General features: G+C 67.7%; 200 protein-coding genes and 1 pseudogene (1 of these 201 only partly in view). 96 read left to right on the top strand and 105 right to left on the bottom strand.

What is annotated here, in order from left to right; translation table 11 throughout:
• Together VLK31_RS22805 and VLK31_RS22800 are read left to right on the top strand one after the other, a co-directional pair.
• Positions 1–139, top strand: the end of a protein-coding gene (locus tag VLK31_RS22805) for a Bug family tripartite tricarboxylate transporter substrate binding protein (protein WP_409170730.1). 827 nt of this gene lie to the left of the window's left edge; the window shows 139 of its 966 coding nt (coding positions 828–966); its start codon lies off the left edge, out of view; it ends in the stop codon at positions 137–139.
• Positions 132–1,220: an NAD/NADP octopine/nopaline dehydrogenase family protein gene (locus tag VLK31_RS22800; RefSeq protein WP_409170729.1), complete on the top strand. Its 1,089-nt coding sequence runs from the start codon at positions 132–134 to the stop codon at positions 1,218–1,220. Before VLK31_RS22805 ends, VLK31_RS22800 begins: the two co-directional genes overlap by 8 nt.
• Here the strand turns inward: VLK31_RS22800 and VLK31_RS22795 are convergent.
• Genes VLK31_RS22795 through VLK31_RS22785 form a run of 3 tightly spaced genes read right to left on the bottom strand, consistent with a single transcriptional unit; the run spans position 1,215 to position 3,766 of the window.
• Complete coding sequence (locus VLK31_RS22795; RefSeq protein WP_409170728.1) at positions 1,215–1,811, bottom strand: peroxidase-related enzyme; 597 nt, start codon at positions 1,809–1,811, stop codon at positions 1,215–1,217. The two genes, VLK31_RS22800 and VLK31_RS22795, sit on opposite strands and share 6 nt — an antisense overlap.
• A complete protein-coding gene (locus VLK31_RS22790) occupies positions 1,808–2,311 on the bottom strand; it encodes a CMD domain-containing protein (protein ID WP_409170727.1) in 504 nt (167 codons plus the stop codon). Before VLK31_RS22790 ends, VLK31_RS22795 begins: the two co-directional genes overlap by 4 nt.
• Before the next feature lie 3 nt (positions 2,312–2,314).
• Positions 2,315–3,766, bottom strand: a complete 1,452-nt coding sequence (locus VLK31_RS22785; protein ID WP_409170726.1) for a SidA/IucD/PvdA family monooxygenase — start codon at positions 3,764–3,766, stop codon at positions 2,315–2,317.
• Between the two features lie 158 nt (positions 3,767–3,924).
• On the opposite strand from VLK31_RS22785, the gene VLK31_RS22780 reads away from it, so the two are divergent.
• From VLK31_RS22780 to VLK31_RS22740, 9 genes are all read left to right on the top strand, one after another.
• Positions 3,925–5,592, top strand: coding sequence for an alpha-amylase family glycosyl hydrolase (locus tag VLK31_RS22780; protein WP_409170725.1), 1,668 nt, complete (start codon positions 3,925–3,927; stop codon positions 5,590–5,592).
• Positions 5,593–5,597: 5 nt separating this feature from the next.
• On the top strand, positions 5,598–7,769 hold the full coding sequence (glgB, locus tag VLK31_RS22775; protein WP_409170724.1) for a 1,4-alpha-glucan branching protein GlgB: 2,172 nt from the start codon (positions 5,598–5,600) through the stop codon (positions 7,767–7,769).
• 466 nt (positions 7,770–8,235) lie between these two features.
• Positions 8,236–10,335: a glycogen debranching protein GlgX gene (gene glgX, locus VLK31_RS22770; RefSeq protein WP_409170723.1), complete on the top strand. Its 2,100-nt coding sequence runs from the start codon at positions 8,236–8,238 to the stop codon at positions 10,333–10,335.
• Between the two features lie 87 nt (positions 10,336–10,422).
• Positions 10,423–11,739 (top strand): glucose-1-phosphate adenylyltransferase, encoded by a 1,317-nt coding sequence (gene glgC, locus VLK31_RS22765; RefSeq protein WP_409170722.1) that lies wholly within the window; start codon positions 10,423–10,425, stop codon positions 11,737–11,739.
• A 2-nt stretch (positions 11,740–11,741) separates the two neighbouring features.
• Positions 11,742–13,220 (top strand): glycogen synthase GlgA, encoded by a 1,479-nt coding sequence (glgA, locus tag VLK31_RS22760; protein WP_409170721.1) that lies wholly within the window; start codon positions 11,742–11,744, stop codon positions 13,218–13,220.
• Positions 13,221–13,626: 406 nt separating this feature from the next.
• The gene (locus VLK31_RS22755; RefSeq protein WP_409170720.1) at positions 13,627–16,110 is read left to right on the top strand and encodes a glycogen/starch/alpha-glucan phosphorylase; all 2,484 of its coding nucleotides are present in this window, start codon (positions 13,627–13,629) and stop codon (positions 16,108–16,110) included.
• Between the two features lie 161 nt (positions 16,111–16,271).
• Positions 16,272–17,219 carry a hypothetical protein gene (locus VLK31_RS22750; protein WP_409170719.1) on the top strand — a complete coding sequence of 316 codons (948 nt, stop codon included), beginning with the start codon at positions 16,272–16,274 and terminating at the stop codon, positions 17,217–17,219.
• A 4-nt stretch (positions 17,220–17,223) separates the two neighbouring features.
• The gene (locus tag VLK31_RS22745) at positions 17,224–17,652 is read left to right on the top strand and encodes a hypothetical protein (protein WP_409170718.1); all 429 of its coding nucleotides are present in this window, start codon (positions 17,224–17,226) and stop codon (positions 17,650–17,652) included.
• Between the two features lie 29 nt (positions 17,653–17,681).
• Complete coding sequence (locus VLK31_RS22740) at positions 17,682–18,089, top strand: hypothetical protein (RefSeq protein WP_409170717.1); 408 nt, start codon at positions 17,682–17,684, stop codon at positions 18,087–18,089.
• Positions 18,090–18,114: 25 nt separating this feature from the next.
• Here the strand turns inward: VLK31_RS22740 and VLK31_RS22735 are convergent, their stop codons facing one another.
• From VLK31_RS22735 to VLK31_RS22720, 4 genes are all read right to left on the bottom strand, one after another.
• Positions 18,115–18,609: an ExbD/TolR family protein gene (locus VLK31_RS22735; protein ID WP_409170716.1), complete on the bottom strand. Its 495-nt coding sequence runs from the start codon at positions 18,607–18,609 to the stop codon at positions 18,115–18,117.
• A gap of 21 nt (positions 18,610–18,630) precedes the next feature.
• Complete coding sequence (locus VLK31_RS22730; RefSeq protein WP_409170715.1) at positions 18,631–19,335, bottom strand: MotA/TolQ/ExbB proton channel family protein; 705 nt, start codon at positions 19,333–19,335, stop codon at positions 18,631–18,633.
• Between the two features lie 37 nt (positions 19,336–19,372).
• Positions 19,373–20,215: a 4-hydroxy-tetrahydrodipicolinate reductase gene (gene dapB, locus VLK31_RS22725; protein ID WP_409170714.1), complete on the bottom strand. Its 843-nt coding sequence runs from the start codon at positions 20,213–20,215 to the stop codon at positions 19,373–19,375.
• A 99-nt stretch (positions 20,216–20,314) separates the two neighbouring features.
• On the bottom strand, positions 20,315–20,884 hold the full coding sequence (locus tag VLK31_RS22720; protein WP_409170713.1) for an outer membrane protein assembly factor BamE: 570 nt from the start codon (positions 20,882–20,884) through the stop codon (positions 20,315–20,317).
• Positions 20,885–20,976: 92 nt separating this feature from the next.
• On the opposite strand from VLK31_RS22720, the gene fur reads away from it, so the two are divergent.
• Entirely contained in the window at positions 20,977–21,396 is a 420-nt protein-coding gene (fur, locus tag VLK31_RS22715; RefSeq protein WP_409170712.1) for a ferric iron uptake transcriptional regulator, read from the top strand.
• Between the two features lie 19 nt (positions 21,397–21,415).
• On the opposite strand, the gene hprK is transcribed toward fur, so the two are convergent.
• The 4 genes from hprK to VLK31_RS22695 form a co-directional block, all read right to left on the bottom strand.
• Positions 21,416–22,375, bottom strand: coding sequence for an HPr(Ser) kinase/phosphatase (gene hprK / locus VLK31_RS22710; RefSeq protein ID WP_409170711.1), 960 nt, complete (start codon positions 22,373–22,375; stop codon positions 21,416–21,418).
• 95 nt (positions 22,376–22,470) lie between these two features.
• On the bottom strand, positions 22,471–22,938 hold the full coding sequence (locus VLK31_RS22705; RefSeq protein ID WP_409170710.1) for a PTS sugar transporter subunit IIA: 468 nt from the start codon (positions 22,936–22,938) through the stop codon (positions 22,471–22,473).
• A gap of 188 nt (positions 22,939–23,126) precedes the next feature.
• Positions 23,127–23,456: a ribosome hibernation-promoting factor, HPF/YfiA family gene (hpf, locus tag VLK31_RS22700; RefSeq protein ID WP_409170709.1), complete on the bottom strand. Its 330-nt coding sequence runs from the start codon at positions 23,454–23,456 to the stop codon at positions 23,127–23,129.
• A 331-nt stretch (positions 23,457–23,787) separates the two neighbouring features.
• A complete protein-coding gene (locus VLK31_RS22695) occupies positions 23,788–25,944 on the bottom strand; it encodes an ATP-dependent helicase (protein WP_409170708.1) in 2,157 nt (718 codons plus the stop codon).
• A 241-nt stretch (positions 25,945–26,185) separates the two neighbouring features.
• Between VLK31_RS22695 and corA the strand changes: the two genes are divergently transcribed.
• Positions 26,186–27,172, top strand: coding sequence for a magnesium/cobalt transporter CorA (gene corA, locus VLK31_RS22690; RefSeq protein WP_409170707.1), 987 nt, complete (start codon positions 26,186–26,188; stop codon positions 27,170–27,172).
• Positions 27,173–27,251: 79 nt separating this feature from the next.
• Complete coding sequence (locus tag VLK31_RS22685) at positions 27,252–28,007, top strand: YoaK family protein (protein ID WP_409170706.1); 756 nt, start codon at positions 27,252–27,254, stop codon at positions 28,005–28,007.
• 1 nt (position 28,008) lies between these two features.
• Here VLK31_RS22685 and VLK31_RS22680 read toward each other — a convergent pair whose 3' ends face one another.
• The 10 genes from VLK31_RS22680 to VLK31_RS22635 all read right to left on the bottom strand — a co-directional run bounded on the left by VLK31_RS22680 (position 28,009) and on the right by VLK31_RS22635 (position 39,351).
• Complete coding sequence (locus VLK31_RS22680) at positions 28,009–28,773, bottom strand: 5'-methylthioadenosine/adenosylhomocysteine nucleosidase (RefSeq protein ID WP_409170705.1); 765 nt, start codon at positions 28,771–28,773, stop codon at positions 28,009–28,011.
• A 6-nt stretch (positions 28,774–28,779) separates the two neighbouring features.
• Complete coding sequence (locus VLK31_RS22675; RefSeq protein ID WP_409170704.1) at positions 28,780–30,384, bottom strand: ABC transporter substrate-binding protein; 1,605 nt, start codon at positions 30,382–30,384, stop codon at positions 28,780–28,782.
• Positions 30,385–30,550: 166 nt separating this feature from the next.
• Positions 30,551–31,573, bottom strand: coding sequence for a dipeptide ABC transporter ATP-binding protein (locus VLK31_RS22670; RefSeq protein ID WP_409170703.1), 1,023 nt, complete (start codon positions 31,571–31,573; stop codon positions 30,551–30,553).
• Positions 31,570–32,595 carry an ABC transporter ATP-binding protein gene (locus VLK31_RS22665; protein WP_409170702.1) on the bottom strand — a complete coding sequence of 342 codons (1,026 nt, stop codon included), beginning with the start codon at positions 32,593–32,595 and terminating at the stop codon, positions 31,570–31,572. The genes VLK31_RS22670 and VLK31_RS22665 overlap by 4 nt, the downstream gene beginning before the upstream one ends.
• 17 nt (positions 32,596–32,612) lie before the next feature.
• The gene (locus tag VLK31_RS22660) at positions 32,613–33,530 is read right to left on the bottom strand and encodes an ABC transporter permease subunit (RefSeq protein ID WP_409170701.1); all 918 of its coding nucleotides are present in this window, start codon (positions 33,528–33,530) and stop codon (positions 32,613–32,615) included.
• Between the two features lie 4 nt (positions 33,531–33,534).
• Positions 33,535–34,539 (bottom strand): ABC transporter permease subunit, encoded by a 1,005-nt coding sequence (locus tag VLK31_RS22655; RefSeq protein WP_409170700.1) that lies wholly within the window; start codon positions 34,537–34,539, stop codon positions 33,535–33,537.
• Positions 34,540–34,590: 51 nt separating this feature from the next.
• Entirely contained in the window at positions 34,591–36,270 is a 1,680-nt protein-coding gene (locus VLK31_RS22650) for a long-chain-fatty-acid--CoA ligase (RefSeq protein ID WP_409170699.1), read from the bottom strand.
• Positions 36,271–36,368: 98 nt separating this feature from the next.
• The gene (locus VLK31_RS22645; RefSeq protein WP_409170698.1) at positions 36,369–37,868 is read right to left on the bottom strand and encodes an NAD(P)(+) transhydrogenase (Re/Si-specific) subunit beta; all 1,500 of its coding nucleotides are present in this window, start codon (positions 37,866–37,868) and stop codon (positions 36,369–36,371) included.
• The gene (locus VLK31_RS22640) at positions 37,865–38,203 is read right to left on the bottom strand and encodes an NAD(P) transhydrogenase subunit alpha (RefSeq protein ID WP_409170697.1); all 339 of its coding nucleotides are present in this window, start codon (positions 38,201–38,203) and stop codon (positions 37,865–37,867) included. The genes VLK31_RS22645 and VLK31_RS22640 overlap by 4 nt, the downstream gene beginning before the upstream one ends.
• Positions 38,204–38,220: 17 nt before the next feature.
• Positions 38,221–39,351, bottom strand: a complete 1,131-nt coding sequence (locus VLK31_RS22635; protein WP_409170696.1) for a Re/Si-specific NAD(P)(+) transhydrogenase subunit alpha — start codon at positions 39,349–39,351, stop codon at positions 38,221–38,223.
• A 420-nt stretch (positions 39,352–39,771) separates the two neighbouring features.
• Between VLK31_RS22635 and VLK31_RS22630 the strand changes: the two genes are divergently transcribed.
• The 3 genes from VLK31_RS22630 (at position 39,772) to VLK31_RS22620 (ending at position 41,527) form a co-directional block, all read left to right on the top strand.
• The gene (locus VLK31_RS22630) at positions 39,772–40,485 is read left to right on the top strand and encodes a response regulator transcription factor (RefSeq protein WP_409170695.1); all 714 of its coding nucleotides are present in this window, start codon (positions 39,772–39,774) and stop codon (positions 40,483–40,485) included.
• A 99-nt stretch (positions 40,486–40,584) separates the two neighbouring features.
• On the top strand, positions 40,585–41,019 hold the full coding sequence (locus VLK31_RS22625; RefSeq protein WP_409170694.1) for a DUF4019 domain-containing protein: 435 nt from the start codon (positions 40,585–40,587) through the stop codon (positions 41,017–41,019).
• A gap of 10 nt (positions 41,020–41,029) precedes the next feature.
• The gene (locus VLK31_RS22620) at positions 41,030–41,527 is read left to right on the top strand and encodes an NUDIX hydrolase (protein ID WP_409170693.1); all 498 of its coding nucleotides are present in this window, start codon (positions 41,030–41,032) and stop codon (positions 41,525–41,527) included.
• A gap of 22 nt (positions 41,528–41,549) precedes the next feature.
• Here the strand turns inward: VLK31_RS22620 and mnmA are convergent, their stop codons facing one another.
• Positions 41,550–42,677, bottom strand: coding sequence for a tRNA 2-thiouridine(34) synthase MnmA (mnmA, locus tag VLK31_RS22615; protein ID WP_409170692.1), 1,128 nt, complete (start codon positions 42,675–42,677; stop codon positions 41,550–41,552).
• A 183-nt stretch (positions 42,678–42,860) separates the two neighbouring features.
• Here mnmA and VLK31_RS22610 point away from each other — a divergent pair, with 183 nt between their 5' ends.
• Positions 42,861–44,612, top strand: coding sequence for a long-chain-fatty-acid--CoA ligase (locus tag VLK31_RS22610; protein WP_409170691.1), 1,752 nt, complete (start codon positions 42,861–42,863; stop codon positions 44,610–44,612).
• Positions 44,613–44,627: 15 nt separating this feature from the next.
• On the opposite strand, the gene VLK31_RS22605 is transcribed toward VLK31_RS22610, so the two are convergent.
• From VLK31_RS22605 to VLK31_RS22585, 5 genes are all read right to left on the bottom strand, one after another.
• The gene (locus VLK31_RS22605; protein WP_409170690.1) at positions 44,628–45,620 is read right to left on the bottom strand and encodes an LLM class flavin-dependent oxidoreductase; all 993 of its coding nucleotides are present in this window, start codon (positions 45,618–45,620) and stop codon (positions 44,628–44,630) included.
• Positions 45,621–45,664: 44 nt separating this feature from the next.
• Positions 45,665–47,359: an FxLYD domain-containing protein gene (locus VLK31_RS22600; protein ID WP_409170689.1), complete on the bottom strand. Its 1,695-nt coding sequence runs from the start codon at positions 47,357–47,359 to the stop codon at positions 45,665–45,667.
• A 10-nt stretch (positions 47,360–47,369) separates the two neighbouring features.
• The gene (locus VLK31_RS22595) at positions 47,370–47,975 is read right to left on the bottom strand and encodes a hypothetical protein (protein WP_409170688.1); all 606 of its coding nucleotides are present in this window, start codon (positions 47,973–47,975) and stop codon (positions 47,370–47,372) included.
• A gap of 16 nt (positions 47,976–47,991) precedes the next feature.
• On the bottom strand, positions 47,992–48,117 hold the full coding sequence (locus VLK31_RS22590; protein WP_409170687.1) for a hypothetical protein: 126 nt from the start codon (positions 48,115–48,117) through the stop codon (positions 47,992–47,994).
• A gap of 64 nt (positions 48,118–48,181) precedes the next feature.
• Positions 48,182–48,787, bottom strand: coding sequence for a DUF6891 domain-containing protein (locus VLK31_RS22585; RefSeq protein WP_409170686.1), 606 nt, complete (start codon positions 48,785–48,787; stop codon positions 48,182–48,184).
• A gap of 286 nt (positions 48,788–49,073) precedes the next feature.
• Between VLK31_RS22585 and VLK31_RS22580 the strand changes: the two genes are divergently transcribed.
• Positions 49,074–49,784 carry a hypothetical protein gene (locus VLK31_RS22580; RefSeq protein WP_409170685.1) on the top strand — a complete coding sequence of 237 codons (711 nt, stop codon included), beginning with the start codon at positions 49,074–49,076 and terminating at the stop codon, positions 49,782–49,784.
• 79 nt (positions 49,785–49,863) lie between these two features.
• On the opposite strand, the gene VLK31_RS22575 is transcribed toward VLK31_RS22580, so the two are convergent.
• Positions 49,864–50,244: a helicase SNF2 gene (locus VLK31_RS22575; protein WP_409170684.1), complete on the bottom strand. Its 381-nt coding sequence runs from the start codon at positions 50,242–50,244 to the stop codon at positions 49,864–49,866.
• A gap of 284 nt (positions 50,245–50,528) precedes the next feature.
• Here VLK31_RS22575 and VLK31_RS22570 point away from each other — a divergent pair, with 284 nt between their 5' ends.
• Complete coding sequence (locus tag VLK31_RS22570) at positions 50,529–50,984, top strand: DUF6314 family protein (RefSeq protein ID WP_409170683.1); 456 nt, start codon at positions 50,529–50,531, stop codon at positions 50,982–50,984.
• Between the two features lie 9 nt (positions 50,985–50,993).
• On the opposite strand, the gene VLK31_RS22565 is transcribed toward VLK31_RS22570, so the two are convergent.
• From VLK31_RS22565 to VLK31_RS22510, 12 genes are all read right to left on the bottom strand, one after another.
• Positions 50,994–51,584 carry a biotin transporter BioY gene (locus tag VLK31_RS22565; RefSeq protein ID WP_409170682.1) on the bottom strand — a complete coding sequence of 197 codons (591 nt, stop codon included), beginning with the start codon at positions 51,582–51,584 and terminating at the stop codon, positions 50,994–50,996.
• 42 nt (positions 51,585–51,626) lie between these two features.
• On the bottom strand, positions 51,627–52,220 hold the full coding sequence (locus VLK31_RS22560; RefSeq protein ID WP_409170681.1) for an energy-coupling factor transporter transmembrane component T family protein: 594 nt from the start codon (positions 52,218–52,220) through the stop codon (positions 51,627–51,629).
• Entirely contained in the window at positions 52,213–52,977 is a 765-nt protein-coding gene (locus VLK31_RS22555) for an energy-coupling factor ABC transporter ATP-binding protein (RefSeq protein WP_409170680.1), read from the bottom strand. The genes VLK31_RS22560 and VLK31_RS22555 overlap by 8 nt, the downstream gene beginning before the upstream one ends.
• A 43-nt stretch (positions 52,978–53,020) precedes the next feature.
• Complete coding sequence (locus tag VLK31_RS22550; protein ID WP_409170679.1) at positions 53,021–53,866, bottom strand: isocitrate lyase/phosphoenolpyruvate mutase family protein; 846 nt, start codon at positions 53,864–53,866, stop codon at positions 53,021–53,023.
• Between the two features lie 119 nt (positions 53,867–53,985).
• Entirely contained in the window at positions 53,986–55,692 is a 1,707-nt protein-coding gene (locus VLK31_RS22545) for a M14 family zinc carboxypeptidase (RefSeq protein WP_409170678.1), read from the bottom strand.
• Between the two features lie 13 nt (positions 55,693–55,705).
• Positions 55,706–56,515 carry an ABC transporter ATP-binding protein gene (locus VLK31_RS22540; protein ID WP_409170677.1) on the bottom strand — a complete coding sequence of 270 codons (810 nt, stop codon included), beginning with the start codon at positions 56,513–56,515 and terminating at the stop codon, positions 55,706–55,708.
• Entirely contained in the window at positions 56,505–57,353 is an 849-nt protein-coding gene (locus VLK31_RS22535; protein ID WP_409170676.1) for an ABC transporter ATP-binding protein, read from the bottom strand. Before VLK31_RS22535 ends, VLK31_RS22540 begins: the two co-directional genes overlap by 11 nt.
• The gene (nikC, locus tag VLK31_RS22530; RefSeq protein WP_409170675.1) at positions 57,346–58,242 is read right to left on the bottom strand and encodes a nickel transporter permease; all 897 of its coding nucleotides are present in this window, start codon (positions 58,240–58,242) and stop codon (positions 57,346–57,348) included. The genes VLK31_RS22535 and nikC overlap by 8 nt, the downstream gene beginning before the upstream one ends.
• Positions 58,239–59,279: an ABC transporter permease gene (locus VLK31_RS22525; RefSeq protein WP_409170674.1), complete on the bottom strand. Its 1,041-nt coding sequence runs from the start codon at positions 59,277–59,279 to the stop codon at positions 58,239–58,241. The genes nikC and VLK31_RS22525 overlap by 4 nt, the downstream gene beginning before the upstream one ends.
• A 7-nt stretch (positions 59,280–59,286) precedes the next feature.
• Entirely contained in the window at positions 59,287–60,870 is a 1,584-nt protein-coding gene (locus tag VLK31_RS22520) for an ABC transporter substrate-binding protein (RefSeq protein ID WP_409170673.1), read from the bottom strand.
• A gap of 51 nt (positions 60,871–60,921) precedes the next feature.
• Positions 60,922–61,398, bottom strand: coding sequence for a hypothetical protein (locus tag VLK31_RS22515; protein ID WP_409170672.1), 477 nt, complete (start codon positions 61,396–61,398; stop codon positions 60,922–60,924).
• Complete coding sequence (locus VLK31_RS22510) at positions 61,395–62,177, bottom strand: helix-turn-helix domain-containing protein (protein WP_409170671.1); 783 nt, start codon at positions 62,175–62,177, stop codon at positions 61,395–61,397. Before VLK31_RS22510 ends, VLK31_RS22515 begins: the two co-directional genes overlap by 4 nt.
• Positions 62,178–62,627: 450 nt before the next feature.
• On the opposite strand from VLK31_RS22510, the gene VLK31_RS22505 reads away from it, so the two are divergent.
• Positions 62,628–63,341 carry a YebC/PmpR family DNA-binding transcriptional regulator gene (locus VLK31_RS22505; protein ID WP_409170670.1) on the top strand — a complete coding sequence of 238 codons (714 nt, stop codon included), beginning with the start codon at positions 62,628–62,630 and terminating at the stop codon, positions 63,339–63,341.
• Positions 63,342–63,485: 144 nt separating this feature from the next.
• Here VLK31_RS22505 and ssb read toward each other — a convergent pair whose 3' ends face one another.
• Positions 63,486–64,076: a single-stranded DNA-binding protein gene (gene ssb, locus VLK31_RS22500; RefSeq protein WP_409170669.1), complete on the bottom strand. Its 591-nt coding sequence runs from the start codon at positions 64,074–64,076 to the stop codon at positions 63,486–63,488.
• Positions 64,077–64,182: 106 nt separating this feature from the next.
• On the opposite strand from ssb, the gene VLK31_RS22495 reads away from it, so the two are divergent.
• Together VLK31_RS22495 and uvrA are read left to right on the top strand one after the other, a co-directional pair.
• On the top strand, positions 64,183–65,565 hold the full coding sequence (locus tag VLK31_RS22495) for a chloride channel protein (protein ID WP_409170668.1): 1,383 nt from the start codon (positions 64,183–64,185) through the stop codon (positions 65,563–65,565).
• A gap of 18 nt (positions 65,566–65,583) precedes the next feature.
• Positions 65,584–68,754 (top strand): excinuclease ABC subunit UvrA, encoded by a 3,171-nt coding sequence (gene uvrA / locus VLK31_RS22490; RefSeq protein WP_409170667.1) that lies wholly within the window; start codon positions 65,584–65,586, stop codon positions 68,752–68,754.
• Positions 68,755–68,778: 24 nt separating this feature from the next.
• On the opposite strand, the gene VLK31_RS22485 is transcribed toward uvrA, so the two are convergent.
• The 5 genes from VLK31_RS22485 to VLK31_RS22465 form a co-directional block, all read right to left on the bottom strand.
• Positions 68,779–69,267 carry a type II toxin-antitoxin system VapC family toxin gene (locus tag VLK31_RS22485; protein WP_409170666.1) on the bottom strand — a complete coding sequence of 163 codons (489 nt, stop codon included), beginning with the start codon at positions 69,265–69,267 and terminating at the stop codon, positions 68,779–68,781.
• Positions 69,264–70,034: a hypothetical protein gene (locus tag VLK31_RS22480; RefSeq protein WP_409170665.1), complete on the bottom strand. Its 771-nt coding sequence runs from the start codon at positions 70,032–70,034 to the stop codon at positions 69,264–69,266. Before VLK31_RS22480 ends, VLK31_RS22485 begins: the two co-directional genes overlap by 4 nt.
• 55 nt (positions 70,035–70,089) lie before the next feature.
• Entirely contained in the window at positions 70,090–70,845 is a 756-nt protein-coding gene (locus VLK31_RS22475; RefSeq protein WP_409170664.1) for a GntR family transcriptional regulator, read from the bottom strand.
• A gap of 351 nt (positions 70,846–71,196) precedes the next feature.
• Positions 71,197–72,996: a glycerol-3-phosphate dehydrogenase/oxidase gene (locus VLK31_RS22470; protein WP_409170663.1), complete on the bottom strand. Its 1,800-nt coding sequence runs from the start codon at positions 72,994–72,996 to the stop codon at positions 71,197–71,199.
• Positions 72,993–74,510: an FGGY family carbohydrate kinase gene (locus tag VLK31_RS22465; protein ID WP_409170662.1), complete on the bottom strand. Its 1,518-nt coding sequence runs from the start codon at positions 74,508–74,510 to the stop codon at positions 72,993–72,995. The genes VLK31_RS22470 and VLK31_RS22465 overlap by 4 nt, the downstream gene beginning before the upstream one ends.
• Positions 74,511–74,690: 180 nt before the next feature.
• Here VLK31_RS22465 and VLK31_RS22460 point away from each other — a divergent pair, with 180 nt between their 5' ends.
• The 12 genes from VLK31_RS22460 (at position 74,691) to VLK31_RS22405 (ending at position 90,722) form a co-directional block, all read left to right on the top strand.
• On the top strand, positions 74,691–75,737 hold the full coding sequence (locus tag VLK31_RS22460) for a substrate-binding domain-containing protein (protein ID WP_409170661.1): 1,047 nt from the start codon (positions 74,691–74,693) through the stop codon (positions 75,735–75,737).
• Positions 75,738–75,769: 32 nt separating this feature from the next.
• Positions 75,770–77,281, top strand: a complete 1,512-nt coding sequence (locus VLK31_RS22455) for a sugar ABC transporter ATP-binding protein (protein WP_409170660.1) — start codon at positions 75,770–75,772, stop codon at positions 77,279–77,281.
• On the top strand, positions 77,278–78,318 hold the full coding sequence (locus VLK31_RS22450) for an ABC transporter permease (RefSeq protein ID WP_409170659.1): 1,041 nt from the start codon (positions 77,278–77,280) through the stop codon (positions 78,316–78,318). The genes VLK31_RS22455 and VLK31_RS22450 overlap by 4 nt, the downstream gene beginning before the upstream one ends.
• Positions 78,319–78,326: 8 nt before the next feature.
• Positions 78,327–79,307: an aldo/keto reductase gene (locus tag VLK31_RS22445; protein WP_409170658.1), complete on the top strand. Its 981-nt coding sequence runs from the start codon at positions 78,327–78,329 to the stop codon at positions 79,305–79,307.
• Positions 79,308–79,341: 34 nt separating this feature from the next.
• Complete coding sequence (locus VLK31_RS22440; protein ID WP_409170657.1) at positions 79,342–80,199, top strand: class I fructose-bisphosphate aldolase; 858 nt, start codon at positions 79,342–79,344, stop codon at positions 80,197–80,199.
• 159 nt (positions 80,200–80,358) lie between these two features.
• Positions 80,359–85,068, top strand: coding sequence for an Ig-like domain-containing protein (locus tag VLK31_RS22435; protein WP_409170656.1), 4,710 nt, complete (start codon positions 80,359–80,361; stop codon positions 85,066–85,068).
• Between the two features lie 453 nt (positions 85,069–85,521).
• Positions 85,522–85,761, top strand: a complete 240-nt coding sequence (atpE, locus tag VLK31_RS22430; RefSeq protein ID WP_409170655.1) for a F0F1 ATP synthase subunit C — start codon at positions 85,522–85,524, stop codon at positions 85,759–85,761.
• Between the two features lie 205 nt (positions 85,762–85,966).
• Complete coding sequence (locus tag VLK31_RS22425) at positions 85,967–87,172, top strand: ABC transporter substrate-binding protein (RefSeq protein WP_409170654.1); 1,206 nt, start codon at positions 85,967–85,969, stop codon at positions 87,170–87,172.
• A gap of 151 nt (positions 87,173–87,323) precedes the next feature.
• Positions 87,324–88,244: a branched-chain amino acid ABC transporter permease gene (locus VLK31_RS22420; RefSeq protein WP_409170653.1), complete on the top strand. Its 921-nt coding sequence runs from the start codon at positions 87,324–87,326 to the stop codon at positions 88,242–88,244.
• Positions 88,241–89,251, top strand: a complete 1,011-nt coding sequence (locus tag VLK31_RS22415) for a branched-chain amino acid ABC transporter permease (RefSeq protein ID WP_409170652.1) — start codon at positions 88,241–88,243, stop codon at positions 89,249–89,251. The genes VLK31_RS22420 and VLK31_RS22415 overlap by 4 nt, the downstream gene beginning before the upstream one ends.
• On the top strand, positions 89,248–90,003 hold the full coding sequence (locus VLK31_RS22410; RefSeq protein ID WP_409170651.1) for an ABC transporter ATP-binding protein: 756 nt from the start codon (positions 89,248–89,250) through the stop codon (positions 90,001–90,003). The genes VLK31_RS22415 and VLK31_RS22410 overlap by 4 nt, the downstream gene beginning before the upstream one ends.
• Before the next feature lie 17 nt (positions 90,004–90,020).
• The gene (locus VLK31_RS22405) at positions 90,021–90,722 is read left to right on the top strand and encodes an ABC transporter ATP-binding protein (protein WP_409170738.1); all 702 of its coding nucleotides are present in this window, start codon (positions 90,021–90,023) and stop codon (positions 90,720–90,722) included.
• Positions 90,723–90,966: 244 nt separating this feature from the next.
• Here the strand turns inward: VLK31_RS22405 and VLK31_RS22400 are convergent, their stop codons facing one another.
• The 17 genes from VLK31_RS22400 to VLK31_RS22320 form a co-directional block, all read right to left on the bottom strand.
• Positions 90,967–91,308 carry a hypothetical protein gene (locus VLK31_RS22400; RefSeq protein ID WP_409170650.1) on the bottom strand — a complete coding sequence of 114 codons (342 nt, stop codon included), beginning with the start codon at positions 91,306–91,308 and terminating at the stop codon, positions 90,967–90,969.
• Between the two features lie 20 nt (positions 91,309–91,328).
• Positions 91,329–91,874: a FecR domain-containing protein gene (locus tag VLK31_RS22395; protein WP_409170649.1), complete on the bottom strand. Its 546-nt coding sequence runs from the start codon at positions 91,872–91,874 to the stop codon at positions 91,329–91,331.
• Between the two features lie 14 nt (positions 91,875–91,888).
• Positions 91,889–95,827, bottom strand: coding sequence for a beta strand repeat-containing protein (locus tag VLK31_RS22390; RefSeq protein ID WP_409170648.1), 3,939 nt, complete (start codon positions 95,825–95,827; stop codon positions 91,889–91,891).
• Positions 95,828–95,882: 55 nt separating this feature from the next.
• On the bottom strand, positions 95,883–97,550 hold the full coding sequence (locus VLK31_RS22385; RefSeq protein ID WP_409170647.1) for a ShlB/FhaC/HecB family hemolysin secretion/activation protein: 1,668 nt from the start codon (positions 97,548–97,550) through the stop codon (positions 95,883–95,885).
• Positions 97,551–97,791: 241 nt separating this feature from the next.
• On the bottom strand, positions 97,792–99,249 hold the full coding sequence (locus tag VLK31_RS22380; protein WP_409170646.1) for a SulP family inorganic anion transporter: 1,458 nt from the start codon (positions 99,247–99,249) through the stop codon (positions 97,792–97,794).
• 289 nt (positions 99,250–99,538) lie between these two features.
• Complete coding sequence (locus VLK31_RS22375; RefSeq protein WP_409170645.1) at positions 99,539–100,243, bottom strand: SDR family oxidoreductase; 705 nt, start codon at positions 100,241–100,243, stop codon at positions 99,539–99,541.
• Positions 100,244–100,635: 392 nt separating this feature from the next.
• The gene (locus tag VLK31_RS22370; protein ID WP_409170644.1) at positions 100,636–101,286 is read right to left on the bottom strand and encodes an SMI1/KNR4 family protein; all 651 of its coding nucleotides are present in this window, start codon (positions 101,284–101,286) and stop codon (positions 100,636–100,638) included.
• Positions 101,287–101,291: 5 nt separating this feature from the next.
• On the bottom strand, positions 101,292–101,900 hold the full coding sequence (locus VLK31_RS22365) for a glutathione S-transferase (RefSeq protein WP_409170643.1): 609 nt from the start codon (positions 101,898–101,900) through the stop codon (positions 101,292–101,294).
• Positions 101,901–101,928: 28 nt separating this feature from the next.
• Complete coding sequence (locus VLK31_RS22360; protein WP_409170642.1) at positions 101,929–103,680, bottom strand: FAD-dependent oxidoreductase; 1,752 nt, start codon at positions 103,678–103,680, stop codon at positions 101,929–101,931.
• Complete coding sequence (locus tag VLK31_RS22355) at positions 103,680–104,423, bottom strand: SDR family NAD(P)-dependent oxidoreductase (RefSeq protein ID WP_409170641.1); 744 nt, start codon at positions 104,421–104,423, stop codon at positions 103,680–103,682. Before VLK31_RS22355 ends, VLK31_RS22360 begins: the two co-directional genes overlap by 1 nt.
• 24 nt (positions 104,424–104,447) lie before the next feature.
• Positions 104,448–105,197, bottom strand: a complete 750-nt coding sequence (locus tag VLK31_RS22350) for an SDR family NAD(P)-dependent oxidoreductase (protein WP_409170640.1) — start codon at positions 105,195–105,197, stop codon at positions 104,448–104,450.
• A gap of 26 nt (positions 105,198–105,223) precedes the next feature.
• The gene (locus tag VLK31_RS22345; RefSeq protein WP_409170639.1) at positions 105,224–105,943 is read right to left on the bottom strand and encodes an ABC transporter ATP-binding protein; all 720 of its coding nucleotides are present in this window, start codon (positions 105,941–105,943) and stop codon (positions 105,224–105,226) included.
• The gene (locus VLK31_RS22340) at positions 105,936–106,718 is read right to left on the bottom strand and encodes an ABC transporter ATP-binding protein (protein WP_409170638.1); all 783 of its coding nucleotides are present in this window, start codon (positions 106,716–106,718) and stop codon (positions 105,936–105,938) included. Before VLK31_RS22340 ends, VLK31_RS22345 begins: the two co-directional genes overlap by 8 nt.
• Positions 106,715–107,695: a branched-chain amino acid ABC transporter permease gene (locus tag VLK31_RS22335; RefSeq protein ID WP_409170637.1), complete on the bottom strand. Its 981-nt coding sequence runs from the start codon at positions 107,693–107,695 to the stop codon at positions 106,715–106,717. Before VLK31_RS22335 ends, VLK31_RS22340 begins: the two co-directional genes overlap by 4 nt.
• Positions 107,696–107,733: 38 nt before the next feature.
• A complete protein-coding gene (locus VLK31_RS22330; RefSeq protein WP_409170636.1) occupies positions 107,734–108,636 on the bottom strand; it encodes a branched-chain amino acid ABC transporter permease in 903 nt (300 codons plus the stop codon).
• 16 nt (positions 108,637–108,652) lie between these two features.
• Positions 108,653–109,879: an ABC transporter substrate-binding protein gene (locus VLK31_RS22325; RefSeq protein WP_409170635.1), complete on the bottom strand. Its 1,227-nt coding sequence runs from the start codon at positions 109,877–109,879 to the stop codon at positions 108,653–108,655.
• Between the two features lie 46 nt (positions 109,880–109,925).
• Positions 109,926–110,714, bottom strand: coding sequence for an SDR family NAD(P)-dependent oxidoreductase (locus tag VLK31_RS22320; protein WP_409170634.1), 789 nt, complete (start codon positions 110,712–110,714; stop codon positions 109,926–109,928).
• 146 nt (positions 110,715–110,860) lie between these two features.
• Between VLK31_RS22320 and VLK31_RS22315 the strand changes: the two genes are divergently transcribed.
• Positions 110,861–111,580 (top strand): GntR family transcriptional regulator, encoded by a 720-nt coding sequence (locus VLK31_RS22315; protein ID WP_409170633.1) that lies wholly within the window; start codon positions 110,861–110,863, stop codon positions 111,578–111,580.
• Here VLK31_RS22315 and VLK31_RS22310 read toward each other — a convergent pair.
• The 8 genes from VLK31_RS22310 to gtdA all read right to left on the bottom strand — a co-directional run bounded on the left by VLK31_RS22310 (position 111,555) and on the right by gtdA (position 119,931).
• Positions 111,555–112,454 carry an acyl-CoA thioesterase gene (locus VLK31_RS22310; protein ID WP_409170632.1) on the bottom strand — a complete coding sequence of 300 codons (900 nt, stop codon included), beginning with the start codon at positions 112,452–112,454 and terminating at the stop codon, positions 111,555–111,557. The genes VLK31_RS22315 and VLK31_RS22310 overlap by 26 nt on opposite strands.
• 120 nt (positions 112,455–112,574) lie before the next feature.
• A complete protein-coding gene (locus tag VLK31_RS22305) occupies positions 112,575–113,264 on the bottom strand; it encodes a hypothetical protein (protein WP_409170631.1) in 690 nt (229 codons plus the stop codon).
• 79 nt (positions 113,265–113,343) lie between these two features.
• Positions 113,344–114,693, bottom strand: coding sequence for an FAD-dependent oxidoreductase (locus tag VLK31_RS22300; protein WP_409170630.1), 1,350 nt, complete (start codon positions 114,691–114,693; stop codon positions 113,344–113,346).
• On the bottom strand, positions 114,693–115,670 hold the full coding sequence (locus VLK31_RS22295; RefSeq protein WP_409170629.1) for a Bug family tripartite tricarboxylate transporter substrate binding protein: 978 nt from the start codon (positions 115,668–115,670) through the stop codon (positions 114,693–114,695). The genes VLK31_RS22300 and VLK31_RS22295 overlap by 1 nt, the downstream gene beginning before the upstream one ends.
• 81 nt (positions 115,671–115,751) lie before the next feature.
• A complete protein-coding gene (locus tag VLK31_RS22290) occupies positions 115,752–116,726 on the bottom strand; it encodes a Bug family tripartite tricarboxylate transporter substrate binding protein (protein ID WP_409170628.1) in 975 nt (324 codons plus the stop codon).
• A 58-nt stretch (positions 116,727–116,784) separates the two neighbouring features.
• A complete protein-coding gene (locus tag VLK31_RS22285; RefSeq protein WP_409170627.1) occupies positions 116,785–118,056 on the bottom strand; it encodes a 3-hydroxybenzoate 6-monooxygenase in 1,272 nt (423 codons plus the stop codon).
• 33 nt (positions 118,057–118,089) lie between these two features.
• Positions 118,090–118,794: a fumarylacetoacetate hydrolase family protein gene (locus VLK31_RS22280; RefSeq protein ID WP_409170626.1), complete on the bottom strand. Its 705-nt coding sequence runs from the start codon at positions 118,792–118,794 to the stop codon at positions 118,090–118,092.
• A 75-nt stretch (positions 118,795–118,869) separates the two neighbouring features.
• Positions 118,870–119,931 carry a gentisate 1,2-dioxygenase gene (gene gtdA / locus VLK31_RS22275; protein ID WP_409170625.1) on the bottom strand — a complete coding sequence of 354 codons (1,062 nt, stop codon included), beginning with the start codon at positions 119,929–119,931 and terminating at the stop codon, positions 118,870–118,872.
• A 142-nt stretch (positions 119,932–120,073) separates the two neighbouring features.
• Here gtdA and VLK31_RS22270 point away from each other — a divergent pair, with 142 nt between their 5' ends.
• The 6 genes from VLK31_RS22270 to VLK31_RS22245 all read left to right on the top strand — a co-directional run bounded on the left by VLK31_RS22270 (position 120,074) and on the right by VLK31_RS22245 (position 124,237).
• Positions 120,074–120,970: a LysR family transcriptional regulator gene (locus VLK31_RS22270; protein WP_409170624.1), complete on the top strand. Its 897-nt coding sequence runs from the start codon at positions 120,074–120,076 to the stop codon at positions 120,968–120,970.
• An 88-nt stretch (positions 120,971–121,058) separates the two neighbouring features.
• Positions 121,059–121,508, top strand: coding sequence for an acyl-CoA thioesterase (locus VLK31_RS22265; RefSeq protein WP_409170623.1), 450 nt, complete (start codon positions 121,059–121,061; stop codon positions 121,506–121,508).
• 120 nt (positions 121,509–121,628) lie between these two features.
• The gene (locus VLK31_RS22260) at positions 121,629–122,138 is read left to right on the top strand and encodes a phasin family protein (RefSeq protein WP_409170622.1); all 510 of its coding nucleotides are present in this window, start codon (positions 121,629–121,631) and stop codon (positions 122,136–122,138) included.
• A gap of 164 nt (positions 122,139–122,302) precedes the next feature.
• Positions 122,303–123,019, top strand: coding sequence for a TetR/AcrR family transcriptional regulator (locus VLK31_RS22255; RefSeq protein WP_409170621.1), 717 nt, complete (start codon positions 122,303–122,305; stop codon positions 123,017–123,019).
• Positions 123,020–123,023: 4 nt separating this feature from the next.
• Positions 123,024–123,884 (top strand): hypothetical protein, encoded by an 861-nt coding sequence (locus VLK31_RS22250; protein ID WP_409170620.1) that lies wholly within the window; start codon positions 123,024–123,026, stop codon positions 123,882–123,884.
• Between the two features lie 95 nt (positions 123,885–123,979).
• A complete protein-coding gene (locus VLK31_RS22245) occupies positions 123,980–124,237 on the top strand; it encodes an acyl-CoA-binding protein (protein ID WP_198083495.1) in 258 nt (85 codons plus the stop codon).
• A 13-nt stretch (positions 124,238–124,250) separates the two neighbouring features.
• Here VLK31_RS22245 and VLK31_RS22240 read toward each other — a convergent pair whose 3' ends face one another.
• A complete protein-coding gene (locus VLK31_RS22240; protein ID WP_409170619.1) occupies positions 124,251–125,516 on the bottom strand; it encodes a CaiB/BaiF CoA transferase family protein in 1,266 nt (421 codons plus the stop codon).
• 350 nt (positions 125,517–125,866) lie between these two features.
• Here VLK31_RS22240 and VLK31_RS22235 point away from each other — a divergent pair, with 350 nt between their 5' ends.
• From VLK31_RS22235 to VLK31_RS22210, 6 genes are all read left to right on the top strand, one after another.
• The gene (locus VLK31_RS22235) at positions 125,867–126,754 is read left to right on the top strand and encodes a helix-turn-helix domain-containing protein (RefSeq protein WP_409170618.1); all 888 of its coding nucleotides are present in this window, start codon (positions 125,867–125,869) and stop codon (positions 126,752–126,754) included.
• 130 nt (positions 126,755–126,884) lie between these two features.
• Positions 126,885–127,829 (top strand): ABC transporter substrate-binding protein, encoded by a 945-nt coding sequence (locus VLK31_RS22230; RefSeq protein WP_409170617.1) that lies wholly within the window; start codon positions 126,885–126,887, stop codon positions 127,827–127,829.
• Between the two features lie 12 nt (positions 127,830–127,841).
• Positions 127,842–129,377 (top strand): sugar ABC transporter ATP-binding protein, encoded by a 1,536-nt coding sequence (locus VLK31_RS22225; RefSeq protein WP_409170616.1) that lies wholly within the window; start codon positions 127,842–127,844, stop codon positions 129,375–129,377.
• The gene (locus VLK31_RS22220) at positions 129,374–130,354 is read left to right on the top strand and encodes an ABC transporter permease (RefSeq protein ID WP_409170615.1); all 981 of its coding nucleotides are present in this window, start codon (positions 129,374–129,376) and stop codon (positions 130,352–130,354) included. The genes VLK31_RS22225 and VLK31_RS22220 overlap by 4 nt, the downstream gene beginning before the upstream one ends.
• A gap of 95 nt (positions 130,355–130,449) precedes the next feature.
• Complete coding sequence (locus VLK31_RS22215) at positions 130,450–131,595, top strand: alcohol dehydrogenase catalytic domain-containing protein (RefSeq protein WP_409170614.1); 1,146 nt, start codon at positions 130,450–130,452, stop codon at positions 131,593–131,595.
• Positions 131,592–133,118, top strand: coding sequence for an FGGY-family carbohydrate kinase (locus VLK31_RS22210; protein WP_409170613.1), 1,527 nt, complete (start codon positions 131,592–131,594; stop codon positions 133,116–133,118). The genes VLK31_RS22215 and VLK31_RS22210 overlap by 4 nt, the downstream gene beginning before the upstream one ends.
• A 309-nt stretch (positions 133,119–133,427) precedes the next feature.
• Here VLK31_RS22210 and VLK31_RS22205 read toward each other — a convergent pair whose 3' ends face one another.
• Genes VLK31_RS22205 through VLK31_RS22195 form a run of 3 tightly spaced genes read right to left on the bottom strand, consistent with a single transcriptional unit; the run spans position 133,428 to position 136,955 of the window.
• Entirely contained in the window at positions 133,428–133,742 is a 315-nt protein-coding gene (locus VLK31_RS22205; protein ID WP_409170612.1) for a polyhydroxyalkanoic acid system family protein, read from the bottom strand.
• Positions 133,735–134,898, bottom strand: a complete 1,164-nt coding sequence (locus tag VLK31_RS22200) for an aminopeptidase (protein WP_409170611.1) — start codon at positions 134,896–134,898, stop codon at positions 133,735–133,737. The genes VLK31_RS22205 and VLK31_RS22200 overlap by 8 nt, the downstream gene beginning before the upstream one ends.
• Positions 134,895–136,955: a molybdopterin-dependent oxidoreductase gene (locus tag VLK31_RS22195; protein ID WP_409170610.1), complete on the bottom strand. Its 2,061-nt coding sequence runs from the start codon at positions 136,953–136,955 to the stop codon at positions 134,895–134,897. The genes VLK31_RS22200 and VLK31_RS22195 overlap by 4 nt, the downstream gene beginning before the upstream one ends.
• A 51-nt stretch (positions 136,956–137,006) precedes the next feature.
• Between VLK31_RS22195 and VLK31_RS22190 the strand changes: the two genes are divergently transcribed.
• The gene (locus VLK31_RS22190; RefSeq protein WP_409170609.1) at positions 137,007–138,137 is read left to right on the top strand and encodes an ABC transporter substrate-binding protein; all 1,131 of its coding nucleotides are present in this window, start codon (positions 137,007–137,009) and stop codon (positions 138,135–138,137) included.
• Between the two features lie 349 nt (positions 138,138–138,486).
• On the opposite strand, the gene VLK31_RS22185 is transcribed toward VLK31_RS22190, so the two are convergent.
• The 3 genes from VLK31_RS22185 to VLK31_RS22175 all read right to left on the bottom strand — a co-directional run bounded on the left by VLK31_RS22185 (position 138,487) and on the right by VLK31_RS22175 (position 142,148).
• Positions 138,487–139,581 (bottom strand): M14 family metallopeptidase, encoded by a 1,095-nt coding sequence (locus tag VLK31_RS22185; protein WP_409170608.1) that lies wholly within the window; start codon positions 139,579–139,581, stop codon positions 138,487–138,489.
• Between the two features lie 7 nt (positions 139,582–139,588).
• On the bottom strand, positions 139,589–140,788 hold the full coding sequence (locus VLK31_RS22180) for a M20 aminoacylase family protein (RefSeq protein WP_409170607.1): 1,200 nt from the start codon (positions 140,786–140,788) through the stop codon (positions 139,589–139,591).
• Between the two features lie 163 nt (positions 140,789–140,951).
• Positions 140,952–142,148: a glycerophosphodiester phosphodiesterase gene (locus VLK31_RS22175; RefSeq protein ID WP_409170606.1), complete on the bottom strand. Its 1,197-nt coding sequence runs from the start codon at positions 142,146–142,148 to the stop codon at positions 140,952–140,954.
• A gap of 99 nt (positions 142,149–142,247) precedes the next feature.
• Between VLK31_RS22175 and argE the strand changes: the two genes are divergently transcribed.
• The 9 genes and pseudogenes from argE (at position 142,248) to VLK31_RS22130 (ending at position 154,779) form a co-directional block, all read left to right on the top strand.
• Positions 142,248–143,414: an acetylornithine deacetylase gene (argE, locus tag VLK31_RS22170; protein WP_409170605.1), complete on the top strand. Its 1,167-nt coding sequence runs from the start codon at positions 142,248–142,250 to the stop codon at positions 143,412–143,414.
• A 384-nt stretch (positions 143,415–143,798) separates the two neighbouring features.
• Positions 143,799–145,022 (top strand): DUF445 domain-containing protein, encoded by a 1,224-nt coding sequence (locus tag VLK31_RS22165; protein WP_409170604.1) that lies wholly within the window; start codon positions 143,799–143,801, stop codon positions 145,020–145,022.
• 113 nt (positions 145,023–145,135) lie between these two features.
• Positions 145,136–146,806, top strand: a complete 1,671-nt coding sequence (locus VLK31_RS22160) for a hypothetical protein (protein WP_409170603.1) — start codon at positions 145,136–145,138, stop codon at positions 146,804–146,806.
• Between the two features lie 132 nt (positions 146,807–146,938).
• Positions 146,939–147,718, top strand: coding sequence for an MHYT domain-containing protein (locus tag VLK31_RS22155; protein ID WP_409170602.1), 780 nt, complete (start codon positions 146,939–146,941; stop codon positions 147,716–147,718).
• Between the two features lie 89 nt (positions 147,719–147,807).
• The gene (locus VLK31_RS22150; protein ID WP_409170601.1) at positions 147,808–149,418 is read left to right on the top strand and encodes an acyl-CoA carboxylase subunit beta; all 1,611 of its coding nucleotides are present in this window, start codon (positions 147,808–147,810) and stop codon (positions 149,416–149,418) included.
• A gap of 61 nt (positions 149,419–149,479) precedes the next feature.
• Positions 149,480–151,435, top strand: coding sequence for an acetyl/propionyl/methylcrotonyl-CoA carboxylase subunit alpha (locus tag VLK31_RS22145; protein ID WP_409170600.1), 1,956 nt, complete (start codon positions 149,480–149,482; stop codon positions 151,433–151,435).
• A gap of 34 nt (positions 151,436–151,469) precedes the next feature.
• Positions 151,470–152,397: pseudogene (locus VLK31_RS22140) on the top strand (SDR family oxidoreductase).
• 28 nt (positions 152,398–152,425) lie between these two features.
• Entirely contained in the window at positions 152,426–153,586 is a 1,161-nt protein-coding gene (locus tag VLK31_RS22135; protein WP_409170599.1) for an acyl-CoA dehydrogenase family protein, read from the top strand.
• Positions 153,587–153,591: 5 nt separating this feature from the next.
• Positions 153,592–154,779, top strand: a complete 1,188-nt coding sequence (locus VLK31_RS22130; protein ID WP_409170598.1) for an acyl-CoA dehydrogenase family protein — start codon at positions 153,592–153,594, stop codon at positions 154,777–154,779.
• A gap of 37 nt (positions 154,780–154,816) precedes the next feature.
• On the opposite strand, the gene VLK31_RS22125 is transcribed toward VLK31_RS22130, so the two are convergent.
• A complete protein-coding gene (locus VLK31_RS22125) occupies positions 154,817–156,094 on the bottom strand; it encodes a DEAD/DEAH box helicase (RefSeq protein ID WP_409170597.1) in 1,278 nt (425 codons plus the stop codon).
• 64 nt (positions 156,095–156,158) lie between these two features.
• On the opposite strand from VLK31_RS22125, the gene VLK31_RS22120 reads away from it, so the two are divergent.
• The 5 genes from VLK31_RS22120 (at position 156,159) to VLK31_RS22100 (ending at position 159,602) form a co-directional block, all read left to right on the top strand.
• Complete coding sequence (locus tag VLK31_RS22120; RefSeq protein ID WP_409170737.1) at positions 156,159–156,530, top strand: translation initiation factor Sui1; 372 nt, start codon at positions 156,159–156,161, stop codon at positions 156,528–156,530.
• A 6-nt stretch (positions 156,531–156,536) separates the two neighbouring features.
• On the top strand, positions 156,537–156,773 hold the full coding sequence (locus tag VLK31_RS22115; protein WP_409170596.1) for a DUF3820 family protein: 237 nt from the start codon (positions 156,537–156,539) through the stop codon (positions 156,771–156,773).
• A gap of 184 nt (positions 156,774–156,957) precedes the next feature.
• A complete protein-coding gene (locus VLK31_RS22110; protein WP_409170595.1) occupies positions 156,958–157,383 on the top strand; it encodes an RNA recognition motif domain-containing protein in 426 nt (141 codons plus the stop codon).
• A 206-nt stretch (positions 157,384–157,589) separates the two neighbouring features.
• Positions 157,590–158,078 (top strand): tripartite tricarboxylate transporter TctB family protein, encoded by a 489-nt coding sequence (locus tag VLK31_RS22105; protein ID WP_409170594.1) that lies wholly within the window; start codon positions 157,590–157,592, stop codon positions 158,076–158,078.
• Positions 158,079–158,090: 12 nt separating this feature from the next.
• A complete protein-coding gene (locus VLK31_RS22100; protein WP_409170593.1) occupies positions 158,091–159,602 on the top strand; it encodes a tripartite tricarboxylate transporter permease in 1,512 nt (503 codons plus the stop codon).
• Between the two features lie 382 nt (positions 159,603–159,984).
• Here the strand turns inward: VLK31_RS22100 and VLK31_RS22095 are convergent, their stop codons facing one another.
• On the bottom strand, positions 159,985–160,743 hold the full coding sequence (locus VLK31_RS22095) for a sulfite exporter TauE/SafE family protein (protein WP_409170592.1): 759 nt from the start codon (positions 160,741–160,743) through the stop codon (positions 159,985–159,987).
• Positions 160,744–161,168: 425 nt separating this feature from the next.
• Between VLK31_RS22095 and VLK31_RS22090 the strand changes: the two genes are divergently transcribed.
• Positions 161,169–162,404, top strand: coding sequence for an ammonium transporter (locus VLK31_RS22090; RefSeq protein ID WP_409170591.1), 1,236 nt, complete (start codon positions 161,169–161,171; stop codon positions 162,402–162,404).
• 27 nt (positions 162,405–162,431) lie between these two features.
• The gene (locus VLK31_RS22085) at positions 162,432–162,734 is read left to right on the top strand and encodes a hypothetical protein (RefSeq protein WP_409170590.1); all 303 of its coding nucleotides are present in this window, start codon (positions 162,432–162,434) and stop codon (positions 162,732–162,734) included.
• Positions 162,735–163,056: 322 nt separating this feature from the next.
• Here VLK31_RS22085 and VLK31_RS22080 read toward each other — a convergent pair whose 3' ends face one another.
• The 7 genes from VLK31_RS22080 to VLK31_RS22050 all read right to left on the bottom strand — a co-directional run bounded on the left by VLK31_RS22080 (position 163,057) and on the right by VLK31_RS22050 (position 171,372).
• On the bottom strand, positions 163,057–164,730 hold the full coding sequence (locus VLK31_RS22080) for a thiamine pyrophosphate-binding protein (RefSeq protein WP_409170589.1): 1,674 nt from the start codon (positions 164,728–164,730) through the stop codon (positions 163,057–163,059).
• Between the two features lie 163 nt (positions 164,731–164,893).
• A complete protein-coding gene (locus VLK31_RS22075) occupies positions 164,894–166,123 on the bottom strand; it encodes a pyridoxal phosphate-dependent aminotransferase (protein ID WP_409170588.1) in 1,230 nt (409 codons plus the stop codon).
• The gene (locus tag VLK31_RS22070; protein WP_409170587.1) at positions 166,120–167,028 is read right to left on the bottom strand and encodes an amino acid ABC transporter substrate-binding protein; all 909 of its coding nucleotides are present in this window, start codon (positions 167,026–167,028) and stop codon (positions 166,120–166,122) included. The genes VLK31_RS22075 and VLK31_RS22070 overlap by 4 nt, the downstream gene beginning before the upstream one ends.
• Before the next feature lie 102 nt (positions 167,029–167,130).
• Positions 167,131–168,669: an aldehyde dehydrogenase family protein gene (locus tag VLK31_RS22065; RefSeq protein ID WP_409170586.1), complete on the bottom strand. Its 1,539-nt coding sequence runs from the start codon at positions 168,667–168,669 to the stop codon at positions 167,131–167,133.
• 199 nt (positions 168,670–168,868) lie between these two features.
• Positions 168,869–170,065, bottom strand: a complete 1,197-nt coding sequence (locus VLK31_RS22060; RefSeq protein WP_409170585.1) for an MFS transporter — start codon at positions 170,063–170,065, stop codon at positions 168,869–168,871.
• A gap of 25 nt (positions 170,066–170,090) precedes the next feature.
• On the bottom strand, positions 170,091–170,960 hold the full coding sequence (locus VLK31_RS22055; protein WP_409170584.1) for a TauD/TfdA dioxygenase family protein: 870 nt from the start codon (positions 170,958–170,960) through the stop codon (positions 170,091–170,093).
• 49 nt (positions 170,961–171,009) lie between these two features.
• Entirely contained in the window at positions 171,010–171,372 is a 363-nt protein-coding gene (locus VLK31_RS22050) for a hypothetical protein (RefSeq protein WP_409170583.1), read from the bottom strand.
• A gap of 225 nt (positions 171,373–171,597) precedes the next feature.
• On the opposite strand from VLK31_RS22050, the gene VLK31_RS22045 reads away from it, so the two are divergent.
• The 3 genes from VLK31_RS22045 (at position 171,598) to VLK31_RS22035 (ending at position 173,604) form a co-directional block, all read left to right on the top strand.
• Positions 171,598–172,539, top strand: coding sequence for a LysR substrate-binding domain-containing protein (locus VLK31_RS22045; RefSeq protein ID WP_409170582.1), 942 nt, complete (start codon positions 171,598–171,600; stop codon positions 172,537–172,539).
• 109 nt (positions 172,540–172,648) lie between these two features.
• Entirely contained in the window at positions 172,649–173,152 is a 504-nt protein-coding gene (locus VLK31_RS22040) for a hypothetical protein (RefSeq protein WP_409170581.1), read from the top strand.
• 2 nt (positions 173,153–173,154) lie between these two features.
• Positions 173,155–173,604: a DUF4174 domain-containing protein gene (locus tag VLK31_RS22035; protein ID WP_409170580.1), complete on the top strand. Its 450-nt coding sequence runs from the start codon at positions 173,155–173,157 to the stop codon at positions 173,602–173,604.
• Positions 173,605–173,641: 37 nt separating this feature from the next.
• Here the strand turns inward: VLK31_RS22035 and VLK31_RS22030 are convergent, their stop codons facing one another.
• A complete protein-coding gene (locus VLK31_RS22030) occupies positions 173,642–174,532 on the bottom strand; it encodes an IclR family transcriptional regulator (protein ID WP_409170579.1) in 891 nt (296 codons plus the stop codon).
• A gap of 220 nt (positions 174,533–174,752) precedes the next feature.
• Here VLK31_RS22030 and VLK31_RS22025 point away from each other — a divergent pair, with 220 nt between their 5' ends.
• The 7 genes from VLK31_RS22025 (at position 174,753) to VLK31_RS21995 (ending at position 182,004) form a co-directional block, all read left to right on the top strand.
• The gene (locus VLK31_RS22025; RefSeq protein WP_409170578.1) at positions 174,753–175,835 is read left to right on the top strand and encodes an ABC transporter ATP-binding protein; all 1,083 of its coding nucleotides are present in this window, start codon (positions 174,753–174,755) and stop codon (positions 175,833–175,835) included.
• Positions 175,832–176,692 (top strand): ABC transporter permease, encoded by an 861-nt coding sequence (locus VLK31_RS22020; RefSeq protein WP_409170577.1) that lies wholly within the window; start codon positions 175,832–175,834, stop codon positions 176,690–176,692. The genes VLK31_RS22025 and VLK31_RS22020 overlap by 4 nt, the downstream gene beginning before the upstream one ends.
• 366 nt (positions 176,693–177,058) lie before the next feature.
• On the top strand, positions 177,059–177,853 hold the full coding sequence (locus VLK31_RS22015) for an ABC transporter permease (RefSeq protein WP_409170576.1): 795 nt from the start codon (positions 177,059–177,061) through the stop codon (positions 177,851–177,853).
• Complete coding sequence (locus VLK31_RS22010) at positions 177,854–178,162, top strand: (2Fe-2S)-binding protein (protein ID WP_409170575.1); 309 nt, start codon at positions 177,854–177,856, stop codon at positions 178,160–178,162.
• The gene (locus tag VLK31_RS22005; protein WP_409170574.1) at positions 178,159–179,562 is read left to right on the top strand and encodes an FAD-dependent oxidoreductase; all 1,404 of its coding nucleotides are present in this window, start codon (positions 178,159–178,161) and stop codon (positions 179,560–179,562) included. The genes VLK31_RS22010 and VLK31_RS22005 overlap by 4 nt, the downstream gene beginning before the upstream one ends.
• A 151-nt stretch (positions 179,563–179,713) precedes the next feature.
• On the top strand, positions 179,714–180,931 hold the full coding sequence (locus VLK31_RS22000) for an NAD(P)/FAD-dependent oxidoreductase (RefSeq protein WP_409170573.1): 1,218 nt from the start codon (positions 179,714–179,716) through the stop codon (positions 180,929–180,931).
• Positions 180,932–180,951: 20 nt separating this feature from the next.
• Entirely contained in the window at positions 180,952–182,004 is a 1,053-nt protein-coding gene (locus VLK31_RS21995) for an ABC transporter substrate-binding protein (protein ID WP_409170572.1), read from the top strand.
• A gap of 101 nt (positions 182,005–182,105) precedes the next feature.
• On the opposite strand, the gene VLK31_RS21990 is transcribed toward VLK31_RS21995, so the two are convergent.
• Positions 182,106–182,936 (bottom strand): alpha/beta fold hydrolase, encoded by an 831-nt coding sequence (locus VLK31_RS21990; RefSeq protein ID WP_409170571.1) that lies wholly within the window; start codon positions 182,934–182,936, stop codon positions 182,106–182,108.
• A 465-nt stretch (positions 182,937–183,401) separates the two neighbouring features.
• Between VLK31_RS21990 and VLK31_RS21985 the strand changes: the two genes are divergently transcribed.
• Together VLK31_RS21985 and VLK31_RS21980 are read left to right on the top strand one after the other, a co-directional pair.
• A complete protein-coding gene (locus VLK31_RS21985; protein ID WP_409170570.1) occupies positions 183,402–184,277 on the top strand; it encodes an AraC family transcriptional regulator in 876 nt (291 codons plus the stop codon).
• A gap of 20 nt (positions 184,278–184,297) precedes the next feature.
• Positions 184,298–184,696 (top strand): cupin domain-containing protein, encoded by a 399-nt coding sequence (locus VLK31_RS21980; protein WP_409170569.1) that lies wholly within the window; start codon positions 184,298–184,300, stop codon positions 184,694–184,696.
• Between the two features lie 40 nt (positions 184,697–184,736).
• Here the strand turns inward: VLK31_RS21980 and VLK31_RS21975 are convergent, their stop codons facing one another.
• From VLK31_RS21975 to VLK31_RS21965, 3 genes are all read right to left on the bottom strand, one after another.
• Positions 184,737–186,371, bottom strand: coding sequence for a GMC family oxidoreductase (locus VLK31_RS21975; RefSeq protein ID WP_409170568.1), 1,635 nt, complete (start codon positions 186,369–186,371; stop codon positions 184,737–184,739).
• A gap of 8 nt (positions 186,372–186,379) precedes the next feature.
• On the bottom strand, positions 186,380–192,175 hold the full coding sequence (locus tag VLK31_RS21970; protein ID WP_409170567.1) for an MG2 domain-containing protein: 5,796 nt from the start codon (positions 192,173–192,175) through the stop codon (positions 186,380–186,382).
• 180 nt (positions 192,176–192,355) lie between these two features.
• A complete protein-coding gene (locus VLK31_RS21965) occupies positions 192,356–193,864 on the bottom strand; it encodes a CoA-acylating methylmalonate-semialdehyde dehydrogenase (RefSeq protein WP_409170566.1) in 1,509 nt (502 codons plus the stop codon).
• A 108-nt stretch (positions 193,865–193,972) separates the two neighbouring features.
• Here VLK31_RS21965 and VLK31_RS21960 point away from each other — a divergent pair, with 108 nt between their 5' ends.
• The 6 genes from VLK31_RS21960 (at position 193,973) to VLK31_RS21935 (ending at position 199,392) form a co-directional block, all read left to right on the top strand.
• Complete coding sequence (locus VLK31_RS21960; protein ID WP_409170565.1) at positions 193,973–194,908, top strand: LysR family transcriptional regulator; 936 nt, start codon at positions 193,973–193,975, stop codon at positions 194,906–194,908.
• 508 nt (positions 194,909–195,416) lie between these two features.
• A complete protein-coding gene (locus tag VLK31_RS21955) occupies positions 195,417–196,583 on the top strand; it encodes an MlaE family ABC transporter permease (RefSeq protein ID WP_409170564.1) in 1,167 nt (388 codons plus the stop codon).
• Positions 196,584–196,587: 4 nt separating this feature from the next.
• Entirely contained in the window at positions 196,588–197,430 is an 843-nt protein-coding gene (locus VLK31_RS21950) for an ABC transporter ATP-binding protein (protein ID WP_409170563.1), read from the top strand.
• A gap of 15 nt (positions 197,431–197,445) precedes the next feature.
• Positions 197,446–198,405 (top strand): MlaD family protein, encoded by a 960-nt coding sequence (locus VLK31_RS21945; protein ID WP_409170562.1) that lies wholly within the window; start codon positions 197,446–197,448, stop codon positions 198,403–198,405.
• A gap of 32 nt (positions 198,406–198,437) precedes the next feature.
• Positions 198,438–199,133 carry an ABC-type transport auxiliary lipoprotein family protein gene (locus VLK31_RS21940; RefSeq protein WP_409170561.1) on the top strand — a complete coding sequence of 232 codons (696 nt, stop codon included), beginning with the start codon at positions 198,438–198,440 and terminating at the stop codon, positions 199,131–199,133.
• Positions 199,134–199,170: 37 nt separating this feature from the next.
• Entirely contained in the window at positions 199,171–199,392 is a 222-nt protein-coding gene (locus VLK31_RS21935; protein ID WP_409170560.1) for a hypothetical protein, read from the top strand.
• Positions 199,393–199,418: 26 nt separating this feature from the next.
• Here the strand turns inward: VLK31_RS21935 and VLK31_RS21930 are convergent, their stop codons facing one another.
• Positions 199,419–200,165 (bottom strand): SIR2 family NAD-dependent protein deacylase, encoded by a 747-nt coding sequence (locus tag VLK31_RS21930; RefSeq protein ID WP_409170559.1) that lies wholly within the window; start codon positions 200,163–200,165, stop codon positions 199,419–199,421.
• Positions 200,162–201,058: an IclR family transcriptional regulator gene (locus VLK31_RS21925; RefSeq protein WP_409170558.1), complete on the bottom strand. Its 897-nt coding sequence runs from the start codon at positions 201,056–201,058 to the stop codon at positions 200,162–200,164. The genes VLK31_RS21930 and VLK31_RS21925 overlap by 4 nt, the downstream gene beginning before the upstream one ends.
• Positions 201,059–201,212: 154 nt before the next feature.
• Here VLK31_RS21925 and VLK31_RS21920 point away from each other — a divergent pair, with 154 nt between their 5' ends.
• The 6 genes from VLK31_RS21920 to fahA all read left to right on the top strand — a co-directional run bounded on the left by VLK31_RS21920 (position 201,213) and on the right by fahA (position 207,828).
• Positions 201,213–202,181 (top strand): MBL fold metallo-hydrolase, encoded by a 969-nt coding sequence (locus tag VLK31_RS21920; RefSeq protein ID WP_409170557.1) that lies wholly within the window; start codon positions 201,213–201,215, stop codon positions 202,179–202,181.
• A gap of 160 nt (positions 202,182–202,341) precedes the next feature.
• Complete coding sequence (locus VLK31_RS21915; RefSeq protein WP_409170556.1) at positions 202,342–203,991, top strand: FAD-dependent oxidoreductase; 1,650 nt, start codon at positions 202,342–202,344, stop codon at positions 203,989–203,991.
• 5 nt (positions 203,992–203,996) lie between these two features.
• Positions 203,997–204,191, top strand: a complete 195-nt coding sequence (locus tag VLK31_RS21910; RefSeq protein WP_409170555.1) for a DUF2783 domain-containing protein — start codon at positions 203,997–203,999, stop codon at positions 204,189–204,191.
• A 49-nt stretch (positions 204,192–204,240) separates the two neighbouring features.
• On the top strand, positions 204,241–205,566 hold the full coding sequence (gene hmgA, locus VLK31_RS21905; protein WP_409170554.1) for a homogentisate 1,2-dioxygenase: 1,326 nt from the start codon (positions 204,241–204,243) through the stop codon (positions 205,564–205,566).
• Positions 205,563–206,540, top strand: a complete 978-nt coding sequence (locus VLK31_RS21900; protein WP_409170553.1) for a Bug family tripartite tricarboxylate transporter substrate binding protein — start codon at positions 205,563–205,565, stop codon at positions 206,538–206,540. The genes hmgA and VLK31_RS21900 overlap by 4 nt, the downstream gene beginning before the upstream one ends.
• A gap of 22 nt (positions 206,541–206,562) precedes the next feature.
• Complete coding sequence (gene fahA / locus VLK31_RS21895; RefSeq protein WP_409170552.1) at positions 206,563–207,828, top strand: fumarylacetoacetase; 1,266 nt, start codon at positions 206,563–206,565, stop codon at positions 207,826–207,828.
• Between the two features lie 306 nt (positions 207,829–208,134).
• Here fahA and mrdA read toward each other — a convergent pair whose 3' ends face one another.
• The 4 genes from mrdA to VLK31_RS21875 all read right to left on the bottom strand — a co-directional run bounded on the left by mrdA (position 208,135) and on the right by VLK31_RS21875 (position 212,769).
• The gene (mrdA, locus tag VLK31_RS21890; RefSeq protein ID WP_409170551.1) at positions 208,135–210,105 is read right to left on the bottom strand and encodes a penicillin-binding protein 2; all 1,971 of its coding nucleotides are present in this window, start codon (positions 210,103–210,105) and stop codon (positions 208,135–208,137) included.
• A 55-nt stretch (positions 210,106–210,160) separates the two neighbouring features.
• A complete protein-coding gene (gene mreD, locus VLK31_RS21885) occupies positions 210,161–210,682 on the bottom strand; it encodes a rod shape-determining protein MreD (RefSeq protein ID WP_409170550.1) in 522 nt (173 codons plus the stop codon).
• Entirely contained in the window at positions 210,679–211,638 is a 960-nt protein-coding gene (gene mreC, locus VLK31_RS21880; RefSeq protein WP_409170549.1) for a rod shape-determining protein MreC, read from the bottom strand. The genes mreD and mreC overlap by 4 nt, the downstream gene beginning before the upstream one ends.
• A gap of 87 nt (positions 211,639–211,725) precedes the next feature.
• Positions 211,726–212,769 carry a rod shape-determining protein gene (locus tag VLK31_RS21875; protein ID WP_409170548.1) on the bottom strand — a complete coding sequence of 348 codons (1,044 nt, stop codon included), beginning with the start codon at positions 212,767–212,769 and terminating at the stop codon, positions 211,726–211,728.
• A 213-nt stretch (positions 212,770–212,982) separates the two neighbouring features.
• On the opposite strand from VLK31_RS21875, the gene gatC reads away from it, so the two are divergent.
• From gatC to gatB, 3 genes are read left to right on the top strand one after another with little or no spacing between them, the layout of a single operon-like run.
• A complete protein-coding gene (gene gatC, locus VLK31_RS21870; protein WP_337296593.1) occupies positions 212,983–213,282 on the top strand; it encodes an Asp-tRNA(Asn)/Glu-tRNA(Gln) amidotransferase subunit GatC in 300 nt (99 codons plus the stop codon).
• The gene (gene gatA / locus VLK31_RS21865) at positions 213,282–214,796 is read left to right on the top strand and encodes an Asp-tRNA(Asn)/Glu-tRNA(Gln) amidotransferase subunit GatA (RefSeq protein ID WP_409170736.1); all 1,515 of its coding nucleotides are present in this window, start codon (positions 213,282–213,284) and stop codon (positions 214,794–214,796) included. The genes gatC and gatA overlap by 1 nt, the downstream gene beginning before the upstream one ends.
• A gap of 1 nt (position 214,797) precedes the next feature.
• Positions 214,798–216,291 carry an Asp-tRNA(Asn)/Glu-tRNA(Gln) amidotransferase subunit GatB gene (gene gatB, locus VLK31_RS21860; RefSeq protein WP_409170547.1) on the top strand — a complete coding sequence of 498 codons (1,494 nt, stop codon included), beginning with the start codon at positions 214,798–214,800 and terminating at the stop codon, positions 216,289–216,291.
• 43 nt (positions 216,292–216,334) lie between these two features.
• Here the strand turns inward: gatB and VLK31_RS21855 are convergent, their stop codons facing one another.
• Positions 216,335–217,024: a DUF4124 domain-containing protein gene (locus VLK31_RS21855; protein ID WP_409170546.1), complete on the bottom strand. Its 690-nt coding sequence runs from the start codon at positions 217,022–217,024 to the stop codon at positions 216,335–216,337.
• 11 nt (positions 217,025–217,035) lie between these two features.
• On the bottom strand, positions 217,036–217,719 hold the full coding sequence (gene pyrE / locus VLK31_RS21850) for an orotate phosphoribosyltransferase (protein WP_409170545.1): 684 nt from the start codon (positions 217,717–217,719) through the stop codon (positions 217,036–217,038).
• Positions 217,720–217,731: 12 nt separating this feature from the next.
• On the opposite strand from pyrE, the gene VLK31_RS21845 reads away from it, so the two are divergent.
• Positions 217,732–218,535, top strand: coding sequence for an exodeoxyribonuclease III (locus VLK31_RS21845; protein WP_409170544.1), 804 nt, complete (start codon positions 217,732–217,734; stop codon positions 218,533–218,535).
• A gap of 55 nt (positions 218,536–218,590) precedes the next feature.
• Here the strand turns inward: VLK31_RS21845 and VLK31_RS21840 are convergent, their stop codons facing one another.
• Positions 218,591–220,069 carry an MFS transporter gene (locus VLK31_RS21840; RefSeq protein ID WP_409170543.1) on the bottom strand — a complete coding sequence of 493 codons (1,479 nt, stop codon included), beginning with the start codon at positions 220,067–220,069 and terminating at the stop codon, positions 218,591–218,593.
• 91 nt (positions 220,070–220,160) lie between these two features.
• On the opposite strand from VLK31_RS21840, the gene VLK31_RS21835 reads away from it, so the two are divergent.
• The gene (locus VLK31_RS21835) at positions 220,161–221,129 is read left to right on the top strand and encodes a LysR family transcriptional regulator (protein ID WP_409170542.1); all 969 of its coding nucleotides are present in this window, start codon (positions 220,161–220,163) and stop codon (positions 221,127–221,129) included.
• Positions 221,130–221,219: 90 nt separating this feature from the next.
• On the opposite strand, the gene VLK31_RS21830 is transcribed toward VLK31_RS21835, so the two are convergent.
• On the bottom strand, positions 221,220–222,128 hold the full coding sequence (locus VLK31_RS21830) for a LysR family transcriptional regulator (RefSeq protein WP_409170541.1): 909 nt from the start codon (positions 222,126–222,128) through the stop codon (positions 221,220–221,222).
• A gap of 106 nt (positions 222,129–222,234) precedes the next feature.
• Here VLK31_RS21830 and VLK31_RS21825 point away from each other — a divergent pair, with 106 nt between their 5' ends.
• Complete coding sequence (locus VLK31_RS21825; protein WP_409170540.1) at positions 222,235–223,473, top strand: flavin-dependent oxidoreductase; 1,239 nt, start codon at positions 222,235–222,237, stop codon at positions 223,471–223,473.
• A gap of 37 nt (positions 223,474–223,510) precedes the next feature.
• Positions 223,511–224,476, top strand: a complete 966-nt coding sequence (locus tag VLK31_RS21820; RefSeq protein ID WP_409170539.1) for a tripartite tricarboxylate transporter substrate binding protein — start codon at positions 223,511–223,513, stop codon at positions 224,474–224,476.
• Positions 224,477–224,717: 241 nt separating this feature from the next.
• Here the strand turns inward: VLK31_RS21820 and VLK31_RS21815 are convergent, their stop codons facing one another.
• From VLK31_RS21815 to VLK31_RS21805, 3 genes are read right to left on the bottom strand one after another with little or no spacing between them, the layout of a single operon-like run.
• Positions 224,718–225,470 carry a GntR family transcriptional regulator gene (locus VLK31_RS21815; RefSeq protein ID WP_409170538.1) on the bottom strand — a complete coding sequence of 251 codons (753 nt, stop codon included), beginning with the start codon at positions 225,468–225,470 and terminating at the stop codon, positions 224,718–224,720.
• 41 nt (positions 225,471–225,511) lie between these two features.
• Positions 225,512–226,183, bottom strand: a complete 672-nt coding sequence (locus VLK31_RS21810; protein WP_409170537.1) for a cysteine hydrolase family protein — start codon at positions 226,181–226,183, stop codon at positions 225,512–225,514.
• Positions 226,184–226,225: 42 nt separating this feature from the next.
• Positions 226,226–227,818, bottom strand: a complete 1,593-nt coding sequence (locus VLK31_RS21805; RefSeq protein WP_409170536.1) for an ABC transporter ATP-binding protein — start codon at positions 227,816–227,818, stop codon at positions 226,226–226,228.
• Positions 227,819–228,054: the final 236 nt, after the last annotated feature.

Below are 228,054 nucleotides of genomic sequence, written 5' to 3'. Positions count from 1 at the left end.
GCCGGAGACCAAGCAGCGCTTCGCCCAGCTGGGCGCGGTCAACACCTGCGGCGGACCGGCCGCGCTGGGCAAGGTGGTGGCAGAAGACAGCCAGCGCTGGGCCAAGGTGATCAAGCAGGGCGGGATCAAGATTGACTGAGGCAGACCGGGTGCCGGGGGCTGTCTGGCGCGTCGGCATCGCAGGCACCGGCGCCATTGCATTGGCCAGCGCGGCCTGGCTGCGGCAGGCGGGCCATGGCGTCACTGTGTGGTCGCCGGGCGGCCGGGGCGCGCAGGCTCTGCGCACGCAGGCGCTGGAGGCCAGCGGGCTGCAGTCTTTTTCGGTGACCGTCGACGTCGCCGACGACGCGGCCGGGCTCTGCGCGGCCGCCGACGTGCTGCTGCTCGCCCTGCCCGTCAACGGCCACAAGCAGGTGATGGACGCGCTGCTGCCGTTTCTGCGCGATGGCCAGACAGTCATCGTCAGTTCGATGGCCTCGCTGTCGTCGCTCTACCTGCATGAGGCGGCACGTCGCGCCGGCCGGCAGGTCACGGTCGCGAGCTTCGGCACCACCGTGCTGACGGCGCGCCGCGAGTCGGGCACACAGGTGAAGGTGATGACGCGGCGCAAGGCTGTCGGCGTGTCTGCCCTTCCCACCCAGAAGGCGAACGAGGCCGTGGCGCTGTGCACCGCGCTCTTCGGCGACGGCTTCTCGGTGCAGCAAAGCGCCCTGGCCAGCGCGCTGGCCAACGTCAACCCGCAGTCGCACGGGCCGCTGGCGGTCTTCAACTGGACTCGCATCGAGCGTGCCGAGAACTGGCCGCAGTACCACTGCATGACGCCCGGCGTGTCGCGCGCCATCGAGGCGCTCGACCGCGAGCGGCGCGCCGTGGCGGCGGCCTTCGGCATCGAGGTCGGGCCCATCGAGGCGCATTTCGCGCGCTCCTTCGGCACCACGTCGCACACGCTCGCGGACATTGCCGCCGAGCTGCACGCCAAGCGCGGCGGCCCGCCCGGCCCTACGCAGGTCGACACCCGCTACGTGACGGAAGACATGCCCTACGGCCTGGTGTTCGTCGAAGCGCTGGGCGCCATGGCCGGCGTGCCGACGCCCGCGACCCGCACCATCGTGGACGCGGCCTCGCTGCTCAACGGCGTGGACTACCGCAGCGAGAACGACCTGCTCGAACCGCTGGGCCTGGCCCGCGAGACCGTTGCAGGGCTGCTCGCGCGCCTATGACGCGGCAGCTTCGGGGAACACGGGTTCCCCGAGGTTGAGCATCAGCCGGTTGGCCCAGGCGAACAGGGCCACCGAATGGACCAGGTCCAGCATTTCCAGCTCGCTCAGCCCCACGGCCTTCAGCGCCCGGATGTCCTCCGGCGACACCTTGTCGGGCTCGGCGCCCAGGCGGACCGAGAACGCGACGATGGCCTTCTCGCGCGGCGTGGTGCCTGCGGTGGCGGGTTCCTCGAACACCTGCGAGATCACGTCGTTGCGCTTGGCCAGTTGCTCGAAGCGCTGCGCATGCACCGAGGCGCAGTACACGCAGCCGTTCACGCGCGACTCGACCGTGGCGCCCAGTTCGCGCTCCGCGCGCGGCATGCCGCCCGGCGCGAACATGATCGCGTTGAAGGCGATGGAGCGCTGCAGCAGTATTTCGGGCTGGTGCGCCAGCAGCAGAAAGTAAGGCGAGGTGCGCGCCTGCGGGCTCATTTCGTCCAGCGCCGCCAGCTGGGCCGGCGTGGCGGTGTCGACGTTCACCGTGTCCAGCCACGGCGTCCACTTGAGCACGTCGTTGGTGAAGCCGTTGATGCGAATCGGGGTGGTCATGCCGATGCCTCCACGGCGGCCAGCGCCTTCAGGCCCGCGGCCACGCGGATCTGGTACGACAGGAACGCGATCAGCTGGCTCATCGCCACGATGGCGGGCGTCGACAGGCCGCTGTCGGCCAGCGACTGCACAGCTGCCCTGTCGCCGTCGATGGGGCGCTCGATCAGCTTGCCGGTGAAGACCAGCACGGCCTGCAGGCGGGCGTCTGGCACGGGGCCGCCGCTCTCCACTGCGGCGATCAGGCCGCTGTCGGCGCCTTCGGCCACCAGCCGCTCACGGTAGTGCGCGGCCAGGCTGTGCGCCTTCGACACGCGGCAGGCATGCAGCGCCACCAGCAGGCGCTCCTGCACCGTCAGGCCTTCGACGGCCGGGGAAAACATGGCGTCATGGCTGGCCTGGGTGGCGGCCACGACCTTCTCGCGCTGGCGCCGCAGCGCCCAGGTGGGGTGGTCGGGCGCCAGGGCCACAGCGGTGTCGATCACGTCGAATGTGTTTGTCATCGGTCAGTTTCTTTCTTGCGGCGGCAATGCGGGCACCCATTCGTCGCCGAACAGTTCCGGCTCTGCATAGGCCTCGAGGTTGGCGTAGTGGTGGTCGAAGTCTTCGCGGTAGAACAGGCTGGCCATGCCGCCCGCCAACCGCTTTGCGCCTTCGCTGATGGCCGGAATGTCGCCCGACACCGTGCCGTGCGACAGCGCCGCCGGGTAGCAGAAGCAGTGGATGCGCGCGAGCCCCGGGCATTCGCCGGGCACGCGCTGCTGAAACTCGAACACCGGCCCGAGGTCGGGCGAATCGGCCAGCTCCTGGTCTTCGTCGCCGGGCGCGGGCGTGAAGCGGTCTTTCCAGGCGCGCACGCAGGGGCCGATGTCGGCGAACTCCGGGCGGTGCGCCCAGTCGACCTTGAAGCCGGTCGAGACGATCAGAAAGTCGAATTCGAAAATGCCCTTGGGCGTGTGCACACGCATCGCATCGCCCACAGGTTCGACCGACAGAATCGGGCAGCCGAAGTTGAAGAACGCATTCGCATGGCCCGACACCCGCAGCGTGCTGCCGTGCGGCGGCGGCACGTTCGCCACGTTGATGTAGTGGCGAATGCGCCATTTCAGCTCGTCCGGCAGGTCCCAGTGCCCCTGCGTGAGCCCCGGCACGCCGGCGCCCTTGCCCTTGTTCACGCGCGGCAGGTCGGGGCGGCGAATCAGCAGCTCGACGCTGTGCGCTCCGGCTTCCAGCGCGGTGGCGGCGCTGTCCATGGCCGACGAACCCGCGCCGACCACGCCCACGCGCAGGCCCTTCAGGCGGCCGTAGTCCATCTCGTCGGAGGAATGCGCCCACTGCGAGCGCGGCAGCGCATCGACGAACGCCGGAATGGCCGGCCCGCCCAGGCCGTCGCGCCCGGTGGCCAGCACCACGCGGCGTGCCAGCACGCTGTGTTCGCCTTGCGGCGTGCGCAGGGCGAGCCGCACGGCGGTGGCGTCGGGCAGCGGACGGATGCCGGTCACGGCGGTGTCGTTGCGCACGTCCACGCCCATCACGCGGCGATACCACACCAGGTAGTGCATCCACTGCAGGCGCGGGATCTTGTCCATCGCGGTCCAGGCCTCGCGCCCGAACTGGGCCTCGAACCAGGCGCGGAAGGTGAGCGCGGGCAGCCCCATGGCGGGGCCGGTGAGCTCCTTGGGCGAGCGCAGCGTTTCCATGCGGGCGGTGGTGGCCCACGGGCCTTCGTGGCCGGCGGGCGCGCGGTCGAACACCACGGGGCGAATGCCCTGCTGCATCAGCGCGACTGACGCGGCCAGGCCGGCCTGGCCGCCGCCGATGACGGCCACGTCCAGCACGGGTTCATTGCCGACCTGCCGAGGCGGCATCCAGTTGCGGCCGGGCCAGCCGAGGTAGTCGAGGTCCTGGGCGAGCCGCGCTTCGAGCGCGGCCAGGGAAGAAGCGGGATCTGGTGTCATTGGGAAATGCGGAAACGGCGTCCAGTGTAGAAAGCTTCGAGCGACGGTGGACACACGCACGTACCGTGCGCAAGCCGCACACGCACGTACCGTGCGCAAGCCGGTATCACTGGCCCGAATTTCGCATGCCACAATGATTTTCAGATCACAGGAACGGCATGGGCAACTCGAGCAACAGCGATTGGTGGCGCGGCGCGGTGATCTACCAGATCTACCCCCGCAGTTTCATGGACAGCAACGGCGACGGCATCGGCGATCTGCCCGGCATCACCTCCCGGCTCGAGCATGTGGCCCGCCTGGGCGTCGACGCCATCTGGATCTCCCCCTTCTTCCGTTCGCCGATGAAAGACTTCGGCTATGACGTGTCCGACTACCGCGCGGTCGACCCGATCTTCGGCACGCTGGCCGACTTCGACGCCATGCTGGCGCGCATGCACGCGCTGGGCCTGAAGCTCGTCATCGACCAGGTGCTGTCGCACACCTCCGACCAGCACGCCTGGTTTGCTGAGAGCCGAAGCTCTCGCGACAACCCCAAGGCCGACTGGTACGTGTGGGCCGACCCCCGGCCCGACGGCACGCCGCCTACCAACTGGCTGTCGGTGTTCGGCGGCTCGGCCTGGCAATGGGACGCGCGCCGCAGGCAGTACTACCTGCACAGCTTTCTGGCCGAGCAGCCCGACCTGAACTTTCATTGCGCCGAAGTGCAGGAGGCCTTGTTGGGCGAGGTGCGTTTCTGGTGCGAGCGCGGCGTGGACGGCTTTCGCTTCGACGCCTGCAACCACCAGTTCCACGACGCGCTGCTGCGCGACAACCCACCCGCTTCGCTGGCGTCCATCGACGAGGTCAGCACGGTGCGCGCCGACAACCCGTATGCGATGCAGCAGCACCTGTACGACAAGAGCCAGACCGAGAACCTGGCCTTTCTGGAAAGCCTGCGCCGCCTGCTCGACGGCTACGGCGCGGTGGCGCTGGGCGAGGTCGGCGACGAAAACGCACCGCCCGTGATGGCGCAGTACACCGAGCTTGGCAAGCGCCTGCACCTGGCCTACAGCTTCAGCCTGCTGACCGCCGACCACTCACCGAAGCACTTGCGCCAGCATGTCGAAGCGCTCGACAGCGCGCTGGCGCCCACCGGCGGCTGGGGCTGCTGGGCGGTGTCCAACCACGACGTGCCGCGCGTGGCCACGCGCTGGAGCGGCGGTGCGCCCGCCGACACCCGGCGCGACCGCCTCTGGCTCGCCCTGCTGCTCACGCTGCGCGGCAGCGCGAGCATCTACCAGGGCGAGGAGCTGGGCCTGCCCGAGGCCGAGGTGCCCTTCGAGCTGCTGCAGGACCCGTACGGCCGCGCCTTCTGGCCCGAGTTCAAGGGCCGCGACGGCTGCCGCACCCCGATCGCGTGGACCGCCGAGGCGCCGCACGGCGGCTTCACCACCGGCACGCCATGGCTGCCCGTGCATGGCGCGCACTTGCCGCTGGCCGTCGAGCAGCAGGCCGACGACCCCGCTTCGATGCTCGCCTTCAGCCGTGCCCTGCTGCACTGGCGCCGCACCCAGCCGTTGCTGCGCACCGGCGCCATCGCCTTCATCGACGCGCCCGAGCCCCTGCTGCACCTCGAGCGACGCAGCGGCGGCCAGTCGCTGCAGGCGATCTTCAACTTCGGCGGCGAGCCGGTGACCATCGCCCTGCCCGACGGCCTGCAGCCCCTTGTCGGACAGCCGCTGGCGTCCACCGCCGTCGTGCGGGGCATGGGCGAAAAGCGCATGCTGGTGCTGGCGCCGTACGGCGTGTTCCTTGGCGCCCCCGCCGACGAAGCAGGACAAAGCTGATCACCATGCCCCTCAAGCCGATGCCCGAATCCGAAGTCCATGCGCTGATGCGCGCCGAGCATGCCGACCCGTTCGCTGTGCTCGGGCCGCACGAGACGCCAGAGGGCCTGGTGGTGCGCGCCCTGCTGCCCGGCGCGCAACGCGTGGCCGTGGTGCATTCGCGCACCGGCTGGCCGCTGTCCATCCTCACGCGCCACGAGGGCTCCGACCTGTTCTGCGGCCTGGTGCCCGCGGCGGAGGCGCGCATGGGCTATTCGTTTCAGGTCGACTGGGACTCGCACACCTCGCGGCTCGAAGACCCCTACCGCTTTGCTTTTGTGCTCGGCGACACCGACGTGTGGCTGCTGGCCGAAGGCACGCACCTGCGGCCGTGGGAGCGGCTGGGCGCGCACCTGCGCGAGATGGATGGCGTGAAGGGCGTGGCCTTCGCGGTGTGGGCGCCGAATGCGCGGCGCGTGTCGGTGGTCGGCAACTTCAACAACTGGGACGGCCGGCGCCATGCGATGCGGCTGCGCCGCGAGTGCGGCGTGTGGGAAATCTTTGCACCCCATGTGACCGTGGGTGACAGCTACGAATTCGAGATCTTGTCCGCGCACGGCGAGGTGCTGCGCAAGGCCGACCCCTTCGCCTTTTCCGCGCAACTGCGCCCCGACACCGCCTGCGTGGTGCAGCCCCTGCCCGCGCCGGTGCAGATGCCCGAGGGCCGCGCCGCCGCCAACGAGCGGCATGCGCCCATCAGCATCTACGAAGTGCACCTGGGCTCGTGGCGGCGCAAGAACGGCCACGAATGGCTCGACTACCGCGAACTTGCCGACACGCTGGTGCCCTATGTGCGCGACCTGGGCTTCACCCACATCGAGCTGCTGCCGATCACCGAACACCCGTTCGACGGCTCCTGGGGCTACCAGCCGATCGGGCTGTACGCGCCGACCTCGCGCTTCGGCACGCCAGGCGACTTCAGGCATTTGGTGGAGGCCGCGCATGCGGCTGGGCTGGGCGTGATCCTCGATTGGGTGCCCGCGCACTTTCCAACCGACGCACACGGCCTGGGCAACTTCGACGGCACGCCGCTGTACGAGTACGCCGACCCGCGCGAGGGCTTCCACAACGACTGGCAGACGCTGATCTTCAACTACGCGCGCACGGAGGTGCGCAACTACCTTGTCGGCAATGCGCTGTACTGGCTGGAGCGCTACGGCGTGGACGGCCTGCGCGTGGACGCGGTCGCCTCCATGCTCTACCGCGACTACAGCCGCAAGGCCGGCGAGTGGGTGCCCAACGTGCTGGGCGGTCGCGAGAACCTGGAGGCCATCGACTTCCTGCGCCGCATGAACCACGTGGTGGGCGTGGAGCGGCCCGGCGCGGTGACCGTGGCCGAAGAGTCGACCAGCTTCCCCGGCGTGACCCGCCCGCCCGAAGACGGCGGGCTGGGCTTTCACTACAAATGGAACATGGGGTGGATGAACGACACGCTGGCCTACGCCGGCACCGACCCGCTGTACCGCAAGCACCACCACCAGCAGATCACCTTCGGGCTGATGTACGCGCACAGCGAGAACTTCGTGCTGCCGCTGTCGCACGACGAGGTGGTGCACGGCAAGGGCTCGATGATCGGGCGGATGCCGGGCGACGAGTGGCAGAAGTTTGCCGGCCTGCGCAACCTGTACGGCTACCTGTGGGCCTACCCGGGGAAGAAGCTGCTGTTCATGGGCGGCGAGTTTGCGCAGTACGCGGAGTGGAACGCCGACCGCGGGCTGGACTGGCACTTGCTGGAGCACGCGCCGCACCAGGGCGTGCGGCGGCTGGTGCGCGACCTGAACAACGTGTACCGGCACTTTCCGGCGCTGCACGAACTGGACAACGACGGCGCGGGGTTCGAGTGGATCGTGCACGACGACGCCGACCAGTCGGTGTTCGCCTTCGTGCGCCGGGCGCGCGACGGGTCGTTCGTTGTCGCCGTGTGCAACTTCACGCCGCTGCCACGGCATGGCTACCGGCTGGGGGTGCCTGGCGCGGGGGTGTATCGGGAGATTCTCAACACCGATGCCGCGGTGTATGGCGGCAGCGGGGTCGGCAACGGGGTGGTGGCGAGCACGGCCATGCCTTGGCACGGGCGGGGGGATTCGGTGGTGGTCAGCGTGCCGCCGTTGGCTACCGTGATGTGGGTGGTGGTTTGATGGTTATGGAATCGTTTTGCTTTCCGGGGCCGGGTCTCGCCCCGGCGGGCGAGCTACTTTCTTTTGCTTCGGTGCTCGCTCCTCGGCGCGGCCAGAAGCGCTTTGGGAGCGGGAACCAAACGCGCCATTGCTTCGCTCGGCGCGCTCGGCTGCAGGCGCGCAGCGCCAGCAGACGCATGGGGGCCGAGCGAAGCGATGGCCCGGTCTGTCTTCACCCCCCCTCTGGCTGCGCCGAGGAGCGGAGCGTTTCGCGGATCAGGGCCCACCCTTGTTTGAGCGAAGCGAGTTTGGGTGGGACCCCGCGAAACGCGAGCACCGCAGGTTGCCCCGTAGCGAAGCGCAGGGGTCGCAGACAGTGGGGTCGCCTTTTCTTTGCTTACTTTCTTTTGGCGAAGCAAAAGAAAGTGAGTCGCCTGCCGGGGCGATTCCCGGCCTCGGGAAGCAACCCCCACGGGAAGCAAGCAACATGCTGAGCACAGGCACCCCGTACCCCCTAGGCGCAACGCCAACGCAGCAAGGCATCAACTTCGCCCTGACAGCCCCGTCGGCAGACGCAGTAGATCTCTGCATCTTCGACAGCACAGGCAACAACGAACAGCAGCGCCTGCGGCTACCCGCATGCACAGACGGCGTCTGGCACGGCCTGCTCCCCAGCGGCCTGCCCGGTCTGGTCTACGGCTACCGCGTCCACGGCCCCTGGGCGCCGCACGAGGGTTCGCGCTTCAACTCGGCCAAGCTCCTGCTCGACCCGTACGCACGCGAGATCGTCGGCACCTACGACGGCAGCGACCTCTTCCTGGGCCACGTGCAGGCCAACCCGGCCGAGCGAGACCCCCGCGACAACGCCGCCGTCGCGCTCAAAGGCCGCGTCACGGCGGTGGCAAATGCGCCAACATCCCATGGCCAGGCCCGCATCCCGGCCGGCGACCGCGTGCTCTGCGAACTGCACGTCAAAAGCCAGACCCAGCGCCACCCCGCCGTGCCGGCCGCACTGCAAGGCACCTACGCCGGCCTCGCGCACCCCGCCGTCCTCGACCACCTGCAGCGCCTGGGTGTCACCACCCTGAGCCTCATGCCGGTGCAGCACCGCGCCGACGAGCAGCGCCTGCAGCGCATGGGCCTGAGCAACCACTGGGGCTACACCACCATCGGCTGGTTCGCGCCCGAGGCCCGCTACTGGAGCGGGCGCCCCGGCACCACGCCCGCCACCGAATTCCGCGCCATGGCCGACGCCATCCACGCGCGCGGCATGGAGCTGGTGATCGACGTCGTCTACAACCACAGCGCCGAGACCGACGAGTTCGGCCCCACGCTGTCGCTGCGCGGCATCGACAACGCGCTGTACTACCACCTGCGCCCGGACGACCGCGCCCGCTACGAGAACTGGACCGGCACCGGCAACTGCCTGAACCTGAGCGAGCCGCGCGTGCTGCAACTGGTGATGGACAGCCTGCGTTTCTGGGCCTGCGAGATGGGCGTCGACGGCTTTCGCTTCGACCTGGCACCGGTGCTCGCGCGCGATGCGCAACGCGGCTTCGACCCTCGTGCCCCGTTCCTGGCCGCCATCGCGCAAGACCCGGTGCTTTCGCGCACCCTGCTCATCGCCGAGCCATGGGACATCGGCCCCGGCGGCTACCGCCTGGGCGAGTTTCCGCCGGGCTGGCTCGAATGGAACGACCGCTACCGCGACACGCAGCGCGGCTTCTGGCTGCGGCAAGACCACGACGACAAGGCCGGCCTCGGCGACTTCGCCGACCGGGTCACCGCCTCCAGCAGCCAGTTCGCCCACCATGGCCGCGCGCCGACCGCCAGCGTCAACTTCGTCACCGCGCACGACGGCTTCACGCTGCGCGACCTGGTCAGCTACAACGAGCGCCACAACCTGGCCAACGGCGAAGACAACCGCGACGGCCACGGCCACAACCTGAGCAACAACTGCGGCGCGGAAGGCCCGAGCGACGACCCCGCCGTGCTCGCCCTGCGCAACCGCCTGCAGCGCGCGCTGCTCGCCACGCTCATGCTGTCTCAGGGCACGCCCATGCTGCTGGCCGGCGACGAGCTCGGCCACAGCCAGCGGGGCAACAACAACGCCTACTGCCAGGACAACGAAACCACCTGGCTTTCCTGGGCAGACCCTGCCGCGCCCGACAGCGACGCGGCAACGCTGAGCGCCTTCGTGGCCCGCCTCGCCGCGCTGCGCCGCGAGGCACCGGCCCTGCGCAGCACCCGCTGGTGGCCCGCAGAACCGTCTGCCTTCTCGGACGATGCACAGCCCGGCATCCGCTGGCTGCGCCCCGACGGCGCGCCGATGACGCCCGGCGACTGGCACACGGGCACGGCCCTTGCAATCCTGTTCTCGCATGCGGGAACAACGAAGAACACCGACGAAAGCGACTGGCTGGTGATGGTGAACGCGGGTCCCGAGGCCGTCTCCTTCCGGCTGCCCGCGGGTGCGTGGCGCGGCTGCCTGGCGAGCGCGCCGGAGCTCGACGCCCGCGATGCCGCGGCACCGCTGGGCGACACGGCAGAAGTGCCTTTTTCAAGCCTCAGGATTGCCAGAACGTAGCGGCCGGATACACGGCACGGTGCTAGTCTCGATGCAGAAACTCTGACGACGCATTCCAACGAACGAACGAACGAACGGAGACAGAAGATGGACAAGCTCAATCCCCCAGCGCAAGCGCGGCCACAGCACGAGCTGCAGGCCCATCAACTGGTCCGCCGCACCATCGCCCTGGTGCTGGCCGGCGGCCGTGGCTCCCGCCTGAAGCAGCTGACCGACCGGCGCGCCAAGCCGGCCGTGTACTTCGGCGGCAAGTTCCGCATCATCGATTTCGCGCTGTCGAACTGCCTGAACTCCGGCATCCGGCGCATGGCGGTGGTCACGCAGTACAAGTCGCACTCGCTCATGCGCCACCTGCAGCGCGGCTGGAGCTTTCTGCGCGCCGAGCTCAACGAGATGGTCGACGTGCTGCCCGCGCAGCAGCGCGTGGGCGACGAGCACTGGTACCGCGGCACGGCCGACGCCGTGTTCCAGAACCTGGACATCATCCAGACCCGCTCCACGCCGCACGACTACGTGGTGGTGCTGGCCGGCGACCACATCTACAAGATGGACTACTCCATCATGGTCAAGGACCACGCCGAGCGCGGCATGGGCTGCACCGTGGGCTGCATCGAGGTGCCGCGCATGGAGGCCACCGCCTTCGGCGTGATGCACGTGGACGAAACCCGCAAGGTCACGGCCTTCCTGGAAAAACCCGCCGACCCGCCCGCCATGCCCGGCAAGCCCGACGTGGCGCTGGCCAGCATGGGCATCTACGTGTTCGATTCCGAGTACCTCTACCGCCTGCTCGAGGCAGACAGCAAGGACCCGAACTCCGACCACGACTTCGGCAAGGACATCATTCCGCGCGCCGTGGCCGAGGGCCGCGCGCTGGCGCATCCGTTCAGCATGTCGTGCGTGACGCGCGCCACGCGCGGCGGCGACAGCCCTGCCTACTGGCGCGACGTGGGCACGATTGATGCATTCTGGGCAGCCAACCTCGATCTGGCCTCGATCACCCCCGAGCTCGACATCTATGACACCAATTGGCCCATCTGGACTTACCAACGCCAGTTGCCGCCTGCCAAGTTCGTGTTCGGGCGCGACGGCAAGCCCGGGCTCACGACCAACACCATCGTGTCGGGTGGCTGCATCGTGTCAGGGTCGTCGGTGAGCGACTCGGTGCTGTTCTCGGGCGTGCGCGTCCACTCGTTCTGCACGATCTCGCAGGCGGTGCTGCTGCCCGACGTCGAAGTGGGCCGCGGCTGCCGGCTAAGCAAGGTGGTCATCGACCGGGCCTGCGTCATTCCCGATGACATGGTGATCGGCGAGGACGCCGAGGCCGACGCCGCGCGCTTCGAGCGCACCGAGACCGGCGTGGTGCTGGTCACGCGCGAAATGCTCAAGCGGCTGGCGGACGCCTGACGATGCGCATCCTGCAGGTCAGCGCCGAGCTCTTTCCCCTGCTGAAGACCGGCGGTCTGGCGGACATCGCCGGTGCCCTGCCGCTGGCGCTCATGGCCGACGGGCAGGACGCACGCGTGCTGCTGCCGGGCTTTCCGGCCATCATGGCGGGGGTGCATGGCCTGACGCCGGTGGCCGAATTCAACGCGCCCTGGGGCGAGCGTTTTGCGCTGCGCTTCGGCCACATCGCCACTGACGGCGCGCCGGCCATGGCGGCCTACGTGATCGACGCGCCGGCGCTCTACGACCGGCCCGGCAACCCCTACGAAGACGCCTCGCGCCAGCCCTACGCCGACAACCACCGCCGCTTTGCCCTGCTGGGCTGGGCCGCGGCGCAACTGGCCCAGAGCCTCGACCCTCTGTGGCAGCCCGAGGTGGTGCATGCGCACGACTGGCACGCGGCGCTGGCGCCGGCCTACCTGCACTTTGCGCGCGAGGCTGGCCAGTTGAAGGGCGCGCGCGTGGGCAGCGTGTTCACCGTGCACAACCTGGCCTACCAGGGCATCTTCGCGCCGTGGACCTTCCCCGACCTGGGCCTGCCGGGCGCGGCGTTCCAGATCGACGGGCTGGAGTACCACGGCCAGGTCTCGTTCATGAAGGGCGGCCTGTGCTACGCCGACCGGATCACCACGGTGAGCCCGACCTACGCCCGAGAAATCCAGACGCCCGAGCAGGGCTGCGGGCTCGACGGCCTGCTGCGCCAGCGCAGCGGTGTGCTCAGCGGCATCCTCAACGCGGTCGACGACAAGGTCTGGAGTCCGGCCACCGATGCCGCGCTGGTGCAGGGCTTCCAGACGCCCGAAGGCCGCCACATGGCGGGCAAGGCGCGTTGCAAGTCGGTGCTGCAGCATCAGCTGGGGCTGGCCGAGCGGCCGGATGCGCCGCTGTTCATTCTGGTGAGCCGGCTAACCGAACAGAAGGGGCTGCACCTGGTGCTGGGCGGGCTCGATGCGTTGCTGGCCCAGGGCGGCCAGCTGGCGTTGCTGGGGGCCGGCGAGGCGTGGCTGGAAGAAGCCTTTCGCCAGCGCGCGGCGGCCGCGCCGCAGTCGGTGAGCGTGACCATCGGCTACAACGAGGCGTTGGCGCATCAGCTGTTCGGCGCGGGCGACGTGACGCTGGTGCCTTCGCTGTTCGAGCCCTGCGGGCTCACGCAGATGTACGGCCTGAAGTACGGCAGCCTGCCGTTGGTGCGGCGCGTGGGCGGTCTGGCCGACACGGTGGTCGACAGTTCGCTCGAAGACCTGTCCAGCGGCGAGGCCACGGGCTTCGTGTTCGACCGTTTCGAGGTAGCCGATTACGACCGCGCGGTGCGTCGAGCCTTCGCCCTGTACCAGCGCGCGCCGGACTGGCGCCGTGTGCGAGGCCATGCGATGCGGCGGCCGGCGGACTGGCGTACGGCGGCTGCGCAGTACATCGATGTCTATCGGGAGGCGCTGGGATGACGCGGCCTCTGTCTGTTCTTCGCACTGCGGTTCGTTCGGGGCGCACCGGGGTTCGTTCAGGGCGCGCTCAGGAGGGCGGGGTACCTTGCTCCGCGAATGTCCCCCGGCCTGCGGGCTACCGCACCTCCTCCTTTGTTTCGCTGCGCAAGGCACCCCACCCTCCTGAGCGTTATGCGGAGCGGTCGTTGATCGTGCGAGCACACAGAGCGTGCCCTGGTGCACAGGGCGTCGGGTGCTCCCCGCAGCGAAATAAAGGAGGAGGGCGAAGCCCGGGGGACATTCGCGGAGGGGAGTACCCGGCGGCCTGTGCACGCGCCCCGAATGCCTCCCCATCCCTCACACAAAACAACCGTGCCGGCTTCAAGCTCGGTAAACACCAACACCATTCACCCCGAGAACGCCAACCATGACGATCAAAGACTTCGCCTACGACCACCCCGACCGCGACGTCGCGGCCTTCAAGCGTGCGGTGGCCAACAAGCTGATCTACGCGGTCGGCAAGGACCCGGTCGCGGCCAGCCAGGACGACTGGCTCAACGCCACCTCGCAGGCCGTGCGCGACCAACTGGTCGAGCGCTGGATGATGACCACGCGCGCCAACTACGCCCAGGACCTGAAGCGCGTGTACTACCTCTCGATGGAATTTCTCATCGGGCGCACCTTCACCAACGCGCTGCTCGCCGTGGACCTGTACGACACCGTGCGCGAGGCGCTGGCCGACTTCGGCGTCGACATGGACGCCCTGGCCGAACGTGAGCCCGACGCGGCCCTGGGCAACGGCGGCCTCGGCCGGCTGGCGGCCTGCTTTCTCGACTCCATGGCCACGCTCGGCGTGCCCGGCATGGGCTACGGCATCCGCTACGAGTACGGCATGTTCCGCCAACGCATCGTCGACGGCCAGCAGGTGGAAACGCCCGACTACTGGCTCACGCGCGGCAACCCGTGGGAGTTTCAGCGGCCCGAGGTGAACTACCGCGTGAAGTTCGGCGGGCGCGTGCAACGCCGCGAAGGCGCCAACGCGCCCTACGGCGCGGCCGACTGGGTCGACACGCATGACGTGCGGGCCGTGGCCTACGACACCATCATTCCCGGCTACGGCACCCAGGCCACCAACACGCTGCGGCTGTGGTCGGCGCGCGCCACAGAAGAAATCGACCTCTCGGCCTTCAACCGCGGCAACTACATGGGCGCGGTGGAAAGCAAGAACCAGTCGGAGAACGTGTCGCGCGTGCTGTACCCCGACGACTCCACGCCCTCGGGCCGCGAGCTGCGCCTGCACCAGGAATATTTTTTCTGCAGCGCCAGCGTGCAGGACCTGCTGCGCCGTTACCTGCGCAGCCACAAGACCTTCGACCAGCTGTCGGAAAAGGTCAGCATCCACCTGAACGACACGCACCCGGTGCTGGCCGTGCCCGAGCTCATGCGCCTGCTGCTCGACGAGCACGGCCTCGACTGGGACACCGCCTGGGAGCACACGCAAAAGGTCTTCAGCTACACCAACCACACGCTGATGCACGAGGCGCTGGAAACCTGGCCGGTGGAGATGCTCGGGCGCATCCTGCCGCGGCACCTGCAGATCATCTACGACATGAACGCGAAGTTTCTTGCCACGGTCACGCAGAAGGCGGGCAACGACGTGGAGCTGCTGCGCCGGCTGTCGCTGGTGGACGAGGCCGGCGAGCGGCGCGTGCGCATGGCCTATGTGGCGGTGCTGGCGAGCCATTCGATCAACGGCGTGTCGGGGCTGCACTCGGAGCTGATGAAGCAGTCGATCTTTGCGGACTTCGACAAGATCTTTCCGGAGCGCTTCAACAACAAGACCAACGGCGTCACGCCGCGCCGCTGGCTTGCGCAGGCCAACCCGCCGCTGGCGTCGCTGCTCGACCAGCGCATCGGCAAGGGCTGGCGGCGCGACCTGTCGCAACTCGAGGCGCTCAAGCCGATGGCCGATCAGCCGGCCTTCGTGCGCGCCTTTCGCCATGCCAAGCGCGAGAACAAGCTGCGCCTGGCCAACTGGGTCGAGCAGCACCTGAAGATCGACATCGACACAGACGCCATGTTCGACGTGCAGGTCAAGCGCATCCACGAGTACAAGCGGCAACTGCTCAACGTGCTGCATGTGGTGGCGCGCTACCACCGCATTCTGGACGCGCACGCGGCGGGCACCGCCATCGACATGGTGCCGCGCGTGGTGGTGTTCGCGGGCAAGGCGGCGTCGGCGTATGTGATGGCCAAGCTGGTCATTCGGCTCATCAACGACGTGGCCGCCACCATCAACGCCGACCCGCGCGTGGGCAAGCTGCTGAAGGTGGTGTTTTTGCCGAATTACAGCGTGAGCCTGGCCGAGATCATCATGCCGGCGGCCGACCTGTCGGAGCAGATTTCCACCGCGGGCACCGAGGCCTCGGGCACCGGCAACATGAAGTTCGCGCTCAACGGCGCGCTCACCATCGGCACGCTGGACGGCGCCAATGTGGAGATGCGCGAGAACGTGGGGCCGGAGAACATCTTCATCTTCGGCAACACCACGCCCGAGGTGGCCGACATTCGCGCCCACGGTTATCAGCCGCGCGACATCTACGAGGGCAACGCAGAGCTCAGGCGCGTGCTCGACGACATTCGCGACGGCGCGTTTTCGGCGGGCGAGCCGGCGCGCTACCAGGGCATCTATGACGCGCTGGTGAACTGGGGCGACCACTATTTGCTGCTGGCCGACTACGCGAGCTACGTGGCCAAGCAGGCCGAGGTGGACACGCTGTACCGCGACTCGGATGCGTGGACGAAGATGGCCATCCTGAACGTGGCGGGCATGGGTGCGTTCTCGTCGGACCGCACCATTGCGCAGTACGCGCACGAGATCTGGCACACCAAGCCGGTGGTGTTGGGCTGAGTGGCCACGGCCTCTGGCCGTAGCCGGTGGTAGCAGCAGGCGGTAGCAGCCAGCGGTAGCAGCAGGCGATTGCAGGCTGCTAACAAAACTCTTACATTGCGTGAGAGCGTCTGTCGCTCGCGGTTCATGGTGGTGCAGGTCATGTCCCAAAGGAGCGATCCATGCGGATGCAGGCTGCGGTCGCGATCCTTTGCGCACTCACCGGCGGGTGCGCCATGGCGGACCCTGTCAGGAATGCACTGGGCTATCCGGTCGACGGTGAAATCCATGCCAGGCAGAGCATTCCCGTGCGCGCCATCGTCTCTTCCACGGACACGGTGCGGGACAGGCGCCAAGAATTCGAGGCCCACGAGTTCGTCTACCAGGTCTGCAACGTGGACAACGGCGATGCCAAGGCCAAGCGACCGGCGCAGGCGCTTTACTTCCAATGGCCTGCGGCGGGGTTCCGGACTTCGGCGCTTGGCGAACTGCCCGTGGAAAGTTGCCTGAAGTTCACGCGGTACCTCACGGCAGGTACGCGCAAGGACTCCCAGGACGTTCTGTATACGAAGTCGCCCCAGGCGGTTCCGGCGCTCACCTACACGATGGACACGCAGCCGCCGTGGCGCACGCCGGCGCACTACTGGGACTACGTCTCGGAGCTGGTGTTTCACAAGGCCTTGCTCGGCATGAAGGAAGCACAGACCGAGTTCCGGATTTCGGCCACCCGAAAAAGCCCCACGGAAGCGGGCTATGAGCAGCGCATGAACTGGCGCAAGGGCAGCCAGTTGTACATGGTGCTGCCCCGCACACCCCCCGAGACGCTCGCGGCCCTGCGGGTTGCGCTGGGTCGGCTTGAAGGCCAGGGCTACATTTTCTCGATCAGAGCGGGCCCTGTTGCCGCGCAGGACTTCCCGGAGGAAGACCGCGGCTGGGCAGGGCCGACCTTCGCTCAGCGCGACGTGCTGCGGCTGGAGCGCATCGAAGCGAAAGAGACGGGCGACACCTCATCCGTGGAGCTCTCGCTGCCGGCAACCAGCCTGGACATCGTCGAGCTCCCGGTGCTGATTCGCGACAGGGCCTCTGGCCGCGCCAGATACCAGGCGGTCTACGTGACCGCCGGAACATGAGCCCATGAGAGAAAAGCTCGTCAAGGGCCTGAGCGCGCTCATCGGCGCGGGCGTGTCGTGGCCCACGGTCACCCGCTCGCTGGGGACGTTGCCGGACTACGGCGCGGTGGCGCTCTACGGCGCGGGCGTGGGCTTCATCCTGGGCCTTGTGCTGCAGACGACGAAAGCGGTTGAAGCGGTCATTGCAAAGTGGCACGGCGGATGGCGGCTCCTGCTGCTGATCGCGGCCATCGCCGGCTGGCTGTATGCGAGCTACTTTTTCTATGTGCAGTACCAGCTCCATGGCGCCTCGGCAGGCGCCATGACAGCCGACCGGCTCCATCGCGCCCAGTTCGCCGTCGGCTCGCTGTCCGTGCTGTGGAGCACGGCGCTTTCCTATGCGGGAGCGGCCATTGCCGAAGCCATCGAGAACAGGAAGCCTCCGACGCCCTGAGGCACACAGCCAGTGAGACACCCTTCACGATGAAAGCCTTCACCTTCGCACTGCTCGCCACCCTGGCACTGGGCCCGCTGGCCCATGCCCAGAAAGACACGCCGCAGGAGCGTACCTGGCGGCGCAGCACCACCGCCGGGCAGGAGGTGCGCATCTTCACCTACGTGCAGCACCGCTCCGACTGCACACAGGGGCCCGATCCGCGCGTCACATTGCGCACACTGCCGGCGCACGGCACGGCCACGGTGCGGCCGGGCACGGTCACCATCGGGCCTTCGCGCTTCGGCGCCACGGATTGCAGCGGCCGCTCGCTGTCGGGGCTGGGGGTCTGGTTCGTGCCCGAGCCGGGCTTCAGCGGCCCCGACCAGTTCGACTACGAGGTGCAGTTCACGAACGGCGTGGCGCACGACACGGCGATGGTCGACGTCAAGCCCTGATGAAAGGCCGCGCGGCGCGGTGTGGTCAGCGGGGGGCGGGCGAGGCGGGCGAAGCAGCCTGGCCGGCCGGCGGTGGCGCGTCGGTCACGAAGCCGATGCGGCTCAAGCCCGCCTTGTTCGCAATGCCCATCAGCGCGACCACCTTGCCGTAGGGCACCGTTTGATCGGCGCGCAGCTGCACCTCGGTGTCCTTGCTGTCGGCCGCCGCCTTTTCGAGGCGGGTGGCCAGCTCTTCGTCGGTCACGGGCTGGTCGTTGAGGAAGACCTTGCCCGCGGCATCGACCGCCAGGCTCACGAACTTGGGCGCGTCGTTGGGTTGGCCCGCATCGGTCTGGGGCAGGTCGAGCTTGATGGAGCTGGCCATCAGCGGCGCGGTGATGATGAAGATCACCAGCAGCACCAGCATCACGTCGACCAGCGGCGTTACGTTGATGTCGGACAGCGGCCGCTGCGCGCCCGCGCCCATGGCGCGCCCGCCGCCTGCGGCGCTGCTGCCCAGTGAAGTGCGTCCGAAGGCCATGGTGCGGCGCGCCTTGTGTGCTTAAACCGGCATGGGCCGCGCGGGCGGCAATGCGGCGGCCGGGGCCGGGGCCGGCGGGGTGCCGAAGCTGGCCAGCAGGTCGTGCGCGAAGCCTTCGAGCTCGGCCTCGATGCGGCCGATGACACGGCCGAAGACGTTGTAGGCCAGCACGGCCGGAATGGCCACGGCCAGGCCGAAGGCCGTCATGACCAGCGCCTCGCCAACGGGCCCGGCCACCTTGTCGATGGTGAAGCCGCCGGTCTGGCCCGCAATGCCCGAGAGCGCGCCGTAGATGCCCCACACCGTGCCCAGCAGGCCGACGAAGGGTGCAGTGGCGCCCACGGTGGCCAGCAGGATCTGGCCCGCCTGCAGCCGGCGCAGCGCGCCATGCAGCGCGTCGCGCAGCACGCGGGTCAGGCGCTGGTTGCGATCGACCGCGGCGCCCAGCGTGCCCTCGGGCGCGCCGGCGGCGATGCTCTTGAGGGCCGCCACGGCGGGCGACACCAGCGTGGCCTTGTCGAAGGCCTTGAGCCTGTGCTCGGCGTCGGCCAGGGTGGACGACTGCCAGAACGCCGCAATGCTGCGCAGCACGTCGCGCGTGCCGCCGCGCAGCAGCCAGGCCTTCCACAGAATGATGACCCAGCTTGCGATCGACATCGCCAGCAGCAGCGCCGCCACCGAACGGCTGACGCCGTCGCCATGGGTCAGCAGTTCGAGCACGCTCATCGGCGGTCCTTTGGTCTGGCTTTGATCTGGCTTTGGCTCAGCGCAAGCCCAGCACGTCGTTCATGTCGAACAGGCCGGCGCGCTGTTCGGCCAGGAAACGCACCGCGCGCAGGCTGCCCTGCGCATAGGTGACGCGGCTGGACGACTTGTGGGTGATTTCGATGCGCTCGCCCGTGCCCGCGAACAGCACCGTGTGGTCGCCCACGATGTCGCCGCCGCGGATGGCCGAGAAGCCGATGGTGGAGGGGTCGCGCTCGCCGGTGATGCCTTCGCGGGCGTACACGGCGCATTCCTTCAGGTCGCGGCCCAGCGCGTCGGCAATGACTTCGCCCATCTTGAGCGCGGTGCCCGAGGGGGCGTCGACCTTGTGGCGGTGGTGCGCCTCGATGATCTCGATGTCGTAGCCGCTCGACATGGCCTTGGCCGCCATTTCGAGCAGCTTGAGCGTGACGTTGACGCCCACGCTCATGTTGGGCGCCATCATGATGGCGATGTCCTTGGCGATCTCGGCAATCTCGGCCTTCTGCGCGTCGCTGAAGCCGGTGGTGCCAATGACGGCCTGCACGCCAAGTTCGCGGCACACCGCAAGGTGCGCGAGCGTGCCTTCGGGGCGGGTGAAGTCGATGAGCACCTGCGCATTCTTCAGGCCGGCATGCAGGTCGGACACGATGGACACGCCGCTGTCGAAGCCCAGGAAGGCGCTGGCGTCGGTGCCCAGGGCGGGGCTGCCCGCGATGTCGAGCGCGCCGGCAAGGCGCAGGTCGGGCGCGTTGCGCACGGCCTCGATCAGCATGTGGCCCATGCGGCCCGAGGCACCCGCGACGGCGATGCGGCGCGAATCGGAAGCGAGATTGGAAGGAGCGGAAGTGGAGTCGGTCACGCGAATTCAGTCATGCAAAGAACACGGGGAACACGGGACGGGCACTGCCTGGCTCGGCGGGCGCCGCCCGCTACGGCTGTCTGTGTGAAGCCTGCGCGATCAGCGCGTGGCTTCGAGCGGGGGGTAGGCGGCCGGCAACGGCGGGAGCGAGGCCTGGGGGTCGGTGCCGCCAGCGGTATCGGCCTTCTTGTCGTCCTTGGAGGGGGCGAATTTCTTCAGGTCGGCTTCCGACGCCTCGAGCGGGGGCACCTTGCCCGATTTCTTGCGGGTGTCCAGCGTGGCCACGAACTCTTCTTCGCTGGGCATCTCGTCGCCTTCGAAGCGGTCCATGAGCTCGCCGTTGAAGAACACCGTGAGGTGGCGCTCCTGCGGCTCGACGCCCTGACGGCGGATGGTGAACACGTAGTCCCAGCGGTTGGTGTGGAACACGTCGCTCAGCAGCGAGGTGCCGAGAATTTCACGCACCTGCTGGCGCGACATGCCGGGCTTGAGCGCCGCGACCTGTTCCTTCGACACGAAATTGCCCTGCACCACTTCGACCTTGTAGGGCGTGACCGAGGACAGCGCGCTGCGCGTGCGATCACTGAAACCGCTGCAGGCACCGAGGCAGAGCGTGGCGGCCACGGCGGCGACCAGCAGCCAGGAACGGCGTTGGAGAATGGCAGGCATGGAGGGAAAAGGGGGTAGCGATATGATCGGCCATTGTAGCGGCTGGCCCCTTTCAGGGCCTTTTTGCCGCAGCCCCGGGCGCAGGAACCAACATGGCCAACATCGACGAACTCAAGAACACCGGCCTCAAGGCCACATTGCCACGCCTGAAGATCCTGGAGATCTTCCAGACCGGGAGCCAGCGGCACATGACGGCGGAAGATGTCTTTCGTGTGCTGCTGAACGAACACTCCGACATCGGCCTGGCCACGGTCTACCGCGTGCTGACCCAGTTCGAGCAGGCCGGCATTCTGGAACGCAGCCATTTCGAGAGCGGCAAGGCGGTCTACGAACTGAACGAAGGCACGCACCACGACCACCTGATCTGCACCTCGTGCGGCAAGGTCGAGGAGTTCTACGACGCCGAGATCGAGCGCCGCCAGCAGATGATTTCGAAGGACAAGGGCTGGATCCTGCAGGACCACGCCATGTCGCTGTACGGCCTGTGCGGCGACTGCGCCAAACGGCGCTGAACCCGGGGCCGCGGGGGCGTCAGTCCCCGTCGCGGCCGCTTTCCATCGCCTTGTGGTGGCGCGCCACAAAATCGGCGTAGGTGTCGATACCCCGCAACTGCAGGATCGAATTGCGCACCGCCGCCTCCACCAGCACGGCAATGTTGCGCCCCGCCACCACCTGAATGATCACCTTGCGCACCGGAATGCCCAGCACGTCCTGCGTGAGCGGCGCCGAGGGCATGCGCTCGTAGTCGCGCTCGAAGCTGTCGCGGCGCACCAGGTGCACGATGAGCTTGAGCCGCATCTTCCGGCGCACGGCTGTCTCGCCGAAGATCGCGCGAATGTCCAGCAGGCCGATGCCGCGCACTTCCAGCAGGTTCAGCAGCAGGTCGGGGCAGCGCCCTTCGATGGTGTTCTGGTTGATGCGGTACAGGTCGACCGCATCGTCGGCCACCAGGCCGTTGCCGCGCGAGATCAGTTCCAGGCCGAGTTCGCTCTTGCCCAGCCCCGACTCGCCCGTGATCATCACCCCCATGCCCAGGATGTCCATGAACACGCCATGCATCGAAGTGCGTTCGGCGAAATGCTTGGACAGGTAGGCGCGCAGCAGGTCGATCACGAAGGCCGACGACTCGCGCGTGGCGAACAGCGGCAGCTGGGCGCGCTCGCAGATCGACAGCAGCTCGTCGGGCGGTGCCTGGCCGTCGGCCAGCACCAGCATCGGCGGCTCCAGCGTGACGATGCGGGCGATGCGCCGGGCGCAGTCTTCCTGGCTGCCACGCGTCAGGTAGGCGACCTCGCGCGCGCCCAGAATCTGCACGCGGTACGGGTGGATGTAGTTGAGGTAGCCCACCAGGTCGGCCGCCGACTGCGCGCGGCTGATGACCTCGGGGTCGAACTGGCGCTCTGACGCGCCAAGCCCTGCGAGCCATTCCCAGCGGAGCGAGCCGCGGAACTCCTCGAACATGGCATCGGCGCTGATGACGGTCGGCTTCATGCGTTCAGGCACCGGCGCACGGGCGTCGGCATTGCGTTGGAGTGACGGAGAGAGCCGCGCAGCTTATCAGCAGCCGCGCGTACCAACGCATGCGCTCAGGCGACTTGCGTGGACTGCCAGCTGGCGATCAGGCCATGCAGGGCGGCCGCGTCGGTGCTGGACTTGATCTGTTCGCGCAGGCTGGCGTCGCTCAGCAGCTCGGCGATTTCAGACAGGATTTCAAGGTGCTTCTGCGTGGCCGCTTCGGGCACCAGCAGAAAGATCAGCAGCGCGACGGGTTGCTCGTCGGGTGCGTCGAAACCGATGGGGTTGGCCAGCTGGAACACGGCGGCCATCGGCGCCTTGAGGCCCTTGATGCGGCCATGCGGAATGGCAACGCCGTGGCCCAGGCCAGTGGACCCGAGGCGCTCGCGCGCGAAGAGGCTGTCGGTGATGAGTGCACGGCCCAGGCCGTGGAGACTTTCAAACAGCAAGCCGGCTTCTTCAAAAGCACGTTTCTTGCTGGTTGCGTCAACACTCACAAGCACTTGAGCGGGCGGCAGGATGGACGCGAGGCGATTCATGGTGGGTGCAGAGCGGGCGCGATTATGCACCCGCTTGGTAAAAACCCCCAGTCCCCTTATTTACTTTCTGTCTACATGTTGCCCGTACGCCTCTGGGCGCCTGGGAAGCTTGCCAAAGTCCCAGCGCCATGGTCGGAAAACAAAAAGGCCGCCCTGAGGCGGCCTTTGGCGAGGCGCGAGGCGCCGAATTACATGATGCGCTTGGGTGCCGCGTGGTGGTGGTCCTGCAGCCGGTCCTTGTGGCGTACCACTTGGCGGTCCAGCTTGTCGACCAGGTCGTCGACCGCGGCATAAAGATCAGCGTGGCTCGATTCCGCGAACATGTCACTGCCCTTGACGTGGATGTTGCATTCCGCCCTTTGGCGGCGTTCCTTTTCCTTCTGCTTTTCCACCGTGAGGATCACCTTCACATCGACCACCTGGTCGAAATGTCGGGTGATCCGGTCCAACTTGCTCGTGACGTAGGTGCGCAAGGCAGGTGTGACGTCGAGGTGATGACCGCTGATCGTCAAATTCATGAATGACCTCCTGGAATTGACGGTTGGGGAAATGACCCCGCTCCGGAATGAAGCGTGGCCGGGGGAACTGGGTGCGGGAGAGAGAAAGAGAAAAGAAGGGGGGAAAAAAGAGAATTGAGAGAGAAATTCAGCGCGGTGAATTCACTATGCCCAAGCTGTCACGGTATTGCAATACCAGGGTTGCCCGCAGCGCGGCCCGGTGCAGCGCAGCATTTCACACGCTCATCAATCCATAGCAATGCATGCGCGCGGGGCAGGCGTTGCAGCGGTTTGCGCAGATGTGTGTCAGGGCGAAAAACCTGGTGACCCTGTCGGCAAAAGGGCCTGGCTTTCAGCGCCAGGCAGCACGCATCCGGTTGCGCAGGTCGATCACCGCGCTCGGCGGCGGCACCGCCGGCGCTCGCTCCGGCGGTGGCGGCCAGGTCTGCTGGTCGAAGCCCGCAAGGTCGGCATCGGCGATGAAGCGCGTGCGGTTGGCATACAGGTGCCGGTCGCCCCGCGCCGCCTGCTGCGTGATGTAGAAGCGCTGCGGCACCAGCAGGTGCAGATGGTCGCGCGCCCGGGTCATGGCCACGTAGAGCAGACGGCGTTCTTCTTCCAGCTCTTGCGCGCCCTGCGCCACGTCGGCCGGCATGCAGCCGTCGACCACGTTGAGCACATGCACCGAATTCCATTCCTGCCCCTTGGCCGAATGGATGGTCGAAAGAATCAGGTAGTCGTCGTCGAGCAGCGGCGGGCCCGGCCGGTCGCTGGTGGCCTCGGGCGGGTCGAGCGTGAGCTCGGTCAGAAAGCGTTCGCGCGAGCCGTAACCGGCGGCCAGCCGCGCGAGCTGCTCGACGTCGGCGCGGCGCACGCCGGAGGTGTCCTCGTACAGGCGCTCCAGGTGGGGCTGGTACCAGTTCATGGCCACTTCCACATCGGCCGGCCACTTGAGCGAGGGCGCGCGCAAGGCGGCGTAGGCCTGCGCAAATTCCGCCCATTGCGTGCGCGCGGCCGACGGCGGCATGAAGTCGCGCACCGCCGCGGCCGGGTCGGCCGCCTGATCCATGGCGTCGAGCAGCCGCGCGCCCGTGGCCGGGCCGATGCCCGGAATGAGCTGCGTCACCCGAAAGCCCGCCATGCGCCCGCGCGGGTTCTGCGCAAAGCGCAGCACCGCAAGCAGGTCTTTCACATGCGAGGCTTCCAGAAACTTGAGCCCGCCGAACTTCACGAACGGAATGTTGCGCCGCGCCAGCTCCAGCTCAAGCCCCGCGCTGTGCGACGAGGTGCGAAACAGCACCGCCTGCGACTTCAGCGCCAGCCCGCCCTCGCGGTGCGCCAGCACCTTGTCGGCCACCCAGCGCGCCTGCGCCGCGTCGTCGGCCACCAGCACCAGTTGCGGCTTGCCGGCCGAGGGCTTGTCGGTCCACAGCGTCTTGGCGTGCCGCTCGGCGGCCTGCGCAATCACGCGGTTCGACACGTCCAGGATGGGCTGCGTCGAGCGGTAGTTGCGCTCCAGCGTGACCACGCGCGCCGCCTGCGTGAACTGCGTCGGAAAGTCGAGGATGTTGCGCACCGTGGCGCCGCGGAACGAATAGATCGACTGCGCGTCGTCCCCCACCACCGTCACGCCGCGCCCGTCGGGCTTGAGCGCCAGAAGAATTGAGGCCTGCAGCCGGTTGGTGTCCTGGTATTCGTCGATCAGCACATGGTCGAAGCGCGCACCGATGTGCGCGGCCAGCGCGGGCTCGGCGGCCATCTCGGCCCAGTAGAGCAGCAGGTCGTCGTAGTCGAGCACTTTCTGCTGCTGCTTGGCCTCGACATAGGCCCCGAACAGCTTCTTGAGTTCGGCCTCCCATTCCGCGCACCAGGGAAAGGCTTCGCTCAGCACCTGCCCCAGCGGCGCGCGCGTGTTCACGCAGCGCGAATAGATCGACAGGCAGGTGCCCTTGCGCGGAAAGCGGTTCACGGTGGACGACAGACCCAGCTCGTGGCGCGCGAGCCCCATCAGGTCTTCGGCGTCGCCGCGGTCGTGGATGGTGAAGTTTTCGTCGAGCCCGATCTGCGGGGCGTACTCGCGCAGCAGCCGCGCGCCGATGCCGTGGAAGGTACCCGCCCAGGGCAGCACGGGCGGTGCCTCCGATTGCAGCCCGAGCACCTTGGCCAGCACCTGGCCGGCGCGCCGCCCCATTTCCTGCGCGGCCCGGCGCGAGAAGGTCAGCAACAGCAGGCGCTGCGGATCGACGCCGCCCGCAATGAGGTGCGCCACGCGGTGCGCCAGCGTGCTGGTCTTGCCCGAGCCGGCGCCGGCAATGACGAGCAGCGGACGGTCGTCGCGCGCGGTGGCTGCGCCGGCACCGCCGCTGTCGCCGACAGCCGCGACCACGCCATGTTCTACCGCCGCGCGCTGCGCGTCGTTGAGCGTGGCCAGCGCGGCGGCCAGGCGCTCTGACTGAGCGGAAGGGGTCGCGGGCGCGGCGGCAAAGGCAAGGGGCGCAGGGGTCTGCATGGCGACCGACTTTACTGTATGTCCGTCCAGCTCGGCCACCGTGCTGCCATGTGGCCGGTGACATAATCGCGCCTCGCTGCAACCAGAGATTCTTCCCATGGAAACTGCCCCGTCTCGGCAGCTTTCAACTCCCTTTCGCTGACACGATTTCTTGACGCGATGTTTCGCGCACGTCGGGCCCGGGAATTGAAAGCGCCCCCCTCCCTCGCCCAACGTTCCAGTCATACCCGGGAGTGAGCCCATGCTCAACATCTTCACGCTTGCCAACGGCCGCCTCGTTCAGGAAGAGATCGAGGCGCTCGAAGAGCTCTCCAAGTTCCAGCCGATCTGGGTCGACCTGGAGTCGCCCACGCTCGAAGAAAAGCGCTGGATCAAGCAGTACTACGGCCTGTCGATTCCCGAAGACGCGATGGACGAAGACATCGAGGAGTCGGCCCGCTTCTATGAAGAAGACAACGGCGAACTGCACATCCGCTCCGACTTCTTGATCGACGACGACGAAGACCCGCGCACCGTGCGCGTGGCCTTCATCCTCAACCAGCACAACACCGACCTGCGCAGCCGCGGCGTGCTGTTCTCGATACACGACGAAGACGTGCCCGTGTTCCGCCTGCTGCGCATGCGCGCGCGCCGCGCGCCGGGTCTGATCGAAGACGCCAAGGAAGTGCTGCTGAAGCTGTTCGACGCCGACGCCGAATACTCCGCCGACACGCTGGAGAATATCTACGACGAGCTCGAAGTGGCCGGCAAGAAGGTGCTGTCGGGCAACGTCACCGACGAGCTGGCCGGCGAGGTGCTGGGCCTCATTGCGCGCCAAGAAGACTTGAACGGCCGCATCCGCCGCAACGTGATGGACACGCGCCGCGCCGTGAGCTTCATGATGCGCAGCAAGATGCTCAATGCAGAGCAGTTCGAAGAGGCGCGGCAAATCTTGCGCGACATCGAATCGCTGGACAACCACACGGCCTTTCTGTTCGACAAGATCAACTTTTTGATGGACGCGACCGTCGGTTTCATCAACATCAACCAGAACAAGACCATCAAGATTTTCTCGGTGGCCAGCGTGGCGCTGCTGCCGCCCACGCTGATTGCCAGCATCTACGGCATGAACTTCAAGTTCATGCCAGAGCTCGACTGGTCGATGGGCTACCCCTACGCCCTGGTGCTGATGGCGGCCAGCGCGCTGGGGCCGATGTGGTACTTCCGCCGGCGCGGCTGGCTCAAGTAACACCCAAGCCGGGGCATTGCCTTCGGCTCTTGCCCCGGTGCTAGAGTGGCCCGCAGCCCAGCGCTGACCGGAGGCCCTCGTGCGCAGACTTCGCTTTCTCACCAACCGCCATCGCGCGCCGTCCACCAACACCGCGCTCGGCCTGCTGCTCGCCTTCAATGCCGGCGCGGTGAATGCGGGCGGGTTCCTCGTGCTGCACATGTACACCTCGCACATGACCGGCTTCGCCTCGCAGCTGGCGGACGGCATGGTGCTGGGCAACGCCACGTTGCTGCTGAACGCGCTGGGCGCGATCCTCGCGTTCGTGAGTGGCGCCGCGGTCTGCGCCGTGCTCGTGAACTGGGGGCGGCAGCACCGCATGCACGGCGTGTACGCCCTGCCGCTGGTGCTCGAAGCGGCGTTGATGTTTCCGTTCGGGCTCATGGGCGCCATCACGCTGACCTGGGCCACGCCGTTCGCGGTGCCGCTCACCGTGCTGCTGCTGTCCTTCATCATGGGCCTGCAGAACGCGGTGGCTTCCAAGACCTCGCGCGGCAGCATCCGCACCACCCACATGACCGGCAACATCACCGACATGGGCATCGAGATCGGCAAGATGCTCTATTGGAACGGCCGCGACAAGGCCACGCCGCTGGCGGTGCGCCACGACCCTGCCCGCATGCGCCGCGCGGTCGGGCTCGTCGGCATGTTCGTGCTTGGCGGGGCGATGGGGGCGCTGGGCTTCAAGTACGTCGGCTTCATCTGCGTGGTGCCGCTGGCGGCGCTGCTGCTGGCGCTGTCGATCCCGCCGCTGCTGCGCGACATTCCGCGCTGGCACCTGCCCTCTTCGTCCTAGCTCAACCGACTGCCGGCAGCGTGGCCAGCCAGGCGCCAACCAGCGCCAGGCTGTAGCGGCTCGCCACCACGGCAACGAAGCGTGCGAAGTCGCCACGCGCCGCGTCGTCGGCGCGGTCGGAAATCGTGCGCATCGCGGCAAAGGGCACGGCGTAGTCGTGGCACACCTGCGCCACCGCCGCGCCTTCCATCTCGACCGCGAGCGCGTCGGGCAGTTCACGCTGCAGCGTTGCGCTCTCCGCCGTGGTCGACACGAAGCGGTCGCCGCTCACCAGCAGGCCGCGGTGCACCCTGGGCGCCGACAGGCCGAACTCGTCGACGCCCGCCTGACCGATCAGCGCCACCGGGTCGCGCAGCACATCGCTCACCATGGCCGCCAGCGCGTCGGACAAGGCAGGGTCCGCCGCGAAGCGCGACAGGCCCATCAACGGCACCTCGTGCTTTGCAAAGAGCGGGGACGCGTCCATGTCGTGCTGCAGCAGCTCGGTGGCCACCACCACGTCGCCCACGTTCACGCCCGGCGCAAGCCCGCCCGCAACGCCGGTGAACACGATGGCCCGCACGCCGAAGCGTTCGAGCAGCACCGTGGCCGTGACCGCCGCCGCCACCTTGCCGATGCGCGACAGCACCGCAACCACCGGCTGGTCATGCAGATGCCCCACCCAGAAGTCGCGCCCCGCGACGCGCACGCGCTGCTCGTCGGGCATCTGCGCAAGCAGTGCGGCCAACTCTTCGTGCATGGCCGCGACGATGGCGACAGGCTTCATGAAAAATTACTTGAGATCCACACCGTAGAAAGTATGACGGCCGAACGGGCTCAGCTTGAAGTCGACCACCTCCTTGCGCACCGGCTTCAGCTGCACCGCATGCGCGATGGTGAACCACGGCGCCTGCTCCTTGAAGATGACCTGTGCCTTCTTGTAGAGCGCATCGCGGTCGGCCTGCTTGGTCGTGCTCTTGGCCTTCACCACAAGGTCTTCATACGGCTGGTAGCAGAACTTGGACACGTTGCTGCCGCTGGCCGACTTGGCCGACGCGCAACCGAGCAGCGTGTAGAGAAAGTTGTCCGGGTCGCCGTTGTCGCCGGTCCAGCCCATCATGCCCATCTGGTGCTCGCCGGCCTGCAGTCGCTTGCGGTACTCGCCCCATTCGAAGCTCTTGATCTCCGCCTTCACGTTGATCTTGGCCAGGTCGGCCTGCATCAGCTCGGCGATGCGCTTGGCGTTCGGGTTGTACGGGCGCTGCACGGGCATGGCCCACAGGTCGGTGGAGAAGCCGTCGGGAAAGCCGGCCTGCGCCAGCAGCTTCTTGGCGGCTTCGGGGTCGTACGGGTCGTCCTTCACCGCATCGTTGTAGGACCACATGCTCGGCGGAATCGGGTTCTTCGCGGCCACGCCGGTGGACAGGTACACGCCGTCGATGATGGCCTTCTTGTTGATTGCCATGCTCACCGCCTTGCGCACGCGCACATCGTCGAACGGCTTCTTGGTGGTGTTGAACGACAGGTAGCCCACGTTGAGACCGGGCTGCTCCAGCACCTGCACGTTCGGGTCCTTGCGAATCGCGTCGAGGTCGGCCGGGTTGGGGTACGGCATGACGTGGCACTCGCCCTTCTGCAGCTTGGCCCAGCGCACCGACGCATCGGGCGTGATGGCGAACACCAGGTCGTCGATCTTCGCCTTGCCGCCCCAGTACTGCGGGAAGGCCTTGAAGCGGATGATGGCGTCCTTCTGGTACTGCACCAGGTAGAACGGGCCGGTGCCGATCGGGTCCTGGTCGACCTTCTCGGGCGTGCCGGCCTTCAGCATGGCAATCGCGTATTCCTTCGACTGGATGCCCGCGTACTGCATGGCCAGGTTCGCGAGGAACGGCGCCTCGGGCTGGTTGAGCACGATCTTCACCGTGTAGTCGTCGATGCGGTCGACCGTCTTCAACAGCTTGGGCATTCCCATGTCGTTGAAGTACGAGTGGTTCTGGCTCGTCACCTTGAAGAAGGGGTCACTCTCCTTCCACTGGCGCTCGAGCATGAAGATGAAGTCATCGGCGTTGAAGTCACGCGTGGGCTTGAAGCTCTTGCTGGTGCTGTGCCACTTCACGCCCTTGCGCAGGTGGAAGGTGTAGACCGTGCCGTCGGCGGAAATGTCCCACTTCTCGGCCAGGCCCGGCGTGACCTTGGTGCCGCCGCGCTCGAACTCCACGATGGTGTTGTAGACCTGCGTGGTCACGTCGAACGACGTGCCGGTGGTGTTCATGCCGGGGTAGAAGTTCTCCGGGCTGCCTTCGGAGCAATACACGAGCGTCTTGGCTGACACGGCACCGGCGGTAAGAGCGAAGGCTGCGGGCAGAAGCAGCAGCGAGGCGAGGCGATGGACTTGCATGAGGATCTCCTTGATTCACGGCAATGGGACAACGGAAAAATCATCTCGTCGTCCGTTCGGACTGGGCTTGTCGAAGTCGGTGTGCAGACTTCGACAAGCTCAGTCCGAACGGTTGGGGGGCGGTCCGCACTGCGGGCTGGCTGGAAGGTGTCGGGGCGTACGGAACTCATTGCGAAATCTGCTCTGCGTAGTGGCAGGCCACCAGCCGCTCGTCGAGCGCGCGCAGCAACGGCCGCTCCTGGCTGCAGCGCGGCTGCACATGCGGGCAGCGCGTGCTGAACACGCAGCCCGTGGGCGGGCTCAGCGGCGAAGGCAGCTCGCCCTTGAGCACGATGCGCCGGCTGCTGAGCCCCGGCGTTGACGCCAGCAGCGCCTGCGTGTACGGATGCAGCGGCCGCGCGAAGATGCGCGACTTGGCGCCCTGCTCCACCGCGTGGCCGAGGTACATCACGAGCACGTCGTGCGCAATGTGGCGCACCACGCCCAGGTCGTGCGAGATGAAGAGGTAGGCCAGGCCCAGCTCGGCCTGCAGGTCGGCCAGCAGGTTCAGCACCTGCGCCTGAATCGACACGTCGAGCGCCGACACCGGCTCGTCGGCCACCAGCAGGCGCGGCGACAGCATCAGCGCGCGCGCAATGGCAATGCGCTGGCGCTGCCCGCCGGAGAACATGTGCGGATAGCGGTTGGCGTGCTCGGGCCGCAGGCCCACGCGCGCGAGCATGTCGCGCGCCCTGGCGACTCGCTCCTGCTTGCCCAGCGTGGTGTTGATGGCCAGCGGGTCTTCGAGCACGGTCGAGATCTTCTTGCGCGGGTTCAGCGAACCGTACGGGTTCTGGAACACCAGCTGCACGGCCTGGCGCAGCTCGCGCTTGCGTTCGGGCGGCGGGCTCACCGCATCGGCGCCCACCAGCGTGAGCTGGCCTGCGGTGGGCTTCTCGATCAGCGCGACCATGCGCGCCAGCGTCGACTTGCCGCAGCCCGATTCGCCCACCACCGCCAGCGTGCGTCCGCGCTCGATGCGAAACGAGATGTCGCCCACGGCCCGCAACTGCGCGGGTGCGCGGAACAGGCCACGACGGATGTCGTAGGTGCGCTGCAGATGGGTCGCCTCGACGACCACTTCATTCGTTGTCTCGTTCAATGTGTCGCTCGCTGCGTCGCGCGACACCTCGCGGGTTGCGCCGCTCATGGCAGCACCTCGGCCGCCTGTTGCCGCGGCGGGTCTTGCGCAATGGCCGCCAGCCGCCCCGGCTCGCCCAGCGGAAAGTGGCAGCGCACCTCGGCACCCGGCAGCTCGCGCAGCGCGGGCCGCACGTTGCACGCACGCTCGGTGACGTAGCCGCAGCGCGGCGCAAACAGGCAGCCCGCGGGCCGGTCGTGTACGCCGGGCACCACGCCGCTGATGGTGGCCAGCCGGCCTTCGGGCGCGGCGCGTTCGGGCAGTGCCGCGAGCAGCGCCTCGGTGTAAGGATGGCGCGGCTCCGCAAAGAGCCGGTCGACGCGCTGGTGTTCCATCACCTGGCCCGCGTACATCACGGCGATGCGCTGCGCCATTTCGCTCACCACGCCCATGTTGTGCGTGATGAGCACCAGCGCCATGCCGCGCTCCTTCTGCAGGTCGCGCAGCAGGTCGAGAATTTGCGCCTGAATGGTCACGTCGAGCGCGGTGGTCGGCTCGTCGGCAATCAAGAGGCGCGGGTTGCAGGCGATGGCCATGGCGATCATCACGCGCTGGTTCATGCCGCCCGACAGCTGGTGCGGGTAGCTGCCCAGGCGCGACGACGCGGCCGGAATGCCCACCTGCTCCAGCAGCTCGGTCGCGCGCTTCTTGGCCTCGCGCTTGTCAAGCTTCAGGTGCAGCCGCAGCGTTTCCATCAGTTGAAAGCCGATGGTGAAGCAGGGGTTGAGGCTGGTGGTCGGGTCCTGGAAGATCATGGCGACCTCCTTGCCGACCAGCGCGCGGCGCGCCTTGTCGGAGATGCCGAGCAGCTCCTTGCCGGCAAAGCGCATGTGCTCCGCGCGCACCCGGCCCGGAAAGCCGACGAGGCCCATCAGCGCCATCATCGTCACGCTCTTGCCCGAGCCCGATTCGCCGACGATGCCAAGCACCTCGCCCTCTTCGAGCGTGAGGCTCACGCCATCGACTGCATGCAGCACGCCGCCTTGCGTAGGAAACTCGACGTGCAGGTCTTTGATGTCCAGCAAAGGCATCTGTTCTTTCCTTTGCGTCAGCGCTTGAGCTTGGGGTCGAGCGCGTCGCGCAAGCCATCGCCCAGCAGGTTGAACGCCAGCACCGCCGCAAGAATCGCCAGGCCCGGAAAGGTCACGACCCACCAGGCGCGCAGCACGAACTCGCGCGCGTCGGCCAGCATGGTCCCCCACTCCGGCGACGGCGGCTGCGCGCCCAGGCCAATGAAGCCGAGCGCGGCCGCATCGAGGATGGCGGTGGAAATGCCGAGCGAGGCCTGCACGATCAGCGGCGCGGCGCAGTTGGGCAGCACCTCGCTGAACATGAGACGCAGCGTGCCCGCGCCGCTCACGCGCGCCGCGGTCACGTAGTCGCGCGAGACCTCGGCGATGACGGCGGCGCGCGTGATGCGCACGTAGTGCGGCAGCACCACGATGGCCACCGCGAGCATGGCGTTGACCAGCCCCGGCCCGAGGATCGCGACGATCACGATGGCCAGCAGCAGGCTCGGCATCGTGAGCACGATGTCCATGAACCGCATGATCGCGATCTCCAGCACGCCGCGGAAGAACCCAGCGACCAGCCCCAGCACCACACCCACCACAACCGACAGCGCCACCACCGCGACGCCGATCGACAGCGACAGCCGGGCGCCGTACATCAGCCGCGAAAGAATGTCGCGCCCGATGGCATCGGTGCCCAGCAGGAAGCTGGCCGAGCCGCCCTGCTGCCAGGCCGGCGGCAGCAGGAACACGGCGCTGTTGGTCTCGTTGGGCGCGTGCGGAGCGATCCACGGCGCGAACAGCGCCACCAGCAGCAGCAACACGATGGTGAACAGCCCGATGACCGCGCCCCGGTTGGCGCTGAATGCGGTCCAGAACTCGCGCCAGGGGCCCGGGGGCGCGCCGTGTTTGACGGCATGTTTTGCAGCGTCGGAGGGGTGCGATGTCGTGGCCATTGCGTCAGCGCCGGATGCGCGGGTTGATGAGGCCGTAGGCCACGTCCACCAGCAGGTTGACCGTCATCACCAGCCCGCCCAGCAGCAGCATGCCGCCCTGCAGCACCGGATAGTCACGCCGCCCGATGGCCTCGATGAGCCACTTGCCCACGCCGGGCCAGGAGAAGATGGTCTCGGTGAGGATGGCGCCCGTGAACAGCACGCCCACCTGCAGCCCGATGACGGTGACCACCGGAATCAGCGCGTTGCGCAGCGCATGCAGCCCCACCACGCGCAGCTGCGACAGGCCCTTGGCGCGCGCGGTGCGAATGTAGTCTTCGCCGAGCACTTCGAGCATCGCCGAGCGCGTCATGCGCGCAATGACCGCCAGCGGCACGGTGCCCAGCACGATGGCCGGCAAAATCAAATGGTGCAGCGCCGACCAGAAGGCGGCGGTGTCGCCCGCGCGCAGCGTGTCGATGAGCAGGAAGCCGGTCTCGGGCTCGATGAAGTACTGCACCGAAATGCGCCCCGACACCGGCGTCCAGCCCAGCTGCACCGAGAAGAACAGGATCAACAGCAGGCCCCACCAGAAGATCGGCATCGAGTAGCCGGTGAGCGACGTGGCCATCACGCCGTGGTCGAAGATGGAGTTGCGCCGCACCGCCGCCAATATGCCGGCCGGCAGCCCCAGCAGCAGCGCAAAAAGAATGGCGCAGGCGGCAAGCTCCACGGTGGCCGGAAAGAGCGCCAGAAACTCGCTCATCACCGTGTCCTGCGTGATGATCGACTTGCCCAGATCGCCGTGCAGCACGCGGCCGATGTAGATGCCGTACTGCACGATCACCGGCTTGTCGAAGCCGTAGACCGCGCGCAGTTCGGCGTGCCGCGCGGGGTCGATGCCGCGCTCGCCGGCCATCGTCTCGATGGGGTCGCCCGGCACCAACCGGATGAGAAAAAACGCGAGCAGCGTCATGCCGATGAATGTCGGCACCAACAGGCTCAAACGGGTCAGGAGGAATCGCAGCATCGACCCGCGAATATGCAAGATCGATGCCGTGCGCCCACCCGGGCCGAACCCTTACTTTTTGGTGTCGCGCAACTCGCGGCGAAGGATCTTGCCGACCGGCGTCTTCGGCATGTCGGTACGAAACTCTACGATTCGCGGCTGCTTGTAACCCGTAAGGTTTGCTCTGCAGAATTCGCGCACCTGCGCTTCAGTGAGGGAGGGGTCTTTCTTTACGATCACGAGCTTCACGGCTTCGCCGGTCTTCTCGTCGACCACGCCCACCGCCGCGCATTCGAGCACGCCCGGAATCAGTGCCACCACGTCTTCGATCTCGTTCGGGTACACGTTGAAGCCCGACACCAGAATCATGTCCTTCTTGCGGTCGACCACCTTGAAGTAGCCGCGCTCGTCGACCACGCCGATGTCGCCGCTCTTGAAGTAGCCGTCGCTCGTCATGACCTTGGCGGTCTCGTCGGGGCGCTGCCAGTAGCCGGCCATCACCTGCGGGCCCTTGATGGCAATTTCACCGCGCTCGCCCATGGGCACTTCGTGGCCTTCGTCGTCGATCAGCTTGAGCCAGGTGTTGGGCAGCGGCAGGCCGATGGTGCCGGTGTAGGCCGTGCTGTCGGTCGGGTTGCAGGTGGTGGAAGGCGAGGTTTCCGACAGGCCGTAGCCCTCGCAGATCGAGCAGCCGGTCTTCTCGAGCCAGAGCTTGGCCACCGCGCCCTGCACGGCCATGCCACCGCCCACGGAGATCTTCAGGTTCTTCCAGTTGACGGTGTTGAAGTCGGGGTGGTTCGCCAGCCCGTTGAACAGCGTGTTGACGGCCGGAAAGCTGTGGATGGTGTGCTTGGACAGCTCCTTCAGCACGCCAGGAATGTCGCGCGGATTGGGGATCAGGATCAGCTTGCCGCCTGTGCGCATGTTCAGCATCATGCCGACCGTGAACGCGAAGATGTGATACAGCGGCAGCGCGCACACGCTGGTGGGCTGCTCGCTGGCCGGCACCTTGTTCATGGCCGGCTCGTTCCAGGCCTCGGACTGCAGCACGTTGGCAATCACGTTGCGATGCAGCAGCACCGCCCCCTTCGACACGCCGGTGGTGCCGCCGGTGTACTGCAGCACGGCCACGTCGTCGGGGCCGATGGCCACGGGCTTGAGCGAAGCGCTCGCGCCCTTGTCGAGCGCATCATTGAAACGCACCGCGCCCGGCAGGCTGAAGTGCGGCACCAGCTTCTTGACGTTGCGCACGACGTAATTGACGATCGCGCCCTTCAGAAAGCCGAGGCGGTCGCCCACCGAAGCCAGCACGATGTGCTTGATCGGCGTGGCCGCAATGCACTGCTGCAGCGTGGTGCCGAAGTTCTCCATGATGACGATCGCCTTGGCGCCCGAGTCCTTGAGCTGGTGCTCGAGTTCGCGCGGCGTGTACAGCGGGTTCACGTTCACCAGGATCAGGCCCGCGCGCAGAATGGCCGCCACGGCAATCGGGTACTGCGGGCAGTTGGGCATCATGGCTGCCACGCGGTCGCCCTTGGCCAGGCCCAGGCCCTGCAGGTAGGCCGCGAACGACTTGCTCTGCCTGTCGGTCTCGGCGTAGCTGATGTCCTTGCCCATGAAGCTGTAGGCCGTGCGGTCGGCGTACTTCTTGAAGCTCTCTTCCATGAGCGCCACCAGCGAGGGGTACTGCGAGGCATCGATATCTGCGGGCACACCTTGCGGGTAGCTGCTCAGCCAGGGACGGTCGGTCATTGGGGTTGTCTCCTCCGGGGTCGGACAGTTGAAAACGAAAACGGCGCACGAAGTGGCGCCGCGAAGACTCGCCCGCGTGGCGGGCGTGGACCTTCGGCCTATTCGATGGCCTTGCCCATATCTTCCACTACTTTTTTAGCATCGCCAAAGACCATCATGGTCTTGTCCATGTAGAACAGTTCGTTGTCCAAACCGGCATAACCGGCCGCCATGGAGCGCTTGTTCACGATGACGGTCTTGGCCTTGTAGGCCTCCAGAATGGGCATGCCGTAGATCGGGCTGCCCTTGGTGTGCGCCGCAGGATTCACCACGTCGTTGGCGCCCAGGATGATCGCCACGTCGACCTGGCCGAACTCGCCGTTGATGTCTTCCATCTCGAACACCTGGTCGTACGGCACCTCGGCCTCGGCCAGCAGCACGTTCATGTGGCCGGGCATGCGGCCCGCCACCGGGTGAATGGCGTACTTCACGATGATGCCCTTCTCGGTGAGCTTGGCGGCCAGCTCCTTCACCGCGTGCTGCGCGCGGGCCACGGCCAGGCCGTAGCCCGGCACGATGACCACCGTCTCGGCATTGCCGAGCACGAAGGCCGCGTCGTCGGCGCTGCCGGTCTTCACCGGGCGCTGCTCTTTCGCGGCACCGCCGGCCGTGACCGCCTCGCCGCCGAAGCCGCCCAGAATCACGTTGAAGAACGAGCGGTTCATGGCCTTGCACATGATGTAGCTCAGGATCGCGCCCGAGCTGCCCACCAGCGAACCGGCCACGATCAGCATCGCGTTGTTCAGGCTGAAGCCGATGCCCGCGGCCGCCCAGCCCGAGTAGCTGTTGAGCATCGACACCACCACCGGCATGTCGGCGCCGCCGATCGGAATGATGATGAGCACGCCCATCACGAAGGCCAGCGCCAGCATCGCGAAAAATGCCGTCCAGCTCTCGGTGGCAACGAACAGCAGGCCCAGCGCCAAGGTCAAGAGGCCGAGCACCAGGTTGAGCATGTGCTGGCCCTTGAACTGCACCGGCGCGCCCTGGAACAGGCGGAACTTGTACTTGCCGGAGAGCTTGCCGAAGGCAATGACCGAGCCGCTGAAGGTGACCGCGCCAATGGCCGCGCCCAGGAACAGCTCGAGCCGGTTGCCGTACGGAATGGCGTAGCGCACGAAGCCGTCCAGCAGCACGGCGCCGTCCGGCGTGTTGGCGCCGATGAGCGCAGCCACGGGCGCGGCGGTGATGCCGAAGGCCCATGGCTCGGCCACCGCGGCCACGCCGATGAACACCGCCGCCAGGCCGATCATGCTGTGCATGAACGCCACCAGCTCGGGCATCTTGGTCATCTCGACCTTGTTGGCCATGAAGGCACCCAGGCCGCCACCAATCACCACGGCCGCCAGCACGTAGCCGATGCCGGCACCGAAGTCGACGTTCAGCGAACGGGCCTGGCCGTGGATGAGCGCGATGGTCGTCAGCACGGCAATGGCCATGCCGGACATGCCGAAGACGTTGCCGCGGATCGAGGTGGTGGGATGACTCAGGCCCTTCAGGGCCTGGATGAAGCAGACGCTGGCCACCAGGTACAGCAGCGTGACGAGGTTCATGCTCACTTGATGGCTCCTTCTTCTGCCTTGGCAGCGCCCGGAGCGGCCTTCTTCTCTTTCTTCTTGAACATCTCCAGCATCCGGCGCGTGACCAGGAAGCCGCCGAACACGTTCACTGCCGCCAGCGCCACGGCCAGCACGCCCATGGTCTTGCCCAGCGGCGTGGTGGTGAGCGCGGCCGCGAGCATGGCGCCCACGATCACGATGGCGGAGATGGCGTTGGTCACCGCCATCAGCGGCGTGTGCAGCGCGGGCGTGACGGTCCACACCACGTGGTAGCCCACGTAGATGGCCAGCACGAAGATGATCAGGTTGATGACTGTGTGGGAAACGGGATCCATGGCTTTTCTCTCCTCGCTTATTTCTTGGTGACCTGGCCGTCCTGCGTCATGCGGCAGGCGGCGACGATGTCGTCCTCGAGGTCGATCTTCAGCGCGCCCTCCTTGGTGACGATCAGCTTGAGAAAGTCGAGCACGTTGCGCGCGTACAGCGCGGACGCATCAGCGGCCACCAGCGCGGCAAGGTTGGTCTCGCCGACGATGGTCACGCCGTGCTTGACCACCGTCTTGTCGGCTTCGGAGATCGGGCAGTTGCCGCCAATGCCATCAGGGCCCTTGCCGGCGGCAATGTCGACGATCACCGAGCCCGGCTTCATGGCCTTGACCATGTCCTCGGTGATGAGCGTGGGCGCGGCGCGTCCGGGAATGAGCGCGGTGCTGATGACGATGTCGGCCAGCGCCACGCGCTTGGCCACTTCGACCTGCTGGCGCGCCAGCCAGCTGGCGGGCATCGGCTTGGCGTAGCCACCGACACCGACGGCGGCTTCCTTTTCTTCGTCGGTGTCGTAGGACACCTCGATGAACTTGCCGCCCAGCGACTCGATCTGCTCCTTCACGCTGGGCCGCACGTCGGAGGCCTCGATGACCGCGCCCAGGCGCTTGGCCGTGGCAATCGCCTGCAGGCCCGCCACGCCCACGCCCAGAATGACGACGCGCGCGGCCTTCACCGTGCCGGCCGCGGTCATGAGCATGGGAAAGAATCGCTGGTACTTGTCCGCCGCGATCATCACGGCCTTGTAGCCGGCAATGTTGGCCTGCGAGCTGAGCACGTCCATGCTCTGGGCCCTTGTGGTGCGCGGCGCGGCTTCCAAGGCGAAGCCGGTGACGCCGGCGGCGGCCAGGCGCTGCAGGCCGGCTGCGTCGAACGGGTTGAGCATGCCGATGACCACGGCGCCGGGCTTGAGCAGCGCTGCTTCGGCGTCGGTGGGTGTGCGCACCTTCAGCACCATGTCCGCGGACAGCGCGCCGGCCTGGTCCGTGATTTCCGCGCCTGCTGCCTGGTAGGCGGCATCGGTGACGCTGGCGGCAATGCCGGCCCCTGCCTGTACACGCACCGCATGCCCGGAAGCGATCAATTTCTTGACTGTCTCGGGTGTAACGGCCACTCGGGTTTCGCCAGCCAGTGTCTCGGCAGGCACGCCTATCAGCATAGAGATCTCCTCAGAGCAAGGGGGGCACACGGAACGCGCGCAGAGCTTACAGCAAGATTACAGCCGCTCGCTGTCGCCCGGAGGTCGTGCCTTATCGCACCGTCAACGCCCATGAGTGTTGATTACATTGCTATTTAATTAATAGCAATATCGGCATTTTCGACGCCTGAGAATGGCAGCACCGTGCCTCGTCTACCCCGCCAGCAGGCGCGCGCCTGCGAAGTAGCCTTCCGCATTACAGCGCGCAACGCCCCGGACGCAATCCGTATGCAACTGTAGCCAATTGTTGTGAGCGTTGTTTTAAATTCGTGATTTGCGTGCATTAGTTGCAAACTCGAAAAATTGGCTCGTCGCAGATAGATACACTTCGGCCAAATCGCCAGTTCACAGAGACTGTCGAAGGAGGAAGAAGGGGATGAAATGCGCATTGCTGTACTCGATGACAGCCCGGATCAGCTCACGCTGATCCATCACAGCATGGTGGGACTCGGACACGAGTGCCACCTCTACAAGGAAGGAAAAGCACTGCTGCACGCCTTGCGCCGGCAGACGTTCGACTTCCTGATTCTTGATTGGAACCTGCCCGACATGCCGGGTCCAAAAGTGGTGAAAACACTGCGAATCGACCTCAAGAACCGGCTTCCTATTCTTTTTGTGACCGATCGGCACAACGAGGCCGATATCGTCGCGGGCCTGAACGCTGGCGCCGACGACTTCATGACAAGGCCGCTGCGCCCCGGCGAACTCGAAGCCCGCGTCAATGCCCTGCTGCGCCGCGCGTATCCGTCGCGCGACGAGCTGGAACTGGTCTTCGGGCCCTATCACTTCTACCCGCCCTCGCGGGTGCTGAAGATGCGGGGCGTCCAGGTCGAGCTGAAGAACCGCGAGTACGAACTCGCCCTGTTCCTGTTCCAGAACCTCGGGCGCCTGCTGTCGCGGGGCCATCTGCACGAAGCCGTGTGGGGCCTGGGCATCGAGGCGCTGTCGCGCTCGCTAGACACGCATATCTCGCGCCTGCGCACCAAGCTGGACCTGCGCCCGGCCAACGGCTTCCTGCTGCTGGCGGTCTACGGCCTCGGCTACCGGCTGGAAGCCCTCGATGAAGAGGTGTTGCCGAGGTTGATGGCACGTTAGCCACACACCGGCAAGGCAGCCCAAGGCGGCAAAACGCCAACAGTCGGGGAATCTCTCGTGCGCTGCGGGCTCCAACGCTGCCAAAGGAACAAGAGACACATGAAATCCATGATCCGGCTGCTGCTCGCCGCCACGCTGCTCTGGAGCTGGCTCAGCCCGGCTGCCGCCCAGGACGTCGAGGCCAGCGACATCGTGCGCGGTGGCATGCAGGCCCTGCAGATGGTGGACACCGACCGCGCCGGCGAACTCTGGGACGGCGCGACGCCCGCCACGCGCAAGCGGATGCCGCGTGCCGATTTCACCGGCCAGATCGCCAAGAGCCGAGCCCCGCTGGGCGCCCCGAAAATGCGCACCTGGGTCGCGGTGAACCGGCAGGTTGTGACGGACACCGATGGCGACACGGCCGGCCAGTACGTCAGCGTGGAATATGAAACCCGTTTCGCAAGCAAGCCTGACGGCACGCTGCGCGAGCTCGTGAGCTTTCACCTCGACCGCGACCGCGTCTGGCGCTTCAGCGGCTATGTGCTGAGATAAAACAACGTCCATGGCAACACTGCGCTGGAAACCCAACGTCACCGTCGCGGCGGTGATCGAACGCAACGGCCGCTTCCTGCTGGTCGAAGAACAGGCGGGCGACGGCCTGCGGCTGAACACGCCGGCAGGGCACCTCGACCCGGGCGAATCCCCGGCCGAAGGCTGCGCGCGCGAAACACTCGAAGAAACCGCCCACCATTTCACGCCGACGGCGCTCGTCGGCGTCTACATGGCGCGTGCCCGGCCGGTGGCCGAGCAGGGCGAAGACATCACCTACATGCGCTTCGCCTTCAGCGGCACGCTGGGCGCCTTCGAAGAGGGCCGCGCGCTGGACGTCGGCATCGTGCGCACCCTGTGGATGACGGTGGAAGAAATTCGCGCCAGCGTGGCGCGGCATCGCAGCCCGCTGCTGCTGCAGTGCATAGAGGACCACCTCGCGGGCAAGCGCTACCCACTGGAGATCGTCCAGGTCGACGAATCGGTTCGCTCGGCGCCTTCAATCAGATGACGTCGGATGACGTCGGATGACGTCAGACGATGACGCCGCCGCCCAGGCAGCGTTCACCGTCGTACAGCACGGCCGATTGCCCCGGCGTGACGGCCCACTGCGGCGCGCTGAAACGCAGGCTGAATGCGGCCGGCGCGCCAGCCTCGGCCACACCCTCCTCCACGGCATCATCCATGTCGCAAGCCGCATCCGCCTGCCGATAGCGCGCCTTCGCGCCATAGCTTCCGGCCAACGGCGCATCGCCCGACACCCAGCTCGCGCCGTCCGCCTTCAGCGCCGACGACAGCAGCCACGGATGGTCGTGCCCTTGCACCACCCAGAGCGTGTTCGTCTCGATGTCCTTGCGCGCCACGAACCAGGGCGAATGGTCGCCCGAGCCGCGCTGCGCACCCTTCTCCTTCACGCCGCCGATGCCCAGCCCCTGCCGCTGCCCCAGCGTGTAGAAGCTCAGCCCCTGGTGCTCGCCCAGCCTGCGGCCACGGTCGTCCTTGATGGGGCCCGGCTCCTTGGAGATGTAGCGGTTCAAAAAGTCGCGGAACGGCCGCTCGCCAATGAAGCAGATGCCGGTCGAGTCTTTCTTCTTCGCGTTGGGCAGGCCGATTTCTTCCGCGATGCGGCGCACCTCGGTCTTGTGCAGCTCGCCCACGGGGAACAGCGTCTTCGACAGCTGCGCCTGGTTCAGGCGGTGCAGAAAGTAGCTCTGGTCTTTCGATGCGTCGAGCCCCTTCAGCAGTTCGTGCCTGCCGGTGGCCTCGTTCAGCCGCACGCGCGCGTAGTGCCCGGTGGCGATCTTCTCGGCGCCCAGCCGCATGGCGTGGTCGAGGAAGGCCTTGAACTTGATCTCGGCGTTGCACAGCACGTCGGGGTTGGGCGTGCGGCCGGCCTTGTACTCGCGCAGGAACTCGGCGAACACGCGGTCCTTGTAGTCGGCCGCGAAGTTGACGTGCTCGATCTCGATGCCCAGCACGTCGGCCACGCTGGCGGCGTCCACGAAGTCGATGTTCGACGAGCAGTACTCGCTGTCGTCGTCGTCTTCCCAGTTCTTCATGAAGATGCCGACCACCTCATGCCCCTGCTGCTTGAGCAGGTGCGCCGTCACCGCGGAGTCCACCCCGCCGCTCAGTCCCACCACGATCCGTTGCTTTGCCATAAGTGCGCCATTGTCCCAGCCCTTGGCTAGGGGCCCGCGGCGTGTGGGAAATCGGGAAAACCCGTGTCCCCGGCTTGTCAGCGCCCGCCCCACGGCGCGAAGGGCCAACGCTACAGTGCCGCTGGAAGGCGGCGCAGACCCGCGCACGCGATTCGCAACAACAGCACAGCGGAGACAAGACGCATGGCCACCCCCTCCCCCACCCAAGCCTTCCAAGCCTTCCAGCCCATCCAGCCCGGCGACAGCACGCCCTGGACGCACAACTACCCAAGCGGCATGCGCTGGGACGCCGAGCTGCCCGTCAAGCCGGTGCAGCAGATGCTCGACGAGGCCGTCGCGCGCTGGCCCGACCACTCCGCCGTCGAGTTCATGGGCCAGTCGCTTACTTACCGCCAGCTCGGCGCTGCGGTCGAGCGCGCCGCCAAGGGCCTGCAGGACCTGGGCGTGAAGCCCGGCGTGCACGTGGGCCTGTACCTGCCCAACACGCCGCACTACCCGATCGCCTTCTTCGCGGTGCTCAAGGCCGGCGGCACGGTGGTGAACTATTCGCCGCTCGACGCCGAGCGCGTGTTGGCCCACAAGATCGAGGACAGCCGCACCGACATCCTCGTCACGCTCGACCTCGTCAACCTCTACCCGCTGATGGCGCGCCTGCTCGACCACTCGCGCCTGAAGACGCTGGTGGTGGGCAGCATCGGCGACTACGGCGCCATGGGCGAGAAAGTGCAGGCGCAGCTGCAAGCCGCCGGACAGGTTGCGCCCGTGCCCACCGACGCGCGCCACGTGCGCTTCACCGACCTGCTCAAGACCGAAGGCACGCACCAGACCTACCCGATCGGCGACCTGGCCGAAGAGGTGGTGGTGCTGCAGTACACCGGCGGCACCACCGGCCTGCCCAAGGGCGCGATGCTCACGCACGCCAACCTCTCGTCGGCCAGTGCGCAGTACTACGAGTCGACGCGCGGCGAACCGCCGATTCTCGAAGAGGGCAAGGAGCGCTTTCTGGTCGTGCTGCCGCTGTTCCACATCTTCGCGCTCAGCGCGGCCATGCTGCTGGGCGTGCGCCTGGGTGCGGCGCTGGTGCTGCACACGCGCTTCGACGTCGACGCGGTGATGAACGAGCTGGCGGCCAGCAGGATCAGCGTGTTCCCCGGCGTGCCCACGATGTACATGGCCATCCTGTCGCACCCCAAGGCCAGGGAGATGGACCTGCGCTCGCTGAAGTTCTGCGGCTCGGGCGGCGCGCCGCTGCCGGTGGAGGTGGAACAGCGCTTCTTCGAGCTCACCGGCTGCCACCTCAACGAAGGCTGGGGCATGACCGAGACCTCGCCCGTGGGCACCTTCACGCCTGCGCGCGGCGTCCGCAAGGCCGGCTCGTGTGGCATGCCGCTGCCGCAGGTGCGCATCAAGCTCGTGAGCCTGGACGACCCGACGCAAGACGTCACCACCTTCGGCGAGCCGGGCGAACTTTGCATTCGCGGGCCGAACGTGATGAAGGGCTATTGGAACAACCCGAAGGCCACGGCCGAATCGATGACCGCCGACGGCTATTTCCGCAGCGGCGACGTCGCGAAGATGGACGCCGACGGCTACCTCTACATCGTCGACCGCACCAAGGACATGCTGCTGTGCGGCGGCTACAACGTGTACCCGCGCGTGCTGGAAGAAGCGGTGTACGAGCACCCCGCCGTGGCCGAGGTGTGCGTGATCGGCATTCCCGACGACTACCGCGGCCAGTCGCCCAAGGCCTTCGTGAAGCTCAAGGAAGGCGCGGGCGAACTCACGCTCGACGCGCTCAAGAGCTTCCTGAAGGACAAGCTGGGCAAGCACGAGATGATCGGCGCGCTGGAGATTCGCGCCGAGCTGCCCAAGACGGCGGTGGGCAAGCTCTCGAAGAAGGACCTTGTGGACGAGGAAGCCCGCAAGCGGGCCTGAACTTCTGAGCGCCGGCTACTTCGCCGTCTGCCCGAACACGCCGGCCAGCAGCTCGTAGGAGCGCAGCCGCGCGGCGTGGTCGAACACCTGCGAGGTGATCATGAGTTCGTCGGCGCCGGTGCGCGCCACGAACGCTTCCACGCCCTTCTTCACCGTGTCGACCGAGCCCACGGCGGAGCACGACAGCACCGAGTCGAGCAGCGCGTTCTCCGCCGGCCCGACCTTCTGGCGGTAGTTTTCCACCGGCGGCGGCAGGCGCCCCGGGCGGCCGCTGCGCAGGTTCACGAAGGCCTGCTGCCACGAGGTGGCGCGGAAGTCGGCCTCGGCGTCGGTGTCGGCCGCGAACACGTTGAAGCCCAGCATCACGTGCGGCTTCTTCAACTGCGCCGACGGCTTGAAGGTCTCGCGGTAGATCTGAATGGCCTGCATGAGCTGCTGAGGCGCAAAGTGCGAGGCAAAGGCGTAGGGCAGCCCCAGGTGCGCCGCGAGCTGCGCACCGAAGGTGCTGCTGCCCAGAATCCACAACGGCACTTCGAGCCCCTCGCCGGGCACCGCGCGCACGGCCTGCTGCGGGTCTTTCGACATGAAGTCCATCAGCTCCATCACGTCCTGCGGGAACTGGTCGGAGTCGGACTCCAGGTTGCGCCGCAAGGCCCGCGCGGTGCGCTGGTCGGAGCCGGGCGCGCGGCCCAGGCCAAGGTCGACGCGCCCCGGGTACAGCGACGCCAGCGTGCCGAACTGCTCGGCAATCACCAGCGGCGAATGGTTCGGCAGCATCACGCCGCCGGCACCGATGCGAATGGTGGAGGTGCCCGCTCCCACGTAAGACAGCAGCACGGCCGTGGCCGCGCTCGCAATGCCCGGCATGCCGTGGTGCTCGGCCAGCCAGTAGCGCGTGTAGCCGTGCTTTTCGCCGTGCTGCGCAAGCGAGAGCGAGTTGCGGAACGACTGCGCGGCGTCGCTGCCCTCGGTGATCGGGGAAAGGTCGAGGATCGATAACGGAATCATGGCGCGATCATGGCGCGAACCGCCCAACGGCGTGGCCGGAGGGGCTATTCGGTTTGGTATAGCGTGCTCACCGTCGCGAAGTCGCGGCCGTTCTGCTCCACGTTCACCTGAAACGGCACGCTTTCGCCCGGCGCGATGGCCGGCAGGTTGTCCACCAGCTTGAAGCCGGTGAGTTGCCCGTTGCGGTCGCGCAGGCTCACCCACAAACGCACCTTGCCGACGATGCCGGTGCCCGGGTTCTTCACGCTGCCCGTGACCTCCACGCTCTTGTAGGTGAAGCGCTGGCTGAAGTTCAGCAGCACGCTGCCGGTCTCGGCCCTGGTGCCGGTCACCTTCACCTCCATCGGCTTGCGCGGACCCGGCAGCGCGGCGCGGCGCATCGGCTTCCACTCGATGCGGGTCGAGGTGAAACGCTCCATGTCCTCCGGCTCCAGGAAGATGGGAAAGCGCTCGCCGGGGTACAGGTACGCCAGGCCGGTGATGTTGGTGGTGCCGTGCGCCTTGCTGCCGCTGTAGCGAGAGATCACGCCGCCGGGCGCGAGCACCACCGCGTCGGTGCTGCGGTTCACCAGCTCGCCGAGGAACAGCCGCTGCTGGATGTTGTTGCGCCCGTCGACCAGCGGCAGCAGTTCGAGCTGCTTGTCGTCGAAGCGCTCGCTGTCGTCGGCCAGCAGGTCGTCGGTGCCCAGGCGCAGGTCGGGGTTGAAGCTTTCCGGGCCGCCCGCGGTGCGAACCACGCGGTCGGTGCTGAGCACCGGCGCGCGCCCGCCCGAGGCTTCCACCGTGCTGTAGCCGATGCGGTAGTCCCACGCCGCGATGGCCGCGGCACGGCCGAAGCGCGCAATGCTCACGTCCACCGACGTGCGTGCGCCGGGCGCAAGCTCGTTGGCCTGGCCGTAGCCGTGGCCGAAGCCGATGACCTGGCCTGCGTCGTCATACAGCGTCACCAGCACCTCGATGCCGCCCAGCACGGTGGCGTCCTTGCGGTCGTTCATGACGCGGCCCACCAGCCGCACCCGCTCGCCCTGCTGCACGAGCCGCGCGCGCGCCAGCGTCATGCGCGGGCCCTGCACCGCGTTGTAGGGCTCGCTGAGCTTTTGCACGCGCAGCTCCTGGCGCGTGACGTTCTTGCCGCTGGGCATGTCGATGAGCGCGGGCGCGCTCTCGCCGGGCTGCAGCACGCCGATGGGCAGCGTCTCGCTGCGCTCGTCCAGCCGGTTGTCGCCGTCGTAGTACACGGCGCGGATGCTGGCGCGCGACAGCGCCTTGCCGGTGTCGTTGCGCGCCACCACCAGCAGCTTGGGCTGGGCCGAACTGCCGCTGCCCACCAGCACCTGGCGCGGCTCGCCCAGCTTCACGCCATCGGTGGGAATGGTGCGGTCGACCACGGCGGCCACCATGGAGCGCGGTGCACCAGACGCATCGGACGCATCCGACACGTGGCGCGATGCAAGGAACACCTCGACCGCGCGCCCCACCAGCACCACGCCCAGCACCACGATCACGCCGATACTGATCTTGCGCAGCATCAGCTTCTGCCTGAGCGCCGCCTCGGCCGCGAGCTGCCGGCCCGCCTCGTTCTTCACCTGGTCGAGCACGCGCTCGAGCCGGTCGGACACGTTGTCTTCCACCAGCGTGACCGAGCCGCAGTGCTTGCAGGTGTATTCGTTCAGGCCGGTGCGCTGGAGCACGCTGCTGCCGCATTCGCCGCACTTGAGTGTCTGTAGATCGATGGTCATGCGGTGCTGCTTACCAACCAAATGCGTCGGCAATGTCTGCCGCCGCGCCAGCGCTGCCCAGCAGCGGCGCGAGGCGCTCGACCAGGCGCGCGCGGTGCACCGGGGCCACCTCGCACTCGTCCTCGTCGATGAAGATGTCGTCGCCTGCCTCCTCCCACACCTGGCCGATGGTGCCCAGGCACGCGGCCATCTGCAGAATGTCGGTGAACAGCGGCTCGTCTTCCTGCCAGGCGCCCGCGCCGTGCATCGCGAACTGAATCGCGCCGGTGCGCAGGTCGAAGATGAACGGGTCGGCGCCCTGGTCGGCCACCACCAGCCAGTGGTCGGGCCAGTCGGTCAGCCGCTCGCCGGTGATGCCCTGCCAGCGGTAACCGGCCTGCAGCTGCCACAGGCGCGAGAGCGGCGGAATGCTGAACGAATTGCCGGTGGTCGGCACCGTGAGGCCCGAATGGCCAACGCGCTCGTTGACCCATTCGCCCAGCGGGCCGACCTGTTCGTAGAAGTCGGCGATGGCGGCCGGCAGCGCGATGTCGCCGCGCCAGTGTTCGGCGCCCGTCTGCGGGGCCAGCGTGCCATGCGGGGCCAGGGCCGCGCGGGCCTGTTCGATCGATACCAAGGTGTTTTCTCCGTGTTCAGGGAATGCGGGCGGCCGGCAATGCTTTACCGAATGCTTTGTGCAAAACGGTGACGTCGCCGGGCGCTTCTTCGCGCGGGCCGTGCAGGCCATGCGTGGCGTACATGCCGTGCATGCCGCGCATGTCAGTGGGGCCGCAAGCGGTGGACGCTACCACCGGCACGCCGGCGGCTGCCAGGCCTGCACGCTCACGCGGCGGGGCCTCGCTTGCGCCATTGGCCAAGGTCGGCTTCGATGCGCTCGTCGATGTTGCCGCTCCAGTGCGCGCCAAAGCCGGCCGCGCGCAGCAGCTCGACGATGCGGTGGCCCACGGCCACGGTGTTGGCCTCGCGCTGGTCGATGTCGGGGATCATCCCGCCGCTGAAGGCCAGGTGCAGGCGGCCGGTGCGCACCGCCGTGTCGAGGTCTTGCGAGTGATAGAAGCAGCAGCCGCGAACGCCCGAGGCTTGCCGGCCCGCGGCGCGCCAGTGCTCGCGCACGTCGTCGTGGCCGTCGGCGAGCGTGTTGCCCGCGCGGTGCAGCGCAATGATTTTTTCGCCGCGCAATTGCACGAACACCGCGTCGAGGCGGTCGTACTCGGTGTGCGCGGGCCAGGTGGCTTCTTGGGCGCGCTTGGCGGCACAGGCCTGCGCGGCCTCTTCCTTCACCCAGGCCCGGTCTTCGGCGCTGAGTTCGTCCGGGTCGAGGTACTCGTCGGTGATCATCCATTCGACATCGGCGTCGGGATGAAAGCCGCTCCACACCAGATCGTGGATGCGTCCGCGCGTGTCTTCGGGGTCGAGAGTGAGGGCCATGCGTGTTGGGTTGCCGCGGGGAGCGGCGACGAATCATGCTTTCTTGTTGCGAGCGGGAGCGCCTCGGTATTTTCGCCCACCGCACCCGCATGGCGCAGCAATGCAAAAGCATTAGGTCCTGTGGCCGCCCCCTCCGTCCGGCGCCATCATGAAGGATGCGCCATGGCAAGGCAATGCGCCGTTCGGCGAAGGCGCCCAGGCCGTGGGGGCCGCGGACCGCTCCGGGCTGGTGCCGCTTGCCGATTGCTTTTGGCGTTGCGCCAGTGGCTATGCTCGGCGGCTCTTCATGCCGCAGCGACATACCTCCATCGACCTCATCGCGGACCCGCAAGGCCTGCACGTGCAGGAACAGCTGCCCACCGAATGGACCAGCGATGCCCCGCCAGCGACCGAGCGCGTGTCGCGCTCCGTGACCGATTGGGCCGGCTGGCTGGTGGCGCTGGCGGTGCTGGTGTTCATGGCGGTGTTCGGCTTTCAGGCCATCACCTGGGCGCTGGCCGGCGGCTGGCAGTGGCTCTGGCTGGGCGTCGGCGTGCCGATGTTCGCGGTCTTCTCGGTGCTGGGGGTGGTGTTCGTCGTGACCACGTTGCGCGAACGCCGCCGCGTGCGCGTGGCGCTGGAGAACCTGTCGCTGGAGCGCGGGGAAGGCTTCCGCGTGGGGGCACCGCTCGACCTGCGGCTGCGGGCGTCGGTGCCCGCCGCGAGCGAAGGCGAGCGCTCAGTGGCGCCCGAGCGCATCGCCGTGCGGCTGATGCGCCGCCGCATGCGTCGCGACGCCGATGGCGGCGCGTCGCTGGTGGACGAGTGCCGCGACGAAGCCATCGCACCGTGCGACGACACGCGCACGGACCGGCTGGTCTATGCCTGCACGTTGAGCGCGGATGCGGACACTGACGACACCGCTCCGGCGCAGTGGTTCGTCACGCTGCACGACATGACCCTGCACAACGAGCAAGCCCCGCCCTTCCTCACGGCCGGGCTGAGCCTGCTGCGGTGAGCGAGCCCACGCAAAAAGGCCGGGCCATGCATTGCATGGCCCGGCCTTTTGTTTTCTCTGAAGACAGAGAGAGCGAGGCTTACAGCGGCAGCGCGTCGCCGTGAGCGGCAGCGCGGGCTGCGGCGCGCACGGTGGCACGGTCCACCGAGCTGGCGACCAGCGGTGCGACACCGTTGGAAGCGCCTTCGGCATACGGGTCGGCGGTGTGGGCAGCGGCCACGGCTTCAGCGCGGACAGCCGCACGGCTGAGCGTCGACACCATCACCGGGGCCGGGCCGGAGTTGGCACCGGTGGCGTAGGGGTTGGCGCTGTGCGCGGCCACCACGGCCTGGCTGGCGACGTCGGCGCGGCTGGCGCCCGAGGTGAGCGGGTGCACGCCGTTGTAGGTTTCGGCGTGGGCGCCACCGGCAGCGGCGAGCAGGGCGATGGCAACGGCGGAGAGGAGCTTGGAGGCGGTCATTTGATTTGTCCTTTTTTGTTCGGTCAGTTCTTGCACTTGGATGATGTCGAACCGGTCTTGGGTGGGTCACCGTCCCTCCGGGGGGCGGCCACCTCGCTCGGGGCCCTGTTCATCCAGACCGGCTTTGGGGGCCGGTCTGTGAGGTCAATTGTGCGCCGATGACTAAGTAAAAACCCTTAGAAAACAGAACCACGGTGTTCACACTCTGGAAACAATCACCTGAGTTGGGGCGGACAACGGCCTTGTCGTAGAGTCTTGCGATGCGCCCCCACGCCCCCTCCCCGTTGCCCGCTTTCGCCCCGTGGGGCACTCCGGACACCGTCTTCGACGCGTTGATCGGCGCATGGGCACTGGAGCGAACAATCGAAGGCCAGGCCCGCATGTCGGGCACGGCCGTGTTCAGCCCGCTCGGGCCGCACATGCTGAAGTACCGCGAAGAGGGCCGCATCCGCCTGGCCGATGGCAAGGAATTCGACGGGCACCGCGAGTACCTGTTCGAGCGCGCCCCGGCCGGCTTTCTGGTGCACTTTGCCGAGACGCCGCCGCGGCTGTTCCATGCCATTGCCGTCGTGCCCGACGGCGACGCGCTCGCCGGGTCGGCCACGCACCTGTGCACGCCCGACACCTACGACAGCGGCTACCGCTTTCTGCCCGACGGCAGCTTCACCATTCGCCACACGGTGCACGGCCCGCGCAAGAGCTACCTGTCGGCCACGGCCTTCACGCGGCTTGCGCCGTAGCGCGCCCGCTCAGTCGCGGTCCAGCCGCCAGCTCGGCATGCCGCGCATCACCGTCTGCACGAGCATCGCGCACAGGCCGCACTTGATCAGGTCGCCCGGTATGAAGACCAGCATGGCCAGCGCGGCCTGCGACAGCGACATGTGGGCGATCCAGGAAAGCCCGACGATGCCCACGGCATAAACCACGAGAATGCCGCCGACCAACGACGACAGAAAGGCCGCCGCCAGCAGCGGCAGGCCCGTGGCGCCGGCCATGCGGCGCATGGCCAGGCGCATCAGCAGGCCGCAGGTGAAGGCACCGAACATCCAGCCGAACAGAAAGCCCGAGGTCGGCCCCACGAACACCGCCAGCCCGCCCCGGCCGCCCGGCAGCAGCGGCAGGCCCAGCGCCACCGCCAGCAGGAACAGCGCAATGGCCAGAAAGCCGCGGCGCGGCCCGAGCAGGCAACCCGCCAGCATCACGCCCAGCGACTGCAGCGTGATCGGCACGCCGAACGGCAGGTCGATCTTGGGGATCAGGCCGAACACCGCCATCAGCGCAGCGAACAGCGCGATGTACGAAAGGGAACGGGACGAGGTGAGGGAGCCGGTGGTGGTCATGGCGGTCGCAATCGCTGTCGGTGAAAAGAAGGAAGAAAAAGCTCAGCGCCCCAGCCGCGCGGCCAACGCATCTGCCACGCGCTCGGCCGTCTGCAGGGTGCGAATGGTCAGGGGCGCCAGCAACCGCAGGCCGCCGCCATGGCCGGTGCGCGCGCGGTAGGCGTCGTCCAGCCGCTGCCACTGCACATAGAAATTTTCCGCGAAGCGCAGCATCAGGCCAAGCCCGAGCGCGATCCGCTCGGTCGGCACGCCGAAGCGCTGCAGCGGGTGCAGCAGCGCTTCGAGCACCGCCAGCAGGTCTTCGAAGCGGGTGGTGAGCGTGAGCATCAGCGCCAGCGTGGCCGCGCTGGCCAGCCGCAGCGCGCTGGCCACGCCCAGCGGCGTGGTGCCCATCGCCCAGTGAAAGCCGACGATCAAGCCCCCCGCAATGGCCACGCCCAGCAGCATGCGCACGCGGCGCCAGGCAGGCGGGCCGAGCGACGCGAACATCGCCAGCACCGCCGCACAGACCAGCGCCAGCGCCAGAGGCCGCTCGACCAGCACCAGCAGCGTGCCGCACACTGACAGCACCGCGAGCTTCACCCACGCCGCCATCGCGTGCATCCACGTCGGCTGCGCCGAATAGAGGCTACGCACCGCGGCCGCGCTCCAGGGCGGCGCGCTCGCGCACGTTCTCCGCATAGGCCTCGCACACCTCGCGGCCCGGCCCGTCGGCGCGCACCTTGCCCTGCTCGAGCCACAGCACGCGCTCGAAGCCGTAGATATGTTCGAGCAGGTGCGTGGACACGACGATCTGGTGGTCGGTGGCTTCCAGCTGCCGCGCCAGCCGCGCTTGGCTCAGCAGGTCCAGGCTGGCAAAGGGTTCGTCGAGCAGCAGCGTGGCGGGCTGGCTGATCTGCAGCGCCAGCAGGCACACCTGCTGGCGCTGCCCCTGGCTCAGTTCGCCCACGGCGCGCGTGGCCCAGGCCTCGAGCCCGCGCTGCGCGAGAAAGTCGCGCGCCTGCTGCCGCGCGGCCTGGCGGGTTTCGCCGCGCGCGGTGAGGCTGAAGGCCAGCTCCTCGGCCACGGTCGGAAAAATGATCTGGTCGTCGGGGTTCTGAAACATCAGCCCGACGTGCTTCGACAACTGCTTGCGGTCGGTCTGCGTGTCGCAGCCGTGCACGGTGACGCGGCCCTGCTGCGGTTGATCCAGCCCGCTGATCAGTCGAAACAGGCTGCTCTTGCCCGCGCCGTTGTCGCCGACAAGGCCGATGCGTGCCTCGTGCAGGCTGAGCGTGAGCCCTTCGAACACGCGCTGGTTGCCGCGCACCAGCGTCACCGCGTCCAGCAGGATGCTGTGCGGGGAGCGCGTTTCGGGCGGTTCGCGGGGTTCGGGTGGGGTGGGCTGCGGCAAGGGGCGCCCACTGTACCCGAAGCCTCCGCGCGGGCTGAAGCGCTCAGGGCGTCGCGGGAAACAGCCCGTTGATCTCCCCGACCGACAGCATCCCCTCGCCCATTGCGTCGAAGCGCCCGTGCGCCAAGGCCTGCGTGGCGATGCGCCCGACCAGCCCCAGCGCCGACTGCAGCGGCCCGCAGCCCAGGCTGATGCGCCGCGCCCCTGCGCGCGCCAGGGCGTCTGCCGTCGGTGCACCGGCGTAGCCCGCGTACACGTTCAGCGGCAGGCGCACCTCGCCCGCCAACGCGGCGATTTCCTCCAGGCTGGCCATGCCCGGCACAAAGATGCCGTCCGCGCCCGCCGCCGCATAAAGCCGCGCGCGGCGCTGCGCCTCCTCGAAGCGCGCCGCCGGGTCGTCCCAGCGCACGAAGTAGGCGTCAGTGCGCGCGTTGATGAAGAAGCGCGCATCCAGCTGGCGGATGGCGGCGATGCGCTCGCACAGCACGTCGGCCGGTGCCAATTCGCCGGTGTCCACGCAGGTGCCGTCCTCGATGTTGATGCCCGCCACGCCCATGTCGATCAGCGCGCCCACCACATCGACCACGGCCTGCGTGCTGGCGCCGAAGCCGCTTTCGATGTCCACGCTCACCGGCACGCCAGCCACCCGTGTCATGCGGCAGATGCGCGCGCAGGCCGCGAGCAATTCGCCGACTGGCATGCGCTCGCCGTCCGCGTAGCCCAGCGACCACGCCATGCCCGCGCTGGTGGTGCCGATGGCCGCGGCGCCGGCGCGCTCGACGATGCGGGCGCTGACCGCGTCCCAGGCGTTGACGAGCACCAGCGGGCCGGTGGCCGCGTGCAGGTGGTGGAAGGTGTCGATTTGCCGGCGGAAATCGGAGGAATGCATGTGCGGTGGCCCGAAAAGGTTTGGGAGAAACCTCAGCCTAAAGCCGCGCGGACGCCAGCACTTGGAAAAAATTGCGCCTTGCCTGGCTGCCGGCCAGCAGGGCTCAGGTCATCGGCGCATCAGCTCATCAGCGCCACCACCGGATACCGCCGCCACTCCTGCTCCGCATGCCGCCGGCCCTGCGCAAAAAGAAAGCCCAGCACTGCCTGCGGGTCGGACAGCTTCTGGGGGTTCTCTGCCTTCCACTGCGCGAACTGCTCCTTCAACGCGGGTTCGTCTTCCAGCATCTGCAGCGCGGTGTCTTCGAAGACGTAGTCGGAGAAGTTCTCCTTCTTCTCCAGCACGCTGTTGAAGAAGCCCCAGCGAAAGAAGCTGTCGTGGGCCTCGGGCTCCAGCGTCTCGACGGCGTAGCGGGCGCCGGGCTGGTCGAGAGAGATCCACATGTCGCCCGCGCGCGCCTGAAAGGGCTCGGTGTCCGTGGACAGCACCACTTGGTCATGGAACATGTGGCCTTCGTAGGCGTTCGCACGGGACGTGACGCTTTCAATGCGATAGACCCGGGCGGCATCGAACAGCCGGTCCGCCTCCAAGCGCTGCATGGCCACACCGTTCCACTGCAGCCGCTCGATCACCTCGCGCCAGGCCTGCGGCACCAGGTAGGCCTTGGGCGCTGAAACCGCCAGGTCTTCCACGCAGCGGTCGAAGTGCACGATGTCTTTTTCCCACGGCTGGTTGCGGTCGTAGGCCAGGCGCTCGTAACTGCCCAGCTTGCTGGGCGTGCGCACCGCCTGGTAGCCCTTGAAGCGCAGGCTGGCGGGCCGGGTGCGGTCGTTGCGCCATACCAGCGGCCAGCGCGCCTGCTGCGCCGATGCGGCGCGGGCCTCACGTCGCAACTGCTGAATGCGCGCCGCATGCGCCACGGTGAAGCTCAGCACCACCTCCACCAGCGTGCGCATGGCCGCCACGCGGTCGGCGTAGGGCTTGAGCATGTGGGTCTCCGGCATGAAGCCGATGGTGTGGTGCAGCGCGGCGTAGCCGGTGGAAAAGCGCGGCAGGTCGAGAAAGTCTTCGATGCCGTCGTCGGGCGTCTCGGCCAGCAGGTTCACATACGGGCAGGTGGGCCAGCCGCGCCAGTCCATGTCGCCGTAGATGGCGGGCAGCATGCGCTCGCGCAGAAAGCTGCCCAGCGCGCCGCCCAGTTTGTCGGGCTGGGTCGGGATCAGCGTCATGGTGCAGGCGTAGTCGGCACCGTTGGAGGTGTGGGTGTCGACCATCACGTCGGGGCACCACGCGGTGAAGAAGCGGTTGAACACCTGCGCGGCCAGGCTGTCGCACTTGATGAAGTCGCGGTTCAGGTCCAGGTGCCGGCCGTTGCCGCGAAAGCCGGAATATTCGGGCCCGAGCTGGTTCACGCGCGAAGTGTTCTGGCGGTTCAGGCAGCCATCCACGTTGTAGACCGGAATGAAGAGAAACACCGTGTCGCCCAGCGCAGCCAGCCGTTCGGGCTGCGTGCAGAAGTCGCGCACCAGTGCCATGCAGGCGTCGATGCCTTCGGGCTCGCCGGGGTGGATGCCGTTGTTGTTGAAGAACACCGGGCGGCCCTGCTGCTGGAGCGCTTCGCGTTCGAACACGCCGTCTGCGCTGACCACGCCGGCATGCATGGGCACGCCGGTGTCGGACACGCCGATCTGCTTCCACTGCAGCACGCCGGGGAAATGCGTGGCCAGCCGCTCATAGAAGGCGACGCACTCGGCCCAGGTGGTGGTCTGGTTGGCGTTGCCGCTTTCGAAGGGCGTGGTGTAAAGGGTGCCAGGGTCGACTGTCATGAAGAAGCTCCGTTCACGCAACAACAGGGTCCAGCGGCTGCGCGGCGTAGCAGTTGGCCAGCAGCTCGCGGGTGTAGGGGTGCGCCACCTGGCCGGCCGTGATCTGCGCGGCCGCGAGCGTCTCCACCACCACGCCCTGGCGCATCACCGCGACGCGCTCGCACATGTGGGCGATCACGCCGAGGTCGTGGCTCACGAACAAGAAGGTGGTGCCCAGGTCGCGGCGCACTTCCATCAGCAGGTTCAGCACCTCGGCCTGGATGGAGGCGTCCAGCGCCGAGGTGGGCTCGTCGAGCAGCAGCACCTCGGGCTCCAGCACCAGCGCGCGCGCAATGGCCACGCGCTGGCGCTGGCCGCCGCTCAGCTGGTGGGGAAAGCGGAAGCGGAAGCTCTTGCCCAGCCCGACGCGCTCGAGCGCGGACACCACACGCTGCTCGATGCGATCGAAGCCGTGAAAGCGCATGGCTTCGCTCAGGCAGCGGTCGACGGTGTGGCGCGGGTGCAGCGAGCCGAACGGGTCCTGAAAGATCATCTGCACCTTCAGGCGGTATTCGCGCTGCGGCGCCACGCCGGCCACGCGGCGGTGGCCGAGCACCTCGACGTCGCCCTGCCAGTCGCCGTCGAGCCCCGCCAGCACGCGCAGCAGGGTCGACTTGCCGCTGCCGGAGCCGCCGACCACGCCGAAGGACTCGCCCTTGCGCACCTCGAAAGAAGCCTGCTTCACCGCCTGATGGCGCTGCGCGCCGTGGCCGTAGAACACATCGAGCCCGTGACAGCGGATGGCTGTCTGCGACGAGTCGGCGGCAGAGGTTTCACTGCGCATGACGGGCCACCGTGTCCTGAATGAGTTGCCGGTCGATGGTGGGCAGCGGCTGGCCCGGGTTCTGCCCGGTGGGCATGCAGTTGAGCAGGCCGCGCGTGTAGGGGTGCTGCGACTGGAACAGGTCTTTGGCGGCGCACGACTCCACCACCTGCCCGCGGTACATCACCAGCACACGGTCGCAGAAATGCGCCACCATCTTCAGGTCGTGGCTGATCATGAGCAGGCCCATGCCGCGCTTGCGGATCTCGCGGTCCATCATCTCCAGCACCTGGCCGCGCACCATCACGTCGAGCGCCGAGGTGGGCTCGTCGGCAATCAGCAGGCCGGGCTCGGCCATCATCATCGCGGCGATCATCACGCGCTGGCCGATGCCACCCGAGAGCTGATGCGGATAGGCGTCGTACACCCGCTCGGGGTGGTCCACGCCCACGGTCTGCAGCATCTGCAGCACACGGTCGCGCGCCTGCGCCGGCTTGAACACGCCGTGCAGCAGGCCGGCCTCGGCAATCTGCCTGCCGACGCGCAGCACGGGGTTGAGCGAGAACTTCGGGTCCTGCAGCACCATGGCGATGCGGCGCCCGCGAATGGCACGCCAGCCCGCGGGCGTCTGCCGCGTGAGGTCGGCGCCGTCGTAGGTCATGCGGCTGGCCGTGGACCGGCCGGGCGAACGCACCAGGCCCAGAATGGCGCGCGCCGTCATCGACTTGCCCGAGCCCGATTCGCCCACGATGCCGATGCGCTCGGCGCCCATGCGCAACGACAGCGACTTCACCACGTCGACCGACCCGCTGGCCGTCGGGTAGGTCACCGTGAGGTCTTCGATGAGCAGCTCAGCCATTCTTGGGGTCCAGTACGTCGCGCAAGCCGTCGCCCACGAGGTTGAAGGCCAGGCTGCCCAGCAGAATGGCCACGCCGGGCACGGCCGCCACCCACCACTGGTCGAAGATGTATTGCCGCCCGGTGGAGATCATGGCGCCCCACTCCGACATTGGCGGTTGCGCGCCCAGCCCCAGAAAGCCCAGGCCGGCCGCCGTGAGGATGATGCCCGCCATGTCCAGCGTGACGCGCACCACCGTCGAGGGCAGGCAGATCGGCAGCAGGTGGCCGAACAGGATGCGCGAGGTGCGCAGGCCCTGCACCTTGGCGGCCTGAATGAAGTCGCTGCCGCGCACGGTGCGTGTCTCGGTGCGCGCAATGCGCGCGTAGGCCGGCCATGCGGTGATGGCAATGGCGATCACCGCGTTCACGATGCCCGGCCCCAGTACCGCCACGAGCGCGAGCGCCAGCACCAGCCGCGGGAAGGCCATGAAGATGTCGGTGACGCGCATCAGCAGCGTGTCGACCCAGCCGCCGAAGTAGCCCGCGCACATGCCCAGCAGCAGCCCCAGCGGCGCCGACAGCAGCGCCACCAGCGACACGATGAGCAGCGTGGGCCGCGTGCCGTAGATGACGCGGCTGAGCAGGTCGCGCCCGAGCTGGTCGGTGCCCAGCCAGTGCGTGGCGCCCGGCGGCAGCAGCCGCTGCTGCACGTTCTGCGCATTGGGGTCGAACGGCGCCAGCCACGGTGCGAACACGGCCGCCAGCACCATCGCCGCCAGAATGACCAGGCCGAACACCATGGCCGGGCTGCGCATCGTGCGCAGGGCCATGCGGTACCAGCGCCCGCAGCGCGCCTGGAAGGCCGAGGCGGGCGCCTCGCTGAGCCACCAATCCTGTCGAAGCATCATGAGCGGGCCCTCGGGTCCATCAGGTAGCCGAACACATCGGACGCGGTGTTGAGCACCACGAAGCACAGGCCCACCAGCAAGGTGCCGCCCAGCACGGCCGACACGTCGGCGCTGAACAGCGCATTGGTCACGTACAGGCCGATGCCGGGCCAGGAGAACACCGTCTCGGTCAGCACGGCGCCTTCGAGCAGCACCGCATACGACAGCGCGATCACCGTGACCAGCGGCGCGGCCACGTTGGGCAGCACGTGGCACACCAGCACCCGCAGCTCCGAGGCGCCCTTCACGCGCGCCGTCATCACGTACTCCTTGCCCAGCTCTTCAAGAAAGAAGGCCCGCGTCATGCGCGAGATGTAGGCCAGCGAGAAGTACCCCAGCAGCGCGGCCGGCAGCAGCAGGTGCGACAGCCCGTTGCGAAAGGCCTCCACGTTGCCGGCGCGCAGCGTGTCGACCAGCACCAGGTTGCTCCAGCTGTCGACCGTGTACTGGTACACGTCGTCCAGCCGCCCCGGCCCGCCGACCCAGCCCAGCTTGGCGTAGAACACCAGCAGCCCCACCAGCCCGAGCCAGAACACCGGCACCGAATACCCCAGCAGGCCGATCAGGCGCAGCACCTGGTCGATCCAGCGGTTGTGCTGGTGCGCCGCCAGCATGCCCAGCGGCACGCCGAACACCACGCCCAGCACGATGCCCAGCGTGGCCAGCTCCAGCGTGGCCGGAAAGTACTGGCGCAGGTCTTCCAGCACCGGGCGGCCCGTGGAGGTGGAGCGGCCCAGGTCGCCCTGCACCGCGTCGCTCACGTAGCGCACAAACTGCTTGGCGATCGGCTGGTCGAGCCCCATGCGCTGCCTTGCCTCCTGGTAAGCCTCGGGCGAGGCGCGGTCGCCGACCACCTGCAGCACGGGGTCGATGGGCGCCGCCTTGCCGATCAAAAAGGTGACCAGCAGCAGCACCAGCAACATCAGTGCAAAGGACAGGCCGGAGCGCAACAGGGCGGCCGGAGCAACCGGAGCGGCCAGAGCGAAGGGCTTGCGCATGGCCGTGCTACTTGGTGACGCCGTCGTACTTGATCAGGTCGGCCACCGTGCCCTGCACGTAGCCCTTGACGTTGCTGCGCAGGGCCACCCGGTTCTGCTCCTGGAAGGTGATGATGAACGGCGACCTGGCCTGTACCTCGCGCTGCAGCCCCTGGTAGGCCGCGGCGCGCTTGGCCGGGTCGACCTCTTTCAGCGCCGCCATGGTCTTGGCCGACAGATCGGGAACGAGCCAGGAGTTGCGCCACGTGGTGGTGCTCTGGTACGCACCGTCGCTGTTGTCCACGTTGTACGCGAACGACTTCGCGTTGGAATGCGGGTCGAAGAAGTCGGGGCCCCAATACAGCAGGATGGCCTCGTGCTTGCGGGCGCGGTAGCGGGTGAGCACCTGGGCGCCGGTGCCGGGCAGCAGGTTGAGCTTGATGCCCGCCTTGGCCATGGTGGCCTGCATCGACTGCGCCATGTCCATGAAGCGCTGCGTGTTGATGAGGTCCATGTCGATTTCAAGGCCGTTGATGCCGGCCTTGGCAAGGATGGCCTTGGCGCGCTCCGGGTCGGCCTTGTAGGGGTTGGTGGTCAGCGCGCCCGCAAAGCCTACCGGCAGGAAGGCCTGGTGCGTGCGCATCTGGCCCTTGAGCAGTTGCGTGGAGATGCCGTCGTAGTCCACCAGGTAGCGCATGGCCTCCCACAGCGCGGGGTTGCGCAGCTTCTCGTTCTTGAGGTTGAGCGCAATGAAGTGCACGGCGGCCGCGGGGAAGTCTTCGATGCGCACGTCAGGGCGCGTCTTGAGTGCGTCGAGCTGGTCGGCGGCGAGGTCGCGCGCGATGTCGGCGTCGCCGGACTCCAGCAGCAGGCGCTGCGTGGCGGACTCGGCCACGCTCTTGATGAGCACGTTGGCGGTCCTGGGCGGGCTGAAGGCCTTCTTGTTGGCTTCGAGCAGCAGCACTTCCTTGGGCTTGTACAGCTTCAGTTTGTACGGGCCGCTGCCGGCGGAGTTGCGGTTGAGCCACTGGTTGCCCAGGTCGCCCGCCTTCTCGTTGGCCAGCACCAGCTTCTCGTCGACGATGGCGCCGGGCCGCGCGGCCAGCACGCTCAGCACATAGGCCGAGCCGAACTCGCCGCTCCAGCCGAGCACCAGGGTGTCGGCCGTTCCAGTGCCAGCGCCCTTGCGCACCATCTGCTCGATGTTGTCGGCGGTCCAGCCCAACTGGCTCAGGATGAAGGCCGGCGCCTTGTTCAGCTTGAGCACGCGCTTGAAGGAGAACACCACGTCCTCCGGGCGCACCGGGTTGCCGCTCTCGAAGGCCGCGCCCTTGCGCAGCGTGAACTCGATGCTCTTGCCGTCGGCCGCCGGCTTCCAGCTCGCGGCCAGGCCTGGCTTGAGCTGGGTCGGGTCCTTCACGTCGTACTGCACCAGACGCTCGTAGATGTTGGTCACCACCTCGCCGCTGGAGAACTCGAAGGCCTCGGCGGGGTCGAGGCTCACGATGTCATCGATGTTCTTGACCACCACCAGCGTGTCCTTGGGCGTGGCGGCCCACGCGGACAACGAGAGAAAGACGCCTGCAACTGCCGCGCAAATTCGAGGGTCCAAGGTTCGCTCCTGGGGAGGGATGAGAAGGGGCAAGGAAAGAGATCGGGCGAATCAGGCCGCGCGCTGCGCGAGCCATTGCTCATACAGCGCGAAGCCCTTGGCGGCCAGCCCGCGCGCCTCGACGCAGGCGTCGAGCACCGGGCCGGTGTAGGCGCCGGCGGCGTCCAGCAGGTTCAGCGTGCCCAGCATTCGGGTGCCCTCGAGCACCGGAATGTTGATGACCGCGCCCAGGCCGTGCCGCACGATGGTGGGCAGGTCGGAAAAATGCGGGCCGAAGTCTTCGGGCTGGCTTGCCACGAAGCATTCGCCACGCTCCATCAGCGCGGTCCATTCGGTGTGGTCGCGCGGCTTCTTGCCGTGCACCGGGTAGGCCTCGGGCTGCGTGGTGTAGATGCGCTCGACGCTGGCCTCGTCGGGCAGCACGCGGCTCACGGTCAGCAGCTTGTGGCCGATGCGCTGCTGGAGCAGGTCGCTCACGGCGGCGAAGGCGGCTTCGTAGTCGGTCACGGGGCGGGCGTTGATGCTCATGCGTCTTTCTTCCTGGAGGGGCGGGCCTTGGGCTTGGTGAGTGCCTTGGCGGGTGCTCTGGTGGAGGCCTTGGTGGGGCCCTTGACCGCGGCCGTGGCGCCGGACACCCGTGTAGGCGAGCCATGGCTTTGCAGGTCGTGCGCGGCGTGGGGGTCGCCTCCGTCGGCCTTGAAGAGCGGCGCGGTGCCCACCCACAATGCCTTGGCGGGCTGGGCAAAGGGGTTTTCCCAGCAATGCGGCGTGGTGGACGGCAGGTGCACCGAGTCGCCTTCGTCCAGCTGCACCGTGCGGCCGCCCAGCGTGTAGCGCAGGCTGCCGCTCAGGATGTAGACCAGCTCTTCGCCGGGGTGGGTGATGGGCGTGGACTTGTGCCGCGCGGGAATCGTCACCACCAGACCGTTGACCACGCTGCCTGGAAACTGGCCGCTGATGCGGTCGAAGGTCATGCCGCCGGACTGCAGCTGGAACGGCGAGCGCGCACTCTGCGGAAAGTGGTGGCCGCCGGCATTGCGCGCCTGGAAGAAGTAGTCCAGCTCCAGGCCCAGCACCTGGCCGATGCGCATCAGCGCGGTGAGCGAGGGCGACGCCAGGTTGCGCTCCAGCAGCGAGATGTAGCCGATGCTGAGCTCGCTGCGTTCGGCCACTTCCGCCAGGCTCAGGTGCAGCAAGCGGCGGCGTGCCCGCAGGGCTTCGCCGATGTCGGCAAGCACCCCGGTTTCGCGGCCTGCGAGTGCGGCACTTTCGCTCAGCGGCTCTTTTTGAGGCTGCGTTTTTTTCATGGTGATGAAAAAGTGTAGCAGTCTCAGTAAAATTGTTTTACTTTTTTAGCAGTAGTTTTTAGTGAGTCTCTGGGCCGGTGGCGGCTGCTTTCAGGGCTGTCAGTGCGATCAGGACAATCAGGGCGATCGGTGCGCTCAGGGCTTGATCAACGCGGCCAGCGCGTGCGCCGAAGGCGTGGCTTGGCGCACCATGTGGTCGATCACGCTGCGCCTGTCGGCCTCGGCGCGCGGCGCGAACAGGGGCTGTGTGTGCATGCCCAAAGTATCGGCAGCCAGAAGGCCTGCCGCTGTCGCGGCCATGTCAACCGGTTCCCAGCCGAGGGCGCTGCGGCTACAGTAGTCGCCCCAATCGGTCACACAGCCCTTTCGCCACGCGTCTTGCAAGATTCATTCAGGCAAGCGTCAGGCGAGCGACAGACCCGGCCACACACACATTCAAGGAAACATGCCATGGGCGCCCAATGGAAAGCGAAACACAAGGACCTGGCGGCCAATGCCAAGGGCCGGCTGTTCGGCAAACTTGCCAAGGAAATCATGATTGCCGCGCGCGGCGGCGCCGACCCGGCCGGCAACTCGCGCCTTCGCCTCGTGGTGGAGCAGGCCCGCAAGGTCTCGATGCCCAAGGAAACGCTGGACCGCGCCATCAAGAAGGGCGCCGGCCTCACGGGCGAGGCGGTGCATTTCGAGCATGTGATCTACGAAGGCTTTGCGCCGCATCGCGTGCCGCTGATGGTCGAGTGCCTGACCGACAACGTGAACCGCACCGCGCCTGAAATGCGCGTGCTGTTCCGCAAGGGCCAGCTGGGCACCTCGGGCTCGGTGTCGTGGGACTTCGACCACGTCGGCATGATCGAAGCCGAACCCGCCAAGCCCGACGCCGACCCTGAAATGGCCGCCATCGAAGCCGGCGCGCAAGACTTCGAACCGGCCAGCGAAGGCCACCCCGCCGTGTTTCTGACCGACCCCACCGACCTCGACCTGGTGAGCCGCGCGCTGCCGGCGCAAGGCTTCACGGTGCTGTCGGCCAGGCTGGGCTACAAGCCGAAGAACCCGGTCGACCCGGCCAGCCTGAGCGCGGAGGACCTGGAAGAGGTCGAAGTGTTCCTGGCGGCCATCGACGCGAACGACGACGTGCAGAACGTGTTTGTCGGGCTGGCGGGCTGAGGCAGCGATACGGGCAGCGATATGGGCGGCCCCGCGCAAGGTGCAGCGCGGGGGCCTGCCATGAGGACTGAACGCGCCCTCTGAATGCAAAAAGCCGGCCTCTTTCGAGGCCGGCTTTTTGTTTGGCGCCGGGAAAACCGGTCCTTAGAACGGAATGTCGTCGTCCATGTCGTCGAAGCCCGACGACGACTTGGCAGGTGCCTGGCGCGGCGCCGGTGCCGGGGCGCGCGGTGCGGCTGCCGGTGCGGGTGGGCGAGGGGCATAGCCGCCACCGCCACCGCCGGCCCCACCACCACCACCGCCACCGTTCCCGCCCTGCGAATAACCGCCACCACCCCCGCCACCTTGCTGCGAGTAACCACCGTCGTCCTCGGGACCACCCGACGGGCCGCCCATGCCTTGACGGCTGCCCAGCATCTGCATCTGGTCGGCGCGAATTTCAGTGGTGTACTTTTCAGCGCCGTCCTTGTCGGTCCACTTGCGCGTGCGCAGGCTGCCTTCGACGTACACCTGGGAGCCCTTGCGCAGGTACTGGCCGGCAATTTCGGCCAGGCGGCCGTTGAACACGATGCGGTGCCATTCGGTGGCTTCGCGCATCTCGCCGCTTTGCTTGTCTTTCCAGCGGTCGGTGGTGGCCACCGTGACGTTCGCCACCTGGTCGCCGCTTGGGAAAGTACGCATTTCGGGGTCGCGCCCCAGGTTGCCTACGACGATGACTTTGTTGACCGATGCCATATGCACTGCCCCTGATAAGTAGATGGAGGAGGAGGAAAAAGAACCGGAGATTGTGCCCCAAGGCGACTGGCCGGCCCCGGCCCGGATGCCAGAATGCACCTCACCCATGAACCGCGAACCCGACTTTTTCGAGCATCTGCGCGCCGAGTTGCGCGGTGGCCGCGTCTGGCTCGACCGGGCCATCGTGCTCGGCTACGCCATTGCGGCCGGCCTCTTCGTGGTGGGCTTCACCTTTGCCAGCGACTGGGCCTTCGGCCAGTTCCACCGCTTCTACCGCGCCTGGCCCTGGGCCGTGCTGCTGACCACGCCGCTCATCACCGCGGGCATTGTCTGGACCACGCTGCGCTTCTTTCCCGGCGCGGGCGGCTCGGGCATTCCGCAGATCAAGGCCGCGCTGCACCCGGCCCTGCCGGAGGAACGGCGTTTCATCTTCGCCTCGCTGCGGCTCACGGTCGCCAAGATCGGGCTGGGCGTGGCGGGCTTCGCGGCCGGCCTGTCGATCGGGCGCGAGGGGCCTTCGGTGCAGGTGGCGGCCGGGGTGATGCAGCACGCGCGGCGCTGGCTCTCGCCCAACACCACCATCGACGCCCGCGCGCTGCTGGTGGCCGGCGGGGCGGCCGGCATCGCGGCGGCCTTCAATGCGCCGCTGGCGGGCGTGGTGTTCGCCATCGAGGAGCTGTCGGGCCGGCTGGAGGCGCGCTCCAGCGGGCTGATCATCACCGCCATCGTGCTGGCGGGCCTGGTGGCGGTGTCGGCCTTCGGCAATACCAGCTACTTCGGCGTGATCCGCGTGCAGCGCCTGGGCTGGGACGCGCTCGGGCCCGGCCTGCTGGTCACGCTGCTGAGCGGCGCGGCGGGCGGGTTGTTCGCGCGGCTGCTGATCGCCTCGCTCACCGGCGCACCCGAGCGCTTCACGCGCTGGCGTGCGCGCTTTCCGGTGCGGTTCGCGGCGGTCGGCGGGCTGGCGGTGGCGGTCATCGGCCTGGTGACGGGTGGCGTCACCTTTGGCGCGGGCTCCGAGGCGGTCAAGCAGATGCTGCAGGGCCACGACGAGCTGACGCCGCTTTACACGGTGCTGAAGTTCGTCGCCACCTGGCTCACGGCCTGGTGCGGCGTGCCGGGCGGCATCTTCGCGCCGTCGCTGTCGATTGGCGCGGGCATCGGCGACGCGGTGGGCCGCCTGGCCAGCAGCGACCTGGGGCCGGCGCTCATTGCCATGGGCATGGCCGGCTTCCTGGCCGCGGTGACGCAGGCGCCGCTCACCGCCTTCATCATCGTGATGGAAATGGTCGACGGCCACTCGATGGTGCTGAGCCTGATGGCCGCTGCCATGCTGGCCAGCCTGGTGTCTCGCATGATCAGCCGCCCGCTGTACGACACGCTGGCCGAGCACATGGTTTCCCGGGCCCTCGGCACCACCGAGCCGGTGCACCCGCCGCCGCCGCAAGTCCCCACGCCCAGGCCGCCAGAGTCCGCCCGCTCGCCTTGAAGTGCCCGGCGGTCTATCATGTCCGGTTGCCCTCGGACGATCGCCCTCTTGAATTCAACATCCACTGAAGACACCGCGGAGCGCGACGCGCAACGCGAACGCGACACTTACCTCGGCGCAGCGCTGGCGCTGCAGCGCATCAGCATCCGGGGTGCGCGCACGCACAACCTGAAGAACGTCGACCTCGACATTCCGCGCAACAAGCTGGTGGTGATCACCGGTCTGTCGGGCTCGGGCAAGTCGAGCCTGGCCTTCGACACGCTGTATGCCGAAGGGCAGCGCCGCTACGTGGAAAGCCTGTCGGCCTATGCGCGGCAGTTTCTGCAGCTCATGGACAAGCCCGACGTCGACGTCATCGAGGGCCTGTCGCCCGCCATCAGCATCGAGCAGAAGGCCACCAGCCACAACCCGCGCTCCACCGTGGGCACGGTGACCGAAATTCATGACTACCTGCGCCTGCTGTATGCACGCGCCGGCACGCCCTACTGCCCCGAGCACCACCTGCCGCTGCAGGCGCAAACGGTTTCGCAGATGGTCGATGCCACGCTGGCGCTGCCCGGTGAGCCGCGCCTGATGATCCTGGCGCCGGTGGCGCGCGAGAAGAAAGGCGAGTTCCTGGAGCTGTTCGCCGAGATGCAGGCTGCGGGCTACGTGCGCTTTCGGGTCGACGGGCAAACCTACGAATACAACGACCTGCCCAAGCTGAAGAAGACCGAGAAGCACGACATCGACGTGGTCATCGACCGCCTGCGCGCGCGCCCCGACATGCAGCAGCGCCTGGCCGAGAGCTTCGAGGCGGCGCTGCGCCTGGCCGAAGGCCGTGCCATTGCCGTTGAAATGGATGCGCCGACCGATTCCGTTCGCACTGAGCTTGTCGAAGTGCCGGGCGCGGCTTCGACAGGCTCAGTCCGAACGACTGCGCGCGAGCACCTGTACAACGCCAAGTTCTCCTGCCCGATCTGCCACTACTCGCTGTCGGAGCTGGAGCCGCGGCTCTTCTCGTTCAACTCGCCCGTGGGCGCCTGCCCCAGCTGCGACGGCCTGGGCCACCGCGAGGTGTTCGACCCGGCGCGCGTGGTGGCCTTTCCTTCGCTCTCGATCGCCAGCGGCGCCATCAAGGGCTGGGACCGCCGCAACGGCTACTACTTCAGCATGATCGAGAGCGTGGCCAAGCACTACAAGTTCGACGTCGACGCGCCCTTCGAGTCGCTGCCGGCCTCGGTGCAGCAAGTGCTGCTGAACGGCTCGGCGGCCGAGGACATCAAGTTCAACTACGTGATGGAGTCGGGCAACTTCGCGGGCAAGAAGCTCACGAAGAAGCACCCCTTCGAGGGGATCATTCCCAACATGGCGCGGCGCTACCGCGAGACCGACTCGGTGATGGTGCGCGAAGACCTCGCGCGCTTTCGCAACCTGCAGCCCTGCCCCGACTGCGGCGGCTCGCGGCTGCGGCCGGAGGCGCGCAACGTGTTCCTGGTCGATGAATCGAGCCGCCCGGCGGATGGCAGTGAGCCGCCGCGCATGGCCATCTTCGAACTGAGCCACCTCACGCTGCGCGATTCGCTCGCGTGGTTCCAGACCCTCAAGCTGCGCGGCTCCAAGGCCGACATTGCCGACAAGGTGGTGCGCGAGATCGGCCTGCGCCTGAAGTTTCTCAACGACGTGGGCCTGAACTACCTGAGCCTGGACCGCAGCGCCGAGACGCTGTCGGGCGGCGAGGCGCAGCGCATTCGCCTGGCCTCGCAGATCGGCTCCGGCCTTACCGGCGTGATGTACGTGCTCGACGAGCCAAGCATCGGCCTGCACCAGCGCGACAACGACCGCCTAATCGGCACGCTGAAGCATCTGCGCGACATCGGCAACAGCGTGATCGTGGTCGAGCACGACGAGGACATGATCCACGCCGCCGACCACGTCATCGACATGGGCCCCGGCGCCGGCGTGCACGGCGGGCGGGTGATGGCGCAAGGCACGTATGCCGAGGTGGCGGCCAACCCCGAGTCGCTCACCGGCCAGTACCTGTCGGGCACGCGCAAGATCGAGGTGCCCAGGCACCGCACCGCGTGGCTGCCGGTGGTGCACAAGCCCGCGTTCAACGAAGGCAAGAAGGCCTCGCGCTTTCCACAGAGCCCTGCGGCCGAGCGCCGTGCCGCGCGCGAAGCCGCCCACCTGGCCTCTCAAAGCGACCTGCAGGAAATTCGCGTGGTGGGCGCCACCGGCAACAACCTGAAGAACGTGAGCGTGGCGTTCCCGGTCGGCCTGCTGACCTGCGTGACGGGCGTTTCAGGTTCTGGCAAATCGACGCTGGTGAACGACACGCTCTACACCGCCGTGGCCCGCACGCTGTACCGCGCGCACGAGGAGCCTGCCGCGCACGAAGCCATCGAGGGCATCGAGTACTTCGACAAGGTCATCAACGTCGACCAGAGCCCCATCGGGCGCACGCCGCGCAGCAACCCGGCCACCTACACGGGCCTGTTCACGCCCATCCGCGAATTGATGGCCGAGACCAACACCGCGCGCGAGCGCGGCTACGGCCCGGGTCGCTTCAGCTTCAACGTGGCCGGCGGGCGCTGCGAGGCCTGCCAGGGCGACGGCGTGGTGAAGGTCGAGATGCACTTTCTGCCCGACGTGTACGTGCCCTGCGAGGTGTGCCACGGCCAGCGCTACAACCGCGAGACGCTCGAGGTGCTCTACAAGGGCAAGAACATCGCGCAGGTGCTGGAGATGACGGTGGAGACCGCGTACGAGTTCCTGAAGGCCGTGCCCACCATCGAGCGCAAGCTGCGCACGCTGCTGGACGTGGGCCTGAGCTACATCAAGCTGGGCCAGTCGGCCACCACGCTGTCGGGCGGCGAGGCCCAGCGCGTGAAGCTCGCGCTGGAGCTCAGCAAGCGCGACACCGGCCGCACCCTTTACATCCTGGACGAGCCGACCACCGGCCTGCACTTTGCCGACATCGAGCTGCTGCTGAAGGTGCTGCACCAGCTGCGCGACGCGGGCAACACCATCGTGGTGATCGAGCACAACCTGGACGTCATCAAGACGGCCGACTGGCTCATCGACATGGGGCCTGAAGGCGGCGCGGGTGGGGGTACGGTGGTGGGGGAAGGCACGCCGGAAGACATCGCGTCGAACGAGAGGAGCCACACGGGGCGGTACCTCAAGCGGCTGCTGCCGAAGAACTGACCGAGCGACTTGGCTCGGCCATGCTCACTCGCTCAGGTCGCCCAGCAGGCCCCGCTGGCCGTTGTCGAACCACGCCGAATCGAAGCCGTCCGCCAGCAGGATCGGCTTCACGGTGCTGGTGCCGGCTTCGTTCAATCTGCGCAGGTACTTCACCAGCGTTTGCGCGTCTTCCGTGAGGATGTGCGTCAACGATTCACAGATGGCCTGGGCAATCAGCTTGATGTCGTCCTTGACGGCGCTCCGGTCGTCGCCTGCATCGCGCTGGAGATTGCGCATGAGCAACCCAGCGGTCATGGCGTGATCGATGTTGAACGGAAGCACCTCGAAATTGCGCAACGGCAAATCGGTCACGGCCTGCTTGACCTGAAACTCCGAAGCCGCAACGGCCGACAGATACAGCGGCACACCACGCTTCAACGCTTCTCGAAGGTAATTGACCGCGGTTGGGTGATGCGCACGCGCCGGGTCGGCCAGCGAGATCAGGTAGCTCGTGTCGAGCAGGATCGCGCTCATTCCTTGCTGCCCCGAAGTTCGTCGACCCATGCTCCTGCATCAGGCACATCGCGCCAGGCCTTGGCCCCGCGTTGCGTCAGGCGGTCGAGGTCTTTTTCGTCGAGCCGGCTTTCATGCTCGACGAACTCCAGCAGCCTGGCACCCCGGTACTCGCGCGTCATGACGTTGTATTCGGCAACGATGCGGATCATTGCCGGCTTGTAGAGGCGGTTGGCCTTTTCATCCCGCAGCATTCCACGGGCTGCGTCGACCAGCAGCACCTTGCCATCCGGCAGACGAATGTGAGCGTTCGGTTTGGTGTGCCCGCCCATGTCCTCGATCTCGCCGCGCACATAGCGCTCGACCCGCACCCACTGGTCTGCATCGTCGGCCCTGAAGTCGGATTCGGCACTGATGACGATGGCCGCCGGCAAAAAATCTGCCGCGATGCTGACGCGCCAGCGACGGCTGCCGCGCGCACTTTTCTGCCAGCGCTCGATCACCGCGCGCCGCTTCAGCGCAATGCCATCCATCTCCTGGCTGCTCGCAAGCTTTCGCAGATCGTTCAGCAGGACGGGATGGGCTGTGGGAGACGTGCGGATGGCAAGCGACCCCTTTTCGATGGAGACATCGAGCGCACTGGTATCGACGTCGTTGCTGTCGCCGCGCAGAAATTCATCCACGTCCCTGGCAAAGGCGCGCAACACGGACAGCGGCACACGGTTGGGCGAGATTTCATATCCAGCCGACTCATCGTGCAAAGCAATCAGCAACTCTTGCGCTTCCATCGGGGCATTCTAGGTTCCGAAGCCGTTTGCTTACAGGGGGCGCAGGCCTGCACCTTCAGGTCGTCGTCTGCACATGCAACCGGCTGGTCTTGCAGCGGTGCAGCGCGCGGTAGTGCTCCAGCGGCCGGCCGTTTGCGCCGTACGCAATCGATTCGATGCGCAACAGCGGCTCCGGCGTGGGCAGGTTCAGCAGTTCGCAGGTGGCTGCATCGGGCAGCACCGCGTCGATCCAGCGCTCGGCGCGCACCAGGCGCAGCCCGTACTGGCGGCGCAGCACGTCGTACAGCGAGCGGTCGTCCAGGCGGGTGCGGTGCAGCCCTGGCGCCAGGTCGGCGGGCACCACGGTTTCCACCAGCAGGCGCAGTTCGCCGTCCACGCTGCGCAGGCGCTTGAGTGCCACCACCTGCGTGTCGTCGGTGAGGCCGAGCGAAGCGGCCTCCTGTGCGGTGGGCGCGCGCAGTTCCTGCGTGAGGATCTGCGTGCGCACCGAGCGGCCCTTGCGCTCCATTTCGTCGGAGAAGCCGAGCACGGTAGAGACGAAGTCTTCGTCGCGCTCGCGCGCCGAAACGAAGGCGCCGCGGCCCTTGATCTTGTAGATGAGGTTGTTGCGCACCAGGTCGGCCAGTGCCTCGCGCACCACGATGCGCGAGATGCCGAACTGATCGCCCAGCTCGGCCTCGGACGGCAGCTTGGCGCCGATGGGCAGCACGCCCTGCAGAATTTGCAGGCGCAGCGCGTCGCGGAACTGGGCCCAGAGGGGAGATTCGGAGCTGCGGTCGAGCACGGTCGAAATGTCGGTCGGAGAGTTCATGTCAGTGTTTCGTCACGCGGTCTTGGGTTTTGTTTGGCGCTGCTGTTCGGGGTCAGTGCACAGGCCACCGGGTGCTCCCCTCCGCGAATGTCCCCCGGCCTGCGGCCTCCTCCTTTATTTCGCTGCGGGGAGCACCCGGTGCCCTGTGCACCTGGACACGCTCTGAGCGCGCGCTGATCAACCGGTGCTCTGAACACGCTCGCGCCGATGGTGTGCTCTGCGCAGCGAAATAAAGGAGGAGGGGCGCAGCCCCGGGGGACATTCGCGGAGCAGAGCACACCGTCGGCGTGAGCGCGCCCTGAATGACGCACGTCAAACACAACCCGGCGAACAGCAGAGCAAGGTTTCATTTCAAGACTGGCCAAGGACCGAGCTGGTCATCAATGATGCATCGAACGGGGAAGCCGCTTCGGGCGCCACCGCAGACAGACGCACGCCGTGCCGCTCGCGCAGCGCGGTCGCGCAGGCTTGCAACTCCTTGTGCGCCTGCGCCGCATCCCAGCCCAGTGCCTCCGCCGCGATGCCGGCCATTTCAGCCAGCGCGGCATCGGTGACAAGGCCACGAATCGCCAGCAGCGTGCGTCGGATCACAAGGTCGTCGAGGTGCATCACGCCCGTCTCGAGACAGAGATACGAAATTTCGGCGACCGAATAGTCAGGCGCATGCCGCAGCGGCACATCGCCCGATGCGCCCAGCCTCTGCGCCAGCGGCAGCGCCTTGGTGCCATAGCGGCGCAGCAAGGCCTGCGCACGCGCACGGCCCACGCCCGACGACGTCACCATGCGCTCGATGAAGCGCTCGGTGGCAGCCGCGTCGGCCGGCAGCTCCGCGCCGCCGCCGATGGGAATCGACGCGGTCGACGCGGTGCGCGGGCGGCCCAACTGCCGCAGCACCTCGTCGGTGGCCTCTTCGGCCAGCGCGCGAAAAGTCGTCCACTTGCCGCCGACCAGGCCCACGATGGGAATGTCGCGCGTCGCGTTCGGCGCATCGACCACCACCGAGTGGTCGCGCGAAATCTGCCCGGGCTTGTCGGCGTCGGAGCGCGCCAGCGGGCGCACACCAACGTATGTGTACACCACGTTGCCGCGGCCGAACGACAGCTTCGGGAACACCTCGGACAGCACGTCGAGCAGGTAGTCGACCTCGGCCGGCTCGGTGCCGATCTGGTCGGGGTCGTCCACCGGAATGTCGGTGGAGCCGACCAGCACGCGGCCCAGAAAGGGGTAGACGATGCACACGCGCCCATCGACCGCCTCGAAGTACGCCATGCGCCCTTCGAGCGCATCGCGCAGCGCGGGATGGTCGAGCACCAGGTGCGAGCCCTTGGTGCCCATCACGCGCGGACCCTTTCCACCATTCCCAACATTTCCCACATTTCCACCAGCCCCGCCCAGCACCGCCGTGCTGCGGTCCAGCCACGCGCCGCTGGCGTTCACCACGGTGTCGGCCGTCACCCGCACCAGCGCACCGGTGATCTCGTCGCGCAGCGTGAGGATGTTGCCCGCGCAGCCCATCACGCGGCAGTGGTTCGACGCGGCCGAGCGCGGCTGGTCTCGGCAGGCGTCGCCAATGAGCTCCAGCACCAGCCATTCAGGGTGGCTGATCCACGCGTCGAAGAAGGTCGCTGTCCAGCGCACGGCGGCGCGGAACAGGCCGCGGTCGTTCGCGGGCACGCGGCTGATGCGGTGGTTGGGCATCACGCGCTGGCGGCGGCCCAGCAGGTCGTACAGCCGCAGGCCCGCGGCCACGGCCAGCAGGCCGCGTGTGCGCTGCGGCGGCGTGCGGCCGAAGAACTTGAGCGCGCTGCTCATCACCCCGCCGAAGAAGCTCGACAGCGGCACCACCGTCTTCAGCGGCTGCACCAGGTGCGGCGCGTTGCGCAGCAGCAGGTTGCGCTCGCGCGTGGCCTCGGCCACCAGCGAGAAGCTGCCGTTTTCCAGGTAGCGCAGGCCGCCGTGGATCATGCGCGACGGCGCGCTGCTGGCGCCCGCGCTGAAGTCGCCCTTGTCGACGATGAGGCAGTCGACGCGCTGCAGCGACAGGTCGCGAAACACGCCCACGCCGTTGATGCCGGCACCCACGATCACCGTGGAAAAATGGCGGCCTGCCAAGGCAGCGGGACGCACGAAGGGCAGTTGCCAGGCGCTCATTTCGCGGCTCCCGACAGGTGGCTGAACACAGGGGACATGGTGTCGATCAGTTCGTTGAAGCTGGCGTTGAAGTCGGCATGGGCACGCGCCTGCGCGGCGTCGGGTTCAACCATGTCGCAGGGCGCGAGCAAGGCGCTGCCTTGTTCGGCGTGGTCGATGTCTTGCGACATGGCGGCGTAGAGCGCGGCGCCGCGCGCGCCGGTCTCGTCGTCGGCACAGCGCTCGACCGGGTGGCCGAGCAGGCCGGCCAGCAGGCGCACGAGGCGCGTGTCGCTGGCGCCGCCGCCCAGCACGGTCGATGCGGACACGGGCAGCCCGCAGGCGGCCAGGCGTGCCGTGTGGCGCGCATGCAGCGCCGCCACCGCATCGACCACCGCGCGCGCCATGTCGCCGCGCGTGTGGTGGCTCTTCAGGCCGACGAAGCCGGCCGTCACACCTGCGTCGCCGCCACCGTTGACGAACGGCAGAAAGCGCAGCCCGCCGGCACCCAGCGGCACCGACATCGCCAGGTCGACCACCGCGCGCGCATCGGGCAGGCCGAGCACGCCGGCCAGCCACGCGATGTTGGCCATCGACGACGGGCTGTTCTCCATGTACAGGCGTTTGTCGGCGCGGGCGAAATTCACCACGGCGGCCACGTCGGGCTTGGGCTCGATCACCGGGCCGATCACCGCGTTGACGCACCAGGTGCCGAACACCTGCACCGCGCGCCCTCGCCCTTCGGCGCAGATGGCGGTCATGGAGGCCAGCAGGTCGATGGCGCCCATGGCCACCGGAACGCCGGCGGGCAGGCCGCACAGCGCGGCTTCGGCAGGCCGCAGCTTGCCGATGACCTCGCCGCTGCGCACCAGCGGACCGAAGGCGTGCGGCCCCAGGTCGGCGATGCCCGAGGCGTCGAAGGCCGCCTGCGACCACGTGCCCGTGGCAATCGACACCAGCCCCGCGGTGCTCGCGTCGCTCGCGTCGGTCGCGATCTCGCCGGTCAGCAAGAAGCCGAGGTAGTCCTTGGCGAACATCAGCCTGCGCACCGTGCCGCGCTGCACGGCGTCGGTGCCCAACAGCTCGGCCGCGATCACGGTGGGCTGCCCCGGCCACGGCCGGCAGCCGACGTCCGCGAACAGCGCATCGCCATGGTGCAGCGCCAGCGAGCGCGCCCGCGCGTCGGCCCGCTGGTCGGTCGATGCGATGGCCCTTCCGCCGACGAGTTCGTTGCGCGCATCGAGCGCATAGAGGCCCGCGCCGTGACCGGTGCAGCCGATGGCGCGCACCTCGGCCACGCGCTCGCCGAGCTGGTGGGCGACGTCGCGCAGCACGTGCGTCAGGGCGGCGCGAATGGCGGCGGCGCTCACCTCGCAGCCTCCGCCGGGCAGCCGGTCGTGTGGCAATGGCATGCGTGAAAGGGCGATGGCCCGGCCGTTCCCAGCGTCAATGGTCCGGCCGTTCCCGGCCTCGAGGGCCAGGGCTTTCAGGCTGCTCGACCCCATGTCGATGCCGATCAGTATGTTGGGCTTCATGTCATAACAGCTTCGACTGAATAAAAGCACGTTGCCAGTAGCGTTTCCCCTAGTTATCTAGCTAAACGACCAGCGCTTACATTCTAGCCTGTCATAACAACTGTCGTGACAACGAGGATCAGAGGGCTGCCCTGAAAAGCGGCTTCGCAAGCTGTGCCACTCAACGTGAGGAGACAAAAAATGAGGCGTAATTTCCTGAAGTCCGCGGCGGCTGCCGGCATCGGCCTGGCCGGTGCCAGCGCGCTTGCGCAGCAGCAGTCGGCGGCCCCCGGCGCGGGCGCGGGCCTGCGCGGCAACGCCAGCGACGTCTACGTGATGAACGTGATGGTGTCGGGTGTGGAGTATTGGTTTCCGGTCTACGAAATGATGAAGCAACTCGGTCGCACGCTGGGCGTTCGCACCCGCTACACCGGCACGCCGGAGTACGACGTGAACAAGCAGCTCGCGTCCTTCGAGCAGGAGCTGGCACGCAAGCCCGCGGGCATCCTGCTGCACCCGATGAACCCCGACCCGTTCATCGAGCCCATCAACCGCGCCGCAGCGATGGGCATCCCGGTGGTCACCTTCGCGGCCGACTCGCCCAACTCCAAGCGCACCTCGTTCATCACCTCGGACAACGACCGCGAAGGCACGCAGGCCGCCGATGCCATTGCCGCGTCGCTCAACGGCAAGGGCGAATACGCCGTGCTGGAGAACCCGGGCCAGGACAACCACGACCGCCGCATCGCCGCCTTCGTGAACCGCATGAAGGCCAAGCACCCGGGCATGAAGCTGGTGGGCCGCGCCGCCAGCAACCAGGACCCGAACAAGGCCTACCAGGCGGTGCTGAGCCTGGCGCAGGCCAACCCGAACCTGGGCGCGCTCTTCATGCCCGAGGCCAACTCGGCGCTGGGCGCGGCGCAGGCCAAGGTGGAGAGCAAGAAGAACATCAAGGTGATGTGCTGCGACGTGAACGCCAAGATCCTGGACATGATCAAGTCGGGCGACGTGTTCGGCTCCATCAACCCGAACCAGGGCATGCAGGGCTACATGGGCATGATGATGTTGTTCCTGGCGAAGAACCCCACGCTCATCGACCCGATGAACGACGCCAAGCGCAACGGCACCAACCCGATGGCCGTGCCCTTCCTGGACAACGGCCTGGCGGTGGTGAGCAAGGCCAACGCCGACGACTTCTACTGGGACAAGTACCTCGCGCGCCGTGGCACCAAGGGAATCGGCGAGTGAGCCAGGCGAACGCAGCAGCCCCGGAAACGGCAATGGGCGCCCTGCTCCAGTTGCGTGGCATCAGCAAGCGCTTTGGCGCTTCGCGCGCGCTCACGGGCGTGGACTTCTCGCTGCAGCGCGGCGAAATCCACGCGCTGTGCGGCGAGAACGGCGCGGGCAAGTCCACGCTGATGAACATCATCGACGGCATCCACCAACCCGACGAGGGCAACATCGCGCTCGACGGGCAGCAGGTGGTCATCGACGGCCCGGCGCATGCCATGCGCCTGGGCATCGGCCTGGTGCACCAGGAGATCGCGCTGTGCGGCGACGCCACCGTGGCCGAGAACATCTTCATGCCGGAAATCAATGCCGGCAAACACGCGTGGATGAACTACGCCAGCCTGAACGCGCGCGCCGCCAAGGTGCTGCAGCGGCTGGGCCAGCACATCGACCCTGCGTGCCTGGTGAAGGACCTGAGCATTTCCACGCAGCAGCTCATCGAGATTGCCAAGGCGCTCACGCTCGACTGCAAGGTGCTCATCCTCGACGAGCCCACCGCCGCGCTCACCGACAACGAATCGGCTGCGCTCTTCAAGGTGCTGCACGACCTGCAGGCGCAGGGCATCGGCATCATCTACATCAGCCACCGCATGGCCGAGATCTTTGCGCACTGCACGCGCGTGACGGTGCTGCGCGACGGGCGCAACGTGCACAGCGGCCCGCTGGCCGAGCTGGACGCCGACGGCCTGGTGCGCCGCATGGTCGGGCGCGACCTGGGCAACTACTACCCGCCCAAGCAGCACGACGCCACGCACGGCGAGCCGGTGCTCGAAGTGCGCGACATCGCCGACGGTGGGCGCGTGCATGGCGTCTCCTTCACCGTGAAGCGCGGCGAGATTCTGGGCATTGCGGGCCTCATGGGCGCCGGGCGCAGCGAGCTGGCCGAAACCGTGTGCGGCCTTCGACCGGCCACGCGCGGCACGGTACGCCTGCGCGGCAAGGCCCTGAGCATTCGCAAGTACAGCGACGCGCTGCGTGAAGGCATCGCCTACCTCAGCGAAGACCGCAAGGCGGCCGGCGTGTACCTGGACCTGCCCATTGCACAGAACATCGCCTCTATGGCGTTGAAGCGCGTGAGCTCGCGCTTCGGCCTGCTGCAGCGCGCGGCCGAGCACAAGCTGGCGGTGGAGCTGGGCGCCAAGCTCAGGCTGAAGTCCGACGGGGTGGACATCGACGTGGCCAGCCTGTCGGGCGGCAACCAGCAGAAGGTGGCCATTGCCAAGCTGCTGGCAACCAACCCGACGGTGCTGCTGATGGACGAGCCCACGCGCGGCGTGGACGTGGGCGCCAAGTCGGAGATTCATCACATCCTGCGCGAGCTGGCCAGCCAGGGCGTGGGCGTGGTGGTGATCTCTTCGGAGCTGCCAGAAATCATCGGGCTGTGCGACCGCGCACTGGTGATTCGAGACGGCCGCTTGGCCGGTGAAGTGCAAGACGACGACATGACGGAAGAGGCCCTGCTGCGGCTGGCCTCCGGACTTTGCGAACAGGAAACAGCATGAACTACCCGGCACAACTCGACGCGGGCGCCAGCACGGCAGGCCTTGCGCCCTTGCAAGGCGGCGGCACCGTGAACCCCACACACAAACCCGCCAACAAGCTCACCAGCATGCGCGAGATGGGCCTGCTGCTCATCATCGCGGTGCTGTGCGTGGGCATGAGCTTTGCCTCGCCCTACTTCCTGACCTGGGACAACGTGCGCGCGATGCTGCTGTCGTTTTCCATCGAAGGCATCGTGGTGGTGGGCATGACCATTCTGCTGATCGTGGGCGGCATCGACCTGTCGGTGGGCTCGGTGGTGTGCTTCGCGATGGTGGTGACGGGCAAGCTCTTTCTCATGGGCCTGGACCCGTGGACGGCCGGGCTCATTGCCATTGCCGCGAGCGCGGGCGTGGGCGCCCTCATCGGCGGGTGCGTCACGCGCATCGGGCTGAACCACTTCATTGCGTCGCTGGCGTTCATGGTGATCGTGCGCGGGCTGTGCCTGGCGCTCACGCAGGGCACGCCGCAGTCGCTGTTCTCGCTGCCGGCGGAGTTCAAGTTCATCGGCCAGGGCACGCTGTTCGGCGTTCCGGCCGTGATCCTGATCTTCGTGGCGATCGTGGTCATCAGCGACTTCGTGCTGCGCCGCTCCACCCTGCTGCGCCGCGTGTTCTACACAGGCAGCAACGAGAAGGCCGCGCTGTATTCGGGCATTCGCGTGGGCAACGTGAAGTTCTGGGTCACGGTGCTGTGCTCGGCCTCGGCCGGCCTGGCGGGCGTGATCTACACCGCGCGCTTCGGCGCCGCCACGCCCACCTTCGGCGTGGGCATGGAACTGAACGTGATTGCCGCCGCGGTGATCGGCGGCGCCAGCCTGAAGGGCGGCTCGGGCACGGTGCTGGGCGCCGTGCTGGGCCTGGCGCTGCTGTCGGTGGTGACCAGCTCGCTGATCCTGCTGGACGTGTCGCCTTACTGGCAGGACGTGATCAAGGGCCTCATCCTGCTCGCGGCCGTGACCATCGACCACATCATGAACACCCGAAAGACCAAGCGATGAACGCAGCAATGAAGAAGACCACCCTGGGCCCCTCGGGCATCGAATGCTCGGCCATCGGCCTGGGCACCTGGGCCATGGGCGGCTGGATGTGGGGCGGCGGGGACAACGCGGCCGCCGCGCTGGCCATTCAGGCCTCGCTGGACGCGGGCGTGACGCTGATCGACACCGCGCCGGCCTACGGGCTGGGCCGCTCCGAAAGCATCGTAGGCACGGCGCTGAAAGGCCGGCGGCACGAGGCCGTCATCGCCACCAAGTGCGGGCTGGTGTGGCACACGCAACAGGGCACGCACTTCTTCGAAGAAGACGGCCACCCGGTGTACCGCTACCTGGGCCGCGAGTCGATCATTCACGAGGCGGAAGAAAGCCTGAAGCGCCTGCAGACTGACTACATCGACCTGTACATCACGCACTGGCAGGACAGCACCACGCCGGTCGAAGAGACCATGGCCACGCTGCTGGAGCTCAAGAAGCAGGGAAAGATCCGCGCCATTGGCGTGAGCAACGTGAGCCCCGAGACGCTGGCCGAGTACCTGAGGTACGGCCCGGTCGATGCCGCGCAGGAGCGCTACAGCCTGATCGACCGAGAGATCGAGCAGACGCTGGTGCCGCTGTGCGCCGCGCACAACGTGGCGGTGCTGGGCTATTCGTCGCTGGCGCTGGGCCTGCTGGCCGGCCCCATCGACCCCGCGCGCCAGTTCACCGGCGACGACCAGCGCGCCAGCAACCCGCGCTTCAGCACGCAGAACCGCGCAAAGCTCAAGGCCTTCTTCGAAGCGCTGGAGCCGCTGCGCACGCAGCTCGAATGCTCGTTCGGCCAACTCATGATTGCGTGGACGCTGGCGCGCGGCAGCGTGCAGGTGGCGCTGTGCGGCGCGCGCGTGAGCAAGCAGGCCGTGGAGAACGCGGCCGCCGGCGCGGTGCACCTGCACGAAGACGCGCTGCAACTCATCGACGCCGCCGCGGGCCAGCACCTGCACGCGTTGGCCTGACCCCCTTCACTCTCAACACAAGGAGCTCTTTCGTATGTCGAAGGACAAGACCGCACGCCTGAACCGGCTGCTGAACAACGGGCGCTGCCTGGACATCGCGCTCGACCACGGCGTGTGCAACGAGCCCTCGTTCCTCAACGGGCTGGAAGACATGCCCGCCATCGTCGAGAAGCTGGTGGCCGCTGGCCCCGACGCCCTGCAGCTCAACTACGGCCAGGCCGACCTGCTGCAAGACCGCCCGGGCCGCGACAAGCCCGCGCTGGTGCAGCGCATCGACATGGGCAACCCCTACAACGCTACCGCGCACCGCGTGATGTGGGCCCTGCTGCAGAACGAGCACGACCCGGTGCTGCCCGCCGTGCAGCGCGACGCCGCCTGCGTGGTGGTGAACCTGTTCATGCTGCCGAACGAGCCCGAACTGTTTCGCCAGTGCGTGCAGAACATTGCGCGCGTGCGCGCCGACTGCGACCGCTACGGCATGCCGCTGATGATCGAGCCGCTGGTGATGCGCCCGCACAGCGAGCAAGGCGGCTACATGGTCGACGGCGACGCAGAGAAGATCGTCACGCTGGTGCGACTGGCGCGCGAGATGGGCGCCGACATCGTCAAGGCCGACCCCACCACCGACCCCGCCGAGTTCCACCGCGTGGTGCAGGCCGCGCGCTGCCCCGTGCTCGTGCGCGGCGGCGGGCGCGAAGACCTGCAGCAGGTGTTCGCGCGCTCGCGCGTGCTGATGGACCAGGGCGCGGTGGGCATGGTGTACGGACGCAATGTGTACCAGCACGCCAACCCGTCGGCGGTGGTGGAGGCACTGATGGCCATGATCCATCGCGGCGCCAGTGCCAAGGCGGCCTGGGACATCTACGAGTCGGGCGGCACGGCGAAGAAGTGAGCTGAGGCGAACTGAAACGGCGACGTAGCGCCGTCAAAAAAAAGAGGTGGGAGCAGTGAGGAGAGGCTGTACGGCCGGCGACGGACTCGTCGCCGGCCGGGGTGCGCCCTGCGCGCTCGCTTTGACAAGTGAACCTTGCACAACAACCTGGAGGCGACGATGAAGATCCGGTATTACCTGATGGCGTTGATGGTGCCCTGCGTCACATTGCTGACGCATGCGGCAATCACGGGGGTCAGTCCGATGACGACCCTCGACAACATGGCGTCGGCGGTTTCCGCGGCCGTCGCCGACCCGCTCCCCTTGCAGGGACCAGGCCTGGGCAACCTCACCTACACCTCGGCGGAACTGTTCAAGCCGGTGTCCATGATCACCAGCCCGGCGCACCCGCTCGACTCGGCGCACAGCAGCGCCTACGAGTCGCGCGAGGTGCCGGCCACGTACCCGGGCCGCAAGGACTACGGCATGAACGCCGGCATCATGCTCAACGGCTACTTTCTCACCTCGTTCGCGCCCGACAGCGGCCTTGGCCCGGGCGGCTTTCTGCTGTACGACGTGTCGAACCCTCGCCAGATCCAGCTGGTCAAGAAGATCTACGAACCCGAAGCCCGCACCAAGGAGTTCCGAGAAACCCACTCCTTCGGCACCGCCAAGATCGCAGGCAAGACCTACGTGGTGCTGCCCAGCATCAACGGCGTCGAGTTCTGGGACTTCACCGACATCAACGACATCAAGCAGGTGAAGAAGCTGGCGCTGCCCGGCGTCAATGGCGGCGACTATGAAGACGTGAGCTGGCAGCTGTGGTGGCAGGCGCCCTATCTGTATGTGGCGTCGGCGGGCCGGGGCATCTTCATCGTCGATGCGCGCGACCCGGCCAACGCGTTCGTCGCCAACCGCGGTGCCGGCAAGCCCAACCCGGTGCCCACGGGCGAGCTGGGCAACTTTCGCGTCGGCCCGATCTTCACCATGGGCAACACCATGGTGCTGACCGCGATGGAAAGCAACGGCGGCTTCTCCAGCCTGGACATTTCCGACCCGCTCAACCCCAAGGTGCTGGACGCCATCGTCGGCAGCACGCCCTTCTACTACGCCACCTGCTTCGACGGGCGCAACCTGCACGCGTCCGCGCGCAACGCCGGCGCCAGGATGTACAGCTACGACTTGAGCGACCGCACGCACTTCGTGGCGGAAGACAACCGGCTGGTCATCGACGAGCAGCTGTACTGCGCCACGCAGGACAACTACGTCATTCAGGGCGCGCAAACCCGCATCCACAAGGTCGACGTGAGCAATCCGCTGAACCATGTGGAGGTGGGCCGCGGCAGCATCCTGCGCGAGGACGACCCGAACTTCACGCACTCAGACAACGGCCAGGTCGCGATGTTCGGCAACCTGGTGTTCGTGGGCAACGACCACGGCTCTGGCAGCGGCTTTGTCGTGCATGCGGTGGACCCCGACATCACCAAGCCCGAGGTCAAGCAGGTCTCGCCCGCCAACGGTGCCAAGCAGCAGGCGCTGACCTCGCGCATCGGCCTGGGCATGACCGACAACATCCGGCCCGAGAGCGTGAATGCCAACACCTTCATCGTGCGCCCGGTGGGCGGCAACACGCTGGCGGGCACTTACAGCGTGCAGCTGGGCATCGTCAACTTTTCGCCCGACGTTCCGCTGTCGCCCGGCACCAGCTATGAGGTGTTTCTGCCGGCCAACGGCATGAAGGACTATGCGGGCAATGCCATTGCGGCCGACTACAAGTCGACCTTCAACACCGGCAACGCGACCGACATCAACCTGATGCACTACTGGCCGCTGGCGGGCAACCTGGGCGACCCGATCGGCAGCAACAACGGCACGCCGGGCTCGGACGCGTTCGAGAGCATCGGCCTGAACTTTGCGAACCGCACGGCGGGCGTGCCGCTGAAGAACGATTCGGTCGCCACCGTGCTGGGCAGCACCGCGTCGCTGAGCTTCTACATGAAGACCACCCAAACCGGCGGCGCCAATGCATGGAGCGCCCCAGGCATCTTCGGGCGCGACCAGGTGAGCGGTGCGGACGATGTGTTCTGGGGCTGGCTGGACAGCGGCGGGCGCATCAAGCTGTCGGTGGGCAACGACGCCGGCACCACCTCCACCGCGGTGGTGAACGACGGCACCTGGCACCACGTGGTGCTCACGCGCGACGCGGCCTCCGGCGCGCAGGCCGTGTACGTCGACGGCGTGAAGACCACGTCCGCCGGACTCACGGGCAACAAGGGCCTGACGAACAAGTTCAACCTGCTGGGGCAGATCCAGGGCAACGCCGCGCTGTTCAAGGGCGTGCTGGCGGAGGTGCGCGTGTACGGGCGCGTGCTGGCCGACACCGAGGTGAATGCGCTGCGCGGCCAGGCCGTCATCGGCGACCCCGGCATCGGCGGCGGGCCGAAGGTCGTCAACGGCCAGGTGGTGTTCAACCCCGCCACGCTGGGCAGCGGCGGTGCGCAGTACCGCTGGAACCTTGGCAACGGCACGCAGACCGCTTTCTCGAACCAGCCGAACTACACCTACACCTACGCGACCCCCGGCCACTACACCGTGACGCTGACGGTAAAGGATGCGAGCGGCCGCGAGACCTTCTACACCTACAACCTCACCGTGATCGCGCCGGTCACGGCGCAGGCACCGACGCACACCACCAACATCGCGGGCGATGCCACCTCGGTGTATTCGGTCAACCCCGACAGCGGCACGGTCGCCGCCATCGACGCGCAGACGCTGGCCAAGCGCTGGGAGACGCGCGTGGGCGACGAGCCCAAGACGCTGGCCGTGGGGCCCGACGGGCGCATCTGGGTCACGGTACAGGGCGAAGACAAGCTGGTGGCGCTCAACGCGGCCGACGGCACCGTGTCGGCCAGCGTGCCGCTGGCGTACGGCAGCGGCCCCTACGGCGTGGCCTTCACGCCCGACCGCACCAGGGGCCTGCTGACGCTGGAGAGCAAGTCGGTGCTGATGAGCTTCGACCCCGGCACCGGCGCCACCACCGGCGCGGTGTCGCTGGACGGCAACCTGCGCGGCATTGCGGTCAACTCCAACTCGCAGGTGGCCTACGTGACGCGCTTCAAGTCGAAGATGACCGGCGGCCAGCTGCACAAGGTGAACCTGCAGAGCATGAGCGCCATGAGCACCATCGCGCTGCCGGTGGACACCACCACGGTGGACACCGAGAGCCGTGCGCGCGGCGTGGCCAACTACCTGAGCCAGGTGGTGATCTCGCCGGACGGCACGCGGGCGGTGCTGCCTTCGAAGAAGGACAACATCGTGCGCGGCAAGTTCAGGGACGGCAACAACCTGGAGCACGACAAGACGGTGCGCTCCATCTTGTCGCAGGTCGACCTGCAGGCGGCCGCGGAGGTGTTTGCCGAGCAGATCGACTTCGACGACCGTGCACCGGCGCGCGCCGCGCTGTTCACGCCGGCGGGCGACTATCTGTTCGTGGCGCAGATGGAGGGCAACCGCGTGGCCATCGTCGATCCGTACAGCCGCACGGTGCGCGGAGAAATCAACGCCAGCAGCGCGCCGCACGGCCTGTACCTGGACGCGACGCGCAAGCGCCTGTTCGTGAACAACTTTTTGGCGCGCTCGGTGTCGGTGCACGACGTGGCGCTGGTGCTCACGTCGGAGTCGGCCGCGCCGACCTTTCTGCAGAACGTGTCGACGGTGGCGCAGGAGCCGATGGCAGCCGCGGCGCTGCGTGGCAAGCAGGTGTTCTACAACGCCTCCGACCGGCGCATGAGCAAGGACAACTACATCTCCTGCGCCAGCTGCCACGCGGACGCGAGCGACGACGGCATGGTGTGGGACTTCACGCAGCGCGGCGAGGGCCTGCGACGCACCATCACCCTGATGGGGCGGCGCGGCATGGGCCACGGCAACCTGCACTGGACGGCCAACTTCAACGAGCTGCAGGACTTCGAGAACGACATCCGCAACGAGTTCGGCGGCACGGGCTTTTTGACGAATGCGGACTTCGCGGCCACGTCCGATCCGCTGGGCGCGCCCAAGGCCGGCAAGAGCGCGCAGCTGGACGATCTGGCGGCGTACCTCACGTCGTTGAACAAGTACATGCGCAGCCCGGCGCGTGCGGCGGACGGCAGCCTGAGCGTGGACGCGGCGCGGGGCCAGGCGCTGTTCGCTTCGGCGCAGTGCGTGACCTGCCACACCGGCGCGACCTTCCGCGACGGGATGCGGCATGACGTGGGCACGGTGCAGCTCTCATCGGGCAAGGGTATCAACCAGCCGCTGGCGGGCGTGGGCTTCGACACGCCGACGCTGCTGGGCAGTTGGAACACGGCGGCGTTCTTCCACAACGGTCAGGCGGCCACGTTGCAGGACGTGCTGGCCAGCGGGCACGGCAATGCCAGCAGTCTGCCGGCCGCCGACGTGGTGGCGATTCGCGAGTACGTGCGCTCGCAGGACAGCGACCCGACGCCGACGATCACGCGCATCCGTTCGAACCTCAACCCGACGATGTGCGTGAACATCAAGGCGGTGTCGACGGCGAGCGGCGCGCTGGCGGTGCAGTGGCCGTGCGGCAATGCGAACAACGAGAAGTTCACGGTGACGAGCCTGTCCGGTGGCTATGTGCAGTTCAAGGCCGAGCACAGCGGTCTGTGTCTGGCGCAGAACGGCACTGCGGCGACGAATGCGCCGGTGGTTCAGTTGGCCTGTTCGGCGGGCGACACGACGCAATGGAGCCTGGTGGGCAACTCCCTCAAGAACCGCGGCTCGGGGTCGTGTCTGGACGTGCCTGGCAGCGCGACCGCGCAGGACACGGCGCTGATCACCTGGACCTGCAACGGGGGGACCAACCAGGGTTGGACGCAGTTGCCCTAGCAACCGGTTTTTGGTTTGTTCACGGCCGGGCAGGGGACCCTTCGGGGTTTTCTGCACGGCTTTTTTTGTGGGCGCTGCTGCTGTTCAGGGCGCGTGCACAGGCCGCCGGGTACTCCCCTCCGCAAATGTCCCCCGGGGCTTCGCCCCTCCTCCTTTATTTCGCTGCGGGGAGTACCCGACGCCCTGTGCACCTGGGCACGCTCTGGGTGATCGCGCGATCAACCCCGGCTCTGAAAACGCTCACGTCGATGGGGTGCCTTGCGCAGCGAAATAAAGGAGGAGGGGCGCAGCCCCGGGGGACATTCGCGGAGCAAGGCACCCCGTCGGCGTGAGCGTCGCCCTGAACTGAACCCTACCGACCCGAACCGAAGCACATCACCTCCCACGTCATGGACCCCGCGCACCCGGTGCGGGAAAGTACCTCCATCGATCAACCCACCAGGAGAAAACACCATGACCGGCTTCAACATCCTTCCCCTCGCAGTCGCCCTGCTGATCGGCATCGCCGCACTCGGTTCGTGCCTTGGCATCGGGCTGGTCGGGCAGAAGTTTCTGGAAAGCACCGCGCGCCAACCCGAAATGGTCGACACGCTGCAGACCAAGTTCTTCCTGATCGCAGGCGTGACGGACGGCGCCTTCATCATCGCGACCGGCATCGGCCTGTGGTTCGCCACCGCAAACCCCTTCGGCTGAACACGGTTCCAGGCCCCTGAAATCACCCCGGACAAGAGGGTCTCCGCACCAGGAAGTGACACGACCCACTGGCACCATTCGTGCTAGCACCGTTGACACCGAATTGTTTATGGTTAAAGTATTTAGCTATCAACGGTTCGATGTCGCCGGTGCCGCGCAAAGCGGTGCCGGCGCGTCGTTTCACCCTTCCTCTGCCGGAGAACCCATGAGCCAACTGTCCCCGAAGTCGCCCGCGCTGCCGCGCACCCTGCTCTCGCTGCTGCTGTGCGGCGCGGCCCTTGGCACCTCGCTGTCGGCCATGGCCGCACCGGTGAAGGTGGGCTTGGCCCTCGACATCTCAGGGCCATTCGCGGCGCTGGGCGCCGAGGCGCGCGACGGCTTCGCGCTGGGCATCAAGCAACTGGGCGGCAAGCTTGGCGGGCAGGACGTGGAGTTCATCCAGGCCGACATGGCCGGCAGCCCCGACCAGGCCAAGCAGCTGGTCGACCGCATGGTCCAGCGCGACAAGATCGACATCTTCAGCGGCCCCATCGGCTCCAACGTGGCGCTGGCCGTGGGCCCCACGCTGTTCAACGCCAAGGTGCCGTACCTGTCGGCCAACGCCGGCCCGAGCCAGTTCGCGGGTGCGCAGTGCAATGCGTACTTCTTCGGCACCGCTTACCAGAACGACCAGTTCCACGAGGCCGCCGGCAAGTTCGCGCAAGACCGCGGCTTCAAGAAGATCGTGCTGATCGCCCCCAACTACCCCGCCGGCAAGGACGCGCTGGGCGGCTTCAAGCGGCAGTTCAAGGGCCAGGTGGCCGACGAGCTGTACACCAAGCTCGGCCAGATCGACTACGCCGCCGAGCTCGCGCAGCTGCGCGCGGCCAAGCCCGACTCGATCTACTTCTTTCTGCCCGGCGCCATGGGCATCAACTTCATCAAGCAGTTCGTGGGCGCGGGCCTGTCGAAGGACATCACGCTGGTCACCAGCGGCTTCTCGGCCGACGAGGACGTGATCGGCGCCGTGGGCGATCCGATGCTGGGCCTGTTCAATACCTCGCACTGGGCGCACGACCTGGACAACGCGGCCAACAAGTCTTTTGTGGCGGCGTTCCGCAAGGAATACAACGGCCGCTACCCGTCGGTGTACGCGGCACAGGCCTATGACGCGATCCTGGCGATGGACGCGGCCGTGAAGCAGTCGGGCGGCAACGCGCAGAACCGCGAGGCCGTGGTGGCCGCGCTGAAGAAGGCCAACTACGCATCGACGCGCGGCAACTTCAAGTACGCGAACAACCACTTTCCGATCGAAAACTTCTACCTGCGCGTGGTCGGCAAGGACGCACAGGGCAAGGTCACGAACAAGCTGATCAATACGGTGCTGACCAACTACGGCGACTCCTACGCCGACAAGTGCCAAATGAAGTGACTCGCCCCCAGGCGGGATAAAGCTCGCCCCAGGCTTCGCGGCACTTCGTGTCCGCTTCTCCTACCCCCTACCGGGGGCAACACCTGAGGCCCGGCAGAGCCGGTTCCTCGGTGTTTCTTGAACAAAAACCGCGGGCAATCCAGTAGGTTCTATGAGTGGAATTCTTGTTCTCGAGCAGCTGCTCAACGGCCTCGGCTATGGGCTGATGCTGTTCCTGCTGGCCGCGGGGCTCACGCTGGTGTTCGGCATCATGGACGTGCTGAACCTCGCGCATGGCTCGCTGTTCATGGCGGGTGCTTATGTCGCGGCCGAGGCGCACACGCGCACGGGGTCGTTCACCGCGGCCATCGTTATTGCGGTGGCGGTCACGGTGGTGGTGGCGCTGCTGCTCGAAGTGCTGCTGATGCGCCGCCTCTACACACGCGACCACCTCGCGCAGGTGCTCGCCACCTTCGGCGTGATCCTGGTGGCCGACGACATCGTGAAGATGGTGTGGGGCCCGTCGCCGGTGATGGCACCGACGCCGGCCGCGCTGTCGGGGCCCATCGAGCTGATGGAGGGCCTGCCCTACCCGGCCTACCGCCTGGTCATCCTCGCGGGCGGCCTGCTGGTGGCCTTGGCGCTGTACCTGCTGGTGAACCACACGCGCATCGGCATGCGGGTACGCGCGGGCGCGTCCGACCGGCCGATGGCCGAGCTCATGGGCGTGCGCGTGGGCCGCATCTTCAACGGCGTGTTCTTGCTGGGTGCGGCGCTGGCCGCGCTGGCGGGCGCGCTGATGGGGCCGATCGTGGCGGTGCAGGTCGGCATGGGTGAAGCCATCCTGATCCCGGCGCTGGTGGTGCTGGTGATCGGGGGCATCGGGTCGGTGCGCGGCGCCTTCGTGGCCGCACTGCTGGTGGGCCTGGTCGACACCGTGGGGCGCGCCTTTGTGCCGATGCTGCTGCGTGCCACGCTGCCGCCGGCCACCGCGGCCGACCTGGGCCCGCTGTTCGCCGAAGTCGCGATGTACGCGCTGATGGTGGTGGTCTTGATCTTCCGGCCTTCAGGGCTGTTCTCGGCACGCGCATGAAGCCTTCTCTTTTTTCTTCACGCTACATCGGCGTCGGCCTGCTCTTCGTGCTGCTGGCGGCGTTTCCGCTGGTGGCGCCGCTGTTCGGGCTCGAGTTCTACATCGGCTTTGTGCGGCGCGTGCTCATCGTGGCGCTGGCCGCGGCCAGCCTGAACTTCATCCTCGGCTTCGGCGGCATGGTGGCGCTGGGGCATGCGGGCTTCATCGGCATGGGCGCTTACACGGTGGTGGCGCTCAGCGACGCGGGCGTGGTGTCGGGCTGGCTGCTGTGGCCGGCCGCGGCCCTTGTCGCGGGCCTGGTGGCCGCGCTGATCGGCACGGTGGCGCTGCGCACGCGCGGCGTGTACTTCATCATGACCACGCTGGCCTTCGCGCAGATGCTGTACTTCGTGGTGGTGTCGCTGCGCAAATACGGCGGCGACGACGGCTACACACTCATGAGCCGCCCTACGCTGCTGCCAGGGCTGGACTTGGGCAACGAGTCGACCTTCTACTGGGTGGTGCTGGTGGTGGTGGCGCTGGCGCTGGGCTGGCTGCACCGCGCGACGCAATCGCGCTTCGGTCATGCGCTCATGGGCATTCGCGACAACGAGACACGCATGCGCGCGCTGGGCTATCCGGTGTTCCGCCTGCAGCTGGTGGGCTTTGCCATTGCGGGCGCCATCGCGGGCCTGGCCGGTGCGCTGCTGGCCGGTGGCAACGGGTTCGTGAGCCCGGCCACCATGCACTGGACGCAGTCGGCCACGCTGCTGGTGATGGTGGTGATCGGCGGGCTTGGCCGCAGCTGGGGCGGGCCGGTGGGCGCCGTGGTCTGGCTGGTGTTGGAAGAAGCGCTGAAGCAGCACACCGAGCACTGGCACATGCCGTTGGGGCTGCTGCTGATCGCGGTTGCTCTGTGGGCGCCCAAGGGCTTGGCCGCGCTGTACAAGCGCCGCTTGCCCCTCACCCCAACCCTCTCCCCGGAGGGGCGAGGGAGCAAGACGACCGCGCGAGGGAGCGAGTCATGAGCCTTTTCAGAATCGAAGGTTTGGTCAAGCGCTTCGGCGGCCTGCTGGCGACCGACCATGTGAACCTCACGGTCGAGCGCGGCGAAGTGCATGCGCTGATCGGGCCGAACGGCGCGGGCAAGACCACGCTGGTGAACCTCATCACCGGGCTGCTGAAGGCCGACGCCGGCCGCCTGCTGCTCGACGAGCGCGACATCACCGCGCTGAAAGACCACCAGCGCGTGGCCGCCGGCATGTCGCGCTGCTTTCAGGTGACGCGCGTGTTCCCCAAGGAAACCGTGCACGACAACCTGATGCTCGCCGCGCAAGCGCATGCGGGCAGCAGCCTGCGCTTCATGGCGCCGCGCGCCAAGGAACGCGACCTGGTCGATCGCGCCGTGGCGCTGGCCGACCGCGTGGGCCTGGGCAGCGAGCGCGAGCGCATCGCGGGCACGCTGCCGCACGGCGCGCAGCGTGCGCTGGACGTGGCGCTGGCGCTGGCGGCCGAGCCCAAGCTGCTGCTGCTCGACGAGCCGATGGCGGGCATGGGGCCGGACGAATCGGCGCGCATGGTGGAGCTGATCGAGTCGCTGCGCGCATCGATGGCCATCCTGCTGATCGAACACGACATGGACGCGGTGTTCCGCCTGGCCAACCGACTCACGGTGCTGGTGCAGGGCAAGGTGCTGATGAGCGGCACGGCCGAAGAAGTGCGGGGACACCCCGACGTACAGGCCGTGTACCTGGGTACCGAAGCAGAAGGCCATTCATGAGCGGCGCGAACCCCACATTGCTGGAAGCCAAATCCATCGAGGCCGGCTACGGCGCCAGCCAGGTGCTGTTCGGCATCGACATCGACATCCGCCCCGGCGAAGTGCTCGCCCTGCTCGGGCGCAACGGCATGGGCAAGAGCACCTTGCTGAAGGTGCTGACGGGCACGCTCTCGCCGATGCGCGGCAGCGTGCACTTCGACGGCGCGGCCATCGGCGGCCACAAGCCCGACGCCATTGCGCGGCGCGGCGTGGCCATCGTGCCCGAGGGCCGGCATGTGTTTCCCAACCTCAGCGTGGACGAGCACCTGCGCGCCTTCGCACGGCCACGACCGGGCAGCGCGCCGCGCTGGACGAGCGAGGCGCTGTACGGGCTGTTCCCGCGCCTTGCGGAGCGCAAGGCCAACGCGGGCAACCAGCTCTCGGGCGGCGAGCAGCAGATGCTGGCCATTGCACGGGCACTGTCGACGCACCCGCGCCTGCTGATCCTCGACGAAGCCACCGAAGGCCTGGCCCCGGTGATCCGCGAAGAAATCTGGAACTGCATTGCCACGCTCAAGGCCGAGGGCGAGGCGATTCTGGTGGTCGACAAGTACGTGCAGCGCCTGATGCCGCTGGCCAACCGCCATGTGATTCTGGAGCGCGGGCGCGTGGTGTGGCAAGGCGACTCGGCCGCGCTGGACGCGGACCGCTCGCTGTGGACGCGGTACCTGGGTGTGTAGGGGCCGAGCCCAGGCAAGGCAGCCGCAGCCGGAGGACGCGCACCCAGCGCGCGCAACGCCACCACGAAGACCACCCCAGCGCATGCGGCGATGCCCGCCGCCATCGGCAACGGCCTGCATTGCGCAGCGCATCGGCTACCAGTCTGAAACGGCGTTCAGCGCGGCGTTCCGGCGCACGGTGGGTGAAAGCCCGGGACGCTTTCGCACGCTCAGCCGAAGCGAGCGCGCTGCAAGCCCCTGACCCTCAGCGGACGACGCAGTCCACCCCGCCCGACTTGGGGGGTGTGCTGCTTGTCTGCGCGGTCGTGCTCGAACTGAAAGAAGGCGGCGGCGTGAACTGGACGGCCGGGTTCTTGGGAATAAGGACAGGCGGCTGCGTTGGCGAGGCGACGAAACCGAACTGGCCCGCGGCAAAGTTCGTGCTGCCGCCCTTGTTGGCGAGCACGATCTGCCCATCGGTCACCGACACGTACAGGCCCGGTGCCAGGCCGCCCGGGGGCACCGGCGACCCGATCTGCGCGAAGGCCGAGGCAGCAGGGGCCAGCATGCAGAAGGCGCTGAAGGCACAGAAGAAGAGTTTGTTCATCGAGGTCTCGCTGCGTGTGTTCATGGCTTTGCACCCGGCTCCGGCGGCGTGAGGGACACGACCATGCTGGCGTTGCCCTTCAGCGCGCCCACGGGGGTGTTGATGAGCGTGGCGTCCTTGCTGCGCTGCCCCACGGCACCTGCGGTGCTGCGGAAGCCGCCCTGCGCCAGGCCGAGCTCGATGCGGTCCTGCTGCGGCTGGGCAGCGTCGTAGCTGTAGCGCGTCACCACCAGCATGGACTGCGGCTGCAGCGTCAGCTCGGCGCCGTCGCTGAACTTCAGCTGCGCGTAGGCGCGGCTCTCGGTGGTGAGGGTGTCGCCCTGGCGAATCGGTGAGTCCACCGCCAGCAGCCGAGTGGCGCCCTGCGCGCTGCGCACGGCCAGGATGCCCGACAGGTTGGTGACAGTGCCGACCACCTGTGCCTGTGCCTGTGCCTGTGCCTGTGCCTGTGCCTGTGCCTGTGCCTGTGCCTGTGCCTGTGCCTGTGCCTGTGCCTGTGCGGTGGGCGCCAGCGCAAGCAGCGGCAGCAAGCACAGAAGGCCAGCGATGCGTGATGTCGATTTCATGGTGCGTGCACTCCTCAATTGCAATACATCTTCTTGGCGGGCCCGGTAGCCGCCGGGAGAAACGTCTCCGACGTATCCAGCGTAGACGGCGTGCCGGTCACGGTGGCGATGATCACGTTGGTCGCCTGCTGCACCGGCTTCACCGGCTCCGATGCCGTCGGCGGCGACAGCACCTGGCACAGCGCCGAGTTGGGCGCGAAGGTGCAGATGTCGGCCGAAGGAGGTGGGGCAGGCGTGGGCGCCGGTGGGGCCACGGCGACCGGCGGCGGCGGCGACAGCACCTGGCACAGCGCCGAGTTAGGCGCGATGGTGCAGATGTCGGCCAAAGGCGGCGGGGTCGGGGCGGGGGCGGGGGTCGGGGCGTGCGTGGATGACGGTGGAGTCACGACGACCGGCAGCGGCGGCGGCGGGCACCCTTGCAGCAGGGGGCTCACGGTGCACATGCCGGGCGTCGGCAACACCGCGTTGCAGCCAGGCAGCGCGCTGTTGGCCACGCATTGCGCCAAGGTCGGCAGCACGATCGCGCAACCGGGCAGCGCGGCGTTGTCGCTGCAGGCGCTCAGCGACGGCAGCACCACAGTGCAGCCGGGCAGCGCGCTGTTGACCACGCACTGCGCCAAGGTCGGCAGCACGGCGGCGGTGGCGCGCGCCACGGTAGCGCCGCCCGCCGGGTAGCTCACGCTCAGCGTGCCGGTGCTGCCGGCCGACGCGAGCGCGGGCGCGTTGACCTGCGCAAAGGCACCGCCGCTGCCCGGCCCACGCGCCACCACGAAGTCGGCCATTGCGCCGTTGACGGGCATGAAGCCGCCGAGCACGCCCAGGTTCAGCGTGCCGCCCAGCGTGGCCGCGCCGTCCACGTCGAGCAGGTCGGCGCCGTCGCTGCCAAGCCTTATGTTCAGCACGCCGTTGGCGCCCTGCACATAGCTGCCCTGCACCGCGAGCGTGCCCAGGGCCGTGGCGCTGCCGGGCGCCACGGTGCCGTTGTTGAACAGCGTGGCGTCGGCCAGCCCGATGGTGCCGCTGCCCGCGATGACGCCGTTGTTGTACAGGTCGGTGCCGCCGCTGCGCAGCGTGCCGCCGGGCAGCAGCACCACGGTGCCGTTGTTCGGGTTGTCGGCGCCCATGCGCACGCCGAGCATGCCCGCTTCGATGCGCACCGTGCCGCCCGCCAGGTTGCTGAGCGGCGCGTCAGTGGCGCCGATGCCGGTCTTCACCACCGTGCCGCTGTTCAGCAGCCGCCCGAGGGTGCTGTCGCGAAAGATCTCGCGGGAGTCCGAACCGTCGAGCGTCAACTGCAGGGTAGCGCCGGCGTCGTTGGTGATCACGCTGGTGGCCGCCAGTTGAAGCTGCGAAGCAGGCGCCACGCTCAGCACGCCGCCCGCCTTGTTGTTGAAGGCGCCGCTGCCCTGCAAGGCCAGCGTGCCGGGGCCGACACCGCCGGGCAGGCCGACGTTGACGGCGCCATAGTTGTTCCAGGTCGTTCCGTCGGTGAGCACCCAGTTCGCGTTGCCGGCCAGGTTCACCTGGTTGCGCGTGGTGAACGCATGGCCATTGCCCTGCAGGAACGTGAGCGGGCCGCCGGACAGCACGGGCGCCGTGGCGGCGATGTCCACGTCGCCCAGCAGCTTGACCGCGCCCTGCCAGGTCATGGTGCCCGCGCCAGAAAACGCAACGCCGCTGCCCAGGGTCAGGCCGTCGAGCGTGGCGTGCGCGCCGTCGGCAATCCGCAGGTTGCCGCCGAGCGTGGCCGTCTGCAGCCTCAGCTCGCCCGCGTCCACGCGCACGGTGCTGCCCGCGCTGCTGCTTACGTTGGTGTATTGCTGGTCGACCGCGGCGTTCTTGATGAGCGTGCCGTTGTTGACGATCGTGCTGTCTGAAGACGAGCCCGTCAGCACGTTGGCAAAGGTGCCCGACGTGGTGACCGTGCCGTTGTTCTCGAAGCGGGTGTTCGACTGGGCGGCCGAGATGGCACCGTCGCCGCGCACGTCGATGCTGCCGTTGTTCTTCCACACGGTCCCTTCGTACAGCGCGACCTGGCTGTCGACCACCGTGGCGGTGCCTTCGGTGGTCAGCACGCTGCCGGGCGAGCCCCGCAGGCCTGCGCCGTGCAGCACCAGCGTGTTGGCGCCTGTGGCGCCTGTGCCACCCATGCCACCGAAACTCAGCGACGTGCCCAGGCCGATCAGGTCGGCCCATTCGACGACGCCGCCGCCGGAGAAGGCGCTGCCCGCGTTGAAGTCGTGTCCGCCCGAGAACGACAGGCCGGACCCCACCGCCACGTCGAACACGCCGGTGTGCGTGCCGCCGTGGTCGAGCAGCGCCGTGCCCGTGCCCGTGCCAGCGACTGCCACCGTGCCGGCGTTGTTGAGCACGCCGGAGAGCGCCGAGCCCTCGCGGTTCAGCGCCAGCGTGGCGCCCGCCTGCACATTCACCGTGGCGGCGTTGATGGCCGAGGTGGGTGCGTTCAGCGACGTGGTGCCGCTTACGATGTTCAGCGTGCCGTTGCCATTGCCGCCAACGTTTTCCGAAACGGTGAGCACGCCGCCGTGCAGGTCCAGGTTGGCGCCGAGCTGCACCGCATGGTCGGCGCCGGTGTCGTCGTTGCGCTGGTTGCTGTTCAGGTTGAGCGTGAGCGCGCTCGCCTTGCTGGTGATGGGCGCGCTGATGACGATGTTGTTGCTGGCGTTCAGCGTGAGCGCCGAGGCCAGGCTGCCGGTCTTGTCAATGGCCGCCAGCACGGTGATGTCGCCGGCTTCACTGGTGTTGATGCCGGTGGTGATGCTCACGTCGGTGCCCGCATCGAGCTGCGCCGTGATGACGTCCGCGCCAATGTGCGCGCCGGTCTCGTTGGAGGTGATGGCGTTGGTGCCGGTGGTGCCACCGCTGCCGCCGCCCGCCACGATCTGGATGCTGATCGGGTCGATGTGCCACTCGCCACCGCGTCCCACCACGGGCACGTTGACCACGTCGAGCGCGCGCTGCCCCGAGGTGTCGACGTAGCCGCCGCGGCCCGCGCTGCCGGTGGCCGACACACGCCCGTCGATGAACGCCGCGCCGTCCGCATACAGCACGACATTGCCGCCGGTGTTGCCGTTGGCGCTGATGTCGGAGGCGGAGGTGGTCTTCAGGTCGCCGGACGCGCGCAGGAACACGCGCCCGCCTTCGCGCACCACGCTGTCGGCGTTGATGCTGCCGCCGTTGGTCACCAGGCCCGCCGCCAGGCCGATGCGCCCGGCTTCGGCCGCAATGCGCCCCAGGTTGGTCACCGCGCCCGGCGCGCCGGTGATGGCCACCGACACGCCCGGCGTGCCGGTGTCGACCAGCTGCACGCTCTGGCCGGCCGCCAGCAGCACCTCTCCGTTGGGCGCGTTCAGGGTGCCGGTGTTGCTCACGTTCGGCGCCACCAGGTAGATGCTGCCGCCGCTGGCCGCGGTGATGGTGCCGGCATTGCGCACGTCGCCGGGGGTGGCCACGGCGCCCGCCTTGAAGGTCAGGCGGCCCGCGAGAAAGTCGCTGTCGCTCACGTTCAGCGTGCTCGCAATGAAGCTGCCCACGTCGATGCGCGCGCCCGCGCCCACCATGATGCCGGCCGGGTTGATGAGCCACAGCGCGCCGTTGGCCTTGATCTGCCCGTAGATCTGCGAGGGGTCGCCACCGGTGGTGCGCGCCAGCAGCGCCGCGCTGCTGCCGGGCTGGCGAATGTCGACCAGCGCGCCCGCGCCCACATTGAAGGTGGCGAAGTTGACCAGCGCCTGCGACGTGGTCTGGTGGATGTTCAGCGTGCTGCCGTTCTGCACGATCGACGCGGTGCCCGAGGTGACGTTCCAGCCGGTGGGCAGCGCGCCCGGTGCGAGCTGGGCGCGGGCGGTGACGCCGGCCGCGGCGCAGAAGGCGGCGACGACGAGCGGAACAAGGCGAAAGCGGGGGCGGGGGCGGTGATGAAGCGAGCGCATGGGTGTGTGTCTGCCGTGTGGATCGTCAGAAGGGCGTCAGAAGGGCGTCGGAAGGTCAGAACGCCACCATGGCGCTCAGGTGGGCGCGCCAGTCGCCGCGCTTCTCGGTAAAGGCATTGCCGGCGTCGTTGACGCGCGCAATGTCCAGCCGCAGGTTGAAGTTGCGGCCCCATGCGTAGCGCGCGCCAACGCCCATGCTGGCCACCGTGACATGGCTGGGCACCAGCGTGCCCGCGGTGCGCTTGTTGGCGCCGTAGCCCGCGTCGTAGAAGGCCAGCAACCGCAGCTGTCCTGGCAGGCCCGCCAGGCCGGCGGGGCCGGCCAGCTCGGGCGTGTAGAGCTCGGCGTTGACGATGGCGCCGCTGTCGGCCGCCACCGCGCGCTCCTGGAAGCCGCGCACCAGCTGCAGCCCGGTCAGGCCGAACTGCTCGCTCGCCACCAGCGGCGCGTTGGCGTACTGCGCGCTGGCGTTCAGCCGCACCTGCCAGTCGTTCGACAGGCCCTTGAACCACGAGGCCGCGCCGCGCAGCACCACGAAGCCGTCGTGCGTGTCGCGGTTGCCGGAGGTGAGGTACGAGTAGCGGTCGGTGCGCCCGTCCACGTTGGTGTAGCGGGTGCCGCTGGCCATGTTGCGCGCCAGGCCCAGACTGTAGCCCAGCGTTTCGCCCACGCTCTCGCGCTGGCCGATGTAGGTGAGGCTCAGCGGCGCGGTCACGTAGGGCACGCAGGCGGCAATTGGCGGCGTCGGCGGGGCGATGCTGACTTCTTCGCCGCCCAAGTCGCAGCGCGAGTCGATGCGCTTGCGGTCGATGCCCAGCACCAGGCGGGCGCTGTGCTCGCCCTGGCGGCCCAGGAAGTGGTTGAAGCGCAGGCCGTAGATGTCGCCCTTGCCGGTGAAGCCCAGCACGCCGCCCAGCGTGGGCGAGCTGGCGGGCGAGTTGGCGCTGGACTTGCCGTAGACCAGGTCGATGCTGTCGCCCATGCCGTACAGCGGAATGCGGTAGCCCAGCGAATACAGCGCCAGCCGCATGCCCGAGGGGCTGTCGGGCGAGGTGGTGTATGCCAGCGTGCCGACCTGGTCGCGGTCGAACAGGTTGGCATGCTGCAGCGCCACGCCGGTGCGCCAGCGCCCGCTGGACGAGGTGCCGGTGTTGTCCAGCGTGCCGATCACGCGCAGCGGGTTGTTGTCGGTGACCGTCACCTTGGCGTCGATGGTGCCGGGCACGGCACCGTCGGCCAGCGACACGCCGACCTGCTTGGCCGGGCTGTCGTTGGCCAGCTGCACCGACGCGGAAACCGCGCGCAGGTCGGGCACGCGGCCCGGCTGCAGCGACGGCAGGCTGGCGCGGATGTTGTCGGCGCTGAAATACGCGTTGCCGCTCACGGTGACCGTGCCGATCACCGCCTGTGTCACCTTCAGCGTGACGGTGCCGCCGGTGAGCTCCTGCTCGGGCACCGAGACCCGCACCGTGGTGTAGCCGGCCTGCGCATAGGCCTGCTGCAGGGCGTCGACGGCGCGCTGAATGTCGCCATAGGCACGGCCCGGGCCAGCCATGGCGCCGACCAGGTGCTGCACTTCGGCGGGGCCGAGCAGCGTGTCGCCCTCGACCTGAAAGCGCGCGATGTCGAAGCGCTCGGCCTGCGCATGGGCGGCCAGCCCGGTGAATGCGGCAAGGGCCAGGGTCAGGGCCTGGGTAAGGGCCTGGGCCCGGGTTGAGGCCACGCCGCATCGAACCCACTGTCTCGTCAAGCTTCGGCTCATTTCTTCTTCCACGGAACACCGGAGGGCTGAACAAATGAGGCACGAGGCAGCGATGTCCAGAATCGCCGGCAATGGTAATTAGGCGTAAACGAAAGTGTGAGATAACGGCCAAAACGGGGCCGGAATACCCAGTTTTGTTTCAAATTGTTGCCGCAACACAACGCAAAAAGCGCTGTGACCCGGTTGCGCGCGGACTCGAATTTCAGTCGGGCGTGGCGTTCAGTTGCAGCATCAGGTCACGGCTCACGGCGTCCATGCCAACCACCTCCACCACGCTGCCGTGCTTGCGCAGCCGCTCGACCACCTTCTTCAGCGCGGCCACCGCCGTCACGTCCCAGAAGTGCGCCTGCGACACGTCGATGCGCACTGGCGCGCCGCCGATCTCGCGCACGTCGAAGGCGTCCACCAGCATGTCGGCGGAAGCGAAGAACACCTGGCCGGTGACGCGGTAGACGCGCTCGCCGCCTTCTTCCTGCGGCGCATGCACCTTCAGCAGCCGCGCCACCTTGAACGTGAAGAACACGCCGCTGAGCATCACGCCGACGGCCACGCCGGCCGCCAGGTTGTCGGTGGCCACGGTGACCGCCACCGTCGCGAGCATCACCGCGCTGGACATGCGCGGGTGCCGCACCATCGCGCGCAGCGAGCCCCAGTCGAAGGTGGAGGCCGACACCATCACCATGATGGCCACCAGCGCCGCCACCGGCACCTGCGACACCCAGGGCTTGAGCAGCACCATCAGGATCAGCAAAAACGCGCCCGCGAACAGCGTCGACAGCCGCCCGCGCCCGCCGTAGCGCACGTTGCTCACCGTCTGGCCGATCATTCCGCAGCCGGCGATGCCGCCGAAGAAGCTGGCTGCCACATTGGCCACGCCCAGGCCGCTGCATTCGCGGTTCTTGGCGCTCGGCGTGTCGGTGAGCTCGTCGACCACGCTGGCCGTCATGAGCGACTCCAGCAGGCCGACCATCGCAATGGCGAAGGCGGGCAGCGCGATGATGCGCAGCGTGTTCAGCGTGAGCGGCACGTCGGGCAGCGCAAAGGCCGGCAGCGCGCTGGGCAGTTGCCCCAGGTCGGCCACCGTCTTCAGCGGCAGGCCCAGCCAGTGGCCCACCAGCGTCACCACCACGATGCACACCAGCGGCGACGGCACCGCCGTGGTGAGGCGCGGCAGCAGGTAGATGACGGCCAGGCCGAGCCCCACCATGGCCCAGGTGGCGGTGTTGGCGCCGATGAAGTGCGGCATCTGCGCCGCAAAGATCAGGATGGCCAGCGCATTGACGAAACCGGTGCGCACCGACGACGACACAAAGCGCATCAGCACACCCAGGCGCAGCAGGCCGAACACGATCTGCATCGCGCCCGCGAGCACACCGGCCGCCAGCAGGTACGGCAGGCCGTGCGCATGCACCAGCGGCGCGGCCACCAGCGCCACCGAGCCGGCCGCGGCCGACACCATGGCCGGCCGCCCGCCCGTGAAGGCGATGACGATGCCGATGACAAAAGAAGCGAACAGCCCGACCGCCGGATCGACACCGGCCACGAAGGCGAAGGCGATGACTTCGGGAATGAGCGCGAAGGTGGCGACGGCGCCGGCCATCAGCTCGCGGGGAATGCTCGGGCACCACTCGGTGCGCAGGCGACTGCGTAAGGAAGACATGGGGAGGAAAGGAAGCAGCCCGCATGCCGCCGAAGAAACGGTGCGGGTCTAGAACAAGACGCGGGGCCGGCGTGCGGCCCCGAGGGTGTCGCGGCGGCCGGGGCCGCATGCGTGTGGCGGCGGCCCAGGCCGCCGCGTGTCACTGCGCTGGCGTCAAGGAGGCGTCGGCCGCGAGCAGCCCGACTGCCGGCGGCGAATGGGAAAGCGGGGCATCCTCGGGCACATGGGGCGCGATTGTAGGCAGCGGGCCTTTGCCGAGCGCGCTGCCGGCCTTCAGCCGGGCGTTACGTCACACCGAGCGCGTGATGCCGCCGTCCACCCGCAGGTTCTGCCCCGTGATGTAGCCCGCGCCTTCGGACGCCAGGAAGCCGATGACCGCCGCAATCTCGCTGCTCTTGCCGTAGCGGCCCATCGGAATGCGCGAGCGAAACTCGGCCTTCTCGGGCAGGCTGTCGATGAAGCCGGGCAGCACGTTGTTCATGCGCACGTTCTGCGCGGCGTACTTGTCGGCAAAGAGCTTGGTGAAGGCCGCCAGGCCTGCGCGGAACACGCCGGAGGTGGGAAACACCGGGTCGGGCTCGAAGGCGGCGAAGGTCGAGATGTTGATGATGGTGCCGCCGCCCTGCTGCACCATCAGCGGCGCCACCAGCCGCGCGGGGCGCACTGCGCTCAGCAGGTACACGTCCATGCCGCGGTGCCAGTCTTCGTCGCTGATGTCCAAAATGGACGCGCGCGGGCCGTGGCCGGCGCTGTTGACCAGCACGTCGACGCGGCCCCACTGGCGCACGACTTCGTCCACGAGCCGTTTGACGTCGTCGTTCGATTGGTTGGAGCCCGTGACGCCGATGCCCCCGAGTTCGGCGGCCAGCGCCTCGCCCTTGCCCGAAGACGAAAGAATGGCCACGCGAAAGCCGTCGTCCGCCAACTTGCGCGCCGCGGCCGCGCCCATACCGCTGCCGCCCGCGGTGACGATGGCTACCTTCTGATCTGACATGGTGGGGTTCCTTGGTTCAAATGAACCCCGAATTTAGCCAAGGAATGGATGGGACCGGTGGGGTGCTTGCTAAGGGCTGGTGCACAGGGCATCGGGGGATCGTTCAGGGCGCGTGCACAGGCCGCCGGGTACTCCCCTCCGCGAATGTCCCCCGCTTCGCTCCTCCTTTATTTCGCTGCGGGGAGCACCCGACGCCCTGTGCACCTGGGCACGCTGCTGGTGATCGCACGATCAACAACTGCTCTGTCCAACGCTCACGCCGATGGGGTGCCTTGCGCAGCGAAATAAAGGAGGAGGGGCGAAGCCCCGGGGGACATTCGCGGAGCAAGGCACCCCGTCGGCGTGAGCGACGCCCTGAATGCTCCCTGAAACAAGAGCACCGAAAGCAATACCTACTCGCCGATTTCCCAGCGAGGCTTGACGGGAAACGGCGCCGCGTCCTGCAACTGAAACCGCCGCAGTTCTTGGTCCAGCTGCACCTGCGAGATCAACGACCACACCTGCTCGGCCCGCGCGCGCGGCCCTGACTTGTAGGGCCGTTGTTCGACCGGCAAGCGGCTCAGGGCTTGCAGCCACGCCGCCGTTTCAGCGTCCATGAACGCCGTGACGACAGCCACGTCGGCAATGACGCGATCGGCCATTTCTTCGACCGACAAGTCCAGCTCTTCGAGCCAACTCATGTCCGCAAAGGTCTGCAGCAACTTCGCGCAGACGAAGTCGGAAAACGAAGCGTGCTCGACACGGCTCTCATCGTCGTCGTGCCACACGAAGGCCACGCCAACGCCCCCAACACCCCCTACGCCATCTTCCAACGGCACCAGGCAATAGGCATCGCCCGCACCCGACTGCGCAAACGGCAACAAGCGCCGCCCGCCCTGCCACTTCGCGTCGAGCCACCCGTCCAGGGTCTCGGCCGCTTCTGCGGCATCGGTCCATTCGAAATCGCTGAAGCTCGCCAGCACCGGTGGTCCGCTTGCCAGCAGTTGCGCCAGCAGCGCCGGAATCTCGATGCCCGTGCGGCGCGACAGGTCGTCGAAACCCATCCGGTTCAGACCGGAGGCAGCGTGGCCTGCATCGATGCGCGCTGGTTGAACGCGTCGAACCACTTCGCGCTGCTCGGTGCCTCGGCGCGCCAGTCGACCGTGGGAAAGCGAAAGTCCATGTAGCCCAGCGCGCAGGCAAAGGCGATGGTGCCGATGTCGACGCGTTCGCCGAACGACGGCGCCGCCGTCTCCAGCCATTCGAGGCCGGTGCGCACCTTGGCCAGTTGGCCGTCGGTCCAGTCGGCCCAGCGCAGTGGCTCGGGGCGCAGCACGTTCTCGTAGCGCGCGAGCAAGGCGGCGCCGGTCATGCCGTCGGCCAGCGCAAGCTCGGTCAGGCGTGCCCAGCGGTCCGCGCCCTCGGCCGGGAACATGTTGCCGCCGTGCGTGGCGTTCAGGTACTCGCAGATCACGCGGCTGTCGAACAGCACCTGGCCGTCGTCGGTGATGAAAGTGGGCACCTGGCCCAGCGGGTTCTTCGGAAGGATGCTGGCGTCGCGCGCCACCGGGCCGGCGGCGCTCGGCAGTTTCTCGATGCGCTCGGCCACGCCGAGCTCATGCGCCACGACCATGCACTTGCGCACGAAGGGGGAAGCGGGGGAGAAGAAGATTTGCATGAAGAGCTTTTCGTTCAGAAGACGTGTGTCAAACGTGGGCGTGGGCGGCGGTTTCAGCGCCGTGGGAGTGGATGTCCGGCCCGTGGGCCAGGTGCATGCCGGCCACCCAGCCGAAGGTTAGCGCAGGGCCCAGCGTGATGCCCGGCGCAGGATACTCGCCGCCCATGACCGAGTGCATGTCGTTGCCGGCCACGTAGAGCCCGGCAATGGGTGCGCCCTGCGCGTCGAGCGCGCGGGCGTTGGCGTCGGCGCGAATGCCCAGGGCGGTGCCGATGTCGCCGGGGTACACCTTCACGCCATAGAACGGCCCCTGCTTCACCGGCGCGAGGCAGGCGTTGGGCTGGTGATCAGGGTCGCCCAGGTAGCGGTTGTAGGCGTTGCCGCCCTTGCCGAACGACGGGTCCTGGCCTTGCGCGGCCAGCGGGTTGTACCTGGCCACCGTGCGCGCCAGGCCGGCCGCATCCACGCCCGCCTGCTTGGCCAGGTCTTCGAGCGTGTCGGCGCGGTAGAGGTAGCCGGCGCGCACCAGGTGTTCGCGCGCACGCCCGCCGGGCAGCGCCAGGCCCAGGCCCCACTTTTCCATGAAGGGGCTGTCGCACACCAGCAGCGCGGGAATGGCCGGGGCCTTTTCATTCGCGCGGTACATGCCGCGCACGAACTCGTGGTACGAGGTCGACTCGTTCACGAAGCGCTCGCCGCGCGCATCGACCGCAATGAGCCCGGGCTTGGCGCGGTCCCACACCAGGTGCGGATAGCGCAGCACGCTGCCGTCGGGCCGGGTCAGCAGCGACACGGGCGCCCACAGCGCCGGCCCCGCGTGCCCGGTGCCGAGCACGCCGCCGGCCTGCTGCGCCATCGCGATGCCTTCGCCGGCATTGTCTTGCGGCGACATCGAATAGGGCCCCGTGGGGGCCGGGTAGTGCTGCCCGCGCATCGCCGCGTTCCACGGAAAACCCCCGGTCGCGATGACCACGCCGCGCCGCGCCTGCACGGTCACCTCCTTGCCGTCGCGGCGCAGGTGCACACCGGTGACGGTGCCGTTGGCGTCCTGCGCCAGGCCGAGTGCCGGCGTGTCGAGCCAGAACGGAATGCCTTTGTTCAGCACGCTGTGAAAGAGCCGTGCCGCCAGCGCATTGCCCAGCAGCACGCGTGTGCCGCGGTGGTGGCCGCGCAGCCGGTCGCCGACGTAGCGCAGCACCATCTTGGCGCCATGCTTCCACGAGGCGAACGAGCGCCACACGCCGAGCAGGTGCTTCACGTCGGTCATGTTGACCATCATTCCGCCGAGCACGCAGAACTCGGGCAGCGGGTCGCGCAGGGTCTTGAAGTGCGCCCCCAGCAGCCGGCCGTCGAACTCGATGGGGTCGAGCGAGCGGCCGCCCATGGCCGCGCCGGGGCGGTCGGGGTAGTAGTCGGGCGAGTAGGTGCGCGCGGCCAGCTTCACGTCGGTGCGCTCGCGCAGGTAGCGCAGCGCGAGCGGGCCTGCGTCGAGGAAGGCGTGGCGCAGTTCTTCGTCGCCGGCCGCGCCCACGGTGTTCTGCAGATAGGTCCAAGCCTGGCTGCGCGTGTCGGGGTGGCCGGCGGCTTCCGCCTGGTCGTTGAGCGGTATCCACACCGCACCGCCCGAGATGGCGGTCGAGCCGCCGATGCGGTCGGTCTTTTCGACCACCAGCACATCGAGGCCTTCGAGCTTGGCGGTGAGCGCGGCGGCAAGCCCGCCGGCGCCGCTGCCGATGACGACGACGTCGTACGTGGTCTTGTCTTGCGGTTGCTGCGCCATCACGACCCCGAGCCGCCGAGCGACTTGCCGCCGTCGACGAAGAGCACCTGCCCGGTCACGAAGCAGGTGGCGGGCGACGCGAAGAACACCACCGCGTTGGCAATGTCTTGCGGCGTGCCGGCCGCGCCCGTGGGCTGCAAGGCGAGCTGGGCGGCCAGCCGCTCGGGCGACAGCGCGCGCAGCAGCGGCGTGTCGATGAGGCCCGGCGCAATGGCGTTGACCATGATGCCGCGCGCGGCCAGCTCCATTGCGCTGGCCCGCGTGTAGCCCACCAGCGCGGCCTTCGAGGCCACGTAGTGCGCATGGTTCTTGGCGCCCAGGTAGGCACGCGAGGCAATGTTGACGATGCGCGCGCCGTTCGCCATCTTGCGCGCGGCCTCCTGCGTGAGGGTGGCCACGGCCAGCAGGTTCACCTCGTACATGCGGCGGAAGTCGGCCGAAGTCACGTCGAGGAACGCGCGCTCGTCGAAGATGCCCGCGTTGTTGACCAGCGCGGTGAGCGGCGGCAGCGCCTGCACCATGGCGCGCACCGCGGCCTCGTCGGTGAGGTCGATGGCGCGGCATTCCACGTCGAGCCCTTCGGCGCGCAGCGCCTGCGTCTCGCGCTCGGCGAGCTCGCCGTTGTAGTCGGCCATGACCACGCGCCAGCCGTCGCGCGCCATGCGCTCCACGATGGCGCGGCCCATGCCGCTGGCGCCGCCCGTGACGAGCGCGATCTGTTTGTCTTCACTGCTGTTGTTCATGCTTGTTCCGTTGAAGCGCGGTGCTCACACCGCCAGGTAGCCGCCGTCGACCGGCAGCACCACGCCATTGACGTAGCTGGCCATCGAGGAGGCAAGAAAGACCACCGGCCCGGCAATCTCGTCGGCCTCGCCGTGGCGCTTGATGGGCACGCGGCTCAGGTACCAGTCGGTGCCGTGGTCGGTCTCGCGCTGGCCCGCCGTCATGTCGGTCACCATGAGGCCCGGCGCCACCGCGTTCACGCGCACGCCGTAGGGCGCCAGGTCGCGCGCCAGCACCTGCGTGAGCGACCGCACGCCGCCCTTGGCCACCACATAGCCGGCCGACGAAATGCCCGCGCCAAAGGCCACGATGGACGACAGGTTCACGATGTTCCCGTGCGTGCGCTTGAGCGCCGGCACGAAAGCCTGCGTGACGTTGAACACGCCCTGCAGGTTGACCGACATCACGCGGTCCCAGGCTTCGCGCGCGCCGGGCTCGTCGAACCTGGAGCGCGCGGAAATGCCCGCGTTGTTCACCAGGATGTCGATGTCGCCGTACGACGCCGCAACGCGCACCGCCAGCGCATCGACCGCCGCCGCGTCGCTCACGTCCACGCTCTCGGCGTCGGCGCGCCCGCCCGCTTCGCGGATCGACGCGGCCACCTGCTGCGCCACGTCAAGGTCGCGGTCCACCACCAGCACGTGCGCGCCTTCGCTGGCCATGCGGCGCGCAATGGCCTCGCCCAGGCCGCGCGCGGCGCCGGTGATGAGAGAGAGTTTGTCTTGCAGAAGCATGGAAAAAGTCCTTTGGTGAAGCGGCGTCAAACGCCAAGGTAGGCGCGGCGCACGGCCTCGTCGTTGGCAAGCTGCGCGGCCGGTCCGTGCAGCGAGATCTCGCCGTTCTCCAGGATGTAGCCGTAGCTGGCCACCGCCAGCGCGAGCTGCACGTTCTGCTCGACCAGCAGGATGGTGATCTTCTGTTCGCGGTGCAGCCGCTCGATGATTCCGAACATCTGCTCCACCAGCAGCGGCGACAGGCCCATCGACGGTTCGTCGAACAGCATCACGCGCGGGCGCGCCATCACGGCCCGGCCGATGGCCAGCATCTGCTGCTCGCCGCCCGAGAGCGTGGCCGCCATCTGGCCCTGGCGCTCCTTCAGGCGCGGGAACATCGCGTACACCGCCTCCAGGTCGTTGCGAATGCCCGCGCGGTCACGCCGCAGGTAGGCGCCCAGGTCGAGGTTCTCGCGCACGCTCATGTCGCGAAACACCTGGCGGCCTTCGGGCACCTGCACGATGCCGCGCTTCACCAAGGCGTCCGAGCCGAGTCGGTCGATGCGCTCGCCGCCAAGCCGCACCTCGCCCTCGGTGCAGTCCACCAGGTTGGAGATGCAGTTCAGCGTGGTGGTCTTGCCCGCGCCGTTGCTGCCGAGCAGCGCGACGATCTCGCCCTCGGGCACGTCGACCGACACGTTGCACAGCGCCTGGATGCGGCCGTACGCGGCCGAGACGGCGCGCAGGGACAACAGTGCTTCAGCCATGCGCGGCCCCCGTTGCGTTTGCTTTTCCCTTGCCCAGATAGGCTTCGATGACCCGCGCATTGCTGCCGATTTCCGAAGGCGTGCCTTCCGCGATCTTCTCGCCGAAGGCCATCACGGTGATGCGGTCCGAGATGGACATCACCAGCTGCATCACGTGCTCCACCAGCAGCACGGTGATGCCGTCGCGCGCCACCAGCTCTTTCAGCAGCCGGTCGAGGCTTTCGATCTCGCGGTTGCGCAGGCCGGCCGCGGGCTCGTCCAGGAGCAGCAGCTTGGGCCTGATGGCCAGCGCGCGCGCCAGCTCCAGCAGCTTCTGGCGGCCGAAGTCGAGGTCGCGCGCGGGCTGGTGGCGCTCGTCGGCCAGGCCCACGCGCTCCAGCAGGTGCAGCGCGAAGTCTTCGGTTTCGCGGTCGGGGCGGCGCAGCAGGCGGCCCAGCGTACGGGCGCCGCGTGCATGGGTGCCCAGCAGCACGTTCTCCAGCACCGACAGCTCGGCGAACAGCTCCAGGTTCTGGAAGGTGCGCGCAATGCCCAGCGACGCCATGCGGTGCGGCGACACGCGCGTGAGCTCCTGGCCCTCGAAGCTGACGCTGCCGCTGCTGGGCGTGTAGAAGCGGGAGATGCAGTTGAAGGTGGTCGACTTGCCCGCGCCGTTCGGGCCGATGAGCGCGTGGATGCGGCCCTGCTCCACCTGAAACGACAGGCCGTTCACCGCCTTGAGGCCGCCGAACACCACGCTGATGTCGCGCACGTCGAGGAATGCGGTCGCGCTCATGCGTGCTTTCCTTCGGGCGTTGCGGCCACGTTCATGGAGGTCGAGCGCTGCGCCTTGCGGCGCGTCGCAAACAAGGACGCCATGCCCTTGGGCAGGAACATCATGAAGAGCATGAGAATGCCGCCGTAGATGATTTCCTGGTACGACGGTGCCTGGCGCAGCAGCTCCGACGCCAGGCCGAACACGATGGCACCGGCCACCGCGCCGCGCACCGAGCCCAGGCCGCCCACCACCACCATCGTGAGGATCAGGATGGTGGTCTGAAAGCCCAGGCTCTCGGGGTGAATGAACGAGGTGAACAGCGTGTACATGCCGCCCGCCACGCCCGCGAAAGCGGCCGACAGCGCAAAGGCCGTGACCTTCACCGCGCGCGTGTTCACGCCCATGGCCACCGCCGCCACGTCGCTCTCGCGCACCGCGCGAAACGACGAGCCCAGCCGAGAGCGCGACAGCGCCAGCGTGAGCCACAGCATCAGCGCCGCGATGGCCACCACGAAGGGGTAGGCCTGCAGGTCGTTCAGCAGCTGATAGCCGCCCAGCGAGGCCGGCTTCATCTGCAGCCCGTTGGAGCCGTTGGTGACCGACTCCCAGTTCAGAAACACCCACTGCATGGCCTCGCCGAAGGCGAAGGTGGCCAGCGCCAGGTAGATGTCGCGCATGCGCAGCGCCAAGAGGCCGATGACCCAGCCCAGCGCCGCCGACAGCACCGCGCCCGCAAGAATCGACACGAAGAACGGCGGCTGCCAGTGGTTGTTGATGAGCCCGGCCGTGTAGATGCCGATGCCGAAGAAGGCCGCGTGCGACAGCGCGAACTGGCCCGTTTCGCCAATGACCAGGTGCATGCCCAGCGCGAGCACGCTGAACACCATCAGCAGGTTGACCACGTACAGCACGTAGCCGCTGGTGGTGAAGGGCAGCACCGCGAGCACCACGGCCATGCCGAGCAGCAAGGCGCGGTCCCACCAGGGGGAGGACACCGGAGAGGAAACTGGAAAGGAAACCGGAGAGGACGCGCTCATACCTTCTTCACCTGAGGCTTGCCGCCCAGCAGCCCTTGCGGGCGCACCAGCAGCACCACCATGATCGCCACGAAGGGCGCCACCACGATGGCATTGGACGAAATGAAAAGCCCCACCAGGTTCTCGACGATGCCGATGATGAAGCCGCCGACCACCGCGCCCGGCAGGCTGGTGAAGCCGCCGACGATGGCGGCCGCATAGGCCAGGATGGCGATGTGGCCGATGTCCGGCGTGATGAGGATCTTGGGCGTGATGAGCAACGCCGAAATGGCCGAGATCACACCCGTGAGCGCCCAGATCTTCATGCGGATGCTGCCCAGCTTCACGCCCACGATCTGCGCGCCGCGCGGGTTCATGCCCACCGCGCGCATGGCCTGGCCGGTGCGGGTGCGCGTGAACATCAGATACAGCAGCACCATCACCACCACGGCCGAGCCGAAGATGGCCAGGTCGAGCAGCGTGAGCGAGGCCTGCCCGATCATGATCGGGTCCTGCGGCACCAGCGAAGGCAGCGAGCGCGGCGTGTCGCCCAGGCCGGTCTTGCGCACCAGGCCCTTGAGCAGATACGCAAAGCCCAGCGTGGCAATGACCAGCTGCACGCCCACGCCGCGCGAGGCGGTCACGCGCTGCATCACCACGCGCTGGAAGCCCGCGGCCAGCAAGGCCGTGACCACGATGCTCGCGATCACCGCGGCCCAGTAGGGCCAGCCCCACACCACCAGCGGAAAGAGCGCGGCGTAGCCGCCGGCCATGAAGATTTCGCCTTGCGAGAAGTTCGGCACGTCGGTGGTCTTGAAGACCATGACGATCGCCACCGCGAGCAGCGCGTAGACGCTGCCCGTGACGATGCCGGACAACACGCCCTGCTGCAAGAAAAGCCAGATGTCGGAGAGGCTCATGGATTGCCCGCCGCCCTCAGGGCTTGTACTTCCACACGCTCTTGTAGCTGCCCGGCACCAGGGCCATGCTGCTGCCGTCGAACTTGATGTAGATGGCCGACTCCTGCGCGGCGCGGTCGTCGGGGCCGAACTCGATGGGGCCGGCCATCACGCCGGAGTCGAACTTCATGGTCGACAGCGCCGTGAGCACCTTCTCGCGCGTGGGGCTGGGGCCGGCGGCCTTCAGCGCGTTGACCACGGCCATGGCCGAGGGAATGCCGTAGGGCATGTAGGCCTGCGGATAGCCGGGCTTGGCGGCCAGCTCGGGGTAGGCGGCCTTGTACATGTCGTACACCCACTTCAGCTTGGGGCCACCGGGCACGTCGGCCAGCACCTCCTGGATGTAGACGTTCTTGAAGGCGTCCTTGTTGCCGACGTTTTCCACCAGTTGCTTCAGGTCGGCGGTGGAGTTCACGGCCAGCACGATGGGCTTGTTGAAGCCGAGCTCGAAGGCGCGCTTGACGATCAGGCTCACCGGGCGTGCGTAGGTGGTGAGCAGCAGCACGTCGGGGTTGGCGGCCTTGATCTTCAGCATGGGCGCCGTCACGTCGGTGATGTTCGGGTTGACCGACTGCACCTGCAGGTCGATGCCGCCGAGCGCCTTGGCCTGCGCCTGGGCCGACTCCAGGTTCCAGCCGCCGTAGGCGTCGTCATGGTTGATGTAGCCGATCTTCTTGGCCTTGAGCTGCTCGCTCGCAAACTGCACCATGGAGCCGCCCACCGCGTGCTGCGAGATGGAGAACGCACCGTAGATGTACTTGGACGGCGGGTAGAGCGCGCCGTCGCCCGAGGCGTTGAGCATGATCAGCGGAATCTTCGCGCGCTCCACGTATTCGCGCGCGCCCACCACCGCGGCCGAACACGAGCCGCCGTTCAGCAGAAACACCTGGTCTTGTTCCGTGAGCTTCTTCACCGCGGCCAGCAGGTCGTTGGCGTTGCAGCGGTCGTCTTCCACCACCAGCTCGATCTTGCGGCCGTTCACGCCGCCTTCCTTGTTGATCTTGTCGTAGTACATCTTCGCGGCGTTGATCACGTCGAAGCCGTAGTTCATCGACGCGCCCGACATTGGCGAGAACATGCCGATCTTGATGGTCTTGTCGGTCAGGCCGGGCTCGGCCTGCGCCAGCGCCGCGGGGGCGAGCGCGCACAGTGCCGCACCCAGGGCCCAGGGTGCCGCGGCCGAAATCAGGAAGTTCTTTTTCATGTGCTGTCTCCGTTGGAATGAAGGGGGGTGGACGGACCGCGCCGGGTCACTGCATGCGGTAGCCGCCGTTGACGTCGATCACGTTGCCCGTGATGTACGCCGCCTGCTCGGACAGCAGGTAGTCGACCGCGCCCGCCACGTCGTCCACCGTGCCGATGCGCCCGAGCGGAATGTTGGCGGCCGCAGCCGCGAGCGCGCCGCTGCTCTGCACGGTGCCGCGCAGCATGTCGGTGTCGATGAGGCCGGGGGCCACCGAATTGACCGTGACGCCCATGTGCGCCGACTCGCGCGCCATGGCCTTGGTCAGCCCCAGCACCGCCGACTTGGCGCCGATGTAGGTGGCGCTGGAGCGGTAGCCGCCCAGCTGCGCCGCCACCGAGCCGAAGGTGACGATGCGCCCGTGCGCCACGGGCGCGGCCTCGCGCCGGCGCAGGTAGGCGCGCCCGCACAGGAACACGCTGCGCGCGTTCACGGCGAAGGTGCGCTCCCAGTCGTCCAGCGAGGTGTCCTTGATGAGCGAGCGCTCGCCGCCGGGCATCAGCAGGATGCCGGCCACGCAGACCAGCGCGGCGATGGGGCCGATGCTGGCTTCGATGTCGTCGAAGGCAGCCTCGACGGCGGTTTCTTCGCTCACGTCGAACTGGCGGAAGTGGTGAACGCCGGGGTCGTCGCCCAGCGATTGCGCCACCGCGCGGGCATTGCCGCCGTCAATGTCGGCCACGACGACGCGGTAGCCGCTGGCCGCGAGGCGGCGGCACACGGCCTCGCCGATGCCCCGGCCGCCGCCGGTCACGAGGGCCAGCCGGCCGTGGGGTTGTGCATGATGGTCCGCCATGGGCTGCAAGGTCTCCGGGCCGCTTCGGGGCGACTTGAAAGTTGATCGAGGGTCGCATTGTGTATACATGAACACATCTGAGAGACCTCGTTTTCCCTAATAACTCAAACTATCGTCCGTATTTGCGGGCATCATGTATACCTGACATGGACACACTCTCCCAACAAGTCACAGAGACGCTGCGCACCTGGATCCTTCACGGACGGCTTGCGCCGGGCATGCGCGTGGAGGAGGTGCCGATCGCGGAAAGCCTCAAGGTGTCGCGCACCCCGGTGCGCGCCGCGCTGGCCGCGCTGGCGATGGAAGGGCTGATCGACCACCAGCCGAAGAAGGGCTACCTGGTGCGCTCGTTCGCGCTGGAAGACATCCTTGCGGCGTACGAGGTGCGCTCGGTGCTGGAGGGGCTGGCCTGCCGGCGCTTTGCGGCGCTGGGGGTGGACGAGGCCACGGCCGAGTTGCTGCGCGGGTGCCTGCGCGAGGGCGACGAAATACTTGCCAAGGGCCAGCTGCTGCTGGACGACCTCGCGCCCTACCAGCAGATGAACGTGAAGCTGCACAACACGCTGATGCACGGGGCGCGCAACCCGTGGGTGATGCGCTTTGGCGCGCAGGCGCAGGCGGTGCCGTTCGCGTCGGACCGCATCATGCTGTGGCACGACCACGGCGTGATCCTGCGTTCGCACGACGACCACCACCGCATCGTGCAGGCGGTGATTTCAGGGGACGCCGCGCGGGCCGAGCAGCTGATGCGCGAGCACGTGTACTACGCGGGCATCTTGCTGCGCGACAACTACCAGCGGCTGCTGGACGAGCGCACCCGCGAAGGGCTGCTGCCCACGCTCACGAACGAGCTGCCGGCTTCCTGATGCGCAGCATTCCCTCTTGCGCGGCCGACGCCACCAGCCGCCCATCGAGCGTGTAGAGGCTGCCGCGGCACAGGCCGCGCGCGCCGCCGGCGCTGGGCGAGTCGAGCACGTACAGCAGCCAGTCGTCCATGCGGAAATCGCGGTGGAACCACATGGCGTGGTCCAGGCTGGCCGGTCGCACCTGCCCGCTCATGAAGCTCAGGCCGTGCGGCAGCATCGCGGCGCGCAGCAGGCCGTGGTCGGAGGCATAGGCCAGCAGCGCGCGGTGCACCATCGGGTCGTCGGGCAGCGGGGCGATGGCGCGCATCCAGATGGCGCTTTGCGCCGAGGTGGGGCGAATCTCCGGCGCCATCAGGTCTTCGGGGTCGACGCGGCGGTACTCGATGCCGTGCGGCTGAATCGCCTTGCTGCGCCAGGGCTCTGGCAGGCGATCGCCCAGTGCAATGCGCTGGTCGAGTTCGCTCACAAGGCCGTCGGGGCCGGCCACCTCGGGCATGTCGAACTGGTGCTCCACGCCGTCGTCGACGGTCTGGAACGACGCCGACATTTCAAAAATGATGCGCTCCTGCTGGCGCGCCACCACGTGGCGGGTGGTAAAGCTGCGCCCGTCGCGCACGCGGTCCACGCTGTATTCGATGGGCGCATGCTCGCCCGGCAGCAGAAAGTAGGCGTGCATGGAATGCACCGGGCGCTCGGCGCCCACGGTGAGGCTGGCGGCCATCAGCGATTGGCCCAGCACCTGGCCGCCGAAGACGGCGGGGGTGCCGATGTCCTCGCTCTGGGCCAGGAAGCGGTCGCCGCCCAGGGGCTCGAGCTGCATGAGCGCGACGAGTTCGTCGACAAGGTGGGAAGCGGTGGCGGGGTCGATGGTCATCGGGGAACAGTCTGGGGCTGGCAAAAGAAGCAACCCTGGACCATAGCAAAGGCCGGGCCCGCGGGCTGTCGCGGGGCGGTCAGCGGGGCTGCACACCCTCTCCCGCGCCGCTTGCCGGGCCTACTTGTACAAGCACACGCCCATCAACCGCGCGCTGCAACCGGCGTCCGTGCCGCCCTGCACCACGCGCACCGGCACGCCGCCCAGCAGCATGGAGCCGTCGTCCGCATACACCAGCGGCGAGGGCGCGGCCTTGGTGAAGGGGCCGCTGAGGGTTTCCTGCTCGACGTACTTCAGGTATTGCCGGCGCGAAAAGTCGACCTTGTCGGCCGACTTCAGCGGCGTCGCCTCATAGCGCTTGCCGTAGACAGTGCCGAAGTAGCGCAGCACCGGCCCGGTGCGGTCGCCGTACTTCATGTCGGCCTTGGCAAAGCCGGTCTGGACCAGGAAGACGCGGTCTTCGGGCGTCAGGTCGGCGTCGAAGGCCATCAGCACGTACTGGCCCTCGAAGCTCTGGTTGCGCGCGACCTTGAATTCGCCGATGAGCGCGGGCGTGACCTTGGTGCGGCCGTCCCAGCGCAGCACCGCCGCCACGGACGGGTCGCCGTCGAACACGTAGTGGTAGTTCTCGCCGGCAAGGGCGACCTTGCGGCCGTCCTTGGCCGCCACGAAGCTCAGCAACCTGTCCTTGCCGTGGACGGGTTCGCCTTCGGGGGTGCTGGCGCAGCCCATCTGCAGCAGGCCGAGCGCGGCGCAGGACAGCGCCAGGAAGATGCGACGCGCGGGGGTCGACAACGAAGATAAGTGCACGTTTCGTCCGGGGTGGGAGTTCATCAAGCCCCGGACTCTAGCGCGCCGCCGCCGTCGCCGCTTTCTGCGTTCAGTGGGTTCAGCGGTCCAGGTCGACGCCGTCGGCCGCCAGCTTCTTCTGCAGCGCCGCCACGTCCACGCCCGCAAAGGCCGCGCCGCCCAGGGACGCCGCCGCCGTGCCCGCGGCCTGCCCCATCACGAAGCAGCCGCCGCTGGCGCGCGCGGCCGACTGGCCTTCGTGCGTCATCGACGCGCAGCGCCCGGCCACCAGCAAGTTGTCGAGCGTCCGCGGCACCAGCATGCGCCACGGCAGGTGGTTGTAGGCGTTGTCTTCGTCGCGCGGAAAAGCCCATTCGATGCGGCCGTCGGCATGCATTTCCATCGGCCAGGCGTTCAGGCCGATGGCGTCGTCGAACTTTGCGGAGCCCAGAATGTCTTCGCGCTGCAGCGCATACAGCCCCTGGATGCGCCGCGTCTCGCGAATGCCGACCTGCGGCGCAATTTCCACGATGGCCGACTGCGCGAAGCCCGGCACCTCGGCCTTCAGAAACTGGAAGTACGCGGCAATCTGGCGCCGGCCTTCGAGCTCGCCCTCGGTCAGCTCGCGCGCGTCGACGCCGTTCATCGCATGGCCCTGGGCATTGCGAATCTGCGTGACGTTGGCGCGCCATTCGCGCGGGTCCTTGTTGGGCCGCAGGATGGCGCCTTCGCGCGGAAACTTGTATTTGCCCGGCTTCAGCTGCTCGGTGCGCGCCATGTAGTCGTTGATGGCCTTGAACTCGCCCACCGCCTCCAGCGCGGCCGGCGCGTCGACCTGGCCAATGCGGAACATGGTGGTCGGAAACAGCCCGCTGCCGTGGCCGTCGCCCACTTCGAAGGGCACGCCCGCAAAGGCGGCCACGTCGGCGTCGCCGCTGGCGTCGATGAAGGCGTTGGCGCGAATGGCCTGGCGGCCCGACTTGGTCTCCACCACCAGCGCCGCAATGCGGTTGCCGTCGCGGATCACCGCGGCCGCGTACGCATGGAACAGCAGCTTCACGCCCGCGGCGTCGAGCAGCTGGTCGGCCGCGAGCTTGTACGCCGAGGTGTCGTACGAGCGCACGCAAATGCGCCCGCCCATGCCGTTCTGCGGATCGTTCATGCCGTTGAGCGCGGCAATGCGCTCGATCAGCTCGTCGACCACGCCGTGCACCAGCTGCGTCATTTCGCCCTTGCGCTTGCCGTACAGGCCCGCGAAGTTGGTCACACCGCCGGCCGTGCCCATGCCACCCAGGAAGCCGTAGCGTTCCACCAGCAGCGTGTGGGCGCCGTGGCGCGCGGCGCTCACGGCCGCGGCAATGCCGGCGGGGCCGCCGCCGACCACGACCACGTCGTAGTCGCCGAACACCGGCAGCTCGCGGGCGGGCTCATGCAATGTGGAAGCGCTCATTACTGCAACTTGATGCCGCGGGCGGAAATGATCTTGCCCATGATGGCGGCCTCTTCGGTCACGCGGGTGCGCATGCCGTCGGGCGAGGTGCCCACGGCCTGCCAGCCTTGCTCGAAGAGCTTGCGGCGCACGTCGGGGTCTTTCATGACCACTTCGAGCTCGCGGCTGATGCGCGCCTGCGCGGCCTTCGACAGGTTGGCCGGGCCCAGCAGCGCCACCCACACCTCGAGGTTGAAGTCTTTCACGCCGGCATCGGCCAGCGGCGGGATCTCGGGCACCAGCGCGCTGCGGCCACCCGTGAGGCCAATGGCCTTGAGCTTGCCGGCGCGAATCTGCGGCATGGCCACGCCCGGGGGAATCAGGCCCATCTGCACCTGGTCGCCCAGCATGGCGGTAATGACCTGCGGATTGCCCTGGTAGGGCACGTGCTCGGGCTTGAAGCCGGGCATGCGGGTCTTGAGCAGTTCCATGCCCAGATGGCCGACCGAGCCGATGCCCACCGAGCCGTAGTTCCACTTGTCGCCCGCCTTGCGGCCCGCGTCGAAAAAGGCGGTGCCCGAGGGCAGGTTGTTCTGCGCCACCAGCACCAGCGGCGCGGTCGCAATCAGCGACAGGTAGGTGAAGTCTTTCACCGGGTCGTACGGCAGCTTGGCGTACAGCATCTTGGACGACGTGAGGTTGCCGTTGATGACGATGCCCAGCGTGTGGTCGTCGGTGGCCTTGGCCACCTGGTCGGCCGCGATGTTGCCCGAGGCGCCGGCCTTGTTGTCCACCACGATCGGCTGGCCCAGCGCCTTGCCCAGCGGCTCGGCGATGGTGCGCGCCGCAATGTCGGGCGTGGAGCCGCCCGGAAAGCCCACCAGCAGGCGGATTGGCTTGGTCGGCCAGGCGGCGTTCTCTGCGCTGGCGGTCGTGGGCAACACGGCGGCGGCGGCCAGGCCGCAGGCAATCAGGAGGGCTCTCTTGGTGGCTTGCATTTGGAAGTGTGAAAAATTGTCAAAAAACAGAGAGGGCCAGCTTAACTGCCGAGCCGAGAAGGGGGCAAGGCGCCCCCCTGGCTAGTCGAGGCTGATGTTGCCCCTGCGCACCAGCTCGCCATACACCTTGGACTTGGCCTGCGCATTGCGCTCGATCTCCTCGGGCGACCAGGCCAGCGGCTCGAAGGCGAAAGTGTCGAAGCGGGCGCGGATCTCCGGGTCGGCAATGACCTTGGCCACGTCGGCATTGATCTTGGCCTTGATGGCGGGCGACACACCCTTGGGCGCGAGCAGCGACACGAACGAATTCACCTCCAGCGAGGCCGGGCCGCCCGACTCGGCCATGGTGGGCACGTCGGGCATCTGCGGAATGCGCTTGGCCGCCGCCACCGCGATGTAGCGCAGCTTGCCGGCCTTGTAGATGCCCTGGCTCGACGGAATGCTGGCGAAGGCCCACGGCACGTCGCCGGCACCCACGTTCGAATACAGCTGCGACACCTCGCGGTACGGCGCGTGGCGCATGCGGATGCCGGTGAGCGCCTCCAGCTGCTGCGCGCCAAGGTGGCCGGGGCTGCCGACGCCCCATGAGCCGTAAACCACCGCGTCGGGCTCGGCCTTGGCGGCGGCAATCAGGTCGGCCATGGTCTTCCACTTCGAGTCGGACCCCACGGCCACGAAGAAGGGCGTGCGAAACAGCGAGGCCACCGGATCGAAGTGCTGCAGCGTCACGAAGTTCTTCGACTTGTACAGGTGCGGCAGCGCGGCGATGTGCTCGCTGTCGAGCTGCAGCAGCGTGTAGCCGTCGGGCGCGGCGCGCCGTGCCTGGTCGATGGCGATGAAGCCGCCGCCGCCGGGCTTGTTGTCGATCAGCACGCGCTGGCCCCAAAGGCGCGAGAGCTTGTCGGAGACCAGGCGCAGCACCGCGTCGGGGCCGCTGCCGGCGGCGAAGGGCGTGACCAGGGTCACGGGTTTGCTGGGGTAGTCGGACTGGGCCAGTGCCCCGGAAGCCGCCGCGAGGGCAGCGACGCCTGTGAGCAACACGCGCGAAAAGTTCATGTCTTGTCTCCTGGGCCTTGACGGCCTCGATGGTTGTGAATGCTGAAAGAAACAGGGGTCAGTGCGGCGCGAGTACGGCGGGCGCTTCGGTCCTGGCGCTAGCCGAAGGACGCAGCGCCTGCGGCGCATCGTCCAGGCAATGCTCGGGCCGCCAGGCATAGAGCCACTCGACCGCATCGTAAAAACGTTCGGGCGAGCGGCCCACCCACAGGCTGTTGCGCACCAGGCGCTCCACGCCCTTGGCGTGATACAGCCGCCCCATTTCGCGCACCGACAGCACCACGCGCGCCGTGCGGGCGACGCGGGCCGCCTCGTAGAGCTTGAACGCGGCGGGCATGTCGAAGCCGCAGGCCTTCACCGCCTCGCCCAGCGTCACGGCGTCTTCCAGCGCCATGCAGGCGCCCTGTGCCAGGTACTGCATCATGGGATGCGCGGCGTCGCCCAGGAGCGTGGCCGCACCGTCGCTCCAGCGGCCGACCGGGTCGCGGTCGGCGGTGCTCCAGCGGCGCCACGATGTGGGCCGGTCGAGCAGTTGGCGCGGGCGCGCATGCACGCCCTCGAAGTAAGACAGCACTTCTTCCTTGCTGCCGTCGGTCACGCCCCACTCTTCTGCTTCGCGGCTGTGGAAGGTGACGACCAGGTTGTATTGCTCGCCGTGGCGCAGCGGGTAGTGCACCAGGTGGCAGTCGGGACCGGCCCAGACCACGGGGGCGTTCCAGCGCAGGTCGGCGGGCATGTCGTTCGCCGGCACCACGGCGCGGTACACCACGTGGCCCGACACGCGCGGCGCATCGCCGATGAGCTTGTCGCGCACCACCGACTTCACGCCGTCGCAGCCGACGATGGCGTCGGCCTTGAACCGGCGGCCGTCGCGCGTGACGGCTGTCACACCCTGCCCGCTCGTGTCGATGGCCTCGACCTGCGCCGAGGTGTGGAAGCGAATCAGCGGATGCTGCTTCACCGCCTCGTGAATGGCGCCGTGCAGGTCGGCGCGGTGGCTCACCGCATACGGGTTATTGAAGCGCGCGCGAAAGGCTTCGCCCACGGGCACCGAGGCCACTTCCGCGCAATCGACCGCGTCCATCATCACCAGCCGGTCGGTGAACACCGAGCCCCGGCGCACGGCCTCGCCCACACCCAGTGCGTCGAGCGCGGCAAAGGCGTTGGGGCCCAGTTGCAGGCCGGCGCCAATCTCGCCGATGGTGGCGCTCTGCTCCAGCAGGTCGACCGCCACGCCCAGGCGCGCGAGCGCCAGCGCGGCGGCCATGCCGCCGATACCGCCGCCGACCAGCAGCACGGTGGGCGGGTTCTTCGGGGGGTGTGCTGTCATGAGGCGGCCTCTTTGTTTTCTGCGCGTTCGGAATCAGTCGATGCGAACCGTCAGCGACGGCAGGCGCTCGATGCTCACCTTGATGGTCTGGCCGGCCTTCACCGCGCCCACGCCTTCGGGCGTGCCGGTGAAGATCAGGTCGCCGGGCTGCAGCGTGAAGAGCGTCGACAGGTTGGCAATGACCTCGTTCACCGACCAGATCAGGTGCGTGATGTCGCTGCTCTGGCGCACCTGGCCGTCGACTTCCAGCGTGATGGCGCCGCCACTGATCTCGCCCACGTCGGCCAGCGTGCGCAGCGGCGCGATGGGCGCGGAGAAGTCGAAGGCCTTGCCGATTTCCCACGGCCGGCTCTGCTCGCGCATCTTCATCTGCAGGTCGCGGCGGGTCATGTCCAGGCCCACGGCATAGCCGTGGATGTGGCTGGCGGCCTGCTCGATCGGAATGTCGCGGCCGCCCTTGCCGATGGCCACCACCAGCTCGGCTTCGTAGTGGTAGTTGGTGGTGAGCGGCGGGTATGGCACGGCGCCGGTCGTGCCTTCGGCCACCGGCACCACCGAGGCGTCGTCGTTGGGCTTGCAGAAGAAGAACGGCGGTTCGCGGTCGGGGTCGAAGCCCATCTCGCGCGCATGCGCTGCGTAGTTGCGGCCCACGCAGTACACACGGCGCACGGGAAACAGCTTGTCGGAATCCACGATGGGCAGGCCGACGATGGAAGGGGGAGTGAAGACGAAGGACATGAAGGCTCCTGCCGCGGGGCGGCACTCGGTCGAACAGAAAGATGAAAAGAAAGCGAGGTCGCGTGAAGACGGCGCTCAGGCTTCTTCGAGAAAGGCTTCGCGCAGGATGCCCATGGCCTGCTGCACGGGGCGGTCGGAGAAGCTGAAGAGCACCGTGTCTTCGCCGGGCGACGACAGCCGCAGCGGCGCCCAGGACGGCACCACGAAGGTGTCGCGCGGACCGAAGTCGAAGCGCTGCCCGGCAATTTCCGCCGTGCCGTGGCCCTCGACCACGCTGTACACGGTGCCGTCGGTGGCGCGGTGCGCCTTGCCTGTGAAGCCCTTCGGCAGCAACTGCAGGTTGGTAGAAATCGTCGGCATCGGCGAGCCGCCCGTCAGCGGGTTGATATAGCGCAGCTTGTGGCCGAGCCAGGCGTCGGGCGCCTCCTGCGTTTGCAACTGGGCCAGCGCGTCGCGGCTGCGCGCATAGGGGTAGTTGAAGATCGGAGAGGTGGCCGAGGTGTGGTCGTGCCGCACCGGCACCATGTTGTGGCCGAAGCGCGCCAGGCTGTGGCCTTCGGGCCGCGACACGTGCTGCACCTTGGCGTCGTCGTTCTCGGCAAAGCCGGCGTCGAAGAAGCGCAGCATGGGAATGTCCAGGCCGTCGAGCCACACCACCGGTTCGGTCACGCCGCCCAGGCCTTCGTTGCCATGGTCGTGCCAGGCCCACGAGGGCGTGATGATGAAGTCGCCGGGGTGCATGGTGGTGCGCTCGCCGCCCACGGTGGTGTACGCGCCCTTGCCGTCGACGATGAAGCGCAGCGCCGACTGCACATGGCGGTGCGACGGTGCCACCTCGCCCGGCATGATGAGTTGCAGGCCCGCATAGATCGACTGCGTGATCGACGAGTTGCCCGGCAGCGCCGGGTTCTCCAGCACCAGCACGCGGCGCACGGCCTCCTCGGCGGTGATGAGCGCGGCCGATTCCATCAGCAGCGGGCGAATCTCGTCGTAGCGCCACAGCGCGGGCACGCAGGGCGTTTGCGGCTCGCGCGGCACCAGGGCGTGCAGCGACTCCCACAGCGGCGTGAGGTGCAGCGGGGCGATGCGGGCGTAGTAGTCGCGGCGTTCGGCCGCATTGGTTGGCGCGGTGTTCATGGCGTGGTGTGTCTCCGTGGCGGCATTCTTCACGCGCACCACTATTTCCTCAAGACCGGTGGCCAATACACGGAATTCGAAATTTCGATAATGGCGTCTTTTGCTTTTGGTCTGCACTGAACCACACGGAGCGCCCCACCCCATGTCCAAGCTCGATCTCGAATGGCTCGCCGTGTTCGACGAGGTCTACAAGACCGGCAACGTCTCCAAGGCGGCCGAGCGGCTGGGCATGGCGCAGGCCGCGGCCAGCACCGCGCTGAACAAGCTGCGCGCGCACTTCGACGACCGCCTGTTCACCCGCACCGCCCAGGGCATGCAGCCCACGCCGTATGCGCAGCGCATCTACCCGAACCTGCGCGAGGCGCTGGCCCAGCTGGCGCAGGCCCAGGGCAACCGCAGCAGTTTCGACCCCACGCAGGCGCAGCGGCGCTTTCGCATCTGCATGACCGACATCAGCGAGGTGGTGCTGCTGCCCGCCCTGCTCGACCACCTGCGGCACGGGGCGCCGGGGGTGCACATCGAGACCGAGATCATCTCCACGATCAGCGGGCGGCGCCTGCAGGACGGGGAGGTCGACCTGGCCGTGGGCTTCATGCCACAGCTGGACGCGGGCTTCTACCAGCAGACGCTGTTCATGCAGAACTTCGTGTGCCTGGCGGCGCAGAACCATCCGCGCATTGGCGCGCGGCTCACGCGCAAGCGCTTCGAGGGGGAGGCGCATGCGGTGGTGTCCACGTCGGGCACGGGGCACGCCATTGTCGACACGACCATCGCCCGGCTGGGCCTGAAGCGCGACGTGGTGGTGCGGCTGTCGAGCTTCTTGAGCGTGGCGCGCATCGTGGCGCACACCGAGCTGATCGTGGTGGTGCCGCGCATTCTGGGCAAGGTGCTGGCCACGCAGGAGCCGGTGAAGCTGCTGGAGCCGCCTTTCGCCCTGCCGGCCTACGCGGTGAAGCAGCACTGGCACGAGCGCTTTCATGCCGACCCGGGCAACGCCTGGCTGCGGCGCACGCTGGCGCAGTTGTTCAGCGGCAGCTGAGCGCGCATTTCGAGGGGACGGGCGACGGCCGCGCTCGCATAATCGCGGCTCCCCACACCCCACAGCCCTACAACAAAGGCGGCCTTCCATGTCCTCGATCACCCTGCGGTTCCTCGCAGAACCCAGCACCGTCAACTTTGGCGGCAAGGTCCACGGCGGCACGGTCATGAAGTGGATCGACGAGGCCGGCTACGCCTGCGCCACCAGCTGGTCCAAACGCTACTGCGTCACCGCCTTCATCGGCAGCATCCGCTTTCACCGCCCGATCATGATCGGCGACCTGGTCGAGGTGGAGGCCCGCCTGGCCTACACCGGCACCACCAGCATGAACATCTCGGTGGAGGTGCGCAGCGGCGACATGAAGGGCGGCTCGATGGAAAAGACGACCGAATGCCTGATCGTGTTCGTCTCTGTCGACTCGCACGGCCGGCCGCTGCCGGTCGAGAGCTACGCGCCCGGCACGCCCGGCGAAATGGCGCTGGCCGAGCGCGCTAAGGCGCACCTGGACGCCAGCCGCGCTGCCGGCGCCACGCCCTGAGGCGCGGGTTGAAGGTGCGCGGCTAGGCGGAAAGCTCTAACGGCGAAGGGCCTGGGCGGCTAGAGTCCTGCGCTCGACCCCCCTTCTCCCGTCTCCCTTCTCCTTCCAGGAACACTCCGCATGGCCACCTCCGACGACGACAAGAACAACAACAGCAAATCTGCCGACCGCATCAAGGACTCCGCCCAGCAGATCTGGCTGGCCGGCCTTGGCGCCTTTGCCAAGATGCAGCAGGAAGGCAGCAAGGCCTTCGAGGCGCTGGTGAAGGACGGCGCCGGCATGCAGAAAAAGACGCAGACAGCCGCCGAAGAAACCCTGGCCCAGGCCCAGCACCGCATGAGCGGCTTTGCCAGCGAGTTCGGCACCAAGGCGGCCGGCCAATGGGGCAAGCTGGAGAACATCTTCGAAGAACGCGTGGCCCGCGCCATCGAGAAACTGGGCGTGCCCTCGGCCGCCGACATGGCCGCGCTGCAGGCGCGCGTCGAGGCGCTCGAAGCGCAACTGAAGAAGCAGGCCGCCCCGGCCAAGGAAGCCGCCCATGCGCCGGCACGCGCCAGCCGCGGTGCCGCGCGCAAGACGGCGGCCCCCGCCGCCAAGAAGACGACCCTGCGCCGCAGCAAGGCGGGCTGAGACGGCACGGGCCACAGTGGCCCGCTGTGGCCCTCTGCGGCCTGGCGTGAATGCGGCACCGCAGCAAAAAACAGCCCCGCAAAACATGTCCCGCACCGCGCGTGTTGCGGTGCACATAGGCTAGAGTGTCCCCAACAGACCACGAGACAAACGGGGGCACCGACATGGCAAAGAAGGCGCCACGACGCACGGCGCAACGCATCCTCGAAGCCGCATTGGACCTGTTCAACCGCTTCGGGGAGCCGAACGTTTCCACCACCCTGGTGGCAGGCGAACTCAACATCAGCCCGGGCAACCTGTACTACCACTACCCGGCCAAGGAAGAGCTGATCAACAAGCTCTACGCAGGCTACGAAGCCGAGCTCAACGAGCTGCTGCACGCCAGCGAAGGCGTGCACGACGTGGAGGACGCGTGGTTCTTCATGCACACGCTGTTCGAGTTGATCTGGCGCTACCGCTTTCTGTACCGCGACCTGAACGACCTGCTCAGCAAGAACCGGCACCTGGAAACCCAGTTCCAGCTGGTGCTGAAGAACAAGGCCCGCGCCATCCGCCAGCTGATTGCCGGGCTGAGCCGCGCCGGCCACCTGGAGATCGACGCGCACGAGGTCGACACGCTCGCACAAAGCATGGTGGTGGTGCTGACCTACTGGTTGAGCTACGAGTACGTGCGCAACCCGCGCGAAGCGCTGGAGCCCGCGCATGCGCAGGGCGCCCTGATGCGCGGCGCCCACCACACCCTGCACCAGCTCGCGCCCTACCTCGGGCGCGACCAGCGGCGGCACCTGGTGACACTGAGCCACGCCTACAACGGCGAGGACAGCAACGACGGCGGCCAGCGCGGCGCCCCCGCAAAAACCTCGGTCGACATGGCGGTCTAGACACATGCCCCACCCCGACTTTCAACCGCTCTCGCGCACATCCGCTCACCCGGCCCACCCGGTGCCCGCGCACCCCGTGCTGGCCAACGCGGGCCCCTGGACGCCGCTGCCCTGGGCCGACGTGCCGCGCTACGACGCGCGCAGCGTGGCCACCCACTGGGCGCGCCTGCATGCCGGCCATGCGCTGCCGATGCCGCCCGACAACTCCGCGCTGGCCGAGGGCTGGGCGCTGTACCACAGCGGTGAATTCGAACGCGCCGCCACGCTCGGCCTGCTGCACGGTGCCGAGGGGCTGGCGCTGGCCAATCAGTCGAGCGCCATCTACGCCGACTACCTGGAGCCGCGCGAGGCGGTGCGGCTCGCCATGTTCCGCCAGGTGATCGAGCGTGCCGGCGCGCAGGCCGCGGCCGAGCCCGACAACTGCCAGGCGCTGTATTGGCAGGCCTATGCGCTGGGCCGCTACAGCCAGGGCATCAGCGTGGCGCGTGCGCTGGCGCAGGGGCTGGGCAGCACGTTGAAGGGCGCGCTGGAACGGGTGATAGAGCTGCAGCCGCGCCATGCCGACGCGCACCTTGCGCTCGCCTCCTTCCATGCCGAGGTGATCGACAAAGTGGGCGCGCTGGTCGGGCGCATGACCTACGGCGTGCGGGCGGAAACCTCCATCGCGCTGTTCGAGCGCGGCCTGGAGATGCACCCGGATTCGGCCGCCGGAATGATGGAGTACGCGCGCGCCCTGCTCATGCTGCACGGCGAATCGCGCATGGGCGAGGCCACGCGGCTGTACGAGCAGGCCGCCGCGCTCAAGCCCGCCGATGCGCGGGAGCGCTTCGACGTGGAGCTGGCGCGCGCCGGGCTGAAAGACTGACTGGACGAGTGATTGGTACCAGTGGGTACCGCGCAATTTAAGATGCGCGGTCTCCGCCTTTCCTTCAACCTTTCCACGTCACCGTCATCACCGCCATGTCCGACCTCCACGCCCAATTCGAAGCCGCCCAGGCCAACTCCAAGCTGCTTGCCGAGCGCCCCGACAACCCGACGCTGCTGAAGATCTACGGTCTGTTCAAGCAAGCCACCGAAGGCGACAACACCGCCAAGAAGCCCAGCTTCAGCGACATCGTGGCGCGCGCCAAATGGGACGCATGGACCGCGCAAAAAGGCGCGAGCGCCGACGAGGCGAAGCAGAAATACATCGACCTGATCGAGTCGCTGCGCGGCTGAACGGCCGCGCAGTTCAGCCCACGATCCCGCGCGCATGCAGCGCGGCGATCTGCTCGGCGCTCAACCCGATCTCCCTCAGCACCGCATCGGTGTCCGCCCCCAGTGCCGGCGCGTTGTGCCGGTGGCTGGCCGGGGTGAGCGACAGCTTGGGCACGAACCCCGGCACCGCCAGCGCACTGCCGTCGGGCATGCGCACCTGCTGCAGCATGCCGCGCGCGGCGTAGTGCGGGTCGGCGGCGATGTCGGCAATCGTGCAGATGCGCCCTGCGGGCACGTGCGCCGCGTCCAGCGCGGCCAGCACCTCGTCGACCGTGCGTTGCGCGGCCCAATCGCCGATGGCGGCGTCGAGCATCTCGACCTGCGCCACCCTTCCGGCATTGCCCGCCAGCGCCGGGTCGCCCGCCAGGTCGGGCCTGCCGATGCAGGCCATCAGCCGGCGAAAGATGCTGTCGCCGTTGCCCGCCACGATGGCGTAGCCGCCGTCCGCGCAGCGGTAGGCGTTGGTGGGCGCGATGCCCGGCAACGCGCTGCCGGCCGCCTCGCGCACCGCGCCGAAGGCGTCGTACTCGGGCAGCAGGCTTTCCATGCAGTTGAAGACGGCCTCGTAGAGCGCCACGTCGATCACCTGGCCGATGCCCTTCGGGTGCGCCGCGCTCACCGTCGCATGCCGGTGCTGCATGGCCAGCAGCACGCCGATCACGCCGTGCAGCGACGCCAGCGTGTCGCCTATCGACACGCCCACGCGCACCGGCACCCGGCCCGGCTCGCCCGTGAGGTGGCGCAGCCCGCCCATCGCCTCGGCCACCACGCCAAAGCCGGGGCGGTCGCGGTAGGGGCCGGTCTGGCCGTAGCCGCTGATGCGCAGCATCACCAGCGCGGGGTTGGCGGCCAGCAGCGCGTCGGGGCCCAGGCCCCAGCCCTCCATGGCGCCGGGGCGGAAGTTTTCGATCAGCACATCGGCCTCGGCGGCAAGCTGCCGCACGATGGCCTGTGCCTCGGCCTCGCGCAAGTCGAGCGCCAGCGAACGCTTGTTGCGCGACTGCACCTGCCACCACACCGACGTGCCGTCCTTCAGCAGCCGCCAGGTGCGCAGCGGGTCGCCCGCGCCGGGCGGCTCGATCTTGATGACCTCGGCGCCAAAGTCGGCCAGCGTGCGGGCGGCGAAAGGCCCGGCGATGAGTTGCCCGAGCTCGACGACCTTCAGGCCGGCCAGCGGGCCAGCAGCGGTGGCATCGGCAGGGGCGGCAGTGGCCGCAGGGGAAGAAGCGGTGTTCGTCATGGCGCCAGAGTGTGCCGTGCGGCGACGTGTGCGCTCGGCGCAGGCATGCGAATGGACATCGGAGAAGGGGTGGAAGAAAGAATCGGGGCGGGAAAACACCTATGCATTCCTGACACGCCGTTTCGGCTCATTTAGGGCCACGGAAATTGCCCGCCCGCAACCCTTCTCCCCCTGTAGAAACCGCGTTTCAGCAGCGCCATGTCCACGCCCCGGTCGTCTGCCGATGAGCAAAAAAGTATCACTTTGGAGCAGCATCTCTGGTTGTGGGCGTCCCGGGCGATTCGTACAGTCCGCTCCACGCTGTCACGCGCTGCCAGGGACAACAAAAAAGCAAAGGGAGGGAACCGCTGATGCAACCTGATCTGGAAATCGTCGAGCTCCGGGGGGACGAATCGTTCACCGCGTGGGCGCACGGCTACCCGTACCGCACGGTGCGCTGGCACTTCCATCCCGAGTACGAAATTCAGCTGATCGTGCAGACCAGGGGCGTGTACTTCGTGGGCGACCATGTCGGGCACTTCGAGCCCGGCAACCTGGTGCTGGTGGGCCCCGACCTGCCGCACAACTGGATCAGCGACGTGCCCGCGGGCCAGAGCGTGGAGCGGCGCAGCATCGTGGTTCAGTTCAAGGCCGAGTTGGCAAAGAACATGGGCGTCGCCTTCCCCGAGTTCGAGCGCATCGCGTCGCTGCTGGCCGAATCGGGCTCGGGCCTGCTGTTCTGCGCCAGGACCGCCATCGCGGCCAAGCCGATCATGGAGTCGCTGCTGCAGGCGAGCGGACTGCGCCGCGTGATTCTGCTGCTCTCGCTGCTCGACCTGCTGGCGAGCAACAGCCAACGCCAGCGGCTCGCAAGCCCCGCGTTCAGGCCCGACCCGAAGGCCTTCATGCCGCACGCCATCAACAACGTGCTGGCGCACATCGCCGCCAACCTCGGCGACGAACTGCGCGAGCCGATGCTGGCCGCGCTGGTGGGCCTGAGCCCGAGCGCGTTTTCGCGCTCTTTCCGCAAGCACACGGGCCAGTCGTTCGTGCGCTATGTGAACCGACTGCGCATCAGCCGCGCCTGCGAGCTGCTCACCAACAGCGAGAAGCCGGTGCTCGACGTCTGCATGGACGTTGGCTTCAACAACGTGTCGAACTTCAACCGGCAGTTTCTGCTGCACAAGCACATGCCGCCGACCAAGTTCCGCAACTTTCATCGCATGCAGGCCGCGCCCTCGCGCGCCGCCGGGCCGTAGACGGCGCCCTGCACGCACCCCGCGTCGTTTCCGGCGCGGCGCCTCGGGGTGCCGCGCGGGGCACGCCTTTGCCGGCGTTTTTTCACGCCATGTTCGCCCGACAGCCAATAAACCCAAGGAGACAGCAACCATGAAGAACCTTCTCAAGGTCACCGCACGCACCACCCTCACCGCACTGGCCGCTCTGGCCGCACTGACCTGTGGCATGTGCGCCGCCCAGGCGCAGGCCCCCAGGCAGCCGCTGCGCATCGGCATGAGCTTTCAGGAGCTCAACAACCCCTACTTCGTGACGATGAAGCAGGCGCTGGAGGAAGCCGCCGCCACCATCGGCGCCACCGTGGTCATCACCGACGCGCGGCACGACGTGGCCAAGCAGATCAGCGACGTGGAAGACATGATTCAGAAGAAGGTCGACATTCTGCTGATGAACCCGACCGACTCCGCCGGCGTGCAGTCGGCAGTGCGCTCGGCCAAGAAGGCGGGGCTGATCGTGGTGGCGGTGGACGCGAATGCGCAAGGCCCGGTCGACGCCTTCGTGGGCTCCAGAAACATCGATGCCGGTCGCCTGGCCTGTGACTACCTTGCGCGCAGCATCGGCGAAAAAGGCGACGTGGCCATCCTCGACGGCATTGCGGTCGTGCCGATCCTGGAGCGCGTGAAGGGCTGCCGCGAGGCGCTGGCCAAGTACCCCGGCATCAAGGTGGTGAGCACGCAGAACGGCAAGCAGGAGCGCGCCGCGGCGCTCACCGTCACCGAGAACATCCTGCAGGCCAACAAGGACCTGAAGGGCATCTTCAGCGTGAACGACGGCGGCTCGATGGGCGCACTCGCGGCCATCGACGCCAGCGGCAAGGACGTGAAGCTCACCAGCGTGGACGGCGCGCCCGAAGCCATCAAGGCCATGCAGAAGCCCGGCTCCAGATTCATCGCCACCACGGCGCAGTACCCGCGCGACCAGGTCCGCCTGGCCATCGGCATCGCGCTGGCGAAGAAGTGGGGCGCCAGCGTGCCGGCCGCGGTGCCGGTCGACGTGAAGCTGATCGACGCCGAGGGCGCGAAAACCTTTGCCTGGTGACAGGGCCCAGCCATGACCTGTTCAGAAAGCAAACAAGGCAAGGAAGGCGAAGAAATCCTCCGCCTGGAAGGCGTGTCCAAACGCTTTCCGGGCGTGAACGCGCTGACCGGCATCGACCTGTCGGTCCGCAAGGGCGAGGTGCATGCGCTGCTCGGCGAGAACGGCGCGGGCAAGTCGACGCTGATGAAGATCCTGGGCGGCATTCACCAGCCCGACGAGGGCCGCATCCTCATCGACGGCAGCGCGCGCCGCTTCGCGGGCTACAACGATGCCATTGCCGCGGGCATCGGCATCGTCTTTCAGGAGTTCAGCCTCGTTCCGTATCTGAACGCGGTGGAGAACATCTTTCTGGGCCGCTACCTGAACAACCGCTTCGGGCTGCTGCGCAAGGCGGCCATGAAGCGCTCGGCCCGCGCGTTGTTCGACGAGCTCGGCGTTCAAATCGATCTGGACGTGCCGATCTGCCGGCTCTCGGTGGCGCAGCAGCAGTTTGTGGAAATCGGCAAGGCGCTGTCGCTGAAGGCGCGCCTGCTGGTGCTCGACGAGCCGACCGCCACGCTCACGCCCAACGAGGCCGGGCACCTGTTCAGGATCATGCGCGAGCTGCGCGCCAGGGGCGTGGCAATGATCTTCATCTCGCACCACCTGGATGAAATATTCGAGGTGTGCGATTGCATCAGCGTGCTGCGCGACGGCGCCAACGCGGGGCATGCGCAGGTCGGCGCAACGACCGTGGATGCACTGGTTCAGATGATGGTGGGCCGCAAGATTGCGCAGAACTTTCCGCCCAAGCCGGTGCCCGCGCCGCGTGCACGCAAGGTGCTGGAGGTGCCGCAGATCCAGCTTGCCAAGGGCGGGCCGGTCAACAGCTTTGCGCTGCACGAAGGCGAGATTTTCGGCTTTGCCGGCCTGGTGGGCTCGGGGCGCACCGAGCTCGCGCTGGGCATGATGGGCGCCAACCGCGTGCACCGCAAGACGGTGCTGCGCAACGGCAAACCCGTGCGGCTGAACGACCCGACGGATGCGCTGCAGAACGGCATCGGCCTGTTGCCCGAGAGCCGCAAGGTCGAGGGGCTGATCACCGACTTCACGGTGCGCTTCAACATCTCGATGAACAACCTGGGCAAGCACAGGCGCGCCGGGCTGGTGAGCCAGAAGGCGCAGAAGCAAACGGCCTGCGAACTCGCGAAGCGCGTGGGCGTAAAGGCACCGGGCATGGAGACCCGCGTGGCAACGCTGTCCGGGGGCAACCAGCAAAAGGTGGTGATTGCCCGCTGGCTCGGGCACGCCTGCGAGGTGCTGATCTTCGACGAGCCCACGCGCGGCATCGACGTGGGCGCCAAGGCCGAGATCTACAACCTGATGCGCGAGCTCACGCGCCAGGGCAAGGCCATCGTGATGATTTCGAGCGAACTGCCCGAGATCGTGGGCATGTGCGACCGCGTCGCGGTGTTCTCGGGCGGCGCCATCGTGGCGACGCTGGAGGGCGAATCCATCAACGCGGGCGACATCATGCGCCACGCTACTTTGTCAGGGAGTCTTCAATGAATGCCACCGCCACCCACACCGCGCCGAGGGCACCCCACGGCGGCTTCTTCAGCCCGCTGCGCCGCTCCACGGCCTTTCTTCCGCTGGTCGGGCTGGTCGCCGTCTCGGTCTTCATGATGGTGGCGACCGACAACTTTCTTTCCTGGGGCAACCTGCAGAACATTGCGCTGCAGTCGTCGATCAACGCGATCATCGCGGTGGGCATGACGGCCGCCATCCTCACCGGTGGCATCGACCTGTCGGTGGGCGCGGTGGTGGCGCTGTCGGGCACGCTGGCCTCGGGAATGATGGTGCAGTTCGGGCTGCCTCCCATGCTTGCCGTGCCGCTCGGGCTGGCGGTGGGCGTGGTGATTGGCCTGTTCAACGGCTACTGCGTGGCGTACCTGCGCATGCCGCCGATCATCGTGACGCTGGCCACCATGGGCATTGCGCGCGGCATTGCGCTGATCTACACCGGCGGCTACCCCATCGACGGCCTGCCAGAGTCCTTCGCCTTCCTGGGCGGCGGTGTGCTGGCGGGCATCAAGGTGCCGATTCTCATCATGCTGGCGACCTACCTGGTGGCGTATGTGATGCTGAACATGGCGCCGTTCGGGCGCTATGTGTATGCCATTGGCGGCAACGAGGAAGCGACGCGGCTCTCCGGTGTACGGGTATCGCGCTACAAGCTGCTGGTGTATGCGCTGAGCGGACTCACCGCGGCCATTGCCGGCATCGTGCAGGCGGCGCGCGTGACCAGCGGACAGCCTGGAGTGGGCGTGGGCTTCGAGCTGGATGCCATTGCGGCGGTGGTGATGGGCGGCACGTCCATTGCCGGTGGGCGCGGCGCCATCGTGGGCACGCTGGTCGGTGCGCTGCTGCTCGGCGTTTTGAACAACGGCCTGAACATGATCGGCGTGTCGCCGTACCTGCAATTGGTCATCAAGGGCGGGATCGTTTTGCTCGCCATCTTCATCAGCCGCGAAGCCAAACGCTGACCCCTCCCTTTTGTCTTGCTCCTTCCCCTCCTGGGGGAGGGAGAAAAACCAAAACCAAAACCAAAACCAACACCATCTCCGACCCCAAGAAACCCATGTCTTATCAAAAGCTACAGCCCGGCTCATTCGGCGCCATCGGCGAACTCGCCGCCATGCAGGCCGTCGTGTGCCACGGCCCGAAGGACTACCGCCTCGAAACCGTCGCCATGCCCACCATCGGCCGCAACGAACTGCTGATCTCCATCGCGGCCTGCGGCATCTGCGCCTCCGACTGCAAATGCCACTCGGGCGCCAAGATGTTCTGGGGCGGCGACGGCCAGCCGTCATGGGTCAAGGCGCCGGTCATTCCGGGCCATGAGTTCTTCGGCTACGTCGAGGCGCTGGGCGAAGGCGCGGGCGAACACTTCGGCGTGGAAAAAGGCGACCGCGTCATTGCCGAGCAGATCGTGCCCTGCAACAAGTGCCGCTTCTGCACATCGGGCAAATACTGGATGTGCGAGGTGCACAACATCTTCGGCTTCCAGCGCCTTGTGGCCGACGGCGGCATGGCCGACTTCATGCGCTTGCCGCCCACCTCGCGCGTGCACAAGATTCCCGACGGCATCACGCTGGAAGACGCGGCCATCATCGAGCCGCTCTCGTGCGCGATCCACACGGTGAACCGTGGCGACATCCAGTTCGACGACGTGGTGGTGATCGCTGGCGCCGGCCCGCTGGGCCTGATGATGGTGCAGGCCGCACGCCTGAAGACGCCGAAGAAGCTGATCGTGATCGACCTGGTGCCCGAGCGCCTGGCACTCGCAAAGCGGTACGGCGCCGACGTCGTCATCGACCCCAGAACAGAGAACGCCGACGCCATCGTCAAGGGCCTCACCGAGGGCTACGGCTGCGACGTGTACATCGAAACAACCGGCGCGCCCATCGGCGTGACGCAGGGCCTGGAGATGATTCGCAAGCTCGGCCGCTTCGTGGAGTTCAGCGTGTTCGGCGCGCACACCAGCGCGGACTGGTCGATCATTGGCGACCGCAAGGAGCTCGATGTGCGCGGCGCGCACCTGGGGCCTTATTGCTACCCGATTGCCATCGACCTGCTGGCGCGCGGGCTGGTCACGTCGAAAGGCATCGTCACGCACGACTTTCCGCTGACCGAATGGGAGCGCGCCTTTGCGCTGGCAAACTCGCTCGATTCCATCAAGGTGCTGCTCAAGCCGCAGCCCAGCTTCCGAGAGACAACCCCATGAAATACGTGATCGGCGTCGACATCGGCACGCAGAGCACCAAGTGCTTGCTGGTCGGCATCGACGGCAAGGTGCATGCGCAACGCAGCGTGGCCTACCAACCCGAAACGCCCAAGCCCCTGTGGGCGCAGCAGCACTGCGATGTGTGGTTCGACGCGGTGTGCGAAAGCGTTCGCGCCTGCGTGGCCGCCAGCGGCGTGGCCCCTGCCGACATTGCAGCCCTGTGCGTGAGCAGCCTGTACGGCGGCGCGGGCATTCCGGTCGACGAGGCCATGCAGCCGCTGCACCCCTGCCTGATCTGGATGGACCGCCGCGCCACCGCCGAAGTTGAATGGGTAAACGCCAACGTCAATGTGCCGCGGCTCGAAGCCATCACCGGCAACGGCGTGGACAGCTACCACGGCTTCACCAAGATCCTGTGGGTGCGCGAGCACCTGCCGCAGGTGTGGGAGCGCACACGCTACTTCTTGCCGCCCAACAGCTACATCAACCTGCGGCTCACGGGCGAGCTGGCGGTGGACCACAGCTCGGCCGGCAACATTGGCGGGGTGTACGACGCGCAGCGGCGCCAGTGGTCCGACGAAGCGATGCAGATGCTCGGCATTCCCGCGCGCATGATGCCGCCGCGGCTGGTGGAGTCGAGCGACGTGGTGGGTGGGCTCACCGCAGAATGGGCCGCGAAGCTGGGCCTTGCCGAGGGCATGCCGCTGATGGCCGGCGGTGTCGACGCGGCGGTGGCCACCTTCTGCGCGGGCGTGACGGGCAGCGGCGACCATGTCGCGATGATCGGCACCAGCATGTGCTGGGGCTTCGTGAGCCCCACGGTCGATGCGCGGCACAAGCTCATCACCATGCCGCATGTGTACCGCGGCGCGGACCGCAGCTATGTGTTCGGTGGTGCGATCACGGCGGGCGCGGCCATCACCTGGTTTCGCGAGGCCTTCTGCCAGGCCGAGGTGGCGGAGGCCGCGCGCACGGGCGAGGACGCGCATGCGCTCATCGAGCGCAAGGCTGTGGATGTGCCGCCGGGCGCGCAGGGCCTGGTGTTTCTGCCTTACCTGATGGGCGAGCGCAGCCCCATCTGGGACGCGCAAGCCAAGGGCGCGTTCATCGGCCTGTCTTTGGCGCACAGTCGCGCGCACCTGTACCGGGCGGTGCTGGAGGGGGTGACCTTTGCGTTGCAGCACAACATAGAGGCGGGGCGGCAAAGCGGCCAGCCGCTGGCCGAACGGCTCATCGTGGTGGGTGGTGCGACGCACTCGGACCTGTGGATGCAGATCGTGGCGGACGTCACGGGTTACCCGGTGTTCACGATCGAGGAAGAGGTGGAGGCGGCGCTGGGCGCGGCGATGCTCGCGGCATTGGGTGCGGGGCTGGTCGATGCAGCAACGGCCGAGCGCGGCTGGGTCACGCTGGTGGAACGCGCACGGCCCGAGCCTGCGGCGCAGGCGGTGTACCGGGAGCGGTTCGATATCTACAAGTCGCTGTACCCGGCGTTGCGGGATGCGATGCATCGGTTGAAATGAATGCTTCGCGTGGCGTCATTGCACGGGTCATTCAGGACAGCGCTCACGCCGACGGGGTACCTTGCTCCGCGAATGTCCCCCGGCCTTCGGCCTCCTCCTTTATTTCGCTGCGCAAGGCACCCCATCGACGTGAGCGTTTTCAGAGCCGGGGTTGATCGGCGAGCACTCAGAGCGTGTCCAGGTGCACAGGGCGTCGGGTACTCCCCGCAGCGAAATAAAGGAGGAGCGAAGCGGGGGACATTCGCGGAGGGGAGTACCCGACGCCCTGTGCACGTGCCCTGAACAACAGCGCCAGGGCAATGACCAAACTCAGGCGAGCCGAGTACCGCCCCGCTTGGGTTCCAGCATCGCGTCAAGGTTGCGCGTGATCTTCTGCTCGATCATTTCGCTGAAGCTGCTGAACAAAAAGCCCAACGTCGCGTCCAGCGTGAAGGTCGTCTCCGTCACCTCTACCGTTCCGTCGATGCCGGCGCGGGTGAAAGTTGCCACGTCACGGCCTTCGCCCGGTGTGTAGACACATTCCAAGCCGAACTCCTGCTCGGCCTGCTCGATCCATTTGTGCGCGACCTTGCGCGCGCCGGCAATGCCCAGCGTGTGATTGCGTTCGATATGAATGTCAGGCACCGTGATTTTCCTTGTGGTCTACGTCGGGGGTGTGGGGGGTGTTGGAGGTGTGGGAGGTGTCAGGACCGGAGCGGCTGTGCAACACGCCCGTGGCGGCCTGCAACGCGTTGCGGCGCTCCGCGTCGCTCGGCAGCGCGGCAATGCGCTTGACCTCAGTGTAAAAGCGCGGCCAGTCACTGCCTTCACGCTCGAAGAGTTTCTCGAAGCTGGGCACCAGGTCGTCGTACGCACCCTGCGCACCAAACGCCGCATTGTTGGCGCGCGCCACCCAGCCGTCGTAGGCGTTCTGGCGCGAGCCGGTCCACCCCGCCTTCAGTTGTTCATAGCGCGCACGAAAGTCCGCCATGGCGGCCTGCTTCATCGGCTCGACCTTGGCCCAGTCCTTGGCCTTGGCCTCGGGCGATTCGTAGACCTGCGTCAGCGCGCGCCGGGTGTCCAGCGCCAGCGCGCGAAAGCCCTGGCGCTGCGCGTCGAACTGCGTGTACTCCACGCGCGCCGCCTCGCCGGCCTCGCGCTGCAGCCACATCGCACCGCCGATGCGCTCGACCGCCGTGGCGTACGACTCGTTGAACACCGTGTCGCCGGCCACGTAGAGCACCTGGTGCGCCAGCTCATGGAACACCAGGCGCGCCAGCTCGCCTTCGGGGTAGCCGATGAAGGTGGACAGCAGCGGGTCGCCGCCGGCCCAGTTCATCCAGCCGAGCGTGGAGTAGGCGGGCACGGGGTACACGGCCACTTCCAGCCCGCTCGCCTTCTGCACCTCGGCTTCGGCCTTGGCCGCCGCCTCGTCGTAGTAGCCGCGGTAGCCCACGCAACCGGCCACCGGAAAACACCAGCTCTTGAGCGTGAGCGAATACGGCGGCGCGGCCACCACGTTCCACACGGCGGCGGCGCGGTGCAGGTCGGCGTACGACTTGTAGCTGGGGTTGTCGGGCAGGCCGAGCTCGGTCACGGCAAAGCGGCGAATGCGCTGCGTGAGTTCGAGCTTGGCCTTCAGCGCCGCCGACACGGCCGGGTCGGCCAGCCACTCGGGCACGGGCTTGGCGGCCCGCATGATGCCGATGTGGCCGCTGGCCGATTGCCAGTAGTAGCCCAGGTCGGCACAGCCACTCAGCAACAGCGCGCCGGCCAACGCGAGCGCAGGAACAAGCCTCACGCCTTCTCGACCTCGACCAGGCAGTCGTAGAAGGTCGGCCCGCGGCCGATGTCGGTCAGGCGCTGGCTGGTCAGCTCGTTCACGTTGGTGCCGTCCATGCCCAGCTTGCGCCACCAGATGCCCATGCCGTGCACCACGCCCTGGCGCGCGCGGCGCGACACCTCGGCGCGGCAGCGGTGCTCGCCGCGCTGGTTGAACACGCGCACCGTGGCGCCGTTCTCGATGCCGCGCGCGGCGGCGTCGGCTTCGTGAATCTCCAGCAGCGGCTCCACCTCAATGGCGCGCAGGCTCGTCACGTTGACGAAGGTCGAGTTGAGAAAGTTGCGCGCCGGCGGCGAGATCATGGCCAGCGGAAATTCGGTGGAGCTGCCGGCCGGCTCCCAGTTGGGCACATGGTCGGGCACGCCGTTCATGCCCATCGCCTCCAGCCGCTCGCTGAAGAATTCGCAGCGGCCCGACGGCGTGGGGAACTTGCCTTCGGCGAACGGCGCCTCGGGCAGCTTCACGCTGGTGAAGCCTTGTTCCAGCAGTTGCGGGAAGTCGATGGCGTTCTCGGCAAAGGCGGTGCGGCACAGCGTCTCGTCGGAGTCGGAGAAGCAGGGCTCGGTGAAACCCATGCGGCGCGCCAGCTCGCGAAACACCCAGGCGTTGCTGCGCGCCTCGCCGCGCGGCGCCACGGCCGGGCGGTTCAGCAGCACGTCGGTGTGGCCGTAGCTGCAGTGAATGTCCCAGTGCTCCAGCTGCGTGGTGGCGGGCAGCAGGTAGTCGGCGTAGTCGGCGGTGTCGGTGCGGAACTGCTCCAGCACCACCGTGAACAGGTCTTCGCGCGCAAAGCCCGCCGCCACCTTGGCGGAGTCGGGCGCCACGGCCACCGGGTTGCTGTTGTAGACCACGATGGCCTTCACCGGGTGGGCGGTGTCGAGCAGCGCATCGCCGATGGTGCTCATGTTGATGGTGCGCGGCCGGCGCCCGGCCAGCAGGTCGGGGCGCTGCAGCGCGGCGCGGTCGACCGGGTAGTGGCCCGAGCTGCTCAGCAGCAGGCCGCCCGCGCGGTCGCGCCAGGCGCCCACCAGCGCCGGCAGGCAGGCGATGGCGCGCGCCGCGTTGCCGCCGCCGCGCACGCGCTGCATGCCGTAGTTCAGCCGAATGGCGGCCGGTTTGGTGGTGCCGTAGGCCTGGGCCAGCGCCACGATCTGTGCCTCCGGAATGCCGCAGACCTCGGCCGCGCGCGAGGGCGGCCATTGCAGCGCGCGCTCGCGCAGCTGCTCCCAGCCCAGCGTGTGCTGGGCGATGTAGTCGTGGTCGAGCCAGTCGTGCACGATGAGTTCGTGCATCAGCGCCAGCGCCAGCGCGGCGTCGGTGCCGGGCAAGAGCGCGATGTGCTCGTCGCACTTGTCGGCGGTTTCGGTACGGCGCGGGTCGATGCACACCAGCCGCGCGCCGGCGCGCTTGGCGGCCTGGGCGTGGCGCCAGAAATGCAGGTTGCTTGCAATTGAATTGCTGCCCCAGATCAGGATGAGCTTGGCCTCGGCAAAGAACTCGATGCGCATGCCCACCTTGGCGCCCAGCGTGTAGACCATCGCCTCACCCCCGGCCATGGAGCAGATGGTGCGGTCCAGCAGGCTGGCACCCAGCTTGTGGAAAAAACGACGGTCCATCGATTCGCCCTGCACCAGTCCCATGGTGCCGGCATAGCTATAGGGGAGAATGTCTTCGGGTTTACCCTGTAAAACGTAAAGATGCTTGGCGATGTCGTCCAGCGCGGCGTCCCAAGTCACTGGCTCGAACTGGCCGCTGCCCTTGGGACCGACGCGCTTGAGCGGCTGAACCAGCCGCTCCGCATGGTCGTTGCGCTCGATGTAGCGCGACACCTTGGTGCACAGCACGCCACCGGTGTGCGAATGCGCGGCATTTCCTTGCAGTTTCACCGCCACGCCGTCCTTGACGGTGGTGACGAGTGCGCACGTGTCCGGGCAGTCATGGGGGCAGGCCCCGAGCACGGTGGACATGGTGGGCGGGGGTGCTTCTTCGAGCAAAAGATCCGGTGCGTGGGGCATCGGGCAAGTCTAATTTGTGCGCGAGTCAGCGTGCGGGAGGGGGTTTTCAATATGACGATCAATCGACGACGTTTTTCTTTGGCCGCGGGCGCGGCTGCCACCCTGGGCGGCTTCGGCCTGGCCCGGGCGCAGGGCGAGGCACCGCTGGTGCTGGGCCAGTCGGCACCGTTCAGCGGCCCGGCGGCGCAGCTGGGCATTCAGTTCCACCAGGGTGCCAAGGTGTTCCTGGACAGCTACAACGCCCAGCCGGGCCGCCGCAACGTGGTGATCAAGAACCTGGACGACGGCTACGAGTCAGAGCGCTGCGCAGCCAACACGCAGAAGCTGATCGACGAAGACGTGTTCGCGCTCTTCGGCTACATCGGCACGTCGACCAGCCTGGCCGCACTGCCGCTGGCGGTAAAGGACCGGGTGCCGTTCATCGCGCCGCTCACGGGGGCGATGTCGCTGCGCGAGCCGTTCCAGAAGAACGTGTTTCACCTGCGCGCCTCGTACAACGACGAGGCGGCGCTGATGGTGAAGCAGCTGACCCACCTGGGCCAGAAAAAAATTGCGGTTTTCTACCAGAACGACGCCTACGGCAAGGCCGGGCTCGACGGCGTGACGCTGGCGCTGGAGCAGTTGCAGTTGAAGCCGGTGGCGCTGGGCACGGTGGAGCGCAATTCGGTGGACGTGGCGGCGGCGGTCAAGGGCATTGCGGCTGCGCGGCCCGACGCGGTGGTGCAGATAGGTGCCTACAAGGCTTGCGCGGCGTTCATTCGCGAGGCGCGCAAGGCCGGTTATGGCGGCACGTTTTTCAACATGTCGTTCGTGGGCACGCAGGCGCTGGCCGACGAACTGGGCAAGGACGCGGCGGGCGTGATGGTCACGCAGGTGGTGCCTTCGCCCTACAGCCAGGCCAACGCCCTGGCGCGCGAGTTTGCGGAGGCGGTGCGTAAGGCCGGCAATGGGGCCAGTGCCAATTTTTCGAGCATGGAAGGCTATCTGGCCGCGAAGGTGTTGACCGAGGGATTGCGCAAGGCGCCGGGCAGGCCGACGCGCGACAGTCTGATTGCGGGGCTGGAAGGCATCGACCGTCAGCAGTTCGGTGGGTTCGAGGTGTCGTTCTCCGCCAAGAACCACGTGGGCTCGAAGTTCGTCGAGCTTTCGATGCTGACTGGGGATGGACGGGTCAGGACTTAAGGCGCCCGCCTTTGGTTCTTGTCGGTCGTCGGGGGGGGCTTTTCGGCGCTGCTTTCCAGGGCGCGTGCACAGGCCGCCGGGTACTCCCCTCCGCGAATGTCCCCCGGGGCTTCGCCCCTCCTCCTTTATTTCGCTGCAGGGAGTACCCGACGCCCTGTGCACTTGGGCACGCTCTGCGGTGATCGCGCGATCAACCTCTGCTCTGAAAAACGCTCACGCCGATGGGGTGCCTTGCGCAGCGAAATAAAGGAGGAGGCCGCAGGCCGGGGGACATTCGCGGAGCAAGGCACCCCGTCGGCGTGAGCGTCGCCCTGAACAACAGCGCCCCGAACAACAGCGCTGAACAAGCTCAGCCAGCAAGCCCGTCCACAGCCTGAAACATCGCCTGACGCGCCTGGCTGACGATCTGCCCCCGCCACGCATCGGTATCGGTATAGAAGGCCTCCAACATCCGAGCCCGAATGCCATCGGCCAGGTCGGCCGGCGCCTCGGGGTGCTTGTGAAGCCAATGGTCGGCGCGCAAGGCTCCCGTTACATCCAGGATCGGCAACGTGCCGTACTCCAGCGCAATGCCGGTGTATTCAGCCTGCGGGCACTCCTCGTACACCGAGTCCCACATCAGCCCGCGCAGCAACGCCGAGGTGGAAGACCCGTCATAGATCGACGTGACAGGCGCCGCTGTCGTGCCCCACCATGCATTGGCACGTGCGTAGGCCGCCTTGTCGTCCTTGCCCGCGTAGATGCGCTCGCCCAGGCCGTTGGGCCCCAGCCCCGTGTGCAGGTCGATCCAGGCCAGGCGCTTGGCCCGGCCCGCATGGCGGCGCAGCACGTCGCGAATCGTCTTGTTGCTCCACGTCGGCGCCTTGCCGCCGAAGAACAGGCCGTCGTCGAACTGGTACTGCCCGCTCGTCACCGCCGCCTGGTAGGCCGTGGTGCCGTGCTTGTCGATCCACTTGGCCACGGCCGCCTGGTTCTCGGGCGTGGGCGGCCAGGTGTCGGGCAGCAACAGCGCGTGCAGCTTGGCGTAAGGCTCGTTCACCGGCACCGGCTTCGCAAAGTCGATGAAGTTGCGGTTCAGGTCGACGTTTTCATGCGTCACGCGCCGCCCGTGCGAAAAGCCGTGCGGGTTGAGCGCGTGCACATAGAGCACCGCCACGCCCTGCGCCCTGGCCTTCTCGCGCCACTCGGCGTCGTGCAGCGCAAACACCTGCACGCCGCTGCCGCAATGGCCTTCCGCGCCATGGCAGGCGCTGGTCACGATGAGCATGTGCTGCGCGTCGGCGTCGCCGTCGAGCGCCACGTCCATCGACAGGTCTTCGCCGTCGCGGCCCTTCAGCGGGTGCGCATGCGGCTCGACCGTGAGGCCCGCGCTCACGCAGGCCTGCAGAAACTTCTGGCGCGCCTGGGCGTAGCGCGGGGAAAAGGCCTCGGCAATGCCGATCATGTGGCGGTTACTCCGCCGCGCCGGGCTTGAGGAACTGCTCGGCCATCTGCACCCAGCAAGTGGCGCCCAGCGGGATCAGGTCGTCGTTGAAGTCGTAGCTCGCGTTGTGCAGCGTGCACGGGCCTTCGCCGTGGTGCACGTCGCGGTGCGCGCCATCGCCGTTGCCGATGAAGGCGTACGCGCCGGGATTGGCCTGCAGCATGAAGGCGAAGTCTTCCGAGGTCATGGCGGCCTCCTGGCGCAGCACGTTGTCGGGGCCCACGATGTCGCCCATCACGCGGCGCGCAAAGTTGGCCTCGGCCTCGGTGTTGATGGTGGGCGGGTAGTAGCGCTCGAAACGAAACTCGCAGGTGGCGTCGTGCGCCGCGCAGATGTGCTTGGCCATCTGCTCCATCTTGGCCTCGATCATGTCGAGCACTTCCAGCGAGAAGGTGCGCACCGTGCCGGTCAGCTCGCAGTTGTCGGGAATCACGTTGTTGGTTTCGCCCGCGTGAATGGTGGTGACCGAAACCACTGCCGAATCGGTCGGCTTCATCTTGCGCGTGAGGATGGTCTGAAAGGCCTGCACGATCTCGCACGCAATCGGCACCGGGTCGATGCCGGTCTGCGGCAGCGCCGCATGGCCGCCCTTGCCGACCACGTTCACACGAAACTTGTTGCCCGACGCCATCACCGGGCCGGGGCTCACGGCGAACTGGCCGGCCTTCATGCCGGGCCAGTTGTGCATGCCGAACACGGCGTCCATGGGGAACTGCTCGAAGAGCCCTTCCTTGATCATCTCGCGCGCACCGCCGCCGCCCTCTTCGGCCGGCTGGAAGATCAGGTAGACGGTGCCGTCGAAATTGCGGTTCCTGGCCAGATGCTGGGCCGCGGCCAGCAGCATGGCGGTATGGCCGTCGTGCCCGCAGGCATGCATCTTTCCCTGGTGCTTGCTGGCGTGTTCGAAGGTGTTGAGCTCGGTGACGGGCAGCGCGTCCATGTCGGCGCGCAGGCCCACGGCGCGTGAGCTGGTGCCGTTCTTGATGATGCCCACCACGCCGGTGGTGCCCAGGCCGCTGTGAATGGGAATGCCCCATTCGGTGAGCTTGCCTGCCACCACGTCGGCGGTGCGGACTTCTTCGAAGCAGAGTTCGGGATGGGCGTGGAGGTCACGTCGGACGGCGGCGATGCCGGCCGCCTGCGTGACGAGCGAATCGATGAGTTTCATGTTTCACAGTCTAGGCTTTGCAGCAACACCCGCAAAGACCGTGCCGGGTAATTACGCACTCCCCCAGGCTGCGCGCACTTCGTGTCGCTTCTCCAACCCCCTCGCCGGGGGCAACACCTGCGGCCCGGCAGAGCCGGTTCCGCGGTGTTCCTCCTGAAACGGCTCAGCGCCCGATGCTCTTCAGGTAGTCCGCGCGCGCGGCCAGCGCGGTGTCGGTGAAGTCGGTGAACACGCCGTCCACGCCCAGCTTGTAGTACACGGCGTATTCGTTCTTGCCGTCCTTGGCGTAGTCGGAGGCCAGGCGGCGCGACTCGTTGCGGAAGGTGAAGGGGTGCACGAACAGGCCGGCCTTGTGCGCGTCGGCAATCAGCGAGGTGGGCGCGGTGGAGGTGGCGTCGGCATCGTTGATCTTGCCGTCCTTGTTCACGTCCACCGGCTTGCCGTCGGCGCCGATGGTGCCCTTGATGCTCACGATGTAGCGCTTCCAAGGGCCGATGCCGTCGGCATAGGTCTTGATTTCGGCCAGGCCCGCGGGCGTGACCATGGCGTCGAAGTTGCGCTTGTCGCCGGCCTTGGTCCAGTCGTAGGGGCGGTCGCTGGGCACGGCGAAGGTCACGGTGCCGGTCTTCAGGTCGACGCTGTCGCCGTCGATCAGCTGAATGATCTTGGTGTTCAGGCCCTTGCTCTTCATGTACTTCAGGCTGCCTGGCTCGAACGACTGCACATAGATGGGCGCGGTCTTGTTGTTCCAGCCGGCGGCGACGATGGCCGCAATCATCTTGTCCTCGATCGGCAGGCCCAGCTCGCGAAAGTACGTCGGGTTCTTCGACTCGGGGTAGATGGCGATGGTGCGGCCGGTTTCCTTGGTCTTGGCCTTTGCGAAATCGATGATTTCCTGGAAGGTGACCACCTTGAACTTGCCGTTGTATTCCTGTGCGCGCTCGGCGTCGGTCGAGATGCCGCCCAGGGTCTTGATCTCGGCCAGCGTGAAGTCGTTGCTGAACCAGCCGGTCTGGGTTTCGCCGTCGACCTTGATGGTCTTCTTGCGCGAGGCAAAGCGCGGGTGCTTGGCCACGTCGGTGCTGATGCCCAGGTTGGGGTCGTGGCGGGCGATGAGCACGCCGTCCTTGGTGGAGACCAGGTCCATCTCGATCACGTCGGCGCCCAGCTCGATGGCGCGCGAATAGGCTTCGAGCGTTTCTTCCGGCAGATAGCCCGAGGCGCCGCGGTGGGCGATGACCAGCGGCGGATTGCCGTCGAGCGTCAGCAGCTTGCCGGTGGCACCGGAAGGGCCGGTGGTGCCGCAGGCGGCAACGCACAGGGCGGCGGTCGCGGTCAGGGCGATCTGAAGGGTGCGCATGGTTTTCTTCCGTCCAAAAGAGGCGCAGCGTACCCGCTTCGCGTGACAGCATCGACCCCCGGGCGGCGCGCCGCGCCGACTTCCGGGAGAATGTGTTGCATGCTCCACACGCTTTCCCCTCAAAGCCTTCTGCTGGCCCAGACGCTGGTTCGCATGAACACCGTCAGCGCCAACAGCAACCTCCAACTGATCGACTTCGCGCAGAGCCATCTGGCCGCCCTGGGCGTGAAAAGCCGCATCACCTACAACGCCGAACGCACCAAGGCCAACCTGTTCGCCACGCTGGGCGAGGGCAAGCCGGCCGGCGTGATCGTCTCGGGCCACACCGACACGGTGCCCTGGGACGGCCAGGACTGGAGCGTCGACCCGCTCTCCGCCGTGGTGCAGAACGAGCGCCTGTACGGGCGCGGCTCGGCAGACATGAAGAGCTTCATTGCCATTGCGCTGTCGAACGCCAAGCGTTTTCTGGAAAGCGACTCGCCCTTCGCGGTGCATTTCGCGTTCAGCTACGAGGAAGAAATCGGCTGCTTCGGTGTGAAGGAACTCATTGCCGACATGCGCGACGCGGGCATCAAGCCGCTGGCCTGCATCGTGGGCGAGCCCACCAGCATGGTGCCGGCCATCGCGCACAAGGGCGTGTACCGCTACAAGTGCTGCGTGCGCGGCAAGGAAGCGCATTCGTCGCTCACGCCGAAGTCGGTGAACGCCATCGAGATGGCGGCGCGCGTGGTGGGCAAGGTGCGCGACATGGCGGAAGACTTCGAGCGCAACGAGCCGCGCTACGAGGGTTTCGACGTGCCGTTCAGCACGGCCAGCGTGGGCCAGTTCCACGGCGGCATTGCCGACAACGTGGTGCCGCGCGACGCGGAGTTCCGTTACGAATTTCGCGACCTGCCCACGGCCGACGCCAAGCGCATGCAGGCGGACGTGGTGGCCTACGCGGGGAGTCTGGAGCCGGGCATGAAGAACGTGGCGAAGGACGCGGGCTTCAAGTTCGAGACCATTTGCGAAATTCCGAGCTTTCTGGGTTCGGCGAACGACCCGATCACTTTGTTGGCGCAGCGTTTGGCCAGCGAGGACCGCACCACGCTGGTGGCTTTCGGCACCGAAGCGGGTCTGTTCAAGAACGCCGGCATCCCCACGGTGGTGTGCGGGCCTGGGAGCATCGAGCAGGCGCATCAGCCGGACGAGTTCGTGAGTCTGGAGCAGCTGGCGCGCTGTGAGCTGTTCATGGAACGGCTGGCTTCTGCGCCTGTCATTGGCTGAGATGGCGCTCTGGCGGGGCGGTGTTCGCGTGGTGGTTTGCTGGCGCCGCTGTTCAGGGCGCGCCCACGCCGACGGGGTACCTTGCTCCGCGAATGTCCCCCGGCCTGCGGCCTCCTCCTTTATTTCGCTGCGCAAGGCACCCCATCGACGTGTGCGTTGTAAGCCGCGGTGGTTGATCGTGCGATCACCCGCAGCGTGCCCACGTGCACAGGGCGTCGGGTGCTCCCCGCAGCGAAATAAAGGAGGAGGCGAAGCCGGGGGACATTCGCGGAGGGGAGCACCCGGCGGCCTGTGCACACGCCCTGAACAACGGCGCTCTGAACGACAGTCCCCAGAACCACGCAGCCAAGAACAACGGCGCACCGAACAACAGAGCTACAACGCATGAAGCGCGTAGCACTGGGACTTCTGTGCGGCGCCGCGTTGCTGTACGCCCTGGCCAGCGCACTGCACGCACAGCACCCCGCGTGGGGTTACGTCGCCGCATTCGCCGAAGCCGCCATGGTCGGCGCCATTGCCGACTGGTTTGCGGTGGTGGCGCTGTTTCGGCATCCGATGGGCTTGCCCATTCCGCACACCGCCATCATTCCGAGCAACAAGGACCGCATCGGCGCCAAGCTCGCCGGCTTCATCTGCGACAACTTTCTGAGCACCGCACAGGTGCTCGACAAAGTTCGCCAGTTCGACACCGCCAAACGCATCGCCGACTGGCTGGCACGCCCCGCCAGCGGCGACAAGCTCGGTGAATGGGGCGTGACCGCCGCGCGCTACGGCCTGAGCGCCTTCGACGACGAACGGGTGCGCGACTTCATGGGCCGGGCCGCCGCGGCCGGCCTGCAGAAAATCGACCTCTCGCGCCTCACCGGCCAGGCCCTGGACGCCCTCACCGCCGGCGGGCGCCACCAGGCGCTGCTCGACGACGTGCTGCAGCAAGTGGCCGGCCTGCTCGAAGGCGACGAGCTGCAGGCGCACATCACCGAGGCCATTGCGCGCGAAATCAAGACGCTGCGCTACGTGGGCCTGGACCAGGTGGCGGCCAAGCTGGCCACGCGCAAGATCGTGGCGGCCGTGGCGCACACCATCGGCGAACTGGCGGCCGAGCCCGACCACCCCATGCGCAAGCGCTTCGACCACTTCGTCGACGACTTCGTGGTGCGCCTGAAGCTCGACCCCGAGTTTCAACAGCGCGGCGAGCAGATTCGCGCCGAGCTCATCGCGCACCCCGCGCTGGGCGACTACCTGCACGGCCTGTGGGGCGAACTGCTGAGCTGGCTGCAAGACGACCTGGGCCGCGGCGACTCCACCATCCGCCAGCGCATCGGGTCGATGGCCGGCGCGCTGGGCACGCGGCTGCAAGGCGACGAGGCCATTCGCCGCTGGATCAACGAGCAGGTGGAGGCGGCCGCGCCGCTGGCCATCGAGCGCTACCGCGAGGACATCCGCCGCTACATCGAAGAGCGCGTGGGCGAGTGGAACGCGCAGGAAATGACGCTCGAGCTGGAGCGCCACATCGGGCGCGACCTGCAGTTCATTCGCATCAACGGCACGCTGGTGGGCGGGCTGGTGGGGCTGCTGATTCACACCGCCACGCAGTTGCTGCGCGGTTGAACCCGCGCGGGTAAGCCCCAGCGGACGAAAGTGCGCACCGTGTCCCGGGAGAGACTTCGCCGTCTCGCCCGCCTCCTAGACTGCTTCGCGCAATCACAAGAGGAGACACACCCATGAACCGTTCTTCGTCCGGCGCCCTGCGCGCCGCCTTGCTGGCCGCCGGCCTCGCCCTGCTGGGCGCGTGCGGCACGGTGACGCCACCGGCACTCACCTCGCGGCCCACCGCGTGGGCCGCCCCCGAGGCGCTGGTCGCGCCCTCTTCCTTTGCCGGCGTGCACGGCCTGGCCATCGACGCCAAGGGCCGCCTGCTCGCGGGCTCGGTGCTGGGCAACACGCTGTGGGAGGTCGACCGAACCACCGGCGCGGCCAAGGTGCTGATCGACGCGCCCGAAGGCCAGGCCGACGACATTGCCGTGGGCCCCAAGGGCGAGCTGGCGTGGACCAACTACCTCATGGGCATGCTGCGCTACCGCGAAAGCGACACCGCCCCGCTGCGTGTGCTGGCCAAGGACCTGCCGGGCCTGAACTCGCTGGACTTCGACCGGCGCAACGGCAAGCTTTACGCCGCGCAGGTGTTCCTGGGCGACGCGCTGTGGGAAATCGACCGCGAAGGCCAGAAGCCGCCGCGGCTCATCAAGAAAGACATGGGCGGCTTCAACGGCTTTGAAGTGGGCCCCGACGGCATGCTCTACGGCCCGCTGTGGTTCAAGGGCCAGGTGGTGAAGATCGACCCCGCGAACGGCAACCTGAGCGTGATTGCCGACGGCTTCAAGATCCCGGCCGCGGCCAACCTGGACGGCAAGGGCAACCTCTGGGTGGTCGATGCGCGCAGTGGCGAGCTGGTGAAGGTGGACCTGGCCACCGGCCGCAAGACCGTCGCCAGGCAGTTGCGGCCCTCGCTGGACAACCTGGCCATCGCCAAGGATTCACCGGACGGCACCATCTATGTGTCGAACATGGCCAACAACGAAGTGCAGGCCTTCAACCCGACCACCGGTGAGCTGCGCACGCTCACCAGCGGCAAGGTGGCCGTGCCCGCCGGCATGAAGATCGACGGCAACGACCTGTGGGTGGCCGACGTGTTCGGCTTTCGCCAGGTCGACGTGCGCACGGGCGAGGTGCGCGACGTGTTCCGCATGCAGCGCGACCCCGAGCTCGACTATCCGTTCGCGGTCGGCCTGTCGGCCAAGCTGTTCGCGCTGACCTCCTGGTTCACCGGGTCTGTGCAGCTGGTGGACCGCCAGACGCTGAAGACCGTGGACACCCTGCACGGCCTGAAGGCACCGTTCGACGCCATTCCCATGGCCGACGGCAGCGTGATCTACGCGGAAATTGCCACCGGCAGCATCACGCGCGCGAGCGGGCCCAAGCTGGCGCAGAAGTCGGTGCTTGCCAGCGGCCTGAACGGCCCGGTGCAGATGGTGGTTGGCCAGGACGGCGCGCTCTACGTCACCGAGGCGGCCGGCAAGCTGCTGCGCATTCCGCTGGACGCCAGCGCGCCGCTGCGCACCGTGGCCGACGGGCTGGCGCTGCCCGAAGGACTGGCCCAAACGCCGTGGGGCAGTTTCATCGTGGCCGAGAGCGCGGCGCGCCGGCTGGTGGAAATCGACCCGGCCGACGGCAGCCGCCGCACGGTGGCCGAGAACCTGCCGATCGGCCTCGCGCCCGGGCCCGGGCTGCCTGCGCCCTACGTGGTAACGGGCGTGGCCGTGGGCGCCGACGGCACCATCTACATGTCGGCCGACCGGAACAATGCGATATATCGGATTCGCGCCGTAAGGTAGGGTAACAAGAAGTGTAATTACCTGTTTACTTTTTAAAACAAACATTACAGACTGGCCGGGACGCCTTGCTGCGTCCCGGTGGCATCCCGTTGCCGGGGGTCCGAGCGAGGCGTTCATCTGAAAGGGACACCCATGACTCCGCTCGTCGTTGGCCAGCTGCTTTCGCCCGAATATTCCGTGGGCATGGTGGCGCTCTCCTTCCTCATTTCGTTCGCGGGCTCGCTGGTGGCGTTGATCTGCGCCGGGCGCATGGTTGGCGCGGACGGCAAGCCCAACCTGGCCGTGGTGGCCTGCGCGGCGGTGGCGCTGGGCGGCATCGGCATCTGGTCGATGCACTTCATCGGCATGCTGGCGTACCGCCTGCCGGTGGCCATTTCGTACAACGCGCCGCTCACGGCGGTGTCTCTGGTGGCGGCGGTGCTCATCTCGGGCATTGCGCTGTACATGGCCGGCGGCCGGCGCAAGTTCAGCAAGTCGGGCTGGCTGGGCGGCAGCCTGCTGGCCGGGGCCGGCGTGTGCGTGATGCACTACATGGGCATGTTCGCGATGAACATGCGCGCAACGATGGACTTCGACCTGGCGCGCGTTGCGCTGTCGGTGGTCATTGCGGTCAGCGCGGCGGCAGCGGCGCTGTGGCTGGCCTTCAACCTGCGTCGCTTCACGCACAAGGTGGCGGCTGCCGCCGTGATGGGCGTGGCGGTGTGCACCATGCACTACGTGGGCATGAGCGCGGCCGACATGGTCTGCACCGCCGCCGCACCCCTCGACGCGCTGGCCATCGGCGGCAGCTCCATGGGCCTCACGGTGTTCGGCACGGCCGGCGCGGTGCTCATCTTCATCTACTGGGTGGTCACCGGCACCAGCCTGGACACCACACCGGCGGTGGGCGTGCAGCGCCCCCGCGTCGGCTGACGGGTTAGACCAGCTAGTTGGCGCAAGCAGGCGCGCAGGGCGCCTCCTAAAGTGGGTGCAGAGCGACAACAGCGACCTGCACAGACCCCATGCCCGTCATCGAATCCCGGCTGCAAGCGGCCAGCGACACCTTTCAGGCCAACCGCACCGGCATGCTCGCGCTGCTCGGAGAAGTGCGAGCGCACGAGGCCCGCGCCGCCGCGGCGTCCAACGCCTCGGCCGAGCGCTTCGCCAAGCGCGGGCAGTTGCTGCCCCGCGAGCGCCTCGCGCTGCTGCTGGACACCGGCGCGCCCTTTTTGCCGCTGGCCTCGCTCGCGGGGCTGGGGCAGGACAACCCCGACCTGTCGAAGAGCGTGCCGGGCGGCGGGCTGCTCTCGGGCATCGGCCAGGTGGCGGGCGTGCGCTGCATGGTGAACGCCTCCGACTCGGGCATCGACGCCGGCGCCCTGCAGCCCATGGGGCTGGACAAGCAGCTGCGCGTGCAGGAGATCGCGCTGGAGAACAAGCTGCCCTATGTGCAGCTGGTGGAAAGCGCGGGCGCCAACCTCATGCAGTACCGCGTGCAGGACTTCGTGCGCGGCGGCAACATCTTTCGCAACCTCGCGCGCCTGTCTGCCGCGGGCCTGCCGGTGGTGACGGTGACGCACGGTTCATCGACCGCGGGCGGCGCCTACCAGACGGGGCTGTCCGACTACATCGTGATGGTGCGCGACCGCACGCGGGCCTTTCTTGCAGGACCGCCGTTGCTGAAGGCCGCCACCGGCGAGATCGCGACCGAAGAAGAACTGGGCGGTGCCGTGATGCACACGCACGTGTCCGGCCTGGGCGACTACCTGGCCGAGGACGACCGCGACGCCATTCGCATCGCGCGCTCGATCCTGGGTGGCATCGACTGGGCGCGCAAAGAGGCGCCGCGCCAGTTCGCGCCGCCGCGCTTCGACGCCGACGACCTGCTGGGCATCATGCCCAGCGACGGTCGGCGCCCGGTGGACATGCGCGAAGTCATTGCGCGCATTGCCGACGGCTCGGAGTTCCTGGCGTTCAGCGAGCACTACGGCAGCGCCACCGTCTGCGGCCACATCCGGCTAGAAGGGCATGCGGTGGGCCTCATCACCAACAACGGCCCCATCGACTCCGACGGCGCCACCAAGGCCACCCACTTCATTCAGGCCTGCTGCCAGTCGCGCACGCCCATCGTGTACCTGCAAAACATCACCGGCTACATGGTGGGCCGCGCGCACGAAGAGGCCGGCATCATCAAGCACGGCGCCAAGATGATTCAGGCCGTGACCAGCGCCACCGTGCCGCAGATCACGCTGCACTGCGGCGCCTCTTACGGCGCGGGCAACTACGGCATGTGCGGGCGGGGCTTTGCGCCGCGCTTTTGCTTCAGCTGGCCCAACGCACGCACCGCCGTCATGGGCGGCGAGCAGGCCGCGAAAACCATGGCCATCGTCATGGAGGCCGGCATGGCCCGCAAGGGCGCGGTCGACCACGCGAAGATCGACGCCATGCAGCAGCAGATCGTGGAGCGCTTCGAGCGCCAGATGAGCGTGTTCACCACCAGCGCGTTGCTGCTCGACGACGGCGTGATCGACCCGCGCGACACCCGCGCGGTGCTGGCCGAGGTGCTGTCCGTGTGCCGCGACGCCGACGCGCGCGTGCCGCAACCCATGCAGTTTTCGGTGGCACGGCCATGAGCGCCGCGCCGGGCCGCCCCAAGCAAGCTCGCACCGCAAAGCCTCGCGCGGAGCTTGCCTTATGAGCGCTTTCCACAAGATCCTGATTGCCAACCGCGGCGAAATTGCGGTTCGCGTGATGCGCACCGCGCGCGCCATGGGCTACCGCACGGTGGCTGTGTATTCCAGCGCCGACGCCGAAGCCGAGCACGTGCGCCAAGCCGACCAGGCGGTGCACATCGGCGAGCCGCTGCCCGCGCAGAGCTACCTGAACATCGCCGCAATCATCGAGGCCGCGCGCGCCAGCGGCGCCGATGCGGTGCACCCCGGCTACGGCTTCCTGGCCGAGAACGCGGAGTTCGCACAGGCCTGCCGCAACGCGGGCCTGGTCTTCATCGGACCGTCGCCCGAGGCCATTCGCGCGATGGGCGACAAGGCCGGCGCCAAGCGGCTGATGCAGGCCGCGGGCGTGCCATGCATTCCGGGCTACCAGGGCGAAGACCAGGGCACGCACACGCTGGCGGCCGAGGCCGAACGCATCGGCTGGCCGGTGATGATCAAGGCCACTGCCGGCGGCGGCGGGCGCGGCATGCGGCTGGTGGCGTCGGCCGCGCAGTTCGCCGAGTTGCTGCACAGCGCGCAGTCGGAAGCACTGCATGCCTTCGGCGATGCCACCGTGATCCTGGAGCGCGCCATCGTCGCGCCGCGGCACATCGAGATTCAGGTGTTCGCCGACCGGCACGGCCACGCCATTCACCTGGGCGAGCGCGACTGCTCGGTGCAGCGCCGGCACCAGAAGGTGATTGAAGAGGCGCCCTCGCCCGCGGTGTCTGTGGCCCTGCGCGAGCGCATGGGTGCCACGGCGGTCGCGGCGGCCAAGGCCATTGCCTACGAAGGCGCGGGCACGCTCGAATTTCTGCTCGACGCCGACGGCCAGTACTGGTTCATGGAGATGAACACGCGCCTGCAGGTCGAGCACCCCGTGACCGAGGCGGTGACCGGGCTCGACCTGGTCGAACTGCAACTGCGCGTGGCCGCCGGCGAGCCGCTGCCGCTGACGCAACAGGACGTGCACATCACCGGCCATGCGATCGAAGTGCGCCTGTGCGCCGAAGACCCGCGCCAAGGCTTCATGCCGCAGAGCGGCACCTTCGCGGCGTGGCGGCCTTCGCCAGCCCTGCGCACCGAGCACGCGCTGCGCGACGGCGCGGCCGTGCCGCCCTATTACGACTCGATGGTCGCCAAGCTGGTGGCGCACGGCCGCACGCGCGACGAAGCCAGGCACCGGCTCGTTGCCGGGCTGCAGGACACGGTGGCGCTCGGCATCGCGACCAACCAGCAACTGCTGCAGCGCGCGCTGCAGCACCCGGTGTTCGCCGACGGCGCGGCTACCACGGCCTTCATTGCCGATCACCTCGATGCACTGCTCGCGCCCGACGAAGCCACCGACACGCAGGCCGCGCTGCTGGCCGCCTTGCTGCTGCAATTGGGCGAATGCGGCTGGCCGTCACCGCTGGCGCACACGCTGCCCAATGCCTTGCGCTTTGCGCTCGATGGCACGGTGCACGCCGCGCGGGTAACGCCGCGCGGCCACGGTGCGTTCGACGTCGCGCTGAACGACGCGGCCCCCGCGCAGGTTGCGCTGCTCGCGGTGCATGCAGATGGCACCCTGCGCTTCTCATGCGGCGGCGTGGCCGAACAGGCTTTCGCCGTGCGCGAGCCGGGGCGCACCTGGTTCCACTTTCGCGGCCGGGCCTTCGGGCTGGAAAACCTCACGCACGTGGCCGTGGCCCGCGCCGGTGATGCCGGTGATGCGGGTGGTAGCAACCTGCTGCGCGCCTCCATGAACGGCCGCGTCATCGCGCTGCTGGTGGCCGAAGGCGACGCTGTCGTGGCGGGCCAGCCGCTGGTCACGCTCGAGGCCATGAAGATGGAGCACGTGCACTGCGCGCCGCGCGCCGGCCGGGTGTCGCTGCACGTTGCGCTGGGTGCGCAGGTGGCCGCGCGCCATGTGGTCGCTGAAATTGCCGACGCCTGATGCGCGACCCCGTCCCTTTTCGAAAGTCTTTTGCATGAACGCTCCGTTGTCGCGCTACCGCTCCGTTTTCACGCCCGGCCTGTTCGACGGGCAGGTCATCGTCGTCACCGGAGGCGGCTCCGGTATCGGTCGCTGTACCGCGCACGAACTGGCCGCGCTGGGCGCGCACGTGGTGCTGGTCGGGCGCAAGCAGGAGAAGCTCGACGCGGTGCGGGCCGAAGTAGAGGCCGCCGGCGGCAAGGCCAGCACGCAGGCCTTCGACATCCGGCAGGAAGAGGCGGTGCGCGCGGCCGTGGCCGCCATCGTTGCCGCGCAGGGCCGCATCGACGGGCTGGTGAACAACGCGGGCGGGCAGTACATCACGCCCCTGGCCGCCATCTCGGCCAAGGGCTGGGAGGCGGTGATTCACACCAACCTCACGGGCGGCTTTCTGGTGGCGCGCGAGTGCTATCTGCAGAGCATGCAGGCGCATGGCGGCGCCATCGTCAACATCGTGGCCGACATCTGGGGCTCCATGCCCAACATGGGCCACAGCGGCGCGGCGCGCGCGGGCATGGTGAGCTTCACCGAGACAGCCGCCGCCGAATGGGCCGTGAGCGGCGTGCGGGTGAACGCGGTGGCGCCGGGCTACATCGCCTCCAGCGGCATGGACCACTACCCGCCCGAGGCCGGCGACATGCTGCGCGCCATGCGCAAGACCCTGCCCGCGGGCCGCTTCGGCACCGAGGCCGAAACCTCCGCCGCCATCGCCTTTCTGTTGTGCCCCGCGGCCAGCTTCATCAGCGGCACCGTGCTGCGCGTGGATGGTGCGCGCCCGCAGGTGCGCATGGGCTGGCCGATGGAACTGCCCGATGCACGCGCGCCAGCGTGCCGCCGTGCAGCCCTTCGACGGCTTCCACCTGGCGACCACGCCGCGCGTGTTCCAGGACGGCCAGGACACCCCGAACGCCCAGGACCACTGAAGAACGACCGACCGACCGGAGACACCCCATGCAGTACACCCACGAACACCTCGAGATTCAGAAGACCCTGCGCCGCTTCATCGACGAAGAGATCAACCCGCATGTCGACGAATGGGAAGAGGCCGAAATATTCCCCGCGCACGAGGTCTTCAAGAAGCTCGGCAACCTCGGCCTGCTGGGCCTGAACAAGCCCGAGGCCTTCGGCGGCGGCGGGCTCGACTATTCGTACGCCATGGCCATGGCGGAGGCGCTGGGCCACATCAGCTGCGGCGGCGTGCCCATGGCCATCGGCGTGCAGACCGACATGTGCACGCCCGCGCTCGCGCGCTTCGGCAGCGACGAGTTGCGCCGCGAGTTCCTGGCACCCGCCATCGCGGGCGACATGGTCGGGTGCATCGGCGTGAGCGAGCCCGGCGCGGGCAGCGACGTGGCGGGCCTGAAGAGCCATGCGCGCAAGGACGGCGACGACTACCTCATCAGCGGCCAGAAGATGTGGATCACCAACAGCCTGCAGGCCGACTGGATGTGCATGCTGGTCAACACCAGCGAGGGGCCCGTGCATCGCAACAAGTCGCTGGTGATGGTGCCCATGGACAGCCCCGGCATCGAGAAGGCCAGGAAGATCCGCAAGATCGGCATGAATTCGAGCGACACCGGGCTCATCTACTTCGACAACGTGCGCGTGCCGCAGCGCTACCGCATCGGCGAAGAGGGCCAGGGCTTCATCTACCAGATGCAGCAGTTCCAGGAAGAGCGCCTGTGGGCCGCGGCCAGCTCGCTCGAATCGATGGAAGACTGCATCGCGCAGACCATCGAATGGGCGCAGCAGCGCCAGATGTTCGGCGCCACGCTGGCCGATCAGCAGTGGGTGCAGTTCAAGCTGGCCGAACTCAAGACCGAGGTGGAGGCGCTGCGCGCGCTCGCCTACCGCGCCTGCGAGCTGCATGTGCAGGGCGAAGACGTGCTCGAACTGGCCTCGATGGCCAAGCTCAAGACCGGCCGCCTCACGCGCCAGGTGGCCGACACCTGCCTGCAGTTCTGGGGCGGCATGGGCTTCACGCTCGAAAACCGCGTGTCGCGCCTGTACCGCGACGGCCGGCTGGGCTCCATCGGCGGCGGCGCGGACGAGGTGATGCTCGGCATCCTCGCCAAGACCATGGGCATCGCCAAGCGGCCCGCGCGCCACTGAACCGCATGGACGCCGAACTGCAGGCCGAACTGCAGGCCGACCGCGCGGCGCTCGCCGACACGGTGCGCCGCTTTGCCGAGAACGAGATCGCGCCGAACGTGCAGGCGTGGGACGACGCGGGCGAGTTTCCGCGTGCGCTGTACACGCGCGCCGCGCAACTGGGGCTGCTCGGGCTGAGCTATCCCGAGGAACTGGGCGGCACCCCTGCGTCGTATTCGCTCAAGCTGCCCGCGTGGGTAGCGCTGGCGCGCCACGGCAAGAGCGGCGGCGTGCTCGCCAGCCTTTTCTCCCACAACATCGGCCTGCCGCCGGTGGTGCTGCACGCCAGCGACGCGGTGCGCCACGAGGTGGTGCCGCCGGTGCTGCGCGGCGAGAAGATTGCCGCGCTCGCCATCACCGAACCCGGCGGCGGCTCCGACGTGGCCGCGCTGCGCACCACCGCGCGGCGAGACACCGATGGCGCAGGCGACCACTACGTGGTGAACGGCGAGAAGACCTTCATCACCTCCGGCATGCGCGCCGACTGGATCACCGTGGCCGTGCGCACCGGCCAAGAACGCGGCGCGAGCGGCATCTCGATGCTGCTGGTGCCGGGCGACACACCGGGTCTGTCGCGCACGCGCCTGTCGAAGATGGGCTGGCTGTGCTCCGACACCGCCACCCTGCACTTCGACAACGTGCGCGTGCCGGCGCGCTACCTGCTGGGCAAGGAGGGCGCGGGCTTTCGCATGGTCATGGGCAACTTCAACGGCGAACGCATCGGCCTGGCCGCGAGCGCGCTGGGCTTTTCGCAGGCCTGCCTGGACGAGGCGCTGGCCTGGGCGCGAGAACGCAAGACCTTCGGCCACGCGCTCATCGAGCACCAGGCGGTGCGTCACAAGCTGGTCGACATGCAGATGCGCATCGCCTCTACCGAGGCGTGGATCGAGGCCGTGTCCACCGAGGGCGATGCACTGGAGGCAGCCGGCCGCTTCAATGCGCCGGAGTGGGTGGCGCAGATCTGCATGCTGAAGAACCACGCCACGCAGACCATGCAGTTCTGCGCCGACCAGGCGGTGCAGATCCTGGGCGGCATGGGCTTCATGCGCGGCACGGTGAGCGAGCGCATCTACCGCGAGGTGAAGGTGATGATGATCGGCGGCGGGGCGGAAGAAATCATGAAGGAGCTGGCCGCCAGGCAGCTGGGCTGGTAGCGCGCGGCGGCCCGCCCGACCGCATGCTCGCCCGCGCTCAGTCTTTCTTGTCGGGCGACTCGCCCTGTGCGGCGGCCAGCGCAGCCGCCGCGCGCAGCTTGTCCTTCTTGCTCGGCCGCGCCCCCTTGACGCCTCCGTTGCCCGACGCGTCCACCACCGGCACGGCCACCTCGGTCGGCTCGAAGCCTTCGATGCGCTCGCGCGGCAGGCTCAGGCCCTGGCGCTTTTCGATCAGGCGGAAGTGCGCCTCGGTCGATGCGCTCACAAAGCTGATCGCCAGGCCGCTCTCACCCGCGCGGCCGGTGCGCCCGATGCGGTGGATGTAGTCGGTCGGCGAGCGCGGCAGGTCGTAGTTGATGACCACCGGCAGCTGCGCAATGTCGATGCCGCGCGCCGCCAGGTCGGTGGCAATCACCACGTCCCAGCGGCTCTGCTTGAAGTCCGACAGGATGTTGGTGCGCGTGCCCTGCGCAATGTCGCCGTGGAACGGCACCGCGTAGATGCCGTTCTTGTAGAGCTTCTCGGCCACGATCTGGGCCGCATGCTGCGTGGCGACGAAGACCAGCACGCGGTCCCATTCGCCTTCGTGCTGCTTGAGCAGGTGGCGCAGCAGCTGCGTGCGGCGCACCGGGTCGACCTCGATCACGCGCTGCACGATGTTGGGCTCGGTGCCCGGCTCGCCCTGCACGTCGATGACGGCCGGCTCGCGCAGCATGCCGTCGGCCAGCGCCTGGATGGCCGGCGGAAAGGTGGCGGAGAACAGCAGGTTCTGGCGCTGCGCTGGCAGCAGCGCAAGGATGCGGCCGAGCTCCTCGGCAAAGCCCAGGTCGAACAGGCGGTCGGCCTCGTCGAGCACCAGCATCGACACGGCATTGAGCTTGAGCGCGTTGTGCTCGACCAGGTCGAGCAGGCGGCCCGGCGTGGCAATGACGATGTCGGCGCCGCCGCGCAGACCCATCATCTGCGGGTTGATCGACACGCCGCCGAAGGCGATGACGATCTTCAGGCGCTCGGGCAGGTGCTGCGCCAGGCTGCGCATGGTTTCACCGACCTGGGCCGCAAGCTCGCGCGTGGGCACCAGCACCAGGGCGCGCACACGGCCCGAGCCCTGAGCGGGCTCGGTGGTCAGGCGCTGCAGCAGCGGCAGGGAAAATGCGGCGGTCTTGCCGGAGCCGGTCTGCGCCGAGCCCCGCACGTCGCAACCTTGCAGAATCGAGGGGATGGCCGCGGCCTGGATGGCGGTCGGCGTGGCATAGCCGCTTTCGGCGGCAGCCTGCACGAGCGCGGGGGTCAGGCCCAGTGAATCGAATGGCATGTGAGCAGACAGAGAGAAAAACCCGAGAGAGATAGAGAGAGAAGAGACGAACCGAATGTCGACGATGAAACAGCGCAATCAAGCCGGCAGCGCCCTGGTGTACTCCACCGAGGCGGGCGGGCGCATGTGCCCCGACTGCGGCGAGCCCGTGGCCCAGTGCAGGTGCAAGGAACTGAAGGCGCGCGTGCCCGCCACGGACGGCATTGTCCGCGTATCGCACGAGACCAAGGGACGCAAAGGCAAAGGCGTGACCGTGGTGAAGGGAGTTGCGCTGAACGCGGAAGGCCTCGCGGCGCTCGGCAAGCAGCTGAAAACGGCCTGCGGCTCGGGTGGCACGGTGAAGGACGGGGTCATCGAAATTCAGGGCGACCATCGCGAAACCGTGATCGCTGCCCTGGTGAAGCAGGGCCACACGGTCAAGCGGGCCGGAGGCTGAACCCCGATGAAACCCGAAGACCTGCAGCGCCTGGTGACACTGGAGATGCCTTTCGGCAAGCACAAGGGCACGCTGATTGCCGATTTGCCCGGAAACTACCTGACCTGGTTCGCACGCGAGGGTTTTCCCTCGGGAGAGATCGGTCGGTTGCTGGCTTTGATGCATGAAATCGACCACAACGGGCTTTCCGACCTGCTGAAACCGTTGCGAAACCGCCCGCGCGGCAAAAGTGTTTCTCAATAACACACAAATTTCCAACAGTTTTTGCAATTCACACTGGATAATCCGGCTCACGTGTCTGTGAGACCTCGCTGTCTCCCGTGCACGTAATTCGGTGATCGGTCAGTTTCGCGCCACAGCGCACTTGTTTGTTGTGATTCTGGGACTCCATCGCTTTGTATTGTTGGTTTGAATTAGGAGTCCCTCCATGGGCAAGAAACTCTACGTAGGCAACCTGGCCTACTCCGTGCGTGACAACGACCTGGAACAATCTTTCGGCGAGTTCGGCTCGATCGTCAGCGCCAAGGTCATGATGGAACGTGACACCGGCCGTTCGAAGGGCTTCGGCTTTGTCGAAATGGGTTCGGATGCTGAAGCACTCGCAGCCATCGAAGCCATGAACGGCCACTCGCTGCAGGGCCGTGCCCTGACGGTGAATGAAGCCCGTCCGATGGAAGCTCGTCCTCCCCGCACCGGCGGTGGTGGCGGCTACGGCGGCGGCGCTGGTGGCGGCGGTGGCGGCTACGGCGGTGGTGGTGGTGGCGGCGGTTACGGCGGCGGCGGCGGTGGCCGCAGCGGTGGTGGCGGCGGCTACGGTGGTGGCGGCGGCGGCGGTGGCCGTGGCGGCTACTAAGCCCTCCCCTGCACTCTGAGAGCTTCGGCTCTCTGAATGAAAAAAAGCTCCTTCGGGAGCTTTTTTCGTTTCTGCGCCGGGCAAGAAAGGCCCAAGTCAGCTCCACCTAATGAAAACCCGGTAAGCATTAGTCCGTACCACTGCGGTCAGCCAACGGTCAGGCCCGCAGAACGACCCTCACCCCTCCATACAAAGAGGGGCGAGAGATGCGTATCAAGAGTCAGGCGGACTTCTTTTCGGGAGTCATGTTCACCAGCGTGGGGGGCGCGTTTGCGATAGGCGCCACCACGTACACCGTGGGTAACGGCGCCCGCATGGGGCCGGGTTATTTCCCGCTGATGCTCGGCATCCTGCTGGCCGTGCTCGGCGCGATCATCATGTTTCAGGCGCTGGTGGTCGAAACCACCGACGGCGACCCGATCGGCAAGTGGGCCTGGAAGCCGCTGGCCTTCGTGCTCGGCGCCAACCTGGCCTTCGGCGTGCTGCTGGGCGGGCTGCCCAGCATCGGGCTGCCAGCCATGGGGATGATCATCGCGATTTACGCGCTGACCATCATCTCGAGCATGGCGGGCGAGCAATTCAAGCTGCGCGACGTGCTGATCCTGTCGACCATTCTGGCGGCCGGCAGCTATGTGGCCTTCATCTGGGCGCTGAAGCTCCAGATCCAGGTCTGGCCCACTTTCATTTCGGGCTGAGGAGCACGCACCATGGACCTGATCCACAACCTTTCCATCGGTTTTGGCGTTGCCTTCACCTTCACCAACCTGCTGTACTGCCTGCTGGGCTGCATTCTGGGCACGCTGATTGGCGTGCTGCCGGGCATCGGTCCGGTCGCGACCATCGCGATGCTGCTGCCCGCCACGTATGCGCTGCCGCCCGTGTCGGCGCTGATCATGCTGGCCGGCATCTACTACGGCGCCCAGTACGGCGGCTCGACCACGGCCATTCTGGTCAACCTGCCGGGCGAGTCTTCGTCGGTGGTCACCTGCATCGACGGCTACCAGATGGCAAGGCAGGGCCGAGCGGGCCCCGCCCTGGCCGCGGCGGGCCTGGGCTCGTTCTTCGCGGGTTGCGTGGGCACGCTGATCCTGGCCGCCTTCGCGCCGCCGCTGACCGAACTGGCCTTCAAGTTCGGCCCGGCCGAGTACTTCTCGCTGATGACGCTGGGCCTGATCGGCGCGGTGGTGCTGGCCTCGGGCTCGCTGATCAAGGCGGTGGCCATGATCGTGCTGGGCCTCTTGCTGGGCATCGTGGGCACCGACGTCAACTCTGGCGTGGCGCGCTACAGCTTCGACATTCCGGAGCTCACCGACGGCATCGGCTTCGTGGTGATTGCCATGGGCGTGTTCGGCTACGGCGAAATCATCGGCAACCTGTCGCAGCCCGATGACGAGCGCGAGGTGTTCACGCACAAGGTGAAGGGCCTGTGGCCCACCAAGGAAGACTTCAAGCGCATGACGCCGGCGGTGCTGCGCGGCACGGCGCTGGGTTCGGCCCTGGGCATTCTGCCGGGCGGCGGCGCATTGCTGGCTTCGTTCGCCTCGTATGCGCTGGAGAAGAAGATCAAGATGCGCCCGGGCGAAGTGCCTTTCGGCAAGGGCAACATCCGCGGCGTGGCATCGCCGGAGTCGGCCAACAATGCCGGCGCGCAAACCTCCTTCATTCCGCTGCTGACGCTGGGCATCCCGCCCAACGCGGTGATGGCGCTGATGGTGGGCGCAATGACGATCCACAACATCCAGCCGGGTCCGCAGGTGATGACCAGCAACCCGGAGCTGTTCTGGGGCCTGATCGCCTCGATGTGGATCGGCAATGCGATGCTGATCATCCTGAACCTGCCGTTGATCGGCATGTGGATCAAGCTGCTGACGGTGCCGTACAAGTTCCTGTTCCCGGCCATCGTGTTGTTCTGCGCGATTGGCGTGTACTCGACCAACAACAACACGTTCGACGTGTGGATGGTGGCGGCCTTCGGTTTCATCGGCTACTTGTTCATCAAGCTCAAGACGGAGCCGGCGCCGCTGCTGCTGGGTTTCATCCTGGGGCCGATGATGGAAGAGAACCTGCGGCGTGCGCTGCTCTTGTCGCGCGGCGCGTGGAGCGTGTTCGTCACGCGGCCGTTGTCGGCGGGGCTGTTGGTGGCTGCGGCGCTGCTGCTGGGCATCGTGCTGTTGCCAGCGATCAAGGCCAAGCGCGAGGAAGCTTTCGTCGAGGAGTGATGTCTCTTCCGCGATTGTTCGAAGCCCCCTTGATCGGGGGCTTTTTTGTTTCTGCTGTTTGCTTGTTGGCTGCTGCTGTTGTTCAGGGCGCTTTGTTCAGGGCGTGTGCACAGGCCGCCGGGTACTCCCCTCCGCGAATGTCCCCCGGGCTTCGCCCTCCTCCTTTATTTCGCTGCGGGGAGCACCCGACGCCCTGTGCACCTGGGCACGCTCTGCGGTGATCGCGCGATCAACCACTGCTCTGAAAACGCTCACGTCGATGGGGTGCCTTGCGCAGCGAAATAAAGGAGGAGGCCGCAGGCCGGGGGACATTCGCGGAGCAAGGCACCCCGTCGGCGTGAGCAGCGCCATGAACAAAAGCGCTCAAAACATAGGCCAAAGCTCACCGAAGAAACGCGTCGTAAGCCGTCTTCAAGATCAGCGCACTCACGACCACCATGAACACCACACGCACAAATCCTGCCCCATGCTTGAGCGCCACGCGCGTGCCCAGCAAGCTGCCGGCCACATTGGCCACCGCCATCACCAGCCCGTAGTGCCACCACACATGCCCCTTGGCCGCCAGCAGGATCAACGCGGCGCCGTTGGTCATCGTGTTGATGATCTTGGCGGAGGCCGAAGCGTTGAGAAAGTCGTAGCCCATCCAGCGCACGAACAAGAAGACCAGAAAGCTGCCCGCTCCCGGCCCGAAGAAGCCGTCGTACAGCCCGATCGACAACCCGATGGTGCAGGCCGCCAGCGTCTCGGCGCGACCGGTGAAGCGCGGCGCGTGCAACCGGCCCATGTCCTTGCGCGCCAGTGTGTAGAGCAGCACGCCCAGAAGAATGAGCGGCAGGGCACGGCGCAGAAAGTCGCCCGGAAACACCGTGACACCCCAGGCACCCAGCATCGCGCCGGCAAAACCGACCAGCGCTGCCGGCCACAAGGCACCCCAGCGCATCTGCACCCGCTGGCTGAACTGGGCCGCCGCGGCGGCCGTGCCCCAAATGGACGCACTCTTGTTGGTGCCCAGCAAGGTCGCCGGTGGTGCGCCCGGAAACACCGCAAACAGCGCCGGCACCAGGATCAACCCGCCCCCACCCACGATCGAATCGACAAAACCCGCAAGCAGCGAGGCACCCGTGACTACCAGCATTTCCATGCCGGCGATTGTCTCACCCGGGAGCTATCAAAAAGCTAGCGCTACAAGCAAGTGCGGCAGCCGCTAGTGGCACATTCGGCGTGAAGAAAAAAGGGGGCTCAAGCTCGTCGATGCAATGCAGACAGGCATAAAAAAGGCGCCGACCAGCGGCGCCTTTCAAGTTCTGACCAGGCATCTCGTACGGAGCCTTTGAGCATTTTTCTTGTTGACTGGGAATTTGTCTCCTCGGACCCTCGGCAGTACGAGCAGGGCCCGTTCGCGAGTGGGCAGACTTTAGGACGTGCACCGCGCCAGTGCATTGGGAATTACCCGGTTCGCCTTACGTTGCACGCGCATTTTGCGAACAAAAGTGTTTCCGAGCGTTAACGGCATGGCACGACTCGTGCACGCAAGGCCACTGTCCACAACTCGAAAAAGACACGGCCATGGCCTTGGCGACACATGCCTCCATCAACGCGGCAGACACCGCGTGGATGATGACCTCGACCGCGCTGGTGTTGCTGATGACGCTGCCCGGCATCGCGCTCTTCTACGCGGGCATGGTGCGGCGCAAGAACGTGCTGGCCACCATGGCCGCCGTGGTGGCGATTGCCGCGGTGGTGTCGCTCACCTGGTTTGCCGTGGGGTACTCGCTGGCCTTCACACCGGGCTGGCCCTGGCTGGGCGGCTTCGGCAAGCTCTGGTTCTCGGGCTTCGAGTACCTGAAGGACGCGGGCCAGGTGGCGGTGAGCCATGTGGCGCCCAACATTCCCGAGTCGGTGTACGCGATGTTCCAGCTGACCTTCGCGATCATCACCACCGCGCTGGTGCTGGGCGCCTTCGTCGAGCGCATGCGCTTCTCGGCCATTCTGTGGTTCGCGCTGCTGTGGAGCGTGCTGGTGTACGCGCCGGTCGCGCACTGGGTGTGGGAGCCGGGCGGCTGGCTCGCGCAGATGGGCGCGCTGGACTTCGCGGGCGGCTCGGTGGTGCACGTCAACGCGGGCATTGCGGGGCTGGTGTGCGCCTATGCGCTGGGCCCGCGCAAGGGCTACGGACGCGAGGCCTTCGAGCCCTACAGCCTGGCCTTCACCATGATGGGCGCGGGCCTGCTGTGGGTGGGCTGGTTCGGCTTCAATGCGGGCTCCGCCGTGGCGGCCGACGGGCGTGCCGGGCTGGCGATGCTGGTGACGCACATCGCGGCGGCCGCGGGTGCCATGAGCTGGATGATCGGCGAGTGGACGGTGCGCCGCAGCCCGTCGCTGCTGGGCCTGTGTTCGGGCCTGGTGGCGGGGCTGGTGGCCATTACGCCGGCGGCGGGCTTCGTCACGCCGCTGGCGGCGTTGGCCATTGGGGCCATTGCGGGGCTGGCCTGTTATTGGGGCGCGACGGGGCTCAAGCACCTGCTGGGCGCGGACGATTCGCTGGACGTGTTCGGCGTGCACGGCATCGGGGGCATCGTGGGTGCGTTGCTGACGGGGGTGTTCGCCGATGCGCGCATCTCGGGCGCGAGCGGCAGCGTGGTGACGCAGGCGATAGCGGTGGGCAGCGTGGCCATTTACAGCGCCACGGGAACGGCGGTGGTGCTTTGGCTGGTGCATGTGTTGGTCGGCTTGCGTGTGGACGCCAACAGTGAGCAGCTGGGCCTCGATCTTGCTCAGCATCGTGAGCACCAGGGAGGCTGACCGGCCGCAAGCCATTAGGGAGAGACCATGCCATCGATGTCCGAAAGCGAACGCATCGCCCTCGCCGCGCGTCTTCACGTGGCGTTGCGTCGCAAGCATGGGCGCGTGACGGACACGGAATGGATGGCGACCAACGCGGAGTACGCGACCGAGATCGTGCGGATGACGCGGGCGCATGCGGCGGACACGAAGGACGAGGAGCTCTATCAGCTCGCCACGCGGTTGGAGCAGGCGATGGAGCCGCTGGCCCGTGCTGCTCGGTTGGCGGCGCGGCAGCCTGATGGAAATCCGCCTACGCCGCCGCCTCGGTATGTCGGGGGGTTGCGCTGAATTCGGGGTCGTGAATTCGGGGTCGGGGTCAGTTCAGGGCGCGTGCACAGGCCGCCGGGTGCTCCCCTCCGCGAATGTCCCCCGGGCTTCGCCCTCCTCCTTTATTTCGCTGCGGGGAGCACCCGACGCCCTGTGCACGTGGACACGCTCTGCGGTGATCGCGCGATCAACCCCGGCTCTGTCCAACGCTCACGCCGATGGGGTGCCTTGCGCAGCGAAATAAAGGAGGAGGCCGCAGGCCGGGGGACATTCGCGGAGCAAGGCACCCCGTCGGCGTGAGCGTAGCCCTGAATGACTCCTGGCCCTAACAAGCGACCAGAACTCAGCCCCCCGCCAACGCAGCCTTGCGAATGGACTGCAGGGTGCTGCCCGGGGTGATGGCCTCCGGGTCGAGCAGGCAATGCAGGATGGCGGGCTTGCCGCTGGCGCGCGCGCGGGCCAACGCAGGCCCGAATTCTTCGGTGGTGGTCACACGCTCACCGTGACCACCAAACACATCGGCATAGCCACGGAAGTCGGGGTTCTTCAACTGGGTGGCACTGATGCGGCCAGGGTAGTGCTTCTCCTGGTGCATGCGGATCGTGCCGTACATGGCGTTGTCGAGCAGCACCACGATGATCGGCAAACCGTACTGCACCGCCGTCGCAAACTCCTGGCCATGCATCATGAAATCGCCGTCGCCCGCGAACACCACCACCTCGCGCTGCGGCCACAACCGCTTGGCACCGACACCGGCCGGCAGGCCGTAACCCATTGAACCGCTGGTGGGCGCCAATTGACTGGCGAAGGCCCGGAACGGCCAGAAACGATGCACCCACGTGGCGAAGTTGCCCGCGCCGTTGCAAAAGATGGTGTCGGCCGGCAACACCTCGCGCAGATGCTGCATCACCTCGCCCATCTGCAGCGGACCGGGAATGCGAATGGGGGCCGGGTCGCTCCAGCGCACGAAGTCCGCGCGGGCGATGACCGTTTCGGCCTGCCACACGGGCGTGGTGGCGGGGCGCAGCGTGGCCACGGCTTCGGCAAAGGCCTGCGGCGTGGCGTGAATGCCCTGCGTCGGGCGGTAGAGCTTGCCAAGCTCGTCGGCGTCGGCATGCACATGCACCAGCGCTTGCTTGGGCTGCGGAATGGCCAGCAGCTCGTAGCCCTGCGACGGCACCTCCGACAGCCGCCCGCCGACCAGCAGCACCAGGTCGGCGTTGCGGATGCGCTCCAGCATGCGCGGGTTGCCGCCCAGGCCCAGGTCACCGGCGTAGCTCGGGTGATCGGCCGACATCAACATCTGGCGGCGGAACGAGCAGTACACGGGCAGCGAATACGCGGCCGCGAAATCCGCGAACTGCTGCGTGGCTTTCTCCGACCAGCGGCTGCCGCCCAGGATGACGACCGGGCGCTGGGCCTGCGACAGCCTCTGCTGCAGCTCGGCGATCTGCGCCGCGCCGGGGTGGGTTTCGGTGACGGCGTAAGGCAGCGCGTCGGCCACGGTGGCGGCCTCGGTCAGCATGTCTTCGGGCAGCGCGATCACCACCGGGCCGGGACGGCCCGAGGTGGCGACATGGAAGGCGCGCGACACCAGCTCGGGCACGCGCGCCGGGTCGTCGATCTGCACGACCCACTTGGCCATGGTGCCGAACACCGCGCCGTAGTCCAGCTCCTGGAAGGCCTCGCGGCCCAGCGCGTCGCGCGCGACCTGGCCCACGAACAGCAGCAGCGGCGTGGAGTCCTGGTGCGCAATGTGCACGCCGGCCGCCGCGTTGGTGGCGCCCGGGCCGCGGGTGACGAAGCACACGCCCGGCTTGCCGGTGAGCTTGCCCTGCGCCTCGGCCATCATGGTGGCGCCGCCTTCCTGGCGGCACACGGTCACGTCGATAGAGGCGTCGTGCAGCGCGTCGAGCACGGCCAGAAAGCTTTCGCCGGGCACGCAGAAGAGCTGCTGCACGCCATGGGTGATGAGCTGGTCGACCAGGATCTGGCCGCCGGTGCGGGGTGAGGTCATGCGGAGTCCGATGAGATGAAGGTGTTGAGTGTTGGTCTTGCTCCTTCCCCTCCCGGGGGAAGGCTGGGATGGGGGCCAGCGGCGCTGAATACGCCAACAGCAATCGACATGCCGCGAGCCCCCACCCCTGCCCTCCCCCGGAAGGGGAGGGAGCCATGCGGGGTCATTCGAGGGCTTGGCACGCGGCAATGATGCGGCTGCACGCCTCTTCCAGTTGCGACATCGACGTCGCATACGAAATTCGGAAGTACGGCGCCAGCCCGAACACGCTGCCCGGCACCACCGCCACCTCGAAGTCCTGCAGCAGGTAGCTGCAGAAGTCGCTGTCGCTTTGCAGCAGCGTGCCGCCGCGCGTGCGCTTGCCGAGCACGCCGGCGCAGCTCGCGAAGGTATAGAACGCGCCTTCCGGCACGCGGCAGCGCAGCCCCGGCGCGCGGTTCAGCGCGGCCACCACGAAGTCGCGCCGCGCCTGAAAGTCGGCGCAGCGCTCGGCCACGATGCCCTGCGGTCCGGTCAGCGCCTCGATGGCCGCGGCCTGGCTGATCGACGACGGGCACGAGGTGGTCTGGCTCTGCACCACGGCCATGGCCGCGATGAGCGCGCGCGGACCCGCGCCGTAACCTACGCGCCAGCCGGTCATGGCGTAGGCCTTGGACACACCGTTGACCGTCAGCGTGCGTTCGCGCAGGCGCGGCGCCACCGCCACGGGCGTGGCGAACGCCAGGCCGTCGTAAAGAATGTGTTCGTAGATGTCGTCCGCCAGCACCCACACCTGCGGGTGGCGCAGCAGCACATCGCACAGCGGCTCGAGCTGCGCGGCGCTGTAGGCCGCGCCGCTGGGGTTGGACGGCGAGTTGAGAAACAGCCAGCGCGTGCGCGGCGTGATGGCCGCCTCGAGCTGCGCCGCGTCGATGCGAAAACCGTTCGCCTCGCTGCCCGCCACCGCCACCGGCACACCGCCGCAGATCTGCACGATGTCGGCGTAAGACGTCCAGTACGGCGCGGGCAGGATCACCTCGTCGCCGGGGTTCAGGCTGGCCATCAGCGCATTGAAGATCACCTGCTTGGCGCCCGCGCTCACACTGATTTCGTCGAGCGCAAAGTCCAGCGCGTTGTCGCGCTGGAACTTCAGCTGCACCGCCGCCTTCATCGCCGGGCTGCCGTCGAGCACCGTGTAGCGCGTGTCGCCACGCTCTATGGCGCGCACCGCGGCGTCGCGCACGTTGAGCGGCGTGTCGAAGTCGGGCTCGCCCGCGCCCAGCACGATCACCGGACGGCCCGCGCGCTTGAGCGCATTGGCGTGGTCGGTGATGCGCAGGATTTCCGACACGCCGATGGCGCGCACGCGCTGCGCCGGCTGGAATGCGATGACGTCGGCGGTGTCTGCTGTCACTTTGCGTAGGCTTCCAGCGGCTTGTCGTTGGGCTCAAGCATCAGCTGCTTCAGCGCGGGGCTCATCGGCAGGTTCAGGCTGGTGTTCTTCGGCGGAATGGCGGCCACGAACCACTTGGTGTAGATCTTCTCGACCTCACCGCTCTTCATGAGCTTGCGCAGCGAATCGTCCACCGCGGTCTTGAAGGCCGGGTCGTCCTTGCGGAACAGCAGCGCGATGGGCTCGGAGCCCAGCGCCTCGCCCACGATGCGGTAGCTCGCGGGGCTCTTGGAGTTGGCGATGATGCCGGCCAGCAGGTTGTCGTCGAGCACGAAGGCGTCGGCGCGGCCCGACTCCATCAGCAGAAAGCTCTCCAGGTGGTCCTTGCCGAGCATGGTGTTGTAAGACACGTTCTGCGCGCGCTCGCGCTTGCGCAGCAGCTGCACGGCGGTGGTGCCGGTCGAGGCCGACACGTTGCGCCCCGCAAGCTGGTCCAGCGAGGTGATGCCCGAGTCGACCTTGGTGGCCATGCGCACTTCACTCACGTACGTGGTGAGCGCAAAGGCCACCTGCTGCTGGCGCGCGGTGTTGTTGGTGGTGGGGCCGCAGCCGATGTCCAGCGTGCCGTTCTGCACCAGCGGAATGGTGTTCTGCGCGGTCACGGCCATGTACTCCAGCTTGGCGTTGGGCACGATGTCCTTCAGCACGCGCTCGCACAGTTCGACGTGGTAGCCCACGTACTTGTCGCCCGCGCCCAGCATGTAGGCCATGGGCGGCGACGCCTCGCGCACGCCAAGCACCACCTTGCCGCTGCTCTTGATCTTGTCGAGCGTGCCGGTGGCGGTTTGTGCCGAGGCGCCGAATGCGAGCGCGAGCAGCGCGGCGGCAATGCCGGTGGTTGCAGCGGTCTTGAAGGGAATGTTCATGTTCTCTGTCTCCTGGTTATGGTTTTGGTGAATGCATGCGGCCGCCCGCCTGCCACCGCGGCGAAGCGCCGCGCGGCAGGTGCGAGCGAACCGGAAAGGCGATCAGTCGCCGATATCGAAGGTCACGCCCTGTGCGAGCGGCAACGCCGTCGAATAGTTGATGGTGTTCGTGGCGCGGCGCATGTACGCCTTCCAGCTGTCGGAGCCGGCTTCGCGCCCGCCGCCGGTTTCTTTCTCGCCACCGAAGGCGCCGCCGATTTCCGCGCCACTCGGGCCGATGTTGACGTTGGCAATGCCGCAGTCCGAGCCCGCGCTCGACATGAAGCGCTCGGCCTCGCGCACGTTCAGCGTGAAGATCGACGACGACAGGCCCGCGCCCACCGCGTTGTGCCATTCGATGGCCTCGTCCAGCGTGCTGTAGCGCACCACGTACAGGATGGGCGCGAAGGTTTCGCGCAGCACCGGGCCGTCGTGCGACTTCAGCTCGACCAGCGCGGGGCGCACGTAGAAGGCGTCCGCCGTGCCGATGCCTTCCACGCGTTGGCCGCCATGCACCGTGGCGCCAATTTCGCGGCTTTCGCCCAGCGCCTTCTGCATGCCGTCGAAGGCCGCGCGGTCGATCAGCGGGCCGACCAGTGTGCCGGCCTCGCGCGGGTCGCCGACCTGCACGTTGCCGTACACCTTGGCCAGCTTGGGCACCAGCGCGTCGTACACGCTGTCGTGCACGAACAGGCGGCGCAGCGTGGTGCAGCGCTGGCCGGCCGTGCCCATGGCCGAGAAGGCGATGCCGCGCAGCGTGAGATCGAGGTCGGCCGAGGGCGTGACGATGGCGGCGTTGTTGCCGCCCAGCTCCAGAATGGCGCGGGCAAAGCGCGCGGCCAGCTTGGGGCCGACCTGCCGGCCCATGGCGGTGGAGCCGGTGGCCGAGAGGATGGGCACGCGGTGGTCGTCCACCAGCACTTCGCCGATGTCGCGCTGGCCCAGCAGCAGGCCCAGCAGGCCTTCGGGCGCGTCGCCGAAACGGGCAACGGCGCGCTGCGCGATGGCGTGCACGGCCAGCGCGGTGAGCGGGGTTTTTTCGGACGGCTTCCACACCACCGAGTCGCCGCACACCAGCGCCAGCGCGGCGTTCCACGACCACACGGCCACGGGAAAGTTGAAGGCCGAGATCACGCCGCACACGCCCAGCGGATGCCAAGTTTCCATCATGCGGTGCTCGGCGCGCTCGGTGGCCAGCGTGAGGCCGTAGAGCTGGCGCGACAGGCCCACGGCAAAGTCGCAGATGTCGATCATTTCCTGCACCTCGCCCGCGCCTTCGGACGGAATCTTGCCGGCCTCCAGCGTGACCAGGCGGCCCAGGTCGACCTTGGCCGCGCGCAGCTCTTCGCCCAGCAGGCGCACCAGCTCGCCGCGGCGCGGGGCCGGCACGTTGCGCCAGGCCTTGAACGCGTCGTGCGCGCGGCCGATGGCGGCGGTGGCTTCGGCCGGCGAGGTCTGCGCCACCTGCGCGACCACCTCGCCGGAAACCGGCGAGCGCACCGTCAGTTCGCCGCCGGTGTGGGCCGCGCGGGGCACGCCAAGGCGCTCCAGCAGTCGGGCGACTTCGGTGGCAACGGGAAGGGAGGTGGGGGCTTCGGACATGGACGCGCTCCGTGGAGGAGGTGAAAGAAGAAGGCTGCAGGGGGTGCGAAAACCCGGCCAATATCAGCGAACTCCGCGCGAATGCCTAGTGAAAAGATGGAAGGATGTGATGCGTTTCAGGAAGGACCTTGGACCATCGCCATCGACGAACTGCTGCGCGAACCGGATATCGCTCCGCCTCGCCCGTCTCAGCAGCCGTTCACACGCCAAGCGTTGTTTTCTTCCCCGGCCTGATCAAGATCAGAAGTATGAAAAGCGGAATGAACGCCAGAAACAACGACTGAGGTGCAATCCAGTGCTCGAGCAAGCCACCCAACAGGCCGCCAAACAGGCCACCGCAGGGGCCGGCAAGCGCGTTGATCGTTGCCGCCTGACTGAACCCGATCGTCTCGCCAAGGATGGCGAACTCGGTGAGATTGATGATCTGCAACAGGCCGAGGCCACTCCCCAGAACCGCCGCAAAGATACAGGTCTCTGCCGTCGCGCGCGACACAGCCAAACCAATCAGGGCACTCACAACCAAAAGACCACCCAGGATGCGGCTTGCGCGAGGACGCCCCACCACAAGCCGCCCGGCTGTTACCAGTGTCAGAACGAACGCCAGCCCCTGCGTGGCGACCACGAAGCCAGCCGTGCGCTCTGGCAAATGCAGGTAGCGCAGAACGATGATCACGATATAGAAAGCAAAGTAGGCATTCAACGACTGAATGGAGAACTCCCAGATCGCAACGCGCCGCGCGGGCATTGCCTTGAACAGTTGCGCAAGAGTCCCCCGCTCTCCCGCTTTGCCCCGCTTCAGTTCCGGCTGTCTACCATGGCCGATACCTAGCAGGAACACTGCGATGTTCAACGCGAATATGGCGGCGGCGCCCCAGAAGGCAAACACGGGTCCATGCAAAGGAAACAGCGTCGTTGCCAGGACCGCGCCCAAAAAAGTCATCCCAACCACGTGAGCTGCCCTGAACCACCCTGCACGTTGCTTTCCGAGTTCACGCAGCCGACTCATGAAAATGGTGTTAATCGACACGAATCGGGGGGGCATGGCCAAGCTCGCGGCTGCGGAGAATAGCAACAGTGCCCAGAAGGTCGGCACCAGCGGTGTCAGCAGGCACATGAGCATGGCCCAAGCCGAGCCCACGACGAAGACAACGCGTACGCCATAGACGTCAACCCAGCGACCGGCCGAGGTTGCCAGCACCAGCATGCCGACGCTCTGGGACATGGCCAAGGCGGCAAGCATCCAACCGCTCGCGTCCATCTTTACCGCATACAGGGTCGTGACCACCCTGGAATAGCCGATGCTCAGGCCCATCAACAGCGACAGACAAACCAGCCCGTTCAAAAAACTGCGAGTGGAGAGGCTGGCACCGGCAAGGTTGTCACCTTGAGTGGTCATGTCGAACAGGTTCGGGGCAACTTATTCAGTGCGCATGAGCTCGGCTCCGAGAGCCGTCCGCAGCCACCGGCACGTCGCCCACGATAGTTACCCGCCGCATGACTCGCGTTCTATCGCCGTAATCATTGATGGCGTAATGCTGAGTGGAGCGGTTGTCCCACATAGCTACATCGCCAGCAGCCCAATGCCATCGGATGGTGTTTTCCAAGCGCGTCACATGCGCTTGGAAAATCTCGTAGAGCCTGTCCGAATCGTATGTGTTGCAGTTCACGAAGCGCTGCGCGTAGTGGCCGAGCAGCAGGCTTTTCTCGCCAGTTTCGGGGTGCACGCGAACGACGGGATGCTCGCTCTTGATCACTTGCGCGGCGTACTGCGAACGATATTTCCTCGCGGTGTCGTCATGTAGCAGTTCGACCCGGCTTGCGGCGTAGTCGAAATCATTGCCGTGCACGGCCCAGAGCTTTTCTGCCAATGCCTTGAGGTGATCTGGCAGATGTTCATAGGCGGCTACCGTGTTGGCCCAGACTGTGTCACCGCCGAGGTCCGGCACCGTTACGGCGCGAAGAATGGAAAGTTTCGGCGGTTGGAGATCGAATGTGACGTCGGTGTGCCACGAGTTGGCGCGTCCCCCCTTGTGGGAATGAAGCTCAAGGATCGCCGGCTCTTTCTGGGCGGCAACCATAGGATGACTCACGATCTCGCCAAAGTTCTGCGCGAAATCACGATGCGACTGATCGGTTATTTGATACTGATTCCTGAAAAAAATCACGCGATGCTTCAGCAACATCTGTTGAATGAAATCAATTTTTTCTTGCGGCATTCTGCTACAAATGAATACGCCACGTAGCTCAGCGCCAAGCCCGCCGGATAGTGCAATAGCCTGCAAGGCCCCCACGTCTTGGCATATCGAATTATTTATCACCTCTTCAACCCCCTTGATAATTTTATTTATAGTGCAGCATTGAATTCAATGCCGCATCGCATTGAGCTTTAATTGAAAATAAAGCCTGATCTTCCGACATTTTTTGATTATTCTTGCGGATAAATGCAATCGCCCCGCGCATCGCAATCTCGTACCGCTCCAGGAATATTTTTGAGTCATTTTCAGGAAGGGCTGCCATGTAAGCACAAAACTCTCGATCAGCAATGAAGTTTTGTAGCGGCGTGGTTGGCGCAGAGTTCGCCAATGCAGCCCAAAAAATTCCAACAAAAATAGTTACATATTTTTTTGTCATGCACTTCCCTTTTATAGGGAAATTGCCAATCAACTCCCGCTCGCGATGAATCGTATTGGAGAACCAAGCCATGGAACAAACAAATTATCCTTATGATTTGCATAACGTCTTGTGATCGAGTTCTTTGAAATCTCGCATGCCCCGTTGTGACAGGTTTCCCCGATGCGGTGGGCGCGCGCCGAAAAGGCCTGCAATCATTCCCCTTGGGAGAATATTCGCGTCTGGCCAGTGGTTGTCATATCCGCCGTCGCTTAAACTGATTTCAGGGAACGGTGAATAACCGCAAGGGACGGAAAAATGAAACGAGATGACCACCTGCAAACCGCACCGCAGTCCAGCAAAGACGACGATATTGCAGTCGGCAAGGGCATGCTTCGAGGCCGCCTGCTGGCGCCTGAATTGCTGCGTGCTTTCGTTGCGGTGGTCGAATGCAATGGCTACACGCCTGCCGCGCATTACCTGCACCGCACGCAGGCGGCAATAAGCCAGCAAATCTCTCGCCTCGAAGATTGCATCGGGTTCGACCTTTTCGACCCACCCAAAAGACAACTGAAACTTTCCGAGCAAGGCAAGGTGCTGCTCGGCTACGCCCGCCAGCTGCTGGCGCTGAACAACGAGGCCATGGACAAGCTGCGGCCGGGCGTCGTGAGCGGGTCCGTGCGCATGGGCGCGACCAACTACTACGCCACCACGGTGCTGCCGTCGCTGCTGGCGGAGTTTTCGAATCTCTACCCCGCCATCCACATCGATCTTCAAGTCGGCGTGGCAGAGCAGATGCAGCGAAAGCTCGGGCCGGCGTTCGATCTCACGATCAATGCCTTTCAGGGGGGACAAGGCCACGGCATCCTGCTGCGCAAGGACCAGGCGGTCTGGGCGACGTCGATGCAAGCCGCCGCCCATGGCAAGACACCTGTTCCCTTGGCGTTGCTTCCACAAGGCTCGCTGCTCAGGCGATGGGCGCAGGAGGCGTTGACGCAGGCCGGGCGGCGCTGGGTGGTAGTGCAGGAAAGTTCGAGTGTCGAAGTGCTCAAGGCGAGCGTTCTCGCCGGGCTGGCGGTCGGCGTGTTCCATGAAGCGACGGTCGGCACGGTCGCGGGCCTGCGTACCTTGACGCCGGAGGAAGGCTTCCCGGCGCTGCCGTGCTCTGAAATGTGGCTGAACCGGGCGAACCGCGAGTTGCCGAGAGCGGCCAAGTGCCTGCACGAGTTCCTGCTGGAGCAGTTGCCACCTTGGGAGTAGCTTGCCGAGCGCGTGCCCAGCTGCCGGACGACTCGGCGCGCGCTCCCTGCGCAACGGCCTGCGCGCCTACGCACACCGCCCTTTGCGCCCGCCAAGATGCGCCACCACCATGAAGCTGATCCTCTCCCTCTACGCCGCCCTGCACGCGCTCACGGCGTTCGCCTTCGCCGCCGCGGCCGTGGTGCTGATCGTGGTGGCGGGGCATGCCGGCTTTGTCGCGGTCATGCAGGGCATCGGCATTTCGGCGGCGGAGGCGGTGATCGAGGCGGTCGGGCTGCTGGCGGCCGCGGTGGTGGCCCTGCAAATCTCCCAGACCGTGCTGGAAGAAGAAGTGGTGCGCGACGCCCACATCGGCGCGCCGACGCGCGTGCGCCGGTTTCTTTCGCGCTTCATGGTGGTGATCGTGGTGGCCGTGGCGGTCGAGGGGCTGGTCGCGATCTTCAAGGCGCGCGAAAAGCCCGAGCTCATGCTGTACGGCGCCGCCCTGCTGAGCGCGGTGGGCCTGCTGATGGCGGGCTGGGGCGTGTTCATTCGGCTGAACCGCTACGCCGAAGAGCTGGAGCCCGAAGCCATGGCGGAAGCCAAGAGCGAAGACGTCAAGCTGAAGGAGTGAGCATGGCTTTTTCAAGCTTCTTCCAGTCCACCCTGGCCGCGCTGAGCATCGCGATGCCGCTCTCAGCTGCAGCTGCCGTGCCTGCCGACAGCAACCCGCTCGCGGCCGAGCGCTGGAAGACCCGCCCGGTGGTCGTGGTGGTGCCGCAGGCGGGCGATGCGCTGCTGCGCAAGGTTGAAACCGCCCTGCGCAAGACCACCACGCGCGAGGCCTTCATCGAGCGCGAGATGGTGCTGTACACCGTGGTCGCGGGCGAAGGCCGCCGCAACCACAAGCAGATGGCGCCCGCGCAGACCCGCGCGCTGCTGGCGGCACTGAAGCTCGATGCGGCCGGCCCGCCGACCTTTGTGCTGGTCGGCAAGGACGGCGGCGTGAAGCTGACCGAAGGGCCGCAGGTCGACCTTCAGGCGGTGTTCGCCGAGATCGACCGCATGCCGATGCGCCAGCGCTGAGGGTGCGCGGTCAGGCCGATGCGGGCACGTTCCGCACTTACTGCACGTCCGGCACTTCGATCTTTCGCCCCGCCGGCGAACTCGCCAGGCTCTGCGCGGGCCGCCGCAGCGTGGCGTCGAAGGGGTTGATCTTCGGCCCGATGGCCGCCGCTTCGCGCTTGAGCAGTTCCACCACCGTCGGCATGCGATCGGCGTTGAGCCGATCGGCGATGGTGCCCACGCTCAATGCCGCCACCGCCCGCCCTTCGCGGTCGAGGATGGGCACGGCCACGCCGGCCATGCCTTCGAGCAGCCCGGTGTTGCGCCCCGCGTAGCCGGCCTGGCGCACGCGCTCGATCTCGGTGCGCAGGTACACCTCGTCGTACACGCCGTACTCGCGCACGCGCGACAGGTTGAAGCGAATCACCTCCTCGCGCTCCGCCTCCGGCAGAAACGCCAGGATGGCCAGCGCGCCCTGCCCCACGCCCAGCGCAATGCGCCCGCCGATGTCACCGGTGAACGAGCGAATGGGAAACGGCCCCTCGCTGCGGTCCAGGCAGATGGCGTCGAAGCCGCTGCGCGCCAGCAGGAAGATGCTGTCGCCCAGGCTCGCGCACAGGCGCAGCAGCACCGGGCGGCAGATGGAGCGCAGGTCGCCGGGGTTGCCCGCGCTGGCCGCGAGCGCGAAGAAGTCGACGCTCAACCGGTAGAGCTTGCTGCGCTCGTCCTGCTCGACCATGCCTTCGGCCATGAGCGACTGCAGCAGACGGTGCGTGGTGGCCTGGGTGAGGCCCACCGAGCGTGCGATCTGCGTCACGCGCCCGCCTTCGGCCTGCACCGCGCCCAGCGCGCGAATCACCGAAAAGACGCGCGGCACGCCGCCGCTTGCGGCCGCGGCGGTCGTGGCTGCGGGCGCGGCGGGTGGCTTGGTTGCCGAACTGCTGTCCATACCTTGCTCCTGTGGAATCCGATGCATAGCGTTCGGCCATGATATTCCATTGAACGGAATAAATTGAAGAAATATTCTGATTAATGGAATACCCGCTGCGATCTGGCGCAATCGTTGCAATAGAGTGAATTGAAAGCAGCAAGCCGTCCATGGCCCGCACCAAGATGAATCCGGGTGCCCATGGCCCTCTTTTTTTGCTCCCGCAGAAAGGCACCGTTCCATGTCATTCCTCCGGCTCACCGACGTGACCAAGTTCTACGGCACCACCCGTGCGGTGTCGGCCATGAACCTCACGGTGGAAAAAGGCGAGTTCGTTTCGCTGCTTGGCCCCTCGGGCTGCGGCAAGACCACCACGCTGCAGATGATTGCGGGCTTCGAGGCCGTGAGCAGCGGGCGCATCGAGCTCGCGGGCAAGGACATCACCCACGCCAAGGCCAACACGCGCGGGCTGGGCATCGTGTTTCAAACGTATGCGCTGTTCCCGCACATGACGGTGGCCGACAACGTGAGCTTTGGCCTGGAGATGCGCAAGATGCCCAAGGCCGAGCGCATTGAACGCGTGAAGCAGGCGCTGGCGCTGGTGCACCTGGAGGCGCACGCCACGCGCTACCCGCGTGAGCTGTCGGGCGGCCAGCGGCAGCGCGTGGCGCTGGCCCGCGCGCTGGTCATCGAGCCGCCGGTGCTGCTGCTGGACGAGCCCTTGTCCAACCTGGACGCCAAGCTGCGCGAGGAGATGCAGTTCGAGCTGCGGCAGATCCAGCGCAAGGTGGGCACCACCACGGTGATGGTCACGCACGACCAGAGCGAGGCCATGTCCATCAGCGACCGCGTGGTGGTGATGGAAGGCGGCTGCGCCACGCAAATCGACCATCCGCAGCGCGTGTACGAACACCCCAGCACGCGCTTCATTTCCACCTTCGTGGGCAAGGCCAATTTGCTGGACTGCCGCGTGTCCGGCAGCGGCGCCACGCGCACCTGCGTGGAGGTGGGCGCGCTCTCGCTGGACGTGGACGACACGGGCTTCAGCGTCGATGCCGCGGCGCTGCTGAGCGTGCGGCCTGAAAAGCTGCAGCTGGTGCCCGTGGGCAGTGGCCGCATCGACGGCGAGGTCCAGGAGCGCTTTTTCCTCGGCAGCCAGTGGCTCTACCGCCTGGCCACGCCCGTGGGCGACCTCACCGTGCTGAGCCCCAACGACGGGCGCGAAGCGCTCGAAGAAGGCAGCCGCACCGGGCTGGACTGGCCGGCGCACTGCATGCGGCTGCTGCCGTCGGACGCTGTCGCGGCCAAGGCCGTTGCCGCATGACCACGGCACGGAACAAGGCCACCCCGTGGTGGCTCTCCGCCCCCGCGCTGCTGCTGTTCACCGCGTTGCTGGTGGTGCCGCTGCTGCTCACGGCGGTGTTGTCGTTCAACGTGTACGACCCGGCCACCGGCCCGAAGTCCGGCGAGTTCACGCTGGACCATTACGCGCTGGTGTTTTCCGACTCGTATTACCTTGGCATCTTCTGGCGCACCTTCTGGGTGTCGGGCCTGGTCACGCTGATCTGCGTGGTCGTCGGCGCGCCGGAGGCTTACGTGCTCAGCCGCATGCGCAACCCGTGGCGTTCGGTGCTGTTGCTGGTGGTGCTGGCGCCGTTGCTGGTGTCGGTGGTGGTGCGTGCTTTCGGCTGGAGCATGTTGCTGGGCCCTGAGGGCGCGGTGAACGGGCTGCTGCAGCTGGTGGGCATCGGGCCGGTGAAAATTTTGTACACCAACGCGGCAGTGGTCATTGCGCTGGTGCATGTGATGTTGCCGTTCATGGTGATTCCGGTGTGGACGTCGTTGCAGAAGCTCGACCCGGGCGTGGAGAACGCGGCCTTGTCGCTCAGCGCCACGCCTTTCACGACGTTGCGGCGCATCGTATTGCCGCAGGTGATGCCGGGCATCTTGTCGGGCAGCCTGATCGTGTTCGGTCTGGCCGCGAGTTCGTTCGCCATTCCGGGTCTGTTGGGTGGGCGTCGGCTGAAGATGGTGGCCACCATCGTGTACGACGAGTACCTGAGCGAGCTCAACTGGCCGTTGGGTGCGGCGGTGGCGTTGGTGCTGCTGGTGGCCAATCTGGTGGTGATGCTGAGCTACAACCGCCTTGTCGAAGGCCGCTACAAGAAAGCGCTGGGCTGAGATGGCCGCTTGCTTCTGTCTTCGTCGTTTGGTCGCTTCGGCACGGGGTCATTCAGGGCGCGATCACGCCGACGGTGTGCTTCTTTTCTCGAATGTCCCCCGGCCTGCGGCCTCCTCCTTTATTTCGCGAAAAGAAGCCCACCATCGGCGTGACCGTTATCCAGAGCGGTCGTTGATCGAGCGATCACCAGCAGCGTGCCCAAGTGCACAGGGCACCCGGTGTCCCCTTCCGAGAAATAAAGGAGGAGGCCGCAAGGCCGGGGGACATTCGAGGAAGGGGACACCGGGTGGCCTGGGCACTCGCCCTGAACGACAGCGCCCTGAACAACAGCGCTCAGAAAACAAGCACCCCAAAAAAGGCCTGACATGAACAAGAACGGCCCCCTGGCCTTGGCGTTCAACGCGCTGGTCATCACCTTCATGCTGGCCCCGCTGGTGGTGGTGTGCGTGGTCGCGTTCACGCCCGAAAACACGCTGACCATTCCCACCACGCACTTCTCCCTGCGCTGGTTCAAGGCCGTGTTCGCACACCCCGACTTCATGCAGTCGTTCTGGAACAGCCTGTGGCTCGGGCTCAGCTCCGCCACCATCGCCACGCTGCTGGCAGTGCCGGCCGGCATGGCGATCACCCGCTACGCGTTTCCAGGACGCGACTTCCTGAACGGACTGTTCCTGTCGCCGCTCATCGTGCCGCACCTGGTGCTGGGCGTGGCGCTGCTGCGGCTGTTCTCGCTGGTCGGTGGCACGGGCAGCTTCGCCTGGCTGGTGATGGCACATGCACTCATCGTCACGCCCTACACACTGCGCCTGGTGGTCGCCGCGCTGGTGGGCTTCGACCGCAGCGCCGAACAGGCCGCGCTGTCGCTTGGCGCCAGCCAGGCCACCGTGTTCCGCCGCATCACGCTGCCGATGATCCTGCCCGGCGTCACGGGCGGCTGGCTGCTGTCGTTCATCAACAGCTTCGACGAAGTGACCATGTCGATCTTCGTCACCTCGCCCAGCACCGTGACGCTGCCCGTGCGCATGTACATGTACGCCACCGAATCCATCGACCCGCTGATGGCCGCGGTGTCGGCGCTGATGGTGGCGGTAACGGCCGTGGCGATGATCGTGCTCGACCGCGTCTATGGCCTGGACCGCGTGCTGGTGGGGCGCAGATAAATGACGACGAAGACCTTCGGTGCCTTGCTCCACCGCGTGGCCGAAACCACCGGGCGCGCCGCCGTGCCGTTCACGCTCGACGGCGCACCGGCCAGCGCCCTGGCCGGCGACACCGTGCTGACCGCCGTGCTCACGCAAGGCACACAGCTGCGGCGCAACGAGTTCAGCGGCCTGCCGCGCGCGGGCTTCTGCATGATGGGCGCCTGCCAGGACTGCTGGATTGCCACCGACGAAGGCGAACGCCTGCGCGCCTGCGCGACCTTCATCGCGCCCGGCATGGCGCTGGTCACCGGAAAGAACAGCGCATGACCGCGGCCAACCCACTTCGCCCCGTGGTCGTCGGTGCCGGCCCGGCCGGCGTGCGCGCCGCGCAGACGCTGGTGGCGCACGGCCTGCGGCCGGTGGTGATCGACGAGGCACCGCGCGCCGGCGGCCAGATCTACCGCCGACCGCCCGTGGGGCTGGTGCAGCGCACCGCGCAAGCGCTCTACGGCTTCGAGGCGAAACGCGCCAGCGCGTTGCATGCGGCCTTCGACGGCCTGCAAGGCTGCATCGACCACCACCCCGACAGCCTGGTGTGGAACGCGCAAGACCAACAGCTCGACGTGATGCACGGCCCCACGCACAGCACCCGCCAGGTGCCCTACAGCCACCTGATCGTGGCCACGGGCGCCACCGACCGCGTGCTGCCGCTGCCGGGCTGGACGCTGCCCGGTGTGTACACGCTGGGCGGCGCGCAGGTGGCGCTCAAGTTCCAGGGCTGCGCCATTGGCCAGCGCGTGGTGTTCATGGGCACCGGGCCGCTGCTGTACCTGGTGGCCTACCAGTATGCGAAGGCGGGTGTGAACGTGGCCGCGGTGCTCGACACCGCGCGCCTCGCCAACCAGCTGGCCGCCACGCCCGCGCTGCTGACGCAGCCCGCCGTGTTCGCCAAGGGCGTGTACTTCGTCGGCTGGCTGCGCGCGAATGGCGTGGCGCTGCACAGCGGCGTGCGGCCGGTGCGCGTGCTCGGCGATGACGCGCAAAGCCGCGTGACCGGCGTGGCCTGGCAGCACGGCGGCCACGAACACACGCTGGCCTGCGACGCCATCGGCTTCGGCTACGCCCTGCGCTCCGAGACGCAACTGGCCGACCTGCTGGGCTGCCGCTTCAACTACGCGCCCATGCACCGCGCCCACCTGCCGGTGCGCGACGCGGCGGGCCGCGCGAGCGTGGCGGGTGTGTACCTGGCAGGCGACGGCGCCGGCATCATGGGCGCGGACGCGGCCGAATGGGCCGGCGAGCGCGCGGCATTGGCGCTGCTGGCCGACAACGGTGTGGCGGTCGACACGGCGCGCGCGGCGCAGCTCGAACGCCAGCTCGACAAGCTCATGGGTTTTCGTGAAGGCCTGGAGCGCGCCTTTCCGGTGCCGCAGGACTGGGCCACGCACGCACCTGACGACCTCGTGGTCTGCCGCTGCGAGAACATCACGGCGGGCACCTTGCGCCAGGCGGTGGCCGTGAATGGTGCGGCCGAGATGAACCGGCTCAAGGCGCTGTCGCGCGTGGGCATGGGGCGCTGCCAGGGCCGCATGTGCGGCGTGGCGGCGGCAGAGATCCTGGCGCATGCCACGCAGCAGCCGCTGGAACAGGTCGGCCGGCTGCGCGGACAGGCGCCGATCAAGCCGATTCCGATTCGGCTCGTGCAGGCCGAAGGGAGCACCACATGAGCACCCACACTCTCGCCGGTCTTGCGTCTTGCTCCTTCCCCCTCTGGGGGAAGGCTGGGATGGGGGCAAGCAGAGCGCCCATTGGATGCGCCGCCAGCCCCCACCCCTGCCCTCCCCCGGAAGGGGAGGGAGAAAGACAGGCAGCACCCGCATGAGCACCATCAAGAAACTGCGCACCGACGTCGCCATCGTCGGTGGCGGCATCGTCGGTGCGTCGGCCGCGCTGGCGCTGCGACGCATGGGCGCGGCCGTGGTGCTGCTGGAGCGCGACCTGTGCGGCTCGCGCTCCAGCGGCGTCAACTTCGGCGGTGTGCGCCGCCAGGGCCGCCCGCTGAGCCAGCTGCCGCTGGCGCAGCGCGCGCACCGCATCTGGGGCCAGCTGCCCGCGCTGCTGGGCACCGACGGCGAGTACGTGCGCTCGGGCCATTTCAAGATTGCGCGCAGCGAAGCCGACATGGCCGCGCTGGAGCGCTACCGCGCGATGAGCAGCGACTTCGACCTGGGCCTCGAGCTCATTTCCGCCGCGCGCCTGCGCACCCAGTGCCCCTGGCTCGGCACGCGCGCCGTGGGCGGCTCGCTGTGCCTGGAAGACGGGCAGGCCAACCCGCGCCTGGTGTCGCCGGCCTTCGCGCTGGCGGCGCAGCACGCGGGCGCGCAGGTGTTCGAGCGCCACAAGGTCGAAGAGGTGGCGCACGACGGCGAGCTGTTCATGGTGCGCGCGGCGCATGCGCAAGGCACGCTCGAAGTGCAGGCGCCGGTGCTGCTGAACTGCGCGGGCGCCTGGGCCGGTGCCATTGCCAGCCAGTTCAACGAGACACCGCCCATGACCTGGCGCAGCCCGCTGATGGCGGTGACCGAACCGGTGCCGCACTTCATGGACTGGAGCCTGGGCGTGGAAGGCGGCGGCATCTACTGCCGCCAGGTCGCGCGCGGCAACCTGGTGCTGGGCGGGGGCACCGGCATTTCGCTGGACACCGAACGCGCACGCGCGGAGCGCGACGGCATCGCCATGCTGGCGCAGCAGGCCGTCGAGCTGCTGCCCGTGCTGCGGCATGCGCACATCATTCGCACCTGGGGCGGCACCGAGGGCTACCTGCCCGACCGCGAACCGGTGCTCGGCCCCAGCCGCACCACGCCCGGCCTGTTCCACGGCTTCGGCTTTGCGGGCGCGGGCTTTCAGATTGGCCCGGCCGCCGGCGAGGTGCTGGCCGAGCTTGCGCGCGACGGGCACACCAAAACGCCCATCGACGCCTTTGCCATCGAGCGCTTCGACACACACCCTGCGGCGTCTGACGCCGACGGTTCGCCTGTTTCCACAGTTTCCACTGTGTTCGCCGTTTCCACTGCTTCCGCTGTCTTCCCCACCTGAACTTGATTGGAGAGCCCCCCATGTCCCGCACCGCCAAGCACCCCACGTCCTTCCTGCTCCTTGCCGCATTGCTCGCGGCCACCGGCGCAGCCAGCGCGCAGAACAAGACCATCTACATCGGCATGAACGGCGGCACCATGGAGAAGGCGTACACGCAGTACGTGTTCCCGGCCTTCGAGAAGGCCTACGGCGCCAAGGTGGTGGTGGTGCCCGGCACCTCCTCCGACATTCTGGCCAAGGCCCAGGCCAACAAGGACCGGCCGCAGATGCACGTGATGTTTCTGGACGACGGCATCATGGTGCGCGCCATCGGCATGGGCCTGTGCCAGAAGCAACGGCCCAGCCAGTCGCTCAGCGAGATCTACCCCGCCGCGCGCTTCAAGGACGACATGGCCAGCGGCGTGAGCCTGGGCATGACGGGGCTGGCCTACAACGCCAAGATGTTCAAGGAAAAGGGCTGGGCCGCGCCCACCTCGTGGATGGACCTGGCCGACCCCAAGTACAAGGGCAAGGTGGTGTTCCAGTCGATGTCGTCCTCGTCCTTCGGGCTGCACGGCTTTTTGATGTTCAACCGCATCCAGGGCGGCAACGACAAGAACGTGGAGCCCGGCTTCAAGGCCTGGCCCACCACCGTCGGGCCGAACGTGCTGGAGTACATCCCCAGCTCGGCCAAGCTCTCGGAGATGGTGCAGACCGGGGAGGCCGCCATCTTTCCGCTGACGCCCACGGCCGTGGCCGCGCTCAAGACCAAGGGCATTCCGGTGGAGTACGCGCCGCCCAAGGAAGGCGCGGTGGTGCTCATGGTGGGCCAGTGCGTGATTGCCAACAACACCGAGCCCGAGCTCGCGCAAAAGCTCACCGAGTTTCTGCTGAGCCCGGTGGCGCAGGCCAACGTGCTGCAGTACGGCGCGCAGATTCCAACCAACCCCAAGACCCCGGCCGAGGGTGAAGGCGCCGCGCAGGTGGCCGACATCACCAAGTGGATGAAGACGGCCATCACCATCGACTGGGAAAGCATCAACGCGAACCGGCCCGCGTGGAACGCGCGCTGGAACAAGACGATCGAGCGCTGAGGCAGCGCGCCGCGGTGTTGACCAACCGCGGCAGCGCGCCGCGGTGTTCACCAACCGCGGCGGCGCGCCGCGGTGTCAACGCACCGCGGCGCAGGGCGTCATCAGCCCTTGATGAACGCCAGCAGATCGGGGTTGAGCACGTCCGCATTCGTGGACAGCATGCCGTGCGGGTAGCCGTCGTAGCTCTTCAGCGTGCCGTGCTTGAGCAACTTGGCCGACAGCGGGCCGGAGTCCGCATAGGGCACCACCTGGTCGTCGGTGCCGTGCATCACGAGCACCGGCACGTCGATCTTCTTCAGGTCTTCGGTGAAGTCGGTCTCCGAGAAGGCCTTGATGCATTCGTAGTGCGCATTGGCCGCGCCCGTCATGCCCTGCAGCCACCAGCGGTCGATGAGGCCCTGCGACACCTTCGCGCCCGGCCGGTTGAAACCGTAGAACGGGCCGGTGGGCAGGTCGATGAAGAACTGCGTGCGGTTGGCCGCCACCGCGGCACGGATGCCGTCGAACACTTCCATCGGCAGGCCACCGGGGTTGGCCGCGGTCTTGAGCATGATGGGCGGCACGGCGCTCACCAGCACGGCCTTGGCCACGCGGCCCGGCTTGGCACGCGCCACGTAGCGCGCCACTTCGCCGCCGCCCGTCGAGTGGCCGATGTGCACGGCGCCCTTCAGGTCCAGCGCGTCGGTGAGCACGGCCACGTCGGCGGCGTAGGTGTCCATGTCGTGCCCGCCCGCGGTCTGCGAGGAGCGGCCATGGCCGCGGCGGTCGTGCGCGATCACGCGGTAGCCCTTGCCGATGAAGAACAGCATCTGCGTGTCCCAGTCGTCCGCGCTCAGCGGCCAGCCGTGGTGAAAGACGATGGGCTGCGCGGTGCGCGGGCCCCAGTCCTTGTAGAAGATGTTCGTGCCGTCCTTGGTGGTGACAAAGCTCATGGGGGATCCTTGGTGGTGGTGGGAGGCCATTGATGCCGCGTTCTTCTGCGCGGCGGACGCGCTCGAAGTACCGAGGGCGGACGCGGCTGCGATGCCGGCCGCGCCGGTCAGAATACGCCGCCGCGAGGCGCCTGTCGCGGGGGTGGTTGGGGTGTCGGACATGCTTGTTTCCAGGCTGGGTTGTCGAGCTGGTTTGTCGAGCTGGGTTGTAGGGCGGCGAACGCGCCATTGCGTCGCCGGACCCCCGCACTGTGGGCGAAACGGCGCGGCATATCTTGAACAAAACACCTGCGGCTTGCACGTTGTGACCCTGCGTGTGACGCAGGATGCGGGTGCGTCTAAAGTGGCCGGTCTTTCAGATGGCACCCTGCCCCACCGCCTCACATCCCCGCTCATGCAGCGCCCTCCCCCTGCCCCGTTCCGCCGAGCGGACTCCTGCGCACTGCATTGCGCCCGGTCGACGCCATGAGCCTGCCTCCAGCGGACTGGCTTCTGCGCGGCGCCGGCGACGGCGGCCTGGAGCGCATCGAGGCCTTCTTCCAAGGCGACGCCTACGCCCTGCACCGCCATGACACCTACGCCATCGGCTGCACGATGGCCGGCGTGCAGTCGTTCACCTACCGCACCACGCTGCGCCACAGCGTGGCCGGCAACACGGTGGTGTTGCATCCCGACGAAGTGCACGACGGCCACGCCGGTACGCACGAAGGCTTTCGCTACCGCATGCTGTATGTGGAACCGGCGCGGCTGCAGGAGGCGCTGGGCGGTGTCGCGTTGCCTTTTGTGGCGGGCGGCGTGTCGACCGACCCGCGGCTGGCACGCGCGGCACACGCGCTGCTGGACCACCTCGGTGCGCCGCTGGAAGCGCTGGAGGAAGACGATGCGGTGCTGTCGCTGGCGCTGGCCTTGCAGGCGGCTTCGGGTGCGCCTGCACGTGAGCCCCCAGGTGACTTTCGCGCAGCGAGGATCGCGCGCGAATTCATCCACGACCAACTCGACGGCGTCGTCACGCTGGACGCGCTCGCCGCCGCGGCCGGGCGCGACCGCTGGAGCCTGTCGCGCGACTTTCGCGCCTTCTTCGGTACCAGCCCCTACCGCTACGTCACGCTGCGTCGGCTGGACCGCGCGCGCAGCCACATGCTCGCGGGCCAGCCGCTGGCCGACTGCGCCGCCCTGGCGGGGTTTGCCGACCAGAGCCACATGACGCGGCAGTTCGTGCAGGCCTTCGGCGTGACACCGGCGCGGTGGCTGCGCATCTACAGGGCCGGGCATGGCCTGTCGAACGACGCACGATCGTTCAAGACCCACGACGGAGGGCCTTCTAGAGTGCGGTTCGACTGAAACTTGCGAATGCCTGCACCATGACACCCACCCCCATTGCTCCTTCCACCGCCCGCACCTACCCCAGCGTCAACATCGCCCACAAGCTCTCGCTGCTGCACGAACACTGGTCGCAGCGCGTGGTCGCGGAGATGAACGACTACCAGTTCAAGATCGCCAAGCTGCAGGGCGACTTCGTGTGGCACAGCCATGCGGACACCGACGAATGCTTCTTCGTGGTGGCAGGCGAACTGCGCATCGACCTGCGCGACGGCGCCGTCACGCTGCGCGCCGGAGAGATGTTCGTGGTGCCCAAAGGCGTCGAACACAAACCGTTCGCGCAAAACGAGGCGCACGTGCTGCTGGTGGAGCCGCGCGGCGTGATCAACACCGGCGGCGAAGAAAGCGAGCGCACCCGAGCGAACGACGTCTGGATCTGACGCGAACTCGGCGGTCGGCTAGCGGTTGTCCAGCGGCTGTCTAGCGGTTGTCTTCGAGGATCCAGCCCGCGGCCTTCTCGGCCATCATCAAGGTCGGGCTGTTGGTGTTGCCGCTGGTGATGGTGGGCATGGCGCCCGCATCCACCACGCGCAAGCCCTGCACGCCGCGCACGCGCAGGCGCGCGTCGAGCACGGCCATCGGGTCGCCGTCGGCACCCATCTTGGTGGTGCCGACCGGGTGGAAGATGGTGGTGGCGATGTCGCCGGCCAGGCGCGCCAGGTCTTCGTCGCTCTGGTACTGCACGCCGGGCTTCCATTCCTGCGGCTGGTACCTGGCCAGCGCGGGCTGCTCGGCGATGCGGCGCGTCACGCGCAGCGAGTCGGCCGCCACCTTGCGGTCTTCGTCGGTGCTCAGGTAGTTGGGCGCAATGGCCGGCGCGTCTTCGAAGCGGTTGGTCTTGATGCGCACCGAGCCCCGGCTCGTGGGGTTGAGGTTGCACACGCTCGCGGTGAAGGCCGGAAAGCTGTGCAGCGGATCGCCGAAGGCGTCCAGCGACAGCGGCTGCACGTGGTACTGCAGGTTGGGCCATTCGCGCTCGGGCGAGCTGCGCGTGAAGGCGCCCAGCTGCGAAGGCGCCATGCTCATCGGGCCGCTGCGCTTCATGAGGTATTCGAGCCCGATCTTCGCCTTGCCCACCATCGACGAGGCCATCACGTTGAGCGTGGGTGCGCCGTCGATCTTGTAGACCGCGCGAATCTGCAGGTGGTCCTGCAGGTTGGCGCCCACGCCGGGCGCGTCGAGCACCACGTCGATGCCGTGCTGGCGCAGCAGCTCGGCCGGGCCCACGCCCGACAGCTGCAGAATCTGCGGCGAGCCGATGGCGCCCGCGCTCAGCACCACCTCGCGCGTGGCGGTGGCGGTGGTCATTTCGGTGCCGTTCCACACCTCGGCGCCGGTGCAACGGCGCGTGCCGTCCGGCAGGGTCTCGAACAGCAGGCGCGAAACCTGCGCACCGGTCCACAGCTCGAAGTTGGGCCTGCCATAGCAGGTCGGACGCAGAAAAGCCTTGGCCGTGTTCCAGCGCCAGCCGTTCTTCTGGTTGACCTGAAAGTAGCCCACGCCTTCGTTGCTGCCGCGGTTGAAGTCGGTGGAGTGCGGCACTCCGGCCTGCACCGCGGCCTCGGCAAAGGCGTCGAGGATGTCCCAGCGCAGGCGCTGCTTTTCCACCCGCCATTCGCCGCCCGCGCCGTGCATGTCGTCGGCGCCCTGGTAGTGGTCTTCGTGCTTCTTGAAGGCCGGCAGCACGTTCTGCCAGCGCCAGTCGTCGTTGCCGGTCAGGTCGGCCCAGTGCTCGTAGTCGCGCGACTGGCCGCGCATGTAGATCATGCCGTTGATGCTGGAGCTGCCGCCCAGCGTCTTGCCGCGCGGGTAGCGCAGCACGCGGCCGTTCAGCCCGGCGTCGGGCTCGGTGCTGTAGAGCCAGTCGGTGCGCGGGTTGCCGATGCAGTACAGGTAGCCCACCGGAATGTGGATCCAGTGGTAGTCGTCCTTGCGGCCTGCCTCGATGAGCAGCACGCGCTTGCGCTTGTCGGCGCTCAACCGGTTGGCCATGAGCGAGCCCGCGGTGCCGGCGCCGATGATGATGTAGTCGAAGGTGTTGTCGTTGTCTCTCATCTTTTTTCTCAGGGTTTCACGGTCATGGTCTGGGCAGTGCCCTCGCCGAAAACTTCGGGTGCGTACAGGGCTTCGGCACGCACCGGCGGCAGCTTGAACTCGCCCGCGTTGTTCAGGCGCACGGTGTACTCCACGCGCCAGCTGCCGCGCGGCACGTAGCGAAAGTAGGCACGGTAGCTGTCGGTGGCGCGCTCGATGTAGCTGGGCCAGGCCCAGCCCGCGCTGCTTTCACCGCGCTGCGCGAGCTGGCTCTCGCGGCCCAGGCCGCGCCCTAGCTGGCTGGCACCGGAGGGCACGGCGTCGCGCACCACCACCCAGGTCTGCTCGGCAGTCGATTCAAGGTCGAGCCGCACGCGGTAGACGTCGCCCACCGACCACTGGCCCTTGCGCTTGCGCTCCACCGGCGTGACGGTGCGGCGCACCACCAGGCCGTTGGCCACGGGCTGCGTGTTGCGCACCGCGGCCAGCGTGCTGATGGTGGCCCAGGGCTTGCCGTTGCCTTCGTGGCGCAGCTGCAATGTTTCCTGCGCGCCCTGTGCGGTCCAGGGCAGCAGCAGGCTCGGCGCCTTGGCATCGGCCCAGGCCGCGTCGCGCGTGGTGCGGCCCAGCGTGGCGTGCGTGACGCCGTCGACCGGGCCGGCCTCGAACCGCTGCTGAAAGCGGCGCAGCGCCACCGTGCTCCACGCGTTGCCGGTGGTGGTGCTCCAGCGGCCCGCGCTCTGCCGCCCGACCAGGCCCTGCGTGATGAGCGGTGCATCGGCCTTCCAGGCCGCATCGGTCTGGGCCCATTGCTGCGCCAGCAGCGCCATGCGCGCGGCGGTGCTGTCGCCGCTCCACATGAACCACCACCCGTGCTGCGCCGACTCGTCGCGCCAGCGCAGGCGCGTGCCCTGCACGTCGAAGCGGCTGCGCAGCTGCGCGCCGGCCTGCTGCAGCGCGGCGTCGCGTTCGGTATCGGAATCGGCGGGCAGGGCCATGAGCGTGCGCGACCAGTCGACCAGCGACTGGGCCGACAGCGCGTCGAGCGCCCTGGGCCGCACCACGATCCTTGCGCGGCCGTGCTCCACCAGCGTGGCCTGCGCGGCAAGCTGCCGCGGCTCCAGGTCGTTGCGCGGTGCCCAGTCCTGCGCGGGCAGGCGGCCTTGCAGCAGCGAACCGAGCGCGTCGAGCATGCGCGTGCGTTGCGCCTCGGGCACCGGCCAGCCCTTGGCGTGGGCCAGGTCGAGCAGCTGCACGGTGAGCATTTCGCTGCCGCCCAGCGTGGCCTCGGGGAAGAAGCGCGCCAGGCCCTTGTCGTCGATGTACTTCGGCAGCTCGGCCATGAGCCTGTCCCACCCCGCGCGGTCGTCGAGCGAGACGAAGCGCGAGCTCTGCTGCTCCAGGCACATGTAGGGGTACTGCGCCATCCAGCGCATCGATTCAGCCAGCGCGGCATCGACCAGGCTGGACTGCAGCGCAACGCGCACGCCGCCAGTGAGTGGCACCGCATCGCGAGGCTGCACGACGGGCACGGCACCGGCGTCGGCCACCGACAGCAAGGTCGACTGGCGCACCGTGGCCGTCAGCGCGGGCACCACGCGCTGCGCAACCTCCAGCGCGTCGCGTTCATCACCGCCCTGCGCGCTGATGCGCCAGCGCAGCATGCCGGCGCCGGCGGGCACGGCCACGGGCCACAGCACCTCCTGCGTCTGGCCGGGCGCGAGCTGCAGGCGGCGCTCGATCTTCAGGCCGCGCGCGGCCAGCGCGTCGGCGGGCACCACGTCACGCGCGCCTGGCCAATTGCTGTCGGGCTCGACGGCCGCCTCGGCCTTGAGCACCACCGCCAGCGGGCTGGCGCCGGTGTTGCGCAGGCTGAGCTTCTGCACGATGGCGTCGTCCGCGCGCAGCAGCTCGGGCAGGCCGCTGAAGATCTGCAGCGGCTGGGTGCTGGTGAGGGTGGTTTCGCCCTGGCCGAACTGCGCCTCGCCCACGCTGGCGATGGCGACGATGCGGAACTGGGTGAGCGCGTCGTTCAGCGGCACGGTGACGCGGGCGATGCCCTGGGCGTCGGTGCGCAGGTCGGTGCGCCAGAGGACGAGGGAGGAGAGGTCGCTGCGCGGGGGTGCGGCCTGCGCGCCGTCGGCCTGGCCGGGGCTCCTGGCCATCGCCACGGCCGGCGCGGGCATCGGCACGCCACCTGGGGCGCCCCGTTCGGCCTCGTCGGAGGGGCTGTGCCCAGGTTGCGGGCCGATCTCGACGCGGCGAAGCAGGCGCGCGTCGAGTGCCGTGGCAACGACCGCGTTGCTGCGTTCCGCGAACATCGTCTTGGCAAGTGCCCAGGTGCCATTGGGCTTGAGCGCCAGCAGGGCCTGGTCGACCGCGACCAGCGTGACACGGGCATCCGCCAGCGGCTGGCCGGCGGCGTCGCGCACCGAGACTTCCACCGGCACCTGCGTGCGCGGCCGCGCGGTGGCGGCCACGGGGCGCACACCGACGGACAGCGCCCAGGCGTCGGGCCGCACGGTGACGCTGGCGCGCTGCGTGCTCGCGAGCGGTGCGTCCCCTTCCCCTTGCTCCCCTTGCTCCCCTTGCTCGCCTTGCTCGCCTTGCTCGCCTTGCTCGCCTTGCTCGCCCTGCACGCCCTGCAGCGCATACACGTAGCGCGCCGCCAGGTGCACGTTGGGCGCGTGCTGCGCGGTCAGCGGCAGCAGGATGCGCTGCGTCATCGCGGTGAGCGCGTGCACGCTGGCCTGCAGCACGCCTTCGCGCTCGACCGTCAGCAGCATTTGCGCCGGCAAGCGCTCGGGCCGCGCGACGATGACGGCCGTGTCGCCCGGGTCGAACGCGGCGCCGTTGTCCAGCTGCAGCGCGGAACGCGCCGCGGCCTCCTGCCAGCCCAGCGACCAGCGGTACTCCAGCATGGCCGTGCGCACGACGGCCCGGCTGTGTTTGAGGCTGGCCGCTGTGGCGTCGAACAGCCACAGCTCGCTGACCGGAACTTGCGCGTTGGCCTGGCCCTGCTGCGTGGTGGGCAGTTGCCATTCGCAGGCCCATTGCCCTTGCGCGTCGGTGCGGGTGCTGCACACGTCCACCTCGGGGCCTGCACTGGTGACCGTGTTCTGGCCGTTGCCCCAGTCCCGGTGCACCGGCTTCACGCGCACCGTCACGGGCTCGTCGGCCACGGGCTGGTTGTTGTCGTCCAGCGCAATGCCTTCAACGGCTTGCGGACGGTCGCGGTCTTTCGCGCGCAGCCGCAGGCCGAGCTTCATGCGGTCGGGCCACAGCATGGTGCTGGCGCCCACCGTTTGTGTTTCGCCGTTCGGGTCCTGGAACTTGAGTTCGGTCTGCAGCAGCATCGGCCGCGCCAGGGGCGGTGCGTTCAGGCGCACCTGCGCCTTGCCGGCGGCATCGAGCCGGATAGCCTGTGGCGCGATGGCAGGCGGCACTGCCGGTGCGGTGCCGCCCAGGTCGGTGTGGAAGGTGTAGCCCGGGCGCGGGCTCTGCACGTCGCGCGTCCAGCCCTGCTGCACGGTCACGGGCAGGCCGGCCGCGGGGCCACCCGCGAAGTAGCTCAGCCGCGCATCGAGCACCGCCAACTGCGCGTTGCGCTCCCACACCGCCTTGGCGTGCAGTTCGCTGTCGAACACGGGCGTGCGGAACTCTTCCACCTGAAACTGCGCGCTGGCCAGTTGCCGGCCGCCTTGCGACACCTGCACGGTGTAGCCGCCGAGCTTGGCGCCCAGCGGAATGGTCCACTGGTGGGCCGCGTTGCCATCGGCGCCCAGCGGCACGCTCGCGGTGTGCACCTTGTCGCTCCAGCCGTAGCGAATTTCGACGTCGAGCGTGCCCGCCGGCGGCAACGCGAAGCCGCGGCTTTCGAGCAGGCGCACCACGTGCTGCATGCCGACGGTTTCGCCGGCCTTGAACAGGGTGCGGTCGAGCACGGTGTGGGCACGGATGTTCTGCGCGGCTCGGCCTGCGTTGTAGCCGTTCCAGCCTGCGGAGGCACGCATCAGCGCCATGTCGTTGCCGGCGCGCACCACCACCCAGGGGCTGTTGCCGTAGCCGCTGCATGCCAGCTTGCCGCGCAACGCCTCGTCGGGCCGGGCCAGGCCTTGCGCGTCGGTCTTGCCGCGCCACAGCAGTTCGCGTGTGCACGAGTACACCGCCACGTCGGCACCGGCCACGGGCTGCGCGCTGTCGAATGCGGTGACCCAGATGACCGAGGCGCCCGTGTCGCTGAGGCTGGCGCCGGGGTTGAGGTTGGTGGCCTGCACCACGGCGTAGCGCTGGCGCGGCGCGGTGTCGCGCGACTGGCCCTCGGGCAGCGCGCGCGTGTCGATGTACTGCGCGAAGGCGGGGCTGTCGGCCCGCACCACATGCAGGCCGGGCCCGGTCAATGGCACGCCGACGAATTCCATCGCGTTGCCCTGCGTGGGCACCGTCGACGTACGCGGTGCGCCCGCCTTGGCGCTCAGTTGCTCGGCAGGCCACTGGCCGTTCTGCTGGCCTTGCAGCAGCTCGATGGCATAGGCCTCGATGCCGGGGCCCATTTCGCCGCCGAGACGCCACTGCCGCACCGCCAGTGCCTGCTCGACGCGGCGCACGGCAAAGGCCGCCGCCGCCTCCGGCTTGCCCGGCTGCCACGGCATCACGGCCAGTTGGTTGGCCACGCCGAGGTACGGCGGCAAGCGCGCGAAATCGACGACCTTCGGAAACTCCGACGCATTGGCCAGCGGCCTGCCGAGCAGGTCGCGCAGACCGGCGGGCAGATCGGCGGGCAGACCGGCGGGAAGGTGCACCGTGAAGCGGCTGCCTTCGCCGAAGCTGTTCTTCGGCGGCAGCACCTGCAGTTGCCGCACCTCGTCGCGGCGCCAGCGGTCGGCGATGGCGAACGGCAACTCTGCACCTGTTGCACCCGCCGCGCCGGTCAACCGGAATGCGCCGGCAAGGGCCGGGGCGATGCCGCTCGAAAAATTCAGCGTGACCGGCTGGCGCGGGTCGCACGCCTTCTGGCCTGCTGGATAGTCGAGCACCGTGCAAGACAGCTGCGCCGTGAAGGGAGGGCGCACGGTGTAGTTGAAGCGCTTGGGCTCGGCGTTGCCGACGGCCGCCTGGCTCAGGCGAAGCTGCACGCCTTCGGGCACCGGTTGTGCGCAGCGCAGCCCGAGTGCGTAGGCCGTGTTGCTCGGCGCGGCGCGCACGGCGGCGGCCAGCGCTTCACCGGTGACGGGCACCGCGGGCTGGCGCACCACCTTGTCGCCGTCGCGCTGCTCGCAGGTGAAGCCCGCCGCCAGCGTCTGGGCATCGTCCTTCGGCTGCGGCTCGTGGTGGCGCAGCAAGAAAACCTGGTCGGGCGCAACTTCCGCACCCTCGGGCGGGTAGGAGGCAAAGAAACCGTAGGGACCGGCAACGAAGCTCGCCGTGGGCGGCGTGGCCACCGCGTCGCCAGCCAGTGTCTTGAGCCCGGCCTTGAACACGACATTGCACCGCGTGCCGCCGCTCAGGTCCTTCGCAAACTCGAAGGCCCAGGCGCGCGGGCCGATCCAGCGGGCGCGGCCTTCGGGTGTCTGCGGGGCGCATTGCAGCGTGGCGGGCGCGGCGCCGTCGCTCTGCCCCAGCGGCACCATGTCGGCGTCGAAGCGCACCGCCACCTGCCGCACTTCGCGTGTCTCGCCCTGCGGGCTCACGCTGAGCACGCCGGCCGCATGCACAGGTGCGACCGAAGCCGTGAAGGCCAGGGCAACAGCCACGGCAAAAGCCGGCAGGCGCCAAGTGGCGCTGCCGGCAGCGGTGTGCAAAGTCTCTGGGGGGTTCGCGGCCATTGTCTCCTCGCTCCTCTCTGGGTGTTCTGGAATGGGACCTGAAAAGGCGTCCACGTTTCTAACTGTTCATTGCGAACTCTACGAAAGAAAAACTTCAGAACCGGAGGAAGGAGAAAGAAAACCCCGGCCCCGGCAAGCGCCGGGGCGGGAGGCCGCGCACGCGGATTCGCGCGACGCGAATTACTTGGCCGTGGGCATCACGAACTCGGCGCCCTTGCCGATGCTCTCGGGCCAGCGCTGCATGACCGACTTCTGCTTGGTGTAGAAGCGCACGCCCTCTTCGCCGTAGGCGTGCATGTCGCCGAACAGCGAGCGCTTCCAGCCGCCGAAACCGTGCCAGGCCATGGGCACCGGAATCGGCACGTTGATGCCGACCATGCCCACCTGGATGCGGCGGCTGAACTCACGCGCCACGTTGCCGTCGCGGGTGAAGCAGCTCACGCCGTTGCCGAACTCATGCGCGTTGACAAGGTCCACCGCGTCCTTGAAGTTGGCCACGCGCACGCAGCTCAGCACCGGGCCGAAGATTTCTTCCTTGTAGATGCGCATCTCCGGCGTGACGTGGTCGAACAGCGTGCCGCCCATCCAGAAACCGTCGCCGCAGCCTTCACCGGCCTTGTTGCCGTCGAACTTGCGTCCGTCGACCAGCATCGTGGCGCCTTCCTTCTCGCCCAGGTCGATGTAGCCGGTGATGCGCTCGTGCGCGGCACGCGTGACGATGGGGCCCATTTCGGCGGCCAGGTTGGTGCCGTTGAGCACTTGCAGCGTCTTGGTGCGCTCCACGAGCTTGGGAATGATCTTGTCGGCCACGTCGCCCACCAGCACGGCCACCGAGATGGCCATGCAGCGTTCGCCGGCCGAGCCGTAGCCCGCGCCGATGAGGGCGTCCACCGTCTGGTCGATGTCGGCGTCGGGCAGCACCACCATGTGGTTCTTCGCGCCGCCCAGGGCCTGCACGCGCTTGCCGTGGTGGGCGCCGGTTTCGTAGATGTAGTTGGCAATGGGCGTGGAGCCCACGAAGCTGATGGCCTTGACGTCAGGGTGCTCGAGCAGCGCGTCGACCGCAACCTTGTCGCCCTGCACCACGTTGAACACGCCGTCGGGCAGGCCGGCTTCCTTCAGCAGCTCGGCCATGCGCAGCGAGGCGCTCGGGTCGGTCGGGCTGGGCTTGAGCACGAAGGTGTTGCCCGCGGCAATGGCCACCGGGAACATCCACATCGGCACCATCACGGGGAAGTTGAACGGCGTGATGCCGGCCACCACGCCCAGGGGCTGGCGCAGCGTCCAGTTGTCGATGCCGGTGCTCACCTGGTCGGTGAAGTCGCCCTTGAGGAGCTGCGGAATGCCGCAGGCGAACTCGACGATGTCGATGCCGCGGCTGACTTCGCCCTGCGCGTCGGTGAAGACCTTGCCGTGCTCGGCGGTGATGAGGTGGGCCAGCTCGTCCTTGTGCTCGTTGAGCAACTGCAGAAACTTGAACATGACACGTGCGCGGCGAATGGGCGGGGTGTCGGCCCAGGCCGGAAAGGCGGCCTGAGCGGCGGCCACGGCGACCGACACCTGAGCTGCGTCGGCCAGGCCGACCTTGCCGGTGACCGCGCCGGTGGCGGGGTTGGTCACGTCCTGCGTGCGGCCGGAGGTGTTGGCGGCGGGCTTGCCGGCGATGAAATGGTCGAGAGAGGTGGTCATGAAGAAGGCTTTCGCTGACGGAAGAATGCGGTCAGTTTAGGCAGCGGCACGGCCCGCGCCTAGTCGCGTGGCTTGAACTTATTGTTCATCCTGCTGAACAATGCAACCATGAAACCCCAAAATATTGAGGCGCTGTGGACGCACCTGCACTGGCTCACGGTGCTGGCGCAGCAGGGCAGCTTCACGGCCGCGGCGTTGCGCCTGGGCGTGAGCAAGGCGGCCATGAGCCAGCGCATCGCGGAGCTGGAGCGTGCCGCCGGCGCGCCATTGGTGCAGCGCACCACGCGCAGCGTGCGCCTCACCGAGGCGGGCCAGCGGCTGGTGGAGGACATGCGCGGGCCGTTCGAGCAGATTGCCCACAGCTTTGCCGGCGTGCGCGACCTAGCGGGGGTGCCGCGCGGGCTGGTGCGTGTCACGGCGCCGGTGGCGTTTGCGCGGCAGCAACTGGTACCGCGGCTGGCGGAGTTTTTGCGGGCGCAGCCGGAGGTGCGAATCGAGCTGGACCTGTCGGACCGGCTGAGTTCGTTGGCGATGGAGGGTTTCGACCTGGCCATTCGCCACACGGCCGCGCCGCCCGACACGCATGTGGCCTGGACGCTGTGCGAAACCCGTTCGCTGCTGGTGGCCAGCCGTGCTTACTTGCGCCGGCGCGGCACGCCGCGCGAGCCGTTGGCGTTGGCCGGTCATGACTGTCTGCATTACCCGCGGGCGCAGGACACGCCGACCTGGCATTTCGAGGCCAAGGGAAAGTCTGCGGCGCCGCGCATCACGGTGCCGGTGTCGGGGCCGCTGGTTGCGAACAACAGCGAGGCGTTGCGCGACGCGGCGCTCAGCGGGCTGGGCATTGCATTGGTGCCGGATTTCAGCGCGCAGTGGGCGTTGCAGTCGGGCAAGTTGCAGGAGGTGTTGCCGCAGTGGCGATCGGTGGGAGCGTTCGGCGAGCGGCTGTACGCGATTCGGCCGTATGCGACGCATGTGCCGCAGGCTGTGACTGCTTTTGTGGGGTGGCTGCGGTCTACCTTGGGGGACGGGTTTGGGGTTTGACTGGTCGTCTTCTACAGGCTTTTTCAGGGCACTGTTTGTTGTTCAAGCGCCGTTGTTCAGGGCGTGTGCAAAGGCCGCCGGGTACTCCCCTCCGCGAATGTCCCCCGGGGCTGCGCCCCTCCTCCTTTATTTCGCTGCGGGGAGCACCCGACGCCCTGTGCACCTGGGCACGCTCTTTGCAATCCGCTGATCAACCACGGCTCTGAAGTCGCTCACGCCGATGGGGTGCCTTGCGCAGCGAAATAAAGGAGGAGGCCGCAGGCCGGGGTACATTCGCGGAGCAAGGTACCCCGTCGGCGTGAGCGTCGCCCTGAACCACGCGCACTGAACAAAGCCCCGAACAACGCACGCCAACCAGCACCCGAACAAGCACCACCTGAAGACAAGCTGAAGGATCGGCGTTGTGCCCTACGCACACGAAGGGTCTGAAACACCTTCCAGCCGGATGCACCCGGTTACGATGCGCCCTTCACCCGCTTTTTTGTAAACTTTCCCGTTCTTTTGCACTATGTCCCCTGCCACATCGCCTGCCGACGCTTCAGCCGCCGACAGCGCGTGGCCCCGCGTTGGGCAGCGTGAACAAGAAGGACGGCAATGGACCGTCGCCAGCGGGTGTTGGACCGCCCTGGGCATGTCGTCCAAACCGGCCTGGCAGAAGCTGTCGAAAAGCCTCGAAGCCGCACCCGCCGCCGACGACCGTGCCTGGGACCTGCGCCCCATTGCGCAGCTCGACCACATCGGCGCGCAACTGCTCTGGGAACACTGGCGCCACCAATGGCCCGCCACCCTGGAGATGGCGCCCCAGCACAAGGCCGTGCTCGACCAGGTTGCGCAATACACAGTCGCCACGCCGGAAGAACCACCGCCCACGCTGCGCGACCGCATCCGCACCTTCGCGCACAACGGACCGCGCGCCATGTACGTCATGCGCGACTTCACGGGGCTCATCGGGCAGCTTGCGCTGGACGTGGGCCGGCTCATTCGGGCACCGCACCGCGGACCATGGCGCGACTTCTCGGGCCACCTGTACCAGTTCGGCGCCACCGCGCTGCACATCACGGCACTGGTCGGCCTGCTGATCGGCGTGGTGCTGGCCTACCTGATCTCGCAGCAACTGCGCCAGTACGGGGCGGAGACCTTCGTGGTGAACATCCTGGGGCTGTCGCTGGTGCGCGAGCTGGGGCCGGTGCTGGCGGCGGTGCTGATTGCCGGACGATCGGGCTCGGCCATCACGGCGCAGATCGGCGTGATGCGGGTCACGGAAGAACTCGACGCCATGCGCGTGATGGGCATTCCGCACGGATTCAGGCTGGTGATGCCGCGCGTGCTGGCACTGGCCATCGCCATGCCGCTCATCAGCCTGTGGACCTCGATGGCGGCGCTGGCCGGCGGCATGCTGGCGGCCGACGCGGCGCTGGACATTTCGCCGGCGTACTTTCTGTCGGCGCTGCCGCGCGCGGTGCCCATCTCCAACCTGTGGCTGGCCATGGCCAAGTCGGCGGTGTTCGGCGTGCTCATTGCGCTGATCGGCTGCTACTTCGGCATGAAAGTAAAACCCAACACCGAAAGCCTGGGGCGCGGCACCACGCAGTCGGTGGTGACGTCGATCACCGCGGTGATCCTGGTGGACGCGTTGTTTGCGGTGCTCTTCAAGGGCATCGGCTTCAGGGCCTGAAATCATGAGCATGCCCGTGCGCCCCGACACCGACACCACCGTGGTGGACATCCGCAACCTCTGGACGGTGTTCGAGAGCGCCGACGGCGAGCAGGTGGTGCACCGCGACCTGCAGTTGCACATCGACCGCGGCGAGGTGCTGTCGCTGGTCGGCGGCTCGGGCACGGGCAAGACGGTGCTGCTGCGGCAAATTCTCGGGCTGGAAAAGCCCACGCGCGGCACGGTCGAGGTGCTGGGCAAAGAGCCCGGCGAGCTCAGTGCCTCGGGCGCGGCCAACGTGGGCATGCTGTTTCAGCACGGCGCGCTGTTCTCGGCCTTCAGCGTGCTGGAGAACATCGCTTTTCCGCTGCGCGAACTCAAGCTGCTGCCCGACGAGCTCATTCGCCATGCGGCGCTGGTGAAGCTGCAGATGGTGGGCCTGGGGCCGCAGCATGCGAACAAGAGCCCGTCGGACCTGTCGGGCGGCATGATCAAGCGCGTGGCGCTGGCGCGCGCGCTCATCATGGACCCGCCGCTGCTGCTGCTGGACGAGCCCACGGCCGGGCTGGACCCCGAGGCGTCCGACAGCTTCTGCGACCTGCTGCGCGGCCTGCACCGCGAGCTGGGCCTCACGGTGGTGATGGTCACGCACGACCTGGACACGCTGTTCGACCTGAGCACCCGCATCGCGGTGCTGGCCGACCAGAAGGTGATCGTCACCGGCGTGGCGCGCGACGTCATCGCGTACCCGCATCCCTTCATTCACGAATACTTTCTCGGCGGGCGCGGCCAGCGCGCCCTGGCAGCGCTGCATGACAAGCCCGCCGACACACCGCAGTCGAAGGCCGCCGCTCAGGCGGGCCGCTGAAAGGCAGGTAACTCCATGGAAAACAAGGCTCACGCCCTCGCCGCCGGCGCATTCGTGCTCGGCCTGGTTGCCGCGCTCGTCGCACTGGTGATCTGGTTCACGCGCGACAACACCGTGCGCAACGTCTACGAGCTGTCCACGCGCGAGGCCGTCAGCGGCCTGCAGCCGCAAGCCATGGTGCGCTACCGCGGCATTGCGGTGGGCAAGGTGACCTCGGTCGACTTCGACCCCAAGGTCGCGGGCAATGTGCGCGTGCGCATCACGGTGGACGAGCGCGTGCCGCTCACCACCTCCAGCTTTGCCACGCTGAGCTACCAGGGCGTGACCGGCCTGGCCTTCATTGCGCTGGACGACAAGGGCGAATCGAAGGTGGCGCTCAAGCCCGACAACGACGACCCGCCGCGCATTCCGCTCAAGCCCTCGATGCTGGCGCAGCTGCAGGACCGCGGCGAGGTCATCATCAACCAGGTGGAAGAGGTGACCAAGCGCGCCAACCAGCTGCTGAGCGACCCCAACCAGAAGCGCGCGGCCGACGCGCTGGAGAACATCGCGGCCGCCTCGGCCAGCGCCAACACGCTGCTCAAGACGCTGGACAACACCGTGAAGACCGGCCTGAACCCGGTGCTGACCAAGCTGCCGGACACCATGGCCTCGGTGAAGAAGGCGGCCGGCGACGTCTCGCGCGTGGCCAACAACTTCAACACCACCGTGGGCCGGCTGAACGCGCCCGACGGCCCGGTGGAGCGCCTGAGCGACGGCACAAAGGCGCTGGCGCAGGCGGTCGACTCGTTCAACGCGGCCACGCTGCCGCGCGTGAACCGCGTGGCCGACGACACCTCGCACGCCGTGCGCCGGCTGGGCCGGGCGGCGGACAGCATCAACGACAACCCGCAATCGCTGCTGTTCGGCAACGGCGGCGCGGCGGCGGGCCCGGGCGAGCCGGGTTTCAGCGCGCCAGCCGCGGCGCGCCCCTGAGCCGCGCCCCGGGACCCCAGGAGCCACCGACCATGAACATCTTTAGATCCTCGACGGCGCCGCTGCCACGTTGCCTGGCACCGTTGACACTCGGCCTGACGCTGCTGGCCGCCGGCTGTGGCGCGCTGCCCGACAAGCCCCAGCGCGCCACGCTGTACGACTTCGGCCCCGGGCTCACCGTGCCTGCGGCGGCACCCGCCACGGCCATGCCCGCGGCGAAGCGGCCCACGCTCGCACTGGCCGAGTTCGAGACCAACGCCCGCCTCGACGGCACGCAGATCCTGTACCGCCTGGGCTATGCCGACGTGAACGAGCTGCGCCCCTACGGCCAGTCGCGCTGGAGCATGCCGCCCGCGCAATTGCTGCGACAGCGGCTGCGCGACACGCTCTCCGAGCGCCGCATGGTGCTGGGCCCGGAAGAAAGCGCCACCATCGCGCGCGGCAAGGGCGAGGTGCCCGACACGCTGCGCATTTCGCTCGACGAGTTCAGCCACTACTTCGATTCGCCCGGCGCCAGCACGGGCCTGGTGCGCCTGCGCGCCACGCTGATTCGCGGCACCGCGGGCGGCGACCGCGTGCTGGGCCAGCGCCTGTTCACCGTGCGCAGCCCCGCGCCCAGCGCCGACGCGCCCGGTGGCGTCAAGGCGCTGATCGGCGCCAGCGACGCCGCGGTGGGCGAGGTGGTGCAGTGGGTGGACCAGTTGCAGCAGCAGCAACCCAAGCCTTGACTCTTTCCACCACACACCTTCCCGAAGCAGCCGCACCATGAACGCAACACGCATCGTCGGCATCCTGCTGATCGTGGCGGGCATCGCCGCCCTGGCCCTGGGCAGCTTCAGCTTCACCAAGGAAACCCACCAGGCCAAGCTCGGGCCGCTGGAGTTTTCGGTGAAGGAGAAGGAAACGGTCAACCTGCCGGTGTGGGCCGGCGTGGCCGTGATTGCGGTGGGCGGGGCGCTGGTGTTGTTCGGCGGCCGCAAGGGCTGACGACCACAGAAGACGGCTGACGCGCGTCAGCCCAGCCCGGCCAGCAGCTTCGGCAGCAGCTCTTCCGAAGCCCCGCGCAGCACCACCGAAGCCGCCTCGTCCAGATGCGGCAGCGGCTCCATGTTCAGCGTGACCAGCCGCGCACCATGCGACAGCGCGGTCTGCGGCAGCTCGGCCGCCGGGTAGACGATGGTGGTGCTGCCGACCACCATGAAAACATCGCACTCCTGCGCCGCCACCTGCGCGTCGAGCAGCACGCCGGCGTTGAGCATCTCGCCGAACATCACCACGTCGGGCCGCGCATGCGCGCCGCAGCGCAGGCAGCGGTGAAAGGGCCACGGGCCGCTGCGGTTGCCGCAGTGGTCGCAGCGCCAGCGGCGCAGCGAGCCGTGCAGCTCCAGCACGTCCTGCCCGCCGGCCAGCGTGAGCAGGCCGTCGACGTTCTGCGTGACCAGCCGCGTGGCCGGGCGCAGCCGCTGCAGTTGCGCCAGCGCGGCATGGCCCGCGTTGGGCTGCGCCGACTCGATCAGCGACAGGCGCTGCGCCCAGAATTTCGTGAAGCCCGAGGGGTCGCGCGCCAGGTCTTGCGCATGGGAGAACTGCAGCGCGTTCTGGCTCTGCCAGAGGCCGTCGGCGTCGCGGTAGGTCGGAATGCCCGAGGCACGCGACAGGCCCGCGCCCGAGAAAACGACGATGCGCCGGGCGTTGCCCAGCAACTCGGCGGCGGCCTGGACGGAAGAAGAAAGATCGAGATCGGTGGAGGCTGGCGTCATCGCTCTGGCTTCGAGGAAATGAGGGCGGGCGGCGTAGCGCCCGCAATGGTTGTTGTGGACGTTTTGGGGGCGCCCAGGCGCTGCGACACGGTGTCCGCGCAGGCCTTCAGCGCGCGGGCAATCTCGCCGTCCCATGCGGTCGGGAAGATGGCGGCCGGGCCGATGGCGGTCACGGCCAGCACGATGGCCCCGGTGTGGTCGAACACCGGCGCGGCCATGGCGCTGACCCCCTCGATGACCTCGCCGTCGGAGCGGCTGATGCCGTGCGCGCGCACCTCGCGCAGCTGCGCCTCGAAGTCGCTCCACGAGGGCAGTGGCTGCACCGGCGGCATGCCGGCGGGGGGCGGCTCGACCGTCTTGTCTGCCTTGCGAGGTTTCTGGCGCTGGCGCTCCTCTTCGAGCAGCGCGCGCACCGCGGCGGGGTCGAGGTAGGTCGCAAACACCCGGCCCGAGGCCGTGGCGGTCAGCGAGAACACGGTGCCGTGGCGCATGTTCACATGCACCGGAGAAGGCGACTCGGCCGTGCGAACGATGGTCGCGCCGCGCGCGCCCCACACGGCCAGCGCCACGGTGTGGCCGATCTGCTGCGCCAATTGCGCAATCAGCGGGGTGGCAATGTGCACCGGGTCGGCCTGCTGCAGGCTGATGAGCCCCAGTTGCAAGGCGAGCGGCCCCAGCAGATAGTGGCCGCTGGCGCGGTCCTGCTCGATGAGCCCCAGGCGCCCGAAGCTGACCATGTACGGATGCGCCTTGGCGGGCGTCATGTCGGCATCGCGCGCCAGGTCTTTCAGCGCCATTGGCCGGCCGTGGTGCACCAACGCGCGCAGCAGCTGGCCACCGACTTCGATGCTCTGGATGCCGCGCTGGGCGCGGTCGGTGTCATTGGCTGCCATGGCCCGCCCGTCGTTCGTTCATGAAGAAGGGATTAGACATTAACTGATCAGCGGCTTACACTGCCAAAATTCGTTCAGAGCAAATTCGTTCGCGTTAGACGAATTAATTTCGAACCGATTTCAGCCCCACCCCACGACATCCAACGGAGACAACATGAGCCAAGCCAAGAAATTCGCCAGCCAGGCCGACATGGAAGAGAAGAAGATCACCTTCAGCCAGATCTCGGAACACGCCTGGGCCTACACCGCCGAAGGCGACCCCAACACCGGCATCATCATTGGCGACGACTGCGTGCTGGTGGCCGACACCCAGGCCACGCCCGCCATGGCCGCCGACGTGGTGCGCCGCATCCGCGAAGTAACGGACAAGCCCATCCAGTACGTGGTGCTCACCCACTACCACGCGGTGCGCGTGCTGGGCGCGGCGGGTTACTTTGCGCCGGGCGCCGGCCACATCCTGGCCAGCCAGGACACGCGCGACCTGATCGTGGAGCGCGGCGAGGAAGACAAGGCCAGCGAAATCGGCCGCTTCCCGCGCCTGTTCCAGAACGTGGAGAGCGTGCCCCCGGGCCTGACCTGGCCCACCATGACCTTCACCGGCAAGATGACGCTGTGGCTCGGCAAGCTCGAAGTTCAGCTCATTCAGCTGGGCCGTGGCCACACCAAGGGCGACACGGTGGTGTGGCTGCCGCAGGAACGCACACTGCTGTCGGGCGACCTGGTCGAGTTTGGCGCCACGCCGTATGCGGGCGACGCCTACTTCAAGGACTGGCCGCAGACGCTGGACAACATCGCCGCGCTCAAGCCCGCCGCGCTGGTGCCGGGCCGCGGTGCCGCGCTGACCACGCCCGAGGCCGTGGCCGAGGGCCTGACGGGCACGCGCAACTTCATCTCCGACGTGTACGCCAGCGTGCAGGAGGGCGTGAAGGCCGGGCGCGACCTGAACACGGTCTACAAGGACACGTACGAAAAGCTCAAGCCCAAGTACAGCCAGTGGGTGATCTTCGACCACTGCATGCCGTTCGACGTGAGCCGCGCGTACGACGAAGCCTCGGGCCATGCGGACCCGCGCGTGTGGACCGCGCAGCGCGACATCGACATGTGGAAGGCCCTGGAAGGCTGACCCCGCATTGCTCCCTCCCCCGCTGGGGGAGGGCTGGGGTGGGGGCTGACGGCCTCGAACGCCGCGCGGTATTGAAGGCCGCGTGCCCCCATCCCCGCCTTCCCCCGGAAGGGGAAGGAGCAAGACAGAAGACCAAAGACAAAAGACACGGAGACAACACGTGATCGACTATCAAAGTCTGCGCTTCGACTACCGCCGCCACCCCGACCAGGACGCGGCCACGCCCGCGCGCCATCCGGTCGTGATCGTCGGCGCCGGCCCCGTGGGCCTCACGCTGGCCATCGACCTCGCGCTGCGCCAGGTGCCCGTGGTGCTGCTGGACAACGACAACACGCTCTCCAGCGGCTCGCGCGCCATCTGCTTCGCCAAGCGCACGCTGGAGGTGTTCGACCGCCTGGGCTGCGGCGACCGCATGGTCGAGAAGGGCGTGTCGTGGAACGTGGGCAAGGTGTTCTTCCACGACGAGCAGGTGTATCGCTTCGACCTGCTGCCAGAGCCCGGCCATGAGCGCCCGGCCTTCATCAACCTGCAGCAGTACTACGTCGAGGGCTACCTCGTCGAGCGCGCCGCCGCGCTGCCGCTCATCGACATTCGATGGAACAACAAGGTCACGGGCATCGAACAGCGCGACGTCGGTGCGGTGCTCACCGTGGAAACGCCCGACGGCCACTACGCACTGCACGCCGACCACGTGGCCGCCTGCGACGGCTCGCGCTCCAACCTGCGCCAACTGCTGGGACAGGAAGCAAAGGGCCGGGTGTTTCGCGATCGCTTCCTGATTGCCGACATCACGATGGACGCGCACCTGCCGACCGAGCGCCGCTTCTGGTTCGACCCCTCGTTCCACCCCGGCCAGAGCGTGCTGCTGCACAAGCAGGCCGACGGCATGTGGCGCATCGACTTTCAGCTTGGCTGGGACGCCGACCCGGTGGAAGAGCGCAAGCCCGAGAACATCACGCCGCGCGTGCGCGCGCTGCTCGACAGCATCGGTTTTGCGGGCGTGCAGTTTCAGATTGGCTGGGCCAGCGTCTACACCTTTGCCTGCCAGCGCATGGCGCAGTTCCGCCATGGGCGCGTGCTGTTCGCGGGCGACTCGGCGCACGGCGTGTCGCCCTTTGGCGCGCGCGGCGCCAACTCCGGCGTGCAGGACGCGGACAACCTCGCCTGGAAGCTCGCGGCCGTGGTGCAGGGCCACGCGCCCGACGCGCTGCTCGACAGCTACGCCACCGAGCGCGAATTCGCGGCCGACGAGAACATCCGCAACTCCACGCGTGCCACCGACTTCATCACGCCCAAGAGCGACGTGAGCCGGCTGTTCCGCGACGCGGTGCTGGCGCTCACCAGGCGCCATGCCTTCGCGCGCACGCTGGTCAACAGCGGGCGGCTGTCGGTGGCCACGGTGCTGCACGGCTCGCCGCTGAACACGGCCGATGCCGATACCTTCTCAGGCGCGATGGTGCCGGGCGCGGCGGCGGCCGATGCGCCGGTGCAGCGCGCGGACGGCAGCACCGGCTGGCTGCTGCGTGAATGCCATGCGGCGCCCTCCACTGCACTGTTCACGGCCCTGGTGTTCGGCCAGGGCGAGGCCGCCGAGCGCAGCCTGCAGGCGCTGACGACCAGTGACCTGCCGCTGCACGTCGTGCGTGTCGAAGGCGGCGGCGCCGACGGCGCACTCGCCGCCCGGCGCTACGACGCACAACCCGGTACCGTGTACCTGCTGCGGCCCGACCAGCACGTGTGCGCGCGCTGGCGGCAGCCCACGGCGGCAAGCATCCACGCGGGCGTCGACCGCGCACTGGCCAAGGTCTGAACGCCATGCAACATCACCTGAACACCACGCCGAACCTCGAAGCCCCCGACGATTTCTACGAAGCGCTCATCGAGGCGCACCAGGGGCTGTCGAACGAAGAGAGCCACGCCTTCAACGCGCGCCTTGTGCTGGTGCTGGCCAACCATGTCGGCACATTGGCCGTGCTGCGCGAAGCCTTCGAGGCCGCGCGCGCCGGCTGAGCCTCACCTCCATTCCAACCTCATCGCGATCTTTCGAAAGAGAAAGCACATGACCCAAGCAAGCCCCGCCTCCGACCGGCGCTACCAGAGCGGCTTCGGCAACGAGTACGCCTCCGAGGCCGTGCCCGGCGCCCTGCCCCAGGGCCGCAACAACCCGCAGCGCGGCCCGTTCGACCTGTACACCGAGCTGATCTCGGGCACCGCCTTCACCGCGCCGCGCCACGAGAACCGCCGCACCTGGCTGTACCGCCGCCAGCCCTCGGTGGTGTCGGGCCGCTACCAGCCGTACGCGCAGGCGCACTGGACCACCGGCGCCGACCGCGAGATCGCGCTGCCGCCCGAGCCGCTGCGCTGGCATCCGCAGCCGCTGGACGGCGCGGTGGAGCTCGACTTTGTCGACGGCATGCACACCATTGCGGCCAACGGCGACGCCGAGTCGCAGGTCGGCATCGGTTCGCTGATGTACACCGCGGGCCGCTCGATGACGCGCCGCGCCTTCGTCAACGCCGACGGCGAAATGCTGCTGGTGCCGCAGCAGGGCCGCCTGTTGATCACCACCGAACTCGGCGTGCTCGACGTGAAGCCCGGCGAGATCGCGGTGCTGCCGCGCGGCATGGCCTTCAAGGTGGCGTTGCCTGATTCGGAGGCCGGTGCGGGCCCTTCGCGCGGCTACGTGTGCGAGAACTACGGCGCGCATTTCCGCCTGCCCGAGCTGGGCCCCATCGGCTCGAACGGCCTGGCCAATGCGCGCGACTTTCAGGCGCCGGTGGCGGCCTTCGAGTCGGAAGAAGGCGACTACGACATCGTGAAGAAATTCGGCGGCCGCTTCTGGCGCGCGCCCATGAAGCACACACCCTTCAACGTGGTGGCATGGCACGGCAACCTGTCGCCGGTGAAATACGACACGGCGCATTTCATGGTGATCGGCTCCATCAGCTTCGACCACCCGGATCCGTCGATCTTCACCGTGCTCACCTCGCCCAGCGACACGCCCGGCACGGCCAACTGCGACTTCGTGATTTTTCCGCCGCGCTGGATGGTCATGGAGAACACCTTCCGTCCGCCCTGGTTCCACCGCAACCTGATGAGCGAGTTCATGGGCCTGGTGCTGGGCGAGTACGACGCCAAGCCCGGCGGCTTCAAGCCCGGTGGCGCCAGCCTGCACAACTGCATGGTGCCGCACGGCCCCGACGAGGAAGCCTTCGACAAGGCCACGCACGCCGACCTGAAGCCGCACAAGCTGGACAACACACTGGCCTTCATGTTCGAGAGCCGCTACCGCTTCATTCCCACCAAATTTGCACTGCAGAGCCCCGCGCTCGACACCGACTACGCCGACTGCTGGGCCGGCCTGAAAGACCAATTCAAAGCATGAACAAGAACGCATTCACCCTCACCCGCCGTGCAGCGGCCGTCGCATTGCTGGCCGCGCCTTTCCTTGCGCATGCGGCGGACTTTCCGACCAAGCCCATTCGCTTCGTCGTGCCCTACTCGCCCGGCGGCACCACCGACCTGGTGGCGCGCACCGTGGGCCAGAAGGTGTCGGAAAAGCTCGGCCAGCCGGTGCTGATCGACAACCGCGGCGGCGCGGGCGGCAACATCGGCATGGACGCCGTGGCCAAGGCCGCGCCGGACGGCTACACCATCGGCTTTGGCGCCATCTCGACCAATGCGCTGAACCCGCACATCTACAAGTCGATGGCCTTCGACCCGCGCAAGGACTTCACCGCCATCAGCCTGCTGGGCACCTCGACCATCGTGCTCGAAGTGCCTGCGGCGTCGCCCATCAAGACGGTGCCCGAGCTGATTGCCGCCGCCAGGAAGAACCCCGGCATGCCCTACGCCACCGCGGGCGCCGGCACCTCGATGAACCTGGCCGGCGTGATGTTCGCGCAGATGACCGGCACCGACCTTGTGCACGTTGCCTACAAGGGCAGCGGCCCGGCCATCACCGACATGCTGGGCAACAACATCGGCCTGATGTTCGACAACCTGCCGGCGTCGCTGCCACACATCCAGTCCGGCAAGCTGCGCGCCCTGGCCGTGGCGGGCCCAGCGCGCTCGCCCTCGCTGCCCGACGTGCCGACCATGGCCGAGGCTGGCCTCAAGGGCTATGCGCTGGACCCGTGGTTCGGCGTGTACGGCCCGGCCAAGCTGCCGGCACCGATCGTGAAGGCGCTGAACGAAGCCTTCGTCGAAGCGCTGGCCATGCCCGACGTGAAAGCCAAGCTGCAGCAGGCCGGCTTCTCCCCGCGCGGCTCCACCGCACAGGAGCTCGCCACGCTCACAGACACCGAATACAAGCGCCTGGGCGATGTGGCCAAGAAGGCCGGCATGACCGCAGACTGACCCGACACACAGAAAGAAATTGATGACCGCACTCAACGCCACCCATGACCCCCAGCTGCGCAGCTGGGTTGCCTCGGCCAACACAGCAGGCACCGACTTTCCGGTGCAGAACCTGCCCTTCGGGCGCTTTCGCACCGCGGGCAGCGCGGAGGCCTTTCGCATCGGCGTGGCCATCGGCGACCAGGTGCTCGACCTGCGCGCCACCGGCCTCGTCGACACCGACGACATGAACGTGCTGATGGCCGCCAGCGTGCAGGAGCGCCAGGCCCTGCGCGCCGCCATTTCCGCCGGCCTGGCCGAAGGCAGCGGCAAGCAGGCCGCGTGGTCGAAGGCGCTGCTGGCGCAAGCCCAGGCCGAGATGACCGTGCCCTGCCGCATCGGCGACTACACCGACTTCTACACCGGCATCCACCACGCCACCACCATCGGCAAGCTGTTCCGCCCCGACCAGCCACTGATGCCCAACTACAAGTGGGTGCCCATCGGTTACCACGGGCGTGCGTCGTCCATCGGCGTGAGTGGGCAAAGCTTCAAGCGCCCGCAGGGCCAGACCAAGGCGCCAGACGCCACCGTGCCGAGCTTCGGCCCGTCGAAGCGGCTCGACTACGAGCTGGAGCTGGGCTTTCTGGTGGGCCGCGGCAATGCGCTGGGCGAGCCGATTGCCATCGGGCAGGCCGAAGACCACCTGTTCGGCGTGACGCTGCTCAACGACTGGTCGGCGCGCGACCTGCAGGCCTGGGAATACCAGCCGCTGGGCCCGTTCCTGGCGAAGAATTTCGCGAGCACGCTGTCGCCGTGGATCGTGACGACGGAGGCGCTGGCGCCGTTCCGCGCGAAGTTCGAACGGCCCGCGGAAGACCCGCAACCGCTGCCCTACCTCGACTCGGCCGCCAACCGCGAGGCCGGCGCGCTCGACATCACGCTCGAAGTGCTGCTGCAGACCGCGAAGATGCGCGCGGCCGGTGAAGCGCCCGTGCGCCTGACGCGCGGCAACACCACCGAAGCCGCCTACTGGACCGCTGCGCAGCTCATCACGCACCACACGGTGAACGGCTGCAACCTGCAGCCGGGCGACCTGCTGGGCTCGGGCACGCTGTCGGGGCCCAAGCCCGATGAAGCGGGCTCGCTGATGGAACTGACGCTGGGCGGCAAGCAACCGATCACGCTGCCGAACGGCGAGAAGCGCACGTTCCTGGAAGACGGGGACACGCTGGTGATGCGCGGCTACTGCGAGCGCGCGGGCGTGGTGCGCATCGGACTGGGGGAGGTCAGCGGGACGGTGGTCTGAGGGGCCTGCCCGCGCTCCCCGCGTTGTCCCCTCTCCCTCTGGGAGAGGGTTAGGGTGAGGGCATCGGCATAGCAACATCACGCAGCCTCGATGGCTGCACACCCTCACCCCAACCCTCTCCCGCAAGCGGGAGAGGGAGAAAGACAAAAGCCTCGCCGTTGGCGCCATGTGTTGCCCCCCGCGTTGTCCCCTCTCCCTCTGGGAGAGGGCTAGGGTGAGGGCATAGGCCTCACAACATCGCGCAGCCTCTATCGCCGCTTGCCCCCACCCCAACCCACCCCCGGAAGGGGAGGGAGCCATGCGGACTCAGGGCGCGGTTGCCGGCGTCGCCACCGGCGCCGGCCACGCCACTTCGCTCGCCACGCGCGGCTTGCCGATCGGCGCGGTGGCCTTGCCGATCTTCATCGCCGCCAGGTCGGCCTCGCTCGGGTACTGGTTCGCGAGCCAGTAGTCGAACACGCGGCGCGCAATGGGCGCCGCGGCACCGGCACCCCAGCCGGCGTTTTCCACGATCACCGCGATGGCGATCTTCGGGTCGTTCACCGGCGCGAAGCCCATGAACAGCGCGTGGTCCCGCTGGTGCTCTTCGAGCGCGCGGGCGTTGTACTTGGTGTTCTGCGCCTGCGTCACGGCCTGCGCCGTGCCGGTCTTGCCGGCCGCCTGGTAGAGCGCCCCCGCGAACACGCCGCGCGCCGTGCCGCTGGTGACCACGCTGGTCAGGCCTTCGCGAATCACCGACACAGCCGCCTGCGTGTAGCCGAGGTTTTCAGCCGGCACCGGCGGCATCGGCACCACCTGCCCGCTCACCGTGTTGCGCGTGGCCAGCACCAGGTGCGGCCGGTGCTTGATGCCGCCGTCGGCCACGATGGACGTGGCCTGCGCCAGCTGCAGCATCGTGAAGGCGTTGTAGCCCTGCCCGATGCCCAGTGAAATGGTTTCGCCCGCGTACCACTTCTTCTGCTCGGGCCGCTTGTAGGTGTTGCGCTTCCACTCGGTGCTGGGCAGCACGCCGCGCACCTCGCCGCCCAGGTCGATGCCGGTGATCTGGCCGAAGCCCAGCGGCTTCATGGCGTCGTGGATCAGGTCCACGCCCATCTCGTTGGCCAGCGAATAGAAGTAGATGTTGCTCGACAGCTGAATTGCGCGGCGCATGTCCACGCCGCCCAGGTTGCCTTCGGGGCTGCCGAAGCGGTGGCCGCCGAAGTTGAAATAACCGGGGTCGTTCACCACCACGCTGGGGCCGCGCTTGCCGGTCTGCAGCGCGGCCAGCGCCATGAAGGGCTTGTAGGTGGAGCCGGGCGGGTAGGTGCCACGCAGCGCGCGGTTCAGAAGCGGCTTGTCGAGCGACTCGGTCAGCGCCGCCCAGCTTTCGGTGTCGATGCCCTCGACGAACAGGTTGGGGTCGAAGGTGGGCTTGCTCACGAAGGCCAGCACCTCGCCGGTCTTCGGGTCGATGGCCACCACGGCGCCGCGCCGCTCGCCGAACATGTCTTCGATGAGCTTTTGCAGCTTGATGTCCATCGACAGCATGACGGTGTTGCCCGGGGTGGCCGGGTGGCTGGCCAGGCGGCGCACGGCGCGCCCGCCGGCCGAGGTTTCCATCTGCTCCACGCCGGTCTGGCCGTGCAGCGTTTTCTCGTAGCTCTGCTCGATGCCGAGCTTGCCGATGTAGTCGGTGCCCTTGTAGTTGGCCTGGTCTTCCTCGGCCCAGTCTTCCATGGCGACCTTCTCGCGCTGGTTGATGCGTCCGATGTAGCCGAGCACGTGCGCGGCCAGCTCGCCCTGCGGGTAGTTGCGAAACAGCCGCGCCTTGATTTCCACGCCCGGAAAGCGGTAGCGCTGCGCCGCGAAGCGCGCCACCTCCTGGTCGCTCAGGCGGGTGCGAATGGGAATGGAGTCGAAGCTGCGCGAGTCTTCGCGCAGCCGCTTGAAGCGGCGGCGGTCGCGCGCCGACACCTCCAGCACCTGGGTCAGGCTGTCGATGGTTTCCTCGACGTCCTCCACCTTCGATGGCGTGATCTCCAGCGTGTAGGCCGAGTAGTTGGAGGCCAGCACGATGCCGTTGCGGTCCAGAATGAGGCCCCGGTTGGGCACCACCGGCACCACCGCCGTGCGGTTGCTTTCGGCCTGCTCGGCCAGGTCTTCATGGCGCGTGACCTGCAGGTAGATCAGCCGCGCGCACAGCAGGCTGAAGGCAACCAGCACGGCCATGCCGATGACGATCACGCGGCGCTTGAAGCGCGCGAGGTCGGCGGCGACGTTGCGGATTTCGGTCATGGCGGTGGGAGCTTAGGCGCGTGCAAGTGCTTTTGGCAAATGTGCACGGCAAGACTTAGAGGGGGCGGTTTTCGTCCGGTTCCGGTGTGCGGCGTTGCGGCGCGAGTAACAGCGCCGACACCAGCGGCCACAGCGCAGCCTCGACCCCCGGCGACACCAGCACCGCCCAGCCCGGAAACACGCCGCCGCCGATCATGCGCGTGACCACCTCGATCAGCTGCGACAGCGCGAACAGCGGCAGCACCTGCAGCGCCTGCGACAGCACCGGGTACCACAGCAGGCGCCGGTGGATGGTGATCGCGAAGAAGCCCAGCGTGGTGTACGACAGCGCATGCTGGCCCAGCATCGACGCCTGGTGCACGTCCATGCACAGGCCGAAGACGAAGGCCGCGCCAATGCCCAGGCGCGACGGCTGGTGCACGCCCCAGAACACGATCACCAGCGCCAGCAGGTCGGGCATCCAGACCGCGCGGCCGATGGGCAGCATGTTGACCAGCAGTGCCGCGACGAGGCTGGTCCACATGAAGACCGGGCTCACGGGCAGCAGCAGCTGCTGTTGGCCGGGGCGCTTCATCATCGGCGTTCTCCCGGTTTCTTTTCGTTCTTGCCCGCGCCGGGCTTGCCGTCGGGGCGCTTGCGCTGCATGGCCGCGGGCGCTGCGGGTGGCGGCGCGGCCGGCGTGCCGGTGGGTTCGAGCACCAGCACATAGCGCGCGGCCGTCACGTGGGCCAGCGGCACGCAGTAGATGCGGGCAAAGGCCGAATCGGCGCGCCGCTCGATTCGCTCGATCTTGGCCACCGGCAGGCCGGCGGGGTAGATGCCGTCGACACCGCTGGTGGACAGCAGGTCGCCTTCCTGCAGGTCGGCGTTGGCGGCCATGAAACGCAGTTCCAGTCCACCACCGTGGGCCGATGCATCGCCGAAGGCCACGCTGCGCACGCCGGTGCGGGTGTTCTGCACGGGAATGGAAAGGTCGCGGTCGATCACCAGCGTGACCTCGCTCGTGAAGGGCAGCACCTGCGTGACCTGGCCGAGCACGCCGCGCGCATCGATCACCGGCGAGCCCGCCGCCACGCCCTGGGTCATGCCCTGGTCGATGACGATCTTGCGGGTGTACGGGTCGGCCGCGTCGTAGAGCACCTCGGCCGCGCGGCCCGGGGTGGTGGTGGTCTGGCGCAGCGCGAGCAGCTCGCGCAGGCGGGCGTTGTCCTGAGCCAGGGTGTCGGCCTGCGCAGCGCGTTCGGCTTGCAGCATGAGTGCCTTGCGGGCGTCGTCTTCGTTGCGTTGCGCGGTCTGCAGGTCTTCGAAGTAGCGGCCGCCACCCAGCACGGCCTGCACCGGCTTCAGCGCCACCCATTGCACCGGATAGAGCACCGCGCCAATGGTGGCGCGAATGGGCTGCACGATGTGAAAGCGTGCATCGGCCACCATGAGAAACAAGGCAAGCGCGCCGAAGAAGATCAGCTTGCTGAGTGCCGACTGCCCCTGGTTGAACAGAGGTGGCGCTGTGCGATCGAGCGTGCCCAGAGGCATGAAATCAGACCCGGCGGTGGTGCGGAATCAAATAACAAAAAGCCGGCCTGAGCAAGCAGAGGCCGGCCAATGATGGCAGTCGTGTCTTCACTCGCTGGTGAAGATGCTGCCCAGGCGGTCCATGCGCTCCAGCGCAATGCCGCAACCGCGCACCACGCAGGTCAGCGGGTCTTCGGCCACCAGCACCGGCAGGCCGGTTTCCTCGGCCAGCAGGCGGTCGAGGTCGCGCAGCAGCGCGCCGCCGCCGGTGAGCATCATGCCGCGGTCGGCAATGTCGGCGCCCAGTTCGGGCGGCGTCTGCTCCAGCGCGTTCTTCACGGCCGACACGATGTTGTTCAGCGGATCGGTCAGAGCTTCCAGCACTTCGTTGCTGCTGATGGTGAAGCTGCGCGGCACGCCTTCGGACAGGTTGCGGCCCTTGACTTCCATCTCCTTGACCTCGGAGCCCGGAAAGGCCGAGCCGATGGTCTTCTTGATGACTTCGGCAGTCGGCTCGCCAATCAGCATGCCGTAGTTGCGGCGGATGTAATTGATGATGGCTTCGTCGAAGCGGTCGCCGCCCACGCGCACGGAGCCCTTGTAGACCATGCCGCCCAGGCTGATGACGCCCACTTCGGTGGTGCCGCCGCCGATGTCCACCACCATCGAGCCCGAGGCTTCGCTGACGGGGAGGCCGGCACCAATGGCCGCGGCCATGGGTTCTTCGATGAGGTAGACCGCCGTGGCGCCAGCGGCTTCGGCCGCGTCCTTGATGGCGCGGCGCTCGACCTGGGTCGAGCCGCAGGGCACGCAGATGATGATGCGCGGGCTGGGTGTGAGCAGCGTGCGCGGGTGCACCATCTTGATGAACTGCTTGATCATCTGCTCGGTGATCACGAAGTCGGCAATGACGCCGTCCTTCATCGGGCGGATCGCCTCGATGTTGCCGGGCACCTTGCCCAGCATGGCCTTGGCCTCGCGACCGACGGCCTGGATCACCTTCTTGCCGTGCGGGCCGCCTTCGTGGCGAATGGCCACGACGGACGGTTCGTCCAGCACGATGCCCTTGTTGCGGGCAAATATCAGGGTGTTGGCGGTGCCGAGGTCGATCGCAAGGTCGGTGGAAAAGTACCGACGGAAAGCTCCAAACATGTGCGGAATCCTCTGAGCACGGCCTGCGCATCGGCAGGTCGTCGCTCTATTTTTTGGGTCGTTTGACGGGGTGAATGGATCGTTTTTGGCGCAAAAGCCGGCGCGTTCGCGGGGGTTGCGGCAAAGGCGGGATAATACCCGAATCCCCTCTGATTCCTGTATTAGCACTGGCTCCCCGGTGCGATTCCCTTCGCTTTTTGGCGTTTCGACCTTATGTCACTTTCCGCTTCCGATATTGCGCGCATCGCCTCGCTGGCGAGGCTGCAGCTTGCCTCCGACGAAAGCGAGCGCATGCTCAGCCAGATCAATGGCTTTTTCGACCTGGTCGAACGCATGCGCTCCGTGGACACCACCGGCGTCGAGCCGCTGGCCCACCCCGTGGCCGCCATCGAAGACATCACGCTGCGCCTGCGCGACGACGTGGTGAGCGAGCCGAACAACCGCGAAGCCAACCAGAAGAGCGCCCCGGCCGTCGAAGCCGGCCTGTTCCTCGTGCCCAAGGTAATCGAATGATGAAGAGCGGTGAATTGCACCAATGGAGCGTGGTCGAACTGGCCAAGGCCCTGGCCGAACGCAAGGTCTCGGCCGTCGAGGCCTCGCAGGTTTTCTTGCGCCGCATGAAGGCGCACGAGTCGCTGGGCACCTTTCTGGACGTGAATGAAGAGGTCACGCTGGCCCAGGCCCGCGCGGCCGACGCGCTGATTGCCGCGGGCAATGCCCCGGCGCTGGCCGGCGTGCCCATTGCGCACAAGGACATCTTTGTTACCGCCGATTTCGCCACCACCGCCGGCTCCAAGATGCTCGCGGGCTACCGCTCGCCGTTCGACGCCACCGTGGTGCGCCGCCTGGCCGAGGCCGGCGCGGTCACGCTGGGCAAGCTGAGCTGCGACGAATTTGCAATGGGCTCGGCCAACGAGAACGTCGCTGTGCCCGCCGTGGGCCACGACCAGGCCGTGCCGGTGCAGAACCCCTGGAACCGCGAACGCATTCCGGGCGGCTCGTCCGGCGCCAGCGCGGCGGCCGTGGCGGCGCGCCTGGCGCCCGCGGCCACCGGCACCGACACGGGCGGCTCGATTCGCCAGCCCGCGTCGTTCTGCGGCGTGACCGGCATCAAGCCGACGTATGGGCGCGCCTCGCGCTACGGCATGGTGGCCTTCGCGTCGAGCCTCGACCAGGCCGGCCCCATGGCCCGTTCGGCCGAAGACTGTGCGCTGCTGCTGTCGGCCTTCTGCGGCCCCGACCTCGACCGCGACTCCACTTCCATCGACCGGCCCGCCGAAGACTTCAGCCGCTCGCTGAACGACTCGCTCGAAGGCCTGCGCATCGGCGTGCCGAAGGAGTTCTTCGGCGACGGCGTGGCACCGGGCGTTCGCGCGGCCATCGACGCGGCGCTTGCGCAGTACGAAAAGCTCGGCGCCAGGCGCGTCGAGGTGTCGCTGCCGCGCACCGAGCTGTCGATTCCCGTGTACTACATCCTGGCCGCGGCCGAGGCGTCGAGCAACCTGAGCCGCTTCGACGGCGTGAAGTTCGGCCACCGCGCCAAGGACTTCTTCGACCCGAACGACAAGAAGCGGAGCGCGCTCACGCAGATGTACGAGCGCACGCGCGCCGAAGGCTTCGGCGACGAGGTGAAGCGCCGCATCATGATCGGCACCTACGTGCTGTCGCACGGCTACTACGACGCCTACTACCTGCAGGCACAGAAGGTGCGCCGCATGATCGCGGACGACTTCCAGCAGGCCTTCACCCAGTGCGACGTGATCGCCGGCCCCGCCGCGCCCACCACCGCCTGGAAGCTCGGCGAGCACGGCGACGACCCGGTGGCCGACTACCTGGCCGACATCTTCACGCTGCCCGCCTCGCTGGCCGGCCTGCCCGGCATGAGCGTGCCGGCGGGCTTCGACGGCGGCATGCCCGTGGGGCTGCAGCTGATCGGCAACTACTTCGGCGAAGCGAAGCTGCTCAACGCAGGCCACCGCTTCCAGCAGGCCACCGACTGGCATGCACGCACGCCGGAGGGCTTTTGAGATGAGCGAGACCGTGAACACATTCGAAGCACAACAACAAGGCCGCCCGACCGGCCCGCTGGTGCGCGGCTATGAAGTCATCATCGGCTTCGAGACGCACGCGCAGCTGTCGACGAACAGCAAGATCTTCAGCCGCGCCTCCACCGCATTCGGCGCGGAGCCCAACACGCAGGCATGCGCCGTCGACCTGGCGCTGCCCGGCACGCTGCCGGTGATGAACAAGGGCGCGGTCGAACGCGCCATTCAGCTCGGCCTGGCGCTGGGCTCGCACATTGCGCCGCGCAGCGTGTTCGCGCGCAAGAACTACTTTTACCCCGACCTGCCCAAGGGCTACCAGATCAGCCAGTTCGAGATTCCGGTGGTGCAGGGCGGCACGGTGTCGTTCTTTCTGGGCGAAGAGCACAAGACCGTGCGCCTGGTGCGCGCCCACCTCGAGGAAGACGCGGGCAAGTCGCTGCACGAAGGCTTCATCGGTCAGAGCGGTATCGACCTGAACCGCGCTGGCACGCCGCTGCTGGAGATCGTGACCGAGCCCGACATGCGCTCCACCGCCGAGGCCGTGGCCTATGCGAAGGAACTGCACAAGATCGTGACGTGGATCGGCATCTGCGACGGCAACATGCAGGAAGGCAGCTTCCGCTGCGACGCCAACGTGTCGGTGCGCAAGCCCGGCGACAAGCTGGGCACGCGGCGCGAAATCAAGAACCTGAACAGCTTCAAGCACATGCAGCAGGCGATCGACTACGAGATCCGCTGGCAGATCGAAGAGATCGAGGACGGCCGCAAGATCGAGCAGGCCACCGTGCTGTTCAACGAAGGCACCGGCGAAACACGCGCGATGCGGGCCAAGGAAGACTCGGCCGACTACCGCTACTTTCCCGACCCCGACCTGCCGCCGCTGGTGATTGCCGCCGACTGGATCGCGCGCGTGAAGGCCGACATGCCCGAGCTGCCGCGCGCCATGGCCGAGCGCTACGTGAGCGCGCACGGCCTGTCGCCCTACGACGCCGCGCAGCTCACGCAAAGCGCCGCACTGGCCCGCTACTTCGACGAGGCCGTGAACGCGGGCGCCACGCCCAAGCTAGCGAGCAACTGGATCACCGGCGAGATGGCGCGCCGCCTGAACGCCGCCGAGATCGGCATCGAAGCCGCGCCCGTGAAGGCGCAGCAACTGGGCCAGTTGGTGAAGCGCATCGCCGACGGCACGCTGGCCAACAACGCCGCGCGCCAGGTGTTCGATGCGCTGTGGAACGGCGAAGGCAGCGACGTCGACGCGATCATCGAAGCGAAAGACCTGAAGCCGATGGCCGACACCGGCGCACTCGACCAGATCCTGGACGAGGTGATTGCCAAGAACGCGAAGAACGTCGAGGAATACCGCGGAGGCAAGGACAAGGCGCTGAACGCGCTCGTGGGCCAGGTCATGAAGGCCAGCGGTGGCAAGGCCAACCCGGCGCAGGTCACCGATCTGCTGAAGGCCAAGCTGGCCTCCTGAGCGAAGCAAAAAGCCGGGGCTGTCGAGGCCCCGGCGTGCTCACTCAGCGTGGGTTGCCGCCGTTCTGCGGCGACCAGAGCGTTTTGAGGCGGGTGCGCTCTTCATCGAAGCGCGCATTCACCCGCTTCTTCTCGTCTTCCTGCTCCGCAATGAAGCGGTTCTGCACCGCCACGCTCTGCGCGTTGTCTTCGAGCTTGCGGCGCACCGAGCCAGGGGCCTTGGCCGGGTCCTGCTTGTAGAACTCCATCTCCTCTTCGGCCTTCTTGCGGTCGTCGGCCAGCTCGGCAATGCGCTTGCGCGCCGCCTGGGTCACGGCGTCGACCTGCGACAGCGCCTCGGCGCGTTCGCGGTCGTGCGTGGCGGCGTTGGGGTAGCGCACCAGCAGCGCACGTTCACGCCGGCGCTCGTCGGTGATGCGCGCGGCCACCACGGCGGCTTCGCGGGCACGGTCTTCGCGCTCCTGCAGCTCGCGCACCGTGTAGGTCGGCTCGACCTTGCGGCGCACCGAGCCGCTCGGGTTGAGCTCGCGCTGCTCGCGGTCGCTGCATTCGGCAATGGGACGGTCGGCGGTCAGCGTGCGACCGCGTGCGTCTGTGCAGGTGTAGATGCCGGCCCCGGCGCCGTCGAGCTTTTGCGGTTGCGCTTGCAGCGCGCCGCAGAACGACGAAGCCAGGACAAGAACGAATGCCGCCGCCCGCAGGCGATTCGGCTGGCCGGGGTCGCGCGCGCGCATCCGGGCCTTGCTCAGTTGGCGCCGTAGCGCGCGCGGTACGCCAGCACCCGCTCGTGGTGCGCGCCCAGGTCGGCGGCCGCATGGCCCGAGAGGTAGCTCAGCAGGTCGTCCAGCGTGGCGATGGCAATCACCGACAGGCCCAGCTGGTTGCGCACGTACTGCACGGCGCTGTGGTTCACGTCGACACCGTTCTCGGTGGCCTTTTCCTGCCGGTCGAGCGCAATGACCACGGCATGCGGCGTGGCGCCCGCGGCCTGGATGGTGGCAATCGACTCGCGCACCGCGGTGCCGGCGGACATGACGTCGTCCACAACCAGCACGCGGCCCTTCAGCGGCGCGCCCACCAGGTTGCCGCCCTCGCCGTGCGCCTTGGCTTCCTTGCGGTTGTAGGCAAACGGGTAGTTGCGACCGCGCCGCGCCAGCTCGGCGGCCACCGTGGCGCCCAGCGGAATGCCCTTGTAGGCGGGGCCGAAGATCATGTCGAATTCGAGCCCGCTTTCAATCAGCCGGTCTGCATAGAATCCGGCCAGACGGGCGATCTTGCCGCCGTCGTCGAAGAGGCCTGAATTGAAGAAATAAGGACTCATTCGACCGGCTTTGGTCTTGAATTCGCCGAAGCGCAGCACGCCGGCGTCCAGCGCGAACTGGACGAAGTCCTGTGCGACCGCGCTGCTTTTCTCACCATCTACAGCCATCGGAAATTCCTTGTGTTCAAACTGACCAGTCTCAATCTCAATGGCCTGCGTTCGGCCGCTACCAAAGGCGTGGCCGACTGGGTGGCCGAACTTGCGCCGGATTGTATTTGCATGCAGGAGATACGGGTCCAGGCGAGCGACGTGGAAGGCCGCTTCGAGGAGATGGCCGGCCTCAAGGGCCATTTCCACTATGCCGAGAAAAAAGGATACGCCGGCACGGCGATCTACACCAAGCACGCACCGAGCCAGGTCGTGGTGGGCTGGGGCGACACCGAGTTCGACGCCGAGGGCCGCTACCTGGAGCTGCGCTTCGACACGCCCAAGCGCAAGTTCTCGGTCATCAGTTGCTACTTTCCCAGCGGCAGCTCGGGCGAAGAGCGCCAGCTGGCCAAGTTCCGCTTTCTGAAGGGCTTCTTTCCGCACCTGGTGGCGCTGAAGAAGGAGCGCGAATTCGTGCTGTGCGGCGACATCAACATCGCGCACCAGCAAATCGACCTGAAGAACTGGCGCGGCAACCAGAAGAACAGCGGCTTCCTGCCCGAGGAGCGCGCCTGGATGACGAAGCTGCTCGACGCCGGCACCGAAGGCGCGGGCCTGGTGGACGTGTACCGCATGCTCAAGCCCGAGACCACCGACGAGGCCTACACCTGGTGGAGCAACCGCGGCCAGGCCTATGCGAACAACGTGGGGTGGCGGCTGGACTACCACCTGGCCACGCCGGCCATCGGGGCGCTGGCGCGCACCGAGGCGATCTACAAGACCGTGAAGTTCAGCGACCACGCGCCGATCACGGTGGAGTACGACTTCACGCTGTAGGCAACCTGCGAACCGCAGCGTTTCAGCCACGCGCCGTGATCCGACCTCGGGCTTGCTATGCCGCTTGGCGCAAGGCATCCGCCTCTGGCTTCGCTTCCGCTCGCATGGGTGCCAACCAGCCGCATGCCAACAGCGCGAGCAACGCCACGCTCGCGGCCCATCCGAACACCGATTGCAGCCCATGGCCCATTGCGGCGGTCACGGCGTCGCCATGCGCCAGTGTGTGGGTCGCGGTCAACTGCTCGGCCATCAAGTGTGCGAGCAGCGCAGCCAGCAGCGCCACGCCGGCCGCACCGCCCAGGCTGCGCAACATGATGGGCGCCGCCGTTGCAATACCCATGTGCTGCACGGGCGAGACACGCTGTGCCACCACGGTGATGACGGGAAACAGCAGGCCCAGCCCCAGGCCGAGCGGCAACAGGCTGGCCGAGAGGGCCAGGGGTGCCTGCGGGAGCCAGTGCAGCGTGCTCACGATGAGGCCGAAGGACAGCAGCATCAGCACGCAGGCCGTGCGCGCCAGCAAGGCCGCAGGCGTCTGGGCGCGAAGCCGCTTGCCGCTGGCCACGGCTGCAACGGTGACCCCGGCCATCAAGGGAAGCAAGTGCCAAGCCGATCCCGTCGGCGACAGGTGCAAGCCGATCTGCAGGTACTGCGGCAGGAACACCACCGCGGCATAAAGGGCGACGCCCGTGGCGAAGCCGATGAAGCTGACTGCCGCGTAGGCGGGCTTGGCGAACAGCGACAAGGGCAGCAACGGATGGGCTGCGCGATGTTGACGCCAGAGAAAGGCCAGCGTGAACGCGGCGCCCAACGCCAGCAACACCCACAGCGACAGGCGCTCGTGCAGATGGAGCTGACCGCGCTGCGTGGCAAGCAGCAGGGAGACCAGCGTGACCGTGAGCAGTGCCGCACCCAACCAGTCGATGCGCGCGCGGGGTTCCCGCGAAGCCGATGCATCGCCGAAGGCCTGGCTGGACGGTAGCGTCCATGCCAGCACGCCCCAGGCCAGCGCCGCGAGCGGCACGTTCAGCCAGAACGCCCAGTGCCAGGACAGATGCTCCACCAGCGTGCCACCCAGCAACGGGCCGAACATCGTCGACACGCCGTAGGCTGCGCCCAGCAGCCCCTGGTAGCGGCCGCGCTGCTCCGGCGGGAACAGGTCCGGAACAGTCAGCATGGTCAGTGTCATGAGGCCGCCGCCACCTGCGCCTTGCAGCGCGCGCGCCACCACGAGTTGCTGCAAGTCCTGGCTCGCGCCGCAGGCCAGCGAGCCCACGAGAAACAGGCCGATCGCCAGCAACAGCATGCGTTTCTTGCCCAGCACATCGGCCAGCCGTCCGTACAGCACGATGACCACCGTGGCGGCCAGCAGGTAGGCCGAGAACACCCACGCCAGCGGCCAATGGCCGGGCAATTCCCGTGCCATGACGGGCAGGGCCGTGGACAGGATGGTCTGGTCCAGCGCCGCGAGGATGAGCGTCAGCACGAGCATGGCGAAAGGCAGTACGGGCGACGGCTTCTGAGCAGGATTCATGTGAATGCGATGTTTCGATGGATGCAACGGCGCCAGTGTCGAAAGCACGCTGTATTTTGTACAGTGCAATGTATTGAACATATGATTTCGTATGGCGAATACATACGACCTCAACCTGCTGGCCGCGCTGGATGCGCTGCTTGCAACCGGCAGCGTGACGCAGGCCGCCGCACGCATGCATCTGAGTACGCCTGCAATGAGCCATACCTTGGCGCGCATCCGTGAAACTTTCGGCGACCCGATCCTCGTGCGCGCCGGCCGCAAGCTGGTTCCAACGTCACGCGCGCTGGCGCTGGCCGAACCCGTGCGCGCGCTGCTGGCCCACGCGCATGCGTTGCGCGAACCCGCAGACACTGCAAACCTGGCCGCCGTTCAGCGCCGCTTCGTCGTGCGGGCACCCGAAGGCATCGCCGTGGTGTTTGGCGCGAGCCTGTCGCGTGCGCTGGCACTAGAAATGCCGCTGGCCGCGCTGCAGTTCCTGCCCGAGACCCACGTGGACCCAGGCGCTTTGCGCGAAGGGCGCATCGATCTGGACGTCGGCAGCTTCCGCACCACCGACCCCGAAACCGAAACACAGTTGCTGTCGGAGCAAACCCTGGTAGGCGCCGTGCGCCTCGGGCATCCGCTGCTCAAGGCCCTGAAGAAAGCACCCGTTGCGCTGGAGCGATTCGCCGCGGCGCGCCATGTCGGCGTCACGCCACGGCCCGGCGAAGGCTCGCCGGTGGACACGGCTTTGGCTGCACTCGGCCTGCTACGGCAGGTGGTGCTGCTCGTGCCGAGCACTTTTTCCGCGCTGATCGCAGCCTCGCGGACCGATCTGGTGGCCAGCGTGTCCGAGCGCACGGCGCGCGGCATGGCGGCATCCATCGGTCTGACGGTTTTCGAGTTGCCCATTGCCGTGCATTCGGAGCCCATGCGCATGGCGTGGCACCCTCGGCATCACGCCGACCCGGCACATCGATGGTTACGCGATTGCGTTCGCAGCCAGCTCGATGATCCTCACTGGATCAGGCCTTCAGTCGAATCCCTGGCCACGGGCGCCAGGAAAGGCGTGACGTGATGCGACTTGAGCAGGCAAAAGAAATTGGGGGGTTGTTGCCGCAGTGACTGCCGCCTGGCCACGCCGGCCCCCTCACCCTCACCCTCACCCTCAGCGCGACAGCGCAGGCAACGCCTTCACCAGCGTAGCCACGAACGCCTGCATCGCCTCCGTCTCGTGCGCGCCGCGCTTGGTGACGCGGTAGAAGTCGAGCCCGACCTTCGGCTTGGTCAGCACGTCGGTGCGCACGCGGTGCCGGCGGCAGGCGGCCAGCGCGAAGGTCGGCATCACGGCGGTGCCGAAGCCGGCTTCCACCATCGAGATCAGCGTGCCGAAGAAGTTGAACGCCGGGCGTTGCGCGTCGGCGCGGCCGATGGCGCCCAGGTGCTCGTCGATCACCTTCTGAATCGGATTGCCCGGCGGCAGCCCGATCAGTTCGGCGCCGCGCAAGGCAGACCAGGGCGCGGTGCCGATGGCCGGCGGCGCGTTGTCTTGCTCGGTGCAAGGCGCCACGCGCATCAGGTGAAAGCGCCCGACCGGCGTGCGCGCCAGCCCCACCGCGGCCTTGAAGAAAAAGCCCAGGCCCATGTCGGCGTCGCCGGCCGCCACCATGGCCTGCACGTCGCGCAGGTCGGCGTCGAACAGGCGCAGGCTCACCTGCGGATGCGCCGCGCGGAAGGTGGTGAACACCTGCGGCAGCAGATGCGACGACACCAGCGGCGTTGCCGCGATGCGCAGGGTGCGGCGCGCCGCGTCGCCCGCGGCACCCAGCTCGGCCGCCACGTCGTCCAGGTCGGTCAGCAGCCGCTCGACCACCGGCAGCAGCCGCCGCCCTTCCGGCGTGAGGCTCACCACGCGCGTGGTGCGCTCGAAGAGCCGACAGCCCAGTTGCTTTTCCATCTCGCGCACCAGAATGCTCAAGCCCGCCTGCGTGATGTGCGCCTGCTCGGCCGCGCGCGTGAAGTTGCCGATGCGCGCCACGTGCAGAAAGGCGCGCATCTGGCGCGTGGAGAGGTTCATAAGGATTCATGATAAATCCATATCACATCTAAATTTCCCAAATGGCTGAAGCGCGTTCCTAATGCGGCCGGAGACAAGCAACCGGGCGCAACGCGCGTTTTTCACCATGAGCAAAGAAGTCATCATTCTGGGCGCCGGCATTGGCGGCCTGACCCTGGCGCTGAGCCTGCACCAGGCCGGCATTGCCTGCCGCGTGTACGAGGCCGTGCCCGAGCTGAAGCCGCTGGGCGTGGGCATCAACCTGCTGCCGCATGCGGTGCGCGAGCTCACCGAGCTGGGCCTGCTGAGCGCGCTCGACAAGGTGGGCGTGCGCACGAAGGAGGCGGTGTTCTTCACCGCGCACGGCCAGCTCATTTTTCGCGAGCCGGCGGGCCAGTTCGCGGGCTACGACTGGCCGCAGTTCTCCATTCACCGCGGCGACCTGCAGACCCTGCTGCTCGAAGAAACGCTGAAGCGCCTGGGCCCCGACAGCGTGGTGTGCGGCCACCGCTGCACCGGCGCCACGCAGGACAGCGAAGGCGTGACCGTGCACTTTGCCGATGCGCCCGCGGTGCGCGGCGCGGTGGTGGTCGGCTGCGACGGCATTCACTCGGCGCTGCGCAAGCAGCTGTATCCGCACGAAGGCGCGCCGCGCTATTCGGGCGTGAACATGTGGCGTGGCACCACGCGCTACAAGCCGTTTCTCTCAGGCGGCAGCATGGTGCGCGCGGGCTGGCTCGCGGTCGGCAAGATGGTGATCTACCCGATTCGCAACGACATCGACGCCGAGGGCAACCAGCTGATCAACTGGGTCGCCGAGATCCATGCGCCGCAGCCCGCCCTGCGCGACTGGAGCCGCGCGGGCCGCCTGGAAGACTTCTTGCCGGCGTTCGCCGACTGGCACTTCGACTGGCTCGACGTGCCCGCGCTGATTCGCGCGTCGGACACCATCCTGGAGTACCCCATGGTCGACCAGGACCCGCTGCCGCGCTGGACGCACGGGCGCTTCACGCTGCTGGGCGACGCGGCGCACCCGATGGTGCCGCGCGGCTCCAACGGCGCGGGCCAGGCGATCATCGATGCGCGCTTTCTGGCCGGTGCGCTGAAAGACCTGGGCGTGGGCATGGCCGCGCTGGAAGACTACGACCGGGTGCGCGTCAAGGCCACCACCGACGTGGTGCTGACCAACCGCAGCAACCCGCCCGACGCCATCCTGCGCGAGGTGTTCGAGCGCTCGGGCGGCCAGCGCTTCGAACATATCGACGACGTGGTGCCCACCGCCGAGCTGCAGGCCATCTCCGACAACTACAAGCGCGTGGCCGGCTACGACCCGGTGGCGCTGAAGGCCCGGCCTTCGTTCCTTTGAATTTGCGCACCCCTCAAAAAAACACGGAGACAACCACATGCGTTCACTGACCCGCACCCTCGCCGCCCTGCTCGCCGCCGCCGGCATGGCCACCGCCGCGCACGCCTGGCCCGACCAGCCCATCACGCTGGTGGTGCCCTACACGCCGGGCACCGGCATCGACCTGGTGGCGCGCCAGCTGTCGGCCCGCCTGCCGGCGCTGCTGGGCCAGCCGGTGGTCGTGGAGAACCTGGCCGGCGCCAGCGGCAACATCGGCAGCGAGCGCGTGGCGCGCGCCAAGCCCGACGGCTACACGCTGATGGTGCAGGTCAACACGCTGGTGATGAACCGCAGCCTGTACAAGTCGCTGAGCTACGACCCGGTGGCCGACTTTGCGCCGGTGTCGCTCACCTCGTGGGGCACGCTGCTGCTGGTGACCAACCCGAATGTGCAGAAGGCCACGTCGGTGCAGCAGCTGGTGAGCGAGGCCAAGGCCGCGCCGGGCAAGCTGACCTACGCCACGCCGGGTGTCGGCACGCCGCACCACCTGTCGATGGCGCTGCTGATGCAGGGCACCGGCACCGAGCTGCTGCACGTGCCTTACAAGGGCACCGCGGGCGCGGTGACAGACTTGCTGGGCGGGCGCATCGACTTCATGTTTCTGCCGGTGCATGTGGCGCTGCAGCACATTCAGGCCGGCAAGCTCAAGGCCATCGCCACCGGCAGCAGCAAGCGCCTGGCGCAGTTGCCCGACGTGCCCACCCTGGCCGAGGCCGGCGTGACGACCGACAACGTGGACATGTGGTACGGCGTGCTGGCACCCAAGGGCACGCCTGCAGCCGTGGTGGCGCGGCTCAACACGGAGATTGCGAAGGTGCTGAAGCAGCCGGAGGTGGCGAAGTCGTTCGAGTCGCAGGGCATGGTGCCGGCGAGCTCGACGCCGGCGGAGTTCGGTGCGCTGATGAAGAAGGACGCGGAGCGCTGGGCTGGTGTGGTGAAGCGGGGGAACATCACCGCGGACTGAGGCCGGTCTTTTGCATTGCTCCCTCCTCACCTGGGGGAGAGGAAGCAAGGCAGCAGCGCACAGTGTCAAGGCGCGGTTCCAGGTGTTGTTCCCTCTCCCTCCGGGAGAGGGTCAGGGTGAGGGCATCGGCCTCACGACATCGCGCAGCCTCGATGGCCGCACCCCCTCACCCCGACCCTCTCCCCGGGGGGAGAGGGGGCAAGACTTCGCGCTTCCGCCGGGAGGGGAAGGAGCAAAACCCTCAGCGCGGCGCCGGGGTCTTGCCTGCGTGCCGCGCCAGGTGCACCTGGTGCAGCGTGATCTTGCGCACCTCCGCCTGGCTGGTCTCGATGTGCGCGCGCAGCAGCATCGCGGCCTGGTCGCCGCGGTTCGCGCGCACGGCCTTCAATATCTTCGCGTGCTCGTCGTAAGTGGCGTCGATGCGCGGCTGCTTGGTGAAGTCGAGCCGGCGAATGATGCGGATGCGGTCGGTCACGTCGCCATGCACGCGCGCCATCTCGGCATTGCCGGCAGCGGCCACCAGCGCGCAATGAAAGGCCTCGTCCCACTGCGCCACCTGCGCCATGTCGCTGCTGCGTTGCGCGGCGGGCGCCAGCCAGATGTCGGCCAGCGTGTCGAGCAGGCCGCGGTCGATGTGGCGGTCGGTTTCGCACAGGCGGTGCACGGCGGTGGTCTCCAGCACCATGCGCAGGTCGTAGAGCTGCTCGAACTGCTCGAAGTCGAACGGCAGCACGCGCCAGCCGCTGCGAAACAGCACCTCGACAAAGCCCTCCTGCTGCAGCCGGAACAGCGCCTGGCGCACCGGCGTGCGCGACACGCCGAGCCGCTCGCTGATCTCGTTCTCGGTGAAGCGGTCGCCCGGCACCAGAATGAACTCGGCCACGTCGCGCTTGAGCTGCGCGTAGACCTCGTCGGCCCGGGTGCGGAAAACGGTGGCCTCCAAAGGAGGGGCGGCGACAGCGGAAGGTTCGGGGCGGGGGCGGACGGTAGACACGGGGTGGGATGTTAGTCGCTGGCGACGGCTTCAAGACCGGCTCAACACGGGCTCTGCAGCGCGGCCAGCAACGCACTGCTCGGCGCGGTCCAGCCGACGATGCCGCCTTGCGCGCGCACCATGTCGAGCGTGGCGGCCTTGAAGGCCGGAAAGTAGCTTTCGGTGCAGTCCTCCAGCAGCAGGCTATCGTAGCCGCGGTCGTTGGCTTCGCGCATGCTGGTCTGCACGCACACCTCGGTGGTGACGCCGCCGAACAGCAGGTGCGTGATGCCGCGCTGGTGCAGCAGCTCGTGCAGGCCGGTGGCGTAGAACGCGCCCTTGCCGGGCTTGTCGATGACGAGTTCGCCCTCGACGGGCGCAAGCGCATCGATGATCTGGTTGCCCGGCTCCCCCGCCACCAGGATGCGGCCCATCGGCCCTTCGTCGCCGATGCGCAGCGTGGGGTTGCCGCGGTTGCGCTTGGCGGGCGGGCAGTCGGAGAGGTCGGCCCTGTGCGCCTCCCTCGTGTGCACGACCAGCCCGCCGGCCTGCCGCCATGCGGCCAGCGCCGCCTGGGTGGCCGGCACGATGGCCTTCAGCAGCGCCACGTCGTTGCCCAGCGTTTCGCCGAAGCCACCGGGCTCGATGAAGTCGCGCTGCATGTCGATGAGCACCAGCGCCGTGTGGGCAATGTCGAAGTCGTAGGCAAAGGGCTTGGCTTGTTCGATGCGCATGGTGTTGTGGCTCACTGGTTGTTTGCGGCTCAGGCGCGGCGATCAGGCTGCGGCCTTCGCCGGCTCGTGGTGCCCGCCGCCCATGTGCGCGCCGATCACATGCCGCTCGGCACCCGCGGCGGGTGTCTCGAACACGATCTGCCCTTCGCTCATCACGACGATGCGGTCGGCCAGCTCCAGCAGTTCGTCGAGGTCTTCGCTGATCAACAGCACCGCCCCGCCCTTCTCGCGCACCTGCACGATGCGCGAATGAATTTCGGCCACGGCCGCAAAGTCGAGGCCGAACACAGGGTTGGCCGCAATCAGCACATTGATGTCGCCGGCCAGCTCGCGCGCCAGCACCGCGCGCTGCACGTTGCCGCCCGACAGGCTGCGAATGGGCGCGCCTTCGCCCTGCGTCTTCACGCCGTACTCGGCAATCCATTCGCGTGCCCGGCTGCGCCAATACGGAAAGTTCAGCACGCCGGCACGCGACAGGGGCGGCCGGTCGAAGTCGCGCAGGGCCATGTTCTCCGCCACGCTGAGGTCGCCGACGCAGGCATTGCGCAGCGGCTCCTCGGGCAGGCTGCGCACCTTCAGGTTGCGGTTCTCCGCGCGGTGCGCGCCGTAGGGCTGGCCCATCACCGTGACCTTGCCCGCCAGGCGCGGGCGTTGCCCGACCAGCGCCTCGACCAGCTCGCGCTGGCCGTTGCCGGAGACACCCGCCACGCCAAGGATTTCCCCCGCGCGCACAAACAGGCTCAGGTCGTGCAGCGCGAGCGTGCCGCGATCGCCCTGCGCCTTGAGGCCTTCGACCTTCAACGCCACCGGTGCTTGAGAAGACACGGGCTTGCGGGCGACGACGGCCTGCGCGCTCGCAGCCGCCTGTTCGCCGCCCATCATGGCCTGCGCGAGTTGCGCCGGGCTGGTGTCCGCCACGCGGCAGTGGTGCACCGCCTTGCCGCGGCGCAGCACGGTCACGCTGTCGGCATAGGCCATGACTTCGCGAAACTTGTGCGTGATGATGAGCACGGTGCACATGCCGCTGCGCGCAAACTCGCGCACATGGCCCAGCACCTCGTCGGCCTCTTGGGGCGTGAGCACGGAGGTGGGTTCGTCGAGGATGAGCAGGCGCGGCTTCAGGTAGAGCTGCTTCAGCAGTTCGAGCTTCTGTTTTTCACCGGCGGCCAGTTCCGACGGCCGCATGTCCAGGTCGAGGCTGAACGGCGTGGTCGCCAGAAAGGCCTTGAGTTCGGCGCGCTTGGTTTTCCAGTCGATGAGCGCGGGCGTCTTGCCGCCGGCGAGCAGCAGGTTCTCGGCCACGGTCATGCCCGGTGCCAGCGTGAAGTGCTGGTAGACCATGCCGATGCCCAGTGCCCGGGCGACGATGGGGTTGGCAATGTCTTGTTCGCGCCCGTCGATGAGGATGCTGCCCTCCTCCGCGCGCTGGAAGCCGGCCACGCATTTCACCAACGTACTTTTTCCGGCGCCGTTCTCCCCGAGCAGCGCATGCACGGTGCCGGGGTCTACGCGCATGGTGACGCTGTCCATCGCGGTGAAGGCGCCGAAGCGTTTGGTCAGCTGGTAGGTGTCGAGTGCCAGTGCGCCGGTGCCTGCTGGCAGGGCGCCGATGGCTTTGGGGGGCATGGCGTTCATGTCTGCTTTCCTCCATTTGTGCATGGCGCGGTTTTTTGGGGGCCGTTGTTCAGGGCGCGTGCACAGGCCGCCGGGTACTCCCCTCCGCGAATGTCCCCCGGCCTGCGGCCTCCTCCTGATATTGTTTCCACCGCTCCCGTAGCGCTGAAGGGAGCCCGTTCGGTGGACCCTGTTCTCCTCCTTGGGTTGTTTAGCCCGCAATAAAGAGTGGGGACCCGGACGGATTCGACGCTGTA

Source organism: Variovorax sp. H27-G14, assembly GCF_046156345.1.
Classification (GTDB): Bacteria; Pseudomonadota; Gammaproteobacteria; order Burkholderiales; family Burkholderiaceae_C; genus Variovorax.
Note: the sequence above shows the minus strand (reverse complement) of the source record. Positions and strands in the feature narration are given on the sequence as shown.

Excerpts from the sequence above, each read along its gene's own strand:
- VLK31_RS22155 (WP_409170602.1), top strand. The coding sequence starts at position 146,939 with ATGACTCCGCTCGTCGTTGGCCAGCTGCTTTCGCCCGAATATTCCGTG.
- VLK31_RS21920 (WP_409170557.1), top strand. The coding sequence starts at position 201,213 with ATGAGCCAAGCCAAGAAATTCGCCAGCCAGGCCGACATGGAAGAGAAG.
- VLK31_RS22790 (WP_409170727.1), bottom strand. The coding sequence starts at position 2,311 with ATGACAAACACATTCGACGTGATCGACACCGCTGTGGCCCTGGCGCCC.
- pyrE (WP_409170545.1), bottom strand. The coding sequence starts at position 217,719 with ATGGCTGTAGATGGTGAGAAAAGCAGCGCGGTCGCACAGGACTTCGTC.
- VLK31_RS22285 (WP_409170627.1), bottom strand. The coding sequence starts at position 118,056 with ATGACAGCACACCCCCCGAAGAACCCGCCCACCGTGCTGCTGGTCGGC.
- VLK31_RS22585 (WP_409170686.1), bottom strand. The coding sequence starts at position 48,787 with ATGGCCCTCACTCTCGACCCCGAAGACACGCGCGGACGCATCCACGAT.
- VLK31_RS21985 (WP_409170570.1), top strand. The coding sequence starts at position 183,402 with ATGAGCCTGCCTCCAGCGGACTGGCTTCTGCGCGGCGCCGGCGACGGC.
- VLK31_RS22150 (WP_409170601.1), top strand. The coding sequence starts at position 147,808 with ATGCCCGTCATCGAATCCCGGCTGCAAGCGGCCAGCGACACCTTTCAG.
- VLK31_RS21805 (WP_409170536.1), bottom strand. The coding sequence starts at position 227,818 with ATGAACGCCATGCCCCCCAAAGCCATCGGCGCCCTGCCAGCAGGCACC.
- VLK31_RS22390 (WP_409170648.1), bottom strand. The coding sequence starts at position 95,827 with ATGCGCTCGCTTCATCACCGCCCCCGCCCCCGCTTTCGCCTTGTTCCG.
- VLK31_RS22625 (WP_409170694.1), top strand. The coding sequence starts at position 40,585 with ATGAAATCCATGATCCGGCTGCTGCTCGCCGCCACGCTGCTCTGGAGC.
- VLK31_RS22180 (WP_409170607.1), bottom strand. The coding sequence starts at position 140,788 with ATGAAACTCATCGATTCGCTCGTCACGCAGGCGGCCGGCATCGCCGCC.
- VLK31_RS22450 (WP_409170659.1), top strand. The coding sequence starts at position 77,278 with ATGAACTACCCGGCACAACTCGACGCGGGCGCCAGCACGGCAGGCCTT.
- VLK31_RS22235 (WP_409170618.1), top strand. The coding sequence starts at position 125,867 with ATGCAACCTGATCTGGAAATCGTCGAGCTCCGGGGGGACGAATCGTTC.
- VLK31_RS22000 (WP_409170573.1), top strand. The coding sequence starts at position 179,714 with ATGAGCACCATCAAGAAACTGCGCACCGACGTCGCCATCGTCGGTGGC.
- glgX (WP_409170723.1), top strand. The coding sequence starts at position 8,236 with ATGCTGAGCACAGGCACCCCGTACCCCCTAGGCGCAACGCCAACGCAG.
- VLK31_RS22350 (WP_409170640.1), bottom strand. The coding sequence starts at position 105,197 with ATGCTTCTGCAAGACAAACTCTCTCTCATCACCGGCGCCGCGCGCGGC.
- VLK31_RS22125 (WP_409170597.1), bottom strand. The coding sequence starts at position 156,094 with ATGCCATTCGATTCACTGGGCCTGACCCCCGCGCTCGTGCAGGCTGCC.
- VLK31_RS21810 (WP_409170537.1), bottom strand. The coding sequence starts at position 226,183 with ATGCGCATCGAACAAGCCAAGCCCTTTGCCTACGACTTCGACATTGCC.
- VLK31_RS22425 (WP_409170654.1), top strand. The coding sequence starts at position 85,967 with ATGAGCCAACTGTCCCCGAAGTCGCCCGCGCTGCCGCGCACCCTGCTC.
- VLK31_RS22735 (WP_409170716.1), bottom strand. The coding sequence starts at position 18,609 with ATGGCCTTCGGACGCACTTCACTGGGCAGCAGCGCCGCAGGCGGCGGG.
- VLK31_RS22025 (WP_409170578.1), top strand. The coding sequence starts at position 174,753 with ATGTCATTCCTCCGGCTCACCGACGTGACCAAGTTCTACGGCACCACC.
- gatB (WP_409170547.1), top strand. The coding sequence starts at position 214,798 with ATGAGCGAGACCGTGAACACATTCGAAGCACAACAACAAGGCCGCCCG.
- VLK31_RS22620 (WP_409170693.1), top strand. The coding sequence starts at position 41,030 with ATGGCAACACTGCGCTGGAAACCCAACGTCACCGTCGCGGCGGTGATC.
- VLK31_RS22740 (WP_409170717.1), top strand. The coding sequence starts at position 17,682 with ATGAAAGCCTTCACCTTCGCACTGCTCGCCACCCTGGCACTGGGCCCG.
- VLK31_RS22410 (WP_409170651.1), top strand. The coding sequence starts at position 89,248 with ATGAGCCTTTTCAGAATCGAAGGTTTGGTCAAGCGCTTCGGCGGCCTG.
- VLK31_RS22550 (WP_409170679.1), bottom strand. The coding sequence starts at position 53,866 with ATGCATTCCTCCGATTTCCGCCGGCAAATCGACACCTTCCACCACCTG.
- corA (WP_409170707.1), top strand. The coding sequence starts at position 26,186 with ATGCTCAACATCTTCACGCTTGCCAACGGCCGCCTCGTTCAGGAAGAG.
- VLK31_RS22145 (WP_409170600.1), top strand. The coding sequence starts at position 149,480 with ATGAGCGCTTTCCACAAGATCCTGATTGCCAACCGCGGCGAAATTGCG.
- VLK31_RS22185 (WP_409170608.1), bottom strand. The coding sequence starts at position 139,581 with ATGATCGGCATTGCCGAGGCCTTTTCCCCGCGCTACGCCCAGGCGCGC.
- argE (WP_409170605.1), top strand. The coding sequence starts at position 142,248 with ATGCTCCACACGCTTTCCCCTCAAAGCCTTCTGCTGGCCCAGACGCTG.
- VLK31_RS22565 (WP_409170682.1), bottom strand. The coding sequence starts at position 51,584 with ATGACCACCACCGGCTCCCTCACCTCGTCCCGTTCCCTTTCGTACATC.
- VLK31_RS22755 (WP_409170720.1), top strand. The coding sequence starts at position 13,627 with ATGACGATCAAAGACTTCGCCTACGACCACCCCGACCGCGACGTCGCG.
- atpE (WP_409170655.1), top strand. The coding sequence starts at position 85,522 with ATGACCGGCTTCAACATCCTTCCCCTCGCAGTCGCCCTGCTGATCGGC.
- VLK31_RS22675 (WP_409170704.1), bottom strand. The coding sequence starts at position 30,384 with ATGCAAGTCCATCGCCTCGCCTCGCTGCTGCTTCTGCCCGCAGCCTTC.
- VLK31_RS22280 (WP_409170626.1), bottom strand. The coding sequence starts at position 118,794 with ATGTCCTTCGTCTTCACTCCCCCTTCCATCGTCGGCCTGCCCATCGTG.
- VLK31_RS22590 (WP_409170687.1), bottom strand. The coding sequence starts at position 48,117 with ATGCGCGGCATGCACGGCATGTACGCCACGCATGGCCTGCACGGCCCG.
- hprK (WP_409170711.1), bottom strand. The coding sequence starts at position 22,375 with ATGAAGCCGACCGTCATCAGCGCCGATGCCATGTTCGAGGAGTTCCGC.
- VLK31_RS22115 (WP_409170596.1), top strand. The coding sequence starts at position 156,537 with ATGAAACCCGAAGACCTGCAGCGCCTGGTGACACTGGAGATGCCTTTC.
- VLK31_RS22225 (WP_409170616.1), top strand. The coding sequence starts at position 127,842 with ATGACCTGTTCAGAAAGCAAACAAGGCAAGGAAGGCGAAGAAATCCTC.
- VLK31_RS22415 (WP_409170652.1), top strand. The coding sequence starts at position 88,241 with ATGAAGCCTTCTCTTTTTTCTTCACGCTACATCGGCGTCGGCCTGCTC.
- VLK31_RS21830 (WP_409170541.1), bottom strand. The coding sequence starts at position 222,128 with ATGAACCTCTCCACGCGCCAGATGCGCGCCTTTCTGCACGTGGCGCGC.
- mreC (WP_409170549.1), bottom strand. The coding sequence starts at position 211,638 with ATGCCTCTGGGCACGCTCGATCGCACAGCGCCACCTCTGTTCAACCAG.
- VLK31_RS22445 (WP_409170658.1), top strand. The coding sequence starts at position 78,327 with ATGAAGAAGACCACCCTGGGCCCCTCGGGCATCGAATGCTCGGCCATC.
- VLK31_RS22630 (WP_409170695.1), top strand. The coding sequence starts at position 39,772 with ATGCGCATTGCTGTACTCGATGACAGCCCGGATCAGCTCACGCTGATC.
- VLK31_RS22480 (WP_409170665.1), bottom strand. The coding sequence starts at position 70,034 with ATGGAAGCGCAAGAGTTGCTGATTGCTTTGCACGATGAGTCGGCTGGA.
- VLK31_RS22090 (WP_409170591.1), top strand. The coding sequence starts at position 161,169 with ATGGCCTTGGCGACACATGCCTCCATCAACGCGGCAGACACCGCGTGG.
- VLK31_RS21935 (WP_409170560.1), top strand. The coding sequence starts at position 199,171 with ATGAACGCAACACGCATCGTCGGCATCCTGCTGATCGTGGCGGGCATC.
- VLK31_RS22215 (WP_409170614.1), top strand. The coding sequence starts at position 130,450 with ATGTCTTATCAAAAGCTACAGCCCGGCTCATTCGGCGCCATCGGCGAA.
- VLK31_RS22005 (WP_409170574.1), top strand. The coding sequence starts at position 178,159 with ATGACCGCGGCCAACCCACTTCGCCCCGTGGTCGTCGGTGCCGGCCCG.
- VLK31_RS22045 (WP_409170582.1), top strand. The coding sequence starts at position 171,598 with ATGAAACGAGATGACCACCTGCAAACCGCACCGCAGTCCAGCAAAGAC.
- gtdA (WP_409170625.1), bottom strand. The coding sequence starts at position 119,931 with ATGAACACCGCGCCAACCAATGCGGCCGAACGCCGCGACTACTACGCC.
- mrdA (WP_409170551.1), bottom strand. The coding sequence starts at position 210,105 with ATGACCGAAATCCGCAACGTCGCCGCCGACCTCGCGCGCTTCAAGCGC.
- VLK31_RS22665 (WP_409170702.1), bottom strand. The coding sequence starts at position 32,595 with ATGCCTTTGCTGGACATCAAAGACCTGCACGTCGAGTTTCCTACGCAA.
- VLK31_RS22695 (WP_409170708.1), bottom strand. The coding sequence starts at position 25,944 with ATGCAGACCCCTGCGCCCCTTGCCTTTGCCGCCGCGCCCGCGACCCCT.
- hmgA (WP_409170554.1), top strand. The coding sequence starts at position 204,241 with ATGACCCAAGCAAGCCCCGCCTCCGACCGGCGCTACCAGAGCGGCTTC.
- VLK31_RS22745 (WP_409170718.1), top strand. The coding sequence starts at position 17,224 with ATGAGAGAAAAGCTCGTCAAGGGCCTGAGCGCGCTCATCGGCGCGGGC.
- VLK31_RS22310 (WP_409170632.1), bottom strand. The coding sequence starts at position 112,454 with ATGACCATCGACCCCGCCACCGCTTCCCACCTTGTCGACGAACTCGTC.
- VLK31_RS22380 (WP_409170646.1), bottom strand. The coding sequence starts at position 99,249 with ATGTCTTCCTTACGCAGTCGCCTGCGCACCGAGTGGTGCCCGAGCATT.
- VLK31_RS22040 (WP_409170581.1), top strand. The coding sequence starts at position 172,649 with ATGAAGCTGATCCTCTCCCTCTACGCCGCCCTGCACGCGCTCACGGCG.
- VLK31_RS22420 (WP_409170653.1), top strand. The coding sequence starts at position 87,324 with ATGAGTGGAATTCTTGTTCTCGAGCAGCTGCTCAACGGCCTCGGCTAT.
- VLK31_RS22315 (WP_409170633.1), top strand. The coding sequence starts at position 110,861 with ATGGACACACTCTCCCAACAAGTCACAGAGACGCTGCGCACCTGGATC.
- VLK31_RS22325 (WP_409170635.1), bottom strand. The coding sequence starts at position 109,879 with ATGAAAAAGAACTTCCTGATTTCGGCCGCGGCACCCTGGGCCCTGGGT.
- VLK31_RS22535 (WP_409170676.1), bottom strand. The coding sequence starts at position 57,353 with ATGGCTGAGCTGCTCATCGAAGACCTCACGGTGACCTACCCGACGGCC.
- nikC (WP_409170675.1), bottom strand. The coding sequence starts at position 58,242 with ATGATGCTTCGACAGGATTGGTGGCTCAGCGAGGCGCCCGCCTCGGCC.
- VLK31_RS22135 (WP_409170599.1), top strand. The coding sequence starts at position 152,426 with ATGCAGTACACCCACGAACACCTCGAGATTCAGAAGACCCTGCGCCGC.
- VLK31_RS22730 (WP_409170715.1), bottom strand. The coding sequence starts at position 19,335 with ATGAGCGTGCTCGAACTGCTGACCCATGGCGACGGCGTCAGCCGTTCG.
- VLK31_RS22475 (WP_409170664.1), bottom strand. The coding sequence starts at position 70,845 with ATGAACTCTCCGACCGACATTTCGACCGTGCTCGACCGCAGCTCCGAA.
- VLK31_RS22230 (WP_409170617.1), top strand. The coding sequence starts at position 126,885 with ATGAAGAACCTTCTCAAGGTCACCGCACGCACCACCCTCACCGCACTG.
- VLK31_RS22295 (WP_409170629.1), bottom strand. The coding sequence starts at position 115,670 with ATGCAAGCCACCAAGAGAGCCCTCCTGATTGCCTGCGGCCTGGCCGCC.
- VLK31_RS22455 (WP_409170660.1), top strand. The coding sequence starts at position 75,770 with ATGGGCGCCCTGCTCCAGTTGCGTGGCATCAGCAAGCGCTTTGGCGCT.
- hpf (WP_409170709.1), bottom strand. The coding sequence starts at position 23,456 with ATGAATTTGACGATCAGCGGTCATCACCTCGACGTCACACCTGCCTTG.
- VLK31_RS21940 (WP_409170561.1), top strand. The coding sequence starts at position 198,438 with ATGAACATCTTTAGATCCTCGACGGCGCCGCTGCCACGTTGCCTGGCA.
- VLK31_RS22160 (WP_409170603.1), top strand. The coding sequence starts at position 145,136 with ATGAACCGTTCTTCGTCCGGCGCCCTGCGCGCCGCCTTGCTGGCCGCC.
- VLK31_RS22655 (WP_409170700.1), bottom strand. The coding sequence starts at position 34,539 with ATGCTGCGATTCCTCCTGACCCGTTTGAGCCTGTTGGTGCCGACATTC.
- VLK31_RS22345 (WP_409170639.1), bottom strand. The coding sequence starts at position 105,943 with ATGGCTGAAGCACTGTTGTCCCTGCGCGCCGTCTCGGCCGCGTACGGC.
- VLK31_RS22780 (WP_409170725.1), top strand. The coding sequence starts at position 3,925 with ATGGGCAACTCGAGCAACAGCGATTGGTGGCGCGGCGCGGTGATCTAC.
- VLK31_RS21900 (WP_409170553.1), top strand. The coding sequence starts at position 205,563 with ATGAACAAGAACGCATTCACCCTCACCCGCCGTGCAGCGGCCGTCGCA.
- VLK31_RS21875 (WP_409170548.1), bottom strand. The coding sequence starts at position 212,769 with ATGTTTGGAGCTTTCCGTCGGTACTTTTCCACCGACCTTGCGATCGAC.
- VLK31_RS22680 (WP_409170705.1), bottom strand. The coding sequence starts at position 28,773 with ATGAAGCCTGTCGCCATCGTCGCGGCCATGCACGAAGAGTTGGCCGCA.
- VLK31_RS22020 (WP_409170577.1), top strand. The coding sequence starts at position 175,832 with ATGACCACGGCACGGAACAAGGCCACCCCGTGGTGGCTCTCCGCCCCC.
- VLK31_RS22095 (WP_409170592.1), bottom strand. The coding sequence starts at position 160,743 with ATGGAAATGCTGGTAGTCACGGGTGCCTCGCTGCTTGCGGGTTTTGTC.
- VLK31_RS22250 (WP_409170620.1), top strand. The coding sequence starts at position 123,024 with ATGCCCCACCCCGACTTTCAACCGCTCTCGCGCACATCCGCTCACCCG.
- VLK31_RS22470 (WP_409170663.1), bottom strand. The coding sequence starts at position 72,996 with ATGAGCGCCTGGCAACTGCCCTTCGTGCGTCCCGCTGCCTTGGCAGGC.
- VLK31_RS21825 (WP_409170540.1), top strand. The coding sequence starts at position 222,235 with ATGAGCAAAGAAGTCATCATTCTGGGCGCCGGCATTGGCGGCCTGACC.
- VLK31_RS22270 (WP_409170624.1), top strand. The coding sequence starts at position 120,074 with ATGTCCAAGCTCGATCTCGAATGGCTCGCCGTGTTCGACGAGGTCTAC.
- VLK31_RS21965 (WP_409170566.1), bottom strand. The coding sequence starts at position 193,864 with ATGACCACCTCTCTCGACCATTTCATCGCCGGCAAGCCCGCCGCCAAC.
- VLK31_RS22515 (WP_409170672.1), bottom strand. The coding sequence starts at position 61,398 with ATGAGCATCAACGCCCGCCCCGTGACCGACTACGAAGCCGCCTTCGCC.
- VLK31_RS21840 (WP_409170543.1), bottom strand. The coding sequence starts at position 220,069 with ATGAATCCTGCTCAGAAGCCGTCGCCCGTACTGCCTTTCGCCATGCTC.
- VLK31_RS22370 (WP_409170644.1), bottom strand. The coding sequence starts at position 101,286 with ATGGGTTTCGACGACCTGTCGCGCCGCACGGGCATCGAGATTCCGGCG.
- VLK31_RS22705 (WP_409170710.1), bottom strand. The coding sequence starts at position 22,938 with ATGAATCGCCTCGCGTCCATCCTGCCGCCCGCTCAAGTGCTTGTGAGT.
- mnmA (WP_409170692.1), bottom strand. The coding sequence starts at position 42,677 with ATGGCAAAGCAACGGATCGTGGTGGGACTGAGCGGCGGGGTGGACTCC.
- VLK31_RS22165 (WP_409170604.1), top strand. The coding sequence starts at position 143,799 with ATGAAGCGCGTAGCACTGGGACTTCTGTGCGGCGCCGCGTTGCTGTAC.
- VLK31_RS22355 (WP_409170641.1), bottom strand. The coding sequence starts at position 104,423 with ATGAACAACAGCAGTGAAGACAAACAGATCGCGCTCGTCACGGGCGGC.
- VLK31_RS22635 (WP_409170696.1), bottom strand. The coding sequence starts at position 39,351 with ATGCTGATAGGCGTGCCTGCCGAGACACTGGCTGGCGAAACCCGAGTG.
- VLK31_RS21925 (WP_409170558.1), bottom strand. The coding sequence starts at position 201,058 with ATGGCAGCCAATGACACCGACCGCGCCCAGCGCGGCATCCAGAGCATC.
- VLK31_RS22130 (WP_409170598.1), top strand. The coding sequence starts at position 153,592 with ATGGACGCCGAACTGCAGGCCGAACTGCAGGCCGACCGCGCGGCGCTC.
- VLK31_RS22340 (WP_409170638.1), bottom strand. The coding sequence starts at position 106,718 with ATGAGCGCGACCGCATTCCTCGACGTGCGCGACATCAGCGTGGTGTTC.
- VLK31_RS22220 (WP_409170615.1), top strand. The coding sequence starts at position 129,374 with ATGAATGCCACCGCCACCCACACCGCGCCGAGGGCACCCCACGGCGGC.
- VLK31_RS22100 (WP_409170593.1), top strand. The coding sequence starts at position 158,091 with ATGGACCTGATCCACAACCTTTCCATCGGTTTTGGCGTTGCCTTCACC.
- VLK31_RS22265 (WP_409170623.1), top strand. The coding sequence starts at position 121,059 with ATGTCCTCGATCACCCTGCGGTTCCTCGCAGAACCCAGCACCGTCAAC.
- VLK31_RS22105 (WP_409170594.1), top strand. The coding sequence starts at position 157,590 with ATGCGTATCAAGAGTCAGGCGGACTTCTTTTCGGGAGTCATGTTCACC.
- VLK31_RS22395 (WP_409170649.1), bottom strand. The coding sequence starts at position 91,874 with ATGAAATCGACATCACGCATCGCTGGCCTTCTGTGCTTGCTGCCGCTG.
- VLK31_RS22640 (WP_409170697.1), bottom strand. The coding sequence starts at position 38,203 with ATGGATCCCGTTTCCCACACAGTCATCAACCTGATCATCTTCGTGCTG.
- VLK31_RS22610 (WP_409170691.1), top strand. The coding sequence starts at position 42,861 with ATGGCCACCCCCTCCCCCACCCAAGCCTTCCAAGCCTTCCAGCCCATC.
- VLK31_RS22545 (WP_409170678.1), bottom strand. The coding sequence starts at position 55,692 with ATGACAGTCGACCCTGGCACCCTTTACACCACGCCCTTCGAAAGCGGC.
- fur (WP_409170712.1), top strand. The coding sequence starts at position 20,977 with ATGGCCAACATCGACGAACTCAAGAACACCGGCCTCAAGGCCACATTG.
- VLK31_RS21945 (WP_409170562.1), top strand. The coding sequence starts at position 197,446 with ATGGAAAACAAGGCTCACGCCCTCGCCGCCGGCGCATTCGTGCTCGGC.
- VLK31_RS22065 (WP_409170586.1), bottom strand. The coding sequence starts at position 168,669 with ATGTCCGAAGCCCCCACCTCCCTTCCCGTTGCCACCGAAGTCGCCCGA.
- VLK31_RS22190 (WP_409170609.1), top strand. The coding sequence starts at position 137,007 with ATGACGATCAATCGACGACGTTTTTCTTTGGCCGCGGGCGCGGCTGCC.
- VLK31_RS21980 (WP_409170569.1), top strand. The coding sequence starts at position 184,298 with ATGACACCCACCCCCATTGCTCCTTCCACCGCCCGCACCTACCCCAGC.
- VLK31_RS22375 (WP_409170645.1), bottom strand. The coding sequence starts at position 100,243 with ATGTCAGATCAGAAGGTAGCCATCGTCACCGCGGGCGGCAGCGGTATG.
- fahA (WP_409170552.1), top strand. The coding sequence starts at position 206,563 with ATGACCGCACTCAACGCCACCCATGACCCCCAGCTGCGCAGCTGGGTT.
- VLK31_RS22255 (WP_409170621.1), top strand. The coding sequence starts at position 122,303 with ATGGCAAAGAAGGCGCCACGACGCACGGCGCAACGCATCCTCGAAGCC.
- VLK31_RS22195 (WP_409170610.1), bottom strand. The coding sequence starts at position 136,955 with ATGCCCCACGCACCGGATCTTTTGCTCGAAGAAGCACCCCCGCCCACC.
- VLK31_RS22510 (WP_409170671.1), bottom strand. The coding sequence starts at position 62,177 with ATGAAAAAAACGCAGCCTCAAAAAGAGCCGCTGAGCGAAAGTGCCGCA.
- VLK31_RS21990 (WP_409170571.1), bottom strand. The coding sequence starts at position 182,936 with ATGAGCTTTGTCACCACCAAGGACGGCACGAACATCTTCTACAAGGAC.
- VLK31_RS22435 (WP_409170656.1), top strand. The coding sequence starts at position 80,359 with ATGAAGATCCGGTATTACCTGATGGCGTTGATGGTGCCCTGCGTCACA.
- VLK31_RS22365 (WP_409170643.1), bottom strand. The coding sequence starts at position 101,900 with ATGCAAATCTTCTTCTCCCCCGCTTCCCCCTTCGTGCGCAAGTGCATG.
- ssb (WP_409170669.1), bottom strand. The coding sequence starts at position 64,076 with ATGGCATCGGTCAACAAAGTCATCGTCGTAGGCAACCTGGGGCGCGAC.
- VLK31_RS22650 (WP_409170699.1), bottom strand. The coding sequence starts at position 36,270 with ATGACCGACCGTCCCTGGCTGAGCAGCTACCCGCAAGGTGTGCCCGCA.
- VLK31_RS22465 (WP_409170662.1), bottom strand. The coding sequence starts at position 74,510 with ATGAAGCCCAACATACTGATCGGCATCGACATGGGGTCGAGCAGCCTG.
- uvrA (WP_409170667.1), top strand. The coding sequence starts at position 65,584 with ATGTCCGGTTGCCCTCGGACGATCGCCCTCTTGAATTCAACATCCACT.
- VLK31_RS22660 (WP_409170701.1), bottom strand. The coding sequence starts at position 33,530 with ATGGCCACGACATCGCACCCCTCCGACGCTGCAAAACATGCCGTCAAA.
- VLK31_RS22010 (WP_409170575.1), top strand. The coding sequence starts at position 177,854 with ATGACGACGAAGACCTTCGGTGCCTTGCTCCACCGCGTGGCCGAAACC.
- VLK31_RS22175 (WP_409170606.1), bottom strand. The coding sequence starts at position 142,148 with ATGCGCACCCTTCAGATCGCCCTGACCGCGACCGCCGCCCTGTGCGTT.
- VLK31_RS22050 (WP_409170583.1), bottom strand. The coding sequence starts at position 171,372 with ATGGCTTGGTTCTCCAATACGATTCATCGCGAGCGGGAGTTGATTGGC.
- VLK31_RS21995 (WP_409170572.1), top strand. The coding sequence starts at position 180,952 with ATGTCCCGCACCGCCAAGCACCCCACGTCCTTCCTGCTCCTTGCCGCA.
- VLK31_RS22785 (WP_409170726.1), bottom strand. The coding sequence starts at position 3,766 with ATGACACCAGATCCCGCTTCTTCCCTGGCCGCGCTCGAAGCGCGGCTC.
- VLK31_RS22060 (WP_409170585.1), bottom strand. The coding sequence starts at position 170,065 with ATGACCACTCAAGGTGACAACCTTGCCGGTGCCAGCCTCTCCACTCGC.
- VLK31_RS22670 (WP_409170703.1), bottom strand. The coding sequence starts at position 31,573 with ATGAGCGGCGCAACCCGCGAGGTGTCGCGCGACGCAGCGAGCGACACA.
- VLK31_RS22080 (WP_409170589.1), bottom strand. The coding sequence starts at position 164,730 with ATGACCTCACCCCGCACCGGCGGCCAGATCCTGGTCGACCAGCTCATC.
- VLK31_RS22290 (WP_409170628.1), bottom strand. The coding sequence starts at position 116,726 with ATGAACTTTTCGCGCGTGTTGCTCACAGGCGTCGCTGCCCTCGCGGCG.
- VLK31_RS22495 (WP_409170668.1), top strand. The coding sequence starts at position 64,183 with ATGAACCGCGAACCCGACTTTTTCGAGCATCTGCGCGCCGAGTTGCGC.
- VLK31_RS21835 (WP_409170542.1), top strand. The coding sequence starts at position 220,161 with ATGGCGAATACATACGACCTCAACCTGCTGGCCGCGCTGGATGCGCTG.
- VLK31_RS22485 (WP_409170666.1), bottom strand. The coding sequence starts at position 69,267 with ATGAGCGCGATCCTGCTCGACACGAGCTACCTGATCTCGCTGGCCGAC.
- gatC (WP_337296593.1), top strand. The coding sequence starts at position 212,983 with ATGTCACTTTCCGCTTCCGATATTGCGCGCATCGCCTCGCTGGCGAGG.
- VLK31_RS22245 (WP_198083495.1), top strand. The coding sequence starts at position 123,980 with ATGTCCGACCTCCACGCCCAATTCGAAGCCGCCCAGGCCAACTCCAAG.
- VLK31_RS22300 (WP_409170630.1), bottom strand. The coding sequence starts at position 114,693 with ATGAGCGCTTCCACATTGCATGAGCCCGCCCGCGAGCTGCCGGTGTTC.
- VLK31_RS22720 (WP_409170713.1), bottom strand. The coding sequence starts at position 20,884 with ATGCCTGCCATTCTCCAACGCCGTTCCTGGCTGCTGGTCGCCGCCGTG.
- VLK31_RS22580 (WP_409170685.1), top strand. The coding sequence starts at position 49,074 with ATGCCGCAGCGACATACCTCCATCGACCTCATCGCGGACCCGCAAGGC.
- VLK31_RS22120 (WP_409170737.1), top strand. The coding sequence starts at position 156,159 with ATGAAACAGCGCAATCAAGCCGGCAGCGCCCTGGTGTACTCCACCGAG.
- VLK31_RS22440 (WP_409170657.1), top strand. The coding sequence starts at position 79,342 with ATGTCGAAGGACAAGACCGCACGCCTGAACCGGCTGCTGAACAACGGG.
- VLK31_RS22240 (WP_409170619.1), bottom strand. The coding sequence starts at position 125,516 with ATGACGAACACCGCTTCTTCCCCTGCGGCCACTGCCGCCCCTGCCGAT.
- gatA (WP_409170736.1), top strand. The coding sequence starts at position 213,282 with ATGAAGAGCGGTGAATTGCACCAATGGAGCGTGGTCGAACTGGCCAAG.
- VLK31_RS22460 (WP_409170661.1), top strand. The coding sequence starts at position 74,691 with ATGAGGCGTAATTTCCTGAAGTCCGCGGCGGCTGCCGGCATCGGCCTG.
- mreD (WP_409170550.1), bottom strand. The coding sequence starts at position 210,682 with ATGATGAAGCGCCCCGGCCAACAGCAGCTGCTGCTGCCCGTGAGCCCG.
- VLK31_RS22320 (WP_409170634.1), bottom strand. The coding sequence starts at position 110,714 with ATGGCGGACCATCATGCACAACCCCACGGCCGGCTGGCCCTCGTGACC.
- VLK31_RS22360 (WP_409170642.1), bottom strand. The coding sequence starts at position 103,680 with ATGGCGCAGCAACCGCAAGACAAGACCACGTACGACGTCGTCGTCATC.
- VLK31_RS21930 (WP_409170559.1), bottom strand. The coding sequence starts at position 200,165 with ATGACGCCAGCCTCCACCGATCTCGATCTTTCTTCTTCCGTCCAGGCC.
- VLK31_RS22030 (WP_409170579.1), bottom strand. The coding sequence starts at position 174,532 with ATGGACAGCAGTTCGGCAACCAAGCCACCCGCCGCGCCCGCAGCCACG.
- VLK31_RS21950 (WP_409170563.1), top strand. The coding sequence starts at position 196,588 with ATGAGCATGCCCGTGCGCCCCGACACCGACACCACCGTGGTGGACATC.
- VLK31_RS22750 (WP_409170719.1), top strand. The coding sequence starts at position 16,272 with ATGCGGATGCAGGCTGCGGTCGCGATCCTTTGCGCACTCACCGGCGGG.
- VLK31_RS21960 (WP_409170565.1), top strand. The coding sequence starts at position 193,973 with ATGAAACCCCAAAATATTGAGGCGCTGTGGACGCACCTGCACTGGCTC.
- VLK31_RS22070 (WP_409170587.1), bottom strand. The coding sequence starts at position 167,028 with ATGAACATTCCCTTCAAGACCGCTGCAACCACCGGCATTGCCGCCGCG.
- VLK31_RS22600 (WP_409170689.1), bottom strand. The coding sequence starts at position 47,359 with ATGACCATCGATCTACAGACACTCAAGTGCGGCGAATGCGGCAGCAGC.
- VLK31_RS22575 (WP_409170684.1), bottom strand. The coding sequence starts at position 50,244 with ATGACCGCCTCCAAGCTCCTCTCCGCCGTTGCCATCGCCCTGCTCGCC.
- VLK31_RS22540 (WP_409170677.1), bottom strand. The coding sequence starts at position 56,515 with ATGCGCAGTGAAACCTCTGCCGCCGACTCGTCGCAGACAGCCATCCGC.
- glgB (WP_409170724.1), top strand. The coding sequence starts at position 5,598 with ATGCCCCTCAAGCCGATGCCCGAATCCGAAGTCCATGCGCTGATGCGC.
- VLK31_RS22505 (WP_409170670.1), top strand. The coding sequence starts at position 62,628 with ATGGGCGCCCAATGGAAAGCGAAACACAAGGACCTGGCGGCCAATGCC.
- VLK31_RS22400 (WP_409170650.1), bottom strand. The coding sequence starts at position 91,308 with ATGAACAAACTCTTCTTCTGTGCCTTCAGCGCCTTCTGCATGCTGGCC.
- VLK31_RS22210 (WP_409170613.1), top strand. The coding sequence starts at position 131,592 with ATGAAATACGTGATCGGCGTCGACATCGGCACGCAGAGCACCAAGTGC.
- VLK31_RS21975 (WP_409170568.1), bottom strand. The coding sequence starts at position 186,371 with ATGAGAGACAACGACAACACCTTCGACTACATCATCATCGGCGCCGGC.
- VLK31_RS22110 (WP_409170595.1), top strand. The coding sequence starts at position 156,958 with ATGGGCAAGAAACTCTACGTAGGCAACCTGGCCTACTCCGTGCGTGAC.
- VLK31_RS21910 (WP_409170555.1), top strand. The coding sequence starts at position 203,997 with ATGCAACATCACCTGAACACCACGCCGAACCTCGAAGCCCCCGACGAT.
- VLK31_RS22605 (WP_409170690.1), bottom strand. The coding sequence starts at position 45,620 with ATGATTCCGTTATCGATCCTCGACCTTTCCCCGATCACCGAGGGCAGC.
- VLK31_RS22525 (WP_409170674.1), bottom strand. The coding sequence starts at position 59,279 with ATGCGCAAGCCCTTCGCTCTGGCCGCTCCGGTTGCTCCGGCCGCCCTG.
- VLK31_RS21820 (WP_409170539.1), top strand. The coding sequence starts at position 223,511 with ATGCGTTCACTGACCCGCACCCTCGCCGCCCTGCTCGCCGCCGCCGGC.
- VLK31_RS22035 (WP_409170580.1), top strand. The coding sequence starts at position 173,155 with ATGGCTTTTTCAAGCTTCTTCCAGTCCACCCTGGCCGCGCTGAGCATC.
- VLK31_RS22085 (WP_409170590.1), top strand. The coding sequence starts at position 162,432 with ATGCCATCGATGTCCGAAAGCGAACGCATCGCCCTCGCCGCGCGTCTT.
- VLK31_RS22330 (WP_409170636.1), bottom strand. The coding sequence starts at position 108,636 with ATGAGCCTCTCCGACATCTGGCTTTTCTTGCAGCAGGGCGTGTTGTCC.
- glgA (WP_409170721.1), top strand. The coding sequence starts at position 11,742 with ATGCGCATCCTGCAGGTCAGCGCCGAGCTCTTTCCCCTGCTGAAGACC.
- VLK31_RS21855 (WP_409170546.1), bottom strand. The coding sequence starts at position 217,024 with ATGCGCGCGCGCGACCCCGGCCAGCCGAATCGCCTGCGGGCGGCGGCA.
- VLK31_RS21970 (WP_409170567.1), bottom strand. The coding sequence starts at position 192,175 with ATGGCCGCGAACCCCCCAGAGACTTTGCACACCGCTGCCGGCAGCGCC.
- VLK31_RS22015 (WP_409170576.1), top strand. The coding sequence starts at position 177,059 with ATGAACAAGAACGGCCCCCTGGCCTTGGCGTTCAACGCGCTGGTCATC.
- VLK31_RS22795 (WP_409170728.1), bottom strand. The coding sequence starts at position 1,811 with ATGACCACCCCGATTCGCATCAACGGCTTCACCAACGACGTGCTCAAG.
- VLK31_RS21955 (WP_409170564.1), top strand. The coding sequence starts at position 195,417 with ATGTCCCCTGCCACATCGCCTGCCGACGCTTCAGCCGCCGACAGCGCG.
- VLK31_RS22260 (WP_409170622.1), top strand. The coding sequence starts at position 121,629 with ATGGCCACCTCCGACGACGACAAGAACAACAACAGCAAATCTGCCGAC.
- glgC (WP_409170722.1), top strand. The coding sequence starts at position 10,423 with ATGGACAAGCTCAATCCCCCAGCGCAAGCGCGGCCACAGCACGAGCTG.